Source organism: Vreelandella sp. EE27, assembly GCF_968206495.1.
On the sequence record NZ_OZ309109.1, the window covers coordinates 1,403,044 to 1,629,901 of the forward strand.

The window sequence follows — 226,858 nt, forward strand, 5'->3', positions numbered from 1 at the left end:
TCGGCGTGAGCTCGTCGAGCAGCAGGGTGCTGGAGGGGCGATTGCCGGGGCAGCTGTAGGGGTCCTGGCTGAGCTCTCGGGCGTCCCCCTGGCTGCCCTCCATGAAGGCGTTGGCCTGGGCCAGCATATTGGTGATCAGGGCGAAGTGGTGCTCCTCCATGCCGGATTCGGGCTTCAATGATGCGATAAAGTCGATGGGCACGTAGCGCGTACCCTGATGGAGTAGCTGGAAAAAGGCATGTTGGCCGTTGGAGCCGGTCTGTCCCCAGACAATGGGGCCGGTCTTGTAATTGACCGGGTGGCCGAAGATATCCACCGACTTGCCATTGGACTCCATATCCAGCTGCTGCAGAAACGAGGGCAACTGGTTGAGCGCCTGATCGTAGGGCACGATGGCCTGGGTTTCGGCGCCAATGAAGTTGATGTACCAGATCCCGATCAGCGCCATGAGTACCGGCATGTTTTGCTCGAAAGGCGCTTCGATGAAGTGGCGGTCCATCTCGTGGGCGCCTTCCAGAAGCTCGATGAAGCCCTCGAAGCCGATGGAGAGCGCAATCGGTAGGCCGATCGACGACCACATGGAGTAGCGCCCGCCCACCCAGGCCCAAAACTCGAACACGTTCTCCTCGCGAATGCCGAATTCCATCGCCGCGGTGCGGTTGGTGGAGGCGGCGATGAAGTGCGCGCCCACGTCCGCGTCCTCGCCGGCGTTTTCCAGAAACCAGCGCCGGGCGGTCTTGGCGTTCAAAAGTGTTTCCTGGGTGGAAAATGTCTTGGTCGAGACGATGAACAGCGTGGTGGCCGGGTCGAGCCGCGAGAGCACTTTCTGGATGTGGGTGCCATCGACGTTGGAGACGAAGTGGAAGTGCATCTCCGGGTGGCGGTACTTCAGAAGGGCGCGTACCGCCATGTTCGGGCCCAGGTCCGAGCCGCCGATGCCGATGTTCACCACGTCCTTGATGGCCTTGCCGTTGTAGCCTTTCCACTCGCCGCTGCGCACCGCCTCGGAAAAGCGTTTGATCTGCTCCCGGGTGCGGGTGATTTCCGGCATCACGTCTTCGCCGTCGACATACACCGGCTCGTCCCCCGGGTTTCGCAGGGCGGTGTGCAGCACCGGGCGGTTTTCGGTCACGTTGATGATATCGCCGGAAAACATCTGCGCGCGGCGCTGCACCAGGGCGGAGTGATCGGCAAGCTCGATCAGCTTGGCCATGACCTCCTCAGAAACGTGGTGCTTGGAGTAGTCCAGAAACAGCCCGCCGACTCTCAAACTCATTTTCTCGAAGCGCTGCGTATCTTTAGCGAAGTAGTCGCGAATGCGGTCGTTATGGGTTTTATCGCGCAGGCGCTCCAGGGCCTGCCAGGTGACGCTGCGGGTGAGCTGAAACATAAAGCGGGGATTCCTTTGGGGTGAGGCGGGTAGCAGGCAAATGCTGGCCTTTATTGTTGTGTAAAAAATACTACATCAATGGCGGTTATTGGCAGTTTGGCGCCAAAAAAAAGCGCCTTTAACGTAATAAAACACGTTTTGGGCGCTTTTCAGTGTGTGTCAGGTGGGCGGGGGCGTTAGCTTGCCACGGCCACCTGGGCGGCGCCGCGCTTGAGGAAAGCGTAGCTCACCCCGGTAATCAGCGAGCCCGCCACGATGGCGCCAAGATACAAAAGCACCGGGGTGATGGCACCCGGGATCAGCAGCACGAAGATACCGCCGTGGGGCGCCATGAGCTTGGCGCCGACCAGCATGGAGAGCGCGCCGGTGACCGCGCCGCCGGCGATACAGCAGGGAATGACGCGCAGCGGATCCTTGGCCGCAAACGGAATCGCGCCTTCGCTGATAAAGCAAAGCCCCAGCACGAAAGACGCCTTACCCGCCTCGCGCTCGGCGGCGGCGTACTTGTAGCGCGCCAGAAAGCTTGCGATACCCATACCGATAGGCGGCACCATGCCCGCGGCCATCACCGCCGCCATCGGCCCATAGGTGTTCGAGGCGATCAGACCCACCCCAAACGTGTAGGCGGCCTTGTTGATCGGCCCGCCCAGGTCGACGCACATCATCGTGCCGAGCAGAAGCCCCAGAATGACCGCGTTGGTGGAATCCAGCGACTCGAGGTAGTTCTCGAGCGCGCCCAGAAGAGTGGCGACCGGCTCGCCGATGACATACACCATCACTAGCCCGGTCACCAGGCTCGCCACGAAAGGAATGATCAAAATGGGCTTGAGCGACTCGACGCTCGAGGGAAGCTTCACGCCGCGGGTGACGGCCAGCGCCACGTAACCCGCCAGAAAGCCCGCGAGAATGCCGCCGATGAACCCGGAGCCGATATCCGCGGCGAGCATGCCGCCGATCAGCCCTGGCGCGATGCCCGGCCGGTCGGCGATGGAGTAGGCGATGTAGCCCGCCAGTACTGGTACGATCAGCCCCATGGCGCTGCTGCCGATTTGCATCAGCGCAGCGGCAAGCGTTCCCGGCTCCTCGAACGCCTCGATGCCGAAAACGAACGACAGCGCGATGATCAGCCCGCCTGCCACCACCATGGGCAGCATGAACGACACCCCGGTCAGCAGGTGCTTGTAAACGCCTTTTTCCTTGAGGCTTTTGCTGTCACTGGAGGGCTTTGCACTGGCGCCGTCTTCTACCACGGCCTGAGAGAGCGCGTTTTCGACGGTGAGCTGCGGTTTTTTCAGCGCCGTACCGGTCGAGGTGCGATAGACCCGCTTGCCCGCGAAGCGGGTCGGGTCGACCTCGATATCGCAGGCAAGAATCACCACGTCGGCGTCATGAATTTCCGCCTCGGTCAGCTTGTCCTGAGCGCCCACGGACCCCTGGGTTTCCACGCGAATGGCGTGGCCCAGCGCGCGGCCGGCCTCGCTCAATGCCTCGGCGGCCATGAAGGTATGCGCCACGCCGGTGGGGCAGGCGGTGACGGCGACGATTCGGTGCACGCCTTCGGCACTAGCCGCCGCTGGCGCCTCAAGGCTCTCTTCGGCCGGGGTATAGAGCGGCGCTTCACGTTTGGCGGTGGCCAAAAAGTCTTCCGGCGCCGGCAGCGCCTGCGCAATGCTGCCGTGATAGAGGCGCTTGCCGGCGAAGCGGCCGGGGTCGGGCACGTGGGCCGCGGTGACCACGATCAGATCGGCGTGCTGTATCTGCTCGGCGCTGGCGGGTGTGAGCGGGGCCAGCTCGCCGTGCATCTCGACGTGCGCTTGCCAGCCCAAACGCTTGGCGGCCTGCTCGAGCCGCCGGGCGGCCAAAAAGGTCGTCGCCATGCCGCTGGGGCAGGCGGTAATTAGAATGATGTTCATTGAAAAGCTCCCTCGACGCGGCCGGTTTCCAGGCGCTGTACGTGAGTCTCTAGTTCCAGGTTTGAAAAATCGCTGGCCCTGGCATCGCCAACGCCTGGGTGGCGCACCGATTCACAGGAGAGGGCGGTTGCAAAGCGCAACGTAGCCTCGGCGTCTTGCCCGCTCAGCAGGCCGTGCAGCATGCCCGCCAGGAAGGTGTCGCCGGCCCCTACGGTGTTGACCGCTCGAACCCGCGGCGGCGTGGCCTGCCAGGCGCCTTCGGCGTTGACCCAGAGTACGCCGTCGGCGCCGGCGGAAAGCAGCGCCTGGTCGATCCCGGCCCGGTGCAGGCGCTGGGTTGCCTGCTGGCGGCTCGCCAGGCTCTCCAGCGGGCCTTGTGCCCACTCGGCAAGCTCGATTTCGTTGGGCTTGACCGCCGCCGGGGCGAGCTCGATGGCACGCTTTAGCGCCTCGCCGCTGGTATCGACCCAAAGCGGCACCCCGGTATTTTTGAGTCTTTCGAGCAAGGTACTGAAGCGGTCCAAATCAAGCCCGGGCGGCAGGCTCCCGGCGACCACGATCGCCTCGACCGGGGTGTGGGCCAGTGTCTCTTCAACGCCACGCAGCAGCGCCTCCAGGGGGGCGGCGTCCACCGCGATCCCCGGGCCGTTGATATCCGTCACTCGGCCGCTTCGTTCGGCAAGCTTGGCGTTGATGCGGGTCTCGCCGGGTACGCGTAAAAACGCGTCCGTAACGCCCAGTTGCTCGAAGGCGCGCTTGAAGGGGCCGTCGTTATCAAACCCCAGAAAGCCGCTCACGATGACCTCGTGGCCGAGCCCTGCCAGCACGCGGGCCACGTTGACCCCCTTGCCGGCGGCTTCGAGCTGGGCGTGGTGCGGGCGGTTGACCGCCCCCAGGGCCAGCTCATCAAGGGCGAAGGCGAGATCCAGCGCCGGGTTGAGGGTGAGTGTCAGAATGCGGGCCATTAGCGGGCCTCCAGGGCGTCGCGTACTGCGTCAGAGGTGGCCTGAGCGAGGGCCAGGCGGGCGCTGGCCTGGGCCTCTGCCAGGTCGAACTCGCGCAGGCGCGCTTTCACCAGCGCCACCTGGCGGGCACTGACCGAGAGCTCGTCGACGCCCAGGCCGACCAGCACCGGCACGGCGGCGGCGTCGGAGGCGAGCTCGCCGCATACGCCGACCCATTTGCCTTTGGCGTGGGCGGCCTCGACGGTCATTTGAATCAGGCGTAGCACCGCCGGGTGCAGGCCGTCGGCCTGGGCGGAAAGCACCGGGTGGCCGCGGTCGATCGCCAGGGTGTACTGGGTCAAATCGTTAGTGCCGATCGAGAAGAAGTCGACCTCGTCGGCAAGGGTGGGGGCGAGCAGGGCGCTGGAGGGAATCTCGATCATCACCCCGAGCTGCACATCCGTTGCCCGCTCGGTGGCGGGAATCTCGGCGAGCAGCCGATCGTAAATCACTTTGGCGGCGCGGAACTCGGCCACGTCCTTGACCATGGGGAGCATGATACGCAGCGGACGCGCGTTGCCCTGGGCGTCCGGGGCGGCGGCCATTAAAAGCGCCTTAAGCTGGGTTTCCAGCACCTGTGGCTCGGTCAGTGCCAGGCGAATGCCGCGCAGCCCCAGAAACGGGTTGTCCTCCTGGGGAACCGGCCAGTAGGGCAGGGGTTTGTCGCCGCCGACGTCCAGGGTGCGGGCCACCAGCGGGCGCCCGGCAAGCGCCTCGAGGGCCTGGCGGTATTCGGCGGTTTGGGTGGCCAAATCCGGGGCGCTCGAATGGGCCATGAACAGAAACTCGGTACGTAAAAGCCCTACGCCCTCGGCGCCGCGCTCCACCGCATCTTCGGCGTGTAGCGTATTGCCCAGGTTGGCCGCAACCTCGACCGGGTGACCGTCGCGGGTTTGGGCGGGCTCGAAGCGCCGCTCCCAGGCGTCCGCTTCCCGGCTTTGCAGGTCGAGCAGTTGCTGCTCGGCGCGGCTCAGGCGCTCCTCGGAAGGCGAGGGCGTAATGCGGCCGCGCTCGCCGTCGAGAATCATCATGCTGGCGTTATTAAGGCCCATTATCGCCTTGCCGGCGCCGACCACCGCCGGAATGCCCAAGGCGCGCGCCAGAATCGCGCTGTGGGCCGTGGCGCCGCCGCGCTCGGTCAAAAGCCCCTTGACCCGGGACGTATCGAGCCGCGCCACATCCGAGGGGCCGATGTCCTCGGTGACCAGAATGTAGGGGTGGTTGGGCGGTTCGGGGAGCTCCACATTGCACAAAACGCTGAGTACCCGGCGGCCGACATCACGAAGGTCCGCGGCGCGCTCGGCCAATAGCCGGTCGGCCAGCATTTCCTGGGCGTGGGCGGCGGTGTCGATCGCCTCCCACCAGCCGGCCTCCGCCGAGCGGCCCTCGCGAATGGCGTCTTTCGCGGCGTGGTGAAGCTCCGGGTCGTCGAGCATCTCTTCGTGCATGGAGAGAATATCCGCCACGTCGCCGCCGGCGGCGTGGCGCACCAGCGCGCTTAGCTGCGCCTTGCCCTCCTGCATCGCCTCCTTCAGCCGGGATAGCTCCCGCTCGGGGTCTGCCGCTTGCTCCGGGTAGTCGAACTGCGGGGCGCGCATGACGAACACCGGGGCGATCGCAAGCCCTGGGGAGGCGGCTACACCGGTATGCGGCGTGTCGGCCTCGAGGGCCATGATCGGTTGTTCTTCATGCTCGGCGGGGGCGGGCGGCTCGAAACCGCCGTCGAAGGGCGCGACTTTTTCGCCAAGCCCGCCTTCGATGGCCTGGGCCAGCGCTTCGAGCGCTTGCTCGGCGCCTTCACCTTCGCCGGAGAGCGTCAGCCACTGCCCGCGCCGGGCGCCCAGGCCAATCACCTTGGTCAAGCTCGCCGCGGAGACGCTGGTCGGGCTGCCTTCCTCCAGGCGCACGTTGAGCGCCACGCTCTGGGCACGGGCCACCTGCACCAGCTGCTTGGCCGGGCGGGCATGCAGGCCGTGGGGGTTGAGCACGCGCACGCGACGGGTCGGGGTGGCGGCGTTTTCACCGGCGAGTAGCGCCAGTGCCTTGGCGGTGTCGGCGTCGGCAAGGGTTTGGCTCGCTACGCTCTCGAGCAGCGCATCGACTTGCTTTAAAAGCGGCAGGTGGTAGTCGCTCATGGCGGCCAAACAGAAAAGCGCCTGCACCGGGTGGCCCGCTTCCTCGAGCGCGGTATCCGCCGGGGTGGCCAGCGCAAGCGCAGGCGTTAGCGCCCCGCCCGAGTGGCTAACGAGCCAGTAGCCATCGCCCAGCCATACCGGGGCCTGGTCGGCCACGGCGGCGATGAAGGTGTTATCCACGCAGCCGCTTTGATAGAGCCTGGCCGCCGCGGCCAGCGCCAGTTCCTGGGCGCTTTGGGCGGGGAGCTTCAGGCACAGCGTCTCTTTGCCCAACCGCGGTGCCGGGACCTCTTTGGCCAGCAGGCGGGCGACGTCCTTGGTGGAGGTCGCCTTGGCCAGCGCCTCGGCCACGCCATCCCGGTCCAGCACGTGGGTGAGCTGGCGCAAAATATCCAGGTGCTCGTCGTTTTGCGCGGCGATGGTCACCAGTACGTGAACACGGTTGCCGTCGTGCCACTCGAGCCCTTCGGGGAACTGCAGCACGCGAACGCCGGTTTGCTGAACGTGCTGACGACTTTGCGGCGTGCCGTGGGGTATGGCGATTGCGTTGCCCAGATACGTGGACGACTGGGCTTCGCGAGCGTGCAGCCCGTCACGGTACTCCGGCGCGGTCAGCCCCGCTTCGTTCAGCGCGCCGGCGGCGGCGTCCAGCGCGGTTTGCCAGCTATCCGCCCGGCAACCCAGCAGGATATCGTCAGGGCCAAGTGTGAGCATGCAGTTCTCCTGTAAAGCGCGTCCGGCGTGAACTCGAAAGCGGCGCGAAGGCGGGGTCACAACGCGCATTAAAATCGTGAAACCCTTGGTGATGCTATGCTGAAACGATTCACCTCAGGGCACAAGGGGTGTGTTTGTAGACGTTGGTAGGGGCTTAGTCAAGGCGCTGGTACACTAAAGCGCTCAATGTGAGGACACGACATGACACTTGCCGATATCGCCCGGCTCGCCGGCGTCTCGCGAACCACCGCCAGCTACGTGATCAACGGCCAGGCGGAAAAGCGCCGTATTAGCGCCGCGACCATCGAAAAAGTAATGAGCGTGGTACGGGCGCACCGCTATCACGTCGACCCCCAGGCGGCGGCGCTGCGCCGTGGCGCCAGCCGGCTAATCGGGCTGATCGTGCCGGACCTGGAGAACGTAAGCTACGCCCGCCTTGCCAAGCGCCTGGAGCGGGGCGCCCGAGAGAAGGGGTATCAGCTTTTGGTGGCAAGCTCCGACGATAGCGCCGAAAGCGAATGCGCGCTGGCGCTGGCGCTGCGTGCCCAGCGCTGCGAGGTGCTGATTACCGCGAGCTGTTTGAGTCAAAGCGACCCGTTCTATACCGAGCTTGCCAACGAGGGCGTTCGCATCGTGGGGGTCGACCGGGGGCTTTCCCCCACGCGCTTTGCAAGCGTGGTAAGCGATGACTTCGCGGCGGCGCAGGCGTTAACGCAATCGGTGATCGGCGCCACTACGCGGCGCCTTGTCTGGATCGATGCGATGCCCGCGCTTTCGATCAGCCGCGACCGTCGGGCCGGGTTCGAAACCGCCTTGCACGAGCGCGGCGTAGCAGGGCGGACGCTTTGCGCCAACCGCTACGAGCGCGGCGAGGGCGCCCGGCTAATGGCCGAGTTCGAAAGCGAGATGGGCGAAGTGGATGCCATCGTCACCGCCTCTTACACGCTGATGGAAGGGGTGTTCGATCACTTTCTCGGCCGTGGGGGGCTTCCTCAAGCGCTCAAACTGGCCACCTTTGGCGATCACCGGCTTTTGGACTTTTTGCCCCAGCCGATCAACACCGTCTCCCAGGATTACGAGGGGATGGCCCAGTGCACGCTTGCCTGCGCGCTGGACGCCATCGAAGGCCGCGTTCAGCCCGGCCAAAAAGTGGTGGCGCGCCAGCTGCGCGTCCGCGAGGGCCAATACGCAAGCGCCTAAAACGCCCGGCACTGTCGGTAGCGTCAGGGCGTTCCAGGGCGTTCCAGGGCGTTCTAGGGCGTGCGGGCCTCGGCCCAGGCCTGGGCATCCGGAATATTCATGACGTATTCCGCGTCGATATAGTGCGACGAGAGCATGAAATCCGCGCTGGCTGCGTTGCAGGCCACCGGCACGTTCCAAAGCGCGGCCAAACGCAGCAGCGCTTTGACATCCGGGTCGTGGGGCTGGGGCGCGAAGGGGTCCCAAAAAAAGATCAGGAGATCCAGGCGCTGCTCGGCGATGCGCGCGCCAATCTGCTGATCACCGCCCAAGGGCCCGCTCATCAACCCTTCGACCTCGAGCCCCAGCGCGCTCTTTAGCCGACCGGCGGTGGTGCCGGTGCCAAGCAACGTATGCGCGCCAAGCGTTTGTTGCCAGCGCGCCGCCCACTCCAAAAGCTCGCTTTTTTTACCGTCGTGAGCAATCAGCGCAATCCGCTTTTTGGTAGCAAGCGTCCGCGTGGCCTGGCGGGGTGGGCGGGCATCGTTCATGGCGTGTTCTCTTGTTTTGGCTTATCGATAGCGCCTTGCGGGCGCGCGGGCTCGTTTATTCGGCGTCCACCGCCAACACTTTCAGGGTATTGGTGCCGCCGTGGGCGTTCATGTGATCGCCCCGGGTGAGAATGACATGTTCCCCCGGGCCCGCCAATCCGTGCGCCTTGAGAAGTTCGACGGCTTTCTGATTGACCTCGGTGGCGGCCATGCCGGTGGTGTCGAAGGGAATCGAAACCACGCCGCGGTAAAGCGCCATGCGCCGTTGGGCGATCGGGCTATGGGCAAGCCCCACGATCGGAAGCCCGGAGCGAATGCGCGAGGCGATCAAGGGGGTATAGCCGGTCGAGGTCATACAGGCGATGGCGCGCACACCGGTCAAGTGGTTGGCGGCGTACATGGCCGACAGCGCAATGGTTTCATCGATACGCTCGAACCCTTCGTGAATCCGGTGGCCCGAGGACTGCGCGATCCGTTCGCGCTCGGCGCCCAGGCAGACCCGGTCCATGGCTTCGATGGTTTCCACCGGGTAGTCGCCGGCGGCGGTTTCTGCCGAGAGCATCACCGCGTCGGTGGCGTCCAGCACCGCGTTGGCCACGTCGAACACCTCGGCCCTTGTGGGCAAGGGCGATTCGATCATCGACTCCATCATTTGCGTTGCGGTGATCACTGCCCGGTTGTGCGAGCGGGCATGCTTGATGATGCGCTTTTGCGTACCGATCAGTGCTTCGTCGCCGATCTCCACGCCCAAATCACCCCGGGCGACCATGACCGCCTCACTGGCGTCGATGATACCGTCGAGGGTTTCATCGGTGGCGACCGCCTCGGCGCGCTCGAGCTTGGCGACCAGGCCGATCTCCTTACCCGCCTCGCCCAGAAGCTGGCGGGCTTCCTGCATGTCCGCGGCGCTTCGCGGAAACGACACCGCCAGGTAGTCCACGCCGATCTCGACCGCGGTCTTGAGATCTTCCCGGTCCTTGTCGGTCAGCGCCGGGGCGGAGAGCCCGCCGCCCTGTTTGTTGATGCCCTTGTTGTTGGAGAGCTTGCCGCCCACGTGTACGAGGGTGTGTACCTCCTGGCCCTGGATTTTGGTGACATCCAGCACGACGCGGCCATCGTCGAGCAGTAACCGATCACCGGGGGCGACGTCGTCGATCAGTGCCTTGTAATCGCAGCCCACCCGCTCGGCGCTGCCGCTCTGGCTATCCAACGCCATGTCCAGAATGAACGCGTCACCAACTTTTAGGTTCACCGGGCCGTCGGCGAAGCGGGCGATGCGAATCTTCGGGCCCTGCAGGTCGCCAAGCGCGGCAACGCTGCGGTTCAGGCGTGCGGCGATCTCGCGAATCGCTTCTAAACGGCGCTGGTGATCCTCTTTCGAGCCATGGGAGAAGTTGAGCCGCACCACGTCGACCCCCGCCTCGAGCATTTTTTCGAGCACCCCGGGGCGGTCGCTGGCCGGTCCCAGCGTTGCCACGATTTTGGTGCGGCGCAGGGGCGTGTAGGACACATTGCTGCTCATGAGGCGTCTCCTTTATCGACTAAATAGCATTGCGGTTGGCAAACGGGTGTCGGACCACAATTAATGATTGGACCAAGATAGCGTTTTTATAGTAATTTTACTACATATTAGGCTTAAGGCCGCTTGGGAGCGCCCTAACTGGCCTTTAATTGATTTAAATACGTTTTTTTACCTCTTTTTTGTAATTTTTTTACTGGTTTTCTGTTTTTGTAACACGTTTTGTAATAGCGTTTTACGACAGTTAGCAACGACTTCACTACCAGCCAAACGAGGTGCCCTGTGAGCATTAAGATTGCGATTAATGGCTTTGGCCGCATCGGCCGTAACGTACTGCGCGCGCTTTATGAAAACGGCTACCGCGACCGCTTCGAAGTCGTGGCCATCAACGACCTGGGTGAAGCGTCACTCAACGCCCACCTGCTGCGCCACGATACGGTTCACGGCCACTTCCCCTTCGCCGTCGAACACGACGACGAGAGCATTACCGTGGACGGCGACCGCATTGCGATCTCCTCCGAGCGCGACCCGGCCAACCTTCCCTGGAAAGCGCTGGGCGTCGACCTGGTCATGGAGTGCACGGGCCTTTTCTCCAAGCGCGACGCCGCCGCCAAGCACATCGAAGCCGGCGCCGGGCGCGTGTTGATCTCCGCGCCGAGCCCGGACGCGGATGCCACGATCGTGTTTGGGGTGAACGACGATATCCTGACCGCCGAGCACAAGGTGGTCTCCAACGCCTCTTGCACCACCAACTGCCTGGCGCCGGTCGCCAAGGCGCTGAACGATGCCGTCGGTATCGAAAACGGCCTGATGACCACCGTTCACGCCTACACCAACGACCAGAATCTATCGGATGTGTACCACTCGGACCCCTACCGGGCGCGCAGTGCCACGCACTCCATGATTCCGACCAAAACCGGGGCGGCCGCCGCCGTGGGTCTGGTACTGCCCGAGCTCGACGGCAAGTTCGACGGCTTGGCCGTGCGCGTGCCGGTGATCAACGTATCCCTGGTGGATCTGACCTTCACCGCCTCGCGCGATACCACCAAGGAAGAGATCAACGAAGCGGTGCAAAAAGCCGCGGCGAATTCCAAAGTGTTGGCCGTCAACGAACAGCCGCTGGTCTCGATCGACTTCAACCACGATGCGAACTCCTCGACCTTTGACGCCAACCACACGCGTGTCAACGGCCGCTTGGTCAAGATCATGGCCTGGTACGACAACGAGTGGGGCTTCTCCAACCGTATGCTGGATACCGCACTCGCCATGCAAAAAGCCGCGCAGTAACGCTTAAGCGCGCGGCAGGTGTTGTAAAAGAGGCCGGTGTTGTAAAAAAGGGCGGGGCGCCATTGGCGCCTCGCCCTTTTTTCGTTCATGTACGACCTTGTTCGCCTGAGCGCGAAATGCCGGTTAAAGCGTGATCCGGTAGCGCGCAAAGCCGTTGTCGCCATCCCCCGCGGGTTCGATACGCGTGGTCTGCGCCACGTCGGCCAGGTAGTGCTCTGCCCCGGGGCCGGTTTCGAACAGCGCCGTGGTGCCGGGCATCGGTTTGAATGCCCAGTTGAAGTCCGCCGCCGGGTCGACCGTTCCCTGCTCGACGATATAGCGCACGATGATGTCGCGGTTGGTGTCCGGACCCACGAAAATGACCGCCTCCGAGTCGACACCCGGGAAGTTGCCGCCACCCCCGGCCCGGTAGTTGTTGGTGGCCACGACGAACATTTGCGCCGGGTCGATCGGCGCGCCTTCGAAGTTGAGATCGACGATGCGGTGGGCGTCGGGGTGGGCAAGCTCGCCCTCTGCGGTGTAGCGCGCAGGCTGTGCCAGGTCGATGCGATAATTCACGCCGTCGATCACGTCGAAGTTGTACGACGGGAAGCGCGTATCAAGAAGCGGCGCGTCCTCGGCGCCTTCATTGACCTGATGGAACATGCCCGCCGACATCTCGAGCCACTCGCGCACCTGGGCGCCGCTGACCGCCACGGCGCGAATGGTGTTGGGGTAAAGATACAAATCCGCCACGTGCTTGATGGCGATGTCCCCCGCCGGTACGTCGGTGTAGTAGTCGGGGCCGCCTCGTCCGCCGGTTTTGAAGGGGGCCGCGGCGGAAAGCACCGGCAGCCCCGCGTACTCGCCGCCCTTGAGCATCTCTTCGATGTACCAAATCTGGGCATTGGCAACGAGCTGCACCGAGGGGTCGTCGGCGACCAGCGCAAAGTAGGAGTGTAGCGGCGCCGCGCTGCGCCCGACCGGCGTGCGTACGTAGTCGAGGGTGGCCTGGTGGTCGTCGCTCACCGCGCTAGTCACTGCTGCGCTTGAGGCCACGTTAGGTATCACGTCGCGGTCTTCGTCGCGGTGATAGATCGGGCGCGCCTCAGTGGTGAAGTCGACGATGCGCCAGCGCCCGCCGTCGCGTTCGAGCAGTAAATCGATCAGCCCCATGTGCGAACCCCAAAACCCCGCCATGACCGCCGGCTTGCCCATCAGCGTTCCCCGCGCCGGGTCGACCCCGGCGATGCCCTCGAAATCATTGGGGCCGGGAAAGACCAGATGCTGATGGCCGGTGAAAAGGGCATCGATACCGTCGACCCCGGCAAGATACAGCGCAGCGTTCTCCATCCGCTCGGTTTGGCCCGCGCCTTCAATGCCGGAGTGGGCGAGTGCCACGATGATGTCCGCACCTTCCTCTTTCATTACCGGCACCCAGGCCTGGGCCGCCTCGACGATGTCCCGGGTATTGGCGCGGCCTTCGAGGTGCTTTTCGTCCCACGTCATGACCTGGGGCGGCACGAAGCCAATGAAGCCGACCTTGACGCTGCTGCTCTGGCCGGCGCCATCGGTGATCGTCTTCTCCTTGATCAGGTAGGGGCGCAGGAAAAGATCGTCGTTGCGCGGGTTGGCCGCCAGCGCGCCCTTGGTCAGGTTGGCGCAAACAAAAGGAAAGTTGGCGCCGTTCAACACCTTGAACATGAAGTCCAGGCCGTAGTTGAACTCGTGATTGCCCAGGGTTGCGATGTCGTAGCCCAACACGTTCATCGCGTTGATGACAGGGTGGTGGTCGCCTTCGCGCATGCCGCGCTCATAGGCGATGTAGTCGCCCATCGGGTTGCCCTGAAGAAAGTCGCCGTTATCGATCAGCATCGCATTGGTGGACTCTGCGCGCACCGCGTCGATGAGCGACGCGGTGCGCGCCAGGCCCATGGTGTCGTTGGGCCGGTCGGCGTAGTAATCATAAGGCAGCACGTTGACGTGGATGTCGGTGGTTTCCATCAGCCGAAGGTGCGCCTGGCGGGGCGAGGCGTGCGCTGCAAAGGGGTGTAGCAGGATCAGCGACGACGACGCGGCCAAACCGCCCAAAAACGTACGCCGCGAAAGGGCATAAGGGTCGATACTCGAAGACATACGGGGCTCCCAAGGCAGTGAGTAGTAGTAGCCGCCTTTAACCTACGGCGTTGATATGACATCTATTGGACGGCGATAGGGCTTTTAACGATTAAGCCGCTGTTTTGACTATAAAAGAGAACACGACAAAAGGGGTAGAGCGGGGCGCGCTAAAATTTTTTTAAAAAAAGTGCATCCAAAACGACGGCTCGCGTGTATCCCTTATACAGCCGCACAGAATCACGCGGTTGATAATAACCTTTAAGGAGACTGAAATGAGTATTCAACATCTAACGCGTGCTACTTTAGCTACTGCCCTGATTGCATCCTTCAGTCACGCTGCTCTGGCGGATACGCCAGAGGACGTCCAGGTACCGGACGGCCACACCGTCGCACTCGAAACCGTCGGTGTAGGCGCGATCAAATACATGTGTGAAACCAACGATTCCGGCGACGTCGCGTGGGTATTCAAGGGCCCGAGCGCGGCGCTCAACGACGGCGAAGGCGCCCAGGTCGGCAGCTATTACGGCCCGCCCGCCACTTGGGAGGCGATGGACGGCTCCAAAGTGACCGGTACCCAGCTTGCTACCGCCGATAACGGCGACGCCAACATCCCGCTTCAGCTGGTCGAAGCCAATCCGGCTGAAGGCGAAGGCGCCATGACCGACGTAAGCTACATTCAGCGTCTGAACACCGAAGGCGGTGTAGCGCCGGATATGGCCTGCGATAGCGACCACGAAGGCGCCACGGCCATCGTCACTTATCAGGCCGACTACATCTTCTGGACCGCCGAATAAGTCCAACCCTGCCCGTTATCGGGGCAGGGATTTTTTTGCCTCATTAAAATTAAGGGCTCGTTTCGCGGGCCCTTACTCGTTATGCTCTATCTCAGCGCAAAAGGGAGTGAACCGGCGCGTTACGAGGGAGCAAAAGCGTGGCTGAAAAAAACCATGAATTCGACTATGCCGACACGTTAGTGCGCTGCGCCCGCGGTGAGCACGACGCACTTCATTCGCTATACCGTGAGGAAGGGCCGCGCATCCTCGGCGTGGTATATCGAATCGTCAAGGACCGGGGCATGGCGGAAGATATCGTGCATGACGCTTTTTTGAATATCTGGCAGCGCGCCGCTACCTTCGACCCCGAAAAAGGCACCGCCCGCACCTGGATTTTCAGCATTGCCCGCCATCTGGCACTCAACGCCATTCGTCAGCGCGAAAGAGTGACGGACGACGCCTTCGATGCGTACAGTGTTGAGCAAGAAGATACCCGACGCCCGGAAGGGCAGACCCTGGACGCCTTCGACTGGCAAACCGGCCAGCGAATGGACGAATGTTTAAAAGAGCTTGAAGCCGAACGTCGCAACTGCGTGCTTCAAGCCTATGTCGATGGCTTGAGCCATGCAGAAATCGCCGCACATACGGGCGCGCCGCTGGGCACCGTCAAAGCCTGGATCAAGCGAAGCCTGGTGCGCCTACGGGAGTGTCTGGCATGACAGCGCCCAACGACCAGGATGACAAGCAGGCGGTGGCGGGTGAGTACGTTCTGGGCACGCTCTCGTTTGACGAGCGCCAGGCGTTCGAAGCACGCCTTGAAAACGACCCGGAACTGCAGCAAATCCTGCGCGACTGGGAGGAGCGCTTCTTCCCCTACAACGCGCTCACCGAGGCGCTAACCCCCAGCGAATTGCTATGGCCGCGCATTCAGCGAAGCCTGAATGAGCGCCGCGATGCTTCTACTACCGTGACGACAGCGCGACCGGGGCTCTGGCAGCGTGTGGCGCTTTGGCGCGCGACGACGGGGGCGGGGGTGGCCGCAGCGGTATTAATGGCGGCGCTTCTGCTGTTAAAGCCCGCAGGCCCGGCCACGCCGGAGTACATGGTGGTGCTGCTCGCCCCGCAGAATCAGTCCGCCGGTTGGGTGGTGCAGGCCGCCAACCGGCGCCAGATCGAGCTGATCCCGTTGGGCGCTTTTGATGTGCCCGAAGGCAAGGCGCTGGAGTTTTGGACCAAGGCCGACGACTGGCAGGCGCCGGTGTCGCTTGGCCTGGTCGAACCCGGCGAGCCGGTACGCCTGGACCTGGACCAGTTGCCTCCGCTCGAGGACAATCAGCTTTTCGAGCTGACCATGGAAGACGCCACCGGCTCGCCCACGGGGCTGCCTACCGGGCCCATCGAGTACATCGGTCGCGCGGTGGAAATCTAGCGCAGCTCCTGTCGGCCAACGCCTAGAAAAAGCTCAAGCCGACCTGGAACATCCGCTCGACGTCACGGATCCGGCGCTTGTCGATCACGAACAAAATCACGTGATCGCCGCTTTCCACCACCGCGTCACCGTGGGCGATGATGACTTCCTTGCCGCGCACCATCGCCCCGATGGTGGTGCCCTCGGGCAGGTCGATATCGCGCACCGCCCGGCCTACCACCTTGGAAGACTGCTTATCACCGTGGGCGATCGCCTCGATCGCCTCGGCAGCACCTCGGCGCAGCGAGTGCACGTTGACGATGTCACCCCGACGCACGTGGGTCAAAAGGCTCCCGATCGTCGCCTGCTGGGGCGAGATCGCGATGTCGATCTCGCCGCCTTGCACCAAATCCACGTAGGCGGCGTTGTTGATCAGCGTGAGCACCTTCCTGGCGCCCATACGCTTGGCCAAAAGCGACGACATGATGTTGACCTCGTCGTCGTTGGTCAACGCGCAGAAGATATCGCAATCCTCGATGTTCTCTTCTTCCAAAAGCCGCTTGCTGGTGGCGCTGCCGTGCAGTACTACGGTGCGATCCAACCGCTCCGAGAGGTTCGTACAGCGTTCGAGACTGTGCTCGATGATCTTGACCTGGTGGCTGTGCTCCAGGTGCTCGGCCAGGCGCTCGCCGATGTTGCCGCCGCCGGCGATGACGACCCGCCGAGAGCCGCGCTCGACCCGCCTGAGCTCGCTCATCACCGCGCGAATGTCGCGCCGGGCGGCGAGGAAGAACACCTCGTCGTCGGCCTCGATGATCGTATCGCCCCGCGGGATGATCGGCCGGTTGCGCCGGTAGATCGCCGCCACGCGGGTATCGACGTTGGGCATATGGCGACCCAGAAACGCCAGATCCTGGCCCACCAGCGGCCCGCCGTGAAACGCCCGCACCGCGACCAGCTGCAAAAGCCCGCCGGCGAACTCCAGCACCTGAAGGGCGCCGGGGTGTTCGATCAAGCGGCGCACGTGGTCGGTGACCACCTGTTCGGGGCTGATCAAGACGTCGATGGGGATGGCTTCGTGGGCGAATAGCCCCTTGCGGGTAAGATACGGCGTCGCGCGTACCCGGGCGATCTTGGTCGGCGTACGAAAAAGCGTATGCGCAACCTGGCAGGCGATCATGTTGACTTCGTCGGAGTTGGTCACCGCGATCAGCATGTCGGCGTCTTCGCAGCCGGCTTGGCGCAGCACGATGGGGTAGGAGCCGGCGCCGGTAACGGTGCGAATATCGAGCCTGGTGTGCAGTTCCCTGAGCTTGGCCGCATCCGTATCGACCACGGTGATATCGTTCTCTTCCCGGGCGAGGTGTTCGGCCAGCGTGCCGCCGACCTGGCCGGCGCCAAGAATGATGATTTTCATGGCAGTAAGCCCATTCGAGTCACAAGAGGTCTGATAGTCACCTATCTATGGGGAAGCTGTCGATAGCGGTTGCCTCTCAAGGCTACTTAAAACGCCCAGATGGGCGTTTTTTTACGCCTTTTTAACGCCGGAAGCCGCAAACCGGCATCGAATTTTTACGCCGTCTCTTTCTATTCTCGATAGGCCAATCACAGGAGGCGTATCGATGAATACCGTATTGCTGATCATTGCCACGTTGACGGCCGCGTATCTGTTCTACGCATTAATGTGCCCCGAGCGTTTCTAGGAGATCGCCATGAATGACATGATCGCCATTTACGCGCTGGTGGCACTGCTGAGTGTGCCGTTGGGGCTCTACATGGGCCAAGCGCTTAAGAGCAAGCGAACCCGGATGGATGCGCTGTTCGCCGTCATTGAAACACCTATCTACCGCCTGGCGGGTATTGATAGCCAGCAGCGCATGACCTGGCGCGTCTATGCGCTGGCGATCATGAAGCTGCACGTGGGGCTGATACTGATGGCCTGGCTGGTCTTCATGTTCCAGGGCATGCTGCCGCTAAATCCGGATGGCATCGCTGGCATGCCCTGGGATACCGCGCTGCATACGGCGGTCTCGTTTGCCACCAACACCAACCAGCAGCACTACTCAGGCCAGGCCCAGCTTTCACATTTGAGCCAGACGCTGGCGATCGTGACGCTTCAGTTTCTCACCCCGGCCACGGGGCTTGCGGTGCTGGTAGCGATCGCGCGCACGCTGCTGGCCACCCGAGGCGCCGAAGCGTTGAAAGGGGTGGGCAACTACTACCAGGACCTGACCCGCAGCGTGGTCCGCGTGCTGCTTCCTTTGGCCGTCGTAGTGGCGCTGCTGCTTACCTGGCAGGGTGTGCCGGCAAGCTATCAGCCAGCCCCTGAGGTTCAAATGATGGACGCCCAGGTTGACGATGTGCAGTCGATTCCCTTGGGGCCGGTGGCCTCCATGGTGGCCATCAAGCAGCTGGGGACCAACGGCGGTGGCTGGTACGGGCCCAACTCCAGCGTGCCGCTTGAGAACCCTACGCCGCTTGCCAACGTGATCGAAACCGCCTCATTGACGCTGATTCCGGTGGCGCTGCTGCTGGCCATTGCCGTGATCAGCGGTCGACGGCGGCTCATGCTGGGGATCGGAGTGGTGATGCTGGCGTTCTCGCTCGTCTCCACCTCGGTGGTGGTCTACTCCGAACGCATGCCCAACGCCGCCCTTGTGGATCTTTCCCAACCCGGGGCCAATCTGGAGGGCAAGGAGCTGCGTTTCGGCACGGACCTGTCCGCGCTTTGGGGAAGCTGGACGACCCAGACCTCCAACGGCTCGGTCAACGCCATGCACGATAGCTTCAACCCTTTGGGCGGGATGATGCTGCTGATGGATATGTTCGTGAACGTCACCTTCGGTGGCGTGGGCGTGGGGCTGATCGGTTTCGTGCTCTACCTGATGCTGGCCGCCTTCGTGGGCTCGCTGATGGTCGGGCGAGCACCGGAGCTTTTTGGCAAGCCCTTGGAAACCCGCGAGATGCGCTGGATTTCACTGGCGATTCTGGCCCAGCCGCTGGTCATTCTGGGACTCTCGGCGCTCACGGTCGCTATGCCGGGCGCCGCGCAGATCTCGAATCCCGGCTTTCATGGCCTGTCCCAAGTGCTCTACGAATTCACCTCGGCATTTGCCAACAACGGCTCCGGCTTCGAAGGGCTGGGCGACGATACGCCCTGGTGGAATCTGGCCTGTGTCGTCGCTCTGTTGGTGGGCCGTTTCCTACCCATGCTGGTGCCGTTGGCCGTGGCCGGGTGGCTGGCCGGCAAGCGCACCGCCCCCGCCGGGCGCGGGTCGCTGCCCATGGATAGCGCCGCTTTCCTGGGGCTGACCGCCGGGGTGATCGTGATTGTCAATTTGCTGGGTTTTTTGCCGGCGCTGGTACTGGGTCCCATTGCCGAAGCCGTCGCGCAGGGCTTATAGGAGAAACGAGATGTCAGATATACCGTTAGCCAACAAGCCGCGTCGTTCGCCGCTTAACGCTCAGGTGGTGACTGGGGCAATCAAGGGCCTGGCGCCGCGCCTTCTGGCACGTAATCCGGTCATGGCGGTGGTCGCCATCGGCACCGTGGTGTGCTTCGCGCTAGCCCCCGTTGCCTTTGCGCAAGGGGAAAACGGTGGCTTTGCTCTGGCCATTGCGCTGCTGCTGCTGGCCACGGTGCTGTTCGCCACCGGCGCGGAGTCGTTGGCTGAATCCCGCGGCAAGGCGCACGCCGGGGCACTGCGCAAGACCAAGTCAGAGCTTTCGGCGAAAAAGCTTGAGGCCGACGGCGCCCTTCGAAGTGTCACCGCAGAGTCGTTGCGCAAGGGCGATCGCATCATCGTGGTAGCGGGCGAACTGATCCCGGCCGATGGCGATATCGTCGAAGGCGCGGCGTCGATCAACGAATCGGCGGTGACCGGCGAGTCCGCGCCAGTACTGCGTGAAGCCGGTACCGATAACAGCGGCGTCAGCGCGGGCACTCAGGTGCTGTCGGATCAACTGGTCATCGAGGTGAGTGCCAACCCCGGTGAGTCGCTGCTCGATCGCATGATTGCCCTGGTGGAAAGCGCCAACCGCCAGAAGACGCCTTCGGAGCTTGCGCTCTCGGTGCTGCTGGCGATGCTCACCCTGGTGTTTCTGATCGTGGTGGTCACGCTGGTTCCCATGGCCGCCTTCGTCGGTGTAGAAACCTCGCCGGTCATGCTGGTGGCACTGCTGGTGTGTCTGATACCCACCACCATCGGCGGGTTGCTGCCGGCTATCGGCATTGCCGGCATGGAGCGCGCCCTGCGCGCCAATCTGGTAGCCAAGTCCGGCAAGGCCGTGGAGATCGCCGGCAGTATCGACACGCTGCTGCTGGACAAGACCGGCACCATCACCCTGGGGGATCGACGCGCTACGGAGTTTGCCCCCTGTTGGCAGGTATCACGCCAGCGCCTTCGCGATGTGGCGTTTCTTACGTCGCTGGAAGACCCGACCCCGGAAGGACGCTCGATTGTCGCTCTGGCCACCGAACAGGGTGTGGATCGCACGCTCAGTGATGAGGCCGAGGGTGCCACGTTCGAGGCGTTCAGCGCCGAAACTCGGCTGTCAGGGGTGGATCTGACAAGCGGACGTGCGCTTCGCAAGGGCGCACCCAACGCCATCGCCGCCTGGGTCAAGGCGCAGGGCGGCGAGATCCCCGGCGACTACGAGCAGGTCATCGAGCGTATCTCCCGAGACGGCGCAACGCCCATCGCCGTGGCTGAAGGCAAGCAGTTGCTGGGCGTGGTGGCGCTGTCGGATGTGATCAAAAGCGGTATCGCGCAGAAATTCGCCGAGCTGCGCGCCATGGGCATCAAAACCGTCATGATCACCGGCGACAACCCGATCACCGCCTCGGCCATTGCCGCCACCGCCGGGGTGGACGACTATATTGCCGAGGCCACCCCGGAGCGCAAACTGGCATTGATTCGCGAAGAGCAGGCCAGCGGGCGTCTGGTGGCCATGGTAGGGGACGGTACCAACGACGCCCCCGCGCTTGCCCAGGCGGATCTTGGTCTAGCGATGAATTCTGGCACCCAGGCCGCTCGTGAAGCCGCCAACATGGTGGATCTGGACTCCGACCCTGGCAAGCTGATCCACGCAGTGGAAATCGGCAAGCAGCTGCTGGTGACCCGGGGAGCGCTGACCACGTTTTCGCTGGCCAACGATGTGGCCAAGTACTTCGTCATTTTGCCGGCGCTGTTTGCCGCCAGCCTTCCAGCGCTTGGCGTGCTGGACGTGATGCACCTGCATTCCCCCACCACGGCGGTGCTGGCGGCGGTGGCATTCAACGCCTTGATCATACCCGCGCTGATTCCTTTCGCCCTGCGCGGGGTATCCGTCAAGGCGGCCTCGGCCACCGAGCTTTTACGCCGTAACCTGCTGATCTATGGGCTGGGCGGGCTGCTGCTGCCGTTTCCCGCCATCAAGCTACTGGACATGCTGATCGCTCTATTCCTTTAGGAGAACTTCCATGAATAATGCCGTGAACGTCGCGCAAAAAGCGTCACCCGTGGCCAGTGAAGAAACCTGTCAGGTGCCTACCTCCTGGAGTAGCGCGCTGCGCTTCATGGCCGTCATGGCCGTGCTTCTGGGGCTTGCCTATCCGCTGGCCACCACCGCCGTCGGCGGCTGGCTGTTCCCCGAGCAGGCGGGAGGCAGCCTGATGCGCGACGCCGAGGGGCGGGTCATCGGCTCGCGTCTTGTCGGTCAGACCTTTGTCGGTGATGCGTACTTTATTGGCCGCCCGTCCGCCGCGGACAACGATGCCGGTGGGGCTGCCGGTTCGAACCTGGCGCCGGACAACGCAGCGCTGCGCGCGCGGGCCGAGGCGGATGCCAACGCCATTGCCCAACGGGAAGGCGTGAGTGTCGATCAGATCCCGATCGATCTGATCACCGCCTCCGGCTCAGGGATTGACCCGCATATCTCACCAGCGGCCGCCCGACTTCAGGTGGCAAGGGTGGCGCAGGCGCGCCAAATCGACGAAGCTAGCGTGACCGCGCTGCTCGCGTCGGCCCTTGAGAATACCGGCTGGTTGGGCGCGCCCGTAGTCAACGTGCTGCGCCTGAACGCAGGCCTTGATGAGCGCTACCCCATCGCCGCGGGTAGTGACTTGCCGGCAAGCACCGACGATACCCCGAACAACACCGTGGAGTGACACAATGTATTCAGCGGATCAGCGGCCCGATCCCGATGCATTACTCAAAGCCGCGCGCCGGGAGGCGCGCGGCTGCTTGCGTGTCTTTCTAGGCGCCGCGCCGGGGGTTGGCAAGACCTACACCATGCTGCGCACCGCCCGCGAGCGACAAGAGGAGGGCGAGGACATCGTGATCGGCGTGGTCGAGTCCCACGGCCGCGGCGACACCGAAGCGCTTTGTGAGGGCCTGGCGCGGATTGCGCTGGCGCCTTTGCAGCATCACGGTCGCACCTTTCACGAGTTCGATATCGACGCCGCCCTGGCGCGCCGCCCCGGTATCTTGCTGGTGGATGAGCTTGCCCATCGCAATATTCCCGGCAGCCGCCACGCCAGACGCTATCAGGATATCGAGGAGCTTTTGGCGGCGGGCATCGACGTATGGACCACGGTCAATGTCCAGCACCTGGAGAGCCTCAATGATGACGTCGCCCGAATTACCGGGATCCGGATGCGTGAAACCGTGCCCGATGCACTGCTTGAGCGTGCCCGGGACGTGTCGCTGGTCGATCTGACCCCGGTGGAGCTTCTCGAGCGCTTGAAGCGCGGCAAGGTCTACATCCCGGAGCAGGCCCGCGCCGCCATGGAGGGTTATTTCAGTGAGTCGAACCTCCACGCGCTTCGCGAGCTTGCCATCCAGACCATGGCCGAGCGGGTCGATGCCGATGTCAAGGTTGCCATGGACGCCGGAGGGCGTGCCGGGCCCTGGCCGGTCAGGCCGCACCTGGTGGTAGTGGTCAACGGTAATGAGAACGATATCGCGCTGGTGCGCGCGTCCCACCGCATGGCCGAACGGCGCTTGGCCGTCTGGCGCGCGGTGTATGTCGACAAGGGCGCCGACAGCGCCGAGCAGCAGCTGGCCATCGAGCGTACCTTCAGCCTGGTGGCCCGGTTAGGCGGTGATTCGCTGCGCCTACAAGGGCAAAGCCAGTCGGCGGAAGTTATCAATTACGCCCGTACCATCAACGCCACCACCATCGTGGTGGGGCGCGGAGCGGGGCGCCGCTGGTGGTCGCGCCCGCTAGCCACGCGGCTGATGGCTCAGGGCGAGGCGTTCGATATCGTCGTGGTGGCCCAGGGAAGCCGCCGAGGCCACCGGGCGCCACGCCGGGTTGCCCTGCGGCTGTGCCCTTCAATGTTCATTGCCACTGGTGTCGGCGTCATGGCCTCTTTGGGCGTGGCGCTGGTGCTGGAACCCTGGTTGGAGCTTGCCAACTTGTCGCTGGTGTTTCTGGCCGCCGTGCTGTTCAGCGCCGTCTGGGCAGGTACCACCATGGCCATGCTCAGCGCCGTGGCCGGGTTTCTGGTGTTCAACTTCTTCTTTACCCAGCCGCGGCTGACCTTTGCGATGGTCGAGCGCGGACAGCTATTGACCGTGGTGCTGTTCTTTCTGGTGGCGCTGGTGGTGGGGCAACTGGCCGGGCGCGGGCGCCAGCGCCTGCTGGCTCTGCGGGCGAGCCGCGACCAGACCCAGCTACTGCTGCGCTACGCCGAACAGCTTTCCATGGCGACCGACAGCGCCGGCGTTGCCCGGGTGGGCGTCGATACGCTGGTGAGTTGCTTTAAGGTGCCCACGATGTTCATTGAAAGCGCCGAGAGCGCCAGTGAAGTGCGCGTTAAGCACGCGGTGCCCGCCGCCGAGCACCTCGATATCACTGCCCGGCAGGCAGCGGTATGGAGCTGGCAGCACCACAAGCCCAGCGGGCGAGACACGCAGACCCTTAGCCATCAGGCTTGGCGGCTGACGCCGTTGACGGTGCAGGGGCAGACCCTGGGCATGCTCGCCCTCAAACTGGCGGAGAACCCCAAGGCCCTAAGCCATGAGCAGGAGGCACTGATGGACACGCTGCTGCGCCAGCTTAGCATGGCGCTGGAGCGCACCCGGCTGGTCGCCGAGCTGAGTGCCACGCGGGTTTCGGAGGAGAACGAGCGGCTGCGCTCGGCGCTACTCTCGTCGGTGTCTCACGACCTGCGCACCCCGCTTGCCTCGATTATCGGCGCCACCAGCTCGTTGATCGAACTCAAGCCCCAGCTGAGCGACAGTGACCAGCGTGAGCTGCTGGACGGGATTCTCTCCGAGAGCGAACGGCTCAATCGCTATATCCAGAACCTGCTGGACATGACGCGGCTGGGCCACGGTACGCTGAAAATCGAGCGCGACTGGGTTTCCTTCGATGACATAATCAACGCAGCGCTCAAGCGCCTGGAACATGCCATGAAGCACGTAACGGTGCGCCGGTCCTGGCTTGGATCGCTGCCGCTTTTGTACGTTCACCCGGCGCTGGTCGAGCAAGCGCTGGTCAACGTGCTGGACAACGCCCAGCGGTTTTCACCGCCGGGCGGGGAGCTTTACATCAAGGCCCACCTGCGCGAAGGCAAACCGACCACGCTGGTCATCACCATCGAAGATCAGGGCCCGGGTATCTCCCTGGAGCTGCGCGAGCAGGTATTCGATATGTTCTACAGCGGTGGCGACGGCGATCGCAGCGCTCACGGTAGTGGCCTGGGATTGGCCATCTGTCGGGGCATGATTGGCGCCCATGGCGGCACCATCAGCGCCGACACCGCAGAGAACGGCCAAGGCACCGCCATCATTATCACCCTGCCACTGGAAGACACCGACTCAAGGAGAGCCGATGAAGAGTGACGCCAGCGGACGTATCTTGATCGTCGACGACGAACCCCAGATCCGGCGCTTTCTGCGTATCAGCCTGGCCTCCCAGGGCTACGCCGTGCTGGAAGCGGAAAACGGCGAGCAGGCGCTGGGCGCGGTGTATACCCAGGCACCGGACGTAGTACTGCTTGACCTGGGCTTGCCCGACATGGACGGCCACGAGGTTCTGCGCGGTATTCGCGAGCACAGCAGCGTACCGGTGATCGTGGTCTCGGTGCGCGACCGGGAAGACGAGAAGGTGAGCGCCCTGGACGTGGGAGCCAACGACTACGTGACCAAGCCGTTCGGCATTCAGGAACTTCTGGCTCGTATTCGCGCCGTGCAGCGTCAGGCCCACCGGGCGAAGGGTGAAGACGCTGCCAGTGGCTATACCACGGACCACGGGCTTGATATCGACCTGACGCTTCGCCGGGTCACGCTGAACCAGGCGCCGGTACACCTCACTCGTAAGGAGTTTGCCGTCGTGGCGCGTCTTTGCCGCCATGCCGGTCGCGTCGTGACCCAGACCCAACTGCTCAAGGAAGTATGGGGCCCGACCCACGTGGACGATACGCACTACCTGCGCATCGTCATCAGCCGGCTGCGACAAAAGCTCGGCGACGACCCCCAGGCCCCGGCGCTTTTGCAGACCGAGGCCGGAGTGGGGTATCGGCTACTGGTGGAGCCCGCGCCGACGCATTGGCGTTAGTGGCGCCAGAACATCGGTGTCATCAGCACCACGACGGTGAGTATCTCAAGGCGGCCCAGCAGCATGCCCAGGCATAAAAGCCATTTGGCCGCGTTCGGTAAGGTATAGAAGTTGCCCGCCGGGCCAATCACATCACCAAGGCCCGGGCCCACGTTGGCCACCGCCGTAGCGGCCCCGGTGACGGAGGTGACCAAATCAAGGCCGAGGGTGGATAGCAAAAGCGCCAGCACCGCGATCGTGATCAAGAAGAAAAACGAGAACGCCACCACGCTTCGCGAGATGTCGCTGGTCACCGGCTGCTGATTATAGCGCGTGGTAAACACACCGTTGGCGTGAATCAAATACCGGAGCTGGTTGCGCAGCATCAGCAGGGCGATCTGAAACCGAAACATTTTCATGCCCCCGCTGGTCGAGCCGCTGCAGCCGCCCATAAAGGTCAGATAGAAAAACGCGGTGACCGGCAGCGTTCCCCAAAGCGTGTAGTCGTCCGAGGCGTAGCCGGTGGTCGTCACCACTGAGATCACGTTGAACGTGACATGGGTGAGCGAGGCAAACCAGGGGTCGCCGTGAACAATGCGCCAAAGGCTCAATAGCACAATGGTCGCCAGCAGCAGTTTTAAAAGCCCGCGTACCTGATGATCGTGCCAAAGCGCGCCGGGGGCGCCGGCTAAAAAGCGGATATACAGCACGAAGGGCAGCGCACCGCACAACATAAAAAAGCTTGCCAGCCACAAAAGCCAGGGCATTTGCGCGTAGGCGCCGAAGGAGGCATCGGAATTGGCAAAGCCGCCGGTGGCAAGCGAGGTCATGGCGTGGACGACGGCGTCGATGGGCGCCATGCCGCCAAACCAGTAGCTTGCCATGGCCAGAAACGTCAGGCCCACGTAAATACTCAGCGTAGCCTTGGCGATGCCGCCGGTGCGCGGCATGACCTTCTCCGACCAGTCCGAGGACTCGGTATGAAAAAGGCGCATGCCGCCGACTTTCAAAAAGGGCAGAATCGCGATGCCCATGACGATGATGCCAATGCCGCCCAGCCACTGCATGAGGCCGCGCCAAAGCTTGAGGCCATCGGATAAGTGCTCGATGCCCACCATGACCGTGGAGCCGGTGGTGGTAATCGCCGAGACCGACTCGAAGATAGCGTTGGTCACGCTCATTTGCGGGGCGCCCAATATGAGCGGAAGGCTTGCAAAAGCGCTCACGCTGACCCAGCTGGCCACGGTTAGCACAAACATCTGCCAGGGTTTAAGCTCGATAGGGATGCCCCGGGTGGCCGCCAGGCCAAGGCCCGCAGGTAGGGTAACGAGCAGCACCGCCAGCAGGAAGGCGTGGGCGTCCGGGTCATTTTCCCAAAGCAGTACGCAGAGCGGCAGCAGCATGAACAGCGCCAAAATCATCCAGATCACCGCGAGAATTCTGATGACCGGCCCCCATTGGCGGCTAACGTCGCGCTGCTTCAATACGCTTATCGTGGCAGGGAGCATGGTCGTCTCGTCTCGTCTCGTCTCGTCTTGTGGGGCAGGATGCGCTTATCTCATCATGGGCTGGTATAAAAAATCCGTAAAAAGTCGCGGTTCTTTTTTACCCTGAGCGTTGCCATACGGTGCCCCGCACGGTATTCAGGGGTGGCGGGTAAAAAATTTTCGTTAGGTAGTAAAATTACATAATTTATTGCGTATCATGGCCGCCATCGGATAGATTTTAGGTAATTCAACAACGTTGAGCGGCCTCTGGATCAAGGAGTCACGATGAGCCAGCCCCAATCCCCTTTAGGCGATCCGAACCATGCGATCGACCTGGCGCTTTTTGGTGCGCTGGGAGACCTTGCCACGCGCAAGCTCTTTTTAGCCCTTTATCATCTGGACCGCGAAGGGCTGATGCCCGAGGCCACGCGTATTCTGGGGCTTGCCCGGCAAGAGCACGACACCGACGGCTTTCGCGAGCTGGTTTTGGAGGCGCTTCAAAAACGTCTCAAGGACGACGAGCAGGACCCGCAAAGCCTCGAGCGCTTTCTGAACCGGCTCGAATACCTGCAGCTCGATTTCAAAAGCGTGGAAGGTTATAGCGCGATCAAGGCCTGGCGCGAAGGCGCGAACCGCCCCATGGTGGTGTATCTCTCCGTGGCGGCGCGTATCTATGGCGATATCTGCCATAACCTTTCAGAGAGCGAAAGTCTCGACGACGACACCCGCGTGGTGGTGGAAAAGCCCATCGGCTACGACCTGGCGTCCTCCAAAGAGGTCAACGATGCCATCGGCGCGGTGTTCCCGGAAGAGCGCGTCTACCGTATCGATCACTACCTGGGTAAGGAGACGGTGCAGAACCTGATTGCGCTGCGCTTTGCCAATCCGCTGTTCGGCACCCAGTGGAATCAAAACCACATTTCGCATGTGGAGATCACCGTGGCCGAAAAGGTCGGCATCGAAGGGCGCTGGGGCTACTTCGACGATGCCGGCCAGCTCCGCGACATGGTGCAAAACCACCTGCTCCAGCTTTTATGCCTGATCGCCATGGACCCGCCGTCGAATCTGGACGCCGACGCCATCCGCGATGAAAAAGTAAAAGTGCTCAAGGCGCTCAAACCCTTCACCGGCGAGGCGCTGGGGCGCGACGTGGTACGCGGGCAATATATCGGCGGCACCAGCGACGGCCAGTCGGTGCCGGGCTACCTGGACGAAGAGGGCGCCAACACCGACAGCCACACCGAAACCTTCGTGGCCATGAAAACCGAAGTGAGCAACTGGCGCTGGGCCGGCGTGCCGTTCTACCTGCGCACCGGCAAACGCATGCCGGAGAAGCTCTCGCAAATCGTCATTCACTTTCGCCAGCAGCCGCACTACATTTTCGACCCGGACCAGCGCGACATCGCCTCCAACAAGCTGATCATTCGCCTGCAGCCGGAAGAGGGCATCGCGCTACAAGTGCTGACCAAGGACAGCGGTCTGGATAAAGGCATGCGCCTGCGCCAGGGCCCGCTGCACCTGGATTTCAACAGCGCCTTTCCGAAGTCGCGTATTCCGGATGCCTATGAGCGGCTGCTGCTGGAAGTCATGAAAGGCCAGCAGTATCTGTTCGTGCGCCGGGATGAAGTCGAGTTCGCCTGGCGCTGGTGTGACCAGCTGATCGACGGCTGGAAAACCCGCGAAACGCCGCCCCGACGCTACCCCGCTGGTTCCTGGGGGCCGGTAGCATCCATTGCCATGATTACCCAGGATGGCCGCAGCTGGTACGAGGACTACTAGGATGAGCAACGTACGCAACGCCTTGGCCGAGCAACTGGCCGAAGCGGTTTTTCAGGCGCTCGAAAGCGACCTGGCCCAGCAGGAAAAGGTGCTGCTGGTGGTATCCGGCGGCTCCACCCCGGTGCCTTTCTTCAAAGCACTGGCGGCCAAACCGCTGCCATGGCAGCGCGTCCAGGTGACGCTTGCCGACGAGCGCTGGGTCGACGCCCAAAGCAATGACAGCAACGCCAAACTCGTGCGCGAAAACCTGCTGGTGGGGGAGGCGGCCAACGCCGACTTCATCCCCTTGACCGCTAGCGCCGAGACGCCGGAGCAGGGCGTGGAAGACGTCGCGCGGCGTACCGAAGCGCTTGCCTGGCCGGCAAGCGTGGTCATTCTGGGAATGGGCAGCGACGGCCACACCGCCTCGCTTTTCCCCGATAGCCCGGAGCTTGGCCTGGCGCTTGCCACCGACGAAACGCTGGTGGCCGTACGCACGCCAAGCCAGCCCCAGCCGCGCATCACGTTCAGCGCGAACCGCCTGCACCAGGCGCGCCGCCACTTTCTGCATATTACCGGCGAGGACAAGCGCGCCGTACTCGGCCGCGCCCTGGGCGGCGACGATGTTCGCACGCTCCCTATCCGCGCCTTCTTGAGCTGCCCCCTGGCCATTTACTGGGCCCCTTAGGGTTTTTTACTTAAGCGCCCCCATCAGTTAACTGGAGAAACACCACAATGACGATCGATAAACAGCTCCCCTCCAGCCGCACCGCAGAACTCGACAGTATTTGCTTGAAAGCCGAAGTCATACCGGTCATCACCATCGACCGGCTGGAAGACGCCGTACCCATGGGCCGCGCGCTGATCGAAGGCGGTATCAATGTGCTGGAAGTGACGCTACGCACCGACTGCGCGCTTGAGGCCATCAAGCGCATGAAGAAAGAGCTGACCGGCGCCAGCATCGGCGTGGGTACCGTGCTCACCCCCGCCCAGTACCGCCAGGCCGAAGAGGTCGGTGCCGATTTCGTCGTCACCCCCGGCACCACCGAGGCGCTCTACCGCTATGGCGTCGAAAGCCCGGTGCCCATGCTGCCCGGCGTTTCCACCGTGTCCGAACTAATGACCGGCTGGCAGTACGGCTACCGGCGCTTCAAGTTCTTCCCCGCGGAATCCAGCGGCGGCTCCAAAGCGATCAAGGCGATCGGCGGGCCGCTGGGGGATGCACGTTTCTGCCCGACCGGCGGCATCACCCTGGATAACGCAGACGAGTATTTGAAGCTTCCCAACGTCATGTGCGTGGGCGGCAGCTGGCTGACGCCCAAGGCCATGGTCGAAGCCGAGGATTGGGACGGCATCAAAAAGCTCGCCCAGGAAGCCGCAGAGCGCTTCCACCACTAAGCGTTCGCCATTTAAAAAGACCCTCAAGCCCAGGCCGCTCGTTGGCCTGGGCTTTTTGTGGGCACGGGGGCTGAAAAAGCGGGTAATAGTGCCTAGCGTGCTACTACCAAAGGTGGATTACCCAGCCGGGGCGCGGCGATTAAAATGAGCGTTTTAATTGTCTGACATATCCGCGCGCTATCGAGGCGCGTGCAACCCGGAGGCGAGCATGCACCTGCTGACCCTGGCGTCCTTCCTGTTTTTTACAGGTTTGGTCGCGCTTGTTACCTGGCGGATTACCCGCCGCGACGATCACTCCAGCACCAGCGGCTATTTTCTGGCCGGGCGTAGCCTGACCTTCCCGCTGATTGCCGGTTCGCTGTTGATGACCAACCTCTCCACCGAGCAGATGGTCGGCCTCAACGGGTCGGCTTTTGCCGACGGCCTGAGTGTCATGGCCTGGGAAGTGGTGGCGGTCATCGCCCTGGTGGCGCTGGCGCTGTTCTTCTTGCCGCGCTTTTTGAAAAGCGGTATCGCCACGCTTCCTCAGCTTCTCGAGATTCGCTTCGATAAAACCACCCAGCTGATCACCAACGTGATCTTTTTGATCGCCTACGCGGTGATTTTGCTGCCGATCATTCTCTACTCCGGTGCCATCGGTTTGCAGGGTATGCTCGACCTTCAAGGGTTGACCGGTATCGACTCCTCGACGACGCTTTTGTGGCTCACCGTATGGATCGTCGGCATCATTGGCGCGATTTACGCCCTGTTTGGGGGCTTGCGTACCGTCGCGGTGTCGGACACGCTGAACGGCGCGGGGCTTTTGATCGGCGGCTTCGTCATCGTCTACTTCGGCCTGCAGGCGGTAAGCGACGGCACCGGGGTGATGGAAGGCTGGAGCATCCTCAAGGAGTCCAACCCCGAGCAGTTCAACTCCATCGGCGGCGACGAGCAGCAGGTGCCGTTTTTCACGCTGTTCACCGGCGTTTTCCTGATCAATCTTTTCTACTGGAGCACCAACCAGCAGATCATCCAGCGCACCTTCGCCGCCAAGAACCTGGCGGAAGGCCAAAAAGGCGTGCTGCTCACCGGCTTTTTCAAACTGCTTGGCCCGCTTTATCTCGTGCTGCCCGGCATCATCGCTTACCACCTTTACTTCGATGACGGCGTGCGCGCCGACGAGGCCTACGGCCACCTGGTCTTCAACGTGTTGCCGCCGTACCTTACGGGCTTTTTCGCCGCGGTGATGGTCGGCGCGATCCTCTCGTCGTTCAACTCGGCATTGAACAGTACCACCACGATTTTCAGCCTGGGCATCTACAAGGGCGTGCTGAATCCGGACGCGAACGAAGAGCAGGTGGTGAAATCCGGCAAGGTATTCGGCTGGATCATGGCGATACTCACCATGATCATCGCGCCGCTGCTCGCAGGCCAGGAGAGCCTGTTCGGCTATCTGCAGAAGATGAACGCCATCTACTTCATCCCGATTCTGGCGGTGGTCATCGTCGGGCTTCTCACCAAGCGTGTACCGCCCATGGCCGCCAAGATCGCGCTGGTCGGCGGCTGCTTGATGATCTCTGCGGGCTACTTCGTGCCGCCGTTCACACTGCTGCCCGAAGTGATGCACGAGTTCCACTTCGTCGCCCTGGTGTTCGCGCTACTGGTGGTCATGATGCTGGTCATCGGCAAGCTGCGCCCCCGGGAAACCGACTGGGTCCAGCAGGACACGGGGGATGTCGACCTGACCCCCTGGAAAGGCGCGGTACCCGTCGGCGCGGTGCTGGTGATCCTGGTGATCGTGATGTACATAAGCTTTGCCGGGGGGTAACTGTAGCGCTATTCACCTCTCTTGAACGCTTGAATCGCCCGGTGCAATCCACCGGGCTTTTTTATTGCCGTCCGGCTGAGCCCAGGCAACAAAGTGACATCTTGCCTTTTCATTGGATCGAAAACCGAATACAGTCGAGTTTTGATCAATGAGGCGGTGTTTAATCATGCTTAAAGATAAAGTAGTGCTAGTCACCGGCGGCGCAGGCGCCGGCATCGGTCGCGCGGTCGCCAAGCAGGTTCTCGCTGAAGGCGGTAAAGTGGTACTGACGGATCTTCGCCACGAAGCGCTCGAGCAGGTCGCCAAAGAGCTCGACGCGCCTGAATCCGTTATATACATGGCGGCGGATGCATCTTCTCTCGACAGCATGAATGCCATCGTCGCCAAGGCCACAGAGACGTTCGGTGGACTGGATGCGGTCATTGCCTGTGCGGGAACGGTGCAGGTAGGTAATGCGCTCGAACTTTCAGAGGATGCATGGCGTCTTGAAATGACCGCTAACCTGGATACCGCGTTTATTACGGCGAAGGCCGCCATGCCCGCGCTCATCGAGCGTAAAGGCAAGTTCGTCATCATGTCGTCGCTGGCCGGTCTTCAAGCGATGCCATCGACCTGCGGTTACGTCACGGCAAAGCATGCCTTGATTGGTCTGATGCGCTCGCTGGCCGTCGATTTTGGTCCTCAGGGCGTATGCACCAACGCCATTTGCCCGGGTTGGATTCGCACGCCCATGGCAGACGAGGAGATGCAGCCAGTCATGGAGCGGGAGAGTCTTTCGCTCGAGGGCGCCTACGAACTCGTTACTTCGGATACGCCGCTCCAGCGCGCAGGAGACCCCTCGGAAGTCGCTGATCTATGCTGCTTTTTGGCGTCGGATCGTGCCTCGCTGATCAACGGATCGGTCTTTAGCATCGACGGCGGTGCAACGGCTACTTGCCTGCAGACGTTGAAGCTTTAAATCCTGTGTTTCGGCCGCGCTTTGCGCGGCCAGATTTTCTAAGGGGCAGGTAGGCTTGGGCTATGCGTGTTTAGCGAGGGCGCAGGGCAGGTGCTGCTTCATGTAGCCAACGGTGCCATGGCATGCTTCGGTGATCATGGACCGGGTAAGCACTTGCTCTTCGAGTAGGCTGAGTGTGAAGAACAAATCGGCAATCTGCATGCCGCGGAAAAAGCGTTCGCTCAGTTGGGGCGCATCGGGGATTACAAATTGTTCTCGTAGTCGGTTCAGGACAACGTTTCCCAGCCGGAAGTCGGCAGCGCGGCCTGCCTGGCGAATGGAGAACGGGGCGTTGCCGTTCCACATGAGTTGTCGTCGGCTGGTCGATTGGTCGACCCAGGTGGCGCCGATCTGAATGCACTGCGAAAGCACGTCCGACCACTCGTTCGCGTTTTGAAGCTCGCAGGTGGCTATCACGTTTTCCAGCTGCTGTGACAAACAGACATAAAGATCGCCGTACAGGTCGTTAATATCTTTGTAGAAATGATACGCCGACGCTTTGGGTATACTCGCCGCTTCGGCGACTTGGCTCAAAGTGAGTGTATCCATGGCCTGATCGTTCAAAAGCGACTCGGCCGTTTTTAATAGCCGCTGCCGTCTTATCCTGCCTCGCTCCTGGGTATTGCCTGCTTTGGTTTGCAAAACTACCTCGCCTTATCGTCGTTTCTGCTTTTGGCCCATTTTCGACGCTTTTGGCGATTCTGCAACATTGGCTAAGCTAATTGGATGGGCGGCTCACCGAGCCCGGCGATACCTGGCTTCCCTTCGAATAGCGAACCTGCCTTTGGCGTGGCGGCAAGTTCGGTATCACTCAGCCCTTCGCGGGCGGTGGTGATATAGAGCGTTTCGAGCGCCGCACCGCCGAAGGCGGGGCAGGAGGGCTGGTCGACGGGAAGTGTGATGTCGGCGACGATTTGGCCGCGCTTGTCCAAGCGCACGACCTTGCCCGCGCCCCAGAGCGCAAGCCACATCAGGCCTTCTTTATCGATCACTGCGCCGTCCGGGTTGCCTGGGCTTTGGGAGAAATCCGCGAATGATGTGGGCTCGCCGATGGGAAAGCCTTCATCATCCAACGCCCAGCGCATCACCACGCCGGTGGGCGTGTCGGCGAAGTAGGCCGTATCGCCTTCCGGTGAAAAACAGATCGCGTTGGGGATCGTCAAGTCGGTGCGAAGGGTGTGGAGCTTGCCGCGGTGCAGGCGGTAGAGGCTGCCCGCGCCGGGTTCGGCGTTTTTGCCCATGGTGGAAAGCCAAAGGCTGCCGTGGCGGTCGACCCGGGCGTCGTTGCTGCGGGTCACCGGGTTGTCCGCTTCGAAATCGCAAAACGGCGTTTGGGTCCTGGAGGCCGGGTCGAACAGCGTCAGGCGGTTTTCGCCGACCAGCAGTAGCTGGCCGTCTTCGGTCGGCGCAGCGCAGGAGACCATGCGTTCCAGAGCGACGCTTTCGTGGATGGCCGTTTCGGGCTCCAGCCAGTGAAGCGTGTGGCCGAGGATGTCGCACCAGTAAAGACGCCCGCTTGCCGCCTGCCACTGAGGGCCTTCGCCCAGCTCACAGCGGCAGTCGACGGCAAGCCTGGCCGGGATCGAATCAATCATGCCCACCTCCTGCCGCTTGCCAGGCGCTGACCAGCGCGGCGGCCTGGCGGGCCACCTGCTCGGCGCTCTGGCCGGGTTTGTAGAGTGCACTGCCCAGGCCCGCACCATCGATGCCCCCAAGGCGCCACTCCCCGAAGTTCTCCTCGCCGATGCCGCCCACCGCGTACAGCAGCGTGCCCGGGGGTAGCACCGCGCGCACCGCTTTCATACCCGCGATACCCACCTGCACGGCGGGGAAGAGCTTCAAGCCGGTGGCGCCGGCGTCCAGGGCGTCGAACGCCTCAGACGGGGTGACGATGCCCGGCCAGCTCTGCATTTCGAGCCGGGCGGTTTCTTCGATGACCGCCGGGCGGGCGTTGGGCGAGACGATCAAGCGCCCGCCGGCGGCGTGCACATCCCGCACCTGTTGGGGGGTGAGCACCGTGCCCGCGCCGATCAGCGCCTGGTTGCCGAAATGCTCGGCCAGGTACGCGATGCTGGCAAGCGGCTTTGGCGAGTTCAGCGGCACCTCGATGCGGGTAATCCCTGCGTCGATCAACGCCTGGGCGATAGACCCCACTTCGGCGGGGGTTACGCCGCGTAAAATGCCGATCAAGGGCAGCGTCATGGCAATCTCCTGTTCAAGCGGTCAGCGAGCGGCGGGCCAGGCTCAGGCCCTTGATCACCGCGGTGTCGCCGTCGAAAATCTGGTAAGGACGCTCGATGGCATCGAGCGCCAGGCCGTAGCGCCGAGTCAGCGCATGGCCGCCGATCAAGGTGACACTTTCTCCCTCCCGCGTAAGTTCCGCCGCCCTGGCAAGCTCGAGCCCGATCACAAGCCCGGAGAGCCTGGCGGCGAGCACGCTTTTACGCCGCACGCCTTGGGGCAGCGATGAATCGAGCAAATCCTGGGCGCGCAACCTGAAAAGCTGGTTGCTAAAGCGCGCCGGGGTTTGGAAGCTTTCGCGCACCGCGTTCTGGAAGGCCGCGTTCGAGGTCTTATCGTTTTCGTCCTCGCCAATGGAGTGGCGCAGTACCGATTGGCGGGCCAGCAGCTCATAAAGCTCGCCGGTGAGAAACGTCGCGAAGCGGGTCAGCGCGCCGTTTTCCAGCCGCGCCCACTTGGCATGGGTGCCGGGCAGGCAGGCCAGGCCATCGAACCCGGGGGTGTCGGCGACAAGACCGGCAAGCTGGGTCTCCTCGCCGCGCATTACATCGAACCCTTCGCTCGTTTGGCGCTGGCTTACCCCGGGTAATAAATGAACCCTAAGCGCCTGGTTTTCGAGCGGTGGGTGAACCGCCCCCTGGCTTAGCCGGTCAAGCGCTGCGGGCAGGGCCAGGTACGCTGCCTCCCGCCAGCCCTGGCGGGCGCCGGCCATGCCGCACACCAGAACATCCACCTTTTTTTCGGCAAGCCAGGGCGTGACCAGGCGATAAAGCTCGCCTTCGAATTCGTTGCTTGAAAGGGCGAGCATGCCCTTGTCGCTCTTGTCCTGGGCGATCACCTGGTCGTTTTGGTCCATCGCCCAGACGCGTAGATTCGATGAGCCCCAGTCCGCGGCGATCCAGTCGAGTCGTTGGCGAACATGCTGAATATCGTCTTTCACGCAAACCTCCTGGTCTTCGCTCACCACTCGGCGATGGAGCCATCTTCGTGGTGCCACACCGGGTTGCGCCAGCGGTGGCCGGTTTGGGCGCGCTCTTCGACGAAGGCCTCGTTGATCTCCACGCCAAGCCCCGGCCCCTGGGGAATGGCGCAGAAGCCGTCCTCGATGGAAAGCGCACTTGTATCCACCAGGTAGTCGAGCACGTCGTTGCCCTGGTTGTAGTGGATGCCCATGCTCTGCTCCTGGATGAAGGCGTTGTGGCTCACCGCATCCAGCTGGAGCGAGGCGGCCAGCGTGAGCGGGCCGAGCGGGCAGTGCGGGGCGAGTGCCACGTCGTAGGCCGAGGCGAGGGCGGCGATCTTGAGGCCTTCGCTGATGCCGCCGCAGTGGGAGATATCCGGCTGGACGATATCGATCATGCCGTCCTGTAACAGGTCGCGAAACTGAAAGCGGGTGTGCAGGCGCTCGCCGGTGGCCAGGGGGTAACCGAGCCCGCCGGCGATCTCTTTCAGGCAGGGCAGGTGCTCCGGGGCGACCGGCTCTTCGACGAACATCGGGTGGAAGGGCTCGAGCTCGCGCAAAAGCGCCTTGGCCATGGGGCGATGCACCCGGCCGTGGAAGTCGATGCCGATGCCGACATCCGGGCCGACCGCCTCGCGGGCCTCGGAAACGCGCGCCACCGCCTCGTCGATCTTTTTGTGCGAGTCGACGATCTGCATCTCCGGGGTGCCGTTCATCTTGAACGCGGTAAAGCCCTTGTCGACCAGCGCCTTCGCACCGGCGCCGACATCAGCAGGCCGGTCGCCGCCGGTCCAGGCGTACATGCGCATTTTGTCGCGCACCGCCCCGCCCAGCAATTGGTGAACCGGCACGCCCAGGTCGCGGCCTTTCAAATCCCAAAGTGCCTGGTCGATACCCGCGATGGCGCTCATCAGAATCGGCCCACCGCGGTAGAACCCCGCCCGGTAAAGCGTGTTCCAAAGGTGCTCGATGCGGTGCGGGTCTTCACCGATCAGGTAGTCGGAAAGCTCATGCACGGCGGTCTCGACGGTAGCGGCGCGCCCCTCGATCACCGGCTCCCCCCAGCCGTACACGCCTTCGTCGGTTTCGATTTTCAAAAATAGCCAGCGGGGCGGTACCTGCCAGGTTTTAAGCCGGGTGATCTTCATACTGTGCTCCTTTAAAAAACGGTAGGGGGCTCATGGGCTGAGGCTAATCGGCCAGGCCCAGGTCCTGGGCCGTGCGCTCAAGCACCTGGTGCGCCGCGGCGCTGGCCGCCTCGGCGTTACCGGCCTTTATGGCCTCGAACAGCCGCGCGTGGCGCTTTAGGCTGTCGTTAAGCGTGGTCAGCTGGTGTTGAGAGCCTTGCACCAGCGCCATGATGCAGGGGCGCAGCAGGTGGCCCATCTGCCGCCAGACCAGGTTGTGGCTGGCGTTATAAATGGCGTCGTGAAACTGCACGTCGAACTCGGCGTGGTGGGCGCGGTCTTCCTGCGCGCTCTGCTGCATGCCTTCAAAGGCCTGGGTGAGGCGATCAATATCCTCAGGCCCCGCTTTTTGGGCGGCAAGCGCCGAAACGACCGGCTCCGCCGAGAGGCGAAAAGCATAAATGGCGCGAATCAGCTGCGGGTCGAGCCGGGTTAGCCCGGTCATCCACGCGCTCATCGCGGGGTCCAGAAGGTGCCACTCGTCGATGGCGCGAACCACGCTCCCGCGCCCGGCGGTGCGGGTCAAAAGGCCGGTGGCGGTCAGCCGGGCCAGGGCGGTACGCACCTGGTTGCGGCTAATGGCAAAGTGCTTTGCGATATCGAGCTCTTTGGGAAACGTCTCGCCGGGCTGCCACTGCCCGCTCAAAAGCGCCTGGGCAAGCAGCCTTGCCAGGTCGTCGGCGTCGCCGGAGTGCGCAGGTAGGGCGTCAAGCGGCATTAAAAAAGCTCCTTCACAACGCGAAATAGGCCGTTGTGAAGGAGCTTATTAAATGTCTGACATTAAGACAAGCCGACGTTGGTCTAGTCCAAACCCTCGATATCCTGGCGGGTCGGTAGGGCGGCGTAGGCGCCGGGGCGGGTCACCGCGTGGGCACCACAGCGACAGGCCAGGCGCACGGCGCGCTCAAGAAAGTCCGCGCTTTCGAGTATTTTGAGGGAGGCGGGCTCACTGCTCATCGCCTGGCTTACGCAGGCCAGAAAGCCCCCCATGAAGGCGTCGCCGCCGGCGGTGGTATCCACCGCTTTGACGCGGGGCGGGGTAATGCGCTGCGCGAGCGTCGCTGTTTTAAGGCGCACGTCGTTGGGCCCGTCGGTGACCAGTATGGCCTTGGCACCCGCGTTCAAGCGCTCGGCAAGCCAGGCCTCTTCGCTGTCAGCGCCGCGCAGGTAGTCGAGCTCTTCCTGGGATACCTTGATCAGGGCCGCCAGCTCCAAAAGTGCGGTGACGCGGTGGGGCGAGGCGCTGCCCTCGGGCCACAGGTTGTGGCGTAAATTGGCGTCCACGCTGACCAGCGCACCCGCCTTTTGGGCCATGCGCGTTAGCACAAGCGTCGTATCGAAGATGCCTTCCTCGGTCAGGCTGTTGCTACATACGTGCCAGATGAGCGGTGCCGAAAAAGCGCCCTGGGGCAGGTGCGCGGTTCGGTAGAGAAGGTCCGCCGCCGGCGGGCGGTAGAAATCGAAGGTGCGCTCACCTTGCGCGTCGCGGGAAACGAACGCCAGTGCGGTGCGCGCCTGCCGGGTAAACACCACGCCCTGGGTGTCGACGCCGTGACGTCGGAGTTCATCGACGAGAAAGCGCCCGAAGCGGTCGTCGCCCACCATGCCCAAAAACCGGCTGGGCACGCCCAACCGGGCGCAGGCCACCGCCACGTTGGCCGGCGCCCCGCCGGCGTAGGGCGTGAAGGTTTCCGGGCCGGCTTCATCGCCCAGCCGGCTCGAGAGCATATCGACCAGGGCCTCGCCAAAGGTAACGACCGGGGTCATGCACACCTCCTGTTGCGCGTTCTCGCGCTCATTGTTTTGTATACGCCAGTTTTCTGCGAACCCGTTTTCTGCGAATCCGTTTTTTACGAACCCGTTTTGCTCGAGCCAAAAAGCTTGCCCGAAGGGCTAGAACACCTCTTCGTTATGCAGCGCCTCTGCTGCGCCTAAAAGCCCCGTCCAGGGGTGGGTGACCACCTGAATGGGAATGTCGGCGTTGTAGGCCTGCAGGCGGCCCTTGTCGTTGAAGCTTTGGGCCAGCGCGCTGTGCGGCAGCCAGTCCAGAAGCCTGGGCAAAATGCCGCCGCAGAGATACACCCCGCCCCGTGCGCCCAGGGTTAGCGTGGCGTCGCCGCACACGTCGCCGAGTATTTTCAAAAAGCGCAAAAGCGCCGTGCGCGCAAGTTCGTCGCCCTCGTCGGCGCCCAGGCTGATCTCCGCCGGCGTCTCGAAACGCGGCGTGGCGTCGTTCATTTCACAGTACGCCAGGTAAAGTTCGAAAAGACCCTGGCCGCAGAGCACGCGCTCGACGCTGACGCGACCGTGGCGCTTTTGGAAAAACCGTAAAAGCGCGAGTTCGTGCTCGTCCACCGGGGCGAAGCTTACGTGGCCGCCCTCGGTGGGTAGCGGAATCCAGGCGTGGCGGCCGGGAAACACCCCGGCCACGCCAAGCCCGGTGCCGGGGCCGATGATCAGCCGCGCGGCGTGGGGCTGGGCCTTTCCGGCCTGCACCTCGAAAAGGTGGCTTTCATCCACGTGGGGCACGCCCAGCGCCTGGGCGGTGAAATCGTTGATGACCTTGAAAACGTCCAGCCCCAGCGCGGTCTTCACCGCGCTTTTCTGAAAGTCCCAGGGGTTGTTGGTCATCTTGACCCGCTCGTTGTGGACCGGGCAGGCAAAGGCCAGGCACGCCTCGCGCGGGGCGAGCTCCTCCACCGCGCCGACCAGGTTGAGGTAGTCTGTGATCGCCTCGATGGGCCCGGCGTAGTCGGCGCAGGGCAGGTTATGCATGTCGTAAGGCGCGGTGTCACCGGGAATCACCAGCGCAAAGCGGGCGTTGGTGCCGCCGATATCGCCGATCAAGGCCGGTCGCATCAGGCGTCTTCCTGGGAAATCTGGTTTTGTTGGCGCGCCAGGTCCTCGGCCTCGAAACCGCCGAACACGCCGGCGCCTTCTTCACCGCGCATCGCCAGGTGGCGAAAGCCGCCAAAGAGCTCCCGGCCCATGCCCACGTGGTACTCGTCCAGGTCCGCGTGGGCCAAACCGCGCTTGGCCCATTCCGCCGGGTCCACTTTGGCTTCGAGCACCCCGGTGTTGGCATCCAGAAAAACCACGTCGCCGTCGCGCAGTTTGGCCAGCGGCCCGCCGTCCAGCGCTTCCGGGCTGATGTGGATCGCCGCGGGCACCTTGCCCGAGGCGCCGGACATGCGCCCGTCGGTCACCAGCGCGACCTTGAAGCCGCGGTCCTGCAAAACGCCAAGGAAAGGCGTGAGCTTGTGAAGCTCCGGCATACCGTTGGCCTTGGGGCCCTGGAAGCGCACCACGACCACCACGTCGCGGTCGAGCTCGCCGGCTTCGAACGCGCCTTTCATCTGGTTCTGGTCATCGAAAATACGCACCGGCGCCTCCAGCACCCGGTGCTCCTCGGTCACCGCGGAAATCTTGATCACCCCACGGCCCAGGTTGCCGTCCAGCACGGTCAAACCGCCGGTGGGCGCGAAGGGTGTAGCCACCGGGCGCAGCACGTTTTCGTCCAGGCTTGCATCAACGCCTTCGCGCCAAACCAGCTTGCCATCTTCCAGGAAGGGCTCCTGGGTGTAGGCGGTGAGGTCCGTGCCGAAAACCGTGGGGATATCACCGTGAATGAGGCCCGCGCCGAGCAGCTCGCGGAACAAGTAGCTCATGCCGCCGGCGGCCTGGAAGTGGTTGATGTCCGCCTGGCCGTTGGGGTAGACCTGCATCAAACTCGGCGTGACCGCGGAAAGCTCGGTAAAGTCATCCCAGGTGAGCGTGATGCCCGCGGCGGCGGCCATGGCGATCAGGTGCATGGTGTGATTGGTCGACCCGCCGGAGACCAATAGCCCGACCACCGCGTTGACGATGGCGCGCTCGTCGATCTGCTGATAGAACGGGCGGTACGCGCCGCCGGGTTCGGTATTGCGAATCGCCTGCTCGGTGGCAAAGCGGGTCAGCGCCTCGCGCATCTCGGTGCCCGGGTTCACAAACGACGTGCCCGGCAGGTGAAGGCCCATCACTTCCATCATCAGCTGGTTGGAGTTGGCGGTGCCGTAGAAGGTGCAGGTGCCGGGGCTGTGGTAGGACTCGGACTCGGCCTCCAGAAGCTCCGCGCGGCCCACCTTGCCTTCGGCGAAGAGCTGGCGCACCCGGGCTTTCTCTTTATTGGGCAGGCCAGAGGGCATCGGCCCGGCGGGCACGAACATCGCCGGCAGGTGGCCAAAGCGCGCCGCCGCGATGAAAAGCCCGGGTACGATCTTGTCGCACACGCCCAGATAAAGCGCGGCGTCGAACATGTTGTGGGAAAGCCCCACGGCGGTGGCCATGGCGATTACATCCCGGGAGAAAAGCGAAAGCTCCATACCCGGTTGGCCCTGGGTCACGCCGTCGCACATCGCGGGTACGCCGCCGGCGAACTGGGCGGTGGAGCCCATGGCCCGGGCCGCGCCGCGAATCGTTTCCGGAAAGGTTTCGAAGGGCTGGTGCGCCGAGAGCATGTCGTTGTAGGCCGAGATGATGCCCAGATTGGCGCTGTTCATCAGCTTCAGCGAGTCTTTCTCACCCGGGCTGCAGGCGGCAAAGCCGTGGGCCAGGTTACCGCAGGAGAGTTCGCCGCGGTGCACGCCGCGCTTGTGCTGGTCGGCCATGCGCTGCTCGTACAGTGCCCGGCGCTCTTTGGAGCGGTCACGAATGCGTTGGGTCACCTTGGCGACGGTGGCGTTTAAGGTGGCAGGCGTTGAACTCGGCATAAAAGCCTCCGCAGGGTAGAAACGGTCTTGGGGAACTGTCGTTATTTTACATTTTTAGCATCTATATGAGCGATGTTTCGCCAGTAAAAAACCAAATCGGTTGTTTTATTACCTGGATTCGGTGGTTCAGTCCTTCTGCCCCAGCTCTTCTCGCCAGGTGTGGCGCGGCTCGAAACCGACCAAGCGGCGCGCTTTTTCGATGCTGTAAAAGGTCTCAAACTCACCCATTTCGCGCTCGATGGCAACGCCTGCATAGTAGCGCTCGACCACCTGAGCATTGCTCAGGCCGACGGACAGGTCGCTATTGGCCACGTTGAAGACCTCATACCCCAAACCATCGACTTTCAAGCAGCAGTCGACCATTTGGCCCAGGTCGCGGGCGTCGATATAGGCGAATATATTGCGCTGGCGCAGGCCCGGGTCGTCCAGATAGGCGGGGAAGTTCTCGCGGTACTCGTGGGGTTCGATGACGTTATTGATGCGCAGGCCGTAAATGTCGATGTTCGAGCGCGCCTGGAACGAGCGCGCCGTGGCCTCGTTGACCACCTTGCTCATGGCGTAGCTGTCTTCGGGAACGGTGGGATGCGCTTCGTCGACGGGGAGGTAGTCGGGCTTACGCTCGCCATCGGCAAAGCAGATGCCGTAGGTGGTTTCGCTCGATGCGAAGATGACCTTGGGAATGCCCAGTTTGGTGGCCGCATCGAGCATGTTATAGGTGCTTAACGTATTGATCCGGTAGGTCTCGTTATCCGGCCGGTGCAAAATGGCCGGGATGGCGGCAAAATGCACGATGGCGTCATAGCGTGGCACTCCCGTGCCGGGTTCCAGCTCATTGGCGTTGGCGTAAGCCTGGCAGGCGTTGAAGACCTGGCCTGCATCGGTTAAATCGGTGATCAGGGTGTCGACGCCGGGCACGTCTGATTTGACCCAATCCAGGTTGGTCACCTGGTGGCCCTGGTCGCGTAGATAAGCGGTGACATGACGCCCCGCCTTGCCGCTGCCGCCAGTGAATAAAAGACGCATGGTGAGTTCTCCGATTGTTGTAATGACCCGCCGACCCGGGAGTAGGCCGACGGGCACGCTGGGCGCGTGTTTTTATCTCAAGTCATCTCAAGAGGCCGAGGTATTTTTCTCGTCTACCTCGTCGCGTTTGATGCCAAAGAACAGCGCGTAAAGCGTGGGTACGGCGATCAGCGTCAGTATAGACGCGAACAACAGCCCGCCCATGATCGTGATCGCCATGCTGTTGAAAAAGGCGTCCCACAAAAGCGGAATCATGCCCAAAATGGTGGTGCCGGCGGCCAAAAAGACCGGCCGCAAACGGCTGATGCTGGCATCCACGAGGGCTGTGAAGCGGGCCTTGCCTTCACCGATCTGACCGTCGATCTCGTCGACCAGCACGATGGCGTTTTTCATCAGCATGCCCGAAAGGCTCAGCATGCCCAAAAGTGCGGTGAACGAGAAGGGCAGGCCGGTTACGAGCAGCCCGATGACCACGCCGCATACCGACATCGGCACCACCAGCCAAACGATCAGTGGCTGTCTGAGCTTGCCAAATAGCAGAATCGAGGTGAGCACCATGATCAGAAAGCTCATCGGCAGCTGCTGACCCAGTGACGCCTGGGCGTCGCCGGAGTCCTCGTGCTCGCCGCCCCACTCCAGGGTGTAGCCCGGCGGAAGCGCGATGTCTTCGATCTCGGCGCGCACGGCGTCGAACGCCTGGGCGGCGGTGTAGCCCTTGTCCGGCTCGGCGCCCACGGTCAGCGTGCGCACCCGGTTACGCCGCTCGATCAGCGCTTCTTCACTGCGTATCTCGAAGTCGTCGACCACCTGGGAGAGGGGCACGAAACGCTGCTGCGCCTGGCTATAGATTTGGCGGTCGCTGAGCAGCGCCACGTCGTCGCGCTCCGCCGCGGGGGCGCGGGCGGTAATCGGTATCAGGTGTTCGCCTTCGCGGTAGGTGCCGGCGCGAACGCCGGAGGAGGCGAACTGCAACGTCTGGGCGATATCTTCACGGGTGACGCCGGCGATGCGCGCGCGTTCTTCGTTGATGAGGGGCGCGACAATGAGCTCCTGCTGGCGCCAGTCGATACGCTCATCGATCAAAAGCGGGTTGGCGACCATACGCCGTCTTGCCTCGTCGCCGAGCTTGCGCAATACCTGGGGCGAGGGCCCGGCAAAGCGCGCCTCGATATCCGCGCCGTCGCCTGGGCCGAACTGCAGCCGCTGGGTGCGCACCTGGGCGTTGGGGAAGCGCTCGTTGAGCTCCTTGTAGAACTGACGGTCCAGCCCGTCGATGGGGTCGAGCTCATTGGTGCGAATGATGAACTGGGCGTAGCCGGTATTGGGCTGCTCCGGCGAGTAGGTGAGCATGAAGCGCGTCGCGCCGCGGCCCACGAAGCTTGCCACCGAGACCACGTCCTCCTGCTCGAGAATGTAGGCTTCGATCTCTTCGACATCGCGCAGGGTGGCGCGAATGTCCGCACCCTGGGGCAGTTCGTAATTGATGAAGAACAGCGGCGTGCTGGAGTCCGGGAAAAACGACTGGGGCACCAGCGTGAACGCCCACATGCAGACCCCGGTAATCACCACCAGCGCAGAGACGGTGATGATGCGCACCTTCAGCGCGGCGAGCAGCAGCGTGCGATAGGTGCCGTAGACGATACCGCGGGGCTTATCGTCGTCCTGGTCGTTCTGTTGGCTATCGCCGTTCTCGTCGCTTGCTTCTTCGCGCTGCTGGCGCTGCTGGGACTCTTCGTCGCTTGCTTCGTCCGCGTCGTCCTCTTCGCCTTTTTTGCGCAGCAGGTAGTAGCCAAATAGCGGGGTCGCGGTCAGTGCGAGCACCCAGCTCAGCATCAGCGATACTAAAATGACGATGAAAAGCGAGAACATGAATTCGCCGGTCACATCGCTTGAAAGGCCAATGCCCGCAAACGCCATGATGCCGATCAGCGTGGCGCCGAAAAGCGGCATCTGGGCGCGTTTGGCGGCGTCGCTTGCCGCGCGCTTGGCCTTCATGCCGCCCTTGATGTTGGTGACCATCCCTTCGGCGACCACGATGGAGTTATCCACCAGCATGCCCATGGCGATGATCAACGCGCCCAGCGATATACGCTCCATCTCGATGTTGAAAAGGCCCATCACGAACAGCGTACCCAGCACCGTGAACAGCAGCGTACTGCCCACCACGACGCCGATCTTCCAGCCCATGACCAGACACAGCACGCCGATAACGATACCCACGGACATGGCCAGGTTGATCAAAAAGTCGTTGATCGCCTCGTTCACTACGTTGTGCTGCTCGTAAAGCGGGTGCAGCTCGACCCCCAGCGGAATGCGGGTTTGAAGCTCCTCCATGCGTGCCTCGACCGCCTCGCCGATTTCGATGATGTTTTCCGTGGCGATACCGGCGATGCCTAAGGTGAAGGCGGGCTTGCCGTTATAGTGCACGACGTGATCCGGGATCTCCGTGGGCTGGCGGTAGATCGTCGCGATGTCCGCCAGCGCCACCTGCTCGGTGGTGCCGGGTCGGCCGATACGAATCGACTCCAAAAGCGTGGTGCTGTCGATACTGGAGCGCGCCACCAGGCGCACCTGGCGGTCGCCCACTCTAAGCGTGCCGGCGTCCTCCACGGCGTTTTCGGTTTGAATGGTGTCGATGACCTGATCGATCGTGACGCCCAGGGTGGTCAGGCGCTCGTTGGAGATATCGATATAGATCGTCTCTTCGCGCTCGCCGGCGGAACTGACCCGGGCGACCCCGGGCACCGCGAGCAGCTCCCGCTGCAAAAACGTCGAGATATCGCGAATCTCACGGGTCGAGAAGCCTTCGGCGGTGACCGCATAAAAAAGCCCGTACACCTCGCCGAAATCGTCGTTGACCTGGGACTGGAGCGCCCCCTGGGGCAGGTCGGCCTGGGCGTCGTTCACTTTGCTTCGCAGCTCGTCCCAGATTTGCGGAAGCTGGTCGCTGCCGTAGGTGTCCTGAATTTCGACCTGGATTTCCGAGCGGTTGGGCAGCGATTTGGAGTCGAGCACGTCGAGCTGCTCCATCTCCTGGATGGCACGCTCCAGGCGCTCGGTGACCTCCTCTTCGACCTCTTCGGCGGTGGCGCCGGGGTAGGGCGTGTTGATGATCGCGTAGGGAATGGTGAACGACGGATCTTCGAGCTTGCCGACGGTGTTGAACCCCCAGATGCCGCCCAGTACGCAGATGACCACCAAAAGCCAGGTGTTGATCGGTTTTTCGATCGAGCGCTTTGCAATATCCATGACGCCCCCTTAAAGCGCGTTTTCGAGGGGTTTGACGCGCATGCCCTCGCTCAAGAGGTGCGCGCCGGTGGCGACCACGCGGGCGCCTTCTTCCAGGCCCGCAACGATCATCACCTGGTCGTCGACGATCTCGCCGACGCTAACGGTTTGGGGACTTACCTCGCCTTCGTCGGCGTCGAACACCCACACGCGAAACGCGCCTTCTTCGTCGCTGTCCAGGGCGCTGCTGGGCAACACGATCAGCGGGCTTTCGATCTGCGCGTCGGGCTGGATGTAGACCGTGGCGGTGGTGCCGGGCAGGGCGATGAGGCCATCACCCACCGGGGCGTACTCGACCTCGTAGGTCTGGGCGACTTCGTCGGGCTCGGTCACGTGTTCGCGGTACTCGAGCACAATGCGCTGACCCGGGAGCGTGGCGATTTCCGCCTCGGCGCTGAACGCACGGCCGTTCTCCAGGTGCTGCATCAGCGCCTGGGGTACGTTGAAGCGAATGCGCAGCTCCGAGATATCCTGAATACGCACGATTTCGGTGTTGGGCGGCACGGTGGTGTAGTTCTCGACCAGGCGGCGCGCGATCAGCGCATCGAAGGGCGCGTGGATCGTGGTGTAGGCGAGTTCCTGGCGAGCGGTATCGCGCTGGGTTTCGGCGCGCTCGGCCTCGGCCACGGCGGCGTCTAGCGCCGCCTGGGACGCCGCGCCTTGACTGCGTAAGGTGCGCTGGCGGTCCAGATTACGCCGGGCCTGCTCGAAATCCGCCTCGGCGGCGCGCAGCTGCAGCACGTAATCGGTTTGGTCGAGCTTTGCGATCAGCTCGCCTTCGGGAATGATGGCCCCCTGAACCGCGGGGAATTCCTGTAGCCGGCCGCCGACCTGGAAGGCGTAGTCGACCGTACTGCGCGCATCGACCCGGCCCACGAAGCGCCGTCCGGGGTAGACGGACTGCTGCTTCGCTTCCACCAGTTTGACGACCTGGGCGGGGCGCTGTTGGGGTTCTTCGTCGTCACCGCAGCCGGTTAGTACCAAAAGCGTAATGAACAAAGCTATCCATGAAAAAACCGGCCTCATTGCGTCGCGTCTCCCTGCGGGCAGTAGCATTTTAAAACGGGGTGGTATTACGTCAGGCACCTACTATAGTGGGTGCCTGAAAAAACGCGAACAGTCGTTTTAATTTTTAAGCCCTCGAGAAGCCAGATTTTCATGGCCGGTCCGCGCAAGTAAGTGATTAAAAAAGCAAGGAGAATCGATGAAGAAGGGAGTCTTTAAGCGCCACTGGCTGAGCGCGGTGGGGCTGGCGCTTTTAACCGGCTGCGCGGTGGGGCCCGAGTACGAGCGCCCGGAGATCGCGCTGCCCGATACCTGGCCCGAGCAAATCACTCTGAGCCAAACCGAGCGCGGTGAGTGGCGCGACTGGTGGCGCCAGTTCGACGACCCGGCGCTCAACGCCCTGGTCGAGCGTGCCACCGAGGACAACCTGGAGCTCGCCGTGCAGTTGGCGCGCATTCAGCAGGCCCGGGCAGAGCTCGGCTTTGCCGACGCGGATCGCTTTCCCACCGTGGGCTATCAGCTCGAGGCCAACCGGGAGCGCATGCCGGGGGCCTCGATCCCCATCGACATCGACCCGGTGCAGGATCTTTTGACCTCGGTCAACAACGAGTTCTCGCTGGCGGCAAGCCTCGAGTACGAGTTGGATCTGTGGGGCCGGCTCGAGCGCCAGCGCGAGGCGGCGCTGGCCTCACTGGGCGAAAACCTGTTCGCCCGGGACGCCGCGGAGATCGGCGTGATCGCCGATGTCGTCACCACCTATTTCGATTTGAAAAACGCCCAGTACCAGCGCGATATTCTCGAAGAGACCGAGGCGACCTACGAAGAGACCTACCGGCTACAGAAGCTGCGCTTCGATCTGGGCGATATCAGCGAGCTTGCCTTTCGCCAGGCCGAGGCCGAGTGGCGCAGCGTGCGCACCGAGCTCCCCCAGGTCAACCAGCAGGTAGAAACGCTGAAAGGGGCGCTGGCCACATTGGTGGGGCTTACGCCGGCGGAGCTGATGGGGGAGCTCGACTACGGCAACACCCGCCTGGTCGAGATCGCCGAACCCCAGCGTTTGCCACAGCTGTTGCCCTCGGAGCTGCTACAGCGCCGCCCGGACATCCGCTCCGCCGAGGCGACGCTGATCGCCGCCAACGCCCAGGTGGGCGTCGCCGAGGCGGCCAGGCTTCCGTCGATCAACCTGACCGCTTCGCTGGCAAGCGTGGCCGCAGACTCGAGCGACCTGTTCACCGACAACGCCCGCGCCTGGGGGCTGGGCGCCTCGGTGGTCGGCCCGATTCTGGATTTCGGCCGCACCCGGGCCAACGTGGAAGTGGCAGAGTCCCAGGTCGAGCAGGCCGACGCCCAGTACCGGCTCACCGTGCAGACCGCTTTCGTCGAGGTGCGCGACGCGCTCAATAGCTACCGGTTCTCCGAGCAGCGCATCGAGGCCGCGGACGAGGAGCTCGCCGCGGTGTCCCGGGCCCGCGACCTGGCGGTGCTGATGTACGACCAGGGCCAAACCAGCATGCTCGAGCGCCTGGACGCGGAGCGCTCGCTGCTCTCCGCCAGGCTCGACCGCTCGGCGGTGCAAAGCGACCGCTTGACCGCCGTGGCCACGCTCTTCAAGGCGCTGGGCGGTGGCTGGGAGAGCCAGCCCCGCTGATATCCGGGGCGCAGAGGCAAAGCCAGCACGGCCAGGCTTTGGTATCATGGGTATCACTCGCGACGGGTCTGCTTCTGGCAGGCCCGTTTCTCGTGGCCGGCGGTTTTTTTCCGGCCCGATTTTAAAACCTTGACCCACCCCGTTCGCGCCGGAGCCCGCCATGGACACCCTGATTTCCCGCATTCAGCCCATTGACGCCGGCATGGAGCGCCAGGCCAGGGCCTATCTGGACTCACTCACCAAACCCCCGGGCAGTCTTGGGCGGCTGGAAGACCTGGCCGTCACGCTGTGTCAAATCAGCGCCACGCTCACCCCCGATGTGACCCCGCCCGGGGTGATCGTCTTCGCCGCGGACCACGGCGTGGCCGCCGAGGGCGTCTCCGCGTTTCCCCAGGATGTGACCGCGCAAATGGTCGCCAACTTCGCCAGCGGCGGGGCGGCGGTCAACGTCTTTGCCCGCCAGATCAACGCGCGGCTGGAAGTGGTCGATGTGGGCGTGGCAAGCGATATCGAAGCGCCCGGGGTGGTCGCTGCCAAAGTGCGCCGCGGCACGCGCAACTTCGCCCGGGAAAACGCGATGACCGGGGATGAAGTGGAAAGTGCGATGCAGGCGGGCGCGGACGCCGTCGCGCGCGCCCAAAGGGCCGGCTGTAAAAGCCTGATACTCGGCGAAATGGGGATCGCCAATACCACCGCCAGCAGCGCGGTGCTGGCGGCGCTTTTGAATCATCCGGTGTCCGCGCTGGTAGGGGCGGGCACGGGCCTGGCCCAGGATCGTCTCGCGCACAAGGTGGGCGTGATCGAGCGCGCCCTGAACGAGCGCACCTATAGCGAGGCGCCGCTTTCGGTGCTGGCGGCGCTCGGCGGGCTGGAGCTTGCCGCCATGGCCGGGGCCTATCTTGGCGCCGCGGCCAACCGCCTGCCGGTGGTGGTCGATGGCTTCATCGCGACCGTGGCGGCGCTGGTGGCGGTGCGGGTGTGCCCCGCGGTGCGCGATTATCTGGTGTTCGGCCACCGCTCCGCGGAGCCTGGCCACACCCTGGCGCTCGAAGCGCTAAGCGCCACGCCGCTGCTCGAACTCGACATGCGCCTGGGCGAGGGTAGCGGCGCCGCGCTTGCCTTTCCGCTATTGACCGCCGCCTGCGCCATGATGGGCGAGATGGCCACGTTTGCAAACGCCGGCGTTGCAAGCGAGTGACGGTTTGGCTTGTGCTTTGGGCGGTCGCGGTCGATTTGGCCGTGGGCGACCCTCGGCGGCTGCCGCACCCGGTGGTGGGCATGGGCCGGGTGATCGATTTTCTGGAAGCGCGGCTTAATCGCGGCGGCGCCCTTGCCCGGCGCTTCAAGGGCGGGCTTTTAACACTGGTCGTGGTGGGCGTGGTGTTTGGCCTGGCGACGCTGCTTCTCGATATGTTGAGCAGGGTGCACCCCTGGCTTGGCCTGGCCGCCGAGCTTTGGCTGCTCGCCACGACCTTTGCGATCAAGGGCCTGGCCGAGGCGGGGCGGATGATTGCCGCGCCGCTCGCCCGGGGCGATTTACCCGGCGCCCGCCAAGCACTGGCCAGGGTGGTGGGCCGCGACACCCAACAGCTGGATGAGGCCGAGATCGCCCGCGGCGCGGTGGAAACCGTGGCCGAGAACAGCGTCGACGGGATCACCTCGCCGCTTTTTTTCGCCCTCATCGGCGGCGCGCCGCTGGCGCTGGCCTACAAGGCGGTCAATACGTTGGATTCCATGGTGGGGTACAAAAACGCCCGCTTCGCGGATTTCGGCTTCGCCTCGGCGAAGCTTGACGACATCGCCAACTGGTTACCCGCGCGGCTGACCGCGGTCTGCCTGTGGGCGGCGGGGGCGCTTTTAGCGGCCAGCGGTAAAGAAACCCTCTTCGTGGCCGATGCCTTTACCCATACCCGGCGCCAGGCGCCGCGCCACCCAAGCCCCAACGCCGGCTGGCCCGAGGCGATGGTCGCCTGGCTCATGGGGGTGCGCCTTGGCGGGGTCAACTATTACCAGGGCGTGGTTTCCCATCGCGCAACGCTGGGGCCGGGAAGTGTCACGCTCGGCGCCCGGCATATCGCCGTGACGATTCGCCTGATGCATTTGGCCTGGGGGCTTTTTTTGTTGATGATGATCATCTGTGGTTGGGCGGGAGGGGCGCTCGAAACGCTCGCTTCGGCGGATGGTGCGGTGACCCTGCGCCTGGGGGCCGAATGATCGCGTTCATAAGCGGCGGGGCGCGCTCGGGAAAGTCCCAGCTGGCCGAAACCCTCACGCTAAAAGCCGCCCAGGGGCACTGCTACTACGTGGCGACGGCGCGGGTGAGTGATGCCGAGATGGCCGAGCGCGTAACGCATCACCGGGCCCGGCGCGACCGCCGTTGGGTCACTCTCGAAGCCCCGGTTGATCTTGACCAGGCGCTGGCACGTATTCCGGCCCACCAGGCCGTGCTGGTAGACTGCCTGACGCTCTGGGCCAGCCAGCTCCTGTTCAGTGCAGGGCTTTCCGAGGAGGAAGGCGTCCGGCGCCTCGAGGCGTTCGTGCAACGAGCCCGCGCCCGGCGCCTGCATTTGGTCGTCGTCTCCAACGACATCAACGAGGCGCTGCTGCCGGAGGACCCGGTGGTCTGGCGCTTTGTAAGCTTTCTGCAGCGCCTGCACCGTTTGCTGGCCCAGGAAGCCGACTCGGTGGTCGAGGTCGTCGCCGGGCGCGGCGTCGAGTGGAAACCCGCAAATACCGATTAGAAGAGTCACCGCCTTGAAAAACGCCCTGTTCGGCGCCGTGCTGGCGTTTCAGTTTTTGACCCGCGTGCCGCTGCCCATCGAGTGCCCATGGAATGGCGCCACCCGGCGCTGGGCACTGCGAACCTACCCGGTGGTGGGGCTTTTTATCGGCGCTGTGCTCGTGCTCGTCGCGCATTTTTTGGAGTACGTTGCGATGCCCGCGCCGCTTGGCGCGCTGGCGCTTTTGAGCCTGTGGGTCGCGCTGAGCGGCGCCCTACATCTCGATGGTGCGATGGACCTGGCCGATGCGCTGGGCAGTAACCAGCCGCTGGCGCGGCGCTTCGAAATCATGAAAGACCCCCAGGTGGGCAGCTTCGGCCTGCTGGCGCTTTTTTTCCTGCTGGCCTGGAAGGCGGTGCTTTTATGGGCGCTGCTCGTCTACCAGGCGCCGCTCGTTTGGCTTTTGATCATTCCGGCGCTGGGCCGCTTTGCGGGCGCGGCGTTTCTGGTGCTAAGCCCCTGCGCTCATCAAGCGGGGCTTGCCTACAGTTTCAAGCGCTCGCTTACCGCGCAAGACGCCGTGCTTGCGCTGGTGCCGCTACTGGTCGTGGCGCTTTTTTACCCGGCGCTGGTCCTGTGGCTCATGGCGGCGCTTTTGTTTACCGCGCTTTACCGGGCGGGTGTTCTGCGTGCCTTCAGGGGCATCAATGGGGATATGGCCGGCGCTTTGATAGAAGGAGTTGAACTGTGGCTTTTGATGGTAATGTGGAGCTGGTGGTGGTTCGCCACGGGATAACGGCCTGGAATCTGGAGCGGCGTTACCAGGGCCAGCGCGATATTCCGCTGTTGTTGCCCGATGCGAAAGAGGGCCTCGACACCCTGCGCGAAGCGCTGGCAGGGGAGGCGTTCGACGCCATTTACGTGAGTGACCTGACCCGCTGCCGACAAACCTTCGAGTGGATCAAGCCCGAAGCCTGCGTAGCGCCGGTCCATGACGAGCCCCGGCTTCGTGAGCTCGACTTCGGCGACTACGAGGGCAAGGTGTACGACGAACTCAAAAACGACCCGGCCTATCGCGCCTGGATTGATAGCGTAGGAGAGCTTAGAATCCCCGGCGGCGAATCCGCGGGTGATCTGCGTCACCGCCTGGACGCCTGGCTCGAGGACGTGGCCCAAAGCGCCCGCCAGTATGGCCATCGGCGCATACTGGCGGTCACCCACGGCGGGGTGATTCGCGAACTAAGACGGCGTTTCGAGTCCGTGCCTTTCTGGGAGGCCACGGTGCTCCAGGCCACCGGCCGGCGCCTGACACTCAAGTATCACGCTCAGCAAGAGGGGTGGCAATGCAGCTTTTCATCGGCGGTGCCCGCGCTGGAAAACGAGACGCCGTAAAAGCGCGCTTTGAAAACGCCGCCTGGTGGACCCTCGCCCCGGGCCAGCGCCTGGCGGACTGCCACTCGATACTGGTGCCCAACAAACCACTGGTGATCAACGGCTTTTTAAACTGGGTGGCGCGCCACGGCGAGTACGAGGCGGATAACGAGCGCCTGCGCGCTCAATGGCGTGAGGATATCGATTTTCTATGCCAGGCCGCCGCGGCCCGCAACGCGACCATCGTATTGATTTTAAACGAAGTAGGCCGAGGCCTGGTGCCCATGGCCCAGGACGACCGCCGCCTGCGCGATTTGAACGGCTGGCTGAGCCAGGACGCGGCCAAGCGCGCCGAGCGCGTGTGGTACGTGCGCCACGGCCTGACCCAGCGCCTCGCCGAGGTCGATTGACCTTGTCAGGGCAACTTGCTAGTTTACGCTCACCTTTGGGTGCTGGCCTGCGCGCCAGTTAAACGGGAAGCTGGTGCCCATTCCAGCGCTGCCCCCGCAACGGTAATCGAGTCAAGAACGGCCAATACGCCACTGTGTCGCATTCGACATGGGAAGGCCGCCGTTTGAAAAGGGTGCTGTTAACGTACTCCTTTTGCTCGTCAGCCCGGAGACCGGCCCAAACGTCACGGTTTTACTACCATTTCTGCCGAGTCGCGGAGGGCGTGCTCAGGGCTGATACGCGGCACTCGACCCCGCTATTTCCCTTTGCCAGTTCTCCGCGCGGCCATAAAAAACGGCTGTGCGGGTGAGCACGGCTCGAGGGGCTTTTCATGACATACGCGCGACCTACCGGGCTTGCCGCCTTGACGCTTGCCGCTCTGCCGCTGGCCGCTTTCGCCCAGTCAGGGCCTTCAGCGAACACGACGGAGCCTAAGCGAACGCTCGATCCGGTCGTCGTGACCGCCGCACTCGCCCCGCGCACCGCCCATCAAAGTCTTTCCTCGGTCACCGTGCTCGATGAAGCCACCTTTCGCCGCCAGGACCCGGTCAGCGTCACCGATCTTTTACGCGGCCAGCCCGGCGTGGACGTCTCCAGCAACGGCAGCTTCGGCAAAAATTCGAGCGTGTTCATTCGCGGCACCGGAAGCGCCCAGAACGTCTTGTTGATCGACGGTATCCGCCTGCGCTCCGCCACCAGCGGCGGGGCGGCGTGGTCGAATCTCGACCCGCGCATGTTCGAGCGCGCCGAGGTCGTGCGCGGCCCCAAGGGCAGCCTTTACGGGGCGGATGCCATCGGCGGCGTGGTGCAGCTATTCACCCACCAGGGCGATGAACAAGGCCCGCAGCCGCGGCTCTCCTTCGGCGGCGGCTCTTTCGGCACCGCGCGGGCCAGTGCTGGCATCAGCGGCCGGGAAGGCGGCACGCGTTACAGCTTCGCTGCCAGCCACTTCAATACCGACGGCGAGCCGGTGCGCCGCGGTGGCGACGACAAGGGCTATGACAACACCTCCGCGCTTGCGCGGGTCTCGCACACTTTTGATAACGGCGCGGAGACCGGCGTGCTGGCCCTGCGCGCCCGGGGCAACAACGAGTACGACGAGGGCGAGGACGACTTCGTTCAACAAGTGGCCGCCGTCTACGGTGAGGTGCCGGTGATGGATGCCTGGCGCTCGCGGGTCACGCTCTCCGAGGCCCGGGACGAAAGCGACAACATCGACGAATTCGGCGACTCCACCTTCGACACCAAAATCCGCACCGCGCGCTGGGAGAATACCTTCACCGCCGGCGCCCATGAGTTCATCGCCGGGGCCGAGTACAGCGAAGACAAGATCGACAGCACCGTCGATTACGACGAAACCAGCCGGGACAACAAGGCGGCGTTCAGCCAGGCGCTTTTCGACTTCGCCCCGTTCACGCTGCAGGCCAGCGCCCGTTTCGACAGCAACGAAAGCTACGGCGACGAGGTGACCGGAAGCGTAGGCCTGGGCTTCGATGTTGACGCTCACCACACCCTGCGCGCCAATTATGGTACCGCCTTCAACGCGCCGACCTATAACCAGCTTTACTACCCGGACTTCGGCAACCCGGACCTCGAATCGGAAACATCCGAGACCGTCGAACTCGGCGCGCGGGGCCAGTACGCAAGCCTCTTTTGGGACGCCGCGCTCTACCAGACCGATATCGACAACCTGATTGCAGGCCAGGGGGAGCAGTTCAACGTGCCCACCTCGCGTGTTCGCGGCGTCGAGCTATCGAGCGGTGTAGAAATCGATGCCTGGACCTTAGCCGCCGCACTCACCTACACCGACCCGGAGAACCGTGCCACCGGCAACCGGCTGCAAAACCGCGCCACGCAAAGCCTGCGTTTGGATGTGGACCGCGAGATTGGCGAGTATTCCCTGGGCGGTTCCTGGGTGGCGCAGAATCACCGCTACCGCGATGCCGAAAACGACGACCGCCTCGCCGGTTATGGCCTTGTGAACCTGCGCGCCGGCTGGGAGTTCGCGCCCCTGTGGAGCGCCCGGGTGACGCTGGAGAACGCCCTGGATCAGGACTACGTCACCACGCGCTCGTTTGACGGCGCCGACTACATCAACGCCGGCCGTGCGGCGTTTTTGAGCGTCAACTTTGGTCAATAAGTGGCTTCTGGGCCTGGCAGCGGCGCTCTGTATGAGCGCCACCGCCCAAGCCGAGGTGTGCGCCCAGGACGATCTCGACCGTGAGGTGTGTTTGAGCGCCCCGGCCGAGCGCATCGCCGCGCTGTCACCGGGGGCGACGGAGCTCGTTTACGCCGCCGGGGCCGGCGAGCAGGTGGTGGCGGTGGTGTCGTTTAGTGACTACCCGCCCGAGGCGCAACATGTGGCCTCGGTAGGCAGTCACACCCGGCTGGATTTGGAAGCGCTGGTGGCGCTCGAACCGGACCTGGTGATTGGCTGGGTGACCGGCAACCCCGCCGAGCAGCTCGATACGTTAGAGGCGCTGGGTATGGCGGTGTTTTATATCGAGCCGCGCAGCGTGGAAGGGGTTGCCAGCGCCATCGAGCGTCTCGCCGCGCTTTCCGGCACCGACGCCGAGGGCGAGCGAATCGCCCAGGGCTTTCGCGATGAGATGGCGGCGCTGGAAGCGCAGTACGCAAACCAGCGCCCGGTCGATACCTTCTACCAGGTGTGGGACGCGCCGCTGATGAGCGTGAACGACGAGCACCTGATCGGCCAGGTCATTCGCCTGTGCGGCGGGCGCAACGTATTTGGAAGCCAGGGCCGGCTGGTGCCGCGCCTGGACGACGAGGCGGTACTCGCCGCTGACCCGGCGGTGATCGTCGCCGGCGGCATGGGCGAGGAGAACCGCCACTGGCTGACTCACTGGGAGCAGTACCCCAGTCTCGAGGCGGTCGCCCATGACCGGCTCTATTTCGTGCCGCCTTCGCTGATTCAGCGGCCCACGCCGCGCCTGGCTGAAGGCGCGCGTCTTCTGTGTGAGCACCTGGCCACCGCCCGCGCCGAGGGTGCGCCTTGAGCCTACGCTACTTGAACGCCTGGCCCGTCGCACTGGGCGGTTTGGCCGTGCTGGCGTTGGGGCTGGCGCTCGTCAGCGGTAGCGCATCACTAGGAGTGGGCGAGCTTTTAAAAGTGTTCACCGGCGGGGGCGAGGCGCTTTCGCGCACCCTGGTGCTGGATTTACGCCTGCCCCGGGCGTTCTCCGCCTTTGCGGTCGGCGGGCTTTTGGCCGTGGCCGGGGCGTTGATGCAGGTGCTGCTGCGAAACCCCTTGGCGGACCCCTACGTATTGGGGCTTTCCGGCGGGGCGAGCATTGGCGCGCTTGGCGCGATGCTCGTGGGTATCAGCGGCTTGCTGGTCACGGGCTCCGCGTTTGTCGGCGCGCTGGTCTCGACGCTTTTGGTATTTGGCCTGGCCCAGGGGCGCGGCGGCTGGACCCCGGCGCGGCTTTTGCTGACCGGCGTGGTCGTGGCCTCGGGCTGGGGCGCGGTGATTACCCTGATGCTCGCGATGAGCCCCGCCGAGCGCCTGCCCGGCATGCTCTACTGGCTGATGGGCGATCTCGCCTACGCGCGAACGCCCTGGCCGCCGCTTGCGGTGTTGCTGGCTACCTGCGTGCTTTTATGGCCGCTGGGCAGAAGCCTGAACGTGCTGGCCCGCGGCCCGCACCAGGCCGCCGCTTTAGGTGTGGCGGTGCGCCCACTGGAGTGGGGCATTTACGTGCTGGCAAGCCTGCTGACGGCGGTGGCGGTAACCACCGCGGGCAGTATCGGTTTCGTGGGCCTGGTGGTGCCGCACATGCTGCGCCTGGGGCTGGGCAACGACCAGCGCCGGATTCTACCCGCCTGCGCACTGGCCGGCGGCACGCTCTTGGTACTGGCGGATACGCTCGCGCGCACGCTGATCGCCCCGGAGCAGCTGCCTGTTGGTGTGATCACCGCGCTTTTGGGCGTGCCGACCTTTTTGCTGCTGCTCTACCGGAGCCGCCCATGAACACCTTGAGTGCGAAGGGGCTGGTGCTCGAGATTCCGGGCCGGGTAAGCGGCCAGCCCATCGAGGTGAGCGTGGCACCCGGCCAGGTGTGGGGCGTACTCGGGCCTAATGGGGCGGGCAAAACCACGCTCTTGCATACGCTCGCCGGGCTGAACGCGCCGCGGGCGGGTCACGTCGAGCTCGACGGCGCGCCGCTTGGCTCGTTCAAGCGCCGCCATATCGCCAGGCGGCTAGGGCTGGTGTTTCAGGAGCGCATGGATGGCTTTCCCGCCACGGTACAAGAGAGCGTGATGATGGGCCGCCACCCGTACCTGTCGCTTTGGCAGCGCGAGAGCCATGAGGATATCGAGCGCCTGAAGGCGGCGCTGGCCCGTCTCGATTTGAGCGCGCTGGAGAAGCGCCTGATCACCACGCTCTCCGGCGGGGAGCGCCAGCGGGTGGCGCTGGCCACGGTGCTGACCCAAAACCCGGCGGTATGGCTTCTGGACGAGCCCACCAACCACCTGGACCTTCACCACCAGAGCGCGGTCATGGCGCTGTTGACCGAGCAGGCCCAAGCGGGGAAGGCGGTGATGATGTGCCTGCACGACCTCAACCTGGCCACCCGGTGGTGCAGCCATTTACTCCTTTTATACCCGGATGGCGAGGTCAGCGCCGGGCCGCGCAATGAGGTACTCGAGCTCGACGCCCTGGAGCGGCTCTACCGCCAGCGGCTCAGCGTAGCCGAGATCGACGGCGCGCCGGTCTACATGCCGCGGGTGACCCCCACTCAAAATGCCGGGAGGCCCTTGTGACGACGTTTCCCTTTGCCGCCGTCGTGGGTCATGAAGCGCTCAAGACCGCGCTGATCCTCAATACTATCAACCCACGCATTGGCGGGGTGCTGATCAGCGGCCCGCGGGGCAGCGCCAAATCGACCCTGGCCCGGGCGCTGGCCGCGCTGCTGCCCAAAAGCGCCGCCGGTGAAGCGGCGTTCGTCACACTCCCCCTGGGCGCCAGCGAAGAGCGCCTGACCGGAAGCCTGGACGTCAACCGCGTACTGGCGGACGGCCAGGTCCACTTTCAGGAAGGGCTTTTGGCCCGCGCCCACGGCGGCATTTTATACGTCGATGAGGTCAATTTATTGGCGGATACCCTGGTCGATCTGCTGCTCGATGTCGCCGCCAGCGGCACCAACGTCGTCGAGCGCGACGGCGTGAGTCATTCGCATGCGGCGCGCTTTAGCCTGATTGGCACCATGAACCCGGAGGAGGGCGAGCTCAGGCCACAGTTGCTGGACCGCTTTGGCCTGAGCGTGGTGCAGCCAAGCGAGACGAGCGTTGCCGAGCGCATCGCCATCGTGCGCCAGCGCGAAGCGTTTGACCGTGACCCTGAAGGTTTTGCCGAGCGCTTTTTACAAGAGCAGCGTGAACTTTGCGAGCGCGTGGCCCGCGCCCAGCAAAGGCTTGATAGCGTCATCACACCGGACGCCGCCTATGAACAGATTGCCAAACGCTGCGCGGCGGCGGGGGTCGAGGGGCTGCGCGCCGATGTTACCTGGCACCGCGCCGCCCAGGCCCACGCCGCCTGGCGCGAGGCAGCCGAGGTCGAACAAAGGGATATCGACGCCGTCGCCGCCTGGGTGCTCGACCACCGGCGCACCGTCCCGGAGGACGAAAGCCCAAATTCAAACGACGACGGCGAAAGCGGCGGCTCGGGGAACCAGCCGAACAGCCGCTCTGGCAGCACGCCGCCAACGAGCAGCCGCGGCGAGGCGGCGGGCGCAGGTGCGGGCCAGGGCGGTAGCGATAATGCGGGCTCAGACGATTCAGGCCAGTGGGGCGCCATGGCGCCGGTCAAACAGCAAACCGCGGCGAATGAGGCGGGCCCAATGATACCGGAAGCGCCCTTACGCGCCCCGGTAAACCGCGCCTTGAACGACCCGATGGACGGCGGCGCGCGCAAGGGCTGCCAATGGGGCCGCGGCGCGTTCAAGCGCGCCCCGGCGGCCACACCGCGGCTCGACCCGTTCGCGACCATCGTCGCCAACCGCGGCGCGCGCCCCTGGCAAACCCTTTGCTACCGCCCGGCGCGGGCAGGCCAGCCGCGCCTTCACCTGGTGCTGCTGGATACCTCGGGCTCGACGCTGTCTTCAACCCTAGGCGGGCGGCTTTTAAGCCGCGCCAAGGGCTTTGTCGAGGCGCTAACCCGCCAGGCGTATCGGGGCCGCGAGCAGCTGGCCGTATTCGGCTTTGGCAACGACACCATCACACCGCTACTTGCCCGCCAGCGCGCGCCCAAAAGCCTTTTGGTGAAACTCGACGACGCCACGAGCGGCGGCGGCACCCCGCTTCGCCGGGCGGTGGAGCAGGCCGGGCGCCTGGTGCGCCAGTGGCAGCGCCGCGAGCCCGGCCTGCACGTTTTGACCTACCTGATTACCGATGGCCGCACCCGCGACTCCCTGGCGGGGTTAAAGCCACTGGGCGACTGCCTGGTGCTGGACACCGAACAAGCCAGGGTCAAGCGCGGCCAGGGCGAGCGGCTCGCCCGCGAGCTGGGCGCGCGCTATCAACCCCTCCCTTTTCAGGAGACCCCATGAGCATCGAGCGCCACCAAAACCGCATGCAGCGCAAAAAGGAAGTGGTCGACGAGCGCATTAGCCAGGCCACCGAAGAGCGCGGCGTGCTGATCCTTTTAAAGGGCAACGGCAAGGGCAAGAGTAGCTCCGCTTTGGGCACACTTGCCCGCTCGCTTGGCCACGGCCGGCAAGGCGCGGTGATCCAGTTCATCAAGGGGCGCCGGGAAACCGGCGAGTACCTGTTTTTTCGCGACCACCCGCGTCTTGAATGGCACATCATGGGCCAGGGCTTTACCTGGGAGACCCAGGATCGCGCGCGCGATGTAAAAGCCGCCCAGGCCGCCTGGCACGTCGCGAAGGAGCTTTTGGAGAATCCGGACGTCGATATCATCGTGCTCGATGAAATGAGCTACATGTTCAAGTACGGCTACCTGGACGTGGCGCCGGTGGTCGAGGCGTTACAAAGCCGCCCGGCGCACCAGAACGTGATCATCACCGGGCGCACCATGGCCACGCCGCTACAGGATATCGCCGATACTATCAGTGTTGTTGCCGACGAGCGCCACGCCTTCCGCGCCGGTGTGAAGGCCCAAAAGGGGATCGAATACTGATGCGTACCGCTCGTTGCCCCGCGCTCTTTATCGCCGCACCGTCATCCGGGCAGGGCAAAACCACCGTGACCGCCGCACTTGCCCGTCTTGTACGCAACCAGGGCAAGGTGGTGCGGGTGTTCAAAACCGGCCCGGATTATCTTGACCCGCAGATTCTCGCCCAGGCCAGCGGGGCGCCGGTGGACCAGCTCGATTTATGGATGGCCGGCGTTTCTTATTGTCGCCAGCGCTTTTATGAAGCCGCGGTCGATGCGGACTTGATCCTCGTCGAAGGCGCCATGGGCCTTTTTGACGGCGAACCTTCAAGCGCTGACTTGGCCGCGCTTTTCAATATTCCGCTGGCCGTGGTGATGGACGTCAAGGGTATGGCGCAAACCGCCGCCGCGGTGATGGCGGGGCTGGCGGGCTTTCGCGACGACATCAACATCGCCGGGCTGATCGCCAATAGCTGCGCCACTGCCCGCCACCGCGAACTCATCGAAGGCGCGCTTCCTGCGCACATTCCGCTGCTGGCCAACATCGCCCGCGACCCGGCGCTCTCGCTTCCCGAGCGCCACCTGGGGCTGGTGCAGGCGGATGAGATCCGCGATGAGCTCGAGGCGCGTTTCGAGGCCGGCGCTGCGGCGATGGAAGCCGCCGGGTTTTTGGAGGCGCTAAGCGCCCTTGCACCGGTCAGCTTCGCAGCGCCCCAGGACGCACCGCCTACGCTTGCCCCGGCACTTGCCGGCCGCACCATAGGCGTCGCCCGGGACGCCGCGTTCAGCTTTATCTACCAGGCGAACCTGGACGTTTTAACGCAGATGGGCGCGACGCTGCGCTTTTTCTCGCCCATGGCTGATCAAGCGCTACCGGCGTGCGACGCTTTATGGCTGCCCGGCGGCTACCCGGAGCTTCACGCCGCCGCGCTTGCGGACAACCACGCCATGAAAGCGGCGATTCACGGGTTTTTCGAATCAGATAAGCCGATTCTTGCCGAGTGCGGGGGGCTTTTATATAGCCTCGAAACGTTGACCGACTACGACGAGGAGCGCCACAGCCTGCTTGGGTTGCTACCTGGCCACGGGGCAATGCGCGGGCGGCGCGGCTGCCAGGGGATGCAAACCGCGGCCCTGCCGGAAGGCGACATTCGCGGCCACGCCCACCACCGCTCCATGGCCGAAGGCACCCCAAAACCGGTGGCTTATGGGCGCCGCCAGCGCCACCCGGCCCCCGGCGAGGCGATTTACCGCGCACGCCGCCTGACGGCGACCTACCTGCACCTGTTTTTCCCGAACAACCCCGAGGCCGTGGCCGCGCTTTTTTCCGCGCGCCTTACGGCCAGTGAACCGCTATCCCGCGAGGCCTTGAATGCCAACTCCTAACGTACAGCTGAGCAAAATCCCCGCCACCGTCGTCACCGGCTTTCTGGGCAGCGGCAAGACCACGCTTTTGGCAAGCATCCTGCGCCGCATGACCGGCAAGCGCATCGCCGTGATCGTCAATGAGTTCGGTGAGCAGGATATCGACTCCGACCTTCTGCGCAGCTGCGCGCTCGACTGCGAACCCGGAGCCGAAGGCGCAGCACTTGAGGGTGATGACGACGGTATTTACGAGCTTGCCAACGGCTGCATCTGCTGCACCGTGGAGGAAGAGTTTCTGCCGGTGATGAAAAAGCTCGTCGAGCGGCGCGACCGGATCGACCATATCCTGATCGAAACCAGCGGTTTAGCGCTGCCCAAACCCCTGGTGCAGGCGTTCAACTGGCCGGAAGTGCGCCAGCACTGCACCGTGGATGCGATCATTACCGTACTCGATGGGCCCGCCGTCGCCGCCGGGCGCTTCGCCCACGACGAAGCGCGCGTGGCCGCCCAGCGCCTCGCGGACGAGAGCCTCGACCACGACCCCAGCCTTCAAGAGCTTTTGGATGATCAGCTAAGCGCCGCGGATCTCGTACTGGTGAGCAAAACCGATCTTCTAAGCGAAGACGAAAAATTGCGCGTCGAAGCGCTGATCGCCGCCAAGGTCCCCCAGTCGGTCAAGACGCTGTTCATCGACCCCACGCTTGCCGACAACGTCGCGCAGCTGGAGGCGCTGATGGGCATCGGTGCGGCAAGCGAGGAGGGGATCGATGCGATCACCAACCACCACGACAAGCACCACGCCGAGGGCGCCCACCACGACCATGCCCACGATCATTTCGACTCCTGTGTTATTAACCTGGGCGAAGTCGACGCCACCGCCCTGGACGCGGCGCTCCAAACCCTTCTGAACACCCAGCAAATTTACCGCGCCAAGGGCTTTGCCGCGGTGCCGGGCAAGCCGATGCGCCGCGTGGTGCAGGCGGTGGGCAAGCGCCTGGACGGCTATTTCGACCGCCTGTGGGCGCAAGACGAGCCGCGCCAGACCCAGCTGGTGTTCATCGGCCACGACCTTGACCGCGCCGCGATCGAAAAGGCCCTGGCCGATAGCGAGATGACGACCAGCGCCTGATGCATCTATTTGCCGCCAAGCCCGGGGGCTTTGTCGACGATGAAGGCATCGTCGATTTACAGCAAAGCCCTTCTGAGGTCGTGATTCTCTCCGCCGCCGATAGCAACCTTTCGGCGCTGGCTCAGGCCGCTGATCGGTTGGGTGAGGCCTACCCGAGCCTGCGCCTGGCCAACTGGATGAACCTGGCCAAGCCCGCGGCGTTTGACCTTTACGAGCACAAGGTGCTGGAGCACGCCAAAGTGGTCGTGGTCTCGCTTTTGGGCGGCAAGGGTTACTGGCAGTACGGCTTCGAGCGTTTGCTTGCCTGGCAGGCCGCGGGTTCTGAGCGAGCGCTCATTGTCGTGCCCGGCTGCGACGCGCCGGACGATGCGCTGCTGCGCGAGTCGAGCGTGGGCTTTGATGACGCCTACCGGGTCTGGCGTTTTCTTCGCGAAGGCGGCGTGGACAACGCCGAGCAGCTTCTACGCTTTATCGCCGCGAACTGTATGCCCCAAAGCCTTGAAGAGGATTTTACCTGGCGGGAGCCGCGGGTCGTTCCGCCGGCGGTGATCTACGCCCCGCAAGGCGCTCAGGCCTCGGGCAGCCTTCACGAGTGGCGCAAAACCCGCGGCGACGGCCCGACCTGCGTGCTGGTGTTTTATAGAAGCCACCTGCAGGGCGGCAATACCGGCGTGGTCGACGGTATGCTTGAAGCCCTTGAAGCCGAGGGGCTTTCGCCGCTGGCGGTGGCGGTGGCGTCTCTCAAGGAACGCGCTTGTATCGAGTTCGTCAATCACCTGATCGAGGCGACCGGCGCGGGGCTTGTGATCAATACCACGAGCTTTTCGGTCAACCGCAACAGCGACGAGGCGGGCGCCGAGTCCGCCACGGTCGCCCCCGACGAGAGCCTGTTTAGCGGCCAGCCCGTCGTGCTGCAAGCGATGCTTGCCAGCAGCACTGTTGAGGACTGGGAGGCATCCAGCGCCGGGCTTCGCGCCCGGGACGTGGCGATGCAGATCGTGCTGCCGGAAATGGACGGCCGGGTGATTACCCGGGCCGTGGGCTTCAAGGCCGAGGCCCATTTCAATGAGCGCTGCCAGCTCTCGATCACCCATCACGCGGTCAATACCGAGCGCGCCGCTTTCGTGGCCCAACTCGCCCGGCGCACCCTGGCGCTTCGCGAAACGCCCAACGCCCAAAAGCGCGTGGCGCTGATCATGGCCAACTATCCCAACCGGGACGGGCGCATCGGCAACGGCGTGGGGCTCGACACCCCGGCCTCGACGCTCAATATTTTGACCGCCCTTCAGCAAGCGGGCTACCCGGTGGCGGGCCTTCCCGAAAGCGGCGACGCATTAATTGGCCTGCTTCAGGGCTCGATCACCAACGACCAGGCAGGGTTTGAGGTGCGCGGCTGCTGGCAGAGCATCGGCGTGGACGCGTACCTGGCCTGGTTCGAGACCCTGCCTGAAAGTCTTCGCGCGGCGGTGACCACGCGCTGGGGCGCCCCACAAGACGACCCCAAGTACCGCCAGGGGCGGCTAATGATTGCCGGCGTGCGCTTGGGTGAAACCTTCGTCGGCATTCAGCCCGAGCGCGACTTCGCGGACGACTTGACCCAGTCCTACCACGATATGGAGCTGGCGCCACCGCACAGCTACCTGGCCTTCTATTTGTGGCTGCGCGAGCACTACGGGGTAGAAGCGGTGGTTCACGTGGGCAAGCACGGAAGCCTTGAGTGGCTGCCGGGCAAGAGCACGGCGTTAAGCGGTGAGTGCTGGCCGGAAATAGCCCTGGGGCCGCTGCCGCACTTTTACCCGTTCATCGTCAACGACCCGGGCGAGGGCGCCCAGGCCAAACGGCGAAGCCAGGCGGTGATTATCGATCACCTGATGCCGCCGCTGGCCCGCGCCGAGCTATACGGCCCCATGGCCGAGCTCGAGGCGCTGACGGACGAGTACTACCAAGCGCTGGACATGGACCCCCGACGCGAGGCGCTGATTCGCAGCCAAATTCTTAAGCACCTGCGCGATTCCGGCATCGACCAGGAGCTCGCCCAAGGTGGTGACTGCGGCGGCGAGTGCGATGCTGAGCTGCTAAGCGAATTGGACACGTTTTTGTGCGATATCAAGGAGAGCCAGATTCGCCACGGCCTGCACGTGCTGGGCACCAACCCGCCGGTGGAAAAACGCGCGGGCACGCTGGTCGCGCTTTTGCGCCTGCCCCGCGGCAACGCCGTGGCCCGGCGCAGCCTGCTGCAGAACCTGGCCGATGATTTAAACCTTGAGATTGACCCGCTGGCCGCCGGCAGCGAAGCCTGGACGGGCCCAACACCTACCGTGCTGAAGGCGCTGCTGGCAAGCCCCTGGCGCAGCGGCGCGGATACCCGCGAGCGCCTGGAGCTTCTGGCCGAGCAGCTGGTTAGCGCCTACGTACTACAAGACGGCTGCCTGGAGGCGCTTTCGCGCGACTACCCGGCCACCGCCGAGCAGCTCGCCTTTGGTCGCACGCTTTGGGCCACGCTCCAGCGCGGCGTGACGATGGAGCTGGGCTCGCTAATCGCGGGCCTGGAAGGGCGCTTCGTGCCCGCCGGGCCGAGCGGCGCGCCAAGCCGCGGGCGCCTCGATACCCTGCCCACCGGGCGCAACTTCTTCAGCGTGGACAACCGCTCGATCCCCTCTCCTGCGGCCTGGCAGTTGGGCGAGAAATCGGCCCAGGCGTTTGTGGAGCGCTACCTGCAGGACCACGGCGACTACCCGCGAAGGCTCGGGCTTTCGATTTGGGGCACCGCCACCATGCGCACCGGCGGCGACGACATCGCCCAGGCCTTTGCGCTGATGGGCGTGCGGCCCAAGTGGTCGCTGGGCTCCCAACGTGTGATCGATTTCGAGGTCATCCCCGCGATGCTTTTGAACCGCCCCCGGGTCGATGTCACGCTGCGGGTTTCCGGTTTTTTCCGCGATGCGTTTCCCAACGTAATTCGCCTGTTCGACGCCGCGGTACAGGCGGTGGCCGACTACAACGAGCCCGGCAACAGCAACACGATTCGCCAGGCCGTGCTCGCCCGCACCGAAGAGCTAAAAGCCCAGGGGCTGGACGAGGAGCAGGCAAGTGAGCAGGCGCGCTATCGCATATTTGGCAGCAAACCCGGTGAGTACGGCGCGGGGCTGAACCGGCTGATCGAAAACCGCAGCTGGGAAAGCGCGGGTGACTTGGCCGAGGCGTACCTGCGTACCGGCGCCTACGCCTACGGGCAGTTCGAAAACGCCGGCACCCCCGCCCGCGCCGCCTTCGAGCAGCAGGTGAAGGGGCTCGATGCGGTGATGCACAACCAGGATAACCGCGAACACGATATTCTCGATTCCAACAGCTACTACGCCTTTCAAGGGGGCCTGGCCAACGCCAGCCGCGCGCTCAGCGGCCAACAACCGGCCATCTACCACGCCGACCACGCCAACCCGGCGATGCCTACCATTCGCACCCTGAAAGAGGAGCTCGCCAAGGTGATTCGCTCCCGGGTGCTGAACCCCAAGTGGATCGAGGCGATGCGCGAACACGGCTACAAGGGCGCGTTTGAAATGGCCGCCACGATCGATTACCTGTTTGCCTATGACGCCACCACGGATTTGATCGCGGACTACCAGTACGCCCAGGTGAGCCAGGCGCTGGTGCTGGATGAAACCAACCAGCAGTTTCTGCGTGAGCATAACCCGGCCGCCCTTGACGAGATGGCCGAACGGCTGATGGAGGCCGTCCAGCGCGGCATGTGGCAGGCGCCCGGCGAGCAGGCTGAAAAACTGGGTGAGCTACTGCTGGAAATGGACGAAGCCAAAGAGCGGGGCGGGCGGTGAGCCGCGTACCGCAAATCAAGGGTTGGTGCCCCGGCGCCTGGCGGCCCATGGCCACCGGCGACGGTCTATTGGTGCGCGTGCGCGCCCCCCAGGGCGAGCTAACCCGGTTTCAAGCGCTGGCGCTTTGCGAGGCCGCTGACCTTTTTGGCAGCGGGCTGATCGAGCTGACCAACCGCGCCAACCTGCAGCTGCGCGGGGTAAGCGAAGCCACCTGGCCGCCGCTGATGGATTTTCTAATCGAGCACGGCCTTGTAAGCCAGAACCCGGACGCGGAGCGCGTACCGCCCATGATGTTGGCCCCCGGCGGTAAAGAAGGTGACGACACTCGCCGCGCGGCGCGCCTTCTAAGCGCCCGGGGCCATGGGTTCCCCGCGCTTCCCGCCAAGGTGGGCATCGCGGTCGACCTGGGGCCCGCGCCGGTACTCCAGGAAAGCCCCGCGGATTTTCGCATCGAGCGAAGCGAGAACGGTGCGCTGCTGGTGCGCTGCGAAGGCCGCGCCAGGGGCACGCTCGCGCCGAGCATCGAGGCTGCCGTGGAACTAGTGATTGAGCTTTCGCACTGGTTCGTGGAAAGCGGCGGGCGTGAGGCCAAACGCATGGCCCGCCACTGCGCGGCGCTGCCGGTGTGGGCGCCCCAAAACGCTTGCCCGGCAGGCGCAGGTGAAAAGCTGCCCCTGGGCGATCACCCTTTGGGCGCCGTGGTGGGCCTCGCCCTTGGCCGGGTGAGCGCCCGGGAGCTTCGCGCGCTGGTCACGCCTTTTACCCAGTGCACCCTGCAGGTCACGCCCTGGCGGCGGCTGCTGATCACCGGCGCGGCGTTTGCGCAGCTGCCCGTATTAGAGAATGTCATTGTCCGCGACGACGACCCGCGCCTTTTAATCGATGCCTGCCCCGGCGCGCCGTACTGCGCCCAGGCAAGCGTCGAAACCCAAGCCTTAGCCTGCCGCCTGACCGGCATTAAAGCAGAAAGCGTGCATATTTCCGGCTGCGCCAAGGGATGCGCGCGCAAGCACCCGGCGGCGGTGTGCCTGGTGGGGCGCGACGGGCGGTTCGATTTAATAACCAACGAGCGCGCCGACGCAGTGCCGGCGGCGTGCGGCCTCGACGAGCCTGACGTATTGAACACTTTGGAGAAGCTGGGTGCCTTACACCTATGAAACCCACGGCCCGGCGATCTACCGGGCGTCGTTTTCGATCATCCGCCGTGAAGCCGAGCTTGACCGCTTCAGCGCGGAGGAAGAGGTCGTCGCCGTGCGCATGATTCACGCCGCGGGCCTGGTCGAACTGGCCGCGCATATCCACTTCCAACCCGGCGCGGTGAACAAGGCGCGCGCCGCGCTGGAGGCCGGCGCGCCGATTCTATGCGACGCGCGCATGGTGTCGGAAGGCATTACCCGCACGCGCCTGCCCGCCAGCAACGAGGTGATCTGCACGCTGCACGATGAGCGCACGCCCAACCTCGCTAAAGAGATGGCCAACACCCGCTCGGCGGCCGCGCTGGAACTCTGGCGCCCACATTTGGAAGGCGCGGTGGTGGCCATCGGTAACGCACCCACGGCGCTGTTTCATCTGCTCAACATGCTGGAAGACCCCAGCTGCCCGCGCCCGGCGGCGGTGATCGGTTGCCCGGTGGGCTTCGTCGGCGCGGCGGAGTCCAAGGAGGCGCTTTGGCAAACCCCTGAGATACCCGGTTGCATCGTGCGCGGGCGCCTGGGTGGTAGCGCGGTCACGGTGGCCGCGATCAACGCCCTGGCGGATCGCATCGAATGACTCAAGGGAGCATCACCGGCGTCGGCCTGGGGCCGGGCTGCCAGGATTTGATGAGCGTGCGCGCCGACCGGCTGATTCGTGGCGCCACCCACATTGCCTACTTCCACAAGAAGGGCAAAAAGGGCCACGCGCGCAGCATCGTTGAGGGGCTGTTGGCAGTTGATGTAGTCGAGCTTGCCATGGAGTACCCGGTCACCACCGAGATCCCCTTCGACGACCCGCGCTACAACGCGCTGCTGGCGACCTTCTACGAGCAAAGCGTGGCCCAGCTGATCGAGATGAGTAACGCCGGTTGCGACGTGGTGGTGCTCTGCGAAGGCGACCCGTTCTTTTACGGCTCGTTCATGCACCTCTACACGCGCCTTTTAAACCGCGTGCCGGTCGATGTGGTGCCGGGTATTACCGGTATGTCCGCCGCCTGGACCGCCACCGGCCAACCCATCACCTGGGGCGACGACGTGCTGACCGTGGCGATGGCCACGCTGCCGGAGGACGCGCTTTCCGAGCGTATCGCGCAAACCGATGCGCTGGTGGTGATGAAAATCGGCCGCCACTTGGCCAAGCTGCGCCGAGCGCTCAAAAGCGCGGGCCGGGATGAGCACGCCTGGCTGATCGAATACGCCGCGATGGAGAACCAGCGCGTGGTGCCTTTAGCAAAGGCCGGGGAGCGCGTGCCGTACTTCTCGATCGTGCTGATTCACGGCAGCGGACGGCGCCCATGAGCGGCTGGGTCAAGATCGTCGGCCTGGGGCCGGGGGCGGAGGCGATGATTACCCCTGAAGTCACCGCCGCCCTTAAAGAGGCCACGGACGTTGTCGGCTACGTGCCCTACGTGAACCGCGTGGCCCCGCGGGCGGGCCTGACCCGCCACGGTTCGGACAACCGCGAGGAGATTCGCCGGGCCGAGGCCGCCCTGCAAATGGCATTGGAAGGGCGGCGCGTGGCGGTGGTCTCATCCGGCGACCCCGGCGTGTTCGCCATGGCCGCGGCGGTGTTCGAGGCGCTGGAGGCCGGCAACCCCGAGTGGCGCGCGCTCGATATTCAGGTGCTGCCGGGTATTTCCGCCATGCTGGCAGCGAGTGCCCGCGCCGGGGCGCCGCTGGGCCACGATTTCTGCTGCATCAATTTATCCGACAATTTAAAGCCCTGGGCGCTGATCGAAAAACGCCTGCGCCTGGCAGCCCAGGCGGACTTCGCCATGGCGTTTTATAACCCGCGCTCGAAATCGCGCCCCGTCGGGTTCGAGCGCACCCTCAACGTATTGAGTGAAGAGTGCGAGCCCGAGAGGCTGATCATCTTCGCCCGGGCCGTTTCCACGCCCGAGGAGTCGATTCGCGTGGTTACACTTGCGGATGCCACCCCGGAGATGGCGGATATGCGCACCCTGGTGATCGTTGGCTCCAGGCAAACGCGCTTGATCGAGCGAGATGGCGCACCGCTGGTTTATACGCCGCGATCAATAGATTGAGCGAGCCAGGCCAGCACGTCGTCCACCGCGTGCGCCTCTAAACGTGGCGGCCGGTGAGGGCGCTCGATCAAGGTAACGGGCAGCTGCCGCTGGCGGGCGGCGGCGAGCTTGGCCGCCGCCCCGGTGCCGCCGGCGTTTTTACACACGATGCGCTCTATTCGATGATGCTCAAGCAGCGCCAGATCGCCTTCCAAAGTGAACGGGCCGCGGTCGACCAACACGGTGTGGTGGGCAAGCGGCGGTGGGCATTCGGGTTCATCGACCATGCGTAGCACGTAGTGATGCTGGGGCTGGGCGCTGAAGGCCGCCAGGTGCTGGCGGCCAATGGCCAGCAGCACGCGCTGGGGCGGCCCTTCAAGGGCGCTTACGGCGGCGCCAAGGCTTGCCACACGCTGCCAGTCGTCGCCTTCGACCTCTTGCCAGGCGGGGCGGGTCAGGGCGATGAGCGGCGTATCGCAGAGCTTGGCGGCCTCAACGGCGTGGTGACTCATCTGCGCGGCGAACGGGTGGGTGGCATCCACCAGGTGGGTAATGCCTTCGCGTTGGATAAACGCGCAAAGCCCCGCCACGCCGCCAAAGCCGCCCACGCGGGTGGGCAGCGGCTGGGGTTTGGGGTGCTTGACCCGCCCGGCGTAGCTGAAAAGGGCGCGGATGCCCCGCGTGGCCATGGCACGGGCCAGGGCGCTGGCCTCGCCAGTGCCCCCCAGAATCAAAACCTTATTCATGATGTCAGGACGGTGTTCATGGCAGTAACTCAAAGCGCTTGGCTCACCCTTATCGGCTGGGGCGAGAGTGGCACAGCGGGGCTCACCGCGGCAAGCCGGGCAAAGCTTGACGCCGCCGAGGTGGTGTTTGGCGCGCGCCGTCACCTGCGCGTGCTACCGCCGCTCGATGGTGAAGTGCGCGAGTGGCCGGTGCCGTTTGCTGATGGCGTTCCGGTGCTTCTGGCCGAGCGCGGCCGCCGGGTGGTCATGCTGGTCTCCAACGACCCGTTCTGGTTTGGCGCGGGCACTTCGCTTGCCCGCCACCTGGCACCCAACGAGTGGCAGGCACTGCCCGCACCCTCGACCTTCAGCCTGGCCGCGGCGCGCCTTGGCTGGGGCCTCGAGCGCTGCACCTGCCTGGGCCTGCATGCCACGCCGCTCACTCGCATTCGCCGTCACCTTCAGCCCGGCCAGCGCCTTATCGTGCTGTTACGTGACGCCGCCGCGGTTGCCGAGCTTGCCGCGCTGATAACACGCTTTGGCTTTGCGGATTCACGGCTTACCGTGCTGGAAGCGCTGGGTGGTGATGCCGAGCGCGTTCGCGTAATTGATGTAAGCAGCGTACCGGGCGATATCGCCCACCCCGTGGCGGTCGCGCTTGAGGTCGCGGGGCCGGGCCCGGCGCTGCCGCTCACGCCCGGTTTGGCAGACACCTTTTTCGAGCACGACGGCCAGATCACCAAGCAGGCGGCGCGCGCGCTCACGCTGGCCGCGCTGGCGCCGTGCCCGGGTGAGCGGCTGTGGGATATCGGCGCCGGTTCCGGGTCGATTGCCATCGAGTGGCTGCTGGCGCACCCGGAGAACCAGGCCGTTGGCTTCGAGCAGCACCCAGCGCGCGCCGCGCGAGCGCGCCGGAACGCCGAGAATCTGGGCGTCGACTGGCTGGAAGTGAAAGAGGGCAAAGCGCCCGAGGTAATGAACCAGGCGCCGCCGCCCGACGCAGTGTTCATCGGCGGCGGGCTGACCCAGGCACTGCTGGAGGCGCTTTGGGAGCGGTTGCCGCAAGGTGCCCGCGTGGTGGCCAACGCCGTAACGCTGGAGTCAGAGGCGCTGCTGGCCCACTGGCAAGCGCTGGCGGGGGGCGAGCTAATGCGCATCGAGCTTTCACGTGCCGCGCCCATTGGCAGCCGCCGAGGCTGGAAGGCGAGCTACCCGCTCGTTCAGTGGCGAGTGGTGCGTTAGGTGGCGGGCCAACACGCGCCGCGCGTGGCGGGTTTTGGCTTTCAAAGCGCGGCCACACTCGTTTCGCTTGGCCAGGCGCTGGACCAACTCATCGAGCGCTTCGGCCCGGTGCAGGCTCTGGCCGCCACACAGAGCAAGCAGGCGCTGGTGCAGGCGCTTGGCCGCGAGCGTCTGCTTTTGGTACACGTCGTGGCCGACGCTGAGCTGCCAGATGCCGCCACGCTCACCCAATCCGCGCGCAGCTTACAGGCCTGGGGCACGGGCAGCGTAGCCGAAGCCGTGGCGCTACTCGCCGCCGGGCCCGGCGCGTGCCTTTTAAGCCCAAGGCTTGTCTCAGACGACAGACGGGCCACCGCCGCACTCGCGCAAGCGGTGGTTCTACAACGCCCAGGAGTTACCCCATGACTGTTCATTTCATTGGCGCGGGCCCCGGCGCGCCGGATCTACTCACGCTGCGCGGGCGCGATTTGATCGCCGCCTGCCCGGTGTGCCTGTATGCGGGTTCACTGGTGCCCGACGAAATTCTCGCCCACTGCCCACCGGGCGCGCGCATCGTCAACACCGCGCCGCTCTCGCTTGACGACATCTTGGCCGAGATCCAGCGCGCCCAAGCGCAGGGCCAGGACGTTGCCCGGCTGCACTCGGGGGATCTCTCGGTGTGGTCGGCGCTTGGCGAGCAGCTGCGCCGCCTGCGCGCGCTGGATATACCCTATAGCGTAACCCCCGGCGTTCCCGCGTTCGCCGCCGCCGCCGCAACCCTGGGCCAGGAGCTCACGCTGCCCGGCGTGGCGCAGTCTGTGGTGCTGACCCGCACGCCGGGCCGGGCAAGCGCCATGCCGGAAGGTGAAACCCTTAAAAACTTTGCCTGCAGCGGCGCGACGCTGGCCATTCACCTCTCCGTGCATAACCTGACCGAGGTAGTCGCGCAGCTGACGCCGTATTACGGCCCTGAGTGCCCGGTGGCCATCGTTTGGCGGGCCAGCTGGCCGGACGAGCGCGTACTGCGCGGGCGCCTTGCCAACATTGAGGCACAGATGGGCGACGCCCTGCAGCGCACCGCGCTGATTCTGGTGGGCCCGGTGCTTGAAAGCGCCGACTTTCAGGAGAGCAGCCTCTACGCCGTTGGCTACGACCGCCGCTTTCGCCCGCAGTCCGCGGATTCGCCGTTTGCAAGCGGCGAGGGCGAATCGTGATCTCGCTCTCGCTGATCGGCATAGGCACCGGCAACCCAGATCACGTGACCCTGGCCGCCGTGCGCGCCCTGAACGCGGCAGATGCGGTGTTTCTCCCCCGCAAGGGTGACGCCAAGGCGGACTTGATCGACCTGCGCCGCCTGCTCTGCGACGAGCTGCTGGAAAGCGGTAGCGCAACCAACATCATCGAGTTCGACCTGCCCACCCGCGACGGCCAGGCACCGTACCTGGGCGCAGTGAACGACTGGCATGCCGCGATTGCCGCCGCATGGGCAAAGCTTTTAGACGAGCACCTGCCAAACGGCGGCCAAGCCGCCATGCTGGTATGGGGCGACCCCTCGCTTTATGACAGCAGCCTGCGCATCGCCAAGCGCTTGCAGGACGGCGGGCGCGAGGTAAACGTAAGCGTGATACCCGGCATTACGAGCCTTCAGGTACTCACCGCCGAGCATAAAATCCCGCTCAACGCCCTGGCCGCTTCCATCCACATCACCACCGGCCGCCGCCTGCGCGACCACGGCTGGCCCGAAGGCGCGGCCACGGTCGCCGTCATGCTCGACAGCGGCGGGGCGTTTACGGCGATAGACCAGCAAGATACTTACATATGGTGGGGCGCGTATCTTGGGATGGAGAAGCAGTGCCTGATAGAAGGGCGCCTTTTAGAGGTAAGCGAACAAATCATCGAACGCCGCGCCGAGCTTCGTGCAATTCACGGTTGGATCATGGATTGCTACTTGCTAGCCCGAGAGCCGCTTTTATAAGCCGGTAGGAATATGGAAGGTTTTTCCATAAAATAACCCGACATATACCTACCCAATGAAGGAGAACGCCATGAGCTTCTACGTCTACCTGTCCGGCGAGATCCATACCGACTGGCGCGACGAGATCCAGCGCGGCGCCGAGGCCGCTGGCTTGGACATCGTCTTCACCGCCCCGGTCACCGACCACGACGCATCTGACGCCGCCGGCGACCACCTGGGCAAGCCCGAAAGCGGCTTCTAGCGCGACCACCAGTCTTCCAAAGTCAACGCCATCCGCACCCGCACAATGATCGAGCAAGCGGACCTCGTCGTCGTGCGCTTCGGCGACAAGTACAAGCAATGGAACGCCGCGTTCGATGCGGGCTACTGCTCAGCACTCGCCAAGCCCTACATCACCCTGCACGGTGAAGACATCATCCACCCGCTGAAAGAAGTGGATGCCGGGGCACAGGCTTGGTGTATGACCACTGAGCAGGTCGTGGAAACCCTCAAGTACGTTCTCAAAGCGTAATCAAGCCCCAAAACACCTGCAGGCCCACCGAGCAGGTGCCAAAACTTTCAACGAGCCACAGCAGTTGGAAGCATTGGTAGGAGCACGCTTCAGCGCGCGAAGGGCAGCGCCAGCTGCCCCAATACCGCCACAGTCCTCACTTACCGTCATAAAATTGGCTTAAGCTCATTCCCTGTCATCCCCCCCAAAGCATCATCTATTAGCATTTCATGCAGGCCTACGACCTATTGCTGACCGATGTCACTAAATTACCACGTGACCTAAGATAAATTTGTGAATAGAGTATGATTGAAACGGGCAAAACGAGCGGGCACGCGAATAATGAATATGCGGCCTAAGATTTTTGAGAAAATATATAAAACAGCCGGTTACAATTATTTTTTTCGACTATATAACATCAATGAATGTGCTGGCGCGTTTATTGGTGTTATGCAGCCGGCTATATAATCACTGTTAAGCCACACCAGAATCGAAGCTATGAATAAAATCGAATTACAGCAAAAAACTAAAGCTAAAAGCGGAAAAGTTGAGGCGTACTGGTTCGAGAACGAAAGTATCGGACTACAGAAAACGCTATTTCATCATATAACCATACCTCTTGAGCCTTTTGATTCAGGTCTCGAGTATGAAGAGCAACCATTATCAACCGAAATAGTCTTAAACTGGTACGAGTTAAACTTAGAAAATCCAGCAGAACTGGATGGCGCTAATTTATCACATGAGTCATATCCAGAAGCCGAAGGTTCGGTTTATGTCGGTTGTGCTCATAATTGGTGTGATGTAAAAGAGTTAATATTTTCTAAAGCTGATAATGGACGCTATGAAATACAGGGTTCCGTTGTCGTTGAATTTGAAAATGAAGGTGTGGCCCCAAATGAGGCATTTACTTTCGAAACAACAGTCGAGGTAGTCACGGCTTAACAAGTGGCTGCTGTCGGACTGCCAAAAGCGTCACTCCTTTTGCTGACGCAAAAGCAGCGCCACTTTTGTCAGCCGCAGAGCCGGGCGTTAGAATAAGTCACAGATAGTACAAACTTTAAAAAGGGCTGAAAACCATGATAGAAATAAATTATATTTTAATAATCGCAGCTGCTTTTTTTGTAGTAGCCAGCCCCGGGCCAGCGACTCTAGCCATTGCAGGGACATCTATGAGTCAAGGGCGTTTACATGGTGCGACTTTGGCGGCCGGAACGCTAACAGGGTCTTTTTTCTGGTCTTGTTCAGCAGCATTTGGTCTTAGTGCTATTATGTATACGAATGCATGGTTATTTGAGCTGGTTAGATACGTTGGGGCATGCTACTTGATATTTTTAGCTTACAAGGCGTCTCGTTCATCCATTTATCACAAAGATATTGAAATAAATAGTATCTCTAAATCAAGCTTAATGAAAACATACCTCCGAGGTGTTGCCATTCACTTAACCAACCCGAAAGCCATTTTGTTCTTTGGGTCATTGTATTCCATTGGTATACCAGCTAATACCTCCCCACAGGACTTAATCAAAGTAATAGGTGTTGTTGGTTTAGAAAGTTTAATCATATTTCAAGGTTACGCTTATGTATTCTCAATACCCAAAGTTCGTAGTACGTATCTAAAACTTAGCCGCTGGTTTGAAGCTTTTTTCGCCGTTATTTTTGGAGCGGCAGGGTTTAAGATATTAACAGCTAAGTTAGATTCATAGTTATTCTAACAAACGCAATCAGCCGGTCAGATTAATCACTATGCGCTAAATTTTCCGCTGTTGCGGGTGTTATATGAGTCAAGATATGAAATTGAAATCCCCCTTTAGTGTTTTAACACTTTTTATAGGAATTCTTACATGCGGCAGTGTTCTTTCGAGAGAGGGTAATAAGATGGAAGTATTTAGCAATGAGTATTTTTCGCTTGGAATGCCTGCCGGCTGGAAAACTGACGATAGTTATGATGGTATTGGATTAAAGTCTCCTGATGGAAAAAATCACTGTATGTAAAAATATTTAAGAAAAACTCACACACCCCGTTAAGATCGGCGGTCTCAAGTTCCAAGTGCAACACTATTGAATAGTGCCGGGACCGGCGCCCGATTTCTTGAGTACCTCGGCGTACACTTCCAGTGGCGTGCGCCAGTCCAGTGTCTTGCGCGGTCGCGTGTTTAGTGAGTCCGCGATCGCGTCGAGTTCTTCCTGGCTGTAGATCCGAAGGTCCGTGCCTTTCGGCCGGTACTGCCGCAACAGCCCGTTGGTATTTTCATTTGAGCCCCGCTGTCATGGGCTGTGTGGGTCAGCGAAGTAAATCGCTGTACCAGTCTTCTGAGTGATCTCGGTATGCTTCATCATCTCTCTGTCCTGGTCTTGGGCCATGGACAGGCGCAGGTCTCGCGGCACTCCATTGAGCTTATCGCTGAAGCCAATCGCTGCCGCCGTAGTCGTGGTGCCATACACCTTTGCCAGGATCACCAGCCGCGTAGTGCGCTCCACCAATGTGCCGACCGCAGAGCGATTATTGGCGCCAATGATGAGGTCGCCCTCAGTGGCCAGGCATCAGGTGGTTTTCGATCTCAAGCGGCCGCATGTGGATAATGAACAGATCGGGAATCTACTAGCGTCGATCTGAGCCACGGCTGCGTGGCCGACGCTTGCCATTGCCCTGCCGCAAACAGGGGGTGACGTCGGGTCTCCAGCAGTAAAATGGCGGTAGCAGTAGGTCATGGCAACACCGTACCTGATGGGTTAGATGTTGCACTTGGTCATTGAGAGCGCCGATGGATTAAAAAATTAGATAAGTTAATGCTTTCAACCTCACTAGAAAATTGGCCTTAACTTAGGTGAAGTTAAGGCCAATAAAAAAGTGTCAAGCTGATACTAATTTTTAATTATTTCTAAAGAAGTATAGAAGCAATTAAAGTACCAATTAACATCATGATAGCCCCACCTACTCGAGAAGAGATTGCTGCGAATGGCATAAGTTCCATGCGTTTTGAAGCACTCAGCACTGCAACGTCGCCTGTTCCACCAGAGTTTGCCATACACAGTCCCGCCGTTATAGAAGCTTCGATTGGGAAGAATCCCACTAAATAGCCAATCAATGAGGACCCTACTATCGAACCTATGATAGTGACGATCACTAGGAACATGTACTCAGGTGTCAATGAGTTGATGATGTCTGACATATCGATATAAGCTACACCAACACATGCTAATAGTGCCCAAGTGAAGTGTTTTGCTACAAATTGATACCACTGTTTACAAGCTTGCTCATAGACGTGCGGTAAGCAGCCAATAACCTTAATGATACCAACGGCTATGATCATCCATGCAAATGTATGGATTTGCGGCAATACTGCATTTATGAAAGAACCTAAAATGTACAAAGCCAATGTCAGTACCAAGCCTGTACCAAGTAAGCTTAGAGAAAAAGTCGTATCCTGTGGTTCATCTACTGGCATACCTGAGCTAACATTGTTACGAAGCAACTGGCCTTCGCCAGAGAGGCCCTTTTTCCACTTGCCAAGGCGATCAAGCAGACCGCCTGCTATGATAGCTACAGTATTACCAAGGATCAGCGCAGGCACCATTATAGATAAGAAGGCGGCGGGATCTTGGCCACTGGTTTGACCGTAGATTTGAGCAATGGGGACCGCACCAGCGCCCATACCGCCACCCATAATTGGCAGAGCAATAAAGAGGATAGCATCACGCCAGCCAAATCCGACTAGCATACCTGCAATAGCGCAAAACAGGAACGCAAAGATAACTCCACCAATAATAGTGGGTAAGTATCTTGCTGTCGCTGCAATTAAAAGTTTCTTGTTCATGCCAAGAATCGAACCTGCAATTAGGGCTGCGATATAAAAGTTCAGGAATCCACCGCCTTTCACAAATTCATTCATTAGGTTAACGGTAGCTGTAGGCATCAAATTAAAATAAACTAACGCAGAAGTACCGAATAAGACCGCTACTGCGCCACCCCCAAGAAAGCTATTAAGGATTGGGGTGCGTTCACCCACTGTGGCTAGTATGCCGCCTAGAACCATTGATATAGCTAATGCACCAATCAAACCGCTAGGCAGTAGAATTCTATTTTCTGGCCCAAAGGTTATGAATGCACCCGCTAAAACAATCAATGCTATAGCGAGGAATACTTTAGGGGAGATTCCGATAATATCAAATCTCCGACTCTTCTGTTGCAAAGTGTCTTGATTTTCTTTCTGTGTAATACTCACCGGCGTTCTCCATTCGTAGGCTTATTTTATTTGGGAGATTTTGTTTTTTAAATCAAGCTTTTAAAAAATACTTCAACATCAGGCAAAAGCTTCATACCTTCATGTTGAGTGGCTGGAACAGTATCCAGTTGCACAGTAATTCCGTGCTCCTCGTAGTTTCGTTGCAAAGCTTTAAGGCGCTCAACACGGTTTTTTCCATAACGGGTTTTACCCAGATCTTCGATATCGTCTTCTCCAACGATCATCTGTACTGGTACATTTTTTAGTTCTTCAAAATTCACTTTTTTACCAAATTGTACCTCTATATCTGCAATGCCTTCGTACCATGGAATGTTTGAATCCAAATATGTGATACGTCCAGGTGCTCCAATAGATAGTCCTAATAAACGGTCGGGGTGAAGATAGAAAAACCGATGCGTGAACTGACCACCTCCAGAAAATCCATGGAGGTAGAATTTTTTATTTGGTAGCTCATACTTGATCGTAATTTCATCGATCATGGCTAATAGGACTTCATCGAATCGTATATTGTGGAATTTGATGAATTTATAATTATCCATATCATTAGGTTCGATAATTCCACTCGGAAACAGAGGTGCAACAATTATCGCGTCAAGACTATCCGCTAGCGGAATCAGGGCATCACGGTAGGATTGTGCACTGCGCTCAGTACCATGTATGGCGACTATAATAGGATGTTCTTGCTTTGAGCCTTGTTGGAAATTTTTAGGCGTGTATGCAAAGTAAGAAAATCTTTGGTCATACTGACAAGCATATAGAGTGGTTTCACCGTAATCGAAAATTTTAGAATGCTTTGTCTGAAATGAAGAATTGTTAGGTGTGCACATGAATTTCTCACTGATGAAAGTTTATTTGGATTTTCCTGAGATTTTATGCATCATTTATGAGATAAGTAAAACTTAAAATTTTAATGTAAAACAGATAAAAATTTTTATGCCAAAGGGTTGATATGGATACTCAGGATCAGCGCATTCTATGCATGTTGTACGAAATGGGCACGATTAAGGCCGTCAGCGATGCTCTTTATATCACTCAACCTGCAATATCTTACCGAGTTAAAAAACTTGAAGAAGAGTTTTTTATTAAAATTCTTGTTCGTGAAAGAAGAGGCGTGAGCTTTACACCCGAAGGAGCGTACCTGGTTGAATATGCTAAAAAAAGCCTGGAGGATTTATATATTGCCAAAGAAACACTGAATAGTTTTAGTAGTGAAGTTCAGGGCACATTAAGGCTAGGTGTTGCGAACATTTTTGCTCACTATAAGCTACCGATTTTGCTGAAATCATTTCAATTTTTATTCCCTAAGGTAAAAGTAAAGCTACATACTGGATTAAGCCCAGAAATCATCGATATGCTTAAAAATAACAAGATCGATGTTGGAGTCGAGAATTGTGGTTACAACTGGTCAGGCGAAAAAGAGATTTTATGTCAGGAAGGGATTTGTATGATTTCATATGAAAAAATAGACTTTAAGAATATCCATAAATACCCTTTGATATCAACTAAACGAAATCACGTACTTCAACAAATAATTAATACTTGGTTTCGAGAAAATTATAAACAACAACCTAGAGCTATGATGGAAGTAGACTTTGTTGACACTTGCAAAACTATGGTTGAAAACGGTCTTGGAATAGCAGTTGTTCCTTCTTTTTGTCTGAGAGAAACTGATAATTTATTTGTGAAAAATCTTACGAATTCATTTGGTGAGCCATTGTTTAGAAACGTTTTTGTAAACTACAAAGAAGGCGCAAGAAAGCTGCCGGTTGTGGATAATTTCCTGAGTCATATTCGTAACCATCAATATGGTTCGGTTAATATGTCTCCCGATTTATTAAAAAGATAATAGTGGATTAAGTGTTTTATGTGTTCTTATATATTCTATAAATTTTTTATGTTAAAGGATGTTGATTTTAGATAAATTTAATTAGTTTTAAAAATTTATTAGATTATTTTAAGGCTGAGTAGCTGCCTATTTCTATATAAATGACTTTTAAACATTTGTTAAATAGCAATTCAGCGAATAAATTAAGTTCTCTTTAAAGCCGCTAAGGATATGGGTTTATTTACATAAAGTTGTAATACATATCGATACAGAGTTATATAAGATCTATTAGCTTCTATATGTGTCTATCTGGCGATATCCATATCGACTGGCGCAATGAGATTAACCCTGTGCCGAAGCCGCCTGCCTGGATATCGTCTTCACCGCCCCGGTCACCGACCACGACGGATCTGACGCCGCTGGCGACCACTTGGGCAAACCGGAAACCGGCTTCTGGCGCGACCACCAGTCTTCCAAGGTCAACGCCATCCGCACCCGCACCATGATCGAGCAAGCGGATCTCGTCGTCGTGCGCTTCGGCGACAAGTACAAGCAGTGGAACGCCGCCTTTGATGCAGGCTACTGCTCAGCACTCGCCAAGCCCTACATCACCCTGCACGCTGAGGATATCGTTCACCCGCTGAAAGAAGTGGATGCCGGGGCGCAGGCTTGGTGCACGACCACTGAGCAAGTCGTCGAAACGCTAAAGTACGTACTGAAAGCGTAAGCAAGCCCAAAAACACCTGCAGGCCCACCTAGGCCTGCAGGTGCCAATGCTCTCAACGCGCCACAGAAGTTGGGAGCATTGGTAGGAGCACGCTTCAGCGCGCGAAGGGCAGCGCCAGCTGCCCCGATACCGCCACGGTGCTCACTTACAGACATTAAATTACCTCAAGCTAATTCCCTGACATCCCTCACAAAGCATTGCCTACTTCAATTTCACGCAGGCCTACGACCTATTGCTGACCACAGGCATAAAATTATCTCGTGACCTAAGGGAAATTCGTGGATAAAGTATGATGGAAATGAGCAAAAAGAGCGTGCACGCGAATAATAAATATGCTGCCCAAGCTTTTTGAGAAGCTATATGAAACACTGAATTATGATTTTTTGTAGGCTATATAAAATCAAGAAATGTGCTGGCGTGTTTATTGATGTTATGCGGCTGGGAATATAATCACTATTAACCACCACTTTTAAAGATACACTTAGATTTGGGTAAGGAATAATTTATGGCTGACGATAAATTTAGGCTCCCTGGCTCCTCTTATGAGGAGCTCACGAAAATTATTAAGTCTTATGGTCAATTTAATGCTCCTGCTGGATTAGATGATGTAAGCAAGCTAATAGGCATGGATAGGACTGTTATAAGCAGAAATGCTGGATTTTTGGTGGAGTTTGGAGTTCTTGAGGCTGGGCAGAAAAAATCTCTTACGAAAGCCGGTAAGTCTTTAGCTCAGTCTCTAGAGCATGAAATGCCGGAAGAAATAATATCTAGCTGGAGACACCTCGTCCATGAAAATGAGTTTGCTACGAAGCTGATATCTGCTATTAAGATTAGAAATGGTATGGATGAAAATATCCTTCAGTCCCATATAGCTTATTCAGCGGGTCAGCCCAAGAAGTCTCAATATATGACTGGCGCTAAGACGCTAGTTGACATACTCAGAGCAGCACAGCTAATCAAAGAAAAGGACGGCAAGTTTGTCATTTCAAGAAGTGATAATGTACGAGAAGAAGATATATCAAATCATGAGAAGCAAAGTGTTGAGCAACCAATCGCTATTGTCGGTTCTCAGCCTACAGAGATCCCGGTCGCATCTTTTTCGCGAGATCATGCACAGGCCGAAGTTAAAATAAATATAAATGTATCTGTGGAGTGTTCCATTGATGATCTTGATGATCTGGGCTCAAAAATAAAAGAAATTATAAATCAAGTGAACTCTGGAGAAAACCCAGTGGACAACTCAGAAGAATAGGGGTTTTATTATGCCTCGATCGTTCTCGCAATCGACAGCTGAGTTGACTGTACAAGTTGCTGAAGCAGTTTGTATAAAACAAGGGTGTGACTCGCAGTTTGTTCAAGATTTTTGTGATTTATCAGGATCTCAGGCAAACGCAGCCTTGGAGTTGGCCGCAGATATCGGTCTAGTAGTAAACTTGGGTGTCACTTTTCAACCTAAGTCACCGTTCATTAATTTTCTTTGTACTCCAGAAGAGGCTAAAAAGGCAGCTATCTTAAGGATATTGCTAGAATCCTATGAGCCATTTTTAAAATTTAGGGAACGACTCTTGGCTACGGGGTCAGTCGACTATGCTGCCCAGCAAACTAAAATTCTTCTTGATTTGGATGCCCATCGAGAAGAAGTAAAAGACACCTTGATTAGTTTAGGTACTTATGCCAAAGCAATTCAGGCTGAAGGGGGAGGTCGGTATACATCAAGTGCGTCAACCTTATCGAATCAGCTTATGGAAATTGCAGAGAGTTGTACTAATCTAGCCGAAGCAGAAGCATGTATACGAACAGAAATTGGGGATTATTCTGAAGCTATTGATCGAGTCGAAGTACTACACCCTTTGGCCAGTGCGCTTCTAAAAGCAAGAAATGATCAGCCTACGGAAGCAGTGGCTGAAGCTGCAACAGCAATAGAGTCATTTCTTGCTAGGCTTGCAACTAGGATGGACGTAAACCTGGCTGGGGCAACCGGCCTCAATAGTCGCCTCGAAAAGTTCCGTCAAAATAATGCTTTGCCTAAAAAGGTGGTCGAAGCGGGCAAGTATTTGGGACAGATTAGGAATGCAGCCGATCACGGTGTTGATGTTGATCCAGACGTCGGCGCTATATGGAAAGTGCTTGATAGCACTGGCGTTCAGTATGTCTTCGTTGCTTGCTCATTTATCAGGGCATGTGGAGCAAGAGAGAACCAGGGCGACTACTGGATATGACTCCAAGTAGATTAATAATCGCAGGCACGGCAACGGTTTTTTCGTTGCGGCTTCACCTCCACTACAAAGCCGCGCGTGCTGGCGGCGTTAGGCATAAAAGGAGTTGGACGTGAGTATGACGATACCAATGTACGAAAAAGGGCGAAGCTTCGTGATGGCTGGTGGTTTGATCAAAGCCTATGAGGGACACAAATTTGTGCATCTTCATCTATTGTGTCAAGGCCTAGAGTGTATCGGAAAGGCACTTCTTCTTGCGCATGATTATCAAAAATATGAACCAAGATTGAAAAGCGGTTTTGGCCATGATCTCAAACTCCTTATTGATGAAGTAGACCGTATTAGTATATTTCCTCTGCTTTCCAGTGATGCAGTACGCGAGCTCAAGCAACTTAATTTGTTTTACAAGCAGCATCTCCTACGCTACGGAAGTTCATCTGATTTTGAAGTGGTAGCTCAACAGGTTTCTGCGGATTATTTACACAGAGAACTGGTGGATATGTTATTGGTGCTCAACAACTACTTTAAAGAGCATGAAGAAAATGCCTAATAAGGCCATGCGCAATCGTGCAATGCAAAAAATGCATTGCACCGAACGAGTTTCACTGCGTTTCGGCCGCCTGTGTTGGCGGCTTTAGATTTTGAGAGGACTAAGATGATAAAAATGGGTGAATCCCAAGTCATTGATTTCTTTTCCGGCTATTTGAAAGATTCGTTTCGTGACGTGTTTGGGGCGGCTGCTCAATACACAGTGGGGAATTTTTCAGGGAGCCAGGATAGAAAATTTTCTGATTTTTTTGCCGGGACGGATTCGCACAACGTACTTGTCGAGTTTAAGGAGAAGAAGGGAGAGTATAGGCTAGAGAAGGAAAAACCTTTACGGAAAAAGCTTTGCGTAACCTTAGATGAAGAAGTATCTGAGTTATCAAGGCAATGCCATTTTATTGGATGGGACAGAGGTCGAGTAACCAGTCAAATTGAGTTTAACCCATACATAGATTTTGTTTGCCCACTTTGGGGGGTAGAAGGCCACCTGCTTTTTCCAAGCAATCATGATCATGAAATCTTTGTCGAAAATTTCATTGGAGGAAAGGTTGGCGTAGATCATGAGTCATTTATGCACTACATAGCTCACCTAAATAAAGTGGCCGGGGGCGGCGCTAGCGGAGCGGATGTTCCTTTCCGTTCGATTCTATATAGCAGGAATGACCATGGTCGTTTGGTTGGCACAAGGTTTGAGAACCTCGGCCAGCTTAATCAGCTTCGGAAGCTGAGCCCAAGGCCGCCTCGACCTGCACACAGAGGCACATCTGGTTCTTCGGGCCCGAGTTTCTAAACTAATTTAACAATAACAATAACAATAACAATCACAATCACAGCCACGGCCACGGCCACGGCCACGGCTACTACATTGCGGCTTCGCCTCCATTTCGCAGTCGCGCGTGCTCTTAGCGTTAGGGCTGATCATAATGCCCTCCAATGGCAAAAACGTATATGGAGGTGTCATCGAATCGATATATGAGCCTGTCTTTCTGTGAGATGCGCCGTGACCATAGGCCTGATAAATTGTGTTTCAGCGGTTCAGGTTTGCCTATTCCAGTGGATGGGTCGTCGGAGCGAAGCATTTCTTTCAGCAGTTTGCAGAGCGCTTTGTGCAGCTTCTTGTCTTTTTCTCGCATCGTTTCATAGGCTTCCCAAGTGCTGCCCTCAAATACCAGTGATCTCATTCAGCTGCTCATCATTGGGTGTGTATCCTTGGCCACGGCTGTGAGTATCGAGAGAGGCCGCAATCTGCTGCATCAGGTCTCGGTTTTGAAGAACATGCAGGGTTTCCTGTTCTCTTTCCCAGTCTTCAGCACTCATAATGACAAAAGCCTGTCCGGCGCGACGGGTCACCTTGAGAGGTTCATGGTTGTTAACAACCTGTTCGACAAGGCTTTTCAGGTTGTCTCTGAACTTGTTTACACTGATGATATCCATAATTCCACCATTACGTACGGAAACTCCGTACAACTGTATCGCAATAGCCCTGATAAGACTAGTCACGGCTACGCCTACTACACTGCGGCTTTGCCTCCATTTTGTTTGCTCAGAAGGCATCACATCCTGCCATGACTGATAGTGCTATAAGATCTATGTCATTTCCACAGCACTACCATTATTCCAACATTCAAACTACCCAAGGCGATCCAGCGATCTTATGACGAGAAAAACATTAGGCTTGAAGGTCAAAAGGCAGCCAGAAGCCACGCCGACCCATGAGCCCGTCGAGCAGTTCCCCAATGACCCCGAAAAACGCTTTCTAAACGGCGTCGCCATCCATCCTTCCCCGCGCATTGATTTACAAGCAGGTTCCAGTGAGCGAACCATACGCGCGATGGATTTGATCACGCCCATCGGCATGGGCCAACGCGGCTTGATCGTCGCACCCCCAGGCTCGGGCAAAACGTCGATGCTCAAGCATATCTGCCAGGCCGTGGCCGAGGCGCATCCGGGGATCAAGCTGTATGCCTTGCTGATCGACGAGCGCCCGGAAGAGGTGACGGACTTTAAGCGCAGCGTGTCGGCCGAGGTGCATGCTTCGTCGTCAGATGAAACCTACACCCACCACGTGCGCATGGCCGATCAGCTCTTGGCAACAGCGCGCAAGCAAGCGGGCGAAGGCCACGATGTGATGATCGTGATCGACTCATTAACGCGGCTTTCGCGGGTGCATAATGCCGAGCAGCGGGGCAATGGCCGCACCATGTCCGGCGGGCTGGATAGCCGGGCGATGGAAATACCCCGAAAGCTGTTCGGTGCGGCGCGAAAGATCGAAAACGGTGGGTCGCTCACCATTCTGGCCACCGTGCTGGTGGATACGGGCAGCCGGATGGATCAGGTGATTTTCGAGGAGTTCAAGGGCACGGGTAATATGGAGCTGGTGTTATCCCGCGAGGTGGCCAGCCAGCGGATTTTCCCGGCGATCGATATTGCCAAGAGCAGTACCCGTCGTGAAGAGCTGTTGATCGATGCAAAGGACATTGAAAAAGTACGTACGCTGCGTCGCGCGTTGACCCAGCTCAAGCCAGTCGAGGGCGCGCAGAAGCTGCTTACGCTGTTGGAGAAATACCCCACCAACGCCGAGCTATTGGATGCGTTTTCACCTGCTTGATTTTAGAAAATGGCGCTGACCGCCATAGGGCTTACCCGGCTTTTTTTAAAGCAGGCTCTCGTCGCAAAATATCGAGTAGAGAAGCTCACCGTTTATACGTTCAAGCGGCGAGCTTCTTCTTTACGCGTTAGCGTTTGCTTTTTTTAACGTGGTTCAAGTTCGAAGCAGGGACGGCTTTGTTAACCGGGAAGCCTTCGATTTCCCTGCGCTCGATCACCGCGTTCAAGCGCCGCTCGATAGCGCACAGGTTTTTAAAGTCGCTGATGTCGACCAGCGAAATGGCTTCACCCGAGGCGCTCGCCCGGCCGGTGCGGCCAATACGGTGAATGTAGTCTTCGGGCTGAAACGGTAAATCGTAGTTCACCACGCGGCTTAGTTCATCGATATCCAACCCCCGTGCGGCAACACCCGTGGCGACCAGGTACTTGAGTTCGCCGGATTTGAACTGCGCCAACACGCTTTCGCGCATCGCCTGGCTTCGCCCGCCGTGAATGGAATCCGCCTTGATGCCGCGTTTTTCCAGCTGGGCCACCAGCTTGGCCGCGCTGTGTTTTTTCTCGACGAAAATCAGCGCCTGATCCCACGCGTTCTCGTTGATCAAATGGCTCAGCAGGGCAGACTTGGTGTCCTTGTCGACCGTGATGAGCCACTGCTTGATATTGGCGGCGGCGCGAACGCTTGGCGTAATGGAGATATCTGCCGCCAGGTCGGTCATCTTGCTGTCGGAAAAGCCGTAGGCCAGCGCGCGCACGTCGCCGCTCATGGTGGCGGAAAACAGCAGGTTCTGGCGGTTTTCCGGCAGGCGGACGATGATCTTGTGAATGTCATCGACAAAGCCCATATCGACCATTCGGTCCGCTTCGTCCAGCACCAGGGCTTCGAGTTCATCGAAGTGCACGGCACGCTGATGCGCTAAATCCAACAGTCGGCCAGGTGTGGCGACCAGAATATCGACCCCTTCGATCAAGCGCTCTTTTTGCGGGGCGGTATCCACGCCGCCGTACACGGCCATCGAGGTTAAATTCAGGTGTTTGGCGTATTGCGCCGCGTTGGCTTCGACCTGAATCGCAAGCTCCCGGGTCGGCACCAAAATCAACGCGCGGATGCGTTTGCCGCGCAGCGGCCCCGCGTTGCTGAACCGTTCAAGCAGCGGGAGCACGAAGGCGCCGGTTTTGCCCGTGCCGGTCTGCGCGGTGGCGATCAGGTCTTTACCCGAGAGAATGGCGGGAATCGCTTGTTCCTGAATGGGCGTGGGCGTTTGGTAACCGAGGTCGGTAATCGCTTGAACCAGCGGGCTGGATAAGCCGAGTTTTGCAAAGGGCATGGGAAGCTCTGACGATGTGTCGTAAAAGGGGGCGAAAATAAAAAAGTGGTGCAGTATAACGGAAAAGCCGCTATTCGATATTCAAAGTGTGAAAGGGTAACCTTTCAGGAACCACACCGCTGATTTACTGGCGGCAGGCTTCATCTTGTTTAGGCAGGTCATTCTTTATGGCCTCTATTTTCAGGCGCCTGTTAGCTAGACGCTTTTTCAGCCTGTGGTTTTCAGTTCCAGGTAGCGCCCATGACCGGCTTTTCGGTATCGCGTGGTTTTTTCCTGGTGAGGCCTTGGCTCGCCAGGGTTAGCTGAAACGCACATGGAACTGACGGTATTAATGGTGGGGGATAGGATATTGGACGAGCTGGCCGATGGTTTTTTAAAAACGGTGCTCCGCTTGTTCGGCGTCGTGGTGCGCACGCTGATTTGGCTAATCTGGGAGCTGTTTTTTCTGACGCTGGCCTGGTATATCGGTTGGCCGATATGTCGAGCGCTCACGCTTGGCCACTTCCCCCGGCCATTCATCACGGATGAGGATGAGGCGTCCGATTTGGCGCATACCACGGTATCGTTGGTGGGTCTGCTGGCGTTATTAGGAGTAGCCATCGTGATTGCCAAGCTGGTCGGCTCTGGCTGATCTGGCTGGTAGAAAAGGGCGGTAGGCTCGCAAAAGAAACGGATGGGGAGCGAGAGTGCAACAAAACGACTATGTTCTGGGCGGCCAGTACGAAGTAATCACTACCCCCCATGAAATGCGTATGTCGCTCTGGGTCTACTCGCCGGTTGTGGTGGAATGCGCCACGCAGAAGGCCGTGCTCGATCTTTCGGGCAGCCGGTGGGATCTGCGTCGGGTCACCGAGGGGAACGGGCGAATCATCATGGTGCTTGCGCGCTACCCGGAGGGCGACCGGGAGTATCTCATCGAGGTGGACCCGGCCAACGCGACCGCTGTCGTTGAAGGCGTCGCGCATCTACTCGCTGATATCGAAACCGCTTTGAACGCTATCGCCTAGCGTTTGTGTCCTTCATTACCAGCCACAGGTATCGCGCACCGGGCCAATCATTGTTTCGATACCTTGGACATTGAAGTCCATCGCGATGGGCTCTCCCTCTGCCGGGGTGATGGTCATGCTCAGCGTTTGCGTACCGAACAGGCTTTCAATGAAGGCAGTGGCGTCTTCACTTTCCCAAAAGCCTACCGCGTGGCCGTCATCGATAGCTTCCATCGCGTAGGTCTCGGGTTCGTCGTCGTCCAGCTGTAGCGTAACGTCATCGTATTCGTAGGTGCCGCTCTCGTCCTGATCGAACAGGTTGAAGTAGGCCACGGTAGTGTCCTCGAAGCAGCGAAAAACCACCGTGGGCACCGCGAGCCCGGTAGCATGGGTTTTGAGCACGACGAAGTGTAAATCCAGCTCGTCGTCATGGTGCTCTTCCGTTTCCCATTGCGACGTGGCGGGGGCGTCTTGCGCCAGGCCCATACCGGGTAAAAGGAGGAACATGGCCAGCACCAGTGTCTTGTCGATGTTCATTTTTTATCCTTTGAATACTTTTTGGCGAACCTGGGTCTTTCACCGCTCGTGCGAGACAAACGATAGCATGTTGAGCGCCGAGGGGGAGGTTGCGTTCGAAAGGCGCGATGTAACCTATTGCCTCCCGAAGCTGATTGGACGCATGAATGCAGACCACCGACTATATGCTTGACGAGCAATACGAAGTCTGCACCGTTGCCAACGAAATCCGCATGTCCCTCTGGGTCTACGCACCTCTCATCGTGGAGCGAGCGACGCAGCGGATCATGCTGGATCTAACCGGTAGCCTTTGGGATCTGCGGCGCGTCACTGAAAATAGTGGGCGAATCATCATGATCCTTGCGCGCTACCCGGATGGTGACCGGCATTACGTTGTAGAAGTGGATCCTGGCAAGTCCATTGTTATCGTTCAGGGTGTCACGCACTTGCTCGCTGATATCGAAACCGCCTTGAACGCTGTCATCTAGTGAATAGTGTAAGCCGCTCAGGCGGCATCAATGATCGCGACCGCTCTACACCAACCCGCCGAGGCGCGCTCAATCAATACCGGAAAGGCTGAAAAGGTAAAGCCGTGCGTGGGTAGTTCATTGAGCCTTGCGAGTTTCTCGATGTGGCAGTATTCCCTGTCGCGACCGGCGTAGTGTCCTGGAAAGAAGGCATCGGAATCTCCATTTCGAAGGGCTTCAGCCATCATCGGAATCGGGATATCCCATCCCCAGCCATCGGTTCCCATCATGCGAATACCTTGTTCGATCAGCCAAAGCGTTGCCTCCCGTCCCATGCCGGGATGACGCATGGCCCAGTCGTATCGGTCAAAATCCATCCAGCGATCTGTACGTATCAGGACGATATCTAGCGGCTTGAGTGTGTACTCGATATCCGCCAACGCACGCTGCAGGTCATCGGCCGTGATTACCCGGCCGGCTTCCATCCATGAGAAATCCAGTACCACGCCGTCACCATGGCACCACTCGAGAGGAATTTCATCGATGGTGCGTGAAGGCTTACCCTCGGACGTTGGGCCGTAGTGGATCGGGGCATCCATATGCGTGCCTGCATGCGAGGACAGGGTGATCCTTTCGCTAGCCGAATGAACGCCCGGTAGGGGTAAGTCGCCGGGGTCCACCCCGTAAGCGGTGGCTCGTTGACGCGCCATCGTATAGTGGTCGATGTACTCGATGTGTTGCTCTTGGGTGTCGAACGATGCGTTGCGAATGGGTAATGATAGATCGACGATTTGCTTGCTCATGAAAGTCCTATTTATGGTTTTGAAGGTTTGTGGGTACTTAAGCGTGTGGGTAGTCACCGAAGTGATGTGAAGCTATCGCTGTCGGCCTCCCAAAGCGGTGCGTCGAAGCGACGATCAATGATCTTTTCCAGTTGCCGAGCAACAGCTATCACGTCCAGATCGGTATGGCGTGGGCCTACGATTTGTAAGCCTAGCGGTAATCCGTTCTGGCCCACGTCATATGGCAGCGACAGCGCCGGCACCTCGCAGTAATTAAAGAGAGGTGTAAATGCGGCATGCGCTCTTGGTGAGACGGATTTACCTGCGATCGTACTGGGGTGTGATAGCTCTGCTGGCCAGGCTTCGACCGGAGCCGTTGGGCAGATCAGGAAGTCGAAGCGCTCGAAAAATGTATCAAGCGCTTTAATGAGGGCCTTGCGGTGGAGTTCGCCGGCAAAGACGTCAGCACCGCTTATACTCAGACCCTGCTCAATTTGATCGGCCAGCGCCGGGTCCAGCAGCTCCGGGGTATCACGAAAGACATGTTGGAACTGAGCCGCCAGTGCTGCTTGCTGCTGGTGTAGTAAGGGATACTCGAAGGTATCGGGAGGCCAGCGGGGCGCCGCCTGCTCCAAGGGAATCCCCCTTTTCATCAGCTTGGCGATGCAGTTGTGAAAAGCCGCTGCCACGTCATCATCAATGCTGAAGCCGCATCCCAGATCGATGCTCCAGCCGATACGAATCGGCTTCAATTCGTGGTGCTCGAAAGCTCGCGTGAAAGGGCGGTCAACGGTTAGTTGTGCAGGCAATGGTTGGCTACGTGGATCGCGACCGTCATGATGTACCGTGGCATCTAGTAGCCAAGCGCAGTCTTCTACATCCTTGGCAAATACGCCGATGTCGGAAATCGCATAGCTGGGGTCATCGAACCCGTAGGGATCGGGAATCAGACCATGTGTTGGCTTGAATCCGACCAGTCCCGTATGAGCGGCGGGTCGACGTATCGAGCCACCGGCATCGGTACCGAGTGCCAGGTTGCCTAGACCCGCGGCCACGGCCGCCGCTGCGCCACCAGAAGAGCCGCCCGGCGTGGTGTTCAAATTCCAAGGATTCCGCGTCGTCCCGTACAAGGAGTTGCTGGTATGCCCCTTGCAGGCAAATTCGGGGCAATTGGTAATGCCGATGCAAAGAGCACCCAAGCGCTTGAGTCGTGCAACGATGGCACTATCGCAAGGTGCTACATGGTGTCGATAGACCATCGAGCCGTATGTAGCGGGACGGCCACCCAGCCAAAGGTTGTCTTTGATACTGAATACGCTGCCCATCAGCGGCAGTTTTTCACCGCTACGCCGACGTACTTCTATAGCCTCCACTTGGCGCATCACATCAGAGTGATCAGCATCCACGAAAGCCAGCAGTGAGGGGTTGAAAGCTTCGATACGCGTGAGAGTAGACTCTGCGATTTGTGCGAGGCTCAATTTGTCTTGGTGGAGCATATCGTGCAGAGACTTGGCACGCAGTTGATGCATCATCATGGCGTCCTTTCCGGCGACAAGCCGTTGAGCAGGTTGCTACAAGCGTGGCTGAGTCCAGTCAACGTATGAGTGGAAGGCCTGGTTGTGGTGTTCAAGCGAGCCAAAGGCAGATTCAGTCGAATCAGTCCTTCCAGAAGCGTAATCCCACACGCAATGCCGTCGAGCAGCGGTACGGAAACTCGAGGCTGCAGGCGATGCTTGAGACCCGTCATTGAAGCGCCCGCCAGTACGATGGCCTCGCTGCCTTCGTTCACGACCAGGTCCATGATGGCGGCTAATACGGCCTCTTCGCTGTCGCCCGGGGCGGCGTGGTGTGTCTGGATCGAGGCCTCTATAGCGCGCATCCCGGCAAGCCGCTCGCTCAAACCATAGCTTAAGATGCGTTCTCGGTAGAGTGGCAGGGTATGGCGCCCTGACATGATGACACCGAACCGGCTGCCGACAAGACAGGCCTGCCAGCAGGCGGCTTCGGTCATGCCGACGACCGGGACGTTGAGCAATTCGCGAAGGGCCTCCAGGGCTGTATCAAGTGAAATTGCCACCAGCACGCCGTCGTAAGAGCCTTCATAGTGCGCCACGGCATCGAGAACGGCGTGACCGGCGATCAATGCGCTGGCGCGATCCGAGACCAGGTCGGCACCGAATCGAGCGGTCACCGAAGTGATGTGAACATTGTCTCCTGCATGACGCTTGGCCTCGGCGAGTAATTTCTGTGTGACCGTTTCGGAGGTATTCCCATTGACAAGCAGTAGCTGGGTCATTTGTCGGCTCCGGATTCGAAAGGGCAAGGCGGGGGGCAGTGCTTGAGCCAGTGTCTGGCGATCTGCTCGCGGGTGGCGTACCAAACAGGCAGCCCTTGTAAACTGGCCAATAGATCCCGAAGGCCATCGATACGGCCAGGCCGGCCAATGATTCTGGTGTGCAAGCCGATGGTCAGCATCCTTGGCGTATGCTCTCCTTCGCGCAGCAGGGCACTCACAGCGTCCATTACATAGTCATGAAAATCGCGGGCGCGATGGAAGCTATGATTGACGAAAAAGCGCATGTCGTTGGTATCGAATGCGTAAGGCAGTACCAAGTGAGCACGCCCACCTTGGGCAACGTAGTAAGGCGAGTCATCGTTATAGGCATCGCTGTCATATAAAAAGCCGCCATGCTCCATTAGTAGCCGCCGGGTCTGAACGGATGGCGACGATTTCGTGTGCCATCCGGCCGGTGCCTTACCGGTAATACGCTGAAAGGTGGCCACACAGCGTTTTATCAGCGCGCGTTCTTCCATTTCCCCTAGTCCGGCGTGCGACTCCCAGCGCCATCCATGACAGCACAGTTCATCACCGCGCTGACGTGCATATGCCGCGACCCAAGGGGTCTTCTCGAGTGCGCGGGCGCAGACATTCAGGGTGAGTGGGACGCCTGCCTCTTCAAAAGCCGACACCACGCGCCAGTAACCCACTCGAGCGCCATATTCGAAATGGCTCTCCATGCATAAATCCGGGGCGTCGTTTATCTGACACTGAACCTCGTGAGTATCCTCGTTATGGGGGTCGCCGGCACGCAAGCTGAACTCGGCACCTTCCTCAAGATTAAGTACGAAGGAAATGGCAAGGCGGGCATCGCCTGGCCATTGGGCCCGGGGAGGCGAGTCGCCGTAGCCAAAAAAGTCTCGCTCGGTGAGCAGAGGTAATCGTCTCTCCATGCTCATCGCTCCCAGAGTTCACTGAAACGCGTTTTCCAAGGGGCAAGGCGCTGGTAGCGCTGTGCCAGATCCAGCAGAAGATGTTCCGACTGCTTGGGGCCGATTAATTGTAGGCCGATGGGCAGGCCTTCCCGGGAAGGATGAACCGGCAAGTTGATGGCAGGATTGCCCGCCGCGTTCACCCACCCGGTGAATGCTGCATGCCCGCGTGGGCCCACGGGTTGACCCTCGATAGTCGGCGGATAGGCTTGGTCTGCACCCCAAGGGAGGGCGGCGATGCTGGGCATCATAATGATATCTGTATCGATAAAGAGTGTGTCCACTTGGCGTCGAAAATTAGCTATCACCTCAAGGATGTGCCACAACCGGCTAGCTGGTAGGCGGGCACCAGCGTGAGCCATTTCCTGGTACTTAGGCGACGCCTGTTCCAGCCATGTGCCATGGGTGTCAGCCAAGTGTGCCAGGCCGATCTGGCCAACTTCGTCCCAGACCTGGTTAAGCTCCATCAAATCAAGCGGAAGCGGCTTTTGGGTGACGTCCAGGCCCATCCGAGTAAAGATCGTTGCCGCCTTTTCGACCTGTTTAAGCACCTGAGCATCGACGGGGCATCCCGGCAGCGAGGAGACACACAAGATGCGTGATGCCGAGGCTCGGTGGCCAGGACGCTCCATACAGGACAGTCGATCCTCGGGACAGGCGCCTTTTAGTACATTCAGCATGAGAGAGGTATCTTCTACACAGCGGGCCAGAGGACCGACAACCTCGAAATCGAGCAATATCTGCGGGAATCCATCGGCTCTGGCCACCGTGCCGATGGATGGCTTCAGCCCCACTAACCCGCAATGAGCAGCGGGACGCCTTATTGATCCTCCTCCATCGGTGCCGAGAGCCAATGGCCCAATACCGGCGGCCACGGCCGCCGCAGCGCCACCGCTCGAACCGCCAGGCGTCAATTCATGGGCCCAGGGGTTTCCCGTAACACCATAGACGGGATTGCCGGTATAGCCCTCCAGGGTAAATTCTGGAACATTCGTTTTGGCAAAAAGCACTGCTCCAGCTTGGCGTAATCTGGCTACCGGCAGCTCGTCTTGTTCGGGAACCCAGTGACGCAGCGCTACGGTGCCCCATGTGGCAGGCATACCCGCCAGCAAGAGGTTGTCCTTGATACTGATGGGGACTCCATCCAGTGGACTCGATGGTTTCCCCGCAAGATAACGCAAGCGGCTGCGCTCGGCGGCCTCTTGCGCATCGTCTGCTACGGCGGTGATTGCATTGATGGCAGGATTGATGGCCTTCATTCGTTCGAGTACCGAATCCAGCGCCTCCTTTGGTGTCCAGCGTCCTGCCCGAAAGCCCTTGACCAGCTCTGTCGCAGTGTGTTGCCAAAGTGTCGTCATCGCATCATCTCTGGTAGCCAAGTCACAATGGCCGGAACGGTGATGATCAAGCCCGCAAACAACAGCATCATGACCACGTAAGGAATTGCTCCCTGCATCACACCACTGATGCTTCCATTGTCGGGACGAATGCCGTGAACGACGAAGAGGTTCATACCGACTGGCGGTGTAATAAGGCCGAGTTCACACATCAAGACAACAAAAATACCGAACCAGACGGGATCGATACCCAGTGCGAGAGCCATTGGGTAGGTAATGGGAATGGTGGCAACCTGCATTGAAAGCACGTCCATGAACATGCCAAGTACCAGGTAGAAAACCACAAGAGCCAGAAGAAACATTACTGGTGACAAGCCAAGAGAGGCGACCCAGCTGGACATGGTGCTAGCCACGCCTGTCAAACTGATGGTCAGGTTGAGGATGAAAGCGGCGGTGATGATCAGCAAGATCATGCCCGTTACCCGAGCCGTCTGAATGAAGCAGGTACGAAGGGTCGGCCAGGTGAGCTTGCGTTTGAATCCGGCAAACAAGAGGGCTGTTACTACGCCGAGGGCGGCGGACTCGGTCGCGGTGGCAAGGCCCGTATAAATACTGCCCATGACGATAGAAAACACGACCAATGGGGGGATCAAATCAATTGAGGCGTACAACCGTTCACGCAAGCTGTAGTGGGCTTCTTTGTCCGTATGACGCGTTCGCATCAGACTGGATACTCCGATGTAGGCCATGAACAGGAGAGTAAGCGTTATACCCGGGATGATACCGGCCACGAACAACTGGCCAATCGAGGTGTTGGTCAGTGAACCGTAGACAATCAGGTTGACGCTTGGTGGAATAAGAATGCCCAGCGCTCCCCCGGCGGCCAGTGAACCTAACGATTGATTGACGGGGTAGCGACGTTCATTCAATGACGGTAAGGCAACCGTGCCAACGGTTGCAGCGGTGGCCACAGAAGACCCGGAAGTGGCTGCGAACAGCGCGCAAGTTCCGATATTGGAATGTAAAAGCCCGCCAGGTAGTCGGCCAAGCCATATCGACAACGAGCGATACATGCCATCCGCAATACCTGCTCGCAGCAATATCTCACCCAAAAGCACGAATAGCGGTATCGATGTCAACAGACTATCGTTTTGTACTCCCCAGACGACCGGGGAGATAGAGTTCATGAAGGGAAGACCGTAAGCCATGATGCCGCCGATAATACCGATGGCAGCCATTGATACAGCGATCGGCAATCCGAAGAGCATCATGGAAACCATCAGTGCGAAGGCTATTAAGATATAGTCCAGGCTCATGAAGATGCTCCTCGTTGGCGCTGTGTAACGCTATCCAGCTCATCTTCGAGTTCCTGCTTGGCGCTCTTGGGTTGGAAATCTTTATTAAGACGCGTCCAACGGCCGCTGAGAAGTAGCCATAGACTCTTCAGCGCCAGGCCTATTGCCACCAGCATGAAAATGGCTTGGCCGGCGTACCAAATGCTCTGTGGGTAGATGAGAGGTGTCGCCCAGGATGTCTGCGCGACACTTCGGTAGTCCAAAGTATCCCCGATGACATTCCAGGCAAGATAGCTCAACAGGGCGGCGAAGCCAGCCATGAGAATACTTGCTAAGCAGTTAAGTAATGCTTGGAATGATGTTGGCAGGCGCTCGTGAATAATATCGATTCGAATGTGATTACGACCAAACAGTGCCATGGTGAATGCCAGGGTGGCGCCCACCGCCAAGGCATAGCCGCCCAGCTCGTGGGAGCCCTGAAGGGAGAACCCGAAGAGCTTGCGTAGTATTACCTCAAGCGTGATCAGCACCGAGAGGGCGAGGAAAATGGCGCCGAAGATAACGGCTAGCAGGTTTTCGAGTCGCTCCATCATTTTAGGCTCCTTGTCGGGTTACTCGAGACCGATGACCGGGCCAACACTGGCTTCCCAGTTTGCCGAGCATTCCGGATTGGTTTGATCACAGATATCCGCCCAAGTGGGAAGCGATATGTTCAGTAGAGCTTCGCGTACCTGAGCAAGGTCGGCTTGTGTGGGCTCGACGTTGACAAGGTCGTACTCAGTGCCGGTTTCACAGGGCCGCTGGCCGCTATTGCAATTAAGAGCGTCGTTGTAAAGCGCTTCTGAATAAGTCCAGATTTCATCATTGAACTCATTGAAAGCTTCTTGAAGGGTTTCTTGCTGGGCACTATCTAACTGGTTCCATGCATTAAGCGAAATGGCATAACCATTCATTGCGCTGCCCATGCCAAGCGTCAACTGATGAGTGGTGACCTCTGGCCAGCCTGCCGAGTTGGCGGAACTAGGTCCTGTAATCGCGCAGTCGACCGCCCCAAGGGACAAGGATTGATGCACTTCCGAGAAACTCATGGGTACTGCTGTAGCACCCGCAGACTCGACGAATTGAGCCAGGTTCTGATCGTAGACTCGCACCTTTAGTCCCTCTATATCCGAGAAACTGGAGAGGGGGGCATCACAAAAGAGAATCTGTGGGCCGAAAGGCCAAGCACCCAGCAGCTTGACATTAAAACTTTCCTGAAGTTGTTGGTCGAGCACGGGCATGTAAGCATCGGTGACGGAGCGGGCGGTCGCGTAATCAGGGTTGAGGCCCACCAGGTCAAGGCCTGTCAGGACTGGTGCGTCTCGTGAATTAGGTGACATCCGTAAGGAAACGAGATCGAAAAGTCCCGCTTTCATGATGCGTAGCTGCTCGGTATCGTTAATGCCGGTGGTGTCGACAGGCTGATAGTCGATCTCGATGGGCAAGCCTGTACGTTCGGCAAAGTTTTCAAAGAACGGCTGTTCTTTCTGGCTTTGAATGTTTCCAGTGGCGAGTGGCTGTCCCAGTACTCGCCACTGGATAGTGCTTTCCTGAGCGACGGCTTGGCCAATGAATGACGCTGACAGAATGCCAGCTGTAAGCAGAGCTGAGAGTCGTTGCATCTTCTCGTTCTCCCAAGAAGTTGATTGAGTAAGCCAGGTATTGTTTAGATTGGGTACAATCTTGAGAACAATAAATAACTCAATGCATTTTGTATGCCAATTCAGTGACAAGCGTTGTCACTCAACTCATGCATGAGTTTTAGATTGGGATTTTTGGAGGGCTTAAGAATTTTCTATGAGGTACATTGGTGCAATATTCTGTTTTTTGCACCTCCATATAACCTATATGGCTTCAAAAACGGTCCCGTAAGTAGCCTGGGAACGGTTTCGGATCAGAGATGTTCGACAAAATTTGATAGAACCCTGTAAGCTGATTTTGTACACAATACGGGACTCGTTAAATGCAAAATATGGAGACGGGTAGGCCTACCATCGAAAGTATCGCCGAACGCATCAATAACGCCGTGATGGAGCATCGGCTAGCGCCGGGTAGCAAGCTCTCTGAAACGCGCATGGCAGCTGCTTTCGACGTCAGTCGTACCAAGATTCGCCAGGTCTTGACCGTACTGTCGAATAAAGGCCTGGTCGAGATATACCCTAATAGAGGGGCTTTTATCGCTAGTCCAACCGTGCAGGAGGCTCAAGAGCTTTTCGCAACTCGGCGGTTGCTTGAGCCGGAAATTATCCGCAATGTGATCGCACGAGCGCGTAAGCCGGATTTAAAACGGCTTAGAGAGCACCTCGAAAAAGAGAAGGCAGCCCGTAGGGAGAAGAATCGTAGAACCATCATTCGCCTTTCAGGTGATTTCCATCTGCTATTAGCTCGAATCTCTGGAAACCGGTATTTAGAAAGCATGATGGGGGAGTTGTGTCCTCTGACGTGCTTGATTATTGCCATGTACGATCTACCCCAGACGCCTGCTTGTCCTGAAGACGAGCATGAAATGATTGTGGCGGCCATTGAGGAGCGTGATGAGAAGGTTGCCGTCGAGCAGATGTTGCACCACCTGGAGCATATCGAAAGTGCACTCAACTTGAGTGGCACCTCTTGCAGCGATATAGATTGGGATCAGGTTCTTGGCTGACGGGTTCTATTACGAGACAGTGATTTGGCATGATTAATGCTTAATTTGTTGGCTATATTGTACGCAATATCGTCAACATTTTTTGATCTATGTCGGTTCAGATAGATCTCAACAAGGATCCAGGTCATGTCCATGTCAAAGTCTCGCATCAGGTTCGGTATTCTGACCCCTTCTTCGAATACCGCGTTAGAGCCACTGACCTACGCTATGCTTGCCGATGTCGAATCGGTAAGTGCCCACTTTTCCCGCTTTAGTGTTACTCGAATTTCACTTGAGCCTGACGCGCTCGAGCAGTTCGATGATCGCCCCATTCTGGCCGCTGCCAAGCTATTGGCGGATGCCAGAGTGGATGTGATTGGCTGGAGCGGTACCGCGGCGGGCTGGCTCGGTTTTGATCACGATATCGAGCTCTGCCGGCGCATAGAGGAGGCGACTGATATTCCGGCCACTTCTTCGATTCTGGCACTTAATGAACGACTTAAAGAAGACCGTATTTCAAAACTGGGCCTGGTATCTCCCTATGTTGCCGATGTTCAATCACGCATTATCGAAAACTACCAGGGTATCGGGATCAGTTGCGTTGCGGAGAGCCACCTGGATATCAGCGATAACTTTTCCTTTTCCGAGGTAAGCGAGGCTTGCTTGGCCGACCAGGTTGGTACAGTCGCGAGAGCCACTCCTGAAGCCATTGTTACCTACTGTACCAATCTGAATGCTGCCCATCTGGTAACCGAATGGGAGTCGAGTTTGGGCATTCCCGTACTGGATACGACCGCGACCGTTGTCTGGAAAATGCTTCGCATGACCGGTGTCGATCCCAGTGAAGTGCGCGGTTGGGGCAGTTTGTTCAAGGCGGAGGTTTGATATGGCTAATTTTGATTGTGTTATTCGCAACGCCCGTTGCGCCACGGCCTCCGATGTTTTCGTTGCCGATATAGGGATCACGGACGGTGTGATTGCTGCTCTGGGCCAGAGCCTCGGCGGCGGGGAAAAAGAAATCGATGCTGATGGACGCTGGGTATTGCCTGGCGGAATCGATGGACATTGTCATTTTGATCAACCGACCGAAGACGGTACCGTTATGGCCGACGATTTCCTCTCCGGAACCCGTTCGGCCGCCTGTGGAGGCACGACAACGGTCATTCCTTTTGCTTTACAGCGTAAAGGGCAAAGCTTGCGTGAGGCAGTCGAAGACTACCACCGTCGAGCAGAGACTAAAGCGACGATCGATTATGCCTTCCACATGATCATCACCGATCCTACTCCACACGTACTGGACGAGGAGCTTCCGGCGCTGATCGCCGAGGGTTATACCTCATCCAAGATCTATATGACTTATGACGATCTCAAGCTGGCGGATCGTCAAATCATCGATGTGCTCGCAGTCGCTCGCGAGGAAGGGGCACTGGTGATGGTGCATGCTGAGAATGCAGACTGCATTTCCTGGTTGACCGAACGTCTTCTTCGAGCAGGCAAAACCGCCCCTCGATATCACGCAGAATCAAGACCCATGCTTGCCGAGCGTGAGGCAACTCATCGAGCTATTACCTTCGCCGAGCTTGTTGATGTGCCCATCCTGATTGTCCATGTCTCAGGACGAGAAGCTATCGAGCAGATACGATGGGCTCAAGGAAACGGTTTGCGTATTTATGGCGAGACCTGCCCCCAGTACCTTTTTCTGACCGCTGATGATTTGGGCAGCGACGATGAAATCGAGGGGGTCAAGTGCATCTGCAGCCCACCTCCCAGGGACAAGGCTAATCAGAAAGTAGTCTGGGACGCGTTAGAAGCGGGCACCTTCCATGTTTTTTCATCGGATCATGCTCCTTTTCGTTTTGACGGTCACGATGGAAAACTTGCGGCCGGCAGCGCGCCGAGTTTCGATAAGGTGGCCAATGGAATTCCGGGTGTCGAGACGCGTCTAGCTTTGCTCTTTTCGCATGGTGTTGAAAAAGGCCGCATCGATATCAACCAGTTCGTTGCCCTGACCTCCACGAACGTCGCCAAGATGTATGGCCTTTATCCACGTAAGGGGACCATCGCTATTGGCGCCGATGCAGACTTGGTAATCTGGCAGACAGGTGATCGAAAAACAATCGACAACAACGACCTGCATCATAATGTCGACTATACCCCTTATGAAGGTATCGAGATCGATACATGGCCTTTGATGACATTGAGTCGGGGACGTGTGGTCTGGCAGGAAGGTCAGTATTTGGGGCAGCCCGGCATGGGTCAGTTCCTCGCTTGTACTCGGCCTGCACTGGCTACACTCAAGTTTGGCGGGGAGAATAATCAATGAGTGTTAATACTAGTCTTGGTCAAGCATTGGTAGATACATGGCGTAGTGGTCAACCGCTCGATGTTTCCAGAGCCAGAATGTTATCTCCATCAACAGATCAAGCTGCCTATCAAGTTCAGCAAGAAGTCGCTCGCTCGCTGGGTTGGTTTTCTAGCGGTAGACCAACTGCCTGGAAAATCGGGGGAACAGTCCAGCGGCCCACCGCGTCTCCCATAGCAGATAAACATGTGGTAAATAGCCCGTACTCCATGGGGTATAAAAGTCGGCATTCTATTGTCGGTATTGAAGTGGAGCTTGCCTTGAAACTTGCTTCACCACTACCGGATGGCGCCTCACTGGACGAGTCAATCAATGCCGTTGGAACTGTCATGGCCGCGATTGAAATTTGTGATGTCAGGGCCGAGAATTGGAAGACACTGCCTGAGACCTTTCTATTGGCCGACCATCAGATGAATCGTTGCCTGATACTTGGGGAAGCGGTCACGCAAGGCTGGAAAGCTGGCTATGTCGATAGTGAAATTACTCTGACCAGCAATCAACGTAACGTAGACGGAGGTCCATTACGGCATCCTCTGGGCAATCCTTTAAGGTTACTCCCGTGGTTGGCATCGCATGTTCAAAAGCAATATCCACCAGGGCTGCAGGCAGGCGACATTATAACCACAGGCACTTGGACCGGTATTTTGGAAGCCTATCCGGATGAAATGATAAAAGCTCACTTTAGTGAAATCGGGGAAGTCAGTTTGGAGATAGAAGCCTGAGGTTTTTAAGCTTTTGTGGAAGACTATTTTCTTCAATTGGCTATTAGAAAGAGGGGGCTATTGGTAAGCTGAAAAAATGTCAGTCGACTTTAGTCCGCCTCTGCGCTTGATATACCCAAACCTGTAGTAGTTCATTGATTCTGGATACCACCATAAGTGAGGTTTCTTATCGTTGATTCGGCCCTGTATGGAAGGTTGGCGAGTGATTGCCTAGCGTAGATGATACAGCGCCAATACTTTAACCCGAGTTTCAGGCAGGCGTTATATCGGTCATCACCCTTTAATCTGGCGTCGAATTTACAGTGATACGAAATTTTCTGGAAAGTGACTTTGAGCAAGTAAGCGAGATTTACTCATTGGCGAAGCTCGATGAACTTCGCTTCGAGGAGCAGGCATTCGAGCTTCTGTCCCTGCGCGATGACGAAACGCGCCTTCAAGCGCTAATGGAGTCCGAAATTTTTGTTTATGAAGACAATGGCCTTCTCGGCTATGGCGCCATTTACCAGAACGTGATTCGCTCGCTTTTTGTTCACCCGCTTTTTCGAGGAAAGGGAATTGGTAGCGCGCTGTTCGATCATTTGATGAGCCGGGTTGAAACCCCCGCCACGCTGTACGTAGCGAAGAGCAATCTGCCGGCAATATCCATGTATCAAAAACAGGGCTTTGAGGTTACTCGAGAGTTTGAGACGTCCTATAACGGAAAAGCCGTTTTAGCTAATGAGATGGTGCGTATTGAGGGATAATGTCGCGGTGAAGCCAAGCATTAAGCGGATTAGGAGGTAGATCATTGGACGATTTGATCAGCGGGCTTTTAAAATTGTTATGGAAGGCTCTCGTAAACCTGTTCCTTTGGGTAATTTGGGAAGTAATCTTCCAATTGATTGGTTGGTATGTGGGGTGGCCGGTATGCCGAGTGCTCACCCTTGGTAGCCTTCCTAGACAATCGATTAACCAGCGTAAACGGTTGCGGTCGCACGGTGGCGACTTGTCCGATTCCACCGTGTGCCTAGTGGGCCTTGTTGCATCATGTGGGGCAGCTATTTTGATCATCTACATGGTTGGGTCCGGTTGAGTATGTATCCATATAACTAATCTTTAGTACCGAGAGTTGACCAATAGTATGTTTATGCAGAATTGCATCTGTGCATGTAGCTTGCTTCTTGATATCGAGTGATGCATTGCGATGAGATTGAGTTTAGGTGTGGTGATCGTGCTCCTTCTGGCTGGCCTTGGTATGTGGGGCTTGGATATCGCCGAGGATCGATCCAAATTGATTAAAATTACCGAGCCCATACCCGCCTTTGACCACTGGAAATGTGGTTACACCGCTAGGCCAGACTGTTCGGTCATTTTTGATGCTGTAGCGGGCACCGAATATGAGGTTCGACGGATACGCTACGGAAAGGACTTTATGGCAATTCAAATAGAACAAAAAGGGGAGAGAGGTTGGGTGCTTTGGGGTGAGTCGTTGTACATGCATGCTCGTAAAGGGTAACTTATTGACTTAATTTTATATAGGTGTAAAAAAATGAACGCTTTAAAAGCATCTATCGGTATCGCTGTCATTATGTACTTGTTGGTTTCACTACCAGCATGGGCACAAACTACCCTTATAGGTCCGCAGCACAATGCTGTTAGATCTGCACAGCTCTACCTCAGCATACAGGGTTTTTCGCGAACAGGTCTTATTGAACAGCTATCATCGGAGTTTGGTGACGGCTACAGTGTTAGTGATGCCACTGCCGCTGTGGATAGCTTGAATGTTGATTGGGATCAGCAGGCTGTCAAATCTGCAAGACTATATCTCAGTATCATGGGATTTTCTTGTCAGGGCCTTATCGAGCAGCTTTTGTCAAGCTATGGAGACAGCTATACAGCGAGCCAAGCTGCCTATGGTGCGAAACAAGTGGGTGCCTGTGGTTGATTTTATATGGCTTATGAACTGCTTTACATTTTCCTGTTTTAAAAAGGTAACAGAATTTAAACTGTTTTCTTTGTTTTTTAGCTGATCTTGGTGAGTCTTTATGAATCAAAAAATCCCGGTTCCAACTGATAATATTTATAAATTTTGCGCTACATTTGGCTTGGTAGTAATGGTCGTAAGCCTGACTTTAATGATAGTCAATGTGAATACTGCAAACCAGGTAATATTTGATAGTGCAAAAAATTATTATGATCTTAGAAGTCAGGAGGGCCCGTTTATTGACGAACGAGAAAAGCTAATTGATCATCAGCTAAAAATCGCAGTAAATAACCGGGATTTTGGGAAGTGGGGTTTGGCATTTATATTTTTAATGGGCTTTTTCTGCTCATGCTTTGGCTTCTACTCTTGGCTTAGAAAATTGCAGCCAATACATGACGAAATTCTCGAGCTACAAAGAAGAAAACTTGAACTAGAGGTCCGTCTTCTCAAACAATCAAAGCGCAAAATACATTTTAATCGGCGAAGAATTTAGCTTGTGAAAAGTAATGCATGAGTGATGAAGCGCTTTCTGGTTGCTCAATCTATCTCGGCAAGTTGCTGTGTTCCATCCGATCATATTGGCCCGCACTCCAACTCGGCCACTTCATGTTTCGGGGTATAAAGCGGGTAACGCATCTTGCGTAAACTGCCGTAAACGATCCGCACCAGATCCACTTTGAACCTATCCTTGCCCTTGGTAAAAAAGCGCCAAGGCCCACTGCGGTTGATCGTTCAGGGCGCTATCATGTTCCGTGCTAAGTGGAGCTGTAACGTATGGCCACTCGAAAACCATTCAATGACAAGGTTGTGTCACGATGATCACTTGCCACGTGAAGTACGTCATCGACCCCAAAAAGGTCGATGAATTCGAAAAGTACGCCAGAATGTGGATCCCGCTGGTCGAGAAATTTGGCGGCCAGCACAATGGCTATTACTTGCCGGCGGAAGGGGCCAATAACATTGCGCTGGCCCTGTTCACCTTCGAAAGCCTGGCGGCTTACGAGCAGTATCGGATCGACTCGCTGAACGACCCGGAGTGCATCAAGGCGTTCGAGTTTGCCGAGCAAGTCGATTGCATCGTTAGCTACGAGCGCAGCTTTTTCAGGCCCGTACTGGGCTAGTGGGTAGACGCTGTTTCTCTCCCGGCTGGTTTTGAAAAGTGAATAAGTAACCACGGCGAAGTGAGGACGGCCTCACCGCTCGATTTTCGTTAGGGGACGGCCCCAACGTTTGAGAGACGTGCATGAGTTGGATCATTCTGTTTATCGCAGGGCTTTTGGAAGTGGGCTGGGCCATTGGGTTGAAGTACTCCGAGGGCTTTACGAAGCTCTGGCCCACCGTATGGACACTGTTCTCGCTGGTGGTGAGTTTTCTACTGCTGGGCCTGGCGCTTAAAACCTTGCCCGTGGGCACCGCCTACGCCATCTGGGTGGGTATCGGGGCGGTGGGCACGGCGCTGCTGGGTATCTTCCTGTTCGGTGAGCCTACCGGCACGCTCAAGCTGGTGAGTCTGACGCTGATCGTGGCCGGTCTTGTCGGGCTCAAGCTTTCCAGTGCCTAAAAGGAGATACGAACGGGGCAAGGGAAAGGCGGCTCAATCGCTACCGTGCTCCAGCGCCTCTGCGTCGATTTCCTGATAAGCCTGTTCGGAAGAGTCGTGATGCTTTGCGGATTCAAACGTCTTCAGTAGCGACCATTGATAAAGCGGGGTGCCGGGGTGTTGGCTGAACTGGCGCACGCCGTAAATCTCGAACGTAAAAGGCCCGGGCCCGAACAAATCCGCGTCCTCGGTGTGTTTTTTAGCGACGACCAGGAAAACCTCGCCGCCGGACTCGAAAAGGCGATGGTCCCGAACCGTAATCGCGCCGGAGAAAATCCGGTGGTCGAGCCAGGTGAACGTATCGCGATCCGCTGCCGGCATGATGCCAAGCTCATCGTTGGGCAGGCGAATGAAGAAGGTGAGTGTATGGTTGCTATAGGACATGTTCCTGTCATATACCGACGCAATGACGTAATCCGGGCGGCCGTTTTGGTTGAGGTCGATACGGTTGACGCCCTCGCTTAATTCGATCTGCGAAAAGGCCAGGGCAGGCGTGCTGAAAAGCGCCGCCAGCAGGCAAAGCAGCCGTTTAATCATTGGCCGCTCTGATCAGTCGAAAACCGATATCGGGCATGCCAAACCCCGGTGAATGCACGTCGCAGCCGGATAACACGTCTTTTACGGCTTGCTCAAAACTGCCACCGCAAACGTAATACATGGGCACTCCCTGGGCGTAGTGGTTTCTTTCGTCGATCCACTCCGCCGCGTTACCGCTCATATCGTAAAGTCCCAGCGCATTGGAGTGCAGGGAGGCTACGGGCAGTGTGCCCGAGCCGGAACCGTCTTGCGTGGGGAAATTGGCGACCGCTTCCGGTTGTGGGCTACCGGCATGTGCGTAGCCGTAGGAGCCGTCCGCGAGCCCTTCATGAGCGCCTCTTGCAGCCACATGCCACTCGACCATATCCGGTAAACGGTAGCCCGATGCTTCAGGCGCTCTTTTTATGGCGGAGCTGTCGTCGCTTTCCGGCATCGCTTTTAGCGGCTCCCCCTCAAAGGTGAGGTAGTAGGGAGATAGCCCCTGGTGCTCGCTCAACGCGTTGGCAAACATCATGGCGTCCCACCAGGTAACATTCACGGCGGGGTGCTGGCCTTCGTCCTGGTCGTCCGGCCGGCAGCCGCCAGGGGTGGCGCCATTGCAGGCATCGCCCAGTGCGTAACCGTGTTGGAGGGCCCAGGGCTGCACTTGCTTGTAGAGCTGGTACGGCACTTCCGTTTTCATTATCCAGAAGGAGGCGGTGGAAAGATTGGCGTTGTCTGTGTAGTTTTCATCGCCAAATACCGTGCCGACGTAGAAGCTACCACCATTGACTTTAGCCTCGTCCGGTAAGTGGAGGCTATTCTGTGCAAGCACCGGTGTGCTCACAAGAAAGCACAAAATCCCCATGGCATTTTTCAAACCCGTGTCCTCGAAATCAGTACTGCTTAGCCATTTTTAAACATCTTTTTTGAGCCATTTATCGTATTGATTGATGTTTTTCTTTACAAGAAGTGGCTAATGTATTTTGTCACGACAGGCCAATCCGGACACTATCTGGCCTTTTCCACGTTTGCTGTTGGCTTATCAGGTATCCCGAGCTACCGCGGCTATGAAAATGACGGACGCCGGTTTTTGCGTCTTCGGATGAACGGGCTCGCGCATCTCGAGTAACCGAAAGCCATTATCCGAGAATAGCGTTACCCAGCTTTCCAGCGTTCTAAAATACCAGGGCGCCGGGTCGCTAAAATCGGAGCCGAAACCCGCCCAGGAGCCTTCACGCCAGCCATCGGCGTAGGGCGTCACATCGACCGCCACGGGGTGCAGCGTTTGTACGATGAAAACGCCCCCGGGATTCAGAAGCGCGGGGGCGGCGCGCAACAGTGCATCGACCGATTCCTTACCCAGCAACGAGAAATTGCAAACGACCGCATCGAAGCGATCCTCGATCGCGCCCGCCGCAATCGCTTCATAGGATGAAACATGAAAGTGCCCATCACCCGCGGCCTGGGCCTTCTCGATGAGCGCGGGCACGACATCGACCCCCACCCGGTGCGCTACGCGGGGCGCGAGTTCACGTACGAGCCACCCCTCACCGCACCCGATATCGAGCGCGGATTCGGGAGACCGGCTTAGAACGGCCTCGACGACGGCCCGGTCGGTGACCAGCTTACGGCTTTCGATATGCCCATTGCGTATTACATCGGTCCAGGGTGAGGCGTTCTTCTCCCAGGAATCGACGATTTTTTCATCACTAAAGGGGTTCATTGAGCCATCCATAGGGCGTGGTGTAGATGTATCGAGTGTATCAATAAACTGATTTGGGCAATTAATTAGACTTGGCTCGCGCGGCCGCGCGCTCCAAAAGCACCGGCCCGCTGCCTACTTCGGCCAGTTCATCCTCCGGGTTGTAAAGCGGGCAGTTGGTCATACTCAGACATCCACACCCGATGCAGCTGCTCAGGCTGTTGCGCAGCGTTTGCAGGTACGCGATGCGGCCATCCAGCATGCGCTGCCAGCGCTCGGAAAGTTGCTGCCAGTCTTCAACCGTGGGCGTGCGGCCATTGGGGAGCGACTCAAAGGCCTGCTTGATCTCCTCCAGGCTCACGCCGACTTTCTGTGCGGCCTTGATAACTGAAATGCGCCTGAGTACTTCGGGCTTGTAGCGGCGCTGGTTGCCCGCGTTACGCCAACTTTGAATCAGCCCTTGCTGTTCGTAGAAGTGCAGGGCACTCACGTTAATGCCGCAGCGCTTTGCGACCTTGCCGACGCTCCAGGTTGCTTCTGCCATGCTTGCCCCCGGTGTTCTCTTTGTTCAAAAAAAAGCTTTACCTCAACTTAGGTTGAGGTTTTAACCTTTTACCCGAACCCACGCAAGGAGAAACACCATGTATCTTGAACACGTTAATTTGGTGGTCGCGAATATGGACGCCACGTTGGATTTTTACCGCGCTGCTTTTCCTCATTGGCGCATACGCGATGAAGGGCAGGGCGAATGGTACGGCAAGCCACGCAAGTGGGTGCATTTTGGCGACGACCACCACTACCTGGCGCTGAGCGACCACGGAGAAGGTAAGAACCGGGCGCTTGAAGGCCACAGCGTGGGGCTTGCTCATTTTGCCTACGTGACCGAACACCTGGATGCCTTGGTCGCACGGTTGAATAACGCGGGGTACCCCGTTGCCAAACCGGGGGCTACCGAGCCATTTCGTAAAAACGCTTACTTCGTCGACCCGGCCGGGTTCGAAGTAGAGTTCGTCGAGTATCTCAGCGATATTCCCGCCGAGCGCAATTTAAACCGCGACGCTCTTTAATAGGCTGAACCGGGTATTTAACAGAGCCTTGAACGAGCCGTATGTATGATCTGTCGATTGCCTATGAAAGGCGCTTCAAGAAGGGCGCGCCGTTTAGAAACGGCAGCGCCTAGGGTCTGTCTGAAAAGTCGACGAGCGAAGACAAGACAAGGCAAAAATTGGCGAAAAAACGGAGTTTACATGTGTAAATGAGTATTTTGAGCCAATTTTTAACGCCGTATTGTCGAGCGCAGGCACTTTTCAGACAGAGCCTAACCAATAGAGAACAACCATGCCTAAATTAACGCTAGAAGGATTTATCACCGTGCCGGCAGCCGAGCTTGAAGCTTTCAAGGAAGCGCTTGTCACGCATAAAACGCTAACGCTTGCGGAGCCGGGGTGCCTAATCTTCGAGGTCATTCAGGATCAATCCGACCCTTGTCGTTTTAAGGTGTTCGAGGCGTTTATCGACCGCGCCGCGTTTGATTACCACCAGCGCCGCGTGGCCACCTCCGATTGGGGAAAGCAGACGCGCAATGCCGTGCGCCATTATGAGATAGTCGAATAGGTGAGTATTCATTAGTTTATAAGCGCTTGAAGCGTAAGTCGGGTGAAGGGTATGTGGATCTGTGAAACAAATAGGCTGGTAATACGGACATTGTCCTTAAGCGATACAGAGGAGCTGACCAAAATTTTGAGCGATCCTGCCGTCATGGAATACTCGATTCGTGGCGTTTGCGATGAGGTCATGACGCGCCGCTTTATCGAGTGGTGTCTAGAGAGTTACGAGATGCACGGAATCGGGCCTTGGGCGTTAATTGAAAAGGATACGAATAGGCTGATCGGCTTTTGCGGCGTTGGCCCGGAAGAGGTCAATGGTGTCGAGGAAATTAGCCTTGGGTACCGGCTCGCTACGCAGTATTGGAATAGAGGCTTTGCACCCGAGGCTGCCAAAGCAGTGTTAGCTTACGCCTTTGAAATGAAGTCGCTCCCCTCGGTAGTAACGCTGATCGAACCCGAGCATGGGGCATCGCAAAAGGTCGCCTTTAAGGTAGGTTTTACGCATTACGAGCTGCATGAATTTCACGGACGTGAAGTGAGAATGTACCGGCAGACGTTGGCGCAGTGGTATCCAGGCAGGGCTGCCAGCAGTTGAATGGCTAAAACGGCATCCAGGTAGGAAGTATGTTTATGAGAGCTTTAGATGGCGTTTTTTATCCAGTGAATGCCGGAAGCACGCAAATGCTGGACAAGCATTAAGATTAATTACGATAAAGATAGGTGTTAGGTATTTCTTAAAGATCCGAACCGCTCTTCGAGGAAGTCCGCATGGCACAATATTTCGCCGATACCGGCGTTGGCGAACGCTACGATCAATACCGCCCGAAAGTTCATTCTGCGCTCTTCGATATCCTGAAGCGGCATTTGCCCGCCGAGAACTTTAGTCGAGTCGTGGACGTTGCGTGCGGTACGGGCGACTCCACTTTGGCTTTGCTGGATATTGGTAGAGACGTCTTGGGGATCGACTCTTCTGAGGAGATGCTGGCCATAGCGAAGCGCCGTGGCCTGACCGTGAGGCAAGCGGATTACACCGAGCTACCCCAACATGGCCATTTCGATCTCATCTCGACGTGTATGGCATTTCACTGGTTCGATGGTGCGCGGGCCTTGGATGCCTATAAAGCCGCCTCTAACCATGGGGCCGTTTGGATCATCTATAATTTTGCCTTCGCGGGTCACTCCACGTCCGCACGATTCAACGAATGGTTCCAGGGGGAGTATTTGAAGCGCTACCCCTCACCGCCGCGGGTTCGATACGAGGACATGAAGCTGGCAGACGACCAACAACTTTCCCTGCTGGCGAGTGAGAATGGCTGGCTGCCGATCTCGTTTACTCTCGAATCACTGATCGGTTATCTCACTACGCAATCGAATATCGAAGAGGCCGTACGACGGGGTAGGGCGTTGGATTCGATAGTGGCTGAATTACACGAAGGCCTTTCTAATATCGACCTTAGCGGCGTATTTCAATACGCTTACTCTTACGAAATACTGCAGTACGAGGCTCGATGATAAAAAAGCACTTCGTAGCGTTGCTGAGTATCAAGACCCCGCGAGGTGAAACGTGCACTATCTGGAAGTAGGCGCTGGTGAAATGTCCATCGAACTATTGCTTGAAGCGGACCCCTCCGAGCAGGTTATTGCCTCCTACCTGCGCGAAGCCAAGGGCAAGTATCGTGTTACAAAAGGAGAGAGCGTTGTTGATTAGCGAGTCCATCGAGTTAAGGCTGCTTGGCATGGAACACCGGGATGAGGTGTTCGAGCTGGTCGATCAAAACCGGGCGCATTTGCGCGCGTGGCTGCCCTGGATCGATGCCAATCAGTCGCCCGCCAATACCGAAGCTTTTTTAACGTCGGTTATTAAGCAGTACGAGGCGGGCAAGGGCCCGCAGTACGGCGTTTTTTATAATGGGTCGGCCTGCGGCGTATGCGGCTTTCATCCCTTCGATACGACGAACCGGCGGGCAGGTATCGGGTACTGGATGAGCGAGAGCTATACAGGCAAAGGCATCATGACCCAGGCCGTTAAAGCGCTAGTCGACGTCGGTTTTCGCGAACACGGCTTGAACCGCATCGAAATTGCCTGCGCGACGGAAAACGTTAAAAGCCGGGCCATTGCCGAGCGGCTGGCGTTCACGTTCGAGGGCGTCCTGCGCGAGCGTGAGTATCTCTACGGCAACTATGCCGACCACGCCATTTATTCAATGCTGGCCCGCGAGTTCGCTACTAACGATAAGCGTTAACCCGACTGGGCGTCATGAAAAGGGAGTGCCTGTGAAGGTTACCTGCCACTGTGGAAATGTCGAAATCACCGCCGCTCACTTTCCGGAAGAGATCGGCCAGTGTAACTGTTCGATTTGCCGTCGGTATGCGGCGCTCTGGGCTTACTATTCACCCAACCTGGTCACGATAAACTGTCGCCATTCAAAGACGGTGTTCTATAGCTGGGGGGATAAAGAAGCCGAATTTCATTGGTGTACGACGTGCGGTTGTACTACTCATTACCAAACCACGGAGCGGTGTGATGAACCCACCGTCGCCATCAATATGCGCCTCGCCGATGAGGCCAGCGTTGCTGAAATACCGGTCAGGGCCATCAACGGCGCCGCGTCCTGAATGACTGTGCTGACTGTGACTGTACTACTGCGTATACGACCCACTGGCAGGCAGGGTGAACACCACCATCAACTACCCAATGCCTCCACCGCGAAGTCGATGAAGCTGCGCAGTTTGGGCGAACGGTAGTGGTCCTGATGATAGAGAAGATGCATCGGGCGCTGGGGCAGCGAGTAATGTGCCAACAAAGGGATTAGCCGCCCGGCGCGGATATCCTCGCTGATCTGTACGTTGGGCAGCATCGCAATGCCGATGCCCGCCAGCGCGGCCTGGCGCAGCCCCTGGGCGTGATTCACTTCGATACGGCTTAAAAACTCCACGGTGACTTCTCCTTCAGGGCCGTGAAACTGCCACTTTTTTTCGGCCCACTGCCACTCGGTGCCCGGCGGGTAGGCAAACGCCAGGCAGTCGTGGTGGGCCAGCTCACATGGCGTTTGCGGCGCGCCCTGGCGTTGCAGGTACGTGGGTGAGGCGCAAAGGGTAAGGCCGTAATTCATCAGCGGGCGGGCGACCAGGGTGTCGGAGGTCTCCAGCGTGCCTAAGCGAAACGCTGCGTCGAAGCGCTCTTCGACCAGGTCGATCACCCGGTCGGTAAGCGCCACATCCAGCTTGATCTCCGGGTAGCGCGCCATAAAGGGGGCTAGCCTTGGCATCAAACACTCTGCGCCGAAGGTGGGCGGCGCGGTGATCTTGAGTGTTCCTTTGGGTATGGCCTGGCTGGCTTCGGCCTGGCGTTCGGAATCCGCGACCAGCGCGAGGATGTCCACGCAGCGCTGATAGTAAACCGCGCCAAACTCGGTGAGGCTCTGACGCCGGGTGGTGCGCCGCAACAGGCTAACGCCCAAGCGCTTTTCGAGCGCGCGCAGGTGGTTGCCCACCATGGTCGTGGACAAACCGCAACGATCACCCGCCGCGGTCATGCTGCCGCTCTCTACCACGGCCACGAAGACCTCCATCGAGTGGTAAAGATCCATTATCAAGCCTCGCTTTATAGTGCTTCCAATCTGGCTGTGTTTTTCCAGCCCTGCTTCTGGATGATACTGCGTCAATGCTGCTAACCGCCAGGAGTGATCATGGAACAGCCCACGTTATCGAATCGCCCGCAAACCCCACAGCGCGAGGATTATGCGCGTTACATGACGCCCAACTACGCACCCCAAGAGGTCATGCTTACCCACGGGCAGGGCAGCCGCCTGTGGGACCAGGCGGGGCGGGAATACATCGATTTTGCCGGCGGCGTGGCCGTGAGCGGCCTGGGACACTGCCACCCGGCACTTATTACGGCGCTACAAGCCCAAGCGCGGCGGGTCTGGCATCTCTCTAACGTTTACACCAATGAGCCGGCGCTGGCGCTGGCCCGCGCGCTTACCCAGCGCACCTTCGCTGATAAGGTCTTTTTCTGCTCCTCCGGTAATGAAGCCAACGAAGCGGCGCTGAAGCTTGCCAGGCGCTACGCCTACGACCACTTCGGCCCCCAAAAGCACACGATCATCGCTTTCAAGCAGGCCTTTCACGGCCGCTCGCTATTGACCGTGACGGCCGGTGGTCAACCCGCGTATACCGAAGGCTTTGGCCCGCTACCGCAAGGCGTGGTACACGGCGAATTCAACGACCTGGAAAGCGTACGCGCGCTGATCGACGATGCCACCTGCGCGGTGATAATCGAACCGGTACAGGGGGAGAGCGGCGTCGTTCCCGCCCGGCAGGATTTTCTCGAAGGCTTGCGCGCACTATGCAATCAGCACCAGGCGCTACTGATCTTCGATGAGGTGCAAACGGGCATGGGGCGCACGGGCTCGCTTTACGCTTACATGCACCACCACGTAGTGCCGGATATTCTTACCAGTGCCAAGGCATTGGGGGGCGGCTTTCCCATTGCCGCTATGCTGACCACAAGCTCTATTGCGGCGTCCTTCGCGGTGGGCACCCACGGCTCGACCTATGGCGGTAACCCGCTTGCCTGCGCCGTGGCCATGGCCGCGCTGGAGACGATCGACACGCCAGAGGTTTTGAGCGGCGTCGAAGCGCGCCATCAACTCATGATCGAGCAACTCGAGGCGATCAACCAACAGTACCCCGTATTCAAGGAGATTCGCGGTGAAGGGCTGCTGATTGGCGCCGAGTTGAGTGAGGTGTATCAGGGCCGCGCGGAGTCGCTCATGCCACTACTGATAAGAGAGGGGCTGATCGCCCAGATGGCCGGGGCCATGGTGCTGCGGTTGACGCCATCGCTCATCATCCCCGAAGCGGATATCCAGGAGGGAATGCGGCGGTTGAAGCGCGCGATCAGCATACTGGCACGTCTTTCTGCCACATAGACCGCCGGCCAAGAGAAAGAGGGCAATGGAGGAGCTGTCACGGTGCTTTCATGGCGCAATCACGTGGCCCATTGGCGACAATCCGGCGCTCGTCTTCGACGAGGCATAAGCGGAAAAGCCTCGACCCTTTGGTTGGCGCGCGCCTTGCCTGAGGAGTATTCAAGGCGTCATAGTCCGGTACGATGCTGCGAGATTTGCCGATCAATGCGCGGCACTTTAATGATGCGCCAAAGGGAAAATCATGAGCCTGGAAATAACAATAATCGTATTGCTGGCGGCCTTCTTCAACGCCAGTTGGAACGCCATCGTCAAGGTCAGCGGCGACCGAATCGCCGTCATGGCGGTCATCACGCTGCTGGGAAGTTTAATATCGCTGTTGGCGCTGCCGTTCGTGGCGCTGCCAGACTCCGCCAGTTGGCCGCTTCTGGCCACTGCTATCTTGCTGCATACCGCGTATCACTTCAGTTTGCCCTTGGCGTATCAGTATGGCGATTTCGGGCAGGTTTACCCCATTGCCCGCGGTTCGGCCCCGCTGCTGGTCACATTAGGCGCCGCCATTTTTGCCGCGGAGGTGCTTAGTTTCATTCCCTTGTTGGGGGTCGTCTGTTTGGCGGTGGGGGTCATTGCGCTGGCTTTCGAGAAAGCCACTGGCATTACGCAAAACCCGCGCGCAATATTCTTGGCGCTGGGAACGGGGGCGTTCATTGCCTCCTACACGCTAGTGGGCGGGCTGGGCGCGCGGCAGGCCGGCTCAATAATGGGGTTTGCCGTTTGCCTTACCATCGGTAACGGCGTGCTGACCTTTTTGATTGCTTCCCTCTGGAAACTCAACGCCATCAAACGGGTAGTGCGGGAGAACCTGCTGCCCGCCACCGTGGGCGGCGGCCTGCAGGTGGGGGCGTATTGGATCGTTATCTGGGCCATGGCTTACGCCCCGCTGGGAATGGTCTCGGCCTTGCGTGAGACCAGCGTGTTGTTCGCCGCGCTGATCTCGACCTTTATTTTGAAGGAGGGCTTTGGTGTCTGGCGGTTCGTGTCGTCCTCGTTGATTACGCTTGGCGTGGTGTTGACCCGCTACAAGCCCTGAGCGCCTGGTGGGCGTCACACACTGGCAAGCTGCCTTTGTTAAACTACTCGTCCGCTTGGGTTTACCGGACATCATACTCATGAACACGACAACGCAAGGCCCGGATGGAAAGCGTCGCTGCGGGTGGTGCGCTACGGCGCCGGAGTTCGATGCCTATCACGACCACGAGTGGGGCTTTCCGGTCGCGGGTGACCAGCGCCTGTTCGAGAAAATAAGCCTCGAGGCGTTTCAGGCCGGGCTTAGCTGGCGCACCATTTTGGTCAAGCGCGAGAATTTTCGCGCCGCCTTTGCCGGGTTCGATTTTTACCAGGTGGCGGCTTTCGATGAGGGCGATGTCGAGCACCTGCTCGAGGACGCCGGCATCGTTCGCCATCGCGGCAAGATCGAGGCTGTGATCAACAATGCCCGGCGCGCCAGCGAGTTGGTCGAAGAGGAAGGGTCGCTGGCGGCGTACTTCTGGCGCTTCGAGCCTCGGGAGGAGGACGTGGCCGCGCCGCAAAGCGTCTCCTCCTCACCGACGTCCATCGCACTCTCGAAAGATCTGAAGAAACGCGGCTGGAAGTTCGTCGGCCCTACCACGGTGTTCGCTTTCATGCAGGCCATGGGCCTAATTAACGATCACGCAGAAGCGTGCTTTCTGCGCCCGCGCATCAATGAGGCGCGCCGGGCGTTTACCCGGCCTGCCTGATGCGTTACGACCCCGTTATTCGCTGGCGTAGTAGCGCTAATGCCGGAGCTTCAGCATCAGAATGCACTGCAGCTTTTCCAAGTTCTTGACCAACTTAACGGTTTCGTAAAGAGAACAGCTTGCTTTGAAAAACTCTGTACCAAAGAGCATTTTAGTAAGCACAAGAGCCAATAACAATGCTCAAAAACTGTATAGAAGCGCGCTGGGCGCTGAAGGGGTGGCGACCATTTCGAATCTTTATTCGGCTGATGAAGTTTTGATGGTGGCTCGAGATATAGACTGACTACGAATGAATAAAGCTATATCAAGGATCGTTTGAGTCGAATATATAAGGAACAGAACAATGATCACGGGTCTAAACCATATCACTCTGGCTGTCAGCGACCTCGAGCGCTCGCTCCACTTTTATACCCATGTGCTGGGGCTCGCCGGTCACGTGAAGTGGGACAATGGCGCTTACCTTTCGGCAGGGGATCTATGGCTGTGTCTTTCTTGCGATACCCCTTGTGCGAAAGAGGACTACACCCATATCGCGTTCGATATCGAAAAGGTCGATTTCGAGGCCTTTTGCACCCGGCTCGAGGCGCTGAATGTACGTCAATGGAAAGAGAACACCAGCGAAGGAGCGTCTATCTATATACTGGACCCGGACGGACACAAACTGGAAATTCACGCGGGTGGTTTGGCAAGCCGGTTGGCATCGCTTAATTCGAAACCTTACAGCGGGCTCGTTTGGCTTTAAACTGGCCGCGTAAAGGTGTAGCGTCACGCGCAAACACGCCGGCGGCAGGTTCCGATTTTTATTCAAGAGACGTTTTGACGTAATGATTAACACCAAAATCTACAAGGCCGTGTATGAGCTGGCCGAGAAGCTGATGAAAGCGGCGCACAAGGACGACCGCGAAAGCTTCGATGTGCTGTACGCCGAGCTCGAAGCTATCTGTATCGATAACGAATACACCGAGAAAGACCACCCGGAGCAATGGGAAACGCTGGCCGACTTTAGCGAAGAGCTGGACGAGGCGCTGGTGCTTTACCAAAAAGCACTGGATAAAGCCGTCGCCATACCCTCCCAGGATCATATCGCTTCGATCGGTTTCTCGATGGCAACGCTTCAGGTAGAGCGGGACGACATCGACGACGCCATTAAAAGCCTGCGCCAAGCCAAAGCCGGCGCAGCCAACATTCAAGATGATGAACTGAAAGCCGAGATCGACGCGCTGCTGACCTCGCTCACTACTCGTTAGGACCCCCACGTTGACCAATAACGATATTTTACGCCGCATCCGTTACACCTTCGATTTGAAAGACACCGCCATCGTGGCCATTTTCAAGCTGGCCGATGTGGACGTTGCTTTAGAGCAGGTAACGGCCTGGTTGAAAAAGGACGACGACGAGGCCTTTGAGACGATGAAGGACAAGGATCTGGCGGCGTTTTTGAACGGCTTTATCAGCTATAAGCGCGGCAAGCGTGAAGGCCCGGCGCCCAAGCCGGAAGCCAAGCTCAATAACAACAAGGTATTCCAGAAGCTGCGTATCGCCTTGAACATGCAGGCCGACGATATTATCGCGGTGTTCGAGCGCGAGGGCCTGCCATTAAGCCACCATGAGCTGAGTGCGTTTTTCCGTAAGCCCGGCCACAAGAATTACCGGGAGTGCAAGGATCAAATGCTGCGTAATTTTCTGATGGGCCTGCAGAACCAGTACCGCCCGGCGCAGGAAAACGGCGCTGCGAAGGCGTGAACCCACCGCCCTTGCGCCGCGTTTAAACGAAGCGTTTTAAACTAAAAAGGCCCTCTCGGGGCCTTTTTGCTACGCGGGGCGCGGCTTAGAACTCGAAACCGAAGTTGGTGAGAAACGCCGTATTCCAGCCGTTGTCGACCGGCGAGCCGAAGTAATCCAACCCGTTTTTGTTGCTCACGATATCGAACCAGGCAAAGAAGGGGCCGGCGGTCATTTGTACCCCCAGGTCGTTGACCATGGGGTTTTGTTGATCGCCGAAGCCACCATTGATGGCGCTGTAGTCGCCGGAGGGGTCGATGACGCTGAAGTCATTGAAGAAGAACAGGTTGTCGACCGGGCCCCAATCCACTTCCAGGTTGTAGCCCACGCTTGCCGAGTAGATCTCACCCTTGGCGGGAATCAGGTAGTTGAAGTTGAAGGCGCCGATTTGCAGGGCGTTATCGGAAATACCCGATTCACTTTCCGCCGGGTTCTTGGCGTTGTACTCGTAGGTCGTGGCCTGAGCGAGCGTGCGCCAGTTGCCGTAGCTTCCGTCTACGCCCAGGGCGGCGGACCAGTTATCGCCGCTGCGCTCGGTGTTGCGGTTATAAAGCTGGCCGCCCTTGGCGGACACGTTCACCTGTGTAGCGTAGTCGGTGTCGTAACCAAAGGTATAGCCTACTCGCGCGGCGACCTGGTTCTCTTCGCTGTTACCCTGGGCGCTGTCGCCCACGGCGTTGGCGCCGTAGTGCTCGTTGTCGTTACTCAAGCTGTCGCTTTTGAAAAAGGCCAGCGACGTATCCCAGGCCCCGGCAGAGCGGTCCCACTTGATACCGGCGTTCTGGTTATCGTTGAAGCCTGCCAGGTACCCCAGGTTGCCATAGTAGCCCAGGTAGCCGTAATCCATGTTGCCGAACGGCGTTTGCACCAGACCCAGTTGAATGGAATCTTCCTCGGTGGGGTTATAGCCGACCCAGCCGTGCTGCAGAAAGTGGTAGTCGTCGTAGAAGCGGTAGGCCAGGGAATAATCGATATTGCCGGTTTCGCCTTCTACGGTGAAAACGAGCTTGCCGAAGTCGAGATCGCCAACGGTATCCTTGCTCTGGTCGTCCCAGTCGTTCGCGCTGCCGCTGAACTCTACCAGTCCGCCGAATTCGACCTGCTGCATCTCTTCGAGTGTGCTTTGGTTTTCCTGGGCCAGTTCCTGTCCGTCCCGGGAGGAGGAGCCTTCGGCGCCCGTGTCACCGGATGAGCTTTGCTCCGTATAGCCCTGGCTCGAAGAGCCACGATCCGATGAGCCCTGGTTCGCGTTCTGACTCGTATAGTCCTGGTTGGAATCGCCTTGGGAGGTCGTGCCTGACTGAGCGGTGCTGGAGGCGGCGGTACCTTGCTGGCTTTCCAACCGTTCGAGGCGCTGCTGCATCTGGTTGAGCTGTGAGCGCAGCTCTTCGATGGTTTGCTGGTCACTGGTTTGCGCTGCCGCGCTCGAGATCATGGCTGCGGAAACGCTAAGCCCAAGTGCCAGCTTGTTGAACTGGCATACGCGTAGGTATGACATGAAGTTTTCCTTGCTAGTGTCGTTTTATATGCCTTTTTAATTATTAAAAGCCGGCTGGGTTAAATACCGCCCCGAAAAGAGATCGGTATGGAAGGCAGGGTGAGACGCGTGCCCAGCCATTACCCTAGTACAATCGCGCGCTAAAGCAACTGCCTACCGGTAAGCCTTGGGCCGGCAGGGGCTATAACCGGCACAGCCGGGCATTGGGGCGGCGTTAAAGTCGGAGGGCGATTGACCGATATAACGTATGGATAGCAAAGCAAACGTTTTTCAACCACTGCGAGCCCTACATGCCCACCACGCTGCGCGCCCTAGCGGCCGCCCTCGTTTTTTCCGTACTTCCCGCCAGCGCCCACGCGGACGCCGCTGAAACAGCGGTGATGGCTTGGCTTCAAAGTATCGATAACGGTGAGTTCGAAAAAGCCTGGGACAGCGCCTCACCGCTTTTACAGCGCCCGCTTTCGCCCAGCATGCTCGAGCGTACCATCGAGCTTGCCCGCCAGGACGTAGGCGAGATGAAGTCCCGCCGCCGCCTGCGCGTGATCAGCGAGACCTCGATGCCCGGCGCCCCGCGGGGGGACTACAAGATCTTTACCTTCCAGACCAACTTCGCCAACCGGCTGCTCACCGAAACCGTTACCCCGCATTTCGAAGACGGCGCCTGGCGCGTCAGCGGCTACTATGTTCAATAGGGACCGGGTTCAATAGAGACCAGGTTCAATAGAGACCAGGTTCAATAAATACCGGGTTCAATAGAAACCGGATCAATAGCGGCAGCGACCAGGTTTCATCGCGCCGTTTGGCCCATCTGATTTCGTCGGTCAGGCTTTAATACAGACGAATATCGCGTTGCCCGAGGTGGTGTTCCAGGGCGTAATGGCCGCGTAGTCGTGCTCGAAAACCTGCACGGTGAAGTAGGGTGTCAGCAGCGCCGTGAGTTCGGCGAAACTGACGGCGACCATGGCGTGTTCATCGTCCCAGCGCTCAACGCCGCTTCCCCGACTTTTTTCGATACTTAGCTTGAGTGACTGCTTTTCGCCGCTGCCCGGGTAGTGCCAGCCCGAACGAAACGCAAACTCGTCATCCCCCTTGCGCACCTTGTGTCTGACCAGAAGCGCATTGTCGATCTTTTCCCTGTCCACGGCGTTGAAACAAAACATGCCGCCGCTTTCAAGCGCGCGGTAGGCGCTTTGGATACACGCCTTGAGCCGCGCGATACCGTCGCTGTAGTGAATAGAGTAGAGAAAGCAGGTGATCAGGTCCTGGGGTTCGCTAACGCTGAAATTCCCCATGTCCTGGCAGCTGAACTGCGCCTCGGGGCAGCGGGCGGCGGCCAGTGCCAGCATGGGTGGGTTGATATCCAGGCCGCTGCTTGCAAAGCCTGCATCCAGAAAGTGGCGCACGTGCGGGCCGGTGCCGCAGGCCAGGTCCAGATGCCGGCGGCCGCCGTTACCCAGCACATGGTGAAGGCGCTGCACGCCGCGGCTCTGCTCCGGGTAGTCGATGTCCTCGCACATCAAATCGTAATAGTGAGAAAGGTCGGTATAAAGTGCGTTGACGGACATGGCAGGGCGGCGCTCGTAAGGGGGTGGCGCATGGTAAACGAGCGCTCTGAATTTTAGAAGCGATGCCGTGGCTCCTTCAAAAGGCCAAGGGCAGTTTACAAAGAGGCCGTCATGTCAGGAACGAACTGCATACTAATGGCCACCCGGTTCCAGCTATTCATTGCAAGAATGACGGCGGTCAGCTCCATCAGGTCGCGCTCACCAAACGCATCCAGCGCTTGCTGATAGGTGGCGTCATCCACCCGCTGTCGATTGACCAGCGTCAAAGCTTCAGCCCATGCCAGAGCGGCGCGCTCCTGGACATTGAAGCAGGGCGCTTCGCGCCAGCCAGGCAGAACGTCGAGACGCCCTTGATGCTCGCCACTCTCGCGTGCTTGTTCGGCATGCTTATGTTGGCAAAAACAGCACTGGTTTAGCTGGGAAACGCGTAGCTCGACCAGGTGCACGATCATGGGTGTCACTGCACTATCCGAGCTTGTATTGGCCAGTGCGGCCAGGTGTTTGGGGATACGCGGATTGAGCGTGTAAACCGCTTGCTGGGAGAGGCGTGTCTTCATGGTGCAGGCCTGTGTCGTTTAAGAAAGGCCTTAATTTAAAGCGGCGGGCCGGCTACGCCTTGTAACTTTGCGACAATTTGCGCTGGCGGTACACGCTTGGGGTTTCCAGGGCGAATTTTTTAAAGGCGTGGGTAAAATGGGCCTGATCATGGAAGCCACAGCCAAGCGCTATATCGGCCAGTGGCCTCCTGGTTTCGATCAATGCGTGACGCGCGCGGTGAAGGCGGGCGAAGTTAACCAACTGGCTGGGAGAAGCCCCCACTTCGCGTTTGAGTTTGCGCTCCAGCGTGCGCCGGGTGAAACCCAAGTGGGCACCTAACTGGTCAGGCAAAAGCTTTGACGTACTGAGCGTATCGACGAGCAGAGGCAGGCGACTTTGTATGTCCGACGCGCCATTCAAAAGCCCCAATAACCAGCTTTCCAGCAGGTTCATACCTGCTGGGCTATCTAGTGGGTAAAGCGAATCGATGATGGGCATTAGGCTCGCCAACCACGCCGGTTGGCTGGCGCTTTCAAGCCGATGATAAAAATCGACATGGGCGTCAGCAGCCAATCCCATCAGGCAGTACATACCTGCGGGTTTGAAGCGCACTCCCATACGCGCAGTGGACGCGTCCAGCGTTTCCACCAGGGTATGTTTGTTGAAACAGAGCGTAATGACGGGTTGGGCCTTATCAAGGTGAATGGTAAGGCTTGCCCCACCATCGGGATAAAGTTTCTCGATACGGGAAGGTCCCGCGTCGCCCCCGCCCAGTGACCACAAACACTGCACCCAGCGCCTTAGCCGGTAATGGGGTGGGCGCTGCTGAAAATTTAGCGGCAACGCGCTGTCTGGCAGAATAATCGCATCCATATCCTCTACCTGCATCAGAACAACCGATTGCCTCTTACGCTTTATCAAACCTCGCGTACGTCAAAAACGTAACGCCCCAGGACGAATCCCGCAATTTATCGGTGTCATTTTGTGTGTCGGCTATGCTTAGCCGGGTGAGTCATGAAAGCCACAACGCCACCGAGAAAAGGAGCGATCATGGAAGAGCCCGTTTACTGGTACGCCGTTGCCACGGTACTGCTGTTCGTGAAAATGTGGGCGACGGGTCTCTACCAGGGATTTCATCGCATCACCAAAATGACCTTTAAAACGCCGGAAGATGCGCGCATGGCGGGCAAGGAGCCTGCCCAGGAGGAGCTGCCCCAGGTACAGCAGGCGAGCAAAGCCTGGTCGAACGACCTTGAAAACATCCCCATTTTCCTGGGGCTGGGCGTGGCCTACGTGATGGTGGGGGCGGCGCCTGGGCTTGCCGTGTGGCTGTTCATGATTTTTACTGCTGCGCGCTACTGCCACACGCTTTGTTACCTGGCCGCGCTTCAGCCCTGGCGCACCATCGCCTATGGAGTGGGTATGCTGTGCATGGTGGTGATGTGTGTTCAGATCGTACTCGCGCTGCCCTGATCGAAATCGGCCATACCCGGTTGAACGCGGCGCCATACGCTGGGTGGGTGCTTTTCCTCTTGGGACCAGCGTCGGCGCAGCTGGCGCTCGTCGCCAAAGCCCGTCTCTTCGGCAATGCGAGCGAGACTCCATTGGGTTTCGATCATTAGCGCCCTGGCCCGTTGCAGGCGCAGGCCGCTAATGTAGTCGCCTACCTGCAGGCCGGTGAGATGTTTGAACTGGCGCCGGAAGTGGCGCTCGCTCATGGCCGCTTGTGCGGCCAGCGCTTCGCTGCGCCAGGGGTGGGCGGGTGCCGCGCAAATGGCGTCTTGTACCCGGTGAATCCGCTCGTCCACGTGGTTGCGCCCCTCGAGCCAGGCACCCAACTGGGGTTCCTGGCCGCTGCGGCGAAGATACAGCACCATCTCCCGAGCCACCGCCAGTGCCAGCCCATGGCCCCCTACGCGGGTGAGCCAGTGCAGCATGGTGTCGATCCCCGTGGAAATGCCTGCGCTGGTCAGGTAGCGGCCATCTTCGCTAAAAATGCAGTCGCCCTGAACGCGGGCCCGGGGCGCTTTGGCGCGCAGCTGCTCGAGTAGCGTGTGGTGGGTGGTGCAGCGCCGCCCATCGAGCAGCCCGGCATCCGCCAATAGCAGTGTCCCGGAGCACACCGTCATCAGCGTATCCGCGCAGGGCGCGTTGGCCGTTAGCCAGCCGATGCACGCCCGCTGGGCCTCAACGTCAAGGTGGCGGCGGTACTGGCCTGGAATCAGCAGCAGGTGCTGGTGGGGGAGTTCATCCGGTAGCGGCGCTATGCCGGAAAGCGTTAGCGGCCCCAGCCACTCAAGGGCGGCGCTGGGGCCGATATAGCTAACGTCGATGTCCAGCCCCAAGCGGCTGGCGCACTGCAATACCTGAAGCGGGCCCACCAGATCCAGCGGCACCTGTCCTGGCATCATCAATACCGCCACCCGCAGGGTGTTGCCCCTTGGGGTGGGCGGCTGGCTTGGCTGGGGGCTATTGGTCACGCGCGTCTCGCCACTCGTCGATCAAATCCTGGGTGTCGATAATACGCGCAAAGCGGTCTTCCAGCACGAGCTCCGTGCGCGCCTTGATATCCTCGGCGGGCCAGGTGACGCCCTGGCGCGTCATGGGAAACGTAAGCGTGGCATCGCTTACAAAATCGACCTCGAAGCCGAGATCCGAGGCCACGCGTGCGGTGGTTTCGCAGCACTGTTCGCTGCGGATGCCGCTGATGGCCAAGCGTGCAATAGACCGTTCGCGTAGCCAGCGCTCGAGCCCCGTATCGCTGAACGCGTTATGTACGCGCTTGTGAAACGTGGCGGCAGCGGCGTCATCGAACCCTTCAAGCGGACAAATCAAGCCGTTTACGGGGTCGAACGGGCCTTGGCTTGCCGGAGCTTCGTGAAAAATTCGCACCATGGGTAGGCCGTGTTGTTGGGCGGCGTCGAGCAGGGCGCGCTGGTGGGGCCGCCAGGTGTCGGCAAGGGCCTCGACCCAGTACGCCTTGGCGGGAAAAGAGGCCTGAACGTCGATCATCAGCAGGGCGGTCGTCGGGTGTGTCATGGTGAGCCTCGTGGGTCATGGAGGCTATAGCGTAAGGGGAGGGCGCAAGGCCCGCGACACATCCGCGGCCACGAAGCGGACAGATTCGGACATTGTGGAATGGACGCTAAAAAAGTCGTTTTCGGGTCGACAACGCTTGGCAAGGACTTAGGATAAAAGGCTCGAATTTAGCCAACCTGCCCGAGTGAGCGACCATGACCGCCATTGCTACAACCCCCAAGCCCCCGTATTACGCCGTGGTATTTACCTCGATACGCACGGATAACGAACAAGGTTACGCCGAGATGGCCGCGCGAATGGTGGAGCTTGCCGCCGAGCAGCCGGGGTTTTTGGGCGTGGAGTCGGCGCGGGAGGAGGTCGGGGTGACGGTGTCTTACTGGGCGGACATCGAGTCGATCAAGGCGTGGAAAGCCCACGCCGAGCATCAGGAGGCGCAGCGATTGGGCCATGCAAAGTGGTATGCGCAGTTTAAAACGCGCATCGCCAAAGTGGAGCGGGACTACGCGGGGTGATCGGTTAGCCCGGCGGGCGCGAGGATGAAACCGCCGGGTTTTTTACAGTAGGCGACTCGCCAGCGTCTGCATCAGCAGCCCCACCGCCAGCAACAAAACGCCGGCCACGATGCTGGTTTTTACCGCGTGGCGCTGCCACATGCGCTCTACTTCATGGCCAAAGCGGTAAACGAGCCAGGCGATGCCGTAGTAACGAAAGCCCCGGGCCAAAACCGCCGCCAGCCCGAAAAGCAGAATAGGGTAGCCGGAAAGCCCGGCGGTGATCATGGCCACCTGAAAGGGGACCGGCAGAATGCCGATGGCCAGAATCGCCGCGAACCCGTACTGGCCAAAAAACGTCTGAAACGCCTGGTAGCTTTGCTCGACCCCCATGAAGCCGATCAGCCAGGTACCCACGGACTGAAACAGCAGCATGCCCACCCCGTAACCCACCAGCGAGCCGAGCAGGCAGCCAAACGTCACCACGGTTGCCATGGCCCAAATGCGCGCCCGGTTGGACGCCATCAGCGGAATGATGATGAGCTCCAGCGGCACCGGTAAAATGATCGTCTCGAGAAACGAGAGCGTGCCCAGCAGCCAAAGCATGTACCGGGAGTGATTGAGACGCTCGAGCCACTGCTTTTGACCCGCCGAGAGAAGCTTCATGGCCTACATCGCCGGGTCGATGCGGCGGTAGAGCGATGCCAGTACGCTGTAGGCCCCGAAGGCAAAAAGCCCGAGCGCGACAAACGCCAAAAGCCACTGCCCGTACGCCTGGGTGCGTAGCGTGCTGAATACTTCCTCGGTGCCGCCCGCCTCGCTTGGGTTGACGTTATAGGCCGCAATCAGAAAAAAACTGCCCACGATGATAAAAACGACGCCGCGAGTCACCAACCCGAAACGACATACCGGGTAGGCCCACTGTTGGGTGGCGGTGGACATGCTGAAGTGCTTGTCGAACTTGGCCTTGTAGCCTTTCAAGGCGTGAGCGATACCGGCGCCGATAATGGCAAGGCCCACCGCGCCGACGATCCAGCGGCCCAGCGGCTGCTGAAATAGCCAGATCACCGCGTCTTGCGAGCCGCCGGAATCGCCGGAGGACGAGGCGCCCAGGCGAAAAATCAGGCTGGCCGCGTAAAAGGCCAGCAATGTATGGGTAACGGCGCTGACCAAAAGCCCCGCGCGAATCGCGATACCCTTGGTGGCGGTGCCGTGGCGGTCGGCGTCCTTGAGGGCCTGTATGGAGCGCCACATGGCGTAGCCGAGCAGGCCAAGGGCGATGATGGCCAGCAGGACTTTACCAAAAGGCGCGCTCAGCACGCTTTCCAGTGCCCCTCGGCTCCCTTCGGTTTGCCCGCCCTGGCCGAACGCGGCCATGGCAGCGAGACCCCCGACCAGCAAGTACACGACACCCCGCGAGGCGTAGCCCATACGGGCGTATAACTGGATCGCGTCTTTATGGTCGGGCGTGTTGGGAGATGATGGGGTCACGTAGTCCTCCTGACGAAAGGGTATGGCTCAACCGTCCAGTATGAGCCAACGCCAAAATAGGCGCTTGAAACGGTACTGTGTAAAGTAGGCGATGATACGCAAAAGACCTAGCGTCTGCGGAGTTTATTAACGTTCAAGCTGTGAGGAAAACCTGGTGGTGAACGCATCGACGGCGCCGGTGTTCTGGCGCGACCCACGCATGCCCTATGTAGAGCTGCGCTGTATTGGCGATGCACGACAAGTCGCCTACGCCCTACATAGCCACGATCACTGGTCGTTGGGTGCGGTGACCCGCGGCAACAGCCATTTTCAGTACCGGGCATCTCGCTACGCGATTGGCGCCGGTGATCTGGTGTTGATGAACCCGCACTGGGTGCATGCCTGCAACCCCATGGTCGAGAAACCCTGGTCGTACCTGATGCTCTACGTCGATACGCAGTGGGTCACCGAGTTGCGCTATCAAGCAGGGCTCTTGGCCACGCCGCAGTGGCAGGATATCGCAGCCCCGACGATTTCCAATGCAGCGCTTTATCAGCGTTACCGACATATGACCGCGTGTTTATTGGATGAGCGGGTGAGTGTTGCCGACAAGCAGCGCGCATTGTTCACTTGCCTGCTGACGGTGTTTCATCATCTGAAGGAACCTCCCACTCAAGCGAGTTTGAAAGCGCCGTCGGCCCTTCGATCGCTGGCTGGCTACCTGGATGAAAATGCTCAGAAGGCGCTCTCGCTTGCGCACCTGTGCGACTATTCCGGCTTGAGCGATGGACACTTGATTCGGGCATTTAAAAAGCATTTTGATATGACGCCCCACGCCTACGTGATCAACCGGCGCATTCAGTTGGGTCAGCAAAAGCTCAAGGAGGGCCGCTCTATCGCCGAGACAGCGCTGGCCCTGGGCTTTAACGACCAGCCGCATTTTCAACGAACCTTCAAGCGGCTGGTGGCGGCCACGCCGCACCAGTATCGAAAGGTCTCAGTCGAGCAGGATAAAAACGCAGCTAATCGCTAGTAGCAGGGCCAGCAAGCGGTTGAGCGAGGCCAGTATCCAGGGTGTTTGAACGTAGCGCTTCAAGAAAGCCCCGGCGGCTACCCAGCAGGCCAGGGATAGCCAGCAAACGGGCAGATAGATCGCTGCGAAGAGCAAAATCTGATGGAGCTCGCCCCCGCTGGTGTAGGCACTAATGCCGGAAGCGGAAGCCAGCCAAGCCTTGGGGTTGAGCCACTGCATGGCGGCGCCGGTCATAAATCCCGGCGCTTTGGTCGGGGTCCTGGCCGGTAGCCGGCCGTTATCGAGTGCGAGTTTAACGCTCAGGTAAAGCAAAAACGCCACCCCGGCATAGCGCAGAAGCGCGGCAAGCGGTGGCCAGGATGTAAGCAGCGAATAGAGCCCCGCGCCGATACCCAAAAAGAGCGCGATAAAACCAAGCGTTGCCCCGGTGACAAAGACCAGCCCCTTGGCGGGCGGGTAGTGTGTGCCGCTACTCAAACAGACCAGGTTGACCGGCCCTGGGGAAATGGACGCGGCCAGGGCAAATGCCGACATCGGCAGCAGCAGTGATACGCTCATCGTGGCTCTCTTCGGGTTTGTGAAAGGCAGGGTTCAGTGTGCCCGTCGAGTGCTATCGCGTATTGCAAAAAATTGATGCCCTGCGCGCAGGATTCGGGTCGCCGCCCTGGGCTTGCACGCTTAAGCTTGAAAAAAACCGAGGACGAGGCGATGGACGACTACGCGCGTATCGAAAAGGCGATGGCCTACATGGTGGATAACGTTATCCGCCAACCAGACCTGGCCACGGTGGCCGGGCACGTGCATTTAAGCCCCAGCCACTTTCAGCGGCTTTTTACTCGTTATGCCGGGGTATCGCCCAAGCGCTTTTTACAGGCACTGACCCTCGAGCGTGCCAAGCGCATCATGACCGCCACCGAACCGCTTTTGGACGCCGCCCACGCGGTCGGCTTGAGCGGCGGCTCGCGCCTTTATGATCACTTCGTCACCCTCGAGGCCGTCACCCCTGGCGAATACAAGCGCCAGGGCGAAGGGCTCACCATCGAGTACGGCGTGCACCCAAGCCCGTTTGGCGAGGTGCTGGTGGCCATTACCCGGCGGGGAATCTGCCGCATGGGCTTTACCGGCGCGGTCAGCGCAAACGAGCAATTGGCAACGCTACGTGCCCAGTGGCCCGGCAGTGCGCTGGTCGAATCCGCGGAGGCCACCCGGTACGCCGTAGAGGGGCTTTTTGATTGCCGCCGCCCAGGCGAGGCCGGGCTTGCGCTACACGTGGCGGGCACTAACTTTCAAATTGCGGTATGGCGGGCGCTGCTCGCGATCCCCGAGGGGCGGCTGGCAAGCTACGGGCAGCTTGCCCTGGCGCTTGGCAAGCCCGGTGCCTCGCGGGCGGTGGGCAGCGCCGTCGGGGCTAACCCGGTGGCGCTTTGGATACCCTGCCACCGGGTCATTCAGCAAAGCGGGGCGCTGGGCGGTTACCGCTGGGGCGTGGCGCGAAAACAGATGGTGCAGGCCTGGGAGAGCAGCCAGTCGCATCTTGAAGCGCGCGAACAGGGCCTGGCGCTGATAGAGTGACCCATGAACCAACACAAGGAGCGCACCATGGAGATCAAGGCACTGCAGGCGGATATCACGACCCTCGAGGTGGATGCGATCGTCAACGCCGCGAATCAGTCGCTTCTGGGCGGCGGCGGCGTGGACGGCGCCATTCATCGCGCCGCCGGGCGCGAACTGGTCGAGGCGTGTCGTAAGCTCAACGGCTGCGCCACCGGCGATGCCAAGCTGACCGAGGGGTTCAACCTGCCGGCGCGCTATGTGATCCACGCGGTAGGCCCGGTGTGGCACGGCGGCGAGCGTGGCGAAGCGGACAAACTCGCCGGCTGTTACCGGCGCGCGCTCGAACTGGCCGAGTCCGTCGATGCGCGCTCCATCGCCTTTCCCAGCATCAGCACCGGCGTTTATCGCTTCCCCATCGAGCAGGCCGCCGGGGTCGCCGTCGCCACGGTGAAAGAAGCGCTGAAAGCGGGCTCTTCGGTCGAGTCGGTCACGTTTTGCTGCTTCTCTGCGGATGATCTGGCGGTGTACGAGGCCGCGCTAGGGGGTTGAGCGCCTTGCCCGGTCAGTGCCCGAAGACCGACCACTCGGTACGCTGAACGAATAGCTCCAGCGCCCGGGTGCCGAGCAGGCTGTTGCCGAACTCATCGAGGCCCGGCGACCACACCGCCAGGGCGCCGCGGCCCGGGGCGATGGCGAGAATGCCGCCGCCCACGCCGCTTTTACCCGGCAAGCCCACGCGGAACGCGAACTCGCCGGAGGCGTCGTAGTGGCCGCACATCATCATCAGCGAGTTGATACGCCGTGCCCGCTGGGGCGACACCACGCGAATATTGCGTGGCCGGTTGACGCCGTCGGAGGCGAGGAAAAGCCCTGCCCGGGCGAGCTGCTCGCAGCTCATGGCGATGGCGCACTGGTGGAAATAGGTGCCCAGCACCTTGTCGACGTCATGGCGCAGCCGCCCAAAGGCTTTCATGAAGTGGGCAAGTGACGCATTGCGATCCTTGTGCGCCATCTCCGAGGCGGCGACCTGGTGATCGAAGAAGATGCTGGCGTCGTCGGCAAGATAGCGCACGAAGTTGAGGATCTCGGCCAGCGACACCTTGGGTTCGTGGCCCATCATGATGGCATCGACCACCGCAATCGCCCCGGCGTTGATGAACGGGTTGCGCGGCTTGCCGCCTTCGTGTTCGAGCTGAACGATGGAGTTGAACGGGTCACCCGACGGCTCGCGGCCCACGTTGACCCACAGGCCGTCGCCGAGCTTGCCAAGCGCCATGGTCAGCGTGAAAAGCTTGGAAATACTTTGAATCGAGAAGGGGGTCGAGGCGCTTCCTGCCGAGAATGTTTCGCCCTCCACGGTGGCCAGGCTGATGCCGAACTGATGCGGGTCCACGCCGGCAAGCTGGGGAATGTAGTCGGCGACCTGGCCTCGCTCGGTCTCGAGGGCAAGTTGTTCGGCAATGTCGTTTAAAAGCGATTGCATAAAGCGGCGGTCGTTTGTCGTGAAAGGCTGGCAACCCTAGCGGAAAAAGCGGCCCTTGTCCTTCGATCTTGCGCTTTGATGGCTTTGATGGCCTTGCCGGTTTTGGGCGTTGCGCCGCCTGGCGTCCGGCGCTAGAGTTCGCCTTTTTGTTTGAGGCGCCGCGATGGCCACGTTGATGATTCAAGGGACCACTTCGGATGCGGGTAAAAGCACCGTCGTGGCCGGGCTTTGCCGTGTGCTGAAGCGCCGCGGCTTTTCCGTGGCGCCGTTCAAACCCCAAAATATGGCGCTCAATAGCGCGGTCACGGTCGACGGTGGCGAGATTGGCCGCTCCACGGCGCTTCAGGCCCAGGCCGCGGGGGTGGCGCCCCATAGCGACATGAACCCGGTACTTTTAAAGCCCGAGAGCGAGCGCGGCGCCCAGGTGATTCTGCGTGGCCAGGTTCACGGCCATATGCAGGCGCTGGATTACCACGCCTTCAAGCAGGTGGCCATGCAGAGCGTGATGGCCGCCTGGCAGGATTTGAGCGCCCGCTTCGATGTCATCATCGCCGAAGGCGCGGGCAGCCCGGCCGAGATCAACCTGCGTCAAGGCGATATCGCCAACATGGGGTTTGCCGAAGCCGCCGATTGCCCGGTGCTGCTGGTGGGGGATATCGACCGCGGCGGGGTTTTCGCCCAGCTGGTGGGCACCCTCGAGCTTTTGAGCGAGAGCGAACGCGCCCGCACCCAGGGGTTCATCGTCAACCGTTTTCGCGGCGATATCGCGCTTTTGAACCCCGGGCTTGCGTGGCTCGAGGCGCGCACGGCAAAGCCGGTATTGGGGACGCTGCCGTTCGTGCCCGGGCTGCTGCTGGACGCCGAGGACAGCATCGGGAAGGTCAACGCCGAGAAGCACGCCCAAACGCTCAATATCGTGGTGCCGCGCTTGCCACGTATCAGTAACCATACCGATTTCGACGCCCTGCGCCTGCACCCCCAGGTCTCGCTTGCGTTTATTGGCGAAGGTCAGCCGATCCCGCCGGCGGATGTCATTCTTCTGCCTGGCAGTAAAAGCACGTTAAGTGATCTGGCTTGGCTTAAACGCCACGGCTGGGCGCAGGCGATTGCGCGTCATTTGCGCTACGGCGGACGGGTGCTGGGTATCTGCGGCGGTTTTCAAATGCTCGGCCAGTGGGTCGAGGACCCGGAGGGGCTGGAGGGCGAAGCGGGGCGAGCAAAGGGACTTGGCCTGCTCGAACTCACCACACGCATGGTCAAGGGCAAGCAGCTTCGCAATGTAGCAGGTGTCATGATGGCGGAAGGGGTACGTGTGACGGGTTACGAGATCCACAACGGGGTCAGCAGCGGTGCGGCACTCGACCAGCCGCTGTTCGATTTGGGAACCCACCGAGACGGCGCGGTAAGCGACGATGGCCAGGTGCTCGGTACCTACCTGCACGGCGTGTTCGATAGTGGCGACACCTGCCGGGCGCTGCTCGAGCGCCTTGGGCTCAGTGAACCGGTCGTCGTCGATTACCGGGCCCACCGCGAGCGCGAACTGGAGCGCCTGGCGGACACTCTAGAAGCCCATTTGGATATCGAGCGCATCACCGCGCTACTCGGCGTCAGGCCCCCAGCCACGGGCAGTGACTGAGGGCGTTTCTGACCAAGAGGTGTTACTCGGTGCCGGTGTCCGCGTCGGGCTGGGTCGGCGCAGCGTCGCTTGCGGGGCGCTGGCGGCTCGCCATCAGGGTGATTTCGACGTTGCTGCCGCCGCAAAGGCGGCTGGCCTCGGTGCAGGTGCGCGCCGGGTAGCGGCCGGCTTCGAAAAATTCGGCGTAAACGCTGTTCATTTTCTGAATCTCGCCCAAATCCGTGAGGTGGATATCGACGCGGACCACGTCGCCCCAGTCGAGCTCTTCCTGGCGCAGCATCCGCTCTAGCTCGCGCATGACGCGGTGGGTCTCCTTGCTCACATCCCCCAGTACCGGCTCTTCCTCGGCGATGTCGGCGATGGTCAAACCGGAAATGAACACGTAGTGGTCGTCGACGACCATGTGGCTACCGGGAAAATCGGGCTTTGGCAGGGTCGGGTCGTTAATGAACTGTGGCATGGGCTCTCCTTGGCGGCCTGGATGAATCTTTGACGTTTCATGTATCACGTCATGGGACCAGCCTGGCACATTAGGGTTCAATCCGCTTAACCCGCTGGCACCCTACGCCTTAATGCTCTAGGCTTGCGGGCTTTGATGCCCGCGGGCCCTTTAAAACAGGTGCAACGAGAGAGCTTAATGAAGGTCGTTCAGATTAAAGACCCTAACGTGCGCAGCGCGTGCCTGGCAACGTTGTGCGCCAAGGTGTATGGGCAAAGTGCGGGGCTGACGCCGCTGGTGGTATTTACCGGCACCCAGAACGTGCTGTTCGAGCAGGAAGCGGCGCGGCTGGTGGGCGGTGTCGGCGCTGATGGCGAGCTATTGGCGCTGGCGCTTTTGGTATTGGATGAGAAAGGCGAGGGCATGACGCTAAGCCTTGCCTGGGAGCAGGTCGAAGACGCGAAGGCGCGACTGATCAGCGAGTTGAGCTTGAACGTGCCGCTCAAGGTAGTCGCCGATGACCCGGGCCAGGTGCCTTTCTATCAGGGGTGTGGCATCAAACGCTGGTTCGAGGGGGAAAACGGCGAGCAAATTGGCCTTAATGCCCGCCATCCGGCCGAAAGTCTCGAGGCGGTACCGCCGACCTTGACGCTGGATCACGCGCTCATTCTGCGCCGCTTCAAGCACGACCCCAAGGCCTTTGAACGTGCCAAGCAGGCCTTTCTGGAAGGGCTCGAGAACGTGCCCAAAACGCTTTGACGCCGTCTACCCATTGATGGCGACCCAGGTTAGCGTGCCAGTTCGCGCATGGCCTGCTCCAGCCCTTCGACGGTCATCGGGTACATGCGCCCCTCGGTGATTTCTTGAACCAGCTGGGTGGAGTAGGTGTACTGCCAGGCGCGCGGCGGCGCAGGGTTTAGCCAAACGAGCTTGGGGAAATGCGCGGTCAAACGCTCGAGCCACACCCCGCCTGGCTCTTCGTTGAAGTGCTCGACGCTGCCGCCGGGGTGGGTGATCTCATAAGGCGACATGGCCGCATCGCCCACCACGACCACCTGGTAGTCCGCCCCATAGGTGCGCAAAAGCTCTTCGGTGGGCAGGCGCTCGCTCGCCCGGCGGGCGTTGTTCTTCCACACGCCTTCGTACACGCAGTTGTGGAAGTAGTAGTACTCCAGCTGCTTGAACTCCGAACGCGCCGCCGAAAAGAGCTCTTCGCAAACGCGGATGTGATCATCCATCGAACCACCCACGTCCAAAAACAGCAGCACTTTAACGCTATTGTGTCGCTCTGGTCGCATCTGCACGTTGAGCAGCCCCGCATCCCGGGCGGTTTCGCGAATAGTCCCGGTAATATCGAACTCCGAGCGCGCCCCCTGCCGGGCGAACTTGCGCAGCCGCCGGAGCGCCATTTTGATGTTACGGGTGCCAAGCGCCAGGCTGTCGTCGTAGTCGCGAAAGCGGCGCTCGTCCCACACCTTGGTGGCGCGACGGTGGCGCGAGCCGTCCTGACCGATGCGGATACCCTCGGGGTTGTAGCCGTTGGCGCCAAATGGGCTGGTACCGCCGGTACCGATCCACTTGTTGCCGCCGGCGTGGCGCTCTTTTTGCTCCTCGAGACGCTTTTTGAAGGTCTCGATCAGCGCCTCGAGTCCGCCCAGCGATTCTATTTTGGCTTTCTCTTCATCGCTTAGCTGACGCTCGAACTCGCGGCGCAGCCACTCGTCGGGTATCAGCGCCTCGACGCCGGCGTCCACATTCTCAAGACCCTCGAACCAGGCGGCGAAGGCGCGATCGAAGCGGTCGAAGTAGCGCTCGTCCTTGACCATGACCGTGCGCGCGGCGTGGTAAAAGGCATCGATATCGGCGAACACTACGCCGCGCTCGGCCACCGCGTGTAGATCCAGAAGCTCGCGAAGCGACACCGGCACACCGGCGCGCTTTAACGTTTCGAACAGGCCGATGAACATGGCTTAGCGCCCCGTGCCTTTTTGGCGGCGGAGCATGAAGGCCAGCCGCTCAAGAAGATGGGTGTCCTGCTCGTTTTTAACCAGCGCCCCGGCCATTGGCGGCAGCGCCTTGGCCGGGTCGCGGTTATAAAGCGCTTCCTGCGAGAGCTCGTCGCTCATTAAAAGTTTCAGCCAGTCGACCAACTCCGAGGTCGAGGGTTTTTTCTTGAGCCCCGGCGCATCGCGCAGCTCGAAAAAGACGTTGAGCGCCTCGGACACGAGCCTGGGGGCGATATCGGGGAAGTGCACATCGACGATAGCCTGGAGCGTGGCGCGGTCGGGGAAATCGATATAGTGGAAAAAGCAGCGGCGTAGAAAGGCGTCCGGCAGCTCCTTTTCATTGTTCGAGGTGATGATGATGATGGGGCGGTGCTCGGCGCGAATGGTCTCGCCGGTCTCGTAAACGTGGAACTCCATACGATCCAGCTCCTGGAGCAGGTCGTTGGGGAATTCGATATCCGCCTTGTCGATCTCGTCGATCAAAAGCACCACGCGCTCGTCGGCGCTAAACGCCTCCCAAAGCTTGCCCGGGCGAATGTAGTTGGCCACGTTCTCCACGCCCTCGATGCCCAGCTGAGAGTCGCGCAGGCGGCTGACCGCGTCATATTCGTAAAGCCCTTGGGCGGCCTTGGTGCTGGACTTGATATGCCAGGTGATCAGCTCGGTGGAGAGCGAGCGGGCCAGCTCCTCGGCCAGTAGTGTCTTGCCCGTGCCCGGTTCACCCTTGATCAGAAGCGGGCGTTGTAGCATGACCGCGGCGTTGACCGCCTGCTTGAGCGCGTCGGTTGCGATGTAAGAAGAGGTTGAATCGAACGCCATGGAGGCTCCTTTAAGAAAGTTCGTTCAAATGCGTTGAGGGCAGTTTACGTCAGCCACGAAGCGGCTACCACGGGTTAGCCGCCCGGAAAGCAGCAATGCTTTGTAAATTAAGCAGAAAGTAGCGCTTGGCTACGACTTTAGTGCTGCTTAATGAAGCGAAAAGCGCTTTTTTTGCGCGCTGTTGGTGCAATGCTGGACGCGCTAAGGCGGCTGGCTGAAAGTTTTATCAGGTTTGTTTTTTTAAATTCATGATTTTTATATATTTTATGAATATTGGCACGTACCTCGCAATATATTAGCCAAGAAGCAGCTGAACAGAGTCACCGCGTAAACGACTCTCCCTTTACTGCTACGCCGCCCGAGCCGGGCGGCACACTGAGTGAGCTGGCGTGCTCCACCTGGGCCCCCTTCGGGGGGCCTTTTTTTTGTGCTTAAAAAAGCAGTCGTCATGTAAAAATATTATAAATATGTTCTACGCTTTGTTTGGAAACAGTGTTCGATTGGTATATATTGTATAAGTAAGCCGGTCGAACCGGCGCCAATCCCTGGCAAAAGATAAAGGATGACTCCTATGAACAGCGTTAAAACGATTTCTGCCGCCGTGATTTCCGCCAGCGTCTTGATGGCGAGCCAAGCGGCTTTCGCAAGCCAGAACGAGGCGGGCGACATCTTCGTTCGCGGTGGTTTCGCGCAAACGGATACCGGTTCCAGTAACGGTAACGTGGCCGGTGACTCTCTGAACGTGCAAAGTGAAAACGGCTTCACCTTCGGTGCAGGCTACCTGTTCACGCCTAACGTCGGCCTCGAGCTCAACAGCTCCGAAAAATTCGAGCACACCTTGAACACTGGCTCGGCGGGTAATATCGGCTCGATCGATCGTCTACCGGTCAACCTGCTGGTCAACTACTACCCGCTGGGTGGTTTTGACTCTCCCGTACAGCCCTATGTTGGCGCGGGTCTTAACTACACGCGTTTCTCTGGCGAGCCCAGCGACGTTAGCGTCAAGCACAGCTACGGCGCCATCGGCCAGGCCGGTGTCGATCTGGCCGTCACCGACAACGTCATGCTCAACGGTTACGTAAGCTACTCCGATGTGGACTCCGACATCCGTGTCGGCGGCGAGACCGTTGGCGAAGTCGATATGAACCCCGTTACCGTTGGTGGCGGCGTTACCTACCGCTTCTAAGCCTTCGGGTGGACAACGCTAGATAAGCACCATGACGCTCGGCAAACGCCGGGCGTTTTTGTGTATGCCCGGTTTGCCACGACGCCGGTCACGGTTAAAGGAGTGCCGACATGCCCGCACAGTCTGTTAATACCCACTCAGTTGATACCCCCTTCGTTGATACCCACTGTCACTTCGATTTTCCCCCGTTTGTCGGCAACGAAACCCGGAGCCTGGCGTTGGCACGAGACGCCGGGGTGGAAAAGATCATTGCGGTAGGTGTCTCGGCGCAGCGCTTCGACGGCGTCATGGCGCTGGCCGAGCGTTTCGAGCCGGTGTATGCCGCGCTCGGCATTCACCCCATGGCGGTAAAGGAGGTGCAAGAGGGCGATCTCGATCAGCTCGAGGCGTGGCTTCAACAAAAGCCCGACAAGCTGGTGGCGATCGGAGAAATCGGCCTGGATCTTTTTATCGATGACCCCCAGTTCGAAAAACAGGAGGCGGTGCTGACGGCCCAACTGCGCCTGGCCCGCCAGTTCGATTTGCCCGTGATACTTCACTCCCGGCGCACCCACGACAAACTCGCGATGCATTTAAGGCGCCTCGAGCTTCCCAGAGCCGGCGTGGTGCACGGCTTTGCCGGCAGCGAGCAGCAGGCGCGAGCCTTTATCGAGACGGGGTACTTCATTGGGGTGGGCGGTACCATGACCTACGAGCGCGCCACCAAAACCCGCCGCACCCTGTCTCGCCTGCCGCTCTCTTCGCTTTTGCTGGAAACGGACTCGCCGGATATGCCCGTGCAAGGGTTCCAGGGCGAGCCCAACCGCCCCGAGCGTATTCGCCACATCTGGCAGAGCCTTTGTGAGATCCGCGACGAGTCGCCTTCAGACATTGCGGATACCATTCGCGACAATAGCCGCCGTCTGTTTCGTATCTGAACGCCGGCGCCTTTTTGCGGCCGCCGGAGCAGCGGGCCGGTGTTTAAAAGCGCCGCTTAAAGGCGCAACGCTTTAAAGCGTCAGGTTCTCGAAGCCCGATTCGGTGACCGCGACGTTATCCTCGATACGAATCCCGCCGCAGGGCAGCAGTGACGCTACCAGCGGCCAGTTGATGGCAACGTCCTGCGCCTTGAGCGGGTCCAGCAGCATGGGGATGAAGTAGAGCCCGGGCTCGATGGTTACGACCATGCCGGGTTTGAGCGTGCGCGTCAGGCGTAGCGCCGGGTGCTCCTTCGGGGCGGGCATCGGGGTGCCGTCGGCGGCTTTGAGCCCGCCGACATCGTGCACCTGCAGGCCCAGCGAATGCCCCAACCCGTGGGGACAGAACGCGCGCGTCACCCCCAGGCGCACGGCGCTTTCGGCGGTGTCCTTGTAAAGATCGAAGCTCACCAGAATATCCGCCAGGCGTTTGTGCATCTTTTCGTGCAGCGCCAGGTATTCGACTCCCGGCCCGATGCTTTTGACCAGTTCGTTTTTCAACCCGTGCATGGCGACCACCAGCGCGCCGAAGGTTTCCGGGGCATCCGGGCCGACGTGGGTGCGGGTGATATCCGCACAGTAACCCCGAAAGCGATGCCCGGCATCCACCAGCAGGCTATGGCGCAGTTGGGGCGGCGTTAAATCGTAGTGCTGGTAGTGGAGCACACCGGCGTGGTCGTTGAGGCCGATGATGTTTTGATAGGGCACCGCGGATTCGCGCTGACGGCTTGCGCCGAGATACGCCAACTGAATGTCGAGCTCGCTGCTGGCGCCGATGAATGCAGCCTTGGCGGCCTGGTGGCCGGCCAGGGCCAGCCGGTTGGCCTCGCGTAGGCAGGCAAGTTCGTAGTCGGTTTTATAAAGGCGGTTTTCGTCCAGCGCGTGGACTAGCGCCTCGGGCATCACCTGGCCTTCAAGCGCCTGGCGTTGGCCCTCGTCCAGGCGCTCGATGTCACCGATCACCGCGGCATTTTTGGAAAGCGTGGGAGTGGGGCGCTCGCGGCAAAGCGTGATGTCGAACGCCTCGACCCAGGGCTCTTCGGGAAGCGCGGTGGTCAGGTGCCAGAAGTCGCTCGGAGCAAAAAGAAGCAGTTTGGGCTTTTTGCCCGGCTCGATCACCACCCAGCTGTGCTGGGCATCGTTTAGCCCTACCCAGTGCATGAAGTGACCGTAAGCCTGGAAGGCGGGGGCGTGATCGTCGGCGAAGAAATTATCGGTGTGGCCGCTGTAAATCGCGACGCTATCGAAGGCAGTGCGTTGTAACAGGTCGGCGTAAGTGCGCTCGAGATGCGCCAAGTGTGCTTTTTGAAGTAACAAGAGTGTGTCAGACATAACGATCCTTTTAAACGCGTAGCGAGGGCAGCTCGCTCCAGAGCCTTTCGAGCTCGGCGTGGTGCTTTTTCTGATGACGATACAGGCGAAGCTCCATCGTTACATCCCACTGGGTGCTGCCGGCGCGCATCAGTGTGCCGCTTTCAAGCTCGGTGGCGACGTTGCGCTCGGGTAGCCAGGCCATGCCGTAACCCAGCAGCACCAGCTCCTTGATATTCGCGGCAAACAAGTTTTCGCTCTGGGCGGTCAAATAGCTGCTCTGAGAGAGCCGAGCCAGGTGCGCTTTCACCGCCGCGCCCAAAAGCCCGCGTTTGGGGTAGGCCAGCCAGCGCACGGGCTGTGCGGAGGTACCAGGCAGTTGGGCGGCGGGCTCGCCCGCCGGGTTCAGCGCGGTTACCGGAATCAGCCGCTCCTTGCCGATTACCCGGTAGATGCAACCGCTGGTGTCGATATCCAGATCGCAGCGCCCGGTGGGCCAGTAGCAGATCGCCAGATCGCACTCGGCCCGGGCCAGCGCCTGAAAGTAGTCGCCGGCCACCCAACCCGTCGCCCTTAGGTAGGGCTGAATGCGGTCCTGCCAGCCAATGTCGGAAAGCCATCGGGGCAGAAACTGGGGCAGCAGGCTTTGGGGGGTGGCCACCATGATCCGCCGCTGCTGACCGGCGCTGATTTCCTGAACCCGGTCGCGGGTCAGGCGCACTCGGTCGGTGATTTGCTCGCAGAGGGTCAAAAACTCCTCCCCGGCCGGTGTGAGTGACAGCGGCAGGGTTTGGCGGTTGATCAGCGTTGCGCCCATTTCCTCTTCGAGTAGCTTGATTCGTCGTGAAAAGGTGGGCTGGGTCACGTGCTGCTCGTCCGCCGCGCGGGAGAAGTGCCGGGTCCTGGCCAGGGCGATAAAATCTTCTAGCCAGCGAATTTCCATGCCTTACTCCGTGATGATGAAGGAGCGGCGCTAATCCGGTGGCTCGACATTATAATCGGCCTTCTTCAACGCCGTGACAGGCCACCCGCGTGCCGTCGTCCTGGGTTCGTAGTACGGGAATCTCCTGCTTACAACGCGCGTTGGCATAGGGGCAGCGGCCGTGGAACACGCAGCCGCTGGGTAAGTTCACCGGGGTCGGCACCTCGCCGGAAAGGCGAATGTGCTGGGGCCGGTCATCCTGCAAGCGCGGGATCGCCGATAACAGCGCCTGAGTATAGGGATGACGCGGCTTGTCGAAAAGCGTACCGGTGGTGGCTATTTCGCACACCGTTCCCAGGTACATGACCGCGACCCGGGTACCGAAGTGCTCGACCACGGCCAGATCGTGGGTGATGAACAGATACGTCAGGTTACGCTCGTGCTGGGCGTCCATCAAAAGATTCAGCACCTGGGCTTGAATGGAGACGTCCAGCGCCGAGATCGGCTCGTCGGCGACGATGAACTCCGGGTCCACCGCCAAAGCGCGGGCAATGGCGATACGCTGGCGCTGACCGCCGGAGAATTCGTGGCCAAAGCGCTTGCCCCAGTCCGGGTCGATGCCCACCGACTGCATCACCGCCTGTACCTTGTCGGCCACCGCGTCACGGCCCCACTCTGGATGGTGAAAGCGCAGCGGCTCTTCCAGGGTTTGCTGGATGGTCATTCGCGGGTTGAGCGATGCGTAGGGGTTTTGAAAGATCATCTGCATGCGCTTGCGATACGGCAGCAGCTGGCGGGAACTCAAGTCGTCGATACGCTGACCGTCGAAATGGATTTCCCCCTCGGAAGGGCTCAAAAGCCCCATGACGGTGCGCGCCACGGTGGATTTGCCGCAGCCGGACTCGCCGACCACGCAAAGGGCTTCGCCGCGCTTGATATCCAGGTTCACGCCGTTGATGGCGTGAACGTACTCCTGATGGCGGACCAGTCGGCCCTTTTTAAAGCGCAGTTGATCGAGAAAATCGCCGGACAGCGAGAAGCGTTTTTTCAGGTCGCGAATTTGTAAAAGCGATTCGGGGCTTGGCTCGTTGACGCCAGGGGTGCTGGACGTCTCGAGCTCACGAGCCGGGATCACGTTGGCCTCGGCACTCATGGGGTTTCCTCCTTCGCGCGGCGGTCTTCGAGCATTTCGGCCACCATGTGGCAGGCGACGCGGCAGTTGCCGGTATCGACAAAGCCTGGCACCTGTTCGGTACACGCCGTCCGGGGTTCGCCATTTTGGCGGACCCGGAAGTCGCAGCGCGGATGAAACGCGCAGCCGCTGGGCAGATTGGAAAGCGACGGCATGCTGCCGGGAATCTGGTTGAGCTTCTCGCCGGGCGTGGCCATCTGCGGCAGGGCGTTGATCAGGCCCTGGGTGTACGGGTGCTGCGGGTCGTTGATGATCTCCCGGGTTGGGCCCTGCTCGATGACCCGGCCGGCGTACATGACCAGCATCCGCTGGGTGACCTGGCTGACCACCCCCAGATCGTGGGTGATCAGGATCAAACCGACGTTGTGCTGCTCGCAAAGATCCAGCAATAGCGCCATGATTTCCGCCTGGATGGTGACATCGAGGGCGGTGGTGGGCTCGTCGGCAATGATGATGTCCGGGTCGAGCAGCAGGGCGATGGCGATGATGATGCGCTGGCGCATACCGCCAGAAAGCTCGTGCGGGTACTGGTCAAGGCGCTTCTCCGGCGAGGGAATCTGCACTTGCTGGAGCTTGTCCAGCGCAATGGCGCGGGCGGCCTTGCTGGAAATACGCCGGTGCGCTTTCAAACACTCGACCATCTGCTCGCCGATGGAAAGCACCGGGTTGAGCGTCATCATCGGGTCCTGGAAGATCATCGAGATACGGTTGCCGCGTACCTTGCGCAAGCCGCGCTCGGACATCTTGTTGAGCGTTTGGCCCTCGAACGCGACGCTGCCGCCGGCGATGAAGCCGGGTTTGGAGATAAGATTCAAAAGCGAAAACGCGGCCACCGACTTGCCGGCGCCGGACTCGCCGACGATCCCTAAGCGTTCGCCCCGGTCCAGGGTAAAGTTGATGTCGCGCAGGGCGTGCACTTCGCCCTGGCGCAGCGCAAAACGAACGTCGAGCTGTGAAACTTCAAGTAGTGCCATGGTGTGTCACCCCTTGTAGAGCCGGGGGTTCATGACATCGCGAAGCCAATCACCCAGCAAATTGATAGAGAGCACCAGCACGACCAGTACCGCACCGGGGATCAGCGTAATCCACCAGGAGCCCGACTGAATATAGTCGAACCCGGCCTTGATCAGCGAGCCAAGCGATGGGTGGGTTTCCGGCATCCCAAGGCCCAGAAACGAAAGCGCGGCCTCGGAGATGATCGCGTTGGCGATCTGTACGGTGGAGATGACGAAAATCGGCGACAGCGTATTGGGCAGCACGTGGCGAAACATGATGCGTTTGCTGCGAAGGCCCATGACCCGGGCGGCGTCGACGTACTCTTTGCTTCGCTCGGCCAGCACCGAGGCGCGCACGGTACGCGCGTACTGAGGCCACTCGGCAAGTCCAATGATCAGAATCAGCATGAGCACCGCGTACTGGCTGTAAAAAGCGCTGCCCATGGTGGCCTTGACCACCGCACCCACCACGATCGCGACCATCAGGGTGGAAAACGAAAGCTGGATATCGGCCAGGCGCATCAGAATCGCATCGACGCGCCCGCCCAGGTAGCCGGCCATCAGGCCGAAGGTGACGCCGATCAGCGCCTGTAGCAGCACGGCGCCAAAGCCGATCAAAAGCGAGACGCGGGTGCCGTAGAGGATGATCGACCAAAGATCGCGCCCCTGGGCGTCGGTGCCCAGGCTATAGCGATCGTCGGCACCGTCGATCCAGAAGGGCGGAAGCTCGGAGTCGAGGATGTTGATCTGGCGTAGATCGTAGGGGTCGGTCGGGGCCAAAAGCGGCGCCGAAAAGGCCGCGACCACCAAACAGATAAAAATGAACAGGCACAGTTGAGCGGTGCGGTCACGCTTGAAGCTGTACCACAGATAGGAGTCGCGCAGGCGCTCCCAGCGGCTTGGGGCGGTCGTGGTGGTCATGCGGGCTTACCTGTCAGTTTTACGGTGGGGTTAACGAAGCCGTAGATCAAATCCACGATCGTGTTCGTCACCACGAATATGACGCCGACGATCATCAGGTAGCTGACGATCAGCGGGATGTCGGCCCGGTTGATTGCTTCCAGGAACATCAGTCCCATACCGGGCCATTGGAAAACGGTTTCGGTCAGGATGGTGTAGGCCACCATGGTGCCGATCTGCACGCCGCCCACGGTGATGACCGGCAGCATGGTATTTTTCAGCGCATGAACGAAGTAGATGCGCCGCATGGAAATACCCTTGGCGCGGGCGTACTTCACATACTCCGACTGCAATACTTCCATCATTTCCGCGCGAATCAGGCGGACGAACAGGGGCAGCATAATGGAGGCCAGCGAGATCGCGGGCAGCACCAGATGCTGGATACCGCTCCAGGTGAGTAAGTTGGTGTCCCAGTGGCCGGCGACATGGACCAGATCGTAGCCACGCCCGAAGGAGGGCATGTTGCCCGAGGTGGAAAGCAGGCCGTTGAGCCATGCCCCCCAGCCAGTGCCCTGGGGAAAGAGGGTCACGGTCACGCCGATCGAAAATATCTGGATCAACACGATCGCGGTCAAAAATACCGGGACCGAGATACCGATGATCGAGGCGCCCATAAAAAAGCGCGAGACCGGCGAGCGCGGCTTGATGGCGCTGTATACCCCAATGGGAACCGAGAACACCACGATGATGAGCGTTGCCGCAAATACCAGCTCGAGGGTGGCGGGCAGGTGGCGGGCAATGACCTCGAGCGCGGGTTCACGATAGAAGTAGGATTGGCCGAAATCGCCCTGCACGGCGTTGGTGGCAAACCGCGCGTATTGCACCAGGAAGGGGTCGTTGAGCCCCATCCGCTCGCGCAGCGCCTCGCGCTCGCTTTCTGGAACGGACTGGCCCACCAGCTGTTGTACCGGGTCACCCAGGTTATCCTGGATGGCGAAGGCCAATACACTGATGACAAACATCACCAATACCGCGTGCATCAGCCGCTTGATTAAAAAAGCAATCATGGCGTACGCCACCTATGTAATCGTTGGTCAGGGGAGCAAAAGGGTGATTCGCAGCCGCAGCGGGCAGCCACGTAAAATGCTTCGCTCTCTCGGTCGAGAGAGCGAAGCATCCTTGCCTGCGGGTCGTGCTGGGAACTAGCGGCTACGAAACGCGCAAGTATTAGCGGTCGATCACCAGGTCGCCCAGGTACGGGAAGTCGATCGCGTTCACGACCGGCTCGATATCGATACCTTCGGCGGCGGCGTAGGCCAGGTTCTGCCAGTGAAGCGTGATATAGCCGACGTCTTCGTAAAGCATGGCTTCGGCTTCCTGGAGCATCTCGGCGCGTTTTTCCAGATCGGTTTCGCTATCCGCTTCGGTGACCAGCGCGTCGATCTCTTCGTTGCAGTAACTGCCGTAGTTGTATTGACCGGCACCGGTCTCTTCATCCGGGCAGAAAGTGAGGTACTGGAAGAGGTTGGCGGTATCTTCGGTATCGGAGTGCCAGCCGACCATCGCGATATCGGAGGTGCGCTCGTCGTACTCCGGCCAGTACTGGGCCAGCGGCATGGTGCGCAGGTTCACGGTGATATTGATTTGCGACAGCATGTTGGCGACCGCCTGAGCGATCTGGGCATCGTTCACGTAGCGGTTGTTAGGCGCGATCATTTCAACGGTGAAGCCGTCTTCGAAGCCCGCCTCGTTCATCAGCTCCTGGGCCCGTTCGATATCGTAGCGCGGTACCAGATCCGGGTTGAAACCGACGTAGCCTTCCGCGGAGAGCTGACCGGCCGGGGTGGCGAAGCCGCGCATCAAGCGATCAGCGATGCCTTCCTGGTTGATGGCCAGGTCGACGGCTTGGCGAACGCGTACGTCCTGGAAGGCTTCGACACGCTCTTCGTTGAGCTGGAAACCGATGATACGCGTGCCGGGCACCTCGATGAGGTCAACGCCCTGGGCGTCACGTACGCGGTCCAGGTCGTTGGGCGGCACGGCGTCGATGAAGTCGACCCCGCCGGAAAGCAGCGCGGCGACGCGAGAAGCGTTTTCGGAAATCGGCGTCAACACGATTTCACTGACGTTACCCTCGCTTTCGGTGTCCCAGTAGTCATCGAAACGCGCGAAGTCGACCCGTACGCCCTGGCGGCGGCTAGTGACCTCGAAGGGACCGGTACCGGAGACGTTGCGTGAGGCAAAGGAGTTGCCTGCTTTCACGATCTCGGCTTTATCGTCGCCACCGTCGGTATCACCGGTATAAAACTGGCTATCCATCGGGAAGATGTAGGTGGCGAGGTTGAGCATCAACGGGTAAGGCTCGGTGGTGGTGATCTCGACGGTATAGTCGTCCACGGCCTCGACGCTTGCGATCGGCTCGAAGATCGCGCGGTAGTCCGGGCTCTGCTGCAAACGCTCGATGGTCCACACCACGTCCTGGGCGGTGAATTCGTTACCGGAGTGGAAGGTCACGCCTTCACGTAGCGTCATGCGCAGGTGGGTTTCGTCGACCTGTTCCCATTCGGTTGCCAGGCGCGGCTCGAACTCGAAATCCTTGGTCCAGCGTACCAGCGGGTCGAAAACGAGGTGAGAAAAGCGCAGCATGCCGCCGGAGAGCTGTTCGTGGATATCCAGGGTTTCCGGGTCCGCGGCGTAGCCGATACGCAGCGTTTCAGCGCTTGCGGTGAGAGGAAGTAGGGCAGTACCCGCCAAAGCCGCGCCGATAACGGACGCGAGGATCGTTTTTTTAAGCTTCATGAATTGTTCCCGTTAGACATTAGTTATTGTTCAACTTTGTTGGCGCCTATTCCACTAGGCGCCAACAAAGTAGACACGGTCAGCCCGTAAGCCATCTTAATAACATAGAGATTGCCCGTGGCCAGGCACAATCGAAAAAATGACACGCTTCATTCATCTACTGAATGAGTCGGCGCAAAGCCGCGTGGTGCCTTATTCATGAAATAAAACTAACGTATGATTCAAAGCGATGATGTATAAGGGAATGGCGATGAATACGCGCCCAAAACGCCGGCCAAGCCGCCGGGCCAAGCGTCAACATGCTGGGGCGCGCTTGCGCCCGTGTGGTGGCTGAGTGTTGTGGTGGAGTATCGCGGTGGGGCGAAGTAGTCTCGGCGGTCAGCGCTTTCCCGCGAAGGGGTTAGCCAAAGCGCTGGTGAAGCCAGCGGTTGATATCATCGGACTCATAAAGCCACTCGGTCTCGCCGTCGTCCCGCGCGATTTTAAGACAAGGCACCTTGGCCCGGCCCCCGCCCTGCAATAGCGCCTCCTTGTTGGCGGCGTCGTGCTGGGCATCCCGGGTTTCGATGTTGAGATTCAGTCGGGCGATCTCCTTACGCACCTTGATACAAAAAGGACAGGTGCGGAACTGATAAAGCGCCAGGTTCTCGCAGGCCTTGTCGGCCTCGGCCTGCGCCTCGGGTGTGCGCTCCATCCCCTTGGGCGTGGAGAGTTTCTCCGAGGCCAGCATGAAGGGAGACATCACCAAACGGACGCCGCGAAAGAAGGTGCGAATCACGCTACGCATCAGGTACTCCATAAGCGGGGGCTGCGCCGCTTGAAAAGGGTGGGTCGATTGATTGGCTGCATCCTGCAACAAAGCGGGCGCGTTGTCACATTCAGGCCACGAAATTGGCGGGCGAAGATGAGCCTGTCTTCAAGGCGTGCTAGTCTCAGCGACTGATTTTTTACGCTTTTTTGGAATCGCTCGGCCAAGCGGTGTCGCCAAGGGGAGGGGGTAAAACCCATGCGTCTGCATATTATCGGTATCTGTGGCACTTTTATGGGCAGCCTTGCGCTGTTGGCCCGCGAACTTGGCCATCAGGTCAGCGGCTCGGATGCCAACGTCTACCCGCCGATGAGCACTCAGCTCGAAAACGCCGGCATCACGCTTAAAAACGCCTACCGGGCGGATAACCTCGGCGAGGACATCGACCTGGTCGTGGTGGGTAACGCGCTGTCCCGGGGTAATCCGGAAGTCGAGGCGCTGCTCGATTTGAACCTGCGCTACACCTCCGGTGCGCAGTGGCTTGCCGATTACGTGCTGCCCGGTCGCCAGGTGATCGCGATCGCCGGCACTCACGGTAAGACCACCACGGCCAGCCTTTTGGCCTGGCTTTTGGAGAGCGCCGGGCTCACGCCGGGGTTTTTGATCGGCGGGGTGCCGCGCAATTTCGGGGTTTCCGCCCGGCTGGGAGCGCAAGAAGCGCCCTTTGTCGTCGAAGCCGACGAGTACGACACGGCGTTTTTCGACAAGCGCTCCAAGTTCGTTCACTACCGCCCGCATATCGCCGTGCTCAATAACCTGGAGTTCGACCACGCCGATATTTTTCCGGACCTGGCGGCGATCGAGCGCCAGTTTCATCACCTGGTGCGCACCGTGCCGAGCAAGGGCCTGTTGCTGGTCGCCGACGATCAAAGCGCTTTGACCCGGGTGCTCGATATGGGCGCCTGGTCACCGATCGCGTATTTTGGCAACGACCCGGCAAGCCCCTGGCGCTATCAGCTGGAACAGCCGGACGCCAGCCGCTTTCGGGTGATTTACGAGCAGGGCGAGACCGCCGAGGACGCCGTGGTGGAGTGGGGCCTGACCGGCGAGTACAACGCGCGTAATGCCCTCGCCGCGCTTGCCTGTGCTCATCGGCTGGGCGTGGATCTGGCGCGGGCGTGCGCGGCGCTTTCACGCTTTCAAACGCCGCGGCGCCGCCAGGAAGTGCGCGGCGACATAAACGGCATACAGGTGATCGACGACTTTGCCCATCACCCCACCGCCATCGCCGCTACGCTAAAGGGTCTGCGCGCCGCAACCCCCAACGGGCGGCTATTGGCCGTGATCGAGCCGCGCTCCAACACCATGCGCCTGGGGGCACTCGCCGAGCGGTTGAAAGGCTCTGTCGAAGATGCCGACGCCGCCTTTTGGTTCGAACCCAAGGGGCTCGATTGGTCGATGGCCACGTTGGTGGACGACCAAAAGCCTGGCGGGCTGTATCACGATATCGACGCGCTGGTCGAGGCGGTGGTGGCCCGGGCGCTGCCCCAGGACCGTATCGTGGTCATGTCCAACGGCGGTTTCGACGGCGTTCACGAGCGCCTTTTACGCGCACTGGCTGACAAGGGGGTTTGAATGGACGAGCGCGATAGCACGACGGGGTTCAAGGCCCCGGTGAGCGTGGCGCTGACCGGCGCCTCCGGCGCCCAGTACGGGCTGCGCCTTATCGAGGTGCTGGTAGGCGCTGGCTGTGAGGTGTGGGTGATGATCTCCAAGGCCGCCCACATGGTCATCGCCACGGAAACCGATGTGGACCTGCCTGCCAAGCCCGAGCGCTTGCAGGAAGCCCTGACGGCGCTAAGCGGCGCGAAGCCGGGCCAGATTCGCTGCTTCGGGCGTGAAGACTGGATGGCGCCGGTCGCCTCGGGCTCCGGCGCGCCTTCTAGAATGGTGATCTGTCCGTGCTCCACCGGCACGCTTTCGGCGGTGGCGACGGGGGCGAGCAATAACCTGATCGAGCGCGCCGCGGATGTCGCCCTCAAGGAGCGCCGTACCCTGGTCATGGTGCCCCGCGAAACGCCATTCTCGGCGATTCATTTAGAGCACATGCTGACACTGAGTCGGCTGGGCGCGGTCATTTTGCCCGCCGCCCCCGGCTTTTATCACAAGCCAACCTCGATCGACGACCTGGTCGACTTTATCGTGGCGCGCATTCTCAATCAGTTGGGTATCGCCCATTCTCTGGTGCCCCGCTGGGGCGAACACCTGGCTGGCTCATAACCCGTTCAATAGTAAGGATCTTCGCGAATGCTCTCTTGGGCGACACTCTCCGTTTTCATCCCCACTTTTTTGTTCGTCTCGCTCACGCCGGGTATGTGCATGACCCTGGCGATGGTGCTGGGTATGACCCAGGGGGTCAAACGCACTCTTTGGATGATGATGGGAGAGCTTGCCGGCGTCGGCCTGGTGGCCGCGGCGGCCGGGGCAGGCGTGGCGGCGCTGATGCTCAAACAGCCGGCGCTATTTACGGTATTCAAGTGGGCCGGCGGGGCGTATCTGGTGTACCTGGGCGTGATGATGTGGCGCTCGCGCGGGCGCATGGCGATTCCCGATACTCTCGATACGGGCCTGCCCGCCGGGCGCCTGCAGCTGGCGACTCAGGGGTTCGTGACCGCGATCGCCAACCCCAAGGGCTGGGCGTTTTTCGTTGCCCTGTTGCCCCCGTTTTTGGATAGCTCCCGGGGGCTTGCGCAGCAGCTCACCGCGCTGATCGCGGTGATTCTCGTCATCGAATTTGCCAGCATGCTGATCTACGCCACGGGCGGTAAAACCCTGCGTCGTACGCTGGGTAAAAGCGGTAACGTGCGCCTTATGAACCGTATCGCCGGCACCTTGATGATTGGGGTGGGGCTTTGGCTCGCGCTGGGCTAGGCGCGCCTTAAACCGGGGGCAAAAAGCCGACCCGTAGGCCCATTAGCACCACGGTTGCGCCCACCAGCAGCGTCACTGGGCAGGGCGGCAGCGCCGGGCGAGCACGGCGCTGCCAGGAAAGCCTGACCAGCGCGCACACGATGAGCCCCAGAAGTGCACCGCCGATTAAATCGCTTAGCCAGTGCACGCCGAGCAAAAGCCGTGAAAGGGCCATGGGCACCACCAGTAAAATGGCGGCCCAGTAAATCCACAGCCGATACTGACGCGAGCACTCGGCGGCCACGAACGCCGCGGCCAGGCCGATCACCACCACAAAACCCGAGGTGTGGGCGCTTGGGTAGGAGAGCGAGCCGGTCAGGTAGTCCGGCGTATCGGGCCGAGCGCGGCCGAAGGCGGCTTTTCCGGCGGTATTGAGAAGCGCTACCCCGCCCAGCGCCACGGCCCAGTGGCTCAGTACGTCGATGCGTTTATGCAGCAAAAGCCAAAGCGCCCAGGGCACTATCAGCACCACGATGCCGAGCTTATCGCCCAGCTTGGCAAGAAATACGCTAACGCTTAGAAGTGGCGCGGTATGCAGCCACTCGAACAGCCGCTGGGCCTGCAGGTCCAGCGCAAGCGGGCCATTGCTTTGTAGTATGTAAAGCGTCCAGCCGCTAAAAGCGGCCAGCGCGATGATCAGCAGCAGTAGCGAGGCCAGCGGCACTTCGCCGGAATGGCTCATGGCAAGCCAGGGCCGACGGATGAACGGCACCCGGCGCACAAGGCGCGCCGTCATCAAATAGAGCCGGCCGTGGCGGCCTACCTGAGCGCGACCCCAGGAGAACACCACGATCAGCGCGACGATAATCGCGGCAATGGCAAAAACCGCGGTTTCGATATTGGACGGTAGTTCCAGGTAGCGCTGCCAGGTATGGCCCAGCAAATAGCCCGGCAGCACGTAGGCCGGTGCCCATATCGCCGCAGAGCTTACGTTGGCCCACAAGAACGTGCGTGGGCGCATGTGCATCATGCCCGCCACCAGCGGAATGATCGGCCGTACCGGCCCGACGAAGCGTCCGATGAAGACCGAATAGATGCCGTAGCGCTCGAAAAAGCGCGCCCCGCGGCCCAGCCATTCCGGGTGCTGCGCCAAGGGCCATCGCTTTGTCACCTGCTCATGGTGGTCATAGCCCAGCTTGAAACTCACCCCATCGCCAATCACGGCACCCAGAAAAGCGGCCAGCAGTAGCCAAACGACATCGACTCCCTGATGGCCCGCCATGGACGCCGCGGCGGTCACCAGTACCACCCCGGGCACTAAAAGCCCCACCACGGCCAGGGACTCGAGCGCTGAAATCAGAAAAATCATCAACAGCAGGGTTAACGGCGAGAGAGAAAGGTCCAGCAACTGCTCAGCTAGGTGCACAAATGACTCCATTCAATGTTGGTGGCGCGCCAAAGCGAGACCGTCAAGCGCCGGGCAGCGTTCTCGAGACGTACTCGAGGCGCCGGACGTAAGGGGCGAAGCGTTCGCTTTGCTGCGGTAAGCATACCCCGATACGTGCTTCGAGCGGGCCGGTTTCGATCAATACCCGCCGGGAGAGCGCCCGATAAAGGCGCTCGCGCACCAGAAGTGCGCCGCTTTCGCTGGTATCCGGCAATACCAGCCAAAAGCTTGCGCTGCCGGCCCGGCCCAGCAAGTCGTGATCGCGGCAGCGGCTATTGACCTCGCTACAAAACGCCCCCAGCAGCGCTTTTTTGGTGCGTACGCCAAACTGCTCCTCGGCCATGTCCAGCTGGGGCAGGTGAAGTACCAGCACGGCGAGGCGTTTGTCGAGCAGTAGCGCGCGCTGAAACTCGTTGCCCAGGCGCTCCTTCAAGGTGTCGATATGGTAGGCGTTGCATTCGCTGTCGTTGGGGTCGGACGCCTTTAACAGGGCGTGGCGCCTGGCGAGCTCCCAGGGGGGCAGCGCGAACAGCAAAACGAGGGCGAGATACTCGAAGGGAAACGGGAAAAACGCCTCGCCGGCAGGGGGGAGCAGCCACCAAAGCGGTATATAAAGCAGGTTGAGGAGCATCGCACTCCAGTGGGGCAAGAGCACGAACGCGGCGGCGATGGGCAGGCCAAGCCACAGCATGGAGTGCGTGAGCCCGAAATAGAGCGCCGAGGAGACGCTGATATAGGCACTTATTAGCAAAATAGCCCGGGGGCCGTAGGGCGAAAAGGCCTGGCCGTAGTGCAGCAGCAGCGCGGCCAGAAGCAGTAGCGTCACGAACATCGGTACGACCAGCTCGCGGTAGTAGCCCATGGCATAAAGCCAGGCGGTATAAAGCGCGGTGATCAAAAGACAGATCGCGTAGGTCAGTGTCATGAGCGCCTTGGGATGTAAGCACCGAATCATGTACGGGTCTCCTCGAAGGCAGAGTGTTGACTGAGCGAGTATTGACTGAGCGAGTCGAGCGTTACGGTGGTGGTGTCGAGCTGAGCGAGCGGCAGATGATGGTAGACCGCGCTACTGGAGAGCGCCTTACAAAGCCCGTGACGGCGCCTGGCGCCCGCGTCGCGGTCGTGGCACAAAAGCAGCACCGCCAAGGAAGAGCCGTTCAAGTGGTAGACGTTTTCGAAACCGTGGATGAGCTCGCAAAGCCGCTGGGCCGACGACCATAGCTTTTTGCGTTTGACGTGAATGATCAATACTTCGGCGTAAATGTTCTCGCGCTCGGCGCGAATCTGCTCGCGGCTCAGGTCCTTCAAAAGCTGCTCGCCCGCCCACAGGTTTAACCCAGGGATCAGGCGCAGCCGCTGGCGTATGGTGCCGTTGACGTTGATCAGCCAGCGGCTTTGAGCAAACGCCAGAAGTGAAAGCCCGCAAAGCGCTAAAAGCAGCATCACGGCCTGGGGCCTGGGGGTGCTGGGCGCAATCAGCAGCCAGCTAATCAGCGCGCCGGCCACGTTGCAAAGCGTCATGCGACGGCTTTGCGGCAACATGAAAAGCGCCGCCCAGACCCAAATGAGCATGCTGTGGCGCGCCGGGGCGGCGGCAATCAGGCATAACAGCAGCCCACTGGTGAAAAGCTGCCAGCAAACATCGCGAGAGCGGCGAAGGGTAAAATCCAAAAGCAGCGCGGTTAACGCAAGCCAGAGCGCACTTGCCCAAAGCGCGGTGGCGGCTATTGCCGGGGCGCTTACGCTCCAGCAGGCAAGCGCTGCGGCGGCCATCAGCAAGTTGATTCTCAAAAAGTGTATCTTGTACTTGTTTTCCATAAAGGCGAACTATTGACCGATTTGAGAACATCTTTCGCGCGGTGATAAGCGGCGTTTAAAACGCATTATAACGTTTAGTTTATCTATTGGGGGGTGTTAATGTTACCGGATGTGGCGGTCGTCATTTTGTGGTGCCCTTTAACGCCCCGGTCACCGTATAACGCGCCGCCATCTTCATGATTTTAATGCCTGTGGACACCACCCGGAGGGAGCATGAGCGTTGCCAGCGCCGACCAACGAAACGACTTGCCCACGTTAGCCACAAGCGACGTGCCCGCTTATATGCAGCACGTCGGACAAAACGCCCGGGCTGCAGCAAGAGTGCTGCGTAGCGCCGATACCGGTATCAAGCAGCGCGCCCTTGGTGCGATTGCAAGCGAACTCGATAACGCCCGCGCCGCGCTGATCGAGGCCAATGCGGAGGACCTGGCGCGGGGGCGGCAAAACGGGCTGGAGCCGGCGCTACTGGACCGGCTGGCGCTGGACGAGGCGCGCATCGACGCCATGATCGAAGGCCTCGACCAGGTGGCCGCCTTGCCCGACCCGGTGGGGGAGATCAGCGCGATGAACTATCGGCCAAGCGGCATTCAGGTCGGCAAGATGCGGGTACCGCTCGGTGTGATCGGGATCATTTATGAGTCCCGCCCCAACGTGACCATCGAGGCGGCGAGCCTGTGTTTGAAATCCGGTAACGCCTGCATTCTGCGCGGCGGCTCCGAGGCCCACGCTTCCAATACCGCGCTCAACGCCTGTATTCAGGCGGGGCTTGCAAGTGTTGGCTTACCCTTGAACGCGGTGCAGGTGGTGGCGACCACGGATCGCGCCGCGGTGGGCGAGCTGATCAGCATGCCTGAGTTCGTCGACGTGATCATTCCGCGGGGCGGGAAATCGCTGATCGCGCGGATCTCGGCGGAAGCGAAGGTGCCGGTCATCAAGCACCTCGACGGCGTTTGTCATGTCTACATCGATGCCACCGCCGACCCCGCCAAGGCGCTGGCCATCGCGGTCAATGCCAAGACCCAGCGTTATGGAACCTGCAATACCATGGAGACGCTGCTGGTCGACGCCGCGGTGGCCGATATTTTGCTGCCAGAGCTTGCCCGCGCGTTTTCCGAGCACCAGGTCGAGCTGCGCGGCTGTGAACGTACCCGCGCGCTACTGCCCCAGGCGCTCGAGGCTCAACCGTCGGATTGGGAGGCCGAGTATCTCGCGCCGATTCTGGCCGTCAAGGTGGTGGACGGCGTCGACGAGGCCATCGCCCATATCGAGCGCTATAGCTCACAGCACACCGATGCGATCGTGACCGAGGACTATACGCTTGCCCGGCGCTTCATGGCCGAGGTGGACTCGAGCTCGGTGGTGGTGAACGCCTCGACCCGCTTCGCCGACGGCTTCGAGTATGGCCTGGGCGCCGAGATCGGTATTTCCACCGACAAGCTTCACGCCCGCGGCCCGGTGGGTCTCGAAGGCCTGACGACGCAGAAATATATCGTGTTGGGCGAGGGTCAGGTTCGCCAATGAGCCAGGCAGTGCTCAAGGTGGCCATGCTGGGTGGCACCTTCGATCCGGTGCATGTCGGTCATCTGCGAAGTGCGGTGGAAGTGCGCGAGGCGCTGACACTTGACCGACTCCACATGATTGCCGCGCCCCGGCCGCCGCTTCGCGACACCCCCCAGGTCACTGCCGAAGAGCGCTTTGCGCTGCTCGAGGCCGGGGTCGGCGATACACCCGGTTTGATCGCCGACGACCGAGAACTCAAGCGGGATGGGCCGTCTTACAGTGTCGATACCCTCAAAGAGCTGCGCCAGGAGTACGGCCCAGAAGCGCGGCTGGTCATGGTGATCGGCTACGATACCTTCCTGCGCCTGGCCGAGTGGCAAAACCCCGAAGCGCTTTTTGAACTGGCCCATTTGGCGGTGATCGCGCGGCCGGGCTATCAAGCGCGGTGGCCCACGCCGCTCACGGAACTGGTGAGCCATCGCGAAGTCGATACGGTGGCAAGCTTAATGGCCCACCCCCAGGGGCGGTTTTTGTCGCTTAGCCTGGAGTCGCGCATGGCGGTATCGGCCACGGCCATTCGCGCGCGCCTGAGTGAGGGGAAAAGCGTGCGCTACCTGCTGCCCGAGGCCGTTGAAGCACGTATTTTTGCCCGCGGGCTCTATCAAAGTCGCTAATAGCGCTGGTAGTCGGTAAAGAAGCCGTTACAATGGCCCGCTATTTAGTGACCATCACATGAGGTTGTTTAGGGAGTCATGCAAATCGATACACTGAAAAACCTGGCGATTGACGCGCTAGAAGAGCTCAAGGCCCGCGATATTACGCAACTCGATGTGTCGCAGTTGACCCAGGTCACCGACCTGATGCTGATTGCCAGCGGCACCTCGACACGCCACGTCTCGGCGCTTGCCCAAAACGTCGTCGAAAAAGCCAAGGCCGAGGGCTTGAAGCCCCAGGGCGTAGAAGGCGGCGATAACGCCGACTGGGTACTGGTCGACCTGGGCGATGTGCTGGTGCATGTCATGTTGCCCGAGGCGCGCGCGCTTTACGACCTGGAGCGGCTCTGGGCGGATCTACCCAGCGACAGCGATGATATGATCAACGAAACGCTGCAAAAGTCCGATCAGCGCATCACGATGTCGTGATGACGAGCCTCGATTCATGAAGGTAAGGCTTCTGGCGGTCGGCACGAAAATGCCTGGCTGGGTGGAAGAGGGCGTGGACACTTACCGTAAGCGTCTGCCGCGCGAGTTTGCCCTCGAGGTCGAAGAAATTGCGCTTGGCGCCCGGGGCAAGAATGCCGATATCGCCAAGGCGCGGGCACTCGAAGGCCAGCGCATCCGCGAAAAGCTGCGCGGCGATGAGCTGATCGTCGCCCTCGAAGTGAACGGCAAGCGTATTACCACCGAACAGTTAGCCCGGGAAGTGGGCGAGTGGCGCATGGACGGGCGGGACATCGTCCTGCTGGTCGGCGGCCCGGATGGTTTGGAACCCTCGGTTTCCGCGCTGGCGCACAAAACCTGGTCGCTTTCCGGATTGACGCTGCCGCACCCGCTGGTGCGGGTTCTGCTCGCCGAGCAACTCTACCGGGCGTGGACGCTGTTTATCGGTCACCCTTACCACCGCTAGGCGAATCCCTGGCCGCTCGCCAAGGTCGCCCCGCGCCATATCCAGGAACAGTCTGTTGCTATGCGCAAGCGCCGAGACACGCTAAAAAACGCCGAGCAGGAGCTACGTATTTTCCGGGTACGAGCGCTTCTAGCGATCGTGTTCGTCATGATTTTGACCGGACTCTTGACCAGCCGGCTCGCCTATTTGCAAATCACCCAGCATGAGCTTTACACCACGCGCTCGGAGAAAAACCGCGTGCGGGTCGAGCCGCTGCCGCCCAACCGCGGGCTGATCTTCGATCGCAACGGCGTACTGCTGGCGGAAAATCGGCCCACCTATAACCTGACGCTGGTGCGTGAGCGGGTGGACGACCTGGACGAGACGCTGGCGCTTTTGGTGGACCTGCTGGCGCTTCCCGAAGAAGAGATCGAGGCGTTCAACGTGCGCTCCCGCCAGCGCCAGCGCCCCTTCCAGCCGGCGCTCTTGATGAGCGATCTCAGCGAAAACCAGATCGCCCGACTGGCCGTCAACCGCCACCGCCTGCCCGGGGTAGAGGTCGAGGCGCAGCTTCTGCGCTACTACCCCGATGCCGAGATCATGTCCCACGCCCTGGGTTATGTTGGGCGGATCAACGTAGAAGAACTCAAGGAGCTCGATAGCGGGCGCTACGCCGGCACTCACTTCATTGGTAAAACCGGGGTGGAGCGCTTCTACGAAGAGGAGCTTCACGGCGAGGCGGGCTTTCGCAAGGTCGAAACCAACGCCCGGGGCCGGGTGCTCAGAGAGCTCGGCCGGACCGACCCGGTGCCTGGCCAGAACGTGACACTGACCCTGGACAAGGGGCTACAAACGCTTGCCCACGAACTCATGGATGGCCGACGCGGCTCGATCGTCGCCATCATGCCCGGTACCGGTGAAATTCTGGCCATGGTGTCGACGCCGGGGTTCGACTCCAACCAGTTCGTGACCGGTATCGATGTCGCCTCTTACCGGGCGCTTCAGGACGATATCGACCTGCCGCTTTTCAACCGCGCCATTCGGGGCCACTACCCGGCGGGCTCCACGGTCAAGCCGTTTTTGGCGCTTGCCGGGCTCGTCACGGGCTCCATTACGCCGGACACCACGATCAACGACCCGGGCTATTATCAGTTGCCCAACGACTCGCGGCGTTACCGTAACTGGCTGCGCTGGGGCCACGGGCGGGTGAATATGGAGCGCGCGCTTGCGGTCTCCAACAATACCTATTTCTACTCGCTGGCCCACGATATGGGCATCGACAATATTCACGAGCAAATGAGCAACTTCGGCTTCGGCCAGCGCGTTGCCCACGACGTTCAGGGTGAAAGCACCGGTCTTTTGCCCTCCAGGGATTGGAAGCGCGCCCGCTTCAATCAGCCCTGGTACCCGGGGGAGACGTTATCCGTCGGCATCGGTCAGGGCTACTGGCAAATCACCCCGCTGCAGCTTGCCAGCGCCACCGCGACGCTTGCCAACCGGGGCCACTGGGTCAAACCACACCTGGCCCGCACGATTGGCGGCGAGCCGCTGGCCATGCCGCTACCGAATACCCTCGAGGATATCCAGCTGGACAACGACGGCTGGTGGGACCGGGTATTCAGCGGCATGGAAAAAGTACTTAGCGGCAGCGAAGGCACCGCCCGGCGCACCGGGGTGGGGCTCGAGTACCGCATGGGCGGCAAATCCGGTACCGCCCAGGTGTTCTCGCTAGGCCAGGACCAGCGCTACAACGCCAATGAGCTCGAAGAGCGCCTGCGCGACCACGCGCTCTTCATGGCCTTCGCGCCGATCGACGATCCGCAAATCGCGGTCTCGGTGATCGTCGAAAACGCGGGCGGCGGCAGTACCCACGCCGCTCACCTGGCCCGTGCCATGACCGACGCCTGGCTCTTGCGCGACGACGCCCCGGAGGTGGAAGAGGTGCTCGATGAGATGGAAAACGAAAGTGCCAACGTGGAGGGCAACTGATGACCGCCTGGCCGCTGCCGCGTAGTTTTCGCCGTCACCCGGTTCGCCCACCGGATAGCGGTATCGCGCGGCGCAAGAGTATTTGGGAGCGGCTACACATCGACCCCTGGCTTTTGGGCATGCTGCTGCTGCTGATGGCCGGCGGTCTGCTGGTGCTGTATAGCGCCTCGGGCCAGCGTATCGAGGTCGTCATCGGCCAGGCGTCGCGCTTTGGGGTGGCGCTGGCGGGGATGTTCATTCTCGCCCAGCTAAGCCCGACCACGTTTTTGCGTTGGGCGCCACTGGCGTACGGCATTGGGCTTGCCATGCTGCTGGCGGTGGAGATCGCCGGTGATATCGGCATGGGCGCCAAGCGTTGGCTGGAAATTCCCGGGGTCATTCGCTTTCAGCCCTCGGAAATGATGAAGCTGGCCGTACCGCTGATGGTGGCCACCTATTTGAACCGCTGCCAGCTGCCGCCGCGGATTCGCGATATCGCGGTGTGCGCGGTGATCATCGGCGTACCGGTGGTGCTGACCGCTATTCAACCGGATCTAGGTACCTCGCTTTTGATTGCCAGCGCCGCCGTTTTGGTGGTGCTGCTGGCCGGACTCTCCTGGCGGCTGATTGCCTTCATCGCCGGGCTTGCCGGGGCGGCGCTGCCGCTTTTATGGATGAACATGCACAACTACCAGCGCCAGCGCGTGCTGACCTTTCTCGACCCGGACAGCGACCCGCTGGGCTCGGGCTGGAATATCATCCAGTCCACCACGGCGATCGGCAGTGGCGGCGTATGGGGCAAGGGTTGGCTCGAAGGGACCCAGTCACAGCTCGAGTTTTTGCCCGAGCGCCACACCGATTTCATCATTGCGGTACTGGGCGAGGAGTTCGGGCTGGTCGGCATGCTGGTGCTGCTCGCGCTCTACACTCTGATCATCAGCCGCGGTTTGTGGCTTGCGGCCGGCTCCCAGGACACGTTCGGCCGGCTGTTTGCCGGCAGCATCATTCTTACATTCTTCATCTACGTGTTCGTCAACGTAGGCATGGTCAGCGGCATTTTGCCCGTGGTGGGTGTCCCACTGCCGCTGGTCAGCTACGGAGGTACGTCGAGCGTGACCTTGCTGGCCGGCTTCGGTATTCTCATGTCGATACACGCCCACCGGCGGCTGCTGTCGCGCTAGACTCGCGGCGCGATTCGTTTACAAAGGAGTGGTGGTAATGGGCAGGACCCGAAACAGCGTCAGCGGCTTTGTGTTGATGATGACCCTTGCCGGCCTCAACCCGGCGCTGGCAAGCGAGGGCAAAAGCGCCTTCGCCCCGGACGAGCACCCCGAGACCCGGCAACTGCTCGAAGAGCTCAGCGCCCAGGGCATCCCCGAGGCCTGGCTGCGTGAAGCCTTCGACACGGCCGAGTACCGCCAGAACGTGCTGGATGCGATGGAAGGCGCCGCGGAGCGCCGCCTGCGTTGGTACGAGTACCGCGATATTTTCATTAGCGACGAGCGTATCGCCCAGGGCGCCGACTTCATAAAGGCCCATCAGGATGCCTTCGAGCGCGCCGAGCAAACCTATGGCGTGCCTGCAGAAATCATCGCCGCGATCATCGGCGTGGAAACCTATTACGGGCGCTATAAAGGCGATCACCGCGTGCTGGATTCGCTGGCCACGCTCGCCTTTCATCACCCCACGCGCGGCGCGTTCTTTCGCGGCGAGCTGGCCGCCTTTTTGGATATCACCTATGAGCAGCAGGTCGCCCCGGAGAGCGTTTATGGCTCCTATGCCGGCGCAATGGGATATCCGCAGTTCATTCCCACCAGCTACGATGCCTACGCGGTCGACTTCGATGGTGATGGCCGCCGTGATTTATGGGAAAATCCCGTCGATGCGATTGGCAGCGTCGGCCACTATTTCGCCGAGCACCGCTGGCAGCCGGGTGCGCCGGTCTACCACGAAGCCCAGGCAAGCGGCGATGCGCTGGACACGCTTACGTTCAACCAGACCAGCACCCCGGTGACCACCGCCGCCGAGGCCGCCGAGGCCGGGCTAGTGCCCGCCGATACCGAGCTCGAGGCGTCCCGCGATGTAGTGCCGTTAAAACTCGAGCTCGCCAATGGCGATACCCGGTACGGCCTTGGCGAATACAATTTTTATGTCATTACCCGCTACAACCATAGCCACCTCTACGCGATGGCCGTGGTGGAGCTTGCACAGGCCATTGCGCACACGCTTGAGGGGCAAGGATGAGGTCACTGTTTAAGAAGCCGCGCCTGGTCGGAGGTGTCACTCTGCTGGCGCTATTGACCGGCTGTGCCAGCCAAAGCGCGCCGCCGGCGGTCAATCCCGATCATCCGCCTCGAGAAGCCGCGCCGGCCCCCGCAAGCCAGGCGTCCAGTTCGGGCGCTGCAAAAAGCGGCGAGCGCTACGCCATGACCGGGGATGCCTACCCGCTCGAGCCACCGGACGTCAGCGAAGTGCCCGACGCCCAGCCGCGTATCGAGGAGCCGTCCCGGGCGGGCAACCGTTCGACCTACGAGGTGTGGGGCGAGACCTACAACGTGCTGCCAAGCGCTTCAGGCTATGCCAAGCAGGGCAATGCCTCCTGGTACGGTGAGAAATTTCACGGCTACGCGACCTCCAACGGCGAAATTTACGACATGTATAAAATGTCGGCGGCGCACCGTTCGCTGCCACTGCCGACGTTTGCGCGCGTCACCAGTTTGAATAGCGGCGAGTCGGTCATCGTGCGCGTCAACGACCGTGGCCCGTTCCACAGTGACCGCGAGATCGATCTTTCCTACGCGGCGGCGGCGCGGCTGGGTATTCTGGATAACGGGACCGGCCCGGTGCGCGTCGAGGCGATCGACCCGCAGCAGTGGCTGGCCAGCCGCGGCGGTGCTTCCGCCCCCGCTCAGCCCGCCGCTCCCGCAAAGGCGCCGCCGCGCGCCCAGCCAGCGCCTCAGCCCCAATCGCAGGCTCAGCCCCAGTCGCAGCCTCCATCTCAGCCAGCGCCCGCAGCGGCGCCCCAGAACGGCGGCGAAGAGATATTTTTGCAGATCGCCGCGCTCGGCAGCGAAGAGAGCGCCCGCGCGCTTCAACAGCGCCTGGGCGATGAGCTTTTACACTCGGTGCGCGTGCAAAGCGATGCCGGTGTGTATCGGGTGCAGGTCGGGCCCATGTCCCCCGGCCAGGAGCAGCAGGCTCGCTCAGCGCTTGGTCAGGCGGGCTTCCCGCAGGTGTTTGTTGTGAGATAATCGGATTACCCTGGTTTTAACGTTTTTTGACGCTCTTTATGCAAGTGAGAAGTGAGTAATGACTATTTTTAATGCGTTTCGCCGTACCGCCCGGCTCTGTTTGTTTGCAACGGTGACCGCAGTGGCGCTACCCGCCACGGCCCAGGTAATTCCTCAACCGCAAACCATCATTCCCGCCGCCCCGCAGCTGGCGGCCAGCTCCTGGATTTTGATGGATGCCAATAGCGGGCGCATACTCGTCGAGCACAACGCCGACGAGCGTTTGCCGCCGGCCAGTATCACCAAGCTGATGACCGCTTACCTGGTCGAACGCGAGCTGGATCGCGGCACTATCAACATGGAGGATATGGTCAACATCAGCGAGAACGCCTGGCGTACCGGCGGCTCCAAGATGTTTATCGAGGTCGGCGACCGGGTCTCCGTCAACGACCTGCTCCACGGTATCATCATCGTGTCGGGTAACGATGCAAGCGTTGCCATGGCCGAGCACCTGGCCGGCGGTGAGGCGCCGTTCGCCGACCTGATGAACCAGCACGCCGACCGCCTGGGCATGGTCAACACCCATTTCGAAAACGCCACGGGCTTGCCCCACGAGAATCACTACTCCTCGGCGCACGATTTGGCGCGGCTTTCGCAGCACATCATCAACGACTACCCCGAGCACTACGAGATCTACTCTCAGCGTAATTTTGCCTTCGGTGGCATCGATCAGCCCAACCGTAACCGGCTTCTCTGGCGCGACCCGACCGTGGATGGCCTGAAAACCGGCTGGACGACCGAGGCGGGTTACTGTCTGGTGTCGTCGGCCAAGCGCGACGACATGCGCTTGATTTCGGTGGTCATGGGCACCCACTCCGAAGAAGCCCGCGCCCAGGAAACCCAGAAACTGCTGAGCTACGGTTTCCGCTTTTACGAAACCATGAAGCTCTACGAGCGCGGCGCGGTGCTGGCCACTCCACGCGTATGGGGTGGCGAAGCCAACGAGCTACGCGTTGGCGTAGACGACGAGGTCTTCATGACGTTGCCGCGTAACCGTAACGAAGAGCTGCGTGCGCGCCTCAACCTGCATCAGGATCTTCAGGCGCCGATCGCCGTGGGCGACGAAGTCGGCACCCTCGAGGTTTATCTGGGTGACGAGATGATGGGCGAGCGCCAGCTGACCGCTCTCGAAGCCGTCGAAGAGGGTGGGCTGTTCAAGCGTCTATTCGATCAGGTGCGGCGCTTTTTCAGTGGCTTGATCGCAAGCTTCACTGACTGATCGAATCGTCTAAAATGGATGTCATGCGCGCGCCTGGCCTTGCCCGGCGCGCGTCCTCTATTGGGTAAACAAGGTTGGACTATGAAAAAGGATGCGAATAACGGGTTTCGCGATTTAAGAATGCCAAGCGCCAGCGAGCCCCCTAAAATTACTTTTCCCTGTGACTATCCCATCAAGGTGGTGGGCGACGCCGCGGACGACTTCGCGGCGAGCGTGTGTCAGATTCTGGTGAAGTACGATCCCGCTTTCGATGCTACCGCCATTAAAGTGGTGCCCAGCCGCAATGGCCGCTTCCAGTCGGTGCGTTTGACGTTTCAGGCCACCGGCGAGCAACAGTTGGCAACGCTTTTCGAAGAGCTCAAGGCGACCGGCCGCGTACATATGGTCGTTTAATGGCAGGCGAGCCTATCGAGTTCTACGCCCTGGGAAGGCAGCCCTACGCCCCCGTATGGCAGGCCATGCGCCACCTGACCGATACCCGCGATGAACACACCGCGGATCAGTTTTGGTGGGTCGAGCACGACCCGGTATTTACCCAGGGCCAGGCAGGCAAGCCCGAGCACCTGTTGATGCCAGGCGACATCCCGGTGGTGCAAACCGATCGCGGCGGGCAGGTGACTTACCACGGCCCGGGCCAGGTCGTGCTTTACCCGCTTCTGGACGTGCGCCGGGCGAAGATCGGCGTGCGCGAGCTGGTCAGTGCGCTGGAAAACGCGGTGATCGCGGTACTGGGGGAGTACGGCGTGAGCGCCCGCGCCCGCCCGGATGCGCCGGGTGTCTACGTGCCAACGCCGATGGGTGAGGCCAAAATTGCCTCCCTGGGGCTACGTATCCGCCGTGGGGCGAGCTATCACGGCGTTGCATTGAACGTCAGCGCCGATCTTGCGCCGTTTGCGCGCATCAACCCTTGCGGCTATGCGGGTATGGCCGTTACCCGGCTTGCCGATCTTGTGAAGATCCAGGCGCCTGAGGCAGTGGGCGAGCAGCTCGCTCGGGCGTTGGCTTGCAAGCTTGGTCGCACGTTGGGGCCTGCCCAGCGCAAAACGTTTTAGCGCGGCGGCTTGCCAGGCGGCGCCCAAAAAAAGCGCCTGACCGTTATCGGTCAGGCGCTTTTTTTATGGGTTGGCGTTAACGGGTAGGGCTTTAGCCGACGTTCAGGGCGGGGATGCGGTTTTCATCCTCCTGCTGGCCGGGTACCGCGGCCGGCGAGGCCAGGCCCAGATTGTTCTTCTCGAATACCTTGTCGGCGCGATAGCTCGAGCGTACCAGCGGTCCGGAAGGCACTTCCATAAAGCCTTTTTCCAGACCCAGCACGCGGTAGCGGTCGAACTCTTCCGGGGTGACCCAGCGCTCGACGGGCAGGTGGTTTTTCGTCGGGCGCAGGTATTGGCCCAGCGTCACGATATCCACCCCGATTTCGCGCAGGTCATCGAAGGTTTGCAGAATCTCTTCCTCGGTTTCGCCAAGACCCAGCATCAGGCTCGTTTTGGTGATCACGTCCGGGCGATGCTTTTTGGCATGGGCCAGTACGTCGAGGGTTTTACGGTAGCCCGCCCGCGGGTCGCGCACCCGCGAGGTCAGCCGCTCGACGGTTTCCACGTTCTGGGCGAATACCTCGAGCCCTGAATCGACGACGCGCTCGATCGCCGCGGGTTCGGCGTCGAAATCCGGCGTCAGCGCTTCGACCACCACTTCGGGTGTACGCGCCTTGATGGCCTGAATGCAGCTGGCGTAGTGGCCAGCGCCGCCATCGTCGAGATCGTCACGGTCGACGGACGTCAGCACGATATAGCGAAGCGCCATCAGCTCGACGGACTTGGCGGTGTTTTCGGGCTCTTCCTTGTCGAGCCAGCCCTGGGGGTTGCCGGTATCCACCGCGCAGAAACGACACGCCCGTGTGCATACCGAGCCCATCAGCATGATCGTGGCGGTTCCGTTGCTCCAGCATTCGCCCATGTTGGGGCAGTGAGACTCCGCGCATACCGTACTCAAGCGGTGCTCAGCGACGTTTTTCTTGACGGCTTCGAAGCGCTCGCCGGCGGGGATCTGCGCGCGCAGCCACTTGGGCTTGCGCTCCAGCGAAGGCGCCTGGGGCTCTTCCTTTCGCTGCTTCATGCCGTCCTTGATCGCCGAGGTGCCGTGCTCGTTACGATATTTTTCGCCGCTGGACACACGCTGTGTGGGGGTGTTGCTCATAAAAAAGAGCCTCTCTACTGTGCAACGGGCTACATCAAAAAGCGCGTTAGGAAAAGTGCGAGGCGCCCGGTGGGGTGGGCCCGCGGCGCTTCTCCAATGGGCACTCTTTAAAATGCGGTCTCTACGCGCTAGATACGACGTAGGTAGTACCCGTTAATGTAACATATTTAGCAAAGTGCAAAATAGCACGATAGCCCCCAGGCGCGCGGCTCAAGGGGGAGTGGTGAGCGGCAGGCACGCGACATCATGGCCGGGTAGCGCCGTGGCCGGGGCCTGGAAGTAGCGGCGGTACTCTTTCAAACGCTCCTTGGTGAAAAGCAAGAAGAGCTCGGCCACCGGCGACAGGAACTGCTCCCGGCGATGGACGGCACACCACGCCCGGCGGATTGGAAAGGCGGGGAGGTCCAGACTTGCAAGTAGCTGATGCTCGAGCTCGAGCTGCACCGCCAGGCGCGGCAGTACCGCCACGCCCAGGCGCGCCATGACGCCCTGTTTGATCGCCTCGTTGGAACCCAGCTCGATACGGTGGGCAAGGCCCACTTCCTGGCTTGCGGCGAGCTGCTCGAAGGCGTTGCGCACGCCGGAGCCGGGTTCGCGCATCAATATGTAGTGGCGGGCGAAGTCGCCAAGGGTCGGCGCTTGCATGGTCAAAAGCGAGTGGCCGGGCCACACCACCGGGATGAGCTCGTTTTCGAGCAGCGGGGTCACCGAAAGGCCGTCGTTGTCGGGCACCATGGCCATGATCACCAGGTCGTCGCGCTGCTCGGCCAGCCGCTCCAGTGCCTGGCTTCGGTTACACACTTTCAAGCGCACCGTCACTTCCGGGTACTGGGCGCGAAAGCGGGCGAGCAGGTAAGGCACTACGTACTGGGCCGACGAGACGGCGGCCAGGTTGAGCTCGCCTTTGATAGTGCCGTTCAGGTCGGACAGGTTCATCGAGAGCTTCGCAAGCTGGCCGATGATTTCGCGGGCGGATACCGCCAGCGTGTCGGCGGCGGGCAGCGCATAAAGCGTTTTGCCGGCGTACTTGAAAAGCGGCTCGTCCACGGCTTGTTCGAGCTGGCGGATCTGTGCGCTCACGGCGGGCTGGGTCAAACCGAGTTGCTCGGCGGCGCGGGAGTAGGAGCGCTTTTGGTAGACCGCTTGAAAAACCTGGAGCTGGCGGAACGTCAGGCGGTTGAGAAGGCTCTTGGGTGTCATGTAAGCCCCTCAATACATCGGTTCGAGCCGCCGGGCGGGCGGCAGGCGGCTTGATGAAAAATGGCAAGATCCTGCGTGGGATCCTGGGGTGATGCTACCACCGATGCACGGGTGGCGTCTTTATCGACGGCTTTGCGGGTTTGGTCTAGACTATATTGCATTGCAGCATCATGATGTGTGTATGGATGAGCGTCTTGCATCGATCCATCAGGAGAATCCATGAATTTTCTCGCTAATCCCTTGCTCTCGGGCCGCTGGTTGAACGGCGCCTCCGAGTCCCGCCAAAGCGCCTCCGCCTTCCCGGGCCAGGAGGCGCTGGTCAGCATGATGGACCCCTTCGGTTTTGGCCGTGCCGCCGCCAGTTACTGGCGCGACAGCGTCGAGCGCAACATTCTCTACTGGGATGTCATGCGCGAGCGAGGCAACCAATACCTCGAGCACATGGAGCAGACCAAGCCCAACGTGCTGGGGTTCAAAACCGAGGTGCTGGTGGATGGTCGCACCCTGGCCCGTCCCACCAACTACGAACTTCTGCGGGTATTACCGCCGGAAGGCAGCCAGGTCGACCCCAAAAAACGTCCGTTCGTGGTGGTCGACCCGCGCGCCGGCCACGGCCCCGGTATTGGTGGTTTCAAGCCCGATAGCGAGCTCGGAGTAGCACTCAAGGCGGGGCATCCCTGCTATTTCATCGGCTTTTTGCCCTACCCGGAGCCAGGCCAAACCGTCGAAGACGTGGTCGAGGCGGAAGTCGCCTTTTTGCGCCATGTGATTTCGCTGCATCCGGCTATCACCGAAAAACCCATGGTGGTGGGTAACTGCCAGGCGGGTTGGCAGTTGATGATGGCAGCCGCCCTGGAGCCCGACGTGTTCGGGCCGATCCTGATTGCCGGCGCGCCGCTTTCCTACTGGGCCGGCGAGCGCGGCAAGGCGCCCATGCGTTATACCGGCGGCATGGCCGGCGGCAGTTGGGTGACTGCGCTGACCAGCGACCTGGGTAATGGCCAGTTCGATGGTGCCTGGCTTGTGCAAAATTTCGAGCGTCTGAACCCGGCCAATACCTATTGGAAAAAGCAGTATCACCTTTATGCCAACGTGGATACCGAGTCCACGCGCTATCTGGAGTTCGAACGGTGGTGGGGCGGTCACGTGATACTCGGCGGCGACGAAATACAGTACATCGTCGATAACCTGTTCGTCGGCAACCGCCTGTCTACGGCGCAGTTGGTGACCAGCGACGGTCGTCGGATCGACCTTCGTAATCTGCGCTCGCCGGTCGTGGTGTTCTGTTCCCGCGGCGACGATATTACCCCACCGCCTCAGGCGCTGGGGTGGATACGCGATCTTTACGAGGGCACGGACGATATCGTCGCCAACGAGCAGACGATCATGTACTGCATGCACGATACTACCGGCCACCTGGGGATTTTTGTCTCCGGCAGCGTTTCGCGCAAGGAGCACTCCGAGTTCACGGCGAACATGGACTATATCGATGTCATGCCGCCCGGGCTTTACGAGACGACGATCACGCATGCCAGCGAGCGCAAGGATGCCGAGCTGATAGAGCGCGATTACCTGCTCGAGTTCACGCCGCGCAACTTCGAAGAGCTCGACAAGGAAGTGCAGCACCGCCCCGAGGATGACCGGCGCTTTGCAGCCGTCGCGCGGGTTTCCGAGATCAACCTGGGCTTTTATCGGCTTTGCCTGCAGCCGTTCATTCGCGCGGCGGTCACGCCGGAATCGGCGCGCTTCATGCGTAAAATGCATCCGATTCGCTTGGGGTACCGGCTCATGTCGGATCGCAATCCGATGACGGTGTGGCTGCCCAAAATGGCCGACGCAGTGCGCCAGAATCGCGCCGAGGTCAGCGAGGACAATATCTTCAAGACCTTCGAGTCGTTCGCCTCGAATCAAATTGTCGATAGCCTGAATACCTTCCGCGATATTCGCGATGGCGCCACCGAAAAAATGTTCATGGCTTTCTACGGCCAGCCCCAGCTTCAAGCGGCGGTTGGGCTTCATGGCGACGCCCACGTGCACCGCCGCCGGCCGGGGGCCGAACCCGAGCATCTTCGCTACATCGAAAGCCGTAAGGCGGCGCTTCGCGAGAAGATCGTCGAAGGCGGCCCGCTGGAAGCCACCATTCGCTCGGTCATCTACGTGCTGGGCGGCGCACCGGCCTCGGATGAGCGTAACTTCAAACGCCTGCGCGCCTCCCGCGCCGAGCTCGAATCGCAAACGACGCTTTGCGAGTTCAAGCGCTTGGTGCGCGAGCAGTTCTTCATTTTAAAGCTCGACCGCGAGCAGGCGCTCGACTCGCTTCCAGGTCTTCTGGAAGGTGAGAGTAACGCAGCGCTTGATGAGCACATCCAGCACATGACCCAGGTATTCGCCGCCAGCGGCGAGCTAAGCGAGCAGGGCGCAAAGCGCTTTGACCAGATCAAGGCGCTTTTCGACAAAGCGCGGCGCAGCGAAGAGGTCGCCCCTGCGCAGAGCGCGCCCCCGGCCGTCGAAAGCACCGATGAAGAAAAGCCGAGCGCCCAGGCAAGTTTTGATCAGCCAGGCAGTGCCAGTGAAGCGACGTCGGAAAACGCAAATTCGGCCAGTGCAAGCGGCGCTAACGCTAAAAGCGGTGCGGCAAAACGTACCTCGGGCGCGCGCGGCAAGCCGCGTAACAAACGCTAGCCAAACCTCGATATAGCTTTTTTGACTTTGTCGTTATCACGCCCCCGGTTTGGCCGGGGGCGTTTTTTTGTCCCGGCAGTGGGTGTTTTCGGGCCGGGAAGGTGCTCGGGTCGTGGGTTATTTCATCGCAAAATTTGCAAACGCCGCGCTACACCCCTATTTAGTAAAGTGCGCTTGCTTGTTACAGAGCCACTGGCGCTTGAGAAAGGGCTGGGGTAGGGTAGGCGCATTTTTCACACCGCCACCACGTTTTCAAACGCGGTACGTATTCAGAGCTGGTCTTGAGAGCTGGTCTTGAGAGCTTAAGCAACAGGAAGTGGAGCACTATGGGCAAGTCACTGGTCATCGTCGAGTCGCCTGCCAAAGCGAAGACGATCAATAAGTATCTCGGCGACGATTTCATCGTCAAGTCGAGCGTGGGCCATATACGTGACCTGCCGACCAGCGGCTCGGGTAAGGCCGCCTCTGATCCCAAGGAGCGCGCGCGCCAGGCCGCGGCGACCCGCAAACTCTCCCCGGACGAGAAAGCGGTTTATAAAAAGCGTAAGGCGCACGACCAGCTTATTCGGCGCATGGGAATCGACCCGGACAACGGTTGGGCGGCGCAGTACGAAGTGCTGCCGGGTAAGGAAAAAGTCGTTGCCGAGCTCAAAAAGCTCGCCGAGAAGGCCGACGCCGTTTACCTGGCGACGGATTTGGACCGCGAAGGGGAGGCGATTGCCTGGCACCTGCGCGAGACCATCGGCGGTGACGATGCCCGCTATAAGCGCGTGGTGTTCAACGAGATCACCAAAAACGCCATTCAGGACGCCTTCAAGGCGCCGGGGGCGCTGAATATCCCTCGCGTGGAAGCGCAGCAGGCGCGGCGTTTTCTCGACCGGGTGGTGGGCTTTATGCTTTCACCGCTGCTGTGGGCGAAAATCGCCCGCGGGCTTTCCGCCGGACGGGTGCAGTCCGTGGCGGTGCGTCTGATCGTCGAGCGCGAGCGCGATATTCGTGCGTTCATTCCCGAAGAGTTTTGGGACGTTCACGCCGACCTGGTCTCGCCGGACGGCGAGGCGGTGCGCTTTGCGCTTGCCCGTCAGGACGGCCAGGCGTTTCGGCCCACCTCGGAAGACGAAACGCTGTCGCGGATTGCGGCGCTGCGCGATGCATCGCTTTCGATCACCAACCGCGAAGACAAACCGACCAGCTCCAAGCCTTCGGCGCCGTTCATTACCTCTACGCTGCAGCAGGCGGCGAGCGGCCGGCTGGGCTTTTCGGTGAAAAAGACCATGACCATGGCCCAGCGTCTTTATGAAGCGGGCTATATCACCTACATGCGTACCGACTCCACCAACCTCTCGAAGGACGCGGTCGAGAGCGCCCGCGACTATATCTCGAGTGAATTCGGTAAGGCGTACCTGCCAGAGGCGCCGGTGCGCTATTCGAGCAAGGAGAGCGCTCAGGAGGCCCACGAGGCGATCCGCCCGTCCAGCGTCGAGCGTAAAGCGAGCGACCTGGCCGGTATGGAGCGCGACGCCGAGCGCCTTTACGAGCTTATCTGGCGCCAGTTTTTGGCCTGCCAAATGGTACCCGCGGAGTATCTCTCTAGTACGCTGAGCGTCGAGGTGGGCGGCTATGACCTGCGCGCCAAAGGGCGCGTGCTGAAGTTCGACGGTTATACCCGGGTCATCAAACCCGCCGGCAAGAACGACGATCAGCGCCTGCCGGACCTGCCCGTCGGTACTGTGATGACCCTCGAGCAGCTCGATCCGCAGCAGCACTTCACCAAGCCGCCGGCCCGCTATACCGAAGCGAGCCTGGTCAAGGAGCTCGAGAAGCAGGGTATCGGTCGCCCCTCGACCTACGCGGCGATCATCTCGACCATTCAGGATCGCGGCTACGTCAAACTCGAAAGCCGGCGCTTCTACGCCGAGAAGCTCGGCGACATCGTTACCGAGCGTCTCAAAGAGTCGTTCCCGGATTTGATGGACTACTCCTTCACCGCGCGGATGGAGGATAGCCTGGACGAAGTCGCCGACGGCGAACGCAACTGGCAGGCGCTGCTGGATAGCTTCTACGGCGAATTTCGCGAAGAACTGGGCAAGGCCGAAAGCGACGAGGGCATGCGCCCCAACCAGCCCGTGCCGACCAATATCGAATGCCCGGCCTGCGGGCGTGACATGCAGATTCGTACCGCCTCGACCGGGGTGTTTTTGGGCTGCAGCGGTTATAACCTGCCGCCCAAGGAGCGCTGCAAGACGACCATCGACCTGATTCCCGGCGACGAGGTGGTCGCCGACGACGCCGGCGAAGAGGCGGAGACCGACGCGCTGCGTGCCAAGCGCCGCTGCGACAAGTGCGGTACGGCGATGGACAGTTACCTGATCGATGAGACGCGCAAGCTGCATATCTGCGGCGAAAGCCCGGACTGCACCGGCTTTGCGGTCGAGCAAGGCAAGTTCAAGATCAAGGGCTACGAAGGTCCGGTCATCGAGTGCGACAAGTGCGGCAGTGAGATGCAGCTCAAGTCCGGGCGCTTCGGCAAGTACTTCGGCTGTACCAACAGCGACTGCAGCAACACCCGCAAGCTTTTGAAAAGTGGCGAGGTGGCGCCGCCGAAAATGGACCCGATCCCGATGCCGGAGCTCGCCTGCCAAAAGGTGGAGGACCACTACGTGCTGCGCGATGGGGCGAGCGGGCTGTTTTTAGCCGCCAGCAAGTTCCCCAAAAACCGCGAAACGCGCCCGCCTCTGGTCAAAGAGCTAAAAGCGCACAAGGACGAGCTGCCGGAGAAGTACCACTTCATTCTCAAGGCGCCAAGCGAAGACCCGGATGGCCGTCCCGCGCAGATCCGCTACTCGCGCAAAAATAAAGAGCAGTACGTCATGACCGACGAAGGCGGTAAGGCGACCGGCTGGAAGGCGACATTCGAGGCCGGCAAGTGGCACGTGGAGGACAAGCGCAAGTGAGTGCCCGCACCCGCACCAACCAGCTCCTTTACCAGGCCGAGCTTTTGATCGAGACGCCGGTAGCGGCGGGGGAGCAGGCCATTGTCCGTCAGATGGCCATCGAGGAGGGCGCGCTTGCCCTGTTCGAGCTCGCCCTGAATTCCTTTCTGGCCGAGGTGACCGAGCACGCGCGTTTGGATACGCGCCGTTGGCAGACGCTGCTGGCCGCCGACGGACCCCAGGTCGCCGAGCTGACCCGGCTTCGCGATTTGGCGGCCCAGCCCGATAGCTGGCTTCACTGGCTGATCAGCCAGCTCATGAAGCTCCAAAGCGACGAGGGCGCCGCCAGGCGCCCGGTAAGCAACCCGTCGATGATCGCCCTCGATGGGGAGGTATCGCTTGCGCGCGCACTGCATGCCAATGTACAGGCGGCCAAACGGGAAATGGCCGGGCTGCGCGAAACCAGCCAGGAGTGGTAGCGTCTTAAGATACCCATAACGGGAACTCTGTTTTGGCCAGGTGCTCTGAGAAGACGTTAACCGAGTGGTGACTACTCGGGTCTATGGTCAAGGAGAAACGATGCAAACGCGCTATAACCAGGTAAAGGATCTACTAACGTGGGCCCAGGATTTTCACGGGCGTATGGCCAAACAGTACAGCGAAGGCGCCGCCCGGACCGATAACGAGCGCCTTGCCATGGCGCTGACCTATCTGGCCTCTCGCGAGGTCAAAATGCGCAGCGGGCTCGAGGCCATTTTTCACGATGGAAGTGATCACCGTGAAGTCCTCGAGCTCTGGTTCGATGAGACGAGTGATTTCCCGCGTCCGCCCAAGCTCGAGGCGCTTTACGAGCGCGGCGTCGCCGCTTCCATCGATGAAGCCATCGAAACCGCCTCCGAGGCGCATGAGCTTCTTCGCGCACTTTACGAGCATCGCGCCGAGTGCGCGAAGATCGAGCCGGAAGAGGCGTTTTTCACCTCGCTGGCCCAGGGACATGAAGCCGAAGTGCGTAAACTGGTCACCAGTATGCGTGAGTTCGAGGATATCTAGCGCCTCTTCGTTTGAAGCAACGGCGCAAGCGATGGCTTTTTAACGCTCGGGCGCTGACACAGGGCGTGGCAATAAGGTATAAACGTTCCAGGCTATTCATACCCGTTGGTCGGTTGCCCCGGCCTGTACCGAGAGCTGCCCCATGTCTGTAAACCGCCGCCGCTTTTTAGCACTTGCCATGGGCTTGCCTGCCGTGGCCAGCGCTAACGTCTCCGCGCCTGCCAGCACTCTTCCCTCAAGCGACATCGTCGAGACGCTTTTGAATCGGGCGGCGGTGCCGCGCCACAGTACCGAGCTCTGGGTGCTGATCGACGATAAAGAGGGGGTGCTGAGCATTTTTCGCGGAAGCGCCCTGATCGAGCGTTTTACGCCGATCTCGCGGGGGACCGGCGGCGCGCGAACCCAGCGCGTGCGGGGCGACAGCACCACGCCACTGGGCGAGTTCCGGGTTTATCGTTTTAATTACGAAAGCCGCTGGCGCATCTTCATCGGAATCGATTATCCTACGCCCCCCCATGCTCGCATGGCGCTGGAGCAGGGTATCTACTCCCAGGCCGATTACGAGGCCTATTTCGATGAATACCGCCGCTACGGCTACCCACCGCAGAACACCGCGCTTGGTGGGGCTATCGGGATACACGGTATCGGGTCGTCCGACCCACAGATTCACGGGCGGTTTCACTGGACCCAAGGGTGCATTGCAGTAAACAACGAGCAAATTGAGCGCATTGCGTCGCTCGTAGATGTTGGCACCCGCGTCGTGATCCGCTAGTATGGGCGTAGTCCCTAAGGAAGTTCGAGGTTTTAAAGAGGTGGCTATAGACAAGCGTTGTGGACTAATATAAAACAGCGTTTGACTTCGGCAACATGACATAAGTTATTGGCGCCAGTCACCGAAATGAACCTGCATCGCAGGTAGACAAAATTAAGCTTACCTTCTAGCCTTATTTTTTGTCATACCTTCAACGTAGTACCCAAGGAAGACTCAAGGAGAACATTATGACTCTTAAGACTGCTCTGAAAATGACCGCTGCTGCTGCTTCTCTGGCCGTTCTGGCTGGTTGTGCCTCTACCAGCGCTCTGGAAGAAGTTCGCATGACTGCCGAGTCCGCCCAGGCTGACGCTGCAGAAGCTCGCAGCATGGCTTCACAAGCTCTGAACACTGCTAACCAGGCTCAGCGCGACGCGCAAGCTGCCCTGCAGATGACCGAGCAGAACCGTGAAGAAATGAGCCGTCAGTTCCAGCGCTCCATGCAGAAGTAATTCTGCATGGACCACTGAGCAGCTTTTAGGCTCAGCGGTCTGCGTAAGATGTAAAAAAACCCCGCCTCGTGCGGGGTTTTTTATTGCCTGCCGTTTGGCGCCTGGTGTCGACCGAGCGGGTACGAAAAAGGCTACCGCTCGTCAAAGCGATAGCCTCTTTGGGCCTCGAGCGGCCAGGCTTGCCTTTATCGCGTGCGATTAAGCGTCGCTGTCGCGCTCACTGATGGCGCTAAGCTCTACTTCCTCGAACAGCCCGCTGCGCTGGGAAGGTGCCTGCTCGGCGGGGGATTCGGCTTCCGGTGCCGGCGCCTGCGGGCCATACAGCGCGACGAAGCGCCCGTTGGGGGACTCGACCGCGCGCTTGACCTGGGCATAGTCGACCTGGACGTCGTCCTCGGTGAGCGACTCGACGCGCTCGATGGCGTTCAAAAGCGGCTCGAAATCACCCACGTTCTCTTCAAGCTGCGGGTAAGACTGCACGAACAGCGTGCCATCGGCGCCCCAGCCTGCCTTGAACGGTGCGTCCATCAGGTTGACCTGGGTACCGCTGGGTACGCGCTCGTAAAGCGACTCGATATCTTCCGGGTACATGCGAATGCAGCCGCGGCTGGCGCGCATACCGACGCCTTCCGGGCGGTTGGTGCCGTGAATCAGGTAGCTAGGCATGGCCAACAAAATGGCGTGACGGCCAAGCGGGTTGTCCGGGCCTGCCGGTACGACCGACGGCGCGGGCTCGCCACGCGCGGCGGCTTCGGCCCGCATGGAAGAGGGCGGCGACCAGGCCGGGTCTTTTACCTTCACCGTGGTACGCGTCATGCCCACCGGCGTTGCGAACTCTTCGCGGCCTACGCTGACCGGATAGGTTTCGACGACGCCCGGGTTATCCGCCGGGTAGTAGTAAAGGCGCAGTTCCGAAAGGTTCACCACGACGCCTTCCCGCGGGGCCGGGGGAAGAATGTACTGGGCGGGAATGATCACTTCGGTGCCTTCGCCGGGTACCCAGAGACTTACGTCCGGGTTGGCCATGCGAATCTCTTCGTAGCCGATATTATGGCGTCTGGCGATATCGAGCAGCGTCTCTTCCGGGTCCTGCACCGTTACGGTGTAGTACTGGCCAACGATGTCGCCTTCTTCCGGCAAGCGAAAATGCCCGCGGGGTAGTTCGCGCTGTGCCGCCACCTGGTCTGCGCTGGCAAGCGCGTCGCTTTCAAGCGTCGGTGTGGCAATGGGGGCCTGATCGTCGGTCTGCTGAGCAAGGACCGGGCCGTTCAGGCTGGCAGCTAACAGTACCGCCAGGCTGGTGGGGCCCCAAAGTTTATAAGTACGTCGTGTCGTCATGGTCGTTCCTGATGAGTTGTTCCACCGCGAGGTCGGGTTTCGATGCGAACCAATCCGTTGGTATATACGGCTTAGGTCTAGTTTGCCCCAAGCGTTACGCCGCCGCTACTTTTTGATTGAGAAGCCCCAGCAGGTTTTCAACGGCTTCAAAACGCTGCTCGATTTTTTCCATTTCGAATTCAAACCTTAACGTGTCCGATCCGTCCAAACGGTAGCGTTCCGGCGAGGTCTGAATCAGTTTTACCAGCGTCAGCGGGTCGACCTGGGTGTCGTGGGTAAAGAGTACGCGTCCGCGGCTTTCACCGGCTTCGATACGCGCGATCCCCAGGGGCTCGGCTCGGTGGCGCAATTGGGTTTGGCGTATCAGGTTTTTGAGCGCATCCGGCAGCAGGCCAAAGCGGTCGATGAGTTCTACCTGAAGTTCCTTGAGCTCGCTGTCACTTTGCGTATTGGCAATGCGCTTATACATCACCAGGCGCTGCTGTACATCATGAATATAGTCGTTGGGGATCAAAGCGGGTAGGTTCAGGCTGATTTCGAGACCACTATTGAACGGTGCATCGATATTGGGCGTTTTACCGGCCCGAATGGCCTTCACCGCCCGGTCGAGCATTTCCATATAGAGCGAATAGCCGATCGTCTCCATCTGCCCGCTTTGTTCGTCGCCCAAAAGCTCGCCGGCCCCGCGGATTTCCATGTCGTGGCTGGCAAGCGTGAAGCCGGCGCCCAAATCGTCCGAGGCGCTGATGGCTTCCAGGCGTTTGACCGCATCGCGGGTCATTGCCTTGGGCGGCGGGGTCAGTAGGTACGCGTAGGCCTGGTGGTGGCTACGCCCCACGCGCCCGCGCAACTGGTGAAGCTGGGCCAGGCCGAACTTGTCCGCCCGCTCGATCAAAATCGTGTTGGCGCTGGGCACGTCGATCCCGGTTTCGATGATCGTCGAGCAGACCAGTACGTTGAAGCGCCGGTGGTAAAAATCCGACATGACCCGCTCGAGGCTTCTTTCCGGCAGTTGGCCGTGGGCCACGCCTACGCGGGCCTCGGGGACGAGCTCGCGGATTTGCTCGGCGGTATTTTCGATGGTTTTGACTTCGTTGTGCAAAACGTAAACCTGGCCGCCGCGCAGAATCTCGCGCAGGAGCGCTTCCTTGATCAGGCTTTCGTTGCGCTGTTGAACGAAGGTCTTGACCGATAGCCGCCGGGCCGGGGGCGTGGCGATGATCGAAAGATCGCGAATGCCGCTCATCGCCATATTGAGTGTGCGGGGAATCGGCGTGGCGGTAAGCGTCAAAATGTCGATCTCGGCGCGCAGGGTTTTGAGCTTCTCCTTTTGCGCCACGCCGAAGCGGTGCTCCTCGTCGATGATCAGAAGGCCCATTTTGGGTAGCTCGACGCTCTTGGAGAGCAGCTTGTGCGTGCCGATGACGATATCCGATTGCCCCTCCTTGATGCTTTCGAGGGTTTTGGTCATCTCCTTGCCGCCGGTAAAGCGCGAAATCAGGCTGATATTGACCGCGGTGTCGGCGAAGCGGTCGCGAAAGTTCTCGAAGTGCTGGCGGGCGAGCAGGGTGGTGGGCACCAGCACCACGACCTGGCGGCCGGACTGCACCGCCAAAAACGCCGCGCGCATCGCGACTTCGGTCTTGCCAAAGCCGACATCGCCGCACACGACGCGGTCCATCGGCTGTGGCGAAATCATGTCGCCGATCACCGCTTCGATGGCGTTTTTCTGATCCGGTGTTTCCTCGAAAGGGAAGCTGGCCGCAAAGCGGCTATATTCTTCGTCCGGCGTTTCGTACACCGTGCCCTGCTGGGCTTCGCGGCGAGCGTAGATATCCAGAAGCTCGGCGGCGGTATCGCGAATTTTCTCGGCGGCCTTGCGCCGCGCTTTCTCCCACTGGTCCGAGCCGAGCTTGTGAAGTGGCGCGTGCTCGTCGTCGGCGCCGTTATAGCGCGAAATGAGGTGCAGGCTATCCACCGGCACGTAGAGCTTGGCCCCGCCGTCATATTCGAGTGCCAAAAACTCGTTGGCCTGGCCGCCGGCTTCCAGCGCCTCGAGCCCCAGGTAGCGGCCTACACCGTGGGCCTGGTGGACCACCGGCGCGCCTTCCTTGAGCTCGGAGAGATGGCGCACCGCCAGCTCGTTGTCGTCGGTGGCTTTCTCCTGGCGGCGGCTTTGACGTACCACGTCGCCGAAGAGTTCGGTTTCGCTGATCACCGCCACGTTGGGCTCGGTCAGCCAAAGGCCGCTACCGACCTGACTTTCGGTAATCGCCGCGCGCTCGCCGCCCTGCAAAAAGGCGCTGAAGCTCTCTACGTGGGGCAGTTTCAAATGAAGCGGTGCCAGCAATTCCTCGAGCGCCTCGCGGCGTCCGCGGGACTCTGCCACGAACAGTACGCGGGTGTCCGGGTGCTGCTCGAGAAACTCCAGCAGGCTGGCGAATGGCTCTTTCGCCCGGGCGTTGACGGCAAGCGTAGGCAGCTCGTGCGCCTTGGGGGTGTGCGCATGGCGGTTGGCGTCTTCTTCGCTAACCAGTTCCAGGCGCGGGCGCTCTTTGATCGCCGAGAATATCTCGTTGACCGGGATGAAGGCGCGGTGGGGCGGCAATAGTGGCCGAGTCGGGTCGACCCCCAGGTTTTCAAAGCGCGACTCGATCGAGCGCCAATGTTGCTCGGCGGCCTCGAACACACCAGGCAGTAGTGCGACCCGTGTGTCGGGGGTGACGTGTTCGAAAAGCGAGGCCGTCTCGTCGAAAAACAGCGGCAAATACTGCTCGAGCCCCGGCGAGGGGATCGCCTTGAGCGCATCGTTATAAAGCGCGCACTGGCGCGGGTCGACGTCGAACAGCGTTTCGAACTGCTCGCGAAAGCAGGCGATGGCGCTGCGGCTTAGCGAATATTCGTGAGCGGGCAGCAGCTCGATTTTGTCGACTTTGTCGGTGGAGCGCTGATTGGCCGGATCGAAGTGGCGCAGGGTGTCGATCTCGTCGTCGAACAGGTCGATACGAATCGGCTCATCCATGCCCATGGCAAACAGGTCGATCAGCGCACCGCGCATGGCGTATTCGCCGGGTTCGTACACCGTTTCGACCGCCCGGTAACCGGCACGGGAGAGCGATTCGCGAAAGCTTTCGCGCTCAAGCGTCGTGCCGGCCTCGAGGGTCATGACGCGTCCGGCGATGTAATCCACCGGCGGCAGGCGCTGCATGAGCGTATTGATCGGTACCAGCACGATGCCCTTGACGCCGTCCTGGAGTAACTTGAGCGTGCGCAAACGGGCGGAGACGATATCCTGGTGCGGCGAGAAGCTGTCGTAGGGCAGCGTTTCCCAGTCGGGAAAAGGCAGTACCGGCACCTGGCTATAAAACGCCAGGTCCTGTTCCAGGCGCTGGGCGCTGGCCGTACTGGGGGTCACCACCAGTAAGGGGGCCGCATTGGCTATTTGGGCAAGCGCAAGCGCCGTCGCACTGCCCGGCGGCGCCGTCAGATAGAGCGTGTCGCGTGCCCCTTGGGGGCTGGGTGGGTCGAGCAGAGAAAAAGAGGGCATAGTCAGAGTATCTTGCGCTTGAACAAAGGAGCAATCATACACCATCCGCCGCACCAGTTAGAGAGCTGTGCCCAACCCTGTTTTGCGCGTGTAGTCAAATGGGCATTTGTGTAATACCCCTACACGGCGTGCGACTATCCTTTGATTGCGGCCTTATCGTAACCCCCGGATAATACGCGCAGATTACCTCGCACCATGTTTTCCATCCATCAAGTAAAACCATGCAAAGGGGCCGCACGTGAGTCAGTCAACGCTCGAGAACGTTTTTCAACAGTGGCAAGGCGACGAAGCGCTTGCCGAGCAGATGATTCCGCTGGTCGGTGTGCTTTATCGTCAGAACAACGTGGTGGCCACCATGTTCGGGCGCTCGCTGATCAAACGCTCGGTCATCCGCATTCTGAAAGATCACCGTTTCGTGCGCAAAATCGAAGGCACCGAGCTTTCGGTCCGGGACACCTTTCCGATCGTGAAAGCGATGGCCACGTTGAACCTGGCCCCGGCGCACGTGGATATCGGCAAACTCGCGGTCGCCTTCAAACATCAGGGCGGCGATGATCTCGACGGTTTTCTAAAACGCGAGCTTGGCGAGATCATCGACGGCTATGAGCCGGGCGCAAGCACCGGTGAGCCCAAGGACGTGGTGCTTTATGGTTTTGGGCGTATCGGCCGCCTGCTGGCCCGCGTGCTGGTGGAAAAAGCCGGTGGCGGCAATCTGTTGCGGCTACGCGCTATCGTGGTGCGCGGGCGTGGCGATATCGCCAAGGACCTGGAGAAACGCGCAAGCCTTCTACGCCGCGACTCGGTTCATGGCCCCTTCGATGGCTCGATCTCCATCGACACCGAGGCGCGCACGCTCACGGTCAACGGCAACGTGGTGCAGGTCATCTACGCCGACTCGCCCAGTGAGGTCGACTACACCCACTACGGCATCCATAACGCCGTGGTAGTGGATAACACCGGTATCTGGCGCGACGAAGCCGGCCTTGGCCAGCATCTCGAGTGCAAGGGGGCGGCGAAGGCGCTTTTGACCGCGCCGGGCAAAGGCGATATCAAAAATATCGTTTATGGCATCAATCACGAGGCAATCGGTGAAAACGATCGTATCGTCTCGGCGGCGTCGTGTACCACCAACGCGATCGTCCCTGTACTCAAGGCACTTAACGACGAGTATGGCGTCAAGACCGGCCACGTCGAAACCGTGCACGCCTACACCAACGATCAAAACCTGATCGACAACTACCATAAGGGCGACCGGCGCGGGCGAAGTGCGGCGCTCAATATGGTGCTGACGGAAACCGGCGCGGCCAAGGCGGTGACCAAGGCGCTGCCGGAGCTCGACGGCAAGCTGACCGGCAACGCCATTCGCGTGCCGACCCCCAACGTCTCGATGGCGATCTTGAATCTGACGCTGGAAAAAGAGACCGACGTCGCCGCGCTCAATGACTACCTGCGCCGCATGTCGATCGATTCCCGCTACCAAAAACAGATCGACTTCGTGGATTCGCCGGAAGTGGTCTCCTCGGATTTCGTCGGCAACCGCCATGCGGGCATCGTCGATGCCAAGGCAACGATTGCCAATGGTCACCACGCGGTGGTCTACCTGTGGTACGACAACGAGTTCGGCTACAGCTGCCAAGTGATTCGCATTTTGCAGCACATGTCTAACGTTGCGTTTTTGAAGCTGCCAAGCGCCTGAAGGCGCGTTTCGCGGGCACTCGACGCCTCGTTCAGCCAACGCCACCGCAAGGTGGCGTTTTTTTATGTCGTTAAATAAAGCGAAAAGTATATGTATATAGCACTTTAGGAGACGGTCGGGGTTGTGGTCATTGGCCGCGCTTATCTTTATAATACGGTAGATTTTTCGGGGTGGTTCAAGCGTGCTTGGGCCTGACTGGTAACAATCTGCAGAGCAAATAACAATTCATCCAGCAGAAAATAAGCATTCGAACCCCTACCTTCGTATATCCGATCCATCAACTGGGCGAGACTATGATCGAAGTCAAAAAAGGCCTGGATCTTCCCATCACGGGAGCGCCTGAGGCGCGTATCGACGATGCGCGGCCTGTGCGCCATGTGGCAATTCTGGGGACTGACTACGTTGGCATGAAGCCAACCATGGAAGTTCAGGAAGGGGACAAGGTCAAACTGGGCCAGCTACTTTTCACCGACAAGAAAACGGAAGGCGTGCGTTTTACAGCGCCGGCCGGCGGTGAGGTAGTCGCTATTAACCGTGGCGAAAAACGACGTTTACTTTCCGTCGTCATTAAAGTCGATGAGAATGAAGAAGCCATGGCGTTTGCCTCTCACGAGCGCGACGCATTGGCAACGCTTGACCGTCAGATGGTCGTCGACCAGTTGGTGGAGACCGGCCTTTGGACCGCGCTGCGGACCCGGCCCTTCTCGCGCACACCGGCGCTGGATAGCACGCCTTCCGATATCTTCGTCACCGCCGTGGATACCCATCCGCTCAGCGCTGACCCTGCTCAGATCATCAACGAAAATTCCCAGGCATTCGAAGACGGCCTCAAGGTGCTAACCCGCCTGACCGAGGGCAACGTTTTTCTGTGCACGGGTGAAAATGCCTCTATCCCCGGTGGGGATGTCAGCGGCGTCAAGAGCGAAAGCTTCAAGGGGCCGCACCCGGCGGGGCTGGTCGGCACGCATATTCACTACCTTTCGCCGGTCGCCCTGCATAAAAGCGTGTGGCATATCGGCTATCAGGACGTGATCGCTTTCGGCAAGCTATTCGTGGAAGGCAAGCTCGACGTCACGCGTATCGTCGCACTCGGCGGCCCGCGGGCCGAGAAGCCGCGCCTGCTGCGTACCCGCATTGGCGCCAGCACCGACGAGCTCTTCGAGGGCGAAGTGATCGAGCCGCACGGCACCCGCGTCATTTCCGGTTCGGTGTTTTCAGGCTTTTCCGCCGAAGGCAAACTGACCTATCTTGGCCGCTTTCACAACCAGGTCAGCCTGTTGGAAGAGGGTAACAAGCGCACCTTCCTGGGCTGGCTCTCGCCGGGGAAAAACCGCCATTCGGTCATGGGTATCTACCTTTCCGGGTTCAAGGGATTGAATAACTTTGCGCCGACCACCTCCACTAATGGCTCCGAGCGGGCGATGGTGCCGGTGGGCAACTATGAGCGGGTTATGCCGCTGGATGTGATGCCGACGCAGCTACTGCGTTCGCTGATCGTGGGAGATATCGAGTCTGCCATGGACCTGGGGTGCCTGGAGCTGGATGAAGAAGATCTAGCGCTTTGCACCTACGCTTGTCCTGGCAAGTACGAGTACGGCCCCATCCTGCGTGACAATCTCACCATGATCGAGAAAGAGGCCTGATATGGGTATTCGACAAACGCTCGACACGCTCGAGCCGCACTTCCACAAGGGCGGCAAATACGAGAAGTTCTACCCGCTCTACGAGGCGGTCGACACGATCTTTTACTCGCCCCCCAGCGTTGCCAAAACCACTGCCCACATTCGCGACGGTATCGATCTCAAGCGGATGATGATCACCGTATGGCTTTGCACCTTCCCGGCGATGTTCTTTGGCATGTGGAACGCCGGCTGGCAGACCAACGTGGCGGTCGATTCGGGCTACGCGGCCCTCGAAGGCTGGCGTGAAACGCTGTTTTTGCTGATGTCAGCGGGTCACGACCCCGGTAGCCTGTGGTCCAACTTCGCGCTCGGCGCGGTGTACTTCCTGCCGATCTACCTGGTCACCTTCGCCGTGGGCGGGTTCTGGGAAGTGCTGTTCGCCATCAAGCGGGGCCACGAGGTCAATGAAGGCTTCTTCGTAACCTCGGTGCTCTATGCGCTGATCCTGCCGGCGACCATTCCGCTTTGGCAGGTGGCATTGGGCATTACCTTCGGTGTAGTGATCGGTAAAGAGATCTTCGGGGGTACCGGCAAGAACTTCCTGAATCCGGCGCTGACCGGCCGGGCGTTTTTGTACTTTGCCTACCCGGCGCAAATCTCCGGCGACGCCGTCTGGGTGGCCGCGGATGGCTACACCGGCGCAACGGCGCTGTCCGTCGCTTTCCAGGACGGCATGGATACACTCGCCAACACCTTTAGCTGGACGGATGCTTTCTTCGGTTTCGTGCCAGGCTCGGTGGGTGAAGTGTCGACGCTTGCTATACTGGTGGGCGCGGCGGTGCTGCTTTGGACGCGTATCGCTTCCTGGCGGATCATGCTCGGGGTCTTCCTGGGTATGGTGGCGACCAGTGCGCTGTTCAATCTGATCGGCTCCGAGACCAACCCGATGTTTGCGATGCCCTGGTACTGGCACCTGGTGATCGGCGGCTTTGCCTTCGGTATGGTGTTCATGGCCACCGACCCGGTATCCGCGTCGATGACCAACCAGGGGCGTCTGGTCTTTGGTGCATTGATCGGTGTGATGACCGTATTGATCCGCGTGGTGAACCCGGCTTTCCCGGAAGGCATCATGCTGGCGATACTGTTCGCGAACCTGTTTGCGCCCTTGATTGACTACTTCTTCGTCCAGGCCAATATCAAACGCCGTACCAAGCGTATCGGCGCACCGGCCGAGGAGACTGCCTAATGGCACAAGGTAACAACTCCATCAAGAAAATTCTGATCGTAGCGTTCTCGCTATGTATCGTTTGCTCGGTGATTGTCTCTACCGCGGCCGTGGCGCTGCGCCCTGCGCAGCAGCTCAACCAGGAGCTCGACCGCAAGACCAATATTCTGAACGTGGCCAGGCTCTATGAGCCCGGCATGGATGTCGAGCAGGCGTTCAGCGAGCAGATCACCGGTCGCGTCGTCGAGCTTGAAACCGGCGACTATACCGATGAGTTCGATGCGGACGAGTACGATGGCTTCGAAGCGGCGCGGGACCCGGCGACCGGTCGTACGCTGTCTGGCGATCGCGACATCGCGGGTCTGTCCCGTGTCGAGAACTACTCGACCGTCTACCTGGTAGGCGACCCGGAAGACCCGGAACAGATCGTTCTGCCGATTCGCGGACAGGGTCTTTGGGGCCGTATGCGCGGCTTTCTGGCGGTAGAAGGTGACGGCAATACCATTGTCAGTATCACCTACTACGAGCACAGCGAAACGCCTGGGCTGGGTGGCGAAGTGAACAACCCGCGCTGGCAGGCTCAGTGGGAAGGTAAAGAGATCTACGATGAAGAGGGCGACCTCTCACCGGCGATTCACCTGACCAAGGGCGGCGCCAGCAGCGAGTACGAGGTGGATGCACTTTCCGGTGCCACGCTTACCAGTAACGGCGTTACCAATATGCTCCAGTTCTGGCTCAGCGAGGAAGGCTTTGGGCCGTACCTGGCCAAGTTCCGGGGTGACACCGAGCCGGAAGACGCCGCAGACACCGACACCGACTTCAACGACGTTGAGGGGGCTTGATCATGGCGGATGTAAATGCAAAGGGCGTGTTGACCGCGCCCATATTCCAGAATAACCCCATTGCGCTACAAATTCTGGGGATCTGTTCGGCGCTGGCGGTAACCACCAGCATGGGTGTATCGCTGGTCATGGCGCTGGCGGTTATCTTCGTAACATCGTTTTCGAATCTGTTCGTATCATTGATACGTAACCACATTCCCTCGGCGATTCGTATCATCGTGCAGATGACCATCATCGCCTCGTTGGTTATCGTGGTGGATCAGATTCTGAAAGCCTACGCCTACGAAATGTCCAAGCAGCTGTCGGTTTTCGTTGGCTTGATCATCACCAACTGTATCGTCATGGGCCGCGCCGAAGGCTTCGCCATGTCCAACTCGCCGGGCATGTCGTTTCTGGACGGTGTCGGTAACGGTTTGGGCTACGGTTTCGTACTGCTGGTCGTGGGTTTCTTCCGCGAACTTCTCGGTGCGGGCAGCTTGTTCGGTTACACCATTTTGCCGACCGTTCAGGATGGCGGCTGGTACATTACCAACGGCTTGCTGCTGCTGCCGCCTTCCGCGTTCTTCATCATCGGCCTTTTGATCTGGGTGCTGCGCTCGCTCAACCCGGAGCAGGTCGAGGAGAACGAGTTCAAGATGAAGGAAAACACCAAGCCGAAGGAGGCCGTGTAACATGGAACACTATTTAAGCCTTTTCGTTGCTTCGGTCTTTGTCGAGAACATGGCGCTGGCCTTCTTTTTGGGCATGTGTACGTTTTTGGCGGTGTCCAAAAAGGTTTCTTCGGCCATCGGCTTGGGTATCGCGGTCATCGTGGTACTCACCGTCACGGTGCCGGTGAACAACCTGGTGTACACCTATCTGCTGCAGGAAGGTGCGCTGACCTGGACGGGGATCGATGGTGCTGAAAACATCGATCTATCGTTTTTGGGTCTGCTTTCTTACATCGGCGTTATTGCGGCACTCGTGCAGATCATGGAAATGTTCCTCGATAAGTACGTGCCGTCGCTTTACAACGCGCTGGGCGTTTTCCTGCCGCTGATTACCGTTAACTGCGCGATCCTGGGTGGCGTACTGTTCATGGTGGAGCGTAACTACAACTTTGGCGAAGCCGTGGTGTATGGCTTTGGTGCCGGTACGGGCTGGGCGCTGGCGATTGCCGCCCTGGCCGGTATCCGCGAGAAGCTAAAGTACAGCGACGTACCGGGTGGCTTGCAGGGCCTTGGCATCACGTTCATCACCGTTGGCTTGATGTCTCTGGGCTTTATGTCCTTTTCGGGCATTCAGCTTTAATCGGCCGGTTTTCTCGGCGGCGGTTCGCCGCCGAGGTAGAAAACCCTCAGCAATAGGAAACCGACATGGTTGATACATCTGTCATCTTGCTCGGTGTTGTCATGTTCACGGTCATCGTCATTAGTTTGACGGCGATCATTCTGGCAGCGCGCAGCAAGCTCGTGAGTAGCGGGGACGTGACGATCGAAGTCAATGACGACCCCGAGAACACCCTGACCACCCAGGCCGGCGGCAAGCTTCTGAACACCCTGGCGGCCAACGGTATTTTCCTTTCCTCCGCCTGTGGTGGCGGCGGCTCCTGCGCACAGTGTAAATGCCGCGTAGAAGAGGGCGGCGGCTCGATTCTGCCGACCGAAGAGTCGCACTTCACCATGCGCGAGAAAAAGGAAGGCTGGCGCCTTTCTTGCCAGGTACCCGTCAAGCAGGACATGAAGATCGAAGTGCCTGAAGAGGTATTCGGCGTCAAGAAATGGGAGTGCGAGGTCACCGCCAACCCCAACGTCGCGACCTTCATCAAGGAGCTCAACCTCAAGCTTCCCGAAGGCGAAGAAGTGGCCTTCCGCGCGGGTGGCTACGTGCAGCTCGTCGCACCGCCCTACGATATCAAGTTCTCGGACTTCGATATCGAAGAGGAGTACCGCGGTGATTGGGAAACCTTCAACTTGTTCGACGTTTCCCACAAGAACAACGAAGAAGTGATACGCGCTTACTCCATGGCGAACTACCCGGAAGAGAAGGGGCTTCTCAAGTTCAACATCCGTATCGCCACGCCGCCGCCCAAATCCGACCATCCGCCGGGCTTAATGTCGACCTACGTCTTCAGCTTGAAAGAGGGCGACAAGGTCGACGTAATGGGGCCGTTTGGTGAGTTCTTCGCCAAGGATACCGATGCCGAGATGATCTTCGTCGGCGGTGGTGCGGGCATGGCGCCGATGCGCAGCCACATTTTCGATCAGCTCAAGCGTTTGAAAACCGATCGCAAGATCTCGTTCTGGTACGGTGCGCGCTCCTGGCGCGAGACGTTCTACAACGAAGATTACGATCAGCTGGCCGAAGAGTTTCCGAACTTCGAGTGGCACCTGGCGCTTTCCGACCCGCTCCCGGAAGATAACTGGGAGGGGGCGACCGGCTTTATCCATAACGTGCTCTATGAAGAGTACTTGAAGGATCACCCGGCGCCGGAGGATTGCGAGTACTACATGTGCGGTCCGCCCATGATGAACGCCTCCGTTATCAAGCTGTTGTTGGATATGGGCGTCGAGCCTGAAAACATCATGCTGGATGACTTCGGCGGTTAAGGGTTTATCCCACGCTCAGCGGGGCTAGCTTGATGCTAGCCCCGTTCGTTTTACCCCATGGCCGTACTGCCTGATTATATCGCCCGCTCCAGGGTATAATGACGCAGTACACCCATCAAAGCGGGTGTGTTAACCCGAATGACGGCACTTTCAGGGCCTATTACTGTCCCGAGAAAGACAACGTCAGAGGAGGCTTATATGGCTATTTGGTTACTGGTTTTGGGTTTCATGGCGCTCATCATGACCGCCATGGCGGTAGGTGTCTTGATGGGGCGCAAGCCGATCGCCGGTTCCTGCGGCGGGCTCAATCAGATCGGCATGAAAGAAGGCTGCGATATCTGCGGTGGTAAAGACAAGGTATGCGAAGAAGAGAACCGCAAGCGGGGCGGCGCGCGCCGGGTAAGCGATGAAAGCCGGGGTGCGGATCTCGGCTACAACGCTACCCGCCGTTAAGCGCCACGCCAGCGACGGTGTAAGTGAGGTAAGCGCGCGTACGTTTCGTACGCGCGATCATGGGATCGAGGAGACGCAGACGGTATGGCGGTTCATAATTACGATGTCGTAGTGATTGGTACGGGCCCGGCCGGCGAGAGCGCGGCCATCAACGCGGCCAAGAACGAGCAGCGCGTAGCTATCATCGAAAAGCAACCCCAGGTGGGCGGCAACTGCACCCACTGGGGTACGATTCCCTCCAAGGCGCTGCGCCACCAGGTCAAGCAGATCCTGGCGTTCAATACCAACCGCATGTTTCGCGATATCGGCGAGCCCCGGATGTTCTCCTATCCCCGGGTCATGGAGCGCTCCCGCGATACCATCGACCAGCAGGTCGAGATGCGTACGACCTTTTACGCGCGTAACCGTATCGACCTGTTTCACGGCACCGCCCATTTCAAGGATGAGCACACGCTGCTGGTCCGTGACCGCCAGGAAGGCGTCGAGGAGCTGGTGGCTAAAAGAGTCGTCATTGCGACCGGGTCTCGCCCCTATCGCCCCGGCGATATCGACTTCCGTCACCCGCGTATCTACTGCTCCGATACGATTTTGAGCATGGCGCACACCCCGCGCACGATGGTGATATTTGGCGCCGGCGTTATCGGCTGCGAGTATGCCTCGATTTTCTCCGGGCTGGGCATCAAGGTCGATTTGGTCAATAGCCGCGACAGTCTATTGTCGTTTCTCGATGACGAGATCAGCGACGCGCTCTCCTACCATCTGCGCAAGCACGGCGTATTGATCCGCCATAACGAAGAGTACGACCGGGTAGAGGGCGACGAGTCCGGCGTGGTCGTCTACTTGAAATCCGGCAAGAAGATTCGCGCCGACGCCTTTTTGTGGGCAAACGGCCGCACCGGCAATACCGATACCCTGGGACTCGAGAATATCGGCCTGAAGGCCAACGGCCGTGGCCAGCTAAGCGTGGACGACCACTACCGCACCGAACTTCCCCATATTTACGCGGCGGGAGACGTCATCGGTTGGCCGAGCCTGGCCAGCGCCGCTTACGATCAGGGCCTTAATTCCTGCAACGAGCTGCTGGACAAGGACTACCGGTTCGTGACCGATATCCCGACCGGTATCTACACGATTCCCGAGATCAGCTCTTTTGGCCCTAACGAGCGCGAGCTGACCGAGGCAAAAGTGCCTTACGAGGTGGGCAAGGCGTTTTTCAAGGATACCGCCCGGGCGCAAATTACCGGCGATACGGTGGGCATGCTAAAAATTCTTTTCCATCAAGACACGCTGGAGATTCTCGGCATCCACTGCTTTGGCGACCAGGCGTCGGAAATTCTGCATATCGGCCAGGCCATCATGCAGCAAAAGGGCGAGGCCAATACGCTGCGCTACTTCGTGAGCACCACGTTCAACTACCCGACCATGGCCGAGGCCTACCGTGTAGCGGCGCAAAATGGTTTGAACCGCGTTTTCTAGGATTTAGGTTAGGTGCATGAAATGTAAAAAAGGGCCCAACGGGCCCTTTTTTGATGCCTGTCGATCAATCGCCCAATAGCGCCTCGGCACGGCTTTGCCAAGGCCCTTCGAGGGCCGCGGCCCGGCTTAGCGCTTGGCGCGAGGCCTCTGAATCGCCCTGGTTGGCCCGCAGCAGGCCCAGGTTGAGCCAGGCCGCGCCCAGGTTAGGGTCGCTTTGCGTCGCCGCCTCAAAAGCGCGCTGTGCGGCGGCCGGCTCCTGATTGGCAAAGAGCGCATTACCGAGGGCGAACTGGCCAAGCGCGTTGGCGGGGTGGCGCTCGACGAGGGCCTGCCAACTGCTGAGGGCGGCAACCGGGCCGTGTAGCGCCTCGTAAGCACTAATGGCCTCCACCGCGCCGCGCGCCGATACGTTGGCGGCAAGCTCCCCCGGCGCCTTGACCACGAACCCCCAGCGCTCGCTGCGCGCCCAGGTCGCATCGAAGCGGCTAAACGCCATCGTGTGTCGCTCGATTTCACCGCTTCTTAGAATCAAGCGCTGCTCGGGCAGGTCATAGCCGATCGCCACCGCGTAGTGCCAAAGCGGGTAGATCGGCAGTGACAGGTTTTGCATCACCACCACCGGCTCGCCGGCCGCCAGGTGGGCAAGTAGTGCGTCCATGGTGGGGCGGATCGGGTAGGCGATCAGCTCATGGCGGCGAACCGTAGCCAGCATTTCCGGCTGCAGGCTGCCTTCGCGCCCCGGCACGTACACCTGGGGAATGAGCTCCTCCAGGCTGACGTCTTTGCCCTGGTACGCGAGCACCATGGCAAGACTTGCCGGGCCGCACTGGTACTCGCTTTGTGCGAAGAAGGGCACGCTCGAAAGCTCGGCCTGGGGGGCAATGCTTTGATAGGTGCTTTCGAGTAGAACCGGGCTGCGCGCGCAGCCGCAAAGCCAAAGTGCGAGCATGAAAACGCCCGCAAGGCGGGCGTAGTGAAGAAGAGGGCGCATCGGTGCGATTAGCGCGTAAACGGATAAACGTCGGTCAGACCGAGAATATCGGTAATCAGCAGGATGATGAACACGGCAAAGAGGGTGCCGACCACGCCGCTGGCGCCGGCGGGTAGCTCGTCCAGGCGCTCGGCCATTTGCTGGGCTTCGCTGTCGCTCAGGGCGGCCACGCGTGCCTGAACGTCGCTCGGGTCGACGCCCTGGCCGACAAGTGCTTGCTGAACATCGGCGCGGGCCAGCAGGTCGTTGATACGCTGACGATCACTACCGGCCTGGTCGCTGGCGAGCATCGACTGAGTCGAAATCATACCGGTCGAGGCACTGTTGCTCGATGCCATCACCGGCAGGCTGGTAACGACCAGCGCCAGAATCAACAGAGCGGAAAGGGAGGCACGCAGGGTTTTCATCGTCTTCATCCTTGGACAAATGCGCAGAGCGCTTTTTAAGTAGGTAATGAGTAATAGGTAATGAGTCGCCGAAACCACCGTCAGGGCGGCCATTCAAGCCTTTGCTAACGGGCTATACGCCAATTCGGTAGGTCCATGCGGTTTCGGTCAGTATACCTTTCGCGCCGGACATCGTCATCGCCAAATCGTGCAGGCCGGGCCAGAGCGGCACGCTCGACGCGCCCTTGACCGACAGATCCAGGCGCTGCGCCATGAGCAATAGCTTGTGCAGCCGCTTCATCGGCAGGCGGCTGATCGCCTTTTGGTACGCCGGGCGACGCTTATCGAAAATCATCGGCTTTTGGGTCTTGCAGGCGTGTTCGAAGCTCTGGCCCTGATCGAGATGTTGATGCAGCGACAAGAGCGTACGCAGCTCGCGGGTCAGCGCCCAAAGCACGATGGGCGCCTCGACCCCTTCGCTTTTGAGCCCGGAGACGATTTTCGAGACCCGCTGGGGCTCGCCTTTCAAGCAGGCGTCCGCCAGGTTGAACACGTCAAAGCGCGAGCTGTCCTCGACGCCCACAGAAATACTTTCGACGTTGAGCCGCGTGCCCTGGGGGTGAATCAGCGCAAGTTTTTGAAGCTCCTGGTCGGCGGCGAGCAGATTACCCTCGGTACGCTCGCCCAGAAGCCTGGCCGCGTCCAAATCGACCTGCACGCCGTAGAGCCCGGCGCGGTCGCGTAGCCAGTAACCCAGCCGCGAAGCATCCACCGGCCATACCGGCACGAACAGCCCGTGTTTATCCAGGCTCTTGAACCAGGCGCTTTTTTGCTGCTTGGCGTCGAGCTTGCCCATGCTGATCAAGAGGACATCGTCGCTGGCGTCCATCTGCTCGGCGTACTGGGCGAGCGCCTTACTGCCTTCCTGGCCGAGCTTTTGATTGCCTAAACGCAGTTCCAAAAGCTTGTTGGTGGCAAACAGCGACAGGTTGCTCGCCGTCTCCAGAAGCCGCCCCCAGGCGAAATTGGGCTCGACATCGAGCACTTCGCGCTCCTCGATACCGGCCTGGCGGGCGGCCTGGCGCACCGCGTCGCAAGCATCGCGGTGCTGCAAGGGCTCTTCACCGGCAACGATCACGACCCGGGGCAGCTTTTTGGCAAGCTGGCCCGGCAGTTGGTCGGCGAACACCTTCACGGCGGCGTCTCTAGCGTGGCGAGGCGCTCGATGATGCGCTTGGCGAGCTGACGATTCAGCGTTTGATTCGCTTCATCCAACAGCGTTTCGCGGTTCAAGAGGTCGTCGTCATTGACGCGGATACGCGTTGCGGTATCGACCACGGCATTGTTGAGCGCGTAGGCGCTGGTGTCGCGCTGCTGAACCGAGAGCGAGACGCGCATGGTTAGCTCGTGGTCACGGTTGGCGCGCCCTTCGCTTCCCAGTGCCCGGTTTTCGACCCTGGGCGTGCCCAGGGTCACCCGCCAGGGCGCGCCGGGGGTTACGTTGGTCCCCATGCGGGTAAGCTGGCTTTCGAGCTCCCGGGCAAGCGGAGTAGCCGTCTCACCTTCGATCGTGAGCGCGGGGAGGGTGGGGAGCGAGTCCGCCCCCCGCAGTTGAAAACCGCAGCCAGCCAGCGAGGCCGCCGTAACGGCGGCGGCCCCCAGCGCCATCAAGCGCCGGCGCGTTAATTTCATCGTGCTCATCCGCTCACCACGATATTGACCAGCTTGCCGGGTACCACGATGACCTTGCGCACGGTTTGGCCCTCGAGGTGGCGCTGTACGTTGTCGTTCTCCATGGCGAGTTTCTCCACGGAGGCCTTGTCGGCGCTCGCCGGTACCTCGATGCGCGCGCGCAGTTTGCCGTTGACCTGTACCACCAGTTCCAGGCTATCCCGGGTCAACGCCGACTCGTCCACGGCAGGCCAGCTCGCTTCGATGGCCGGCTCCTGGTGGCCAAGCGCTTGCCAAAGCGAGTGGCAAAGGTGCGGGGTGATCGGTGCCAAAATCAGTACGCTGGCTTCCAACGCCTCCCGCGCCACGGCCAAGCCCTGGGGCGAGGTGTCGTCGAATTTGCCCACCGCGTTGGAAAGCTCCATCACCGAGGCGATAGCAGTGTTGAAGGTGGTCCGACGACCGATATCGTCCCCGGCTTTCTTGATCGTTTCGTGGGTCTTGCGGCGCAGCGTCTTTTGATGCTCGTCGAGGGCCTCGACGGAAAGCGCCTCGGGTGTACCGGCGTCCACGTGCTCGCTGACCTGGCGCCAGAGCCGCTTCAAGAAGCGGTGTGCGCCTTCCACGCCGGAATCCGACCACTCCAGGGACTGCTCCGGCGGGGCGGCGAACATCATGAACAAACGTACGGTGTCCGCGCCGAACTTGTCGATCATCGACTGGGGGTCGACGCCGTTGTTTTTCGACTTGGACATCTTCTCGATGCCGCCCATTTCCACCGGCTCGCCGTCGCTCATCAACACGGCGCTGATCGGGCGGCCCTTTTCATCGCGGGTCACTTCCACATCCGCCGGGTTGAACCACTGCTTGCCGCCGTTATCCATGGGCCGATAAAAGGTTTCGGCGATCACCATGCCTTGGGTCAAAAGCTGCTGGAACGGCTCATCCGATTCGACCAGGCCGAAATCGCGCATCAGCTTGTGGAAGAAGCGGGCGTAGAGCAGGTGCAAAATGGCGTGTTCGATCCCGCCGATGTAAAGATCCACCGGCAGCCAGTAGTTGGCGCGCTCGTCGAGCATCGCATCATGGTTGTCCGCGCAGCAAAAGCGCGCGAAGTACCAGGAGGACTCCATGAAGGTGTCAAAGGTATCGGTTTCGCGGGTCCAGCCATCGCCCAGATCGGAAAATGCTGGCATCTTCTTGAGCGGTGAGCCCGAGGCGTCCACGGTGACTTCCATGGGAAGTTCCACGGGCAGCTCGTCATCGGTCAGCGGCACGGTCTGACCTTCGGGGCCGTACTTCACCGGAATCGGCGCGCCCCAGTAGCGCTGGCGGGCCACGCCCCAGTCGCGAATGCGGTAGTTGGTTTTGGTTTCGCCGCGACCGAGCTCGGAAAGCCTGGCGGCGATGGCATCAAAAGCCGCCTCAAACTCGAGACCATCGAAGTCACCTGAGTTGATCAGCGTGCCGTGCTCAACAAAGGCCGCTTGGCTGAGATCCGGTGTTTCGCCGTTTTCGTCGGCAATGACCGGTTTGATCTCGACACCGTACTTGGTGGCGAACTCCCAGTCGCGCTGGTCGTGGGCGGGCACGGCCATGACCGCGCCGGTGCCGAACTCCATGAGCACGAAGTTGGCAACGAACACCGGCACGCGCTCACCGCTAAGCGGATGTACGGCGCTATGGCCGGTCGCCATCCCCAGCTTCTCCTTGGTGGCCATCTCGGCTTCCGAGGTACCGCCCTTGGCGCACTCCTCGCAAAAGGCCGCAAGCTCTGGGTTATGCGCGGCGGCTTCTTTCGCCAGCGGGTGGCCGGCGGCCACGGCCACATAGGTCACACCCATCAGCGTATCCGGGCGGGTGGTGTAGACCGAAAGCGGCTCACACGCGGCGCCGTCCGCGGCTTCGATATCAAAGCTGAGCTCGACGCCTTTTGACTTGCCGATCCAGTTGCGCTGCATGGTCTTGACCTGCTCGGGCCACTCGACCTTGTCCAGATCAGCCAGCAATTCGTCGGCGTAGTCGGTGATCTTCAGAAACCACAGCGGAATCTCTTTGCGCTCGACTAAAGCGCCGGAGCGCCAGCCGCGGCCTTCGATGACCTGCTCGTTGGCCAGCACCGTCTGGTCCACCGGGTCCCAGTTCACCGTGGACATCTTCTTGTAGACCAGGCCCTTTTCGACGAGTTTGGTGAAGAACCATTGCTCCCAGCGGTAATAGCTCGTATCGCAGGTGGCGAATTCGCGGCTCCAGTCGTAGGCGAAGCCCAGTGCCTTGAGCTGGGTGCGCATGTAATCGATATTTTGGTAGGTCCACTCGCCGGGTGGCACCTGGTTTTGAATAGCGGCGTTTTCCGCCGGCATGCCGAAGGCGTCCCAGCCCATGGGCTGCATGACGTTTTTGCCCTGCATACGATGAAAACGCGAAACCACATCGCCAATGGTGTAGTTACGCACGTGACCCATGTGAAGCTTACCGCTAGGGTAGGGGAACATGGAAAGGCAATAGAACTTTTCGCGATTGGCGTCTTCTACGGCTTTGAAGCACTGATTCTTGTCCCAGTACTGTTGGGCGTCACGTTCGATCTCGCGAGGGCTATAGTGTGCATCCATCGGTTTTTCAATGCCTTGGCGTAATTCGCCCCACAAGGGCGCAGTATGAATGATAATGGCGGCTGTCAGATAAGTAGTGCCGATTGTATCCTATGCTGGTGTAACCTTGAACGGTTAGCCGGTGATAGCCCTTCAAGCAAGGACCGCGTGGTACTGAAACAGGAGAGTAACCATGGAACGAGATAACGACCACCGTTTACGCGAAGGCTACGAGCGCCTGCTCGAGCGTATGAAAGATGGTACCGGTGAGCTCACCTGGACGAATCTGCAAAGGGATCTGGACGACGCCGTCGCCTTTGAAGCCGAGTTCGAGGAGTACACCAAGGACGAACTGGCGCTTCTGCGCGCCTGGGTCGAACGCGATTTGCGCGACATGCGCCACTACATGTCGGATACCGGCAAACAGGTGGCGCAGTGGCTGGGTATCGATGTCGATGGGGTTTCGCGGCGCGTGGTCGAGTCGCTTTTATCCATCGCCGATCGCAGCGTGGTCGAGCGCGAGCGATTCGAAGACGATTTAGAGGCGGCCCGGGCCGACTACTGCGAAGGCGAGCTGGCAGCCCCTGGCCTCATGGCCTGCGTACATTGCGACGCCCAGGTCATGCTTAGCGGCGTTGCGCGGCTGGAGCCCTGCCATGAATGCGGCCATCGCTACTTCTACCGCTTCCCCAACAAGATCATCGAAACCTGAGTTCACGAACCGGGTTTTGACGGTTCAAGCGCTAAACTGCCCGATGCCTGCGATCGCGCCCAGCGAGAGCAGGCTCATGATGGCAGCGTAGGCCAGGTTGTCGCGCATCATCTGATAGCCGCTCACCCCGTAGCGCCCCTGCAGCGAAAGATTGATCCCCGAAAGCGGCCCGACGCTGGTGCCCACCGCCCAACTACTCAGGGCGACAAAGGCGAACAGCGTCTGCTCGCTGGCAGAAAGATTCAGTATCGAGGCCAGCACCGACACCCCGATGATCGGATGAAGCCCCGCCAGGGCACTCAATAAGATCGCGACATAGCTGATCATCGCCTGGCCGATGGCGAAGCGCTCGAACAGCGTCCACTCATCCCCCGCCGCGGCGTTGACCAGCGTGGAAAGGCCAACGGTCAAAAGCCCGGCGGCCAGAAACAGGGATATTTCCCCGCGCATGGCGGGCAATCGGTTGAAGGTGTGCTGGCGAATCCGCTTTGCCGTGAAGACGGGGCCTTCGCGTAGATTGACCGCGAGCGCCACGCCGGGCAGTAAAAAGGTAATGATACTCACGATCGAAAGCGACGGGGTGAGCCAAAAGTGAAAGAGCATCACCCCAAACGCCATGCCCAGCGGCATGAAGAGACTACGCGGTGAGAGCGAAAAGCCGTCGACGCCGCTCAAATCGAAGCGGCGGCGAAGCTCCAGCGTCGTAATTAGCCCGGACAGCATGGCGATGGGAAAGCCCACCAGGGCGATGTGGCTGTACTGAACCTCGGGCGCCAGTGCGATCACCACCCCCATGGACGCAAAAAACGGCGACCATAAAGCAGCGCTCGAGAGTCCGCGGTTGAGCGCTAGAAACTGCGGTGTGGTGAGCGGGCTTCGCCGCGCGATACGATCGCCCACCATGAATACGGTGGAAAGATTCAAAATCGTGCCCAGAAAGTGCACTCCAAGCCAGGTGCGCAGTACACCGCCGCTGCCGGTCAGTCGCTTACCCGCCGCGGGTTTGTTGCCTTGCCGGCCGACCAGCGAGATAAAGCTCACCCCGATCAGCATCGCGACCACGAACACATTACCTTCCAGCACGTGCGGCCAATCCACATCAGCGCCGTATAGGAACCGCGCCGCCAAAAGCATCAGCCCGCCAATCCCGATCAGCGCCGCCGCCTGCACCCGCGAGCGCTTGGGAATGTCTTTCCAAAGCAGGATGACCGCCGCCCAAAGCAGATAACTCACAAGCTGGGTCGAGGTGATGAAGGGCGTAAACCCGATAATCTGCAAAAAAAGCCCAAGCAAGGCGAGCGTGCCCGCCAGCCGCCGCCGAGAGGTCGTTTGATCCATACGTAATCCTTTAACTTCGAAGGATTAGGCTAATCGGGAAAGCGCCTAAAGGCCAGCAGAAGGGCGGCGGCGCGCTTCTGGAGTCGAAACGGCCATGTGGCGCGAGTAAGCGATTAGCGCACCCGAGGCCTGGATAGAGGCTCTTGGCAGAAATAGGTTCGGTTGTTCCAGTAACTTAGCGCCGATAGCTTTCGCGGGCGGCTCGCAAGCGCATTAACCGCGCTAAGACCAATCCATCAAATCCCTTGGAAGAGAGAGCTTGGGCTAATAAACGAGCTTTACCCGCAATCTTTCAATTGATAAAAATTATTAAATGATATTGATGATCGAATGGATATTAAGATAGGTTATTGACATTATGAACTTGGTTGATACGGGGTTTGTTTCAGAATAATCAGATGACAGAGAGAGACCATGGCGAATCGCGCTTATTTGTATAGCTGCAGTGGCATACCAGGCGAAGATGAAAAAGTGTCAATCACGGGCGTGTCAGAATGGAATTACGACATCCCACTACTTTTCAAGCTGTTGGTTTCGAGCCAGCCGCGAGTTTGTGATTCGATGATTTTCGACCCTGAAGACGCTGAGGAAGAGCTGGACGACGGGGAGCTTGATGAGAAAGAGGAAAAGATTGCCTTATTGGGTGATTTTGAAGGGGGGCTTGCCAATCTCGAACAGTTTCTGAGCCGTATTGAGCGAGAGGATGTATCCAATGCTATTGAGGAAGCACGTCAGTTTCTTGCCTCGGATACGGTCAAAAATCGCTATTTTCTACTCGAGTGCGCCGAGGTTTTCTGGATGGATGATGAGAATGCGGAAATCCAGAATCGACGCTTACTCGAAGAGGTCAAAAACATCGTTGTTACCAGCAAGGCAGTGGCGACAGAACTTCATGAGCGTAGTGCTGGTGGAGTAATGAGCCGGCTTATTTCGCTGTTCAAGCTTGCGCCATACCGGCAATCATATAACGATTTCCTTGCCCTGGGCTTCGGTAACTGGTCGAACACTCTGTTTTATACTCGCGATGAATAACCGAAATAGGTAGGTCAGTTTGATTGATCAGTCTATCGAAGTGAAGAAGTTCAGGGCAATATATCGGTACTCCTTTGACGAGGAGTATTTCTATTTGTACTGGAAAAAAGGGCAAAATTTAGTAGAGGACCAGTACCCGCTGGCCGAGATGTCTCCGGTATTCGAGCGTTGGCGAGGTTATCCTCATTTTGTCGGGGAAGGGCTCTTGAAGGCGCTGATCTGTTTATCGGTATCCACGGTAATACTATGGCTTACCTCGACATTTTGGATTGCGATCATCGGCATTTTTATATTCATCCGTTCACTATCGCTTGTTTACGATAAAATTGGATTTTTAACACCGATAACGGCTTCCATTTTGAGCTATGAAGATAAAAGCGGCAGTGTGCTTATGTTTCATGGCAAAAAAACTGATGAGTGGGGAAGTTTCAAAAGGCAGCTTTCGAACGCTATCGCCGCTATCAAACGAGACGTCGACACACGTTCTATAGCGCTCGTATCACCTTAAAGTTGCACGCTATAGAAGACGGTGCGTTTGACCATCGTTGTGACTGTTTGCAGCGACCAAACCGCTTTTGGTGTTCCGGTTTTTGTGCAGGATATAGGCAAGAGGTCATAGAGTATGGATTTTTCATGGTTGGTGTGTGACGCAGCGCATTTTGCGCAAATGAAAAAGGACCTGGTGGCGCAGGAGACGAACGACCCAGAGGATCCCGACTTGATTGCCATCGTCACGCCTGAAAAAAAGCTTTTTGTCTTTGAGTACGGCGGAAAACGTGCCTCGCTCTTCTTTCAGGTTAAAGAGCGCCGCTACCTTTCCGCAAAACGCGACGTACTTTTCTGTGAGGCAGAGGAGCGCGCGCATTTTTCAGACATATCTTTTTGGAAAGACGGACTTAACGAGTGGGGTGTTTGCCATATAGGCGATGAGGGCGTTACCCATCTCGAGGAAACCGGGAAGCCGCCGGGAAACTACGCCGTTATCAAGAAAGCGCTGTTGGGAATGCAGCGCCAGCAAGAGCGTGACGATGAAGTCATCGACCACCTTTACTCCCTGGCGCTGCTGCAAGCCAAAGACCTCACGGGTTATGGCGCCGAGCAAGAAATGCCTCAAGGGGAAATTTATAAATGGGATTGTCGGCCCCGTCCCAACGCCCTGGTACGTTTTCTCGGTTACCTGATGGGGCGGTATTGATGTTCGGTGTCTACTAAACATTTCTTCTCGATTATGACTTGGGTCATGGTAATGCCGTATTTGAAGGGGAGGAGGTAAACAGCGCCTCTTAGTGCTCTATAGTGCAAACCTCGAAACGTATATTCATACCCGCGTTCTAAAAGGACACCTGCTTAAGGCTGCTGAATGAAATAAGCGCCGACTAAATACCTATGGCTACCCCATTCGGTTAATCGAGAGCGAGGCTTCCCATGAATCAACCCAACAGACCCGTTAACCTTCACAAGGCCTACCACGCCCACGTTTACTTCGACGAAAAGACGGTCGTGTTCGCCACCAAGCTCTGCGCCGATGCTGGCGAAATATTTGGCCTCAAGGTTGGCCGCGTGCACCAAAAGTGCGTCGGGCCGCACACCAAGTGGAGCTGCCAGATCGTGTTTGGTCAGAAAAGCTTCGAGCAGTTCATTGCCTGGTTGGATACGAACAGAAAGGGCCTTAGCGTATTGATCCACGCCCTAACGGGTAACACACTCGAGGATCACACGACCTACGCCTACTGGCTCGGTGAACCGGTGGCGCTGGATCTGAACGGATTGTAGTCGCCAGGGCTGAAGCCAGGCGCCGTCTTGAAAGCTGCTTAAGGGGTGCGTGGGTGAAGCTAAAGGCCTGCGGTAAGTAGTAAACGTTTTAAGCAGTAATGAGAGCCGTACATGGATATCGAGTCGAAAATCACGTTTTTGAAAGAGATAGAACCCTTCAAAACCTGTGAAAGAGAGTGCCATACGACGCAAATCGGAAGAGCCGAGAGCGATGCGGAGCACTCTTGGCATCTTGCGATGTTTTTAATGCTGGTTGAAAACGAACTGGAAGACGTCGATTTTCCCAAAATGCTCAAGATGGCGATGCTTCATGATCTTCCCGAACTATACGCCGGGGACACCAACCCTTATCGAAGCGATACGCGCCATAAAGAAGTGCACGAAAAAGCGGCGGCGAACAAGCTTTTTTCCAAACTGCCCGAGCACACGGCCCACTCTTTTGCGGCACTTTTCGATGAGTACACGGCGCAGCAAACCCGCGAGGCACAATTGGTAAAGTCCGCCGATAAGCTGATGCCGCTCATTCAAAACCTGTGCACCAGCGAACAGCGCTCGGCCTACAGAGACAGCGGCGTCGAGTATGCGGAGGCCGTCAATTATCTGGAAGCGTTTTTTTCGGATGGGGTGTTCAAAGAGTACTATCGGCGTTTGCTGTCACAAGCCCGGGCGCGCGGCGTATTTTATACCCCCGAACCAGCGACTCGGCTGAGTTAAAAAACGGTCGACGCCGTTGGGCGACACCCAACGACGGTGCTATTTTCGCTCGGCGCTTGCATGAGGGGGCTAGATGACCAACGAGGCCAGACTGATGGCGTGGCTGGGTCAAGACCGCTTGCGTATGCAGGCGCTTCGGGTGGCGGCTGGTTTGGGACTGCGCCATTGGTGTCTGGCCGCCGGGTTTGTGCGCAACCTGGCCTGGGATAAAGCACACGGCTTCGGTAGCGCCACGCCGCTCAACGACATCGATTTGATCTATTTCGACCCCCAGGATACCTGCCCCGAGAAGGACCGCGCCCTCGAGTTGCAACTGAACCGGCGCATGGCACTGCCCTGGTCGGTGAAAAACCAGGCGCGGATGCATACCCGCAACGGTGATGCGCCCTACGGCTCATGCGAAGACGCCATGCGCCACTGGGTGGAGGTAGAAACCGCGGTGGGGGCGCTACTCGATGAGCGCGGAAGGATTCGGCTGGTCGCGCCCTTTGGCGTGGCGGCGCTTTTCGAACTGACCATTACCCTTAACCCGGCGCGGCCTAAACCCCTGGCGCTCGAAAAACGGATAATCGAAAAAGGCTGGCAAATAAGCTGGCCCAAACTGGTAATGCAGGGGTTGCCGGTGCCACCGGATGCCAAGGACGTCTAAGGGATGGGGTTGCCTTCCGGCTTGGAGGCGTGGGGCATTCCATTCAAAAGCTCCAGGGGCTGGTTAGGAGCGTGCTCTTCGAGTAGGGGCGTTGGGGGCGTAGGTTCGCCACGTTTGAGTACGCTGGTATAGAGGTAGCGGTTGTAGATCGCCCATAGGTGAAAGGTTAGAAAGGTGGTGATAAAGCCCGCCACCAGCATTTTCAGCATGGTAGAGCCGTAAAGCTGGTCGATGATCGCCTCCTCGAGCATATAAAACCCGTGAAGCCGTGACAGCACCACCAGCCACAGCGCAAGCGTGGCCGTTGCCATGACCGCGTCTCGGGTGCGGTACTGCCAGCACTTTTGGCAGGGGTTATCGATGATGACGGGTATCAGTTTGTTCATTGAACGCTTCTCCTCTGTCGGGGCTTTGCCAGGTAGCCAGGCGGCCTTGTTGACGTCTCATCGCCTTGGGGAAGGCGACGATGACGGTCACCAGGTTCAGTATCCAGTACGCAAAGGGGTACCAAATGCTCCAGTAAACGCACTTGAGAATCTCCCGGTCGTAGCGGCTGTCGATATAAAAGCTCACCGAAAACTGAATGAAGCTAATGAAGATCAAAAGGCTGCTGAAGTAAGAGAGCACGCTGGCGGTGACGGGCCAGGTCGTGGGTGAAAGCGCCTTGGCGACTAGCCACGCGATGATCAGTAAAAGCACCGAGTAACACCACACGACGCTGACGACGTACTCAAGCATCAGTATCCAAAAGCGTCGGTTTTTCCAGCGCATGGTTTGTGTGAAGTAACGTAGAAAAACCTCGCCGCCGCCCTGGGCCCAGCGCAGGCGCTGCTTGAAAAGCCCGCGCAGGGTTTCCGGCATCAGTACCCAGCACATGGCGCGCGGCTCGTAGCGCACCTGGCCGCCGTCGAGCTGCAGTCGCCAGCTGACGTCGATATCCTCGGTGATCATGTCGGTGTTCCAGCCCCCGATTCTCTCGATCGCATCGCGGCGGAACGCGCAGATCACCCCGGAAATAGTGAACACCATTCCATAGATACGCTGGGCACGTTTGATCAGGCCGATAATCGCAGAGAATTCGCCGGTCTGAATCTTGCCGATCGCCGTCGAGCGGGTGCGTACCCGGGGGTTACCGGTCACGCCGCTGACTTTTGGGCTGTTGAGAAAGTGGCTGACCATGAAGCCCACGGCGTCGTAATCGAGAATGGCGTCACCGTCGATACCGACGATGATGTCGCCGGTGGCGCAGGCCAGGCCGTGATTCATGGCGCTGGCCTTACCCTGGTTGGGCTGGTCCAGCACCGTCAGTTTGGGATACTGCGCGGTTGACGCCTGAAGGCGAGCGAGGGTGTCGTCCTGGCTTCCGTCGTTGATCGCGACCACGTCCATATGAGGGTAATTTTGCCGGAACAGATGATGCAGCGTTTCGTCTACATTCAGGCCTTCGTTGTAGCAGGGCAGTAGTACCGTCACTTTAGGCGCCGTGCTCTCGAACTGAAAGGTGGTGAAGGCCGGCTGCTTGCGCTCCCAGTGCAGGTAGAAATAGACCCCGCCACATATCCAGATAGTGGCCATCACGCTTGGGTAGCCCAACGTAAACACCGCCAATGCGTCGAGCAGGTTCATGGCACGGCTCTAAAGCGTAGTCCATTGGAAAAGTGCGGCCTGATGACGTCGATATCCGGATGGTTTCGATGAAAATCGTCCGGGTAGTAGCCGATATTGACGATGCCCTGCGCGCGTAGAATCCGGACCCATTCGGCGATCTCTTCGCTGGGAATCGGCGTCTGGGTGCGCCAGTCCTGGGTTTGTAGCTCGAATACCAGCTGTTTTGCGCTGACCTCTCTAAGTGAGCGGCGGGCGAGTTCGGTAAGCCAGGCGTTGGGGTGCTCGGCCTCTTCCATGTAGGGCATCGCCATGACCGCCACGTAGTCGTAATCACGGGCGAAGCCGACAAGGCTTTGGGAGAACCACTGTTGGCTCTCGGGCTCCATCACCGTTATCGCATAGAGGTTGCGCGAACTGGTAAACGCCTTGTTATCCGACTGACGGTAGTGATTGGCCGAGGCCAGCAGCTCTTGAGTGAAACCTCCCAGGTACTGTTCCTTGAAGGCGGTCCAGCGCGTTATGACACCGTCTTGCTGCAAGGCGCCGATATCTCGGGGCAGGCCTGCGCGGGCGTACGCATCGAGCGCGTCGGGGCCTGTATCCTCATGATCGGTCAAGAAGGCGTCGTCGTGAAACAGCACGCCGTCGAACTTGGTCATGCGGCCCAGGTCCTGGTAGATTTCGTTGATAATACGGCGGTTATCCAAATTGAACGGCGAGAGCCTGCGGTAATGTTCCGGCGACTCGCCGCCGGTGCGGTCGTTGATGACGTAACGATGCTCCTCGCCCAGGTCGAAAGCGAGCACCGGCATCCAGGCGTAAACTTTTACGTTGGCGCGCTTTTTAAGCTGCCAGGCCACGCGGTTGAAAAGGTCGGCGCGCATCGGCAAATGGCGGTTGGGGAAGTAAAGCGCCTGGGCCACGCCATCGGCGTCCGGGTCGGCAAACGCCTGCAGATACACGGTGCTGACGCCGTAGCTGTAGATACGCTGTACCAGCCGGTCGAGGTTTTGCTCCTGCTGAACCGGGTCGGGGTCATACACGTAGTCCAGATCCACGTGCACGATGCGCAGCGCCTCGATTTCCCAGGTGCGGTTGGCCAGTATCTCGTTAAAAGTCTCGAGGCTGGTCTCCTGATCGATCAAGTAGCGGTTGATACTCTCGAGCGGGTCGTCAAGCCGATTAGGGGCGCTCGTCAGGCTGAAGCTGTAGCGCATGCCAACCTCGGCGGCCATCTCGAGCGTGGCCTGGCTGTACGCACCGTAGGGCCAGACCATCATCAGCGGTTCGCGCCCGAGATACTCTTCGAACTGCGCGTGGGTGCGGGCCATGTCGCCACGAATGCGCTCGAGATAAGCGGCTTCACTCTCATAGCCGGTGCCGGCGTGCCAGGTGCTGGTAACCGCCGCACCCTGTTCGTTGCCCATGGGGTTACCCGGCACGCCGTGGTGAAGATCAAAAGAGTGAGAGGCAATCTCCACCAGCGGCGAGGCGTCGAGTTCCTGCACCTGGGCCCAGCTTAGAAACCGCTCCCGCGGCAGCTCGATACTGCCGTAGGGCACCTGGCCGCCGGCAGGCACGTCGAGCCAGCTGCCCACGACGGCCTGCACGGCGGGGAAGTCATAGAGTTTCAAAAGCGGAAAAACGATATCGTAAAAGCTTTGGTAGCCGTCATCGAAGGTGAGCAGTACGGCTTTTTCCGGCAGCGGCGCGCGTCCTTGCCTGGCGTCGATAATTTGCTGAAAGCTTACCGGCTGGTAGCCTTCGGCTTCGATCAGGTTGAAGTGTTCGACCAGCCGGGTGCGTGTGATGGTTTGCGAATAGAGCGGCAGATTCGGCGTCACCTGATGGTCGACCACGTCGTGGTAGCTGATGACGACGAAGTCGTCCGGTGCCCGCTGAGCCTGGACCTGAACGCTTAAAAGCAGCAACACCATACCGGTCACGATTGTTCGCCAGTGCATCACAAAAATCTCCATACAAAGCCCGCGGTGAAGGTGTTGTCGTATTCGGGAAGGCCGTCGTAGACCGCGCGTTCGCGGGTGATGCCGTACTCGAGGCTGAAGGCCGGGGCGAGTTCGAAGCGGTGGCCGTAGCCGATCGACCAGGCGTTTTCGTCATCGAACGACTTTTGCCAGTAACGCCCGGAGCCTAGCGAAACCGTTTGTATGAAGCTCTGGCGGTAATCCAGCGGTATTTCGTAGTTCACCGACACGACGCCGGCCAGGCTTGCGTCGCGCTCGGGATTGAAGTAGCTCGCCGCCACTTCGTCGTTTTGTGAGGCGCCGGCCTGAATCTCGCCGTTCATCTGCCAGCGATCCAGATGGTAGAAGGTTTCACTCCAATAGCCGTAGATTGATCGGCGCAGGTTGCCATCATCGAAATCCACCGCTGCCACCCCGAGCGTCCCGGCTCCGCGCTCGTCGCGGCGAAGCGTCAATTCGCCGTGGTAGCGGTCGGCCCTCACGTCATCCACCAACGCGCGAAGGGGCGTCTCCATCGTGTTGAGTTCGGCGCCTACCGTGGCCGTTATATGATCCGTTGGCGCGTAACGGAGCTCTGCCTGGGCGAGAAAGTCGCTGCCCAGCTGAGCGCCATGACCCGCCGATAGCACCAGCGTTGTAGGGTGCAGGTTCAGCTCGTAGCCCGCGATGGTGTAACCGGCGCGCAGATCCTGTTCATCGAACTCGCCGTACTGGTTGACTTGCCGAAGGAACGGGCGCGAACCGTTGGCGTTACGTGGTCCGTCCAGGCGTACATCCGAGCGCCATTCTTTCGAGGCCTGGGTGCTGACGCCTTCGCCGCTGCTGCGGGTAACGGTGGCGCTTAACTGGGGCGCCCGCGCTTCGCGCCACTCCCGGGCCAGTTCGTCCCGGGAGGCGCTGGGGCGTGCTTCGACGATCTGCTTGGCGATCTCGGCCGTCGTACCCTCCCACTGGCCGCGCTGCAAGCGCGCCAGAAGCTGGCCTTGTTCAGCCAGATAGCGCTGGTCCGGGGGAAGAAGGGGCGCGGCCTGCTGGTAAGTGGCTTCGGCCTGGCGTGGCCAGCCCCGCACGCGCTCGAGATCTCCCCGGGTGATCCAAAGATAGGGTTCGCCCGGCGCCTGCGCCTGGTAGCCCGCAAGACGCTCGCTTGCCATACTCATTTGCCCGCGCCAGGCGGTCAGCAGAACATCGAGCATCAGGATTTTTTGATACTGGGTATTGGTGATTTGCGTCGTGCGGGTGAAGTCCCAGCGATACTCCGGCTCTTGGCTTAGCCAGTTCTGCAGCAATTGGTCGGCGTTCTTGAAGCGTTGGGCGTCGGTATAGCTGTAGAAAAGCCCCTCGTTGAGCGGGTCTTCCGGCGTGATGGCCATGCTCGGGTTGCGCGCAATGAGCTCACGATAAAGCCTCGTGGCGTCATCCGGTCGACCAAGCCCGGTAAGCGCTAGCGCCCGGGCACGCAGCACGTAGTCCGGAAGGCTGCCGTGCTGGGTGATGAGCCGTGTGGAGAGTGCTTCGGCTTCACTGAAGCGGCGAAGCTCGGCAAGGGCCACGACCCGGTCGTATTCGGCCAGGCGCTCAAGCTCCTGGGGCGTATCGGCGTTGGCTATCACCGTATCCAGCTGTGCCAACCCGCTTGCGGTACGGCGGGGCTCATCGGTATGAATGCCTAAGCGAACATCCGTTACCGCCTCGTAGTAGGCAAGCCAAAGCCGGTCGCTGGCGTTGAAGGTATCCGGGTTTTGCAGCATGAGCGCGCGGGCGGCGCTGCTGGCGCCCAGCCCCACCGCGAGCCGGTAAACCGCCTGAAGCTCGCTTGTATTGGCCGGGTCGAGCTCTATAAGCGCTTGGCGTGCGGCGAGTTCTTGGGTGGCGTTTTGCGTGCGCGAGGCAAGATATCCTTGCGCCTCTAGCCCCTGAGGTGTCGTGCCCGCTACCTGGGTGTAGTGATCCAGGGCAATCTCGGCGAGCGTATACTGCTGCATATCGGTATAGATCAGCGCCTGGCCCAAAAACCCCTGGCCATTTTGCGGGTGGCGGTGAGCCAGCGCCTGGAAAAACGCCAGCGCTTCATCAAAGGCCTCGACGCGGCGCGCCGCGCCGCCCAGGTTCTCCAACTCGTTGGGCCGGTACTGCTCGACAGGGCAGCGGGCGCAGACATCGAGTGCTTCCTGGTAGCGCTCGGCGCGTAAGAGAAGCGCGATCAGGTCTGCGCGGACTGCCTCATCGCGGGTTTGAGCGTAAAGCGTTTCAAGGCCCTGGATCGGTGCGGCCAGCTCGCCTTCCCGCGCCTCGAGCACCCATGCCTCGCGGGTGAGATCCGTGGTGCGCTGATCATGAGTGCTTTGGCCATGAGCGGCCCCCGCCATCAAGCTTGCGAGCAGGCCAAGTGGCCAAAAGCGGCAAAGACGGCTGGGCATGGTGACATTCCTGCGCAAAGCGAAAGGCGTGACACTTATGTAATAAAGTGTAACTTTGAGTGTATAGAAGTATACAAAGCGCCGAATCAGGCTAATGGCTGAATGTGGTAATGAGGCAATGCTACCCGGGGAGCAGCAAGCTCATTCACCTAAAGGAGTGGCATGGCATGGGGTTTCCCATGCTGATAAAGACCGATTGCTTTTGAATCAATAGCTTTTGACAAGTGCCTCGATCATGCGGCTGGCGGCGTTGGAAAGCGTGCGGTTGGTGTGCACCAGGTAGCCTAGCGGACGCTCGATACGCGGTGTTTGAACATTTAGCTCCACGATGGTGTCGTCGAGCATTTTTTCGGGTAGCAGACTCCAGCCCAGCCCCACGCTGCACATCATCTTGAGCGTTTCGAGATAGTTGGTCGCCATGCTTACGTGAAGCGTGAGCCCGGCATTTTCGAAGCGCTTTTGAATCAACGCATGGGTGAAGGTTCTGGACCCGGGCATCACGCAGTTGTGATCGCACAGCGTCTCGAGCGTGATAGGCACGGAGGAGCGGCGAAGGGGGTGGTCCGGCGCGCAAACGAAGCAGAGCCGGTCGCGCCAAAGCTCGACGGTTTCCAGTTGCTCAAACGGCGCCGGGGCCTGGGTGACGACGGCGATCTCGAGCGTGCCGTCCAGTACGTTCTGATAGGCAAGCTCCGAATCCAGAAAGTGCAGATCCAGCGCTACCTCCGGATGCTGCTCGGTGTAGTGTTTGAGCACCGGCGGTAGGCGGTGAAGACCGATGTGATGGCTGGTGCCCAGGGTCAACGTGCCGCCCACCTGGCCGGAAAGGTTCGCCAGCGCCCGGCGGCTATCTTCTACGGCCTGCAAAATACGCAGCGCTCTGGGGCGCAAAAGATGCCCCGCTTCGGTGAGCGCGATACGCCGGCCTATGCGGTCGAAAAGACGGGTGCCGACCTGGGCTTCGAGCGTCGCGATACGCTTGCTGACCGCCGGCTGGGTCAGATGGAGCTGCTCGGCGGCGCGGGAAAAGCTTCGCGACTCGGCAACGGCGATAAAGGACTGGAGGCTCTGCGTATCCATGGATGTTCTCGCTATTCCTTTTTGGAATCCAATCCATAAATAACATGAATTGCTTTTATGCGCGAGGCGCGCAACACTGGCTTCACTAGGGTCTGTCTGAAAAGTCGACGAGCGAAGACAAGACAAGGCAAAAATTGACGAAAAAACGGAGTTTACATGTGTAAATGAGTATTTTGAGCCAATTTTTAACGCCGTATTGTCGAGCGCAGGCACTTTTCAGACAGAGCCTAAAACCGCCCCAAGAGGCGGGCAAGGCGAAAACGCCGGACCGAACCAGCAGGGCACCGCCCGGGAGAGCACAATGTCAGGTCACACCGAGACGTCAGGCCAAACCCTTTACGATAAACTCTGGAATCAACACCTGGTGAAGCAGCGCGATGACGGCACGGCGCTCATCTATATCGACCGCCAACTGCTCCACGAGGTGACCTCGCCCCAGGCGTTCGAAGGCCTGCGCCTGGCCAAGCGTAAGCCCTGGCGCTTGGACGCCAATTTGGCTACACCCGATCACAACGTGCCCACTACGCTCAAGGAGCGCGCCGCGGGCAACAGCGGTATCGAAGACCCGGTCTCGCTGATCCAGGTACAAACCCTGGACGACAACTGCGGCGAGTACGGCATCGAAGAGTTCAAGATCAACGACCCGCGCCAGGGCATCGTCCACGTAGTGGGCCCGGAGCAGGGCGCCACGCTTCCGGGGATGACCGTGGTATGCGGCGACTCCCACACCGCCACCCACGGCGCTTTCGCAGCCCTTGCCCACGGTATCGGTACCTCGGAAGTCGAGCACGTGCTGGCCACCCAGTGTCTGCTGGCGCAAAAAATGAAGAACATGCAGGTGCGCGTCGAAGGCGAGTTGGGCCTGGGTGTGACCGCCAAGGACGTGGTGCTGGCGATCATCGGTGAGATCGGCACCGCCGGCGGCACCGGCTACGCCATCGAGTTCGCCGGCAGCGCCATTGGTTCGCTCTCCATGGAAGGGCGTATGACGGTCTGCAATATGGCCATCGAAGCCGGCGCCCGGGTCGGGCTGATCGGTGTGGACGACACCACCATCGACTATCTCGGCAAGCGTCCTTTCGCGCCCACCGCCGAGCAGTGGGAAGCCGCCGTGGCCGACTGGCGCGAGCTGGTCTCCGACGCGGACGCCGAATTCGACAAGGTCGTCACCCTTCAGGCGGAAGAGATCGAACCCCAGGTGAGCTGGGGCACCAGCCCCGAGATGGTCACCGGTATTACCGGCCAGGTGCCGGATCCGATGGCCGCCGTGGATGACACGGTACAGCGCAGCCATACCCGGGCGTTGGAGTACATGGGCCTGCAGGCGAATCAAAAGATCACCGATATCAAACTCGACAAGGTGTTCATCGGCTCCTGCACCAATTCACGCATCGAAGACTTACGCGAAGCCGCCAAGGTCGCCAAGGGTAAGAAGGTGGCGGATTCGATCAAGCTCGCCATGGTGGTGCCGGGCTCGGGGCTCGTGAAGCGCCAGGCCGAGGCGGAAGGCCTCGACAAGATATTTACCGCGGCGGGTTTCGAGTGGCGCGAGCCGGGCTGCTCGATGTGTCTGGCGATGAACGCCGACAAACTCGGCGCCGGCGAGCACTGCGCCTCGACTTCCAACCGTAACTTCGAAGGCCGCCAGGGTTATGGCGGGCGCACCCACCTGGTAAGCCCGGCCATGGCCGCCGCCGCCGCGATTGCCGGACATTTCGTGGATGTCCGTACATTGCCCGCCAACGATGAAAGCCACGCCCAGGAGGCCTAAGCCATGAAAAAGTTCGAACGTCTCGAAGGCCTGGTAGCGCCGCTGGATCGCGCCAACGTCGATACCGACCTGATCATCCCGAAGCAGTTCTTGAAATCCATCAAGCGTACCGGCTTTGGCGTGAACCTGTTCGACGAGCTTCGCTACCTGGATGAAGGCCAGCCGGGCCAGGACTGCTCCGAGCGCCCGCTCAACGAAGGGTTCGTTTTGAACCAGCCCCGCTACCAGGGCGCCCAGGTGCTGCTGGCGCGGCGTAACTTCGGCTGCGGCAGCTCCCGGGAGCACGCGCCCTGGGCGCTCGAGGACTTCGGTTTTCGGGTGGTGATTGCGCCAAGCTTTGCCGATATCTTCTACAACAACGCCTTCAAGAACGGCATTTTGCTGATCACGTTGGCGGAAGAGCAGGTAGAGCAGTTATTCCAGGAGGTCGAAACGATTGAGGGCTACCGCCTGGATATCGACCTGGAAGGCCAGCGCGTGACCACCCCCGGCGGCGACAGCTTCGCCTTCGAGGTCGATGCGTTTCGCAAGCACTGCCTGCTCGAAGGCCTGGACGATATCGGCATCACCTTGAAAGACGAGGACGCCATTCGCGCCTTCGAGCAAAAGCACAAGGCCGCTCGCCCCTGGCTTTTCCGCCAGTCCGCTTGAGATTTACCGCTTCGTTTGTTGAGGAAACCGCATGACCCAGAAAGTTTTACTGCTGCCCGGTGACGGTATCGGCCCGGAAATTGCCGCCCAGGCGGCACGGCTGCTAAAAGCCTGTCAGGAGGCGGGGCTCGATATCGACGTCGAAGAGGCGCTGGTCGGCGGCTCGGCTTATGACGTTCACGGCGAGCCGCTGCCGGCTGAAACGCTCGAGAAAGCCAAAGCCGCCAGCGCCATTTTGCTCGGCGCGGTGGGCGGGCCGAAATGGGACAAGATCGAGGATCTCTCAAAGCGTCCGGAAAAGGGGCTTTTGGGATTGCGCAAGCATCTGGGGCTTTTCGGTAACCTGCGCCCGGCGCTTTTGTACCCGCAGCTGGCCAGCGCCTCGAGTTTGAAGCCTGAACTGGTCGCCGGGCTCGATATCATGATCGTGCGCGAGCTCACCGGCGGCATTTATTTTGGCGAGCCGCGGGGTATCGAAGAGCGCGACGGCGAACGCGTGGGCTTCAATACCTACGTTTACTCGGAAAGCGAGATCGAGCGTATCGGCCGCGTGGCGTTCGAGATGGCCCAAAAGCGGGGCAAGAAACTCTGTTCGGTCGATAAAGCCAACGTGCTGGAAGTGACCATCCTGTGGCGCGAGGTGATGGAGCGGCTGGCGCCGGAGTATCCGGATGTCGAGCTCTCGCACATGTACGTGGATAACGCGGCCATGCAGCTGGTGCGTGCGCCCAAGCAGTTCGACGTGGTCGTGACCGGCAACATGTTCGGCGACATCCTTTCCGATGCCGCGGCCATGTTGACCGGCTCCATCGGCATGTTGCCCTCGGCGTCGCTCAACGAATCCGGCCAGGGCATGTACGAGCCCTGCCACGGCAGCGCCCCGGACATCGCCGGACAAAACATCGCCAACCCCTTGGCGATGATGCTGTCGGTGGCCATGATGCTGCGCTACTCGCTCAACGAGCCCCGCCTTGCCGCGCGCATCGAAACCGCCGTGGGCGACGTGCTCGACCAGGGGCTGCGCACGGCGGATATCGCCCAAAGCGGCGAGCCGAGCACCTCGACGGTCGAGATGGGCGACGCCGTGCTCGCGGCGTTTGCCCGGCTTGGCTAAAGCGGGCAGGCCTCGAGGTTAGAAACGTTTAACGAGATCGGCCGCCTTACGCAGCGGCCGATCTCTTTTGTTATAGTGGTGTTGAGAAGACTTTAATCTACTGGAGGACGTTACATGTTGAAGGTCGGTTTTGTAGGCTGGCGGGGGATGGTGGGCTCGGTTCTAATGAACCGTATGCAGGAAGATGGTGATTTCAACGGCATCGAGCCGGTGTTTTTCACCACTTCTCAGGTCGGCCAGCCCGGACCCGACATCGGCGTCGATGTGCCGGCACTAAAAGACGCCTTTGACCTGGCGGCGCTCAAGGCGCTGGACGTCATCATTACCTGCCAGGGCGGCGACTACACCAAGAAGGTCTACAAGGATCTGCGTAGCGACGGCTGGAACGGCTACTGGATCGACGCGGCCAGCACCCTGCGCATGGAAGACGAGACCACCATCGTGCTCGACCCGGTCAACCGCCGCGTGATCGACGAGCAGCTCGCCAAGGGCACGAAAACCTTCTGCGGCGGCAACTGCACCGTAAGCCTGATGCTGATGGGGCTTGGCGGCCTGTTCGAGGCTGGCATGATCGAGTGGATGACCTCGATGACCTACCAGGCGGCCTCGGGCTCTGGCGCCAAGCACATGCGCGAGCTCTTGAACCAGATGGGCGATCTGCGCCAAAGCGTGGCGGCTGACCTCGACGATCCGGCCAGCGCGATTCTGGATATCGACCGCCAGGTCACCGCCAAAATGCGCGGCAGTGATTTCCCGACCGAGAACTTCGCCGCGCCGTTGGCCGGAAGCCTCATCCCCTGGATCGACAGCAAGCTCGATAGCGGCCAGAGCCGCGAAGAGTGGAAGGGCTTCGTCGAGACTAACAAGATTCTGGGGCTGGGCGATAACCCGATCCCCATCGACGGTCTTTGCGTGCGTATCGGCGCGATGCGCTCGCACAGCCAGGCGTTCACCATCAAGCTCAAGCAGGACGTGCCGCTCGATGAGATCGAGGATCGCATCGCCAAGCACAACGAGTGGGTCAAGCTGATCCCCAACGATAAAGACGCCACCATCGCGGGGCTGACGCCCACGGCCGCCACCGGCACCCTGGATGTACCGGTGGGCCGGCTTAGAAAGCTCAACATGGGCGGCGAATACCTGTCGGCGTTCAGCGTAGGCGACCAGCTTCTGTGGGGCGCAGCGGAGCCGCTCAAGCGTATGCTGAAGATTCTGCGCGAGCACTGATCAAACTCAAGCTTGATCGAGTGAAAAGGGAGGCCGCAATAGCCTCCCTTTTATTTTGTTTGTTGCAGAAGATATTTGGACTGGTTTGAAACACCGCTGAGCGATGATCCATGGCAATGATGTATTATATTGCGTGTCAGAACCGTCCAATTCAGTACCAGGCCGCTACCAGGTTTAATGGTGTAAAGCCTCTACCAAACAAAGAAGCGACATCGATTGACCGTAGGCCGTAGGGTGAATGGGGATGTCCTTATAAAATTGCAGGTCATGTCCCATGCGGGTGCCATAGGAAACGTTCGCGACCATACCGTCCTCTTCGATGTTAGTGATGACGGCCCGAAGCGCCTTTCTTCCTGCCTGCTCCCAGCGTTCATCGCCAAAGCCAAGGCGCGCGCCTTTTAGAAAAGCGTAGCCGAAGGCGGCTGTAGCAGAGATCTCTTCATAAGACGTTTCATCGTCGACCAACGTGCGCCAGGCACCGCTTTCACACTGGTATTCCAATAGCGCCTCCATCTGGGATCGCAATATCCACACGAAATAGCTTTCAAGCGCCGGTGTAAGGTCCGCCATTTCCAGAAAATCCAGTAAGCCGGCAGAGATCCATGAATTTCCCCGGGCCCAGCGGGCGCGGGCGAAGTTGTTGTTACCATCGAACGTCCAGCCATGAAACCATAGCCCCGTTTCACGCTCGCTCAAGTAATGAGTGTGCAAGAGAAACTGTAGGCAGGCTTCTTCATGCAGTTCCGAGCGATGCGCGGCTTTACCGTAATTGGCTAAAAAGAGCGCCACCATGAACAGGGTGTCGTCCCATAACTCGTTATCGTTGATTTTATCCGAAACATTGTGTTGAAAACCGCCGCAGCGGGTGCGGGGCATATCGCGCATCAGTGTATCTGCCCAGTCGGAAAGTACTGTTTCCCAACGTGCTTCACCGGTCTCCGACCAAAGAATCGATAGGGCGAGCATGGGCGCAGTGGTATTAACGTTCAAAGCTTTCGGTGCGAGGGAAAGCTGATTGTCATACCACGTTTCCAGCAGTTTTTTAGCGCTTTCGCTGCCGGTATGTTGCCATAGACGTGCAACACCGTAGAGACCGACGCCTTGCGGCCACTCCCAGCTGTCGAAACTGACATAATCCCCTGCGCTACCATCGAGGTTGGGTTCGTGGAAGCGACCGTCGTGGCGTAACCCGGTCAAACCTTTTATAACCAGCTCGATGTTATGATTTAGTTCACTTTTTGAAATAGGCAGGCAATTGCTCATGACACAACCATCCATATAGCGGGAGTTTTTTTAGGCCGATAAGGGATAAGCCGTCCAGGGACGGCTTAATGAAGCACTTGTTTTGAGCGTTAGTGGGAGATGATTTGTTCGAGAAGAGGACCGATCTGTTCGTTTTGTAGATATTCGTCGATCAAGGGCTGAACCGCTTCCCGGAATGGCTCTGTGTTCGGTTGGTTTATTTCCACGCCCATTTCCTGGGCGCGCTCAAGCGCTTGTTCTACAGCGGCGCTCCACAGGTCTCGATAGCTCTCTGTCGCATTGGTGGCTGCGTCGTACATGATGGCTTGCTGTTCTTCGGTCATTCTCTCCAATGCATTGTTGGAAATCACTAAAAAATCGGGAATGCGCTGGTGCTCGTCGAGGGAGTAGTAACGTGCTACTTCGCCATGCCTGCCGATAGTCAGTGCCGTTGGGTTGTTATCCGCGCCATCGACAACGCCTGACTGCAATGCGGTATAAACTTCACCATAGGGAAGAGGGGTGGGCGTCCCTCCCATCAACGTTACCATCCGAATAGAGGTGTTGGAGTTGATGACCCGTAGTTTTAGGCCTTTCAAGTCGTCAGGTGTGTTAATGGGATGAGAAGAAGTATAAAAAGAACGTGCGCCGCTATCGAAGAAAGTCAATCCTTGGAAGCCGTCCTCTTTTGTGGCTTCGTAGATAGGTTCGATGATAGGGCTTCTCATTACTTCGTAAAAATTTTCTTCGTCATCGAATATGTAAGGTAACGAGAAAAGGCTATAAATAGAGTTGAAATTTTCGAGGCTGGCCGCACTTACCCGAGTAATATCGACTGCCCCGTTTTGCATTTGCTCAAGCACTTCGCGTTCGGAGCCAAGAACACCATTCAAGAATAATTGAATCGATACTTCACCGTTGGTTTTTTCATTAATTTCATCGGCGAACTGCTTTAAAACGACACTGCTAGGGTGGTCTTGAGAAAGCGAGTTGGCCATTCTTAAGCGGACATCGGCGTTAACGCTAGATACGCTGAAAAACACAGTCGAAAGGGCAGTAGCTGCGATCAGATATACTTTCATTTTTTTTCCTTATATTCGACGCGTTGCTTTAATGTATTGTTATGGTTACGCATCAATTCTGAAGGGAATGCAAAATAATATCTATACGAAAAAAAATTTCATTGATAGTACTTTAGTCCTGAGGATGAGCGAATTATAAGTTCACCCGCAAGCTCGATGCGTCTTGCGATGAAGCGGGGGTCGAGAACCTGGTCTCGTAATAGATCGACAGCTACCTGGCCGATACCTCTCATGGGTAGGTGCACCGAGGTAAGTGAAGGTACCAGGAATTCACCCTGAGGAAGGCCATCGATCCCTACTACTGAAATATCTTCTGGTACGCGAAAACCTCGTGAGCGGAGTTCCAGGATGATTCCAATCGCCAGACTATCCCCCGCGCAAAGTACGGCGGTGAAATCGCATGCCTGATCCAGTTTCGTCGAAATGGCTGCTCGAGCTGCCTCGGATGTCCACTCCTGGGCCTCTACGATGAGTTCGTCCTGATAGGGGCGGACTGTCTCGGGTAGGGAATCCAACCATCCCTCCCTGCGGAGCTCTATCGTGCGACGGCCAGGATTAGTACAAAAAAGAATCCGCTGATGGCCTAGTTCCACGAGGTGTTGCGTGGCTGTGGCAGCAGCGGCGCGGTTATGGGGCCCTACGCTTGAAAGCTGCATAAGAGGGTCGTCGCCGTTGATGAGTACTGTGGGTTTGGCGAGAGTGCGTGCCTGCGTGAGAACCTCTTCGTCATCCACGGTAAGAAAAAGCATTCCCGCTACTTGCTCTAAAGCCTCATTCTCCTTGAGAAGTGCCAGCTCGCCTTCACGGTCGTGGGCGCTAAGTATCTCAAGATCCATGTCGAGCATTTTTGCCTGGGCCTTAATACCATACAGCACATGGGTGCTGAACTGGTTGCGTTGATAATCGATAAGTGCCTTGGCACTGGCCAGCACCACGATACGCTGACCGGCTAGCGTACTGGGTTGCTGATAGTTCAACGTATGGGCCGTTTCAAGAATATGCTGACGAAGATCGGCTCTTACACCGGGGGTGCCCGACAGGGCGCGAGAAACCGTACTGATCGAAACATTGCAATGGGCTGCGACATCGGCAAGTTTAAGACGTCTTGCTTTGTTATTCATTGCTTTACATCCCTCCGTGACGCGTACTTGCTTGACTATAGTATAAGTAATGAAATTTTTTTTCATATTGCAAATTAACGCTTCAATGTTCAATCTTTATATTGATCTGTGTCTAGTGCTTTTTTATAGAAAAAGCAGCTTTTCAGTGTTCAGGGCGCGTCCTGGGAGTGGTCTTATGCTTTGGTTTAAGAAAATGTTAGAAAGCGTTCTGCTCTTCTTGATGTCTACCATGTTGGTCGTCATGGTCGGCCTGATGCTATGGCAAGTTATTACTCGTTATTTGTTGGGCGTACCTGCGCTCTATACTGAGGAGACATTGCGATTTTTAATGATATGGATGTCGCTTATTGGAGCCGCTTATTGCTTTGGCACCCATAAGCATCTTTCCTTGGAGCTCGTTCCTTCTCTGGTGCCAAGGAGGGTTGGGAAGGTGATGTATTTCCTTAATTCACTCATCGTGCTTGCTTTCGCCATTTTGATCCTGCTTTGGGGAGGATGGAAGACGAGTATGTCAGCGTTCAATCAAGTATCGCCCATCATGCAACTTTCAATGGGATATGTTTATTTTATTCTACCTATCTCTGCGGTACTGACGTTCGTTCTTCAACTTATCAACTTATTACTGGTGATGGCCGGCCGTATTGCGCTGCCGTATACCCCGCCCAGTATGGAGGAGTACTGATATGGCGGCTTATGCCAGCTTTCTGTCGGATCCACTCAATGCAACGTTCGTTCTGTTCGGGGCTTTTTTCCTGCTCTTATTCATTGGCTCACCGATCTCTGTCGCCATCATTGTCTCGTCCTTATTGGTGGGCATTGCTTATCTACCTCCTGAAACCGCGTTATTTATTTCCACACAAAAAATGTTTTCCGGATTGGATAGTTTTACCTTACTGGCCATTCCATTCTTTATTCTGGCCGGCGATATCATGAATAAGGGCGGTATCGCTATTCGCTTGGTCAATCTAGCGCGGTTGGTCGGGGGGCGACTACCTGGAGCGCTGGCGCATACCAACGTCATCGCTAATATGCTCTTTGGCGCCATTTCAGGTTCTTCGATCGCTTCCGCGGCGGCGGTGGGGGGGACTATGGGGCCACTACAACGTAAGGAAGGCTACGCCCCCAGCTACTCCGCTGCTGTTAACATCGCTTCGGCACCGACGGGGATTTTGATCCCTCCCAGCGGTCCATTGATCCTCTTTTCCCTCGTTTCGGGCGGAACGTCCATCTCGGCGCTGTTCATTGCGGGCTATATTCCGGGCATTCTGATGGGCGTCACCATCATGTTGATGGCTGGTATTATTGCCAAAAAACGCGGCTACCGCAGTAGCTTACGCTCGTCGCCGGGCGATGCGTTGCGAATCGTTTTGGAAGCTTTACCCGCATTGGGAATGATCGTTGTCATCATTGGTGGCATCGTCCTGGGCGTATTTACGGCTACCGAGGCCGCGGCGGTTGCGGTTTTGTATGCGTTGATGCTCTCTCTGATCTATCGAATGACCACCCTACGCGAATATTTGCAGCTTATCGGCCGTTCGGCCGTGCTAACGGCCTCTATTCTTTTTTTGATCGCTGCATCGGGGGTCATGTCCTACGTTATGACGATCGCCGGCATTCCTGACTTGATTGCCAGCGCCATTCTGCAATTCGAAAACATTATTCTCATCTTTTTAATCATGAACCTGTGCCTGTTGGTCATCGGGTTTTTCATCGATCTAACACCAGCAGTACTCATATTTACCCCTATTTTTCTGCCTATCGCGCAACAGATGGGAATGGATCCGGTTCACTTCGGCATCATGTTGATCTTCAATCTGGGCGTCGGCTCGATGACCCCTCCCGTAGGAAGCGTGCTGTTTGTTGGGTGTTCCGTAGCCGAATTACGCATTGATCAGGTCATACGGCCCATTCTGCCGTTCTTTTTTGCGCTGGTGCTCGCACTATTGCTGGTTACTTTCATTCCCTGGCTCTCGCTTGGTTTGCCGAGCCTGTTTGGCTTGATGTAAAGCGGATAGGCATATCACGTCGAGTAAACTCATTTATCAAAGGAGATTGCATGTCACGGTTTTCACTGGAAGGTAGGACGGCTCTCGTTACTGGTGCCAATACCGGTATAGGTCAGGCTATCGCGGTCGCTATTGCCAAAGCTGGTGGTCAGGTTATTTGCGCTGGACGTCGCTCGACTCAAGAAACCGTCGAGGCGATCACCGCCGATGGGGGGGAGGCTGAATCGGTAACGCTCGATTTTGCCGACCCGTTTGCAGCATCAGAGCTCTTTCAATCACGCCCGATCGATATCCTGGTCAATAACGCCGGCATAATTAGGCGTGCGGACGCTCTCGAATTTTCAGAGCAGGATTGGGACGACGTGATGGACGTTAACCTTAAAGCACTGTTTTTTACGTCCCAAGCGTTTGCCAAGGCACTCGTGAATCGTGATGCAAAAGGCAAAATCGTCAATATTGCATCACTGCTGAGTTTTCAAGGCGGTATTCGCGTCGCTTCCTATACGGCCTCTAAACACGGCGTATCCGGGCTGACCAAACTGCTTGCCAACGAATGGGCGGCCCGAGGAATTAATGTCAATGCCATCGCGCCGGGCTATATCGCGACCAATAACACTCAGGCGCTGCGTGATGACCCCAAGCGTTCGGCCGAGATATTAGGCCGCATCCCCGCCGATCGATGGGGGGAACCCGAGGATATCGCCGATAGTGCGGTTTTTTTGGCATCACCAGCTTCGGACTACATCCACGGCGCGGTATTGAACGTGGATGGTGGTTGGTTGGCGCGGTGATTGCCGTTTTCTTTTTTATTCATTGAGAGGAAGCATTCATGAGCATGATGACGAAGTATGGCGCAGGCCCCAATCAATTGGACGCCATGAACACTGCCGCACTGCGTGACACTTTCATGGTCGAAGGTCTTTTTACGCCAGATCAGATCAATTTTACCTATACGCACCTCGATCGTATGATCGTAGGCGGCGCAGTGCCTCTTCACTCACCTTTGAGTTTCGGTGATGGAAGCGACGTAGGCACGCCGTTTTTCTTTGACGCCCGTGAAATGGGTGTCGCGAACCTGGGCCAGTCAGGTTGGATCGAGGTTGATGGGGAGCGATACGCGCTTGGTAATCGGGATGTCTTCTATATCGGCCGGGGTGCCAAGGATATTAAGCTTGGCAGTGATGAGAGTGACCGGCCAGCACGCTTTTATATGAATTCTGTGCCTGCAGGTAATGATGTCCCTCATCGGCTGATTCCTCAATCAGAAGCCCAAGTGATTACCATGGGGGATACGGATAAAGGTAATGTTCGTTCGCTGGCAATGTATATCCACCCTAAAGTGGCCCCTTCGTGTCTACTTTTGATGGGCATTACCGATCCGGCTCCACAGTCGATGTGGAACACCATGCCGCCTCATTTGCATGAGCGCCGTATGGAGGCCTACTGCTATTTTGACTTGGCCGATGAAGATCGAGTCATGCACTTCATGGGACGGCCAGATAATACCCGCCATCTCGTAGTTGCCAATGGAGATATCGTCTTATCTCCCGCTTGGTCGATTCATATGGGGGCCGGTACCGGTCCTTATGCTTTCGTTTGGGGTATGACCGGTGAAAATCAGGCCTACGAAGATGTAGACCCCATTGCTATTTCGAGCCTACGCTGATGAGTCTCGAGTCCGGGGAGCCACTCATCTACTGGCAGGTACTCCCTTTAGTGGAACAGGCATACGATGTGGCTGATTCCACAATGGAGGGCGAAATGGATTCCACGTTTTTCCTGACTCGGGACAAGAACTGGATTCCGCATACCTACCCTTGCCGCACGGCGTATATTGCTGAACGTCGTGATCAGCCATTAGCGCCTAAACAACTACCGTGCTGGGAGAGGGCGCGGAATGTCTTGCCTATGGGGTCGCCCTTTCTGGACCTGTCCGGATTTTGGTTTCGCCCCACCTTGGTACAAGGGTGGGCGCGGACCTCTATTCGCGCTGAGTATGCTGGCACCGCACATTTGCGCGCAAGCATTTGTGGTGCGGCGCGAATTTATGCTAACGGCCAAAGCGTGGGGTGGTTATCGCCCGCCACTCGTAATGCTGCCGCCGAGATCGATATCGAGGTAGAGCTGCAAGCGGGAAATAACGAAATCGCCTTCCAGTTCGAAGACCTTTGTGAGCGGGATGCGGTCATTCGCCTTTCGTTGTGTTGGATCGATGGGCCTATCGCCAATGCTGGATATCCCTTTGAAGCTGATACCTCTGTCGTATCTGATGTAGAGCGGTCGCTTGAGAGCATGTATCTGGATCGTGCGGTTTATGACGGTGAAAGTGTCGTGCTTGTCTGCCCGTCTCCGCTCAACGAAGATGCTTCGATTCAGGTGGTGGCGGCGGGACATTTTATATCCCATGGCAAGCAGCACTACACAGTGGCTCTCCCGGCCGGAGAAACCCATGTGCGCTTGTGCGAGTCGGGCGACTTGCCAGCTGACTATCGATACTTCGATATAACCATCAGCTGCGCTGGCTTCACTACGTCGCTTCGGCTCGGGGCTGAAATCAGCAAGCGTTCGGAATTTGGGGCGCCCGCCGAGCAGCTCTCTGAACGCATAGAAGAGGTGATCAGATGGACGGCCGTTAATGCTGAGTCGGATGTGGAGCGAGCCCTCGCCTGTCTTGACGAGGCGAGTGAGACGATGATTGGTGTTGCCGAAAGCATCATTGAAGCGGAACTGCCCGGCATCGAGCGGTGCCACGATTGCGCTGACTTCACGTTGGTGCCGCTACTCTGGGCGCGTATGGTCTACGGTGATCGCTTGTCTTCTCCATTGTTGGACCGTATCGACACGACCATCCTCTCTTTTCGCTACTGGATGGATGAGCCTGGCAACGATGTGCAGTGGTACTTCTCGGAAAACCACGCTTTGCTATTTCACACGGCTTCCTACTTGGCCGGACATTTACTACCCGATTCATGCTTTCAGCGTTCGGGACGTACTGGTCATGAGCAAAGCGAGCAAGGACGCGCGCGGTTGATGGCGTGGTTTGACCATTTCGAGCGTTGCGAAATGGCCGAGTTTAACTCTGCCCCTTATTTTCCGATCGATCTCAAGGGCTTGACGGCGATTCAAGCGCTAGGCCCCGATGAGGATCTACGTAAAAGGGCGGCTAACGCTATAGAAAGGCTTGTCTCTATTGTCGCCTTCGCTGCTCATCAGGGCGTATTGACGGGTGCTCAAGGGCGTAGCTATCAGCACTCGCTGTGCGCCGCGGATACGTTGGAGTTGACCGGCCTTTCAAGACTATTATGGCGCCAAGGCAGTTTAGGTAGTCATGTGCATTGTCTTGTTCAATTTGCGCTGGCGCTGCGCGATCATGGTTTGGCGTTGCCCGCTCACCTTGCACTACAGGCGTGCTGGCAAGCCAAAGAAGGTCAAGAATGGGTCTATCGCCAAGGCGAGAATGGCTTTGCGTGTCTTTACCACTATAAAACCCGTGAGACGGCCATGGGTAGCGCCGCTTGCTATCGCTGGTCAGAATGGGGATATCAGGAGACGCTGATTCAGGCCCGTATCGGAAGTGAACCGCACGCCCAGGTGTGGATCAATCATCCCGGAGAGCGAGTACAAGCCGGGTTTGGCCGACCTTCGTTCTGGGGCGGCTCAGCCAGTATCCCACGTGTGCAGCAGTATCGAAATCTGGCTATCGTTTTGTTCGATGGACAGAATGGCCAGCCGGATTTTACCCATTGCTGGTTTCCTACGTCAGCCTTCGATGAGTGGCAGCTTAACGAGCGAGGGGCTGTAGCACGGTCGGGGCTGGGACGCTTGGCGCTGACTGTGAGTGCAGTCCCAGAGCTGCTAAACGCCGGGGCCTCTGCAGGACACGAACTTAGGGTGCCAGGGCGTTCGGCATGGTGGGTCATTCGCTTGGGTCAATGCCGATCAGGAGAAGGTAATCTGGATCATTATCAGCTTGATATGATGCGCGAACATCATAAATGGGTTGTTGATGACCCGGATTACGGACGCGTCTTGTTTCACGATGATGGTCGGGTGGAGGCCGAAGGTCGATTGATAGACCCAAGCGGCTTTACCCTTGCTGGACACCGCGAAATTCTGGCTGAGTAGGCGACGAGCTCTGCGAGCCAACTACTGTGAGCAATGTATACACCGAGTCTGAATCGTTCATAGCGCTTGAAAGAGGAGAAGTGTAATAATCTTATATAGGTGAACAGCTATAAGGGTGGCACGAACCCTGGAGATGTAGTAAACAAAGCGTAGTAAAAAAGCGTGACGTGTCCGACTCGAGTGAATCAAAGGCAAGGGGCCTTGATGAATAAAACGCTAGCCACCAGTGTTTGGCTCGTTCTTGCAACGCTGAGCCCGGCCGCGCTTGCCTTGGGCCTGGGCCATGCGACAACGCTTTCACCGCTTCAAGCGCCGCTCGATGCCACAGTGGATCTGCTTGAAAGCGATGGTTACCGCGTCGGGGACATTCGGGCAAGCGTGGCCGAGCCCTCTGCGTTCAGCGCGCTGGGGCTCGAGTGGTCGCCGCTGCTGTCCAATCTAGAGGTGACGCCGGTACGCCAAAACGGGCGCACTTTTTTGCGCCTGAGTAGCCCCCAGGCGGTGAGCGCGCCCTGGCTCGACGTGCTGATTACCCTCGATACCCCCACCGGGCGCCAAACCCAGGCGGTCACGCTGCTGTTCGATCCGGTGGATTACCTGCCCGGCCAACCAGGCGCTGGGGTTGCGGACGTGCGTCAAACCGCTGCGCCGGCCCCGGCGCCATCGCCACCTCCATCGCGGCCGGCCCCGCCAGCAAGCGCCCAGCCGAATGCCACCCATACCACCGTTCAGCCCGGCGACACGCTTTGGGATATCGCCCTGAGAACCCGCGCTCCTGGCGTCGACGTTCAGCAGATGATCGCCGCGCTGGCAGAGGCCAACCCGGCCGCATTTGCCGGGGAAAGCATCGATTCGCTCCGCGTTGGCCAGCGCCTGCGCCTGCCTTCCCGGGAAGAGGCGCTGGGACGAAGCCCGCAGCAGGCCGCCCGGGCCGTGAGCGCGCGCAGCGGCGAATCGCCGGAGCGCGGCGCTGCTTCGCCCGAGCCTCAAAATCAAGCCGTCGCGCAAGCGCCGGCCGCGCCTCGGGCTGCTGAACCAAGCGGTGGCGAGAGTAACGAGCAAGGTAGCGCCCGGGAGCCTTCGCCGCCGGCCGGCGAAGAGGCCGACGTCGAAGCCGCGGTGTTGGATGCGTTAATGGCCTCGCTCAGTCTCGAGGCGGCGCTGGCCGCCGGTGAGGCGGACACGCCCGCGGCGCCGCTGCTGGCCGATAGCGGCGCCGCGCCTACGGCGCTTGTAAGCCAGGCGCTGGCGCCATTTTCGCCGCTTCCCACCGCCGAAGCCGCACCCAATGGCGGCGAGTATCAGGCGCTTTTGGATGAACAGGCTCGCCAGGCGGTAGAAATCGACACACTGAGAGAGGAGGTGGCGGCGCTGCGCCAAACCCTTGGCGATGTACAAACGCTCGCGCTGGCTCAAACCGGCTCCGTCTCGGCCAGTGCGCAGCCAAGCGCCCCGGCGCCTGGCGTGTGGGCATCGCTTCGCGAGCGCTGGGTGTGGCTTGCGGGTATTGCGCTCTTGCTGCTGCTGGCGGCCATGGTGATCAGCCGTAAGCGTCGCGAACGCCAGTGGGAGGCTGCGCCTCTACCGGTTATGCCGGTAGCGCCCCCGGCATCCGCTGCACCTCCGAGCCACACCGTGCCGGCCGCTGCCGCTTCATCGCCAGTCGCAACACCGCCTGATGATGAAACACCTGAGCCACAGATGCCAGAAAGCCCCGGGCCGCAAACCCTGGCGGTCGAACGCCGCGCCCTGGCCGAACAAGACCTGATGGAACCCACGCCCGCGCCCTGGGCGCCAAACGACGCGCCAGGCGAGCCAGACGAACCTGAGTCTGCCGAGGCGTTCAGCGAGGCGTTAGAGCCTGGCGAACAAGATGAACCGGCGCTGGCGCCGAAAGCCCCGGATAGTTCGTCGAATCACCTGATCGATTACCCGCCGGCGCGCGCGACTGCACCCGAAGACACTGACGCAAAGCCGCTTTCCCAGGACGTTGGCGCGACCGAGCCGCCATCTTCTACTGAGCCGCAGTGGGAAATCGAGGAGGTAGCATTTAAGCCGCGACGCCGGGATAATAGCTAACCCTTTTTCCAACACGGCGTGGCTAATGACGCTTTTTTACCACTTTGATGAAACCACGCCGCTCACCGGGCGGCTGGCCTTGGGTATCGAGTACGACGGCACGCGCTTTAGCGGCTTTCAGCGCTTGAAGCACGCCGCCTCCGTGCAGGGGGCCGTCGAGCAGGCGCTGGCGAAGGTGGCTGGGGCGCCGGTGCAAATTCACGCAAGCGGGCGCACCGACTCCGGCGTACACGCTACCCGCCAGGTCGTCCACTTCGACCCGCCCGCCCAGCGCAGCGAAAAAGCCTGGATCTTCGGCGCCAACACCAATCTGCCCAAGGATGTCGCCATTCGCTGGGTCAAACCGGTATCCGATGACTTTCACTCCCGGCTGGGGGCGCTTGGGCGGCGCTATCGCTATCTCTTCTTGAACCAGCCAAGCCGGCCGGTGCTGGAGCGCCACAACGTAACCTGGTGCCGCGACCCCCTGGATGCAGGCGCCATGCACCGCGCCGCCCAGGCGCTGGTGGGCGAGCACGATTTCTCGAGCTTTCGTGCGGCGGGGTGCCAGTCCAAAACCCCCTGGCGGCAGATGCACTTTTGCGAAGTGCATCGCTACGGGCAACTGGTGGTCATCGATATCCAGGGTAACGCCTTCTTGCATCACATGATTCGCAATATCGCCGGGGCGCTGGCAAGTGTAGGGCGCGGGGCGCAAAACGAAGGCTATATCGAGGCGCTGCTGGCCAAAAAAAGCCGTCGCGAAGGCGATGTGACGGCGCCGGCCTGCGGCCTTCACTTCGTCGACTCGATTTACGACGAGCGTTTTGCGCTCCCCCAGGAGCCGCTCGGGCCGAACCTGCTCGCCTTTACCGGTGAGTGGACCGGCGACCGGGTGCTGCCGGACAACCCGCGCATCGCCGCCAGGCGCAAGCTCACGTTTGCCGATAGCCCCAAAGCGGCGGCAAAGGGCTCTTCAACGCCTTGAACGTCGCGGTCTCATCATTACGTCTCCCATTTTTTTAAAGGCAGAGGAGCGCCATGCGCACGCGCATCAAGTTTTGTGGATTCACCCGGGCCGAGGATATCGAGCGCGCCGTTGCCCTTGGGGTCGACGCGCTCGGCTTCGTCATGTGGCCAGAAAGCAAACGGGCGCTTACGCCACACAAGCTCGAAGAGCTCAGTCGGCGGGTGCCGGCCTTCGTGACCCGGGTGGGGCTTTTCGTCAACCAAAGCGCTGACGACATCGAGCGCTGCCTGCCGTATCTGGATCTTTTGCAGTTTCATGGTGACGAATCGGCGGCGTTTTGCGAGCAGTTTGGTGCGCCCTGGATCAAGGCGCTACGCATGCGCGACGGCGTGGATTTGCATCACGCTGCCGGGGAGTATCAAGGGGCGCAGGCGCTGCTGCTCGACGCCTACCGGCCGGGCATTCCAGGCGGTACCGGCGAGACCTTCGATTGGTCTAGAATTCCCGCATCTCTTGCAAAACCTGTTATCCTCGCGGGTGGATTGACCTCCTCCAATGCGGGGGAGGCGGCGGCTCGCGTTGCGCCCTACGCGCTGGATGTTTCCGGCGGGATCGAGGCGTCACCCGGCGTCAAGGACCCGGCCTTGATGAGCGCATTCGTTCGTCAGGTAGCGCTTGCCGACGCCGAAACGCCGGATCGAGGCGGCGCCGATTCGTGACGCTACGTTCATTTATTGTTTGCCTGCTCGGGCGATCTTGTGAGGTACCTCTGTGACTGTCTCAGCAACTGGTGACACCGACATCGTAAAGACCCGGTTTAGCGATTTGACCAAAATGCCGGACGCCCGCGGCCATTACGGCCCTTACGGCGGCCGCTTCGTCTCGGAAACCCTGAGCTTCGCGCTGGAAGAGCTGGAGAAGACCTACGCCAGTCTGCGCGACGATCCGGATTTTCAGGCCGAGTTCGATTATGACCTTGCGCATTACGTGGGGCGGCCATCGCCGCTTTATCACGCCAAGCGCTGGTCCGAGCATCTCGGCGGGGCGCAGATATGGCTCAAGCGTGAAGACCTGAATCACACCGGTGCCCACAAGGTCAACAACACCATCGGCCAGGCGCTTCTGGCCAAAAAGACCGGTAAACCCAGGGTGATCGCCGAAACCGGCGCGGGCCAGCACGGCGTGGCTACGGCCACCGTTGCCGCGCGCTTAGGGCTTGAGTGCGATGTCTACATGGGCGCCCAGGACGTGGAGCGCCAAAAGCTCAACGTCTATCGCATGCACTTGCTTGGCGCCCGGGTGATCCCGGTCGAATCCGGCACGCGGACCTTGAAAGACGCCATGAACGAAGCGCTGCGCGACTGGGTCACCAACGTCGACAACACCTTCTACATCATCGGCACCGTGGCGGGGCCGCACCCGTACCCGCAGTTGGTCCGTGACTTCAACGCCGTGACCGGACGCGAGGCGCGGCGCCAGTCCCTCGAGCAGATCGGCCGGCTGCCGGACGCGCTGGTGGCCTGCGTGGGGGGCGGCTCCAACGCCATTGGGCTCTTCTACCCGTTCATCGAGGATGACGACGTTACCATGTACGGTGTCGAAGCCGGCGGCGATGGGGTGGAAACCGGTCGTCACGCCGCGCCCTTGGCC

217 protein-coding genes, 3 pseudogenes and 1 riboswitch (2 of these 221 running past the window's edge) are annotated in these 226,858 nt (G+C 59.6%); of the genes and pseudogenes, 136 read left to right on the forward strand and 84 right to left on the reverse strand.

Annotated elements, in window-relative coordinates; all coding sequences use genetic code 11:
- The 4 genes from pgi to ptsP all read right to left on the reverse strand — a co-directional run.
- On the reverse strand, positions 1–1,390 hold the 5' portion of the coding sequence (gene pgi, locus ACWHVV_RS06785; protein WP_447928648.1) for a glucose-6-phosphate isomerase. The gene continues 269 nt to the left of window position 1, outside the view; 1,390 of the gene's 1,659 nt are visible here — the first part of the coding sequence; it begins with the start codon at positions 1,388–1,390; its stop codon lies beyond the left edge, outside the window.
- Between the two features lie 176 nt (positions 1,391–1,566).
- On the reverse strand, positions 1,567–3,303 hold the full coding sequence (locus ACWHVV_RS06790; protein ID WP_447928649.1) for a PTS fructose-like transporter subunit IIB: 1,737 nt from the start codon (positions 3,301–3,303) through the stop codon (positions 1,567–1,569).
- Entirely contained in the window at positions 3,300–4,268 is a 969-nt protein-coding gene (gene pfkB, locus ACWHVV_RS06795; protein ID WP_447928650.1) for a 1-phosphofructokinase, read from the reverse strand. The genes ACWHVV_RS06790 and pfkB overlap by 4 nt, the downstream gene beginning before the upstream one ends.
- Positions 4,268–7,156: a phosphoenolpyruvate--protein phosphotransferase gene (gene ptsP / locus ACWHVV_RS06800; RefSeq protein WP_447928651.1), complete on the reverse strand. Its 2,889-nt coding sequence runs from the start codon at positions 7,154–7,156 to the stop codon at positions 4,268–4,270. Before ptsP ends, pfkB begins: the two co-directional genes overlap by 1 nt.
- A gap of 201 nt (positions 7,157–7,357) precedes the next feature.
- Here ptsP and cra point away from each other — a divergent pair, with 201 nt between their 5' ends.
- Positions 7,358–8,356, forward strand: a complete 999-nt coding sequence (cra, locus tag ACWHVV_RS06805; protein WP_447928652.1) for a catabolite repressor/activator — start codon at positions 7,358–7,360, stop codon at positions 8,354–8,356.
- 53 nt (positions 8,357–8,409) lie between these two features.
- Here cra and ACWHVV_RS06810 read toward each other — a convergent pair whose 3' ends face one another.
- Both ACWHVV_RS06810 and pyk read right to left on the reverse strand, forming a co-directional pair.
- Positions 8,410–8,886: a methylglyoxal synthase gene (locus tag ACWHVV_RS06810; RefSeq protein WP_447928653.1), complete on the reverse strand. Its 477-nt coding sequence runs from the start codon at positions 8,884–8,886 to the stop codon at positions 8,410–8,412.
- Between the two features lie 55 nt (positions 8,887–8,941).
- Positions 8,942–10,408, reverse strand: coding sequence for a pyruvate kinase (gene pyk / locus ACWHVV_RS06815; RefSeq protein WP_447928654.1), 1,467 nt, complete (start codon positions 10,406–10,408; stop codon positions 8,942–8,944).
- A 279-nt stretch (positions 10,409–10,687) separates the two neighbouring features.
- Between pyk and gap the strand changes: the two genes are divergently transcribed.
- On the forward strand, positions 10,688–11,692 hold the full coding sequence (gene gap, locus ACWHVV_RS06820) for a type I glyceraldehyde-3-phosphate dehydrogenase (protein WP_447895679.1): 1,005 nt from the start codon (positions 10,688–10,690) through the stop codon (positions 11,690–11,692).
- A gap of 123 nt (positions 11,693–11,815) precedes the next feature.
- Here gap and ACWHVV_RS06825 read toward each other — a convergent pair whose 3' ends face one another.
- Positions 11,816–13,807 (reverse strand): bifunctional 2',3'-cyclic-nucleotide 2'-phosphodiesterase/3'-nucleotidase, encoded by a 1,992-nt coding sequence (locus ACWHVV_RS06825; RefSeq protein ID WP_447928655.1) that lies wholly within the window; start codon positions 13,805–13,807, stop codon positions 11,816–11,818.
- 254 nt (positions 13,808–14,061) lie between these two features.
- Between ACWHVV_RS06825 and ACWHVV_RS06830 the strand changes: the two genes are divergently transcribed.
- The 3 genes from ACWHVV_RS06830 (at position 14,062) to ACWHVV_RS06840 (ending at position 15,991) form a co-directional block, all read left to right on the forward strand.
- Positions 14,062–14,583, forward strand: a complete 522-nt coding sequence (locus ACWHVV_RS06830; RefSeq protein WP_447895681.1) for a DUF3455 domain-containing protein — start codon at positions 14,062–14,064, stop codon at positions 14,581–14,583.
- 137 nt (positions 14,584–14,720) lie between these two features.
- Positions 14,721–15,281 (forward strand): sigma-70 family RNA polymerase sigma factor, encoded by a 561-nt coding sequence (locus ACWHVV_RS06835; RefSeq protein ID WP_447928656.1) that lies wholly within the window; start codon positions 14,721–14,723, stop codon positions 15,279–15,281.
- Positions 15,278–15,991: an anti-sigma factor gene (locus tag ACWHVV_RS06840; protein ID WP_447928657.1), complete on the forward strand. Its 714-nt coding sequence runs from the start codon at positions 15,278–15,280 to the stop codon at positions 15,989–15,991. The genes ACWHVV_RS06835 and ACWHVV_RS06840 overlap by 4 nt, the downstream gene beginning before the upstream one ends.
- Positions 15,992–16,013: 22 nt before the next feature.
- Here ACWHVV_RS06840 and trkA read toward each other — a convergent pair whose 3' ends face one another.
- Positions 16,014–17,387: a Trk system potassium transporter TrkA gene (gene trkA, locus ACWHVV_RS06845; protein ID WP_447528406.1), complete on the reverse strand. Its 1,374-nt coding sequence runs from the start codon at positions 17,385–17,387 to the stop codon at positions 16,014–16,016.
- Positions 17,388–17,592: 205 nt separating this feature from the next.
- Here trkA and kdpF point away from each other — a divergent pair, with 205 nt between their 5' ends.
- The 6 genes from kdpF to ACWHVV_RS06875 are packed head-to-tail and all read left to right on the forward strand — an operon-like array spanning position 17,593 to position 25,516.
- Positions 17,593–17,673 (forward strand): K(+)-transporting ATPase subunit F, encoded by an 81-nt coding sequence (kdpF, locus tag ACWHVV_RS06850; RefSeq protein WP_447896152.1) that lies wholly within the window; start codon positions 17,593–17,595, stop codon positions 17,671–17,673.
- Positions 17,674–17,682: 9 nt separating this feature from the next.
- The gene (gene kdpA / locus ACWHVV_RS06855; protein ID WP_447928658.1) at positions 17,683–19,374 is read left to right on the forward strand and encodes a potassium-transporting ATPase subunit KdpA; all 1,692 of its coding nucleotides are present in this window, start codon (positions 17,683–17,685) and stop codon (positions 19,372–19,374) included.
- A gap of 10 nt (positions 19,375–19,384) precedes the next feature.
- On the forward strand, positions 19,385–21,421 hold the full coding sequence (gene kdpB, locus ACWHVV_RS06860; RefSeq protein WP_447928659.1) for a potassium-transporting ATPase subunit KdpB: 2,037 nt from the start codon (positions 19,385–19,387) through the stop codon (positions 21,419–21,421).
- A gap of 10 nt (positions 21,422–21,431) precedes the next feature.
- Positions 21,432–22,118 carry a potassium-transporting ATPase subunit KdpC gene (gene kdpC, locus ACWHVV_RS06865; RefSeq protein WP_447895687.1) on the forward strand — a complete coding sequence of 229 codons (687 nt, stop codon included), beginning with the start codon at positions 21,432–21,434 and terminating at the stop codon, positions 22,116–22,118.
- Positions 22,119–22,122: 4 nt separating this feature from the next.
- The gene (locus ACWHVV_RS06870) at positions 22,123–24,801 is read left to right on the forward strand and encodes an ATP-binding protein (RefSeq protein WP_447895688.1); all 2,679 of its coding nucleotides are present in this window, start codon (positions 22,123–22,125) and stop codon (positions 24,799–24,801) included.
- On the forward strand, positions 24,791–25,516 hold the full coding sequence (locus tag ACWHVV_RS06875) for a response regulator (RefSeq protein WP_447928660.1): 726 nt from the start codon (positions 24,791–24,793) through the stop codon (positions 25,514–25,516). The genes ACWHVV_RS06870 and ACWHVV_RS06875 overlap by 11 nt, the downstream gene beginning before the upstream one ends.
- Here the strand turns inward: ACWHVV_RS06875 and ACWHVV_RS06880 are convergent.
- Complete coding sequence (locus tag ACWHVV_RS06880; protein ID WP_447928661.1) at positions 25,513–27,003, reverse strand: TrkH family potassium uptake protein; 1,491 nt, start codon at positions 27,001–27,003, stop codon at positions 25,513–25,515. The genes ACWHVV_RS06875 and ACWHVV_RS06880 overlap by 4 nt on opposite strands.
- A gap of 264 nt (positions 27,004–27,267) precedes the next feature.
- Here ACWHVV_RS06880 and zwf point away from each other — a divergent pair, with 264 nt between their 5' ends.
- From zwf to ACWHVV_RS06905, 5 genes are all read left to right on the forward strand, one after another.
- A complete protein-coding gene (gene zwf, locus ACWHVV_RS06885; protein ID WP_447928662.1) occupies positions 27,268–28,761 on the forward strand; it encodes a glucose-6-phosphate dehydrogenase in 1,494 nt (497 codons plus the stop codon).
- Between the two features lies 1 nt (position 28,762).
- The gene (pgl, locus tag ACWHVV_RS06890; RefSeq protein ID WP_447928663.1) at positions 28,763–29,428 is read left to right on the forward strand and encodes a 6-phosphogluconolactonase; all 666 of its coding nucleotides are present in this window, start codon (positions 28,763–28,765) and stop codon (positions 29,426–29,428) included.
- Positions 29,429–29,475: 47 nt separating this feature from the next.
- A complete protein-coding gene (locus ACWHVV_RS06895; RefSeq protein WP_447928664.1) occupies positions 29,476–30,138 on the forward strand; it encodes a bifunctional 4-hydroxy-2-oxoglutarate aldolase/2-dehydro-3-deoxy-phosphogluconate aldolase in 663 nt (220 codons plus the stop codon).
- A 208-nt stretch (positions 30,139–30,346) separates the two neighbouring features.
- The gene (locus ACWHVV_RS06900) at positions 30,347–31,945 is read left to right on the forward strand and encodes a solute:sodium symporter family transporter (protein ID WP_447929125.1); all 1,599 of its coding nucleotides are present in this window, start codon (positions 30,347–30,349) and stop codon (positions 31,943–31,945) included.
- Between the two features lie 166 nt (positions 31,946–32,111).
- Positions 32,112–32,903, forward strand: a complete 792-nt coding sequence (locus ACWHVV_RS06905) for an SDR family NAD(P)-dependent oxidoreductase (RefSeq protein WP_447928665.1) — start codon at positions 32,112–32,114, stop codon at positions 32,901–32,903.
- Positions 32,904–32,963: 60 nt separating this feature from the next.
- Here the strand turns inward: ACWHVV_RS06905 and ACWHVV_RS06910 are convergent, their stop codons facing one another.
- From ACWHVV_RS06910 to ACWHVV_RS06965, 12 genes are all read right to left on the reverse strand, one after another.
- Positions 32,964–33,584 (reverse strand): TetR/AcrR family transcriptional regulator, encoded by a 621-nt coding sequence (locus ACWHVV_RS06910; protein ID WP_447928666.1) that lies wholly within the window; start codon positions 33,582–33,584, stop codon positions 32,964–32,966.
- A 71-nt stretch (positions 33,585–33,655) separates the two neighbouring features.
- Positions 33,656–34,537 (reverse strand): SMP-30/gluconolactonase/LRE family protein, encoded by an 882-nt coding sequence (locus ACWHVV_RS06915; RefSeq protein ID WP_447928667.1) that lies wholly within the window; start codon positions 34,535–34,537, stop codon positions 33,656–33,658.
- Positions 34,530–35,144 carry a 2-dehydro-3-deoxy-6-phosphogalactonate aldolase gene (locus tag ACWHVV_RS06920; protein ID WP_447928668.1) on the reverse strand — a complete coding sequence of 205 codons (615 nt, stop codon included), beginning with the start codon at positions 35,142–35,144 and terminating at the stop codon, positions 34,530–34,532. Before ACWHVV_RS06920 ends, ACWHVV_RS06915 begins: the two co-directional genes overlap by 8 nt.
- 13 nt (positions 35,145–35,157) lie before the next feature.
- Positions 35,158–36,123, reverse strand: coding sequence for a 2-dehydro-3-deoxygalactonokinase (locus ACWHVV_RS06925; protein WP_447928669.1), 966 nt, complete (start codon positions 36,121–36,123; stop codon positions 35,158–35,160).
- A 20-nt stretch (positions 36,124–36,143) separates the two neighbouring features.
- Positions 36,144–37,292: a galactonate dehydratase gene (dgoD, locus tag ACWHVV_RS06930; protein WP_447928670.1), complete on the reverse strand. Its 1,149-nt coding sequence runs from the start codon at positions 37,290–37,292 to the stop codon at positions 36,144–36,146.
- Positions 37,293–37,335: 43 nt separating this feature from the next.
- Positions 37,336–38,049: a FadR/GntR family transcriptional regulator gene (locus tag ACWHVV_RS06935; protein WP_447928671.1), complete on the reverse strand. Its 714-nt coding sequence runs from the start codon at positions 38,047–38,049 to the stop codon at positions 37,336–37,338.
- A gap of 83 nt (positions 38,050–38,132) precedes the next feature.
- On the reverse strand, positions 38,133–39,098 hold the full coding sequence (locus ACWHVV_RS06940) for a carbohydrate kinase family protein (RefSeq protein ID WP_447928672.1): 966 nt from the start codon (positions 39,096–39,098) through the stop codon (positions 38,133–38,135).
- Positions 39,099–39,224: 126 nt separating this feature from the next.
- Complete coding sequence (gene glk, locus ACWHVV_RS06945; protein WP_447928673.1) at positions 39,225–40,190, reverse strand: glucokinase; 966 nt, start codon at positions 40,188–40,190, stop codon at positions 39,225–39,227.
- Positions 40,190–42,079 carry a phosphogluconate dehydratase gene (gene edd, locus ACWHVV_RS06950; RefSeq protein WP_447928674.1) on the reverse strand — a complete coding sequence of 630 codons (1,890 nt, stop codon included), beginning with the start codon at positions 42,077–42,079 and terminating at the stop codon, positions 40,190–40,192. Before edd ends, glk begins: the two co-directional genes overlap by 1 nt.
- 126 nt (positions 42,080–42,205) lie before the next feature.
- Positions 42,206–43,102, reverse strand: coding sequence for an NAD-dependent epimerase/dehydratase family protein (locus tag ACWHVV_RS06955; RefSeq protein WP_447928675.1), 897 nt, complete (start codon positions 43,100–43,102; stop codon positions 42,206–42,208).
- An 87-nt stretch (positions 43,103–43,189) separates the two neighbouring features.
- Positions 43,190–46,351: an efflux RND transporter permease subunit gene (locus ACWHVV_RS06960; RefSeq protein WP_447928676.1), complete on the reverse strand. Its 3,162-nt coding sequence runs from the start codon at positions 46,349–46,351 to the stop codon at positions 43,190–43,192.
- Between the two features lie 9 nt (positions 46,352–46,360).
- Positions 46,361–47,389, reverse strand: a complete 1,029-nt coding sequence (locus tag ACWHVV_RS06965; RefSeq protein WP_447928677.1) for an efflux RND transporter periplasmic adaptor subunit — start codon at positions 47,387–47,389, stop codon at positions 46,361–46,363.
- 205 nt (positions 47,390–47,594) lie between these two features.
- Between ACWHVV_RS06965 and ACWHVV_RS06970 the strand changes: the two genes are divergently transcribed.
- From ACWHVV_RS06970 to cobJ, 20 genes are all read left to right on the forward strand, one after another.
- Complete coding sequence (locus ACWHVV_RS06970; protein ID WP_447928678.1) at positions 47,595–49,043, forward strand: efflux transporter outer membrane subunit; 1,449 nt, start codon at positions 47,595–47,597, stop codon at positions 49,041–49,043.
- Between the two features lie 160 nt (positions 49,044–49,203).
- Positions 49,204–50,241: a nicotinate-nucleotide--dimethylbenzimidazole phosphoribosyltransferase gene (cobT, locus tag ACWHVV_RS06975; RefSeq protein WP_447928679.1), complete on the forward strand. Its 1,038-nt coding sequence runs from the start codon at positions 49,204–49,206 to the stop codon at positions 50,239–50,241.
- Entirely contained in the window at positions 50,238–51,257 is a 1,020-nt protein-coding gene (gene cbiB, locus ACWHVV_RS06980; RefSeq protein ID WP_447928680.1) for an adenosylcobinamide-phosphate synthase CbiB, read from the forward strand. Before cobT ends, cbiB begins: the two co-directional genes overlap by 4 nt.
- Complete coding sequence (locus ACWHVV_RS06985; protein ID WP_447928681.1) at positions 51,254–51,784, forward strand: bifunctional adenosylcobinamide kinase/adenosylcobinamide-phosphate guanylyltransferase; 531 nt, start codon at positions 51,254–51,256, stop codon at positions 51,782–51,784. Before cbiB ends, ACWHVV_RS06985 begins: the two co-directional genes overlap by 4 nt.
- 13 nt (positions 51,785–51,797) lie before the next feature.
- A complete protein-coding gene (locus ACWHVV_RS06990; protein WP_447928682.1) occupies positions 51,798–52,559 on the forward strand; it encodes an adenosylcobinamide-GDP ribazoletransferase in 762 nt (253 codons plus the stop codon).
- On the forward strand, positions 52,511–53,155 hold the full coding sequence (locus tag ACWHVV_RS06995; protein WP_447928683.1) for a histidine phosphatase family protein: 645 nt from the start codon (positions 52,511–52,513) through the stop codon (positions 53,153–53,155). The genes ACWHVV_RS06990 and ACWHVV_RS06995 overlap by 49 nt, the downstream gene beginning before the upstream one ends.
- A complete protein-coding gene (locus ACWHVV_RS07000) occupies positions 53,107–53,544 on the forward strand; it encodes a bifunctional adenosylcobinamide kinase/adenosylcobinamide-phosphate guanylyltransferase (RefSeq protein WP_447928684.1) in 438 nt (145 codons plus the stop codon). Before ACWHVV_RS06995 ends, ACWHVV_RS07000 begins: the two co-directional genes overlap by 49 nt.
- 20 nt (positions 53,545–53,564) lie before the next feature.
- Positions 53,565–53,779, forward strand: a riboswitch (cobalamin riboswitch).
- Between the two features lie 136 nt (positions 53,780–53,915).
- Positions 53,916–55,724, forward strand: a complete 1,809-nt coding sequence (locus ACWHVV_RS07005; protein WP_447928685.1) for a TonB-dependent receptor domain-containing protein — start codon at positions 53,916–53,918, stop codon at positions 55,722–55,724.
- 31 nt (positions 55,725–55,755) lie between these two features.
- Positions 55,756–56,601 carry a cobalamin-binding protein gene (locus ACWHVV_RS07010; protein WP_447928686.1) on the forward strand — a complete coding sequence of 282 codons (846 nt, stop codon included), beginning with the start codon at positions 55,756–55,758 and terminating at the stop codon, positions 56,599–56,601.
- The gene (locus tag ACWHVV_RS07015) at positions 56,598–57,575 is read left to right on the forward strand and encodes a FecCD family ABC transporter permease (RefSeq protein ID WP_447928687.1); all 978 of its coding nucleotides are present in this window, start codon (positions 56,598–56,600) and stop codon (positions 57,573–57,575) included. Before ACWHVV_RS07010 ends, ACWHVV_RS07015 begins: the two co-directional genes overlap by 4 nt.
- Positions 57,572–58,369, forward strand: coding sequence for an ABC transporter ATP-binding protein (locus ACWHVV_RS07020; protein ID WP_447928688.1), 798 nt, complete (start codon positions 57,572–57,574; stop codon positions 58,367–58,369). Before ACWHVV_RS07015 ends, ACWHVV_RS07020 begins: the two co-directional genes overlap by 4 nt.
- Positions 58,366–60,153: an AAA family ATPase gene (locus ACWHVV_RS07025; RefSeq protein WP_447928689.1), complete on the forward strand. Its 1,788-nt coding sequence runs from the start codon at positions 58,366–58,368 to the stop codon at positions 60,151–60,153. Before ACWHVV_RS07020 ends, ACWHVV_RS07025 begins: the two co-directional genes overlap by 4 nt.
- Entirely contained in the window at positions 60,150–60,743 is a 594-nt protein-coding gene (cobO, locus tag ACWHVV_RS07030; RefSeq protein ID WP_447928690.1) for a cob(I)yrinic acid a,c-diamide adenosyltransferase, read from the forward strand. Before ACWHVV_RS07025 ends, cobO begins: the two co-directional genes overlap by 4 nt.
- The gene (locus ACWHVV_RS07035) at positions 60,743–62,104 is read left to right on the forward strand and encodes a cobyrinate a,c-diamide synthase (RefSeq protein WP_447928691.1); all 1,362 of its coding nucleotides are present in this window, start codon (positions 60,743–60,745) and stop codon (positions 62,102–62,104) included. The genes cobO and ACWHVV_RS07035 overlap by 1 nt, the downstream gene beginning before the upstream one ends.
- The gene (gene cobW, locus ACWHVV_RS07040; RefSeq protein WP_447928692.1) at positions 62,091–63,212 is read left to right on the forward strand and encodes a cobalamin biosynthesis protein CobW; all 1,122 of its coding nucleotides are present in this window, start codon (positions 62,091–62,093) and stop codon (positions 63,210–63,212) included. The genes ACWHVV_RS07035 and cobW overlap by 14 nt, the downstream gene beginning before the upstream one ends.
- Entirely contained in the window at positions 63,212–67,042 is a 3,831-nt protein-coding gene (cobN, locus tag ACWHVV_RS07045; protein WP_447928693.1) for a cobaltochelatase subunit CobN, read from the forward strand. Before cobW ends, cobN begins: the two co-directional genes overlap by 1 nt.
- A complete protein-coding gene (locus ACWHVV_RS07050) occupies positions 67,039–68,199 on the forward strand; it encodes a cobalamin biosynthesis protein CobG (protein WP_447928694.1) in 1,161 nt (386 codons plus the stop codon). Before cobN ends, ACWHVV_RS07050 begins: the two co-directional genes overlap by 4 nt.
- The gene (locus ACWHVV_RS07055; RefSeq protein ID WP_447928695.1) at positions 68,183–68,812 is read left to right on the forward strand and encodes a precorrin-8X methylmutase; all 630 of its coding nucleotides are present in this window, start codon (positions 68,183–68,185) and stop codon (positions 68,810–68,812) included. Before ACWHVV_RS07050 ends, ACWHVV_RS07055 begins: the two co-directional genes overlap by 17 nt.
- A complete protein-coding gene (gene cobI, locus ACWHVV_RS07060; protein WP_447928696.1) occupies positions 68,809–69,534 on the forward strand; it encodes a precorrin-2 C(20)-methyltransferase in 726 nt (241 codons plus the stop codon). The genes ACWHVV_RS07055 and cobI overlap by 4 nt, the downstream gene beginning before the upstream one ends.
- A complete protein-coding gene (gene cobJ / locus ACWHVV_RS07065; RefSeq protein WP_447928697.1) occupies positions 69,531–70,280 on the forward strand; it encodes a precorrin-3B C(17)-methyltransferase in 750 nt (249 codons plus the stop codon). Before cobI ends, cobJ begins: the two co-directional genes overlap by 4 nt.
- On the opposite strand, the gene ACWHVV_RS07070 is transcribed toward cobJ, so the two are convergent.
- Complete coding sequence (locus ACWHVV_RS07070) at positions 70,256–71,005, reverse strand: cobalt-precorrin-6A reductase (protein WP_447928698.1); 750 nt, start codon at positions 71,003–71,005, stop codon at positions 70,256–70,258. The two genes, cobJ and ACWHVV_RS07070, sit on opposite strands and share 25 nt — an antisense overlap.
- Before the next feature lie 18 nt (positions 71,006–71,023).
- Here ACWHVV_RS07070 and cbiE point away from each other — a divergent pair, with 18 nt between their 5' ends.
- From cbiE to ACWHVV_RS07110, 8 genes and pseudogenes are all read left to right on the forward strand, one after another.
- Positions 71,024–72,226, forward strand: a complete 1,203-nt coding sequence (gene cbiE / locus ACWHVV_RS07075; RefSeq protein WP_447928699.1) for a precorrin-6y C5,15-methyltransferase (decarboxylating) subunit CbiE — start codon at positions 71,024–71,026, stop codon at positions 72,224–72,226.
- The gene (locus tag ACWHVV_RS07080; RefSeq protein ID WP_447928700.1) at positions 72,227–72,631 is read left to right on the forward strand and encodes a cobalamin biosynthesis protein; all 405 of its coding nucleotides are present in this window, start codon (positions 72,227–72,229) and stop codon (positions 72,629–72,631) included.
- Positions 72,628–73,419, forward strand: coding sequence for a precorrin-4 C(11)-methyltransferase (gene cobM, locus ACWHVV_RS07085; protein ID WP_447928701.1), 792 nt, complete (start codon positions 72,628–72,630; stop codon positions 73,417–73,419). Before ACWHVV_RS07080 ends, cobM begins: the two co-directional genes overlap by 4 nt.
- On the forward strand, positions 73,416–74,180 hold the full coding sequence (cobF, locus tag ACWHVV_RS07090; RefSeq protein ID WP_447928702.1) for a precorrin-6A synthase (deacetylating): 765 nt from the start codon (positions 73,416–73,418) through the stop codon (positions 74,178–74,180). The genes cobM and cobF overlap by 4 nt, the downstream gene beginning before the upstream one ends.
- 70 nt (positions 74,181–74,250) lie before the next feature.
- A pseudogene (locus tag ACWHVV_RS07095) lies at positions 74,251–74,691 on the forward strand (YtoQ family protein).
- Between the two features lie 477 nt (positions 74,692–75,168).
- Positions 75,169–75,612, forward strand: a complete 444-nt coding sequence (locus ACWHVV_RS07100) for a hypothetical protein (protein ID WP_447928703.1) — start codon at positions 75,169–75,171, stop codon at positions 75,610–75,612.
- Between the two features lie 134 nt (positions 75,613–75,746).
- Positions 75,747–76,373, forward strand: a complete 627-nt coding sequence (locus ACWHVV_RS07105; RefSeq protein ID WP_447928704.1) for a LysE family translocator — start codon at positions 75,747–75,749, stop codon at positions 76,371–76,373.
- Between the two features lie 85 nt (positions 76,374–76,458).
- Positions 76,459–76,662, forward strand: a complete 204-nt coding sequence (locus tag ACWHVV_RS07110) for a hypothetical protein (RefSeq protein WP_447928705.1) — start codon at positions 76,459–76,461, stop codon at positions 76,660–76,662.
- Between the two features lie 63 nt (positions 76,663–76,725).
- Here the strand turns inward: ACWHVV_RS07110 and ACWHVV_RS07115 are convergent.
- The 3 genes and pseudogenes from ACWHVV_RS07115 to ACWHVV_RS07125 all read right to left on the reverse strand — a co-directional run.
- Positions 76,726–77,347 (reverse strand): annotated as a pseudogene (locus ACWHVV_RS07115) (IS30 family transposase); the annotation flags it as partial.
- Between the two features lie 202 nt (positions 77,348–77,549).
- Positions 77,550–78,893: a 2-hydroxycarboxylate transporter family protein gene (locus ACWHVV_RS07120; protein ID WP_447928706.1), complete on the reverse strand. Its 1,344-nt coding sequence runs from the start codon at positions 78,891–78,893 to the stop codon at positions 77,550–77,552.
- 47 nt (positions 78,894–78,940) lie between these two features.
- Positions 78,941–79,741, reverse strand: a complete 801-nt coding sequence (locus ACWHVV_RS07125) for a hypothetical protein (RefSeq protein ID WP_447928707.1) — start codon at positions 79,739–79,741, stop codon at positions 78,941–78,943.
- A gap of 122 nt (positions 79,742–79,863) precedes the next feature.
- On the opposite strand from ACWHVV_RS07125, the gene ACWHVV_RS07130 reads away from it, so the two are divergent.
- The 6 genes and pseudogenes from ACWHVV_RS07130 to ACWHVV_RS07155 all read left to right on the forward strand — a co-directional run bounded on the left by ACWHVV_RS07130 (position 79,864) and on the right by ACWHVV_RS07155 (position 85,018).
- Positions 79,864–80,760: a LysR family transcriptional regulator gene (locus ACWHVV_RS07130; protein ID WP_447928708.1), complete on the forward strand. Its 897-nt coding sequence runs from the start codon at positions 79,864–79,866 to the stop codon at positions 80,758–80,760.
- A 266-nt stretch (positions 80,761–81,026) separates the two neighbouring features.
- Positions 81,027–81,466 (forward strand): annotated as a pseudogene (locus ACWHVV_RS07135) (YtoQ family protein).
- 505 nt (positions 81,467–81,971) lie between these two features.
- The gene (locus tag ACWHVV_RS07140) at positions 81,972–82,718 is read left to right on the forward strand and encodes a hypothetical protein (protein ID WP_447928709.1); all 747 of its coding nucleotides are present in this window, start codon (positions 81,972–81,974) and stop codon (positions 82,716–82,718) included.
- 10 nt (positions 82,719–82,728) lie between these two features.
- Positions 82,729–83,685, forward strand: a complete 957-nt coding sequence (locus tag ACWHVV_RS07145; RefSeq protein WP_447928710.1) for a hypothetical protein — start codon at positions 82,729–82,731, stop codon at positions 83,683–83,685.
- 109 nt (positions 83,686–83,794) lie between these two features.
- Positions 83,795–84,232, forward strand: coding sequence for a hypothetical protein (locus ACWHVV_RS07150; protein ID WP_447928711.1), 438 nt, complete (start codon positions 83,795–83,797; stop codon positions 84,230–84,232).
- 114 nt (positions 84,233–84,346) lie between these two features.
- A complete protein-coding gene (locus ACWHVV_RS07155) occupies positions 84,347–85,018 on the forward strand; it encodes a hypothetical protein (RefSeq protein WP_447928712.1) in 672 nt (223 codons plus the stop codon).
- A gap of 118 nt (positions 85,019–85,136) precedes the next feature.
- Here ACWHVV_RS07155 and ACWHVV_RS07160 read toward each other — a convergent pair whose 3' ends face one another.
- Together ACWHVV_RS07160 and ACWHVV_RS07165 are read right to left on the reverse strand one after the other, a co-directional pair.
- Complete coding sequence (locus ACWHVV_RS07160; protein WP_447928713.1) at positions 85,137–85,409, reverse strand: Txe/YoeB family addiction module toxin; 273 nt, start codon at positions 85,407–85,409, stop codon at positions 85,137–85,139.
- Positions 85,390–85,662 (reverse strand): type II toxin-antitoxin system Phd/YefM family antitoxin, encoded by a 273-nt coding sequence (locus ACWHVV_RS07165; RefSeq protein WP_447928714.1) that lies wholly within the window; start codon positions 85,660–85,662, stop codon positions 85,390–85,392. The genes ACWHVV_RS07160 and ACWHVV_RS07165 overlap by 20 nt, the downstream gene beginning before the upstream one ends.
- Positions 85,663–85,882: 220 nt before the next feature.
- On the opposite strand from ACWHVV_RS07165, the gene rho reads away from it, so the two are divergent.
- Positions 85,883–86,836, forward strand: a complete 954-nt coding sequence (gene rho, locus ACWHVV_RS07170) for a transcription termination factor Rho (RefSeq protein WP_447928715.1) — start codon at positions 85,883–85,885, stop codon at positions 86,834–86,836.
- 127 nt (positions 86,837–86,963) lie between these two features.
- Here rho and ACWHVV_RS07175 read toward each other — a convergent pair whose 3' ends face one another.
- Positions 86,964–88,160: a DEAD/DEAH box helicase gene (locus ACWHVV_RS07175; RefSeq protein WP_447928716.1), complete on the reverse strand. Its 1,197-nt coding sequence runs from the start codon at positions 88,158–88,160 to the stop codon at positions 86,964–86,966.
- Between the two features lie 313 nt (positions 88,161–88,473).
- Here ACWHVV_RS07175 and ACWHVV_RS07180 point away from each other — a divergent pair, with 313 nt between their 5' ends.
- Together ACWHVV_RS07180 and ACWHVV_RS07185 are read left to right on the forward strand one after the other, a co-directional pair.
- Positions 88,474–88,791 (forward strand): hypothetical protein, encoded by a 318-nt coding sequence (locus ACWHVV_RS07180; protein WP_447928717.1) that lies wholly within the window; start codon positions 88,474–88,476, stop codon positions 88,789–88,791.
- Between the two features lie 55 nt (positions 88,792–88,846).
- Entirely contained in the window at positions 88,847–89,167 is a 321-nt protein-coding gene (locus tag ACWHVV_RS07185) for a hypothetical protein (protein WP_447928718.1), read from the forward strand.
- Positions 89,168–89,182: 15 nt separating this feature from the next.
- Here ACWHVV_RS07185 and ACWHVV_RS07190 read toward each other — a convergent pair whose 3' ends face one another.
- Positions 89,183–89,683, reverse strand: coding sequence for a hypothetical protein (locus tag ACWHVV_RS07190; protein WP_447928719.1), 501 nt, complete (start codon positions 89,681–89,683; stop codon positions 89,183–89,185).
- Between the two features lie 146 nt (positions 89,684–89,829).
- Between ACWHVV_RS07190 and ACWHVV_RS07195 the strand changes: the two genes are divergently transcribed.
- Positions 89,830–90,150: a hypothetical protein gene (locus ACWHVV_RS07195; protein ID WP_447928720.1), complete on the forward strand. Its 321-nt coding sequence runs from the start codon at positions 89,830–89,832 to the stop codon at positions 90,148–90,150.
- Between the two features lie 17 nt (positions 90,151–90,167).
- On the opposite strand, the gene ACWHVV_RS07200 is transcribed toward ACWHVV_RS07195, so the two are convergent.
- The 8 genes from ACWHVV_RS07200 to ACWHVV_RS07235 are packed head-to-tail and all read right to left on the reverse strand — an operon-like array spanning position 90,168 to position 98,474.
- The gene (locus ACWHVV_RS07200; RefSeq protein WP_447928721.1) at positions 90,168–90,932 is read right to left on the reverse strand and encodes a cyclase family protein; all 765 of its coding nucleotides are present in this window, start codon (positions 90,930–90,932) and stop codon (positions 90,168–90,170) included.
- Positions 90,933–90,985: 53 nt separating this feature from the next.
- A complete protein-coding gene (locus ACWHVV_RS07205; protein ID WP_447928722.1) occupies positions 90,986–92,446 on the reverse strand; it encodes an amidase in 1,461 nt (486 codons plus the stop codon).
- Positions 92,443–93,207 carry an aspartate/glutamate racemase family protein gene (locus tag ACWHVV_RS07210; RefSeq protein ID WP_447928723.1) on the reverse strand — a complete coding sequence of 255 codons (765 nt, stop codon included), beginning with the start codon at positions 93,205–93,207 and terminating at the stop codon, positions 92,443–92,445. The genes ACWHVV_RS07205 and ACWHVV_RS07210 overlap by 4 nt, the downstream gene beginning before the upstream one ends.
- Positions 93,204–94,148, reverse strand: a complete 945-nt coding sequence (locus tag ACWHVV_RS07215) for a polysaccharide deacetylase family protein (RefSeq protein ID WP_447928724.1) — start codon at positions 94,146–94,148, stop codon at positions 93,204–93,206. Before ACWHVV_RS07215 ends, ACWHVV_RS07210 begins: the two co-directional genes overlap by 4 nt.
- The gene (locus tag ACWHVV_RS07220) at positions 94,145–95,539 is read right to left on the reverse strand and encodes an amidase (RefSeq protein WP_447928725.1); all 1,395 of its coding nucleotides are present in this window, start codon (positions 95,537–95,539) and stop codon (positions 94,145–94,147) included. The genes ACWHVV_RS07215 and ACWHVV_RS07220 overlap by 4 nt, the downstream gene beginning before the upstream one ends.
- Positions 95,536–96,834, reverse strand: a complete 1,299-nt coding sequence (locus tag ACWHVV_RS07225) for a TRAP transporter large permease (protein WP_447928726.1) — start codon at positions 96,832–96,834, stop codon at positions 95,536–95,538. The genes ACWHVV_RS07220 and ACWHVV_RS07225 overlap by 4 nt, the downstream gene beginning before the upstream one ends.
- Positions 96,831–97,406 (reverse strand): TRAP transporter small permease subunit, encoded by a 576-nt coding sequence (locus ACWHVV_RS07230; RefSeq protein ID WP_447928727.1) that lies wholly within the window; start codon positions 97,404–97,406, stop codon positions 96,831–96,833. The genes ACWHVV_RS07225 and ACWHVV_RS07230 overlap by 4 nt, the downstream gene beginning before the upstream one ends.
- Positions 97,407–97,424: 18 nt before the next feature.
- The gene (locus ACWHVV_RS07235; protein ID WP_447928728.1) at positions 97,425–98,474 is read right to left on the reverse strand and encodes a TRAP transporter substrate-binding protein; all 1,050 of its coding nucleotides are present in this window, start codon (positions 98,472–98,474) and stop codon (positions 97,425–97,427) included.
- A gap of 341 nt (positions 98,475–98,815) precedes the next feature.
- On the opposite strand from ACWHVV_RS07235, the gene ACWHVV_RS07240 reads away from it, so the two are divergent.
- From ACWHVV_RS07240 to sugE, 10 genes are all read left to right on the forward strand, one after another.
- Complete coding sequence (locus ACWHVV_RS07240) at positions 98,816–99,499, forward strand: GntR family transcriptional regulator (RefSeq protein WP_447928729.1); 684 nt, start codon at positions 98,816–98,818, stop codon at positions 99,497–99,499.
- A gap of 126 nt (positions 99,500–99,625) precedes the next feature.
- Positions 99,626–100,363, forward strand: a complete 738-nt coding sequence (locus ACWHVV_RS07245; RefSeq protein ID WP_447928730.1) for a maleate cis-trans isomerase family protein — start codon at positions 99,626–99,628, stop codon at positions 100,361–100,363.
- A 1-nt stretch (position 100,364) separates the two neighbouring features.
- Entirely contained in the window at positions 100,365–101,801 is a 1,437-nt protein-coding gene (gene hydA, locus ACWHVV_RS07250) for a dihydropyrimidinase (RefSeq protein ID WP_447928731.1), read from the forward strand.
- Positions 101,798–102,562, forward strand: coding sequence for a fumarylacetoacetate hydrolase family protein (locus tag ACWHVV_RS07255; RefSeq protein ID WP_447928732.1), 765 nt, complete (start codon positions 101,798–101,800; stop codon positions 102,560–102,562). The genes hydA and ACWHVV_RS07255 overlap by 4 nt, the downstream gene beginning before the upstream one ends.
- Before the next feature lie 356 nt (positions 102,563–102,918).
- Entirely contained in the window at positions 102,919–103,305 is a 387-nt protein-coding gene (locus ACWHVV_RS07260; protein ID WP_447928733.1) for a GNAT family N-acetyltransferase, read from the forward strand.
- Between the two features lie 458 nt (positions 103,306–103,763).
- Positions 103,764–104,057: a hypothetical protein gene (locus ACWHVV_RS07265; RefSeq protein ID WP_447928734.1), complete on the forward strand. Its 294-nt coding sequence runs from the start codon at positions 103,764–103,766 to the stop codon at positions 104,055–104,057.
- 33 nt (positions 104,058–104,090) lie between these two features.
- Entirely contained in the window at positions 104,091–104,486 is a 396-nt protein-coding gene (locus ACWHVV_RS07270; RefSeq protein ID WP_447928735.1) for an Ltp family lipoprotein, read from the forward strand.
- Between the two features lie 100 nt (positions 104,487–104,586).
- Positions 104,587–105,018 (forward strand): hypothetical protein, encoded by a 432-nt coding sequence (locus ACWHVV_RS07275; RefSeq protein WP_447928736.1) that lies wholly within the window; start codon positions 104,587–104,589, stop codon positions 105,016–105,018.
- 322 nt (positions 105,019–105,340) lie between these two features.
- Positions 105,341–105,646 carry an NIPSNAP family protein gene (locus tag ACWHVV_RS07280; RefSeq protein ID WP_447928737.1) on the forward strand — a complete coding sequence of 102 codons (306 nt, stop codon included), beginning with the start codon at positions 105,341–105,343 and terminating at the stop codon, positions 105,644–105,646.
- Between the two features lie 122 nt (positions 105,647–105,768).
- Positions 105,769–106,086 carry a quaternary ammonium compound efflux SMR transporter SugE gene (gene sugE, locus ACWHVV_RS07285; RefSeq protein ID WP_447556045.1) on the forward strand — a complete coding sequence of 106 codons (318 nt, stop codon included), beginning with the start codon at positions 105,769–105,771 and terminating at the stop codon, positions 106,084–106,086.
- A gap of 33 nt (positions 106,087–106,119) precedes the next feature.
- On the opposite strand, the gene ACWHVV_RS07290 is transcribed toward sugE, so the two are convergent.
- From ACWHVV_RS07290 to soxR, 4 genes are all read right to left on the reverse strand, one after another.
- Positions 106,120–106,662, reverse strand: a complete 543-nt coding sequence (locus ACWHVV_RS07290) for a carbapenem self-resistance protein CarG family protein (RefSeq protein ID WP_447928738.1) — start codon at positions 106,660–106,662, stop codon at positions 106,120–106,122.
- Positions 106,655–107,521 (reverse strand): SUMF1/EgtB/PvdO family nonheme iron enzyme, encoded by an 867-nt coding sequence (locus ACWHVV_RS07295; RefSeq protein ID WP_447928739.1) that lies wholly within the window; start codon positions 107,519–107,521, stop codon positions 106,655–106,657. The genes ACWHVV_RS07290 and ACWHVV_RS07295 overlap by 8 nt, the downstream gene beginning before the upstream one ends.
- Before the next feature lie 165 nt (positions 107,522–107,686).
- Positions 107,687–108,367, reverse strand: coding sequence for a class I SAM-dependent methyltransferase (locus ACWHVV_RS07300; protein WP_447928740.1), 681 nt, complete (start codon positions 108,365–108,367; stop codon positions 107,687–107,689).
- Between the two features lie 61 nt (positions 108,368–108,428).
- Positions 108,429–108,890: a redox-sensitive transcriptional activator SoxR gene (gene soxR, locus ACWHVV_RS07305; protein WP_447928741.1), complete on the reverse strand. Its 462-nt coding sequence runs from the start codon at positions 108,888–108,890 to the stop codon at positions 108,429–108,431.
- Positions 108,891–108,987: 97 nt separating this feature from the next.
- On the opposite strand from soxR, the gene ACWHVV_RS07310 reads away from it, so the two are divergent.
- The 7 genes from ACWHVV_RS07310 (at position 108,988) to ACWHVV_RS07340 (ending at position 112,569) form a co-directional block, all read left to right on the forward strand.
- Positions 108,988–109,413, forward strand: coding sequence for a VOC family protein (locus ACWHVV_RS07310; protein ID WP_447928742.1), 426 nt, complete (start codon positions 108,988–108,990; stop codon positions 109,411–109,413).
- Positions 109,414–109,684: 271 nt separating this feature from the next.
- The gene (locus ACWHVV_RS07315; protein ID WP_447928743.1) at positions 109,685–109,960 is read left to right on the forward strand and encodes a putative quinol monooxygenase; all 276 of its coding nucleotides are present in this window, start codon (positions 109,685–109,687) and stop codon (positions 109,958–109,960) included.
- 51 nt (positions 109,961–110,011) lie between these two features.
- A complete protein-coding gene (locus ACWHVV_RS07320; protein ID WP_447928744.1) occupies positions 110,012–110,548 on the forward strand; it encodes a GNAT family N-acetyltransferase in 537 nt (178 codons plus the stop codon).
- A gap of 173 nt (positions 110,549–110,721) precedes the next feature.
- On the forward strand, positions 110,722–111,465 hold the full coding sequence (locus ACWHVV_RS07325; protein WP_447928745.1) for a class I SAM-dependent methyltransferase: 744 nt from the start codon (positions 110,722–110,724) through the stop codon (positions 111,463–111,465).
- A 52-nt stretch (positions 111,466–111,517) separates the two neighbouring features.
- Entirely contained in the window at positions 111,518–111,661 is a 144-nt protein-coding gene (locus tag ACWHVV_RS07330) for a hypothetical protein (RefSeq protein ID WP_447928746.1), read from the forward strand.
- Complete coding sequence (locus ACWHVV_RS07335; protein WP_447928747.1) at positions 111,651–112,196, forward strand: GNAT family N-acetyltransferase; 546 nt, start codon at positions 111,651–111,653, stop codon at positions 112,194–112,196. Before ACWHVV_RS07330 ends, ACWHVV_RS07335 begins: the two co-directional genes overlap by 11 nt.
- A gap of 31 nt (positions 112,197–112,227) precedes the next feature.
- Positions 112,228–112,569 carry a GFA family protein gene (locus ACWHVV_RS07340; protein ID WP_447928748.1) on the forward strand — a complete coding sequence of 114 codons (342 nt, stop codon included), beginning with the start codon at positions 112,228–112,230 and terminating at the stop codon, positions 112,567–112,569.
- Between the two features lie 68 nt (positions 112,570–112,637).
- Here the strand turns inward: ACWHVV_RS07340 and ACWHVV_RS07345 are convergent, their stop codons facing one another.
- The gene (locus tag ACWHVV_RS07345; protein ID WP_447928749.1) at positions 112,638–113,543 is read right to left on the reverse strand and encodes a LysR family transcriptional regulator; all 906 of its coding nucleotides are present in this window, start codon (positions 113,541–113,543) and stop codon (positions 112,638–112,640) included.
- A 99-nt stretch (positions 113,544–113,642) separates the two neighbouring features.
- On the opposite strand from ACWHVV_RS07345, the gene ACWHVV_RS07350 reads away from it, so the two are divergent.
- From ACWHVV_RS07350 to ACWHVV_RS07375, 6 genes are all read left to right on the forward strand, one after another.
- On the forward strand, positions 113,643–114,887 hold the full coding sequence (locus tag ACWHVV_RS07350; RefSeq protein ID WP_447928750.1) for an acetylornithine/succinyldiaminopimelate transaminase: 1,245 nt from the start codon (positions 113,643–113,645) through the stop codon (positions 114,885–114,887).
- 241 nt (positions 114,888–115,128) lie between these two features.
- Positions 115,129–115,974, forward strand: coding sequence for an EamA family transporter (locus tag ACWHVV_RS07355; protein ID WP_447928751.1), 846 nt, complete (start codon positions 115,129–115,131; stop codon positions 115,972–115,974).
- Positions 115,975–116,053: 79 nt separating this feature from the next.
- The gene (locus tag ACWHVV_RS07360) at positions 116,054–116,662 is read left to right on the forward strand and encodes a DNA-3-methyladenine glycosylase I (RefSeq protein ID WP_447928752.1); all 609 of its coding nucleotides are present in this window, start codon (positions 116,054–116,056) and stop codon (positions 116,660–116,662) included.
- A gap of 343 nt (positions 116,663–117,005) precedes the next feature.
- A complete protein-coding gene (gene fos / locus ACWHVV_RS07365) occupies positions 117,006–117,404 on the forward strand; it encodes a fosfomycin resistance glutathione transferase (RefSeq protein ID WP_447928753.1) in 399 nt (132 codons plus the stop codon).
- A gap of 82 nt (positions 117,405–117,486) precedes the next feature.
- Positions 117,487–117,909, forward strand: coding sequence for a tetratricopeptide repeat protein (locus ACWHVV_RS07370; RefSeq protein WP_447895761.1), 423 nt, complete (start codon positions 117,487–117,489; stop codon positions 117,907–117,909).
- 10 nt (positions 117,910–117,919) lie between these two features.
- On the forward strand, positions 117,920–118,405 hold the full coding sequence (locus ACWHVV_RS07375; protein ID WP_447928754.1) for a DUF1456 family protein: 486 nt from the start codon (positions 117,920–117,922) through the stop codon (positions 118,403–118,405).
- A gap of 85 nt (positions 118,406–118,490) precedes the next feature.
- On the opposite strand, the gene ACWHVV_RS07380 is transcribed toward ACWHVV_RS07375, so the two are convergent.
- The gene (locus ACWHVV_RS07380; protein WP_447928755.1) at positions 118,491–119,942 is read right to left on the reverse strand and encodes a hypothetical protein; all 1,452 of its coding nucleotides are present in this window, start codon (positions 119,940–119,942) and stop codon (positions 118,491–118,493) included.
- A gap of 290 nt (positions 119,943–120,232) precedes the next feature.
- Here ACWHVV_RS07380 and ACWHVV_RS07385 point away from each other — a divergent pair, with 290 nt between their 5' ends.
- Positions 120,233–120,634: a DUF4019 domain-containing protein gene (locus tag ACWHVV_RS07385; RefSeq protein WP_447928756.1), complete on the forward strand. Its 402-nt coding sequence runs from the start codon at positions 120,233–120,235 to the stop codon at positions 120,632–120,634.
- Positions 120,635–120,763: 129 nt separating this feature from the next.
- On the opposite strand, the gene ACWHVV_RS07390 is transcribed toward ACWHVV_RS07385, so the two are convergent.
- From ACWHVV_RS07390 to ACWHVV_RS07400, 3 genes are all read right to left on the reverse strand, one after another.
- A complete protein-coding gene (locus ACWHVV_RS07390) occupies positions 120,764–121,507 on the reverse strand; it encodes a class I SAM-dependent DNA methyltransferase (RefSeq protein WP_447928757.1) in 744 nt (247 codons plus the stop codon).
- A gap of 95 nt (positions 121,508–121,602) precedes the next feature.
- Positions 121,603–122,064 carry a carboxymuconolactone decarboxylase family protein gene (locus ACWHVV_RS07395; protein WP_447928758.1) on the reverse strand — a complete coding sequence of 154 codons (462 nt, stop codon included), beginning with the start codon at positions 122,062–122,064 and terminating at the stop codon, positions 121,603–121,605.
- A gap of 52 nt (positions 122,065–122,116) precedes the next feature.
- Entirely contained in the window at positions 122,117–122,917 is an 801-nt protein-coding gene (locus tag ACWHVV_RS07400; RefSeq protein ID WP_447928759.1) for a helix-turn-helix domain-containing protein, read from the reverse strand.
- A 177-nt stretch (positions 122,918–123,094) separates the two neighbouring features.
- On the opposite strand from ACWHVV_RS07400, the gene ACWHVV_RS07405 reads away from it, so the two are divergent.
- On the forward strand, positions 123,095–123,517 hold the full coding sequence (locus ACWHVV_RS07405; protein WP_447928760.1) for an MAPEG family protein: 423 nt from the start codon (positions 123,095–123,097) through the stop codon (positions 123,515–123,517).
- Here the strand turns inward: ACWHVV_RS07405 and ACWHVV_RS07410 are convergent.
- Positions 123,493–124,524, reverse strand: a complete 1,032-nt coding sequence (locus ACWHVV_RS07410; protein ID WP_447928761.1) for a GlxA family transcriptional regulator — start codon at positions 124,522–124,524, stop codon at positions 123,493–123,495. The two genes, ACWHVV_RS07405 and ACWHVV_RS07410, sit on opposite strands and share 25 nt — an antisense overlap.
- Positions 124,514–125,083 carry an isochorismatase family protein gene (locus ACWHVV_RS07415; protein WP_447928762.1) on the reverse strand — a complete coding sequence of 190 codons (570 nt, stop codon included), beginning with the start codon at positions 125,081–125,083 and terminating at the stop codon, positions 124,514–124,516. The genes ACWHVV_RS07410 and ACWHVV_RS07415 overlap by 11 nt, the downstream gene beginning before the upstream one ends.
- Positions 125,084–125,277: 194 nt before the next feature.
- On the opposite strand from ACWHVV_RS07415, the gene ACWHVV_RS07420 reads away from it, so the two are divergent.
- Positions 125,278–125,595, forward strand: a complete 318-nt coding sequence (locus ACWHVV_RS07420; RefSeq protein ID WP_447928763.1) for an antibiotic biosynthesis monooxygenase family protein — start codon at positions 125,278–125,280, stop codon at positions 125,593–125,595.
- Positions 125,596–125,637: 42 nt separating this feature from the next.
- Here ACWHVV_RS07420 and ACWHVV_RS07425 read toward each other — a convergent pair whose 3' ends face one another.
- Together ACWHVV_RS07425 and ACWHVV_RS07430 are read right to left on the reverse strand one after the other, a co-directional pair.
- The gene (locus ACWHVV_RS07425; RefSeq protein ID WP_447928764.1) at positions 125,638–126,240 is read right to left on the reverse strand and encodes a YqaA family protein; all 603 of its coding nucleotides are present in this window, start codon (positions 126,238–126,240) and stop codon (positions 125,638–125,640) included.
- 3 nt (positions 126,241–126,243) lie between these two features.
- Positions 126,244–127,065, reverse strand: coding sequence for a DUF1206 domain-containing protein (locus tag ACWHVV_RS07430; RefSeq protein WP_447928765.1), 822 nt, complete (start codon positions 127,063–127,065; stop codon positions 126,244–126,246).
- A 157-nt stretch (positions 127,066–127,222) separates the two neighbouring features.
- Here ACWHVV_RS07430 and ACWHVV_RS07435 point away from each other — a divergent pair, with 157 nt between their 5' ends.
- On the forward strand, positions 127,223–128,077 hold the full coding sequence (locus ACWHVV_RS07435; protein ID WP_447928766.1) for a helix-turn-helix domain-containing protein: 855 nt from the start codon (positions 127,223–127,225) through the stop codon (positions 128,075–128,077).
- Here ACWHVV_RS07435 and ACWHVV_RS07440 read toward each other — a convergent pair.
- A complete protein-coding gene (locus tag ACWHVV_RS07440; RefSeq protein ID WP_447928767.1) occupies positions 128,042–128,635 on the reverse strand; it encodes a LysE family translocator in 594 nt (197 codons plus the stop codon). The genes ACWHVV_RS07435 and ACWHVV_RS07440 overlap by 36 nt on opposite strands.
- 150 nt (positions 128,636–128,785) lie before the next feature.
- Here ACWHVV_RS07440 and ACWHVV_RS07445 point away from each other — a divergent pair, with 150 nt between their 5' ends.
- Both ACWHVV_RS07445 and ACWHVV_RS07450 read left to right on the forward strand, forming a co-directional pair.
- Positions 128,786–129,649: a methylated-DNA--[protein]-cysteine S-methyltransferase gene (locus ACWHVV_RS07445; protein WP_447929126.1), complete on the forward strand. Its 864-nt coding sequence runs from the start codon at positions 128,786–128,788 to the stop codon at positions 129,647–129,649.
- Positions 129,650–129,652: 3 nt separating this feature from the next.
- Positions 129,653–130,180 (forward strand): O-acetyl-ADP-ribose deacetylase, encoded by a 528-nt coding sequence (locus tag ACWHVV_RS07450; RefSeq protein ID WP_447928768.1) that lies wholly within the window; start codon positions 129,653–129,655, stop codon positions 130,178–130,180.
- A gap of 13 nt (positions 130,181–130,193) precedes the next feature.
- Here ACWHVV_RS07450 and ACWHVV_RS07455 read toward each other — a convergent pair whose 3' ends face one another.
- Positions 130,194–131,114: a glutaminase gene (locus ACWHVV_RS07455; RefSeq protein WP_447928769.1), complete on the reverse strand. Its 921-nt coding sequence runs from the start codon at positions 131,112–131,114 to the stop codon at positions 130,194–130,196.
- Positions 131,115–131,277: 163 nt separating this feature from the next.
- On the opposite strand from ACWHVV_RS07455, the gene ACWHVV_RS07460 reads away from it, so the two are divergent.
- Positions 131,278–132,750, forward strand: coding sequence for a cobyric acid synthase (locus ACWHVV_RS07460; protein WP_447928770.1), 1,473 nt, complete (start codon positions 131,278–131,280; stop codon positions 132,748–132,750).
- A 22-nt stretch (positions 132,751–132,772) separates the two neighbouring features.
- Here ACWHVV_RS07460 and ACWHVV_RS07465 read toward each other — a convergent pair whose 3' ends face one another.
- Entirely contained in the window at positions 132,773–133,210 is a 438-nt protein-coding gene (locus ACWHVV_RS07465) for a RidA family protein (protein WP_447895774.1), read from the reverse strand.
- 177 nt (positions 133,211–133,387) lie between these two features.
- On the opposite strand from ACWHVV_RS07465, the gene ACWHVV_RS07470 reads away from it, so the two are divergent.
- Positions 133,388–133,948 (forward strand): hypothetical protein, encoded by a 561-nt coding sequence (locus ACWHVV_RS07470; protein ID WP_447928771.1) that lies wholly within the window; start codon positions 133,388–133,390, stop codon positions 133,946–133,948.
- Positions 133,949–133,977: 29 nt separating this feature from the next.
- On the opposite strand, the gene ACWHVV_RS07475 is transcribed toward ACWHVV_RS07470, so the two are convergent.
- Positions 133,978–135,156: a vWA domain-containing protein gene (locus tag ACWHVV_RS07475; RefSeq protein ID WP_447928772.1), complete on the reverse strand. Its 1,179-nt coding sequence runs from the start codon at positions 135,154–135,156 to the stop codon at positions 133,978–133,980.
- 3 nt (positions 135,157–135,159) lie between these two features.
- On the reverse strand, positions 135,160–136,014 hold the full coding sequence (locus tag ACWHVV_RS07480; RefSeq protein ID WP_447928773.1) for an AAA family ATPase: 855 nt from the start codon (positions 136,012–136,014) through the stop codon (positions 135,160–135,162).
- A 571-nt stretch (positions 136,015–136,585) separates the two neighbouring features.
- Between ACWHVV_RS07480 and ACWHVV_RS07485 the strand changes: the two genes are divergently transcribed.
- Together ACWHVV_RS07485 and ACWHVV_RS07490 are read left to right on the forward strand one after the other, a co-directional pair.
- Positions 136,586–137,200, forward strand: a complete 615-nt coding sequence (locus ACWHVV_RS07485; protein ID WP_447528490.1) for an OmpW/AlkL family protein — start codon at positions 136,586–136,588, stop codon at positions 137,198–137,200.
- Between the two features lie 110 nt (positions 137,201–137,310).
- Positions 137,311–138,117, forward strand: a complete 807-nt coding sequence (locus ACWHVV_RS07490; RefSeq protein WP_447928774.1) for a TatD family hydrolase — start codon at positions 137,311–137,313, stop codon at positions 138,115–138,117.
- 72 nt (positions 138,118–138,189) lie between these two features.
- Here the strand turns inward: ACWHVV_RS07490 and pepQ are convergent, their stop codons facing one another.
- The 8 genes from pepQ to ACWHVV_RS07530 form a co-directional block, all read right to left on the reverse strand.
- Positions 138,190–139,488: a Xaa-Pro dipeptidase gene (pepQ, locus tag ACWHVV_RS07495; RefSeq protein ID WP_447928775.1), complete on the reverse strand. Its 1,299-nt coding sequence runs from the start codon at positions 139,486–139,488 to the stop codon at positions 138,190–138,192.
- A 10-nt stretch (positions 139,489–139,498) separates the two neighbouring features.
- Positions 139,499–140,410 (reverse strand): LysR family transcriptional regulator, encoded by a 912-nt coding sequence (locus ACWHVV_RS07500; protein ID WP_447928776.1) that lies wholly within the window; start codon positions 140,408–140,410, stop codon positions 139,499–139,501.
- A gap of 49 nt (positions 140,411–140,459) precedes the next feature.
- Positions 140,460–141,542, reverse strand: coding sequence for an ABC transporter ATP-binding protein (locus tag ACWHVV_RS07505; RefSeq protein WP_447928777.1), 1,083 nt, complete (start codon positions 141,540–141,542; stop codon positions 140,460–140,462).
- On the reverse strand, positions 141,539–142,555 hold the full coding sequence (locus ACWHVV_RS07510; RefSeq protein WP_447928778.1) for an ABC transporter ATP-binding protein: 1,017 nt from the start codon (positions 142,553–142,555) through the stop codon (positions 141,539–141,541). Before ACWHVV_RS07510 ends, ACWHVV_RS07505 begins: the two co-directional genes overlap by 4 nt.
- Before the next feature lie 6 nt (positions 142,556–142,561).
- The gene (locus tag ACWHVV_RS07515) at positions 142,562–143,497 is read right to left on the reverse strand and encodes an ABC transporter permease (protein WP_447928779.1); all 936 of its coding nucleotides are present in this window, start codon (positions 143,495–143,497) and stop codon (positions 142,562–142,564) included.
- Positions 143,494–144,543, reverse strand: coding sequence for an ABC transporter permease (locus tag ACWHVV_RS07520; RefSeq protein WP_447528497.1), 1,050 nt, complete (start codon positions 144,541–144,543; stop codon positions 143,494–143,496). The genes ACWHVV_RS07515 and ACWHVV_RS07520 overlap by 4 nt, the downstream gene beginning before the upstream one ends.
- A gap of 160 nt (positions 144,544–144,703) precedes the next feature.
- Positions 144,704–146,275 (reverse strand): ABC transporter substrate-binding protein, encoded by a 1,572-nt coding sequence (locus tag ACWHVV_RS07525; RefSeq protein WP_447928780.1) that lies wholly within the window; start codon positions 146,273–146,275, stop codon positions 144,704–144,706.
- A 400-nt stretch (positions 146,276–146,675) separates the two neighbouring features.
- Positions 146,676–147,062 (reverse strand): glutaredoxin family protein, encoded by a 387-nt coding sequence (locus tag ACWHVV_RS07530; RefSeq protein WP_447928781.1) that lies wholly within the window; start codon positions 147,060–147,062, stop codon positions 146,676–146,678.
- 219 nt (positions 147,063–147,281) lie between these two features.
- Between ACWHVV_RS07530 and mpl the strand changes: the two genes are divergently transcribed.
- Genes mpl through ACWHVV_RS07545 form a run of 3 tightly spaced genes read left to right on the forward strand, consistent with a single transcriptional unit; the run spans position 147,282 to position 149,954 of the window.
- Positions 147,282–148,658 carry a UDP-N-acetylmuramate:L-alanyl-gamma-D-glutamyl-meso-diaminopimelate ligase gene (gene mpl / locus ACWHVV_RS07535; protein ID WP_447928782.1) on the forward strand — a complete coding sequence of 459 codons (1,377 nt, stop codon included), beginning with the start codon at positions 147,282–147,284 and terminating at the stop codon, positions 148,656–148,658.
- Positions 148,659–149,303: a flavin prenyltransferase UbiX gene (locus ACWHVV_RS07540; protein WP_447928783.1), complete on the forward strand. Its 645-nt coding sequence runs from the start codon at positions 148,659–148,661 to the stop codon at positions 149,301–149,303.
- Positions 149,304–149,330: 27 nt separating this feature from the next.
- On the forward strand, positions 149,331–149,954 hold the full coding sequence (locus ACWHVV_RS07545) for a LysE family translocator (protein WP_447928784.1): 624 nt from the start codon (positions 149,331–149,333) through the stop codon (positions 149,952–149,954).
- A 7-nt stretch (positions 149,955–149,961) separates the two neighbouring features.
- Here the strand turns inward: ACWHVV_RS07545 and ACWHVV_RS07550 are convergent, their stop codons facing one another.
- The 3 genes from ACWHVV_RS07550 to ACWHVV_RS07560 are packed head-to-tail and all read right to left on the reverse strand — an operon-like array spanning position 149,962 to position 153,171.
- The gene (locus ACWHVV_RS07550) at positions 149,962–151,359 is read right to left on the reverse strand and encodes a bifunctional DedA family/phosphatase PAP2 family protein (RefSeq protein ID WP_447928785.1); all 1,398 of its coding nucleotides are present in this window, start codon (positions 151,357–151,359) and stop codon (positions 149,962–149,964) included.
- A 43-nt stretch (positions 151,360–151,402) separates the two neighbouring features.
- On the reverse strand, positions 151,403–152,335 hold the full coding sequence (locus tag ACWHVV_RS07555; RefSeq protein ID WP_447928786.1) for a diguanylate cyclase domain-containing protein: 933 nt from the start codon (positions 152,333–152,335) through the stop codon (positions 151,403–151,405).
- Positions 152,332–153,171: a hypothetical protein gene (locus tag ACWHVV_RS07560; protein ID WP_447928787.1), complete on the reverse strand. Its 840-nt coding sequence runs from the start codon at positions 153,169–153,171 to the stop codon at positions 152,332–152,334. Before ACWHVV_RS07560 ends, ACWHVV_RS07555 begins: the two co-directional genes overlap by 4 nt.
- 240 nt (positions 153,172–153,411) lie before the next feature.
- On the opposite strand from ACWHVV_RS07560, the gene ACWHVV_RS07565 reads away from it, so the two are divergent.
- The 11 genes from ACWHVV_RS07565 to lipB all read left to right on the forward strand — a co-directional run bounded on the left by ACWHVV_RS07565 (position 153,412) and on the right by lipB (position 163,832).
- The gene (locus ACWHVV_RS07565) at positions 153,412–154,719 is read left to right on the forward strand and encodes a glutamate-5-semialdehyde dehydrogenase (protein ID WP_447928788.1); all 1,308 of its coding nucleotides are present in this window, start codon (positions 153,412–153,414) and stop codon (positions 154,717–154,719) included.
- A complete protein-coding gene (gene nadD / locus ACWHVV_RS07570) occupies positions 154,716–155,372 on the forward strand; it encodes a nicotinate-nucleotide adenylyltransferase (protein WP_447928789.1) in 657 nt (218 codons plus the stop codon). The genes ACWHVV_RS07565 and nadD overlap by 4 nt, the downstream gene beginning before the upstream one ends.
- A 78-nt stretch (positions 155,373–155,450) precedes the next feature.
- The gene (gene rsfS / locus ACWHVV_RS07575; RefSeq protein WP_447528508.1) at positions 155,451–155,840 is read left to right on the forward strand and encodes a ribosome silencing factor; all 390 of its coding nucleotides are present in this window, start codon (positions 155,451–155,453) and stop codon (positions 155,838–155,840) included.
- 16 nt (positions 155,841–155,856) lie between these two features.
- Positions 155,857–156,324 (forward strand): 23S rRNA (pseudouridine(1915)-N(3))-methyltransferase RlmH, encoded by a 468-nt coding sequence (gene rlmH / locus ACWHVV_RS07580; protein WP_447528509.1) that lies wholly within the window; start codon positions 155,857–155,859, stop codon positions 156,322–156,324.
- A gap of 60 nt (positions 156,325–156,384) precedes the next feature.
- Positions 156,385–158,292: a penicillin-binding protein 2 gene (gene mrdA, locus ACWHVV_RS07585; protein ID WP_447928790.1), complete on the forward strand. Its 1,908-nt coding sequence runs from the start codon at positions 156,385–156,387 to the stop codon at positions 158,290–158,292.
- Positions 158,292–159,452 (forward strand): rod shape-determining protein RodA, encoded by a 1,161-nt coding sequence (rodA, locus tag ACWHVV_RS07590; protein WP_447928791.1) that lies wholly within the window; start codon positions 158,292–158,294, stop codon positions 159,450–159,452. The genes mrdA and rodA overlap by 1 nt, the downstream gene beginning before the upstream one ends.
- Before the next feature lie 37 nt (positions 159,453–159,489).
- Positions 159,490–160,515 (forward strand): lytic murein transglycosylase B, encoded by a 1,026-nt coding sequence (mltB, locus tag ACWHVV_RS07595; protein ID WP_447928792.1) that lies wholly within the window; start codon positions 159,490–159,492, stop codon positions 160,513–160,515.
- Positions 160,512–161,522 carry a septal ring lytic transglycosylase RlpA family protein gene (locus ACWHVV_RS07600; protein WP_447928793.1) on the forward strand — a complete coding sequence of 337 codons (1,011 nt, stop codon included), beginning with the start codon at positions 160,512–160,514 and terminating at the stop codon, positions 161,520–161,522. The genes mltB and ACWHVV_RS07600 overlap by 4 nt, the downstream gene beginning before the upstream one ends.
- Positions 161,523–161,580: 58 nt before the next feature.
- Positions 161,581–162,780, forward strand: a complete 1,200-nt coding sequence (locus tag ACWHVV_RS07605; RefSeq protein ID WP_447928794.1) for a D-alanyl-D-alanine carboxypeptidase family protein — start codon at positions 161,581–161,583, stop codon at positions 162,778–162,780.
- Between the two features lie 81 nt (positions 162,781–162,861).
- A complete protein-coding gene (locus ACWHVV_RS07610; protein WP_447528515.1) occupies positions 162,862–163,173 on the forward strand; it encodes a YbeD family protein in 312 nt (103 codons plus the stop codon).
- Complete coding sequence (gene lipB / locus ACWHVV_RS07615; RefSeq protein ID WP_447928795.1) at positions 163,173–163,832, forward strand: lipoyl(octanoyl) transferase LipB; 660 nt, start codon at positions 163,173–163,175, stop codon at positions 163,830–163,832. The genes ACWHVV_RS07610 and lipB overlap by 1 nt, the downstream gene beginning before the upstream one ends.
- Before the next feature lie 91 nt (positions 163,833–163,923).
- On the opposite strand, the gene lipA is transcribed toward lipB, so the two are convergent.
- Positions 163,924–164,976, reverse strand: a complete 1,053-nt coding sequence (gene lipA / locus ACWHVV_RS07620) for a lipoyl synthase (protein WP_447928796.1) — start codon at positions 164,974–164,976, stop codon at positions 163,924–163,926.
- 210 nt (positions 164,977–165,186) lie between these two features.
- Positions 165,187–166,176, reverse strand: a complete 990-nt coding sequence (locus ACWHVV_RS07625) for a LysR family transcriptional regulator (RefSeq protein ID WP_447928797.1) — start codon at positions 166,174–166,176, stop codon at positions 165,187–165,189.
- A 219-nt stretch (positions 166,177–166,395) separates the two neighbouring features.
- Between ACWHVV_RS07625 and ACWHVV_RS07630 the strand changes: the two genes are divergently transcribed.
- The 6 genes from ACWHVV_RS07630 to ACWHVV_RS07655 all read left to right on the forward strand — a co-directional run bounded on the left by ACWHVV_RS07630 (position 166,396) and on the right by ACWHVV_RS07655 (position 174,104).
- A complete protein-coding gene (locus ACWHVV_RS07630) occupies positions 166,396–168,858 on the forward strand; it encodes a DUF3141 domain-containing protein (RefSeq protein ID WP_447928798.1) in 2,463 nt (820 codons plus the stop codon).
- Between the two features lie 326 nt (positions 168,859–169,184).
- On the forward strand, positions 169,185–171,812 hold the full coding sequence (gene topA / locus ACWHVV_RS07635) for a type I DNA topoisomerase (protein WP_447928799.1): 2,628 nt from the start codon (positions 169,185–169,187) through the stop codon (positions 171,810–171,812).
- Positions 171,809–172,270: a DUF6586 family protein gene (locus ACWHVV_RS07640; protein WP_447928800.1), complete on the forward strand. Its 462-nt coding sequence runs from the start codon at positions 171,809–171,811 to the stop codon at positions 172,268–172,270. The genes topA and ACWHVV_RS07640 overlap by 4 nt, the downstream gene beginning before the upstream one ends.
- 100 nt (positions 172,271–172,370) lie before the next feature.
- Positions 172,371–172,841 (forward strand): 2-hydroxyacyl-CoA dehydratase, encoded by a 471-nt coding sequence (locus ACWHVV_RS07645; protein ID WP_447895800.1) that lies wholly within the window; start codon positions 172,371–172,373, stop codon positions 172,839–172,841.
- Between the two features lie 142 nt (positions 172,842–172,983).
- Positions 172,984–173,613 carry a L,D-transpeptidase family protein gene (locus ACWHVV_RS07650; RefSeq protein ID WP_447928801.1) on the forward strand — a complete coding sequence of 210 codons (630 nt, stop codon included), beginning with the start codon at positions 172,984–172,986 and terminating at the stop codon, positions 173,611–173,613.
- 227 nt (positions 173,614–173,840) lie between these two features.
- Entirely contained in the window at positions 173,841–174,104 is a 264-nt protein-coding gene (locus ACWHVV_RS07655; protein WP_447528524.1) for an Lpp/OprI family alanine-zipper lipoprotein, read from the forward strand.
- 198 nt (positions 174,105–174,302) lie between these two features.
- Here the strand turns inward: ACWHVV_RS07655 and ACWHVV_RS07660 are convergent, their stop codons facing one another.
- Both ACWHVV_RS07660 and mfd read right to left on the reverse strand, forming a co-directional pair.
- Complete coding sequence (locus tag ACWHVV_RS07660) at positions 174,303–175,442, reverse strand: L,D-transpeptidase family protein (RefSeq protein ID WP_447928802.1); 1,140 nt, start codon at positions 175,440–175,442, stop codon at positions 174,303–174,305.
- 94 nt (positions 175,443–175,536) lie between these two features.
- Positions 175,537–178,989: a transcription-repair coupling factor gene (gene mfd / locus ACWHVV_RS07665; protein ID WP_447928803.1), complete on the reverse strand. Its 3,453-nt coding sequence runs from the start codon at positions 178,987–178,989 to the stop codon at positions 175,537–175,539.
- Positions 178,990–179,227: 238 nt separating this feature from the next.
- Between mfd and ACWHVV_RS07670 the strand changes: the two genes are divergently transcribed.
- The 9 genes from ACWHVV_RS07670 (at position 179,228) to sthA (ending at position 188,891) form a co-directional block, all read left to right on the forward strand.
- Entirely contained in the window at positions 179,228–180,685 is a 1,458-nt protein-coding gene (locus tag ACWHVV_RS07670) for a glyceraldehyde-3-phosphate dehydrogenase (protein WP_447928804.1), read from the forward strand.
- 293 nt (positions 180,686–180,978) lie between these two features.
- Positions 180,979–182,328, forward strand: a complete 1,350-nt coding sequence (locus tag ACWHVV_RS07675) for a Na(+)-translocating NADH-quinone reductase subunit A (protein ID WP_447928805.1) — start codon at positions 180,979–180,981, stop codon at positions 182,326–182,328.
- A gap of 1 nt (position 182,329) precedes the next feature.
- Positions 182,330–183,553, forward strand: coding sequence for an NADH:ubiquinone reductase (Na(+)-transporting) subunit B (locus ACWHVV_RS07680; RefSeq protein ID WP_447928806.1), 1,224 nt, complete (start codon positions 182,330–182,332; stop codon positions 183,551–183,553).
- Entirely contained in the window at positions 183,553–184,374 is an 822-nt protein-coding gene (locus ACWHVV_RS07685; protein WP_447928807.1) for a Na(+)-translocating NADH-quinone reductase subunit C, read from the forward strand. Before ACWHVV_RS07680 ends, ACWHVV_RS07685 begins: the two co-directional genes overlap by 1 nt.
- A gap of 2 nt (positions 184,375–184,376) precedes the next feature.
- The gene (locus ACWHVV_RS07690) at positions 184,377–185,045 is read left to right on the forward strand and encodes an NADH:ubiquinone reductase (Na(+)-transporting) subunit D (protein WP_447895806.1); all 669 of its coding nucleotides are present in this window, start codon (positions 184,377–184,379) and stop codon (positions 185,043–185,045) included.
- A 1-nt stretch (position 185,046) separates the two neighbouring features.
- On the forward strand, positions 185,047–185,664 hold the full coding sequence (nqrE, locus tag ACWHVV_RS07695) for an NADH:ubiquinone reductase (Na(+)-transporting) subunit E (RefSeq protein ID WP_447528532.1): 618 nt from the start codon (positions 185,047–185,049) through the stop codon (positions 185,662–185,664).
- A 65-nt stretch (positions 185,665–185,729) separates the two neighbouring features.
- Positions 185,730–186,962 (forward strand): NADH:ubiquinone reductase (Na(+)-transporting) subunit F, encoded by a 1,233-nt coding sequence (nqrF, locus tag ACWHVV_RS07700; protein ID WP_447928808.1) that lies wholly within the window; start codon positions 185,730–185,732, stop codon positions 186,960–186,962.
- Positions 186,963–187,160: 198 nt separating this feature from the next.
- The gene (nqrM, locus tag ACWHVV_RS07705) at positions 187,161–187,415 is read left to right on the forward strand and encodes a (Na+)-NQR maturation NqrM (protein WP_447928809.1); all 255 of its coding nucleotides are present in this window, start codon (positions 187,161–187,163) and stop codon (positions 187,413–187,415) included.
- Between the two features lie 84 nt (positions 187,416–187,499).
- Positions 187,500–188,891 (forward strand): Si-specific NAD(P)(+) transhydrogenase, encoded by a 1,392-nt coding sequence (gene sthA / locus ACWHVV_RS07710; RefSeq protein WP_447928810.1) that lies wholly within the window; start codon positions 187,500–187,502, stop codon positions 188,889–188,891.
- Positions 188,892–188,955: 64 nt separating this feature from the next.
- Here the strand turns inward: sthA and ACWHVV_RS07715 are convergent, their stop codons facing one another.
- The 5 genes from ACWHVV_RS07715 to leuS all read right to left on the reverse strand — a co-directional run bounded on the left by ACWHVV_RS07715 (position 188,956) and on the right by leuS (position 194,551).
- On the reverse strand, positions 188,956–189,882 hold the full coding sequence (locus ACWHVV_RS07715) for a PA2778 family cysteine peptidase (protein WP_447928811.1): 927 nt from the start codon (positions 189,880–189,882) through the stop codon (positions 188,956–188,958).
- 8 nt (positions 189,883–189,890) lie between these two features.
- On the reverse strand, positions 189,891–190,289 hold the full coding sequence (locus ACWHVV_RS07720) for a PA2779 family protein (RefSeq protein ID WP_447928812.1): 399 nt from the start codon (positions 190,287–190,289) through the stop codon (positions 189,891–189,893).
- A 112-nt stretch (positions 190,290–190,401) separates the two neighbouring features.
- Positions 190,402–191,463 (reverse strand): DNA polymerase III subunit delta, encoded by a 1,062-nt coding sequence (holA, locus tag ACWHVV_RS07725; protein WP_447928813.1) that lies wholly within the window; start codon positions 191,461–191,463, stop codon positions 190,402–190,404.
- Positions 191,460–191,960, reverse strand: a complete 501-nt coding sequence (locus ACWHVV_RS07730; RefSeq protein ID WP_447928814.1) for an LPS-assembly lipoprotein LptE — start codon at positions 191,958–191,960, stop codon at positions 191,460–191,462. The genes holA and ACWHVV_RS07730 overlap by 4 nt, the downstream gene beginning before the upstream one ends.
- Positions 191,961–191,965: 5 nt before the next feature.
- Positions 191,966–194,551: a leucine--tRNA ligase gene (gene leuS / locus ACWHVV_RS07735; RefSeq protein ID WP_447928815.1), complete on the reverse strand. Its 2,586-nt coding sequence runs from the start codon at positions 194,549–194,551 to the stop codon at positions 191,966–191,968.
- A 172-nt stretch (positions 194,552–194,723) separates the two neighbouring features.
- Here leuS and ACWHVV_RS07740 point away from each other — a divergent pair, with 172 nt between their 5' ends.
- Positions 194,724–195,242 carry a zinc ribbon-containing protein gene (locus tag ACWHVV_RS07740; protein WP_447528541.1) on the forward strand — a complete coding sequence of 173 codons (519 nt, stop codon included), beginning with the start codon at positions 194,724–194,726 and terminating at the stop codon, positions 195,240–195,242.
- A gap of 24 nt (positions 195,243–195,266) precedes the next feature.
- Here ACWHVV_RS07740 and ACWHVV_RS07745 read toward each other — a convergent pair whose 3' ends face one another.
- Positions 195,267–196,580: a hypothetical protein gene (locus ACWHVV_RS07745; protein ID WP_447928816.1), complete on the reverse strand. Its 1,314-nt coding sequence runs from the start codon at positions 196,578–196,580 to the stop codon at positions 195,267–195,269.
- A gap of 414 nt (positions 196,581–196,994) precedes the next feature.
- On the opposite strand from ACWHVV_RS07745, the gene ACWHVV_RS07750 reads away from it, so the two are divergent.
- From ACWHVV_RS07750 to ACWHVV_RS07775, 6 genes are all read left to right on the forward strand, one after another.
- The gene (locus ACWHVV_RS07750; protein WP_447928817.1) at positions 196,995–197,612 is read left to right on the forward strand and encodes a DUF7822 domain-containing protein; all 618 of its coding nucleotides are present in this window, start codon (positions 196,995–196,997) and stop codon (positions 197,610–197,612) included.
- A gap of 19 nt (positions 197,613–197,631) precedes the next feature.
- Positions 197,632–198,120 (forward strand): hypothetical protein, encoded by a 489-nt coding sequence (locus ACWHVV_RS07755; RefSeq protein WP_447928818.1) that lies wholly within the window; start codon positions 197,632–197,634, stop codon positions 198,118–198,120.
- Positions 198,121–198,234: 114 nt separating this feature from the next.
- Positions 198,235–198,807: a hypothetical protein gene (locus ACWHVV_RS07760; RefSeq protein ID WP_447928819.1), complete on the forward strand. Its 573-nt coding sequence runs from the start codon at positions 198,235–198,237 to the stop codon at positions 198,805–198,807.
- A gap of 230 nt (positions 198,808–199,037) precedes the next feature.
- A complete protein-coding gene (locus ACWHVV_RS07765) occupies positions 199,038–199,385 on the forward strand; it encodes a DOPA 4,5-dioxygenase family protein (RefSeq protein WP_447928820.1) in 348 nt (115 codons plus the stop codon).
- A 111-nt stretch (positions 199,386–199,496) separates the two neighbouring features.
- Positions 199,497–200,099 carry an HD domain-containing protein gene (locus ACWHVV_RS07770; protein WP_447928821.1) on the forward strand — a complete coding sequence of 201 codons (603 nt, stop codon included), beginning with the start codon at positions 199,497–199,499 and terminating at the stop codon, positions 200,097–200,099.
- 73 nt (positions 200,100–200,172) lie between these two features.
- Positions 200,173–200,748, forward strand: a complete 576-nt coding sequence (locus tag ACWHVV_RS07775) for a nucleotidyltransferase family protein (RefSeq protein ID WP_447928822.1) — start codon at positions 200,173–200,175, stop codon at positions 200,746–200,748.
- On the opposite strand, the gene ACWHVV_RS07780 is transcribed toward ACWHVV_RS07775, so the two are convergent.
- The 5 genes from ACWHVV_RS07780 to ACWHVV_RS07800 all read right to left on the reverse strand — a co-directional run bounded on the left by ACWHVV_RS07780 (position 200,745) and on the right by ACWHVV_RS07800 (position 207,841).
- Positions 200,745–201,134 (reverse strand): hypothetical protein, encoded by a 390-nt coding sequence (locus ACWHVV_RS07780; protein WP_447928823.1) that lies wholly within the window; start codon positions 201,132–201,134, stop codon positions 200,745–200,747. The genes ACWHVV_RS07775 and ACWHVV_RS07780 overlap by 4 nt on opposite strands.
- A complete protein-coding gene (gene pgaC, locus ACWHVV_RS07785) occupies positions 201,103–202,374 on the reverse strand; it encodes a poly-beta-1,6-N-acetyl-D-glucosamine synthase (protein ID WP_447928824.1) in 1,272 nt (423 codons plus the stop codon). Before pgaC ends, ACWHVV_RS07780 begins: the two co-directional genes overlap by 32 nt.
- Positions 202,371–204,320: a poly-beta-1,6-N-acetyl-D-glucosamine N-deacetylase PgaB gene (gene pgaB / locus ACWHVV_RS07790; RefSeq protein WP_447928825.1), complete on the reverse strand. Its 1,950-nt coding sequence runs from the start codon at positions 204,318–204,320 to the stop codon at positions 202,371–202,373. Before pgaB ends, pgaC begins: the two co-directional genes overlap by 4 nt.
- The gene (gene pgaA, locus ACWHVV_RS07795) at positions 204,320–206,761 is read right to left on the reverse strand and encodes a poly-beta-1,6 N-acetyl-D-glucosamine export porin PgaA (RefSeq protein ID WP_447928826.1); all 2,442 of its coding nucleotides are present in this window, start codon (positions 206,759–206,761) and stop codon (positions 204,320–204,322) included. Before pgaA ends, pgaB begins: the two co-directional genes overlap by 1 nt.
- A gap of 207 nt (positions 206,762–206,968) precedes the next feature.
- A complete protein-coding gene (locus ACWHVV_RS07800) occupies positions 206,969–207,841 on the reverse strand; it encodes a LysR family transcriptional regulator (protein WP_447928827.1) in 873 nt (290 codons plus the stop codon).
- 301 nt (positions 207,842–208,142) lie between these two features.
- Here ACWHVV_RS07800 and leuC point away from each other — a divergent pair, with 301 nt between their 5' ends.
- The 4 genes from leuC to asd all read left to right on the forward strand — a co-directional run bounded on the left by leuC (position 208,143) and on the right by asd (position 212,604).
- Positions 208,143–209,612 (forward strand): 3-isopropylmalate dehydratase large subunit, encoded by a 1,470-nt coding sequence (gene leuC, locus ACWHVV_RS07805; RefSeq protein ID WP_447928828.1) that lies wholly within the window; start codon positions 208,143–208,145, stop codon positions 209,610–209,612.
- 3 nt (positions 209,613–209,615) lie between these two features.
- Positions 209,616–210,263, forward strand: coding sequence for a 3-isopropylmalate dehydratase small subunit (gene leuD, locus ACWHVV_RS07810; RefSeq protein ID WP_447928829.1), 648 nt, complete (start codon positions 209,616–209,618; stop codon positions 210,261–210,263).
- Positions 210,264–210,294: 31 nt separating this feature from the next.
- Positions 210,295–211,377 (forward strand): 3-isopropylmalate dehydrogenase, encoded by a 1,083-nt coding sequence (gene leuB, locus ACWHVV_RS07815; protein WP_447928830.1) that lies wholly within the window; start codon positions 210,295–210,297, stop codon positions 211,375–211,377.
- A 114-nt stretch (positions 211,378–211,491) separates the two neighbouring features.
- Positions 211,492–212,604: an aspartate-semialdehyde dehydrogenase gene (gene asd / locus ACWHVV_RS07820; RefSeq protein ID WP_447928831.1), complete on the forward strand. Its 1,113-nt coding sequence runs from the start codon at positions 211,492–211,494 to the stop codon at positions 212,602–212,604.
- A gap of 174 nt (positions 212,605–212,778) precedes the next feature.
- Here the strand turns inward: asd and bglB are convergent, their stop codons facing one another.
- The 3 genes from bglB to ACWHVV_RS07835 all read right to left on the reverse strand — a co-directional run bounded on the left by bglB (position 212,779) and on the right by ACWHVV_RS07835 (position 216,049).
- Positions 212,779–213,867: a beta-galactosidase BglB gene (gene bglB, locus ACWHVV_RS07825; protein WP_447928832.1), complete on the reverse strand. Its 1,089-nt coding sequence runs from the start codon at positions 213,865–213,867 to the stop codon at positions 212,779–212,781.
- Positions 213,868–213,956: 89 nt separating this feature from the next.
- The gene (locus tag ACWHVV_RS07830; protein WP_447928833.1) at positions 213,957–214,928 is read right to left on the reverse strand and encodes a TRAP transporter substrate-binding protein; all 972 of its coding nucleotides are present in this window, start codon (positions 214,926–214,928) and stop codon (positions 213,957–213,959) included.
- A 98-nt stretch (positions 214,929–215,026) separates the two neighbouring features.
- Positions 215,027–216,049 (reverse strand): LacI family DNA-binding transcriptional regulator, encoded by a 1,023-nt coding sequence (locus ACWHVV_RS07835; protein ID WP_447928834.1) that lies wholly within the window; start codon positions 216,047–216,049, stop codon positions 215,027–215,029.
- 175 nt (positions 216,050–216,224) lie between these two features.
- Here ACWHVV_RS07835 and ACWHVV_RS07840 point away from each other — a divergent pair, with 175 nt between their 5' ends.
- The 9 genes from ACWHVV_RS07840 to trpB all read left to right on the forward strand — a co-directional run.
- Positions 216,225–216,731, forward strand: a complete 507-nt coding sequence (locus ACWHVV_RS07840) for a TRAP transporter small permease (protein ID WP_447928835.1) — start codon at positions 216,225–216,227, stop codon at positions 216,729–216,731.
- A 1-nt stretch (position 216,732) separates the two neighbouring features.
- Positions 216,733–218,055 (forward strand): TRAP transporter large permease, encoded by a 1,323-nt coding sequence (locus ACWHVV_RS07845; RefSeq protein ID WP_447928836.1) that lies wholly within the window; start codon positions 216,733–216,735, stop codon positions 218,053–218,055.
- A 50-nt stretch (positions 218,056–218,105) separates the two neighbouring features.
- On the forward strand, positions 218,106–218,846 hold the full coding sequence (kduD, locus tag ACWHVV_RS07850) for a 2-dehydro-3-deoxy-D-gluconate 5-dehydrogenase KduD (protein ID WP_447928837.1): 741 nt from the start codon (positions 218,106–218,108) through the stop codon (positions 218,844–218,846).
- Positions 218,847–218,884: 38 nt separating this feature from the next.
- Entirely contained in the window at positions 218,885–219,721 is an 837-nt protein-coding gene (kduI, locus tag ACWHVV_RS07855; RefSeq protein ID WP_447928838.1) for a 5-dehydro-4-deoxy-D-glucuronate isomerase, read from the forward strand.
- Between the two features lie 95 nt (positions 219,722–219,816).
- On the forward strand, positions 219,817–222,180 hold the full coding sequence (locus ACWHVV_RS07860) for a hypothetical protein (RefSeq protein ID WP_447928839.1): 2,364 nt from the start codon (positions 219,817–219,819) through the stop codon (positions 222,178–222,180).
- A gap of 204 nt (positions 222,181–222,384) precedes the next feature.
- Positions 222,385–224,259: a FimV/HubP family polar landmark protein gene (locus ACWHVV_RS07865; protein WP_447928840.1), complete on the forward strand. Its 1,875-nt coding sequence runs from the start codon at positions 222,385–222,387 to the stop codon at positions 224,257–224,259.
- Between the two features lie 25 nt (positions 224,260–224,284).
- Positions 224,285–225,226 (forward strand): tRNA pseudouridine(38-40) synthase TruA, encoded by a 942-nt coding sequence (truA, locus tag ACWHVV_RS07870; RefSeq protein WP_447895822.1) that lies wholly within the window; start codon positions 224,285–224,287, stop codon positions 225,224–225,226.
- A gap of 53 nt (positions 225,227–225,279) precedes the next feature.
- Positions 225,280–225,927, forward strand: a complete 648-nt coding sequence (locus ACWHVV_RS07875) for a phosphoribosylanthranilate isomerase (protein WP_447928841.1) — start codon at positions 225,280–225,282, stop codon at positions 225,925–225,927.
- A 52-nt stretch (positions 225,928–225,979) separates the two neighbouring features.
- On the forward strand, positions 225,980–226,858 hold the 5' portion of the coding sequence (trpB, locus tag ACWHVV_RS07880; protein WP_447928842.1) for a tryptophan synthase subunit beta. It continues 372 nt past the right edge of the window; 879 of the gene's 1,251 nt are visible here — the first part of the coding sequence; the start codon lies at positions 225,980–225,982; its stop codon lies beyond the right edge, outside the window.

Bases quoted from the DNA above. Each gene is read 5' to 3' on its own strand.
- ACWHVV_RS07385 (WP_447928756.1), top strand. From the start codon at position 120,233: ATGCCCACCACGCTGCGCGCCCTAGCGGCCGCCCTCGTTTTTTCCGTA.
- ACWHVV_RS06985 (WP_447928681.1), top strand. From the start codon at position 51,254: ATGATCGCGTTCATAAGCGGCGGGGCGCGCTCGGGAAAGTCCCAGCTG.
- ACWHVV_RS07480 (WP_447928773.1), bottom strand. From the start codon at position 136,014: ATGGCGTTCGATTCAACCTCTTCTTACATCGCAACCGACGCGCTCAAG.
- ACWHVV_RS06870 (WP_447895688.1), top strand. From the start codon at position 22,123: ATGTATTCAGCGGATCAGCGGCCCGATCCCGATGCATTACTCAAAGCC.
- ACWHVV_RS07540 (WP_447928783.1), top strand. From the start codon at position 148,659: ATGGACGAGCGCGATAGCACGACGGGGTTCAAGGCCCCGGTGAGCGTG.
- ACWHVV_RS07875 (WP_447928841.1), top strand. From the start codon at position 225,280: ATGCGCACGCGCATCAAGTTTTGTGGATTCACCCGGGCCGAGGATATC.
- ACWHVV_RS07860 (WP_447928839.1), top strand. From the start codon at position 219,817: ATGGATTCCACGTTTTTCCTGACTCGGGACAAGAACTGGATTCCGCAT.
- ACWHVV_RS07355 (WP_447928751.1), top strand. From the start codon at position 115,129: ATGAGCCTGGAAATAACAATAATCGTATTGCTGGCGGCCTTCTTCAAC.
- rsfS (WP_447528508.1), top strand. From the start codon at position 155,451: ATGCAAATCGATACACTGAAAAACCTGGCGATTGACGCGCTAGAAGAG.
- ACWHVV_RS07565 (WP_447928788.1), top strand. From the start codon at position 153,412: ATGAGCGTTGCCAGCGCCGACCAACGAAACGACTTGCCCACGTTAGCC.
- ACWHVV_RS07835 (WP_447928834.1), bottom strand. From the start codon at position 216,049: ATGAATAACAAAGCAAGACGTCTTAAACTTGCCGATGTCGCAGCCCAT.
- pgl (WP_447928663.1), top strand. From the start codon at position 28,763: ATGAGCAACGTACGCAACGCCTTGGCCGAGCAACTGGCCGAAGCGGTT.
- ACWHVV_RS07195 (WP_447928720.1), top strand. From the start codon at position 89,830: ATGCAGACCACCGACTATATGCTTGACGAGCAATACGAAGTCTGCACC.
- ACWHVV_RS07070 (WP_447928698.1), bottom strand. From the start codon at position 71,005: ATGAATAAGGTTTTGATTCTGGGGGGCACTGGCGAGGCCAGCGCCCTG.
- mfd (WP_447928803.1), bottom strand. From the start codon at position 178,989: ATGCCCTCTTTTTCTCTGCTCGACCCACCCAGCCCCCAAGGGGCACGC.
- ACWHVV_RS07800 (WP_447928827.1), bottom strand. From the start codon at position 207,841: ATGGATACGCAGAGCCTCCAGTCCTTTATCGCCGTTGCCGAGTCGCGA.
- leuC (WP_447928828.1), top strand. From the start codon at position 208,143: ATGTCAGGTCACACCGAGACGTCAGGCCAAACCCTTTACGATAAACTC.
- ACWHVV_RS06810 (WP_447928653.1), bottom strand. From the start codon at position 8,886: ATGAACGATGCCCGCCCACCCCGCCAGGCCACGCGGACGCTTGCTACC.
- ACWHVV_RS07425 (WP_447928764.1), bottom strand. From the start codon at position 126,240: ATGAAGCTTCTCTCGGCGGGTCAAAAGCAGTGGCTCGAGCGTCTCAAT.
- ACWHVV_RS07270 (WP_447928735.1), top strand. From the start codon at position 104,091: ATGAACGCTTTAAAAGCATCTATCGGTATCGCTGTCATTATGTACTTG.
- ACWHVV_RS07525 (WP_447928780.1), bottom strand. From the start codon at position 146,275: ATGAAGCTTAAAAAAACGATCCTCGCGTCCGTTATCGGCGCGGCTTTG.
- ACWHVV_RS07625 (WP_447928797.1), bottom strand. From the start codon at position 166,176: ATGACACCCAAGAGCCTTCTCAACCGCCTGACGTTCCGCCAGCTCCAG.
- ACWHVV_RS07165 (WP_447928714.1), bottom strand. From the start codon at position 85,662: ATGGATATCATCAGTGTAAACAAGTTCAGAGACAACCTGAAAAGCCTT.
- ACWHVV_RS07215 (WP_447928724.1), bottom strand. From the start codon at position 94,148: ATGAGCATGGAGAGACGATTACCTCTGCTCACCGAGCGAGACTTTTTT.
- ACWHVV_RS07125 (WP_447928707.1), bottom strand. From the start codon at position 79,741: ATGTGCACACCTAACAATTCTTCATTTCAGACAAAGCATTCTAAAATT.
- ACWHVV_RS07380 (WP_447928755.1), bottom strand. From the start codon at position 119,942: ATGTCATACCTACGCGTATGCCAGTTCAACAAGCTGGCACTTGGGCTT.
- ACWHVV_RS07350 (WP_447928750.1), top strand. From the start codon at position 113,643: ATGGAACAGCCCACGTTATCGAATCGCCCGCAAACCCCACAGCGCGAG.
- ACWHVV_RS07140 (WP_447928709.1), top strand. From the start codon at position 81,972: ATGGCTGACGATAAATTTAGGCTCCCTGGCTCCTCTTATGAGGAGCTC.
- ACWHVV_RS07545 (WP_447928784.1), top strand. From the start codon at position 149,331: ATGCTCTCTTGGGCGACACTCTCCGTTTTCATCCCCACTTTTTTGTTC.
- ACWHVV_RS07515 (WP_447928779.1), bottom strand. From the start codon at position 143,497: ATGACCACCACGACCGCCCCAAGCCGCTGGGAGCGCCTGCGCGACTCC.
- dgoD (WP_447928670.1), bottom strand. From the start codon at position 37,292: ATGAAGATCACCCGGCTTAAAACCTGGCAGGTACCGCCCCGCTGGCTA.
- ACWHVV_RS07200 (WP_447928721.1), bottom strand. From the start codon at position 90,932: ATGAGCAAGCAAATCGTCGATCTATCATTACCCATTCGCAACGCATCG.
- pgaB (WP_447928825.1), bottom strand. From the start codon at position 204,320: ATGCACTGGCGAACAATCGTGACCGGTATGGTGTTGCTGCTTTTAAGC.
- ACWHVV_RS07845 (WP_447928836.1), top strand. From the start codon at position 216,733: ATGGCGGCTTATGCCAGCTTTCTGTCGGATCCACTCAATGCAACGTTC.
- nadD (WP_447928789.1), top strand. From the start codon at position 154,716: ATGAGCCAGGCAGTGCTCAAGGTGGCCATGCTGGGTGGCACCTTCGAT.
- ACWHVV_RS07660 (WP_447928802.1), bottom strand. From the start codon at position 175,442: ATGACGACACGACGTACTTATAAACTTTGGGGCCCCACCAGCCTGGCG.
- ACWHVV_RS07395 (WP_447928758.1), bottom strand. From the start codon at position 122,064: ATGAAGACACGCCTCTCCCAGCAAGCGGTTTACACGCTCAATCCGCGT.
- ACWHVV_RS07610 (WP_447528515.1), top strand. From the start codon at position 162,862: ATGAAAAAGGATGCGAATAACGGGTTTCGCGATTTAAGAATGCCAAGC.
- ACWHVV_RS07770 (WP_447928821.1), top strand. From the start codon at position 199,497: ATGGATATCGAGTCGAAAATCACGTTTTTGAAAGAGATAGAACCCTTC.
- ACWHVV_RS07485 (WP_447528490.1), top strand. From the start codon at position 136,586: ATGAACAGCGTTAAAACGATTTCTGCCGCCGTGATTTCCGCCAGCGTC.
- ACWHVV_RS07555 (WP_447928786.1), bottom strand. From the start codon at position 152,335: ATGATTCGGTGCTTACATCCCAAGGCGCTCATGACACTGACCTACGCG.
- ACWHVV_RS07290 (WP_447928738.1), bottom strand. From the start codon at position 106,662: ATGATTAAACGGCTGCTTTGCCTGCTGGCGGCGCTTTTCAGCACGCCT.
- ACWHVV_RS06970 (WP_447928678.1), top strand. From the start codon at position 47,595: ATGAAGAAGGGAGTCTTTAAGCGCCACTGGCTGAGCGCGGTGGGGCTG.
- ACWHVV_RS07475 (WP_447928772.1), bottom strand. From the start codon at position 135,156: ATGTTCATCGGCCTGTTCGAAACGTTAAAGCGCGCCGGTGTGCCGGTG.
- kdpF (WP_447896152.1), top strand. From the start codon at position 17,593: ATGAATACCGTATTGCTGATCATTGCCACGTTGACGGCCGCGTATCTG.
- ACWHVV_RS07010 (WP_447928686.1), top strand. From the start codon at position 55,756: ATGAGCGCCACCGCCCAAGCCGAGGTGTGCGCCCAGGACGATCTCGAC.
- ACWHVV_RS07730 (WP_447928814.1), bottom strand. From the start codon at position 191,960: ATGAAATTAACGCGCCGGCGCTTGATGGCGCTGGGGGCCGCCGCCGTT.
- bglB (WP_447928832.1), bottom strand. From the start codon at position 213,867: ATGAGCAATTGCCTGCCTATTTCAAAAAGTGAACTAAATCATAACATC.
- ACWHVV_RS07490 (WP_447928774.1), top strand. From the start codon at position 137,311: ATGCCCGCACAGTCTGTTAATACCCACTCAGTTGATACCCCCTTCGTT.
- kduI (WP_447928838.1), top strand. From the start codon at position 218,885: ATGAGCATGATGACGAAGTATGGCGCAGGCCCCAATCAATTGGACGCC.
- ACWHVV_RS07530 (WP_447928781.1), bottom strand. From the start codon at position 147,062: ATGCGTAGCGTGATTCGCACCTTCTTTCGCGGCGTCCGTTTGGTGATG.
- ACWHVV_RS07235 (WP_447928728.1), bottom strand. From the start codon at position 98,474: ATGCAACGACTCTCAGCTCTGCTTACAGCTGGCATTCTGTCAGCGTCA.
- trkA (WP_447528406.1), bottom strand. From the start codon at position 17,387: ATGAAAATCATCATTCTTGGCGCCGGCCAGGTCGGCGGCACGCTGGCC.
- ACWHVV_RS07245 (WP_447928730.1), top strand. From the start codon at position 99,626: ATGTCCATGTCAAAGTCTCGCATCAGGTTCGGTATTCTGACCCCTTCT.
- nqrF (WP_447928808.1), top strand. From the start codon at position 185,730: ATGGTTGATACATCTGTCATCTTGCTCGGTGTTGTCATGTTCACGGTC.
- pgaC (WP_447928824.1), bottom strand. From the start codon at position 202,374: ATGAACCTGCTCGACGCATTGGCGGTGTTTACGTTGGGCTACCCAAGC.
- ACWHVV_RS07220 (WP_447928725.1), bottom strand. From the start codon at position 95,539: ATGACGACACTTTGGCAACACACTGCGACAGAGCTGGTCAAGGGCTTT.
- cobI (WP_447928696.1), top strand. From the start codon at position 68,809: ATGACTCAAGGGAGCATCACCGGCGTCGGCCTGGGGCCGGGCTGCCAG.
- ACWHVV_RS07650 (WP_447928801.1), top strand. From the start codon at position 172,984: ATGTCTGTAAACCGCCGCCGCTTTTTAGCACTTGCCATGGGCTTGCCT.
- cra (WP_447928652.1), top strand. From the start codon at position 7,358: ATGACACTTGCCGATATCGCCCGGCTCGCCGGCGTCTCGCGAACCACC.
- sugE (WP_447556045.1), top strand. From the start codon at position 105,769: ATGAGTTGGATCATTCTGTTTATCGCAGGGCTTTTGGAAGTGGGCTGG.
- ACWHVV_RS07325 (WP_447928745.1), top strand. From the start codon at position 110,722: ATGGCACAATATTTCGCCGATACCGGCGTTGGCGAACGCTACGATCAA.
- ACWHVV_RS07840 (WP_447928835.1), top strand. From the start codon at position 216,225: ATGCTTTGGTTTAAGAAAATGTTAGAAAGCGTTCTGCTCTTCTTGATG.
- leuS (WP_447928815.1), bottom strand. From the start codon at position 194,551: ATGGATGCACACTATAGCCCTCGCGAGATCGAACGTGACGCCCAACAG.
- ACWHVV_RS07180 (WP_447928717.1), top strand. From the start codon at position 88,474: ATGGAACTGACGGTATTAATGGTGGGGGATAGGATATTGGACGAGCTG.
- ACWHVV_RS06955 (WP_447928675.1), bottom strand. From the start codon at position 43,102: ATGCGTCTTTTATTCACTGGCGGCAGCGGCAAGGCGGGGCGTCATGTC.
- ACWHVV_RS07445 (WP_447929126.1), top strand. From the start codon at position 128,786: ATGGACGACTACGCGCGTATCGAAAAGGCGATGGCCTACATGGTGGAT.
- ACWHVV_RS07520 (WP_447528497.1), bottom strand. From the start codon at position 144,543: ATGATTGCTTTTTTAATCAAGCGGCTGATGCACGCGGTATTGGTGATG.
- ACWHVV_RS07720 (WP_447928812.1), bottom strand. From the start codon at position 190,289: ATGAAAACCCTGCGTGCCTCCCTTTCCGCTCTGTTGATTCTGGCGCTG.
- ACWHVV_RS07405 (WP_447928760.1), top strand. From the start codon at position 123,095: ATGGAAGAGCCCGTTTACTGGTACGCCGTTGCCACGGTACTGCTGTTC.
- ACWHVV_RS07460 (WP_447928770.1), top strand. From the start codon at position 131,278: ATGGCCACGTTGATGATTCAAGGGACCACTTCGGATGCGGGTAAAAGC.
- ACWHVV_RS07110 (WP_447928705.1), top strand. From the start codon at position 76,459: ATGAAATTGAAATCCCCCTTTAGTGTTTTAACACTTTTTATAGGAATT.
- pfkB (WP_447928650.1), bottom strand. From the start codon at position 4,268: ATGGCCCGCATTCTGACACTCACCCTCAACCCGGCGCTGGATCTCGCC.
- ACWHVV_RS06825 (WP_447928655.1), bottom strand. From the start codon at position 13,807: ATGTCTTCGAGTATCGACCCTTATGCCCTTTCGCGGCGTACGTTTTTG.
- ACWHVV_RS07420 (WP_447928763.1), top strand. From the start codon at position 125,278: ATGACCGCCATTGCTACAACCCCCAAGCCCCCGTATTACGCCGTGGTA.
- cobW (WP_447928692.1), top strand. From the start codon at position 62,091: ATGCCAACTCCTAACGTACAGCTGAGCAAAATCCCCGCCACCGTCGTC.
- ACWHVV_RS07345 (WP_447928749.1), bottom strand. From the start codon at position 113,543: ATGGATCTTTACCACTCGATGGAGGTCTTCGTGGCCGTGGTAGAGAGC.
- ACWHVV_RS07715 (WP_447928811.1), bottom strand. From the start codon at position 189,882: ATGCGCCCTCTTCTTCACTACGCCCGCCTTGCGGGCGTTTTCATGCTC.
- ACWHVV_RS06915 (WP_447928667.1), bottom strand. From the start codon at position 34,537: ATGATTGATTCGATCCCGGCCAGGCTTGCCGTCGACTGCCGCTGTGAG.
- ACWHVV_RS06880 (WP_447928661.1), bottom strand. From the start codon at position 27,003: ATGCTCCCTGCCACGATAAGCGTATTGAAGCAGCGCGACGTTAGCCGC.
- rlmH (WP_447528509.1), top strand. From the start codon at position 155,857: ATGAAGGTAAGGCTTCTGGCGGTCGGCACGAAAATGCCTGGCTGGGTG.
- pgaA (WP_447928826.1), bottom strand. From the start codon at position 206,761: ATGCCCAGCCGTCTTTGCCGCTTTTGGCCACTTGGCCTGCTCGCAAGC.
- ACWHVV_RS07500 (WP_447928776.1), bottom strand. From the start codon at position 140,410: ATGGAAATTCGCTGGCTAGAAGATTTTATCGCCCTGGCCAGGACCCGG.
- ACWHVV_RS07190 (WP_447928719.1), bottom strand. From the start codon at position 89,683: ATGAACATCGACAAGACACTGGTGCTGGCCATGTTCCTCCTTTTACCC.
- mpl (WP_447928782.1), top strand. From the start codon at position 147,282: ATGCGTCTGCATATTATCGGTATCTGTGGCACTTTTATGGGCAGCCTT.
- ACWHVV_RS07160 (WP_447928713.1), bottom strand. From the start codon at position 85,409: ATGAGATCACTGGTATTTGAGGGCAGCACTTGGGAAGCCTATGAAACG.
- ACWHVV_RS07505 (WP_447928777.1), bottom strand. From the start codon at position 141,542: ATGAGTGCCGAGGCCAACGTGATCCCGGCTCGTGAGCTCGAGACGTCC.
- ACWHVV_RS07765 (WP_447928820.1), top strand. From the start codon at position 199,038: ATGAATCAACCCAACAGACCCGTTAACCTTCACAAGGCCTACCACGCC.
- cbiE (WP_447928699.1), top strand. From the start codon at position 71,024: ATGGCAGTAACTCAAAGCGCTTGGCTCACCCTTATCGGCTGGGGCGAG.
- ACWHVV_RS06875 (WP_447928660.1), top strand. From the start codon at position 24,791: ATGAAGAGTGACGCCAGCGGACGTATCTTGATCGTCGACGACGAACCC.
- ACWHVV_RS07300 (WP_447928740.1), bottom strand. From the start codon at position 108,367: ATGAACCCCTTTAGTGATGAAAAAATCGTCGATTCCTGGGAGAAGAAC.
- leuD (WP_447928829.1), top strand. From the start codon at position 209,616: ATGAAAAAGTTCGAACGTCTCGAAGGCCTGGTAGCGCCGCTGGATCGC.
- ACWHVV_RS07510 (WP_447928778.1), bottom strand. From the start codon at position 142,555: ATGGCACTACTTGAAGTTTCACAGCTCGACGTTCGTTTTGCGCTGCGC.
- ACWHVV_RS06935 (WP_447928671.1), bottom strand. From the start codon at position 38,049: ATGCCGCTTGACGCCCTACCTGCGCACTCCGGCGACGCCGACGACCTG.
- fos (WP_447928753.1), top strand. From the start codon at position 117,006: ATGATCACGGGTCTAAACCATATCACTCTGGCTGTCAGCGACCTCGAG.
- ACWHVV_RS07780 (WP_447928823.1), bottom strand. From the start codon at position 201,134: ATGAACAAACTGATACCCGTCATCATCGATAACCCCTGCCAAAAGTGC.
- pepQ (WP_447928775.1), bottom strand. From the start codon at position 139,488: ATGTCTGACACACTCTTGTTACTTCAAAAAGCACACTTGGCGCATCTC.
- ACWHVV_RS07605 (WP_447928794.1), top strand. From the start codon at position 161,581: ATGACTATTTTTAATGCGTTTCGCCGTACCGCCCGGCTCTGTTTGTTT.
- leuB (WP_447928830.1), top strand. From the start codon at position 210,295: ATGACCCAGAAAGTTTTACTGCTGCCCGGTGACGGTATCGGCCCGGAA.
- ACWHVV_RS06960 (WP_447928676.1), bottom strand. From the start codon at position 46,351: ATGGATATTGCAAAGCGCTCGATCGAAAAACCGATCAACACCTGGCTT.
- ACWHVV_RS07645 (WP_447895800.1), top strand. From the start codon at position 172,371: ATGCAAACGCGCTATAACCAGGTAAAGGATCTACTAACGTGGGCCCAG.
- nqrM (WP_447928809.1), top strand. From the start codon at position 187,161: ATGGCTATTTGGTTACTGGTTTTGGGTTTCATGGCGCTCATCATGACC.
- ACWHVV_RS07360 (WP_447928752.1), top strand. From the start codon at position 116,054: ATGAACACGACAACGCAAGGCCCGGATGGAAAGCGTCGCTGCGGGTGG.
- ACWHVV_RS07390 (WP_447928757.1), bottom strand. From the start codon at position 121,507: ATGTCCGTCAACGCACTTTATACCGACCTTTCTCACTATTACGATTTG.
- ACWHVV_RS07470 (WP_447928771.1), top strand. From the start codon at position 133,388: ATGAAGGTCGTTCAGATTAAAGACCCTAACGTGCGCAGCGCGTGCCTG.
- ACWHVV_RS07690 (WP_447895806.1), top strand. From the start codon at position 184,377: ATGGCGGATGTAAATGCAAAGGGCGTGTTGACCGCGCCCATATTCCAG.
- ACWHVV_RS07205 (WP_447928722.1), bottom strand. From the start codon at position 92,446: ATGATGATGCATCAACTGCGTGCCAAGTCTCTGCACGATATGCTCCAC.
- ACWHVV_RS07035 (WP_447928691.1), top strand. From the start codon at position 60,743: ATGCGTACCGCTCGTTGCCCCGCGCTCTTTATCGCCGCACCGTCATCC.
- ACWHVV_RS07000 (WP_447928684.1), top strand. From the start codon at position 53,107: ATGCAGCTTTTCATCGGCGGTGCCCGCGCTGGAAAACGAGACGCCGTA.
- asd (WP_447928831.1), top strand. From the start codon at position 211,492: ATGTTGAAGGTCGGTTTTGTAGGCTGGCGGGGGATGGTGGGCTCGGTT.
- ACWHVV_RS07440 (WP_447928767.1), bottom strand. From the start codon at position 128,635: ATGAGCGTATCACTGCTGCTGCCGATGTCGGCATTTGCCCTGGCCGCG.
- ACWHVV_RS07750 (WP_447928817.1), top strand. From the start codon at position 196,995: ATGGCGAATCGCGCTTATTTGTATAGCTGCAGTGGCATACCAGGCGAA.
- ACWHVV_RS06895 (WP_447928664.1), top strand. From the start codon at position 29,476: ATGACGATCGATAAACAGCTCCCCTCCAGCCGCACCGCAGAACTCGAC.
- lipB (WP_447928795.1), top strand. From the start codon at position 163,173: ATGGCAGGCGAGCCTATCGAGTTCTACGCCCTGGGAAGGCAGCCCTAC.
- ACWHVV_RS07210 (WP_447928723.1), bottom strand. From the start codon at position 93,207: ATGACCCAGCTACTGCTTGTCAATGGGAATACCTCCGAAACGGTCACA.
- ACWHVV_RS07240 (WP_447928729.1), top strand. From the start codon at position 98,816: ATGCAAAATATGGAGACGGGTAGGCCTACCATCGAAAGTATCGCCGAA.
- cobN (WP_447928693.1), top strand. From the start codon at position 63,212: ATGCATCTATTTGCCGCCAAGCCCGGGGGCTTTGTCGACGATGAAGGC.
- ACWHVV_RS07230 (WP_447928727.1), bottom strand. From the start codon at position 97,406: ATGATGGAGCGACTCGAAAACCTGCTAGCCGTTATCTTCGGCGCCATT.
- ACWHVV_RS07455 (WP_447928769.1), bottom strand. From the start codon at position 131,114: ATGCAATCGCTTTTAAACGACATTGCCGAACAACTTGCCCTCGAGACC.
- cobT (WP_447928679.1), top strand. From the start codon at position 49,204: ATGGACACCCTGATTTCCCGCATTCAGCCCATTGACGCCGGCATGGAG.
- ACWHVV_RS07600 (WP_447928793.1), top strand. From the start codon at position 160,512: ATGAGGTCACTGTTTAAGAAGCCGCGCCTGGTCGGAGGTGTCACTCTG.
- ACWHVV_RS06940 (WP_447928672.1), bottom strand. From the start codon at position 39,098: ATGACCCCGGTCGTTACCTTTGGCGAGGCCCTGGTCGATATGCTCTCG.
- ACWHVV_RS07105 (WP_447928704.1), top strand. From the start codon at position 75,747: ATGATAGAAATAAATTATATTTTAATAATCGCAGCTGCTTTTTTTGTA.
- edd (WP_447928674.1), bottom strand. From the start codon at position 42,079: ATGCCGAGTTCAACGCCTGCCACCTTAAACGCCACCGTCGCCAAGGTG.
- ACWHVV_RS07830 (WP_447928833.1), bottom strand. From the start codon at position 214,928: ATGAAAGTATATCTGATCGCAGCTACTGCCCTTTCGACTGTGTTTTTC.
- ACWHVV_RS06900 (WP_447929125.1), top strand. From the start codon at position 30,347: ATGCACCTGCTGACCCTGGCGTCCTTCCTGTTTTTTACAGGTTTGGTC.
- ACWHVV_RS07225 (WP_447928726.1), bottom strand. From the start codon at position 96,834: ATGAGCCTGGACTATATCTTAATAGCCTTCGCACTGATGGTTTCCATG.
- ACWHVV_RS07760 (WP_447928819.1), top strand. From the start codon at position 198,235: ATGGATTTTTCATGGTTGGTGTGTGACGCAGCGCATTTTGCGCAAATG.
- kdpA (WP_447928658.1), top strand. From the start codon at position 17,683: ATGAATGACATGATCGCCATTTACGCGCTGGTGGCACTGCTGAGTGTG.
- ACWHVV_RS07775 (WP_447928822.1), top strand. From the start codon at position 200,173: ATGACCAACGAGGCCAGACTGATGGCGTGGCTGGGTCAAGACCGCTTG.
- ACWHVV_RS07465 (WP_447895774.1), bottom strand. From the start codon at position 133,210: ATGCCACAGTTCATTAACGACCCGACCCTGCCAAAGCCCGATTTTCCC.
- mrdA (WP_447928790.1), top strand. From the start codon at position 156,385: ATGCGCAAGCGCCGAGACACGCTAAAAAACGCCGAGCAGGAGCTACGT.
- ACWHVV_RS07450 (WP_447928768.1), top strand. From the start codon at position 129,653: ATGAACCAACACAAGGAGCGCACCATGGAGATCAAGGCACTGCAGGCG.
- ACWHVV_RS07130 (WP_447928708.1), top strand. From the start codon at position 79,864: ATGGATACTCAGGATCAGCGCATTCTATGCATGTTGTACGAAATGGGC.
- ACWHVV_RS07740 (WP_447528541.1), top strand. From the start codon at position 194,724: ATGGAACGAGATAACGACCACCGTTTACGCGAAGGCTACGAGCGCCTG.
- ACWHVV_RS07400 (WP_447928759.1), bottom strand. From the start codon at position 122,917: ATGGATGCGATTATTCTGCCAGACAGCGCGTTGCCGCTAAATTTTCAG.
- rho (WP_447928715.1), top strand. From the start codon at position 85,883: ATGACGAGAAAAACATTAGGCTTGAAGGTCAAAAGGCAGCCAGAAGCC.
- ACWHVV_RS07680 (WP_447928806.1), top strand. From the start codon at position 182,330: ATGGGTATTCGACAAACGCTCGACACGCTCGAGCCGCACTTCCACAAG.
- ACWHVV_RS06790 (WP_447928649.1), bottom strand. From the start codon at position 3,303: ATGAACATCATTCTAATTACCGCCTGCCCCAGCGGCATGGCGACGACC.
- ptsP (WP_447928651.1), bottom strand. From the start codon at position 7,156: ATGCTCACACTTGGCCCTGACGATATCCTGCTGGGTTGCCGGGCGGAT.
- ACWHVV_RS07275 (WP_447928736.1), top strand. From the start codon at position 104,587: ATGAATCAAAAAATCCCGGTTCCAACTGATAATATTTATAAATTTTGC.
- mltB (WP_447928792.1), top strand. From the start codon at position 159,490: ATGGGCAGGACCCGAAACAGCGTCAGCGGCTTTGTGTTGATGATGACC.
- ACWHVV_RS07315 (WP_447928743.1), top strand. From the start codon at position 109,685: ATGCCTAAATTAACGCTAGAAGGATTTATCACCGTGCCGGCAGCCGAG.
- soxR (WP_447928741.1), bottom strand. From the start codon at position 108,890: ATGGCAGAAGCAACCTGGAGCGTCGGCAAGGTCGCAAAGCGCTGCGGC.
- truA (WP_447895822.1), top strand. From the start codon at position 224,285: ATGACGCTTTTTTACCACTTTGATGAAACCACGCCGCTCACCGGGCGG.
- kduD (WP_447928837.1), top strand. From the start codon at position 218,106: ATGTCACGGTTTTCACTGGAAGGTAGGACGGCTCTCGTTACTGGTGCC.
- ACWHVV_RS07145 (WP_447928710.1), top strand. From the start codon at position 82,729: ATGCCTCGATCGTTCTCGCAATCGACAGCTGAGTTGACTGTACAAGTT.
- rodA (WP_447928791.1), top strand. From the start codon at position 158,292: ATGACCGCCTGGCCGCTGCCGCGTAGTTTTCGCCGTCACCCGGTTCGC.
- ACWHVV_RS07630 (WP_447928798.1), top strand. From the start codon at position 166,396: ATGAATTTTCTCGCTAATCCCTTGCTCTCGGGCCGCTGGTTGAACGGC.
- ACWHVV_RS07310 (WP_447928742.1), top strand. From the start codon at position 108,988: ATGTATCTTGAACACGTTAATTTGGTGGTCGCGAATATGGACGCCACG.
- ACWHVV_RS07255 (WP_447928732.1), top strand. From the start codon at position 101,798: ATGAGTGTTAATACTAGTCTTGGTCAAGCATTGGTAGATACATGGCGT.
- ACWHVV_RS07280 (WP_447928737.1), top strand. From the start codon at position 105,341: ATGATCACTTGCCACGTGAAGTACGTCATCGACCCCAAAAAGGTCGAT.
- cobJ (WP_447928697.1), top strand. From the start codon at position 69,531: ATGAGCGGCTGGGTCAAGATCGTCGGCCTGGGGCCGGGGGCGGAGGCG.
- pyk (WP_447928654.1), bottom strand. From the start codon at position 10,408: ATGAGCAGCAATGTGTCCTACACGCCCCTGCGCCGCACCAAAATCGTG.
- ACWHVV_RS06920 (WP_447928668.1), bottom strand. From the start codon at position 35,144: ATGACGCTGCCCTTGATCGGCATTTTACGCGGCGTAACCCCCGCCGAA.
- ACWHVV_RS07865 (WP_447928840.1), top strand. From the start codon at position 222,385: ATGAATAAAACGCTAGCCACCAGTGTTTGGCTCGTTCTTGCAACGCTG.
- cobM (WP_447928701.1), top strand. From the start codon at position 72,628: ATGACTGTTCATTTCATTGGCGCGGGCCCCGGCGCGCCGGATCTACTC.
- ACWHVV_RS06905 (WP_447928665.1), top strand. From the start codon at position 32,112: ATGCTTAAAGATAAAGTAGTGCTAGTCACCGGCGGCGCAGGCGCCGGC.
- ACWHVV_RS06830 (WP_447895681.1), top strand. From the start codon at position 14,062: ATGAGTATTCAACATCTAACGCGTGCTACTTTAGCTACTGCCCTGATT.
- ACWHVV_RS06840 (WP_447928657.1), top strand. From the start codon at position 15,278: ATGACAGCGCCCAACGACCAGGATGACAAGCAGGCGGTGGCGGGTGAG.
- hydA (WP_447928731.1), top strand. From the start codon at position 100,365: ATGGCTAATTTTGATTGTGTTATTCGCAACGCCCGTTGCGCCACGGCC.
- ACWHVV_RS07370 (WP_447895761.1), top strand. From the start codon at position 117,487: ATGATTAACACCAAAATCTACAAGGCCGTGTATGAGCTGGCCGAGAAG.
- ACWHVV_RS07655 (WP_447528524.1), top strand. From the start codon at position 173,841: ATGACTCTTAAGACTGCTCTGAAAATGACCGCTGCTGCTGCTTCTCTG.
- ACWHVV_RS07745 (WP_447928816.1), bottom strand. From the start codon at position 196,580: ATGGATCAAACGACCTCTCGGCGGCGGCTGGCGGGCACGCTCGCCTTG.
- topA (WP_447928799.1), top strand. From the start codon at position 169,185: ATGGGCAAGTCACTGGTCATCGTCGAGTCGCCTGCCAAAGCGAAGACG.
- kdpB (WP_447928659.1), top strand. From the start codon at position 19,385: ATGTCAGATATACCGTTAGCCAACAAGCCGCGTCGTTCGCCGCTTAAC.
- zwf (WP_447928662.1), top strand. From the start codon at position 27,268: ATGAGCCAGCCCCAATCCCCTTTAGGCGATCCGAACCATGCGATCGAC.
- ACWHVV_RS07675 (WP_447928805.1), top strand. From the start codon at position 180,979: ATGATCGAAGTCAAAAAAGGCCTGGATCTTCCCATCACGGGAGCGCCT.
- ACWHVV_RS07415 (WP_447928762.1), bottom strand. From the start codon at position 125,083: ATGACACACCCGACGACCGCCCTGCTGATGATCGACGTTCAGGCCTCT.
- ACWHVV_RS07100 (WP_447928703.1), top strand. From the start codon at position 75,169: ATGAATAAAATCGAATTACAGCAAAAAACTAAAGCTAAAAGCGGAAAA.
- ACWHVV_RS07175 (WP_447928716.1), bottom strand. From the start codon at position 88,160: ATGCCCTTTGCAAAACTCGGCTTATCCAGCCCGCTGGTTCAAGCGATT.
- cobO (WP_447928690.1), top strand. From the start codon at position 60,150: ATGAGCATCGAGCGCCACCAAAACCGCATGCAGCGCAAAAAGGAAGTG.
- ACWHVV_RS07685 (WP_447928807.1), top strand. From the start codon at position 183,553: ATGGCACAAGGTAACAACTCCATCAAGAAAATTCTGATCGTAGCGTTC.
- sthA (WP_447928810.1), top strand. From the start codon at position 187,500: ATGGCGGTTCATAATTACGATGTCGTAGTGATTGGTACGGGCCCGGCC.
- ACWHVV_RS07155 (WP_447928712.1), top strand. From the start codon at position 84,347: ATGGGTGAATCCCAAGTCATTGATTTCTTTTCCGGCTATTTGAAAGAT.
- glk (WP_447928673.1), bottom strand. From the start codon at position 40,190: ATGCGACCGGCCTTGATCGGCGATATCGGCGGCACCAACGCCCGCTTT.
- lipA (WP_447928796.1), bottom strand. From the start codon at position 164,976: ATGAGCAACACCCCCACACAGCGTGTGTCCAGCGGCGAAAAATATCGT.
- ACWHVV_RS07005 (WP_447928685.1), top strand. From the start codon at position 53,916: ATGACATACGCGCGACCTACCGGGCTTGCCGCCTTGACGCTTGCCGCT.
- kdpC (WP_447895687.1), top strand. From the start codon at position 21,432: ATGAATAATGCCGTGAACGTCGCGCAAAAAGCGTCACCCGTGGCCAGT.
- ACWHVV_RS07320 (WP_447928744.1), top strand. From the start codon at position 110,012: ATGTGGATCTGTGAAACAAATAGGCTGGTAATACGGACATTGTCCTTA.
- nqrE (WP_447528532.1), top strand. From the start codon at position 185,047: ATGGAACACTATTTAAGCCTTTTCGTTGCTTCGGTCTTTGTCGAGAAC.
- ACWHVV_RS07020 (WP_447928688.1), top strand. From the start codon at position 57,572: ATGAACACCTTGAGTGCGAAGGGGCTGGTGCTCGAGATTCCGGGCCGG.